At 37.3% G+C, this 230,686-nt stretch carries 219 protein-coding genes, 1 tRNA gene, 1 other RNA gene, 12 pseudogenes and 1 riboswitch (1 of these 234 cut by a window edge); of the genes and pseudogenes, 188 read left to right on the top strand and 45 right to left on the bottom strand.

Features of this window, described 5'->3' with window-relative positions:
• The 55 genes and pseudogenes from ACOI1C_RS01165 to spoVK form a co-directional block, all read left to right on the top strand.
• Window positions 1–706 carry the end of a proline--tRNA ligase gene (locus tag ACOI1C_RS01165; protein ID WP_422507145.1) on the top strand. The gene continues 992 nt to the left of window position 1, outside the view, so the window shows 706 of its 1,698 coding nt (coding positions 993–1,698); its start codon lies beyond the left edge, outside the window; its stop codon occupies window positions 704–706.
• Window positions 707–821: 115 nt separating this feature from the next.
• Window positions 822–5,096 carry a PolC-type DNA polymerase III gene (locus ACOI1C_RS01160; protein WP_422507616.1) on the top strand — a complete coding sequence of 1,425 codons (4,275 nt, stop codon included), beginning with the start codon at window positions 822–824 and terminating at the stop codon, window positions 5,094–5,096.
• Window positions 5,097–5,658: 562 nt separating this feature from the next.
• The gene (gene rimP / locus ACOI1C_RS01155; protein ID WP_422507143.1) at window positions 5,659–6,132 is read left to right on the top strand and encodes a ribosome maturation factor RimP; all 474 of its coding nucleotides are present in this window, start codon (window positions 5,659–5,661) and stop codon (window positions 6,130–6,132) included.
• A gap of 57 nt (window positions 6,133–6,189) precedes the next feature.
• The gene (nusA, locus tag ACOI1C_RS01150; RefSeq protein ID WP_422507141.1) at window positions 6,190–7,287 is read left to right on the top strand and encodes a transcription termination factor NusA; all 1,098 of its coding nucleotides are present in this window, start codon (window positions 6,190–6,192) and stop codon (window positions 7,285–7,287) included.
• A gap of 13 nt (window positions 7,288–7,300) precedes the next feature.
• Window positions 7,301–7,579: an RNase P modulator RnpM gene (gene rnpM, locus ACOI1C_RS01145; RefSeq protein WP_422507140.1), complete on the top strand. Its 279-nt coding sequence runs from the start codon at window positions 7,301–7,303 to the stop codon at window positions 7,577–7,579.
• Window positions 7,576–7,881, top strand: coding sequence for a YlxQ family RNA-binding protein (locus ACOI1C_RS01140; RefSeq protein WP_422507138.1), 306 nt, complete (start codon window positions 7,576–7,578; stop codon window positions 7,879–7,881). Before rnpM ends, ACOI1C_RS01140 begins: the two co-directional genes overlap by 4 nt.
• Window positions 7,882–7,897: 16 nt before the next feature.
• Window positions 7,898–10,078 (top strand): translation initiation factor IF-2, encoded by a 2,181-nt coding sequence (gene infB, locus ACOI1C_RS01135; protein ID WP_422507136.1) that lies wholly within the window; start codon window positions 7,898–7,900, stop codon window positions 10,076–10,078.
• Window positions 10,078–10,356, top strand: a complete 279-nt coding sequence (locus ACOI1C_RS01130) for a DUF503 domain-containing protein (protein ID WP_422507134.1) — start codon at window positions 10,078–10,080, stop codon at window positions 10,354–10,356. Before infB ends, ACOI1C_RS01130 begins: the two co-directional genes overlap by 1 nt.
• Before the next feature lie 15 nt (window positions 10,357–10,371).
• Window positions 10,372–10,731: a 30S ribosome-binding factor RbfA gene (rbfA, locus tag ACOI1C_RS01125; RefSeq protein WP_422507132.1), complete on the top strand. Its 360-nt coding sequence runs from the start codon at window positions 10,372–10,374 to the stop codon at window positions 10,729–10,731.
• 123 nt (window positions 10,732–10,854) lie between these two features.
• Window positions 10,855–11,763, top strand: a complete 909-nt coding sequence (truB, locus tag ACOI1C_RS01120) for a tRNA pseudouridine(55) synthase TruB (RefSeq protein ID WP_422507130.1) — start codon at window positions 10,855–10,857, stop codon at window positions 11,761–11,763.
• A 29-nt stretch (window positions 11,764–11,792) separates the two neighbouring features.
• Complete coding sequence (ribF, locus tag ACOI1C_RS01115) at window positions 11,793–12,740, top strand: bifunctional riboflavin kinase/FAD synthetase (RefSeq protein WP_422507128.1); 948 nt, start codon at window positions 11,793–11,795, stop codon at window positions 12,738–12,740.
• A gap of 122 nt (window positions 12,741–12,862) precedes the next feature.
• A complete protein-coding gene (gene rpsO / locus ACOI1C_RS01110) occupies window positions 12,863–13,132 on the top strand; it encodes a 30S ribosomal protein S15 (protein ID WP_422507126.1) in 270 nt (89 codons plus the stop codon).
• Window positions 13,133–13,457: 325 nt separating this feature from the next.
• Complete coding sequence (gene pnp / locus ACOI1C_RS01105) at window positions 13,458–15,572, top strand: polyribonucleotide nucleotidyltransferase (RefSeq protein WP_422507124.1); 2,115 nt, start codon at window positions 13,458–13,460, stop codon at window positions 15,570–15,572.
• A gap of 168 nt (window positions 15,573–15,740) precedes the next feature.
• Window positions 15,741–16,715 carry a polysaccharide deacetylase family protein gene (locus tag ACOI1C_RS01100; RefSeq protein ID WP_422507122.1) on the top strand — a complete coding sequence of 325 codons (975 nt, stop codon included), beginning with the start codon at window positions 15,741–15,743 and terminating at the stop codon, window positions 16,713–16,715.
• Between the two features lie 43 nt (window positions 16,716–16,758).
• Entirely contained in the window at window positions 16,759–18,000 is a 1,242-nt protein-coding gene (locus tag ACOI1C_RS01095) for a M16 family metallopeptidase (RefSeq protein WP_422507120.1), read from the top strand.
• A gap of 262 nt (window positions 18,001–18,262) precedes the next feature.
• Window positions 18,263–18,535 carry a YlmC/YmxH family sporulation protein gene (locus tag ACOI1C_RS01090; RefSeq protein WP_422507118.1) on the top strand — a complete coding sequence of 91 codons (273 nt, stop codon included), beginning with the start codon at window positions 18,263–18,265 and terminating at the stop codon, window positions 18,533–18,535.
• 202 nt (window positions 18,536–18,737) lie between these two features.
• On the top strand, window positions 18,738–19,637 hold the full coding sequence (gene dpaA, locus ACOI1C_RS01085; RefSeq protein WP_422507614.1) for a dipicolinic acid synthetase subunit A: 900 nt from the start codon (window positions 18,738–18,740) through the stop codon (window positions 19,635–19,637).
• Window positions 19,637–20,239 (top strand): dipicolinate synthase subunit B, encoded by a 603-nt coding sequence (locus tag ACOI1C_RS01080; protein ID WP_422507116.1) that lies wholly within the window; start codon window positions 19,637–19,639, stop codon window positions 20,237–20,239. The genes dpaA and ACOI1C_RS01080 overlap by 1 nt, the downstream gene beginning before the upstream one ends.
• A gap of 136 nt (window positions 20,240–20,375) precedes the next feature.
• Complete coding sequence (asd, locus tag ACOI1C_RS01075; RefSeq protein WP_422507114.1) at window positions 20,376–21,419, top strand: aspartate-semialdehyde dehydrogenase; 1,044 nt, start codon at window positions 20,376–20,378, stop codon at window positions 21,417–21,419.
• 75 nt (window positions 21,420–21,494) lie between these two features.
• Window positions 21,495–22,724, top strand: a complete 1,230-nt coding sequence (gene dapG, locus ACOI1C_RS01070; protein WP_422507112.1) for an aspartate kinase — start codon at window positions 21,495–21,497, stop codon at window positions 22,722–22,724.
• A gap of 29 nt (window positions 22,725–22,753) precedes the next feature.
• Window positions 22,754–23,626 carry a 4-hydroxy-tetrahydrodipicolinate synthase gene (gene dapA / locus ACOI1C_RS01065; protein WP_422507110.1) on the top strand — a complete coding sequence of 291 codons (873 nt, stop codon included), beginning with the start codon at window positions 22,754–22,756 and terminating at the stop codon, window positions 23,624–23,626.
• Between the two features lie 296 nt (window positions 23,627–23,922).
• Window positions 23,923–25,584, top strand: a complete 1,662-nt coding sequence (locus ACOI1C_RS01060) for a ribonuclease J (RefSeq protein WP_422507108.1) — start codon at window positions 23,923–23,925, stop codon at window positions 25,582–25,584.
• Window positions 25,585–25,739: 155 nt separating this feature from the next.
• Window positions 25,740–26,498: a ClpP family protease gene (locus ACOI1C_RS01055; protein ID WP_422507106.1), complete on the top strand. Its 759-nt coding sequence runs from the start codon at window positions 25,740–25,742 to the stop codon at window positions 26,496–26,498.
• Window positions 26,495–26,707, top strand: coding sequence for a YlzJ-like family protein (locus ACOI1C_RS01050; protein WP_422507104.1), 213 nt, complete (start codon window positions 26,495–26,497; stop codon window positions 26,705–26,707). Before ACOI1C_RS01055 ends, ACOI1C_RS01050 begins: the two co-directional genes overlap by 4 nt.
• Window positions 26,708–26,828: 121 nt before the next feature.
• Window positions 26,829–29,183, top strand: coding sequence for a DNA translocase FtsK (locus tag ACOI1C_RS01045; protein WP_422507102.1), 2,355 nt, complete (start codon window positions 26,829–26,831; stop codon window positions 29,181–29,183).
• 234 nt (window positions 29,184–29,417) lie between these two features.
• A complete protein-coding gene (locus ACOI1C_RS01040) occupies window positions 29,418–30,140 on the top strand; it encodes a GntR family transcriptional regulator (RefSeq protein WP_422507100.1) in 723 nt (240 codons plus the stop codon).
• A gap of 122 nt (window positions 30,141–30,262) precedes the next feature.
• Window positions 30,263–31,348 carry a BMP family lipoprotein gene (locus ACOI1C_RS01035; protein WP_422507098.1) on the top strand — a complete coding sequence of 362 codons (1,086 nt, stop codon included), beginning with the start codon at window positions 30,263–30,265 and terminating at the stop codon, window positions 31,346–31,348.
• Between the two features lie 220 nt (window positions 31,349–31,568).
• Entirely contained in the window at window positions 31,569–33,098 is a 1,530-nt protein-coding gene (locus ACOI1C_RS01030; protein ID WP_422507096.1) for an ABC transporter ATP-binding protein, read from the top strand.
• Entirely contained in the window at window positions 33,098–34,159 is a 1,062-nt protein-coding gene (locus ACOI1C_RS01025) for an ABC transporter permease (RefSeq protein ID WP_422507094.1), read from the top strand. Before ACOI1C_RS01030 ends, ACOI1C_RS01025 begins: the two co-directional genes overlap by 1 nt.
• On the top strand, window positions 34,160–35,119 hold the full coding sequence (locus tag ACOI1C_RS01020; RefSeq protein WP_422507092.1) for an ABC transporter permease: 960 nt from the start codon (window positions 34,160–34,162) through the stop codon (window positions 35,117–35,119).
• A gap of 216 nt (window positions 35,120–35,335) precedes the next feature.
• Complete coding sequence (gene yfmF / locus ACOI1C_RS01015) at window positions 35,336–36,610, top strand: EF-P 5-aminopentanol modification-associated protein YfmF (protein ID WP_422507090.1); 1,275 nt, start codon at window positions 35,336–35,338, stop codon at window positions 36,608–36,610.
• Window positions 36,610–37,890, top strand: coding sequence for an EF-P 5-aminopentanol modification-associated protein YfmH (yfmH, locus tag ACOI1C_RS01010; protein ID WP_422507088.1), 1,281 nt, complete (start codon window positions 36,610–36,612; stop codon window positions 37,888–37,890). The genes yfmF and yfmH overlap by 1 nt, the downstream gene beginning before the upstream one ends.
• A 175-nt stretch (window positions 37,891–38,065) precedes the next feature.
• Window positions 38,066–38,794: an elongation factor P 5-aminopentanone reductase gene (gene ymfI, locus ACOI1C_RS01005; RefSeq protein WP_422507086.1), complete on the top strand. Its 729-nt coding sequence runs from the start codon at window positions 38,066–38,068 to the stop codon at window positions 38,792–38,794.
• Window positions 38,795–38,900: 106 nt separating this feature from the next.
• The gene (locus ACOI1C_RS01000) at window positions 38,901–39,158 is read left to right on the top strand and encodes a DUF3243 domain-containing protein (protein ID WP_422507084.1); all 258 of its coding nucleotides are present in this window, start codon (window positions 38,901–38,903) and stop codon (window positions 39,156–39,158) included.
• A 216-nt stretch (window positions 39,159–39,374) separates the two neighbouring features.
• The gene (locus ACOI1C_RS00995) at window positions 39,375–40,172 is read left to right on the top strand and encodes a DUF3388 domain-containing protein (protein ID WP_422507082.1); all 798 of its coding nucleotides are present in this window, start codon (window positions 39,375–39,377) and stop codon (window positions 40,170–40,172) included.
• An 18-nt stretch (window positions 40,173–40,190) separates the two neighbouring features.
• On the top strand, window positions 40,191–41,105 hold the full coding sequence (locus tag ACOI1C_RS00990) for a helix-turn-helix domain-containing protein (protein WP_422507080.1): 915 nt from the start codon (window positions 40,191–40,193) through the stop codon (window positions 41,103–41,105).
• A gap of 71 nt (window positions 41,106–41,176) precedes the next feature.
• Window positions 41,177–41,758, top strand: coding sequence for a CDP-diacylglycerol--glycerol-3-phosphate 3-phosphatidyltransferase (gene pgsA / locus ACOI1C_RS00985; RefSeq protein WP_422507078.1), 582 nt, complete (start codon window positions 41,177–41,179; stop codon window positions 41,756–41,758).
• Window positions 41,759–41,781: 23 nt separating this feature from the next.
• Window positions 41,782–43,014: a competence/damage-inducible protein A gene (locus ACOI1C_RS00980; RefSeq protein WP_422507076.1), complete on the top strand. Its 1,233-nt coding sequence runs from the start codon at window positions 41,782–41,784 to the stop codon at window positions 43,012–43,014.
• 183 nt (window positions 43,015–43,197) lie between these two features.
• Window positions 43,198–44,238, top strand: coding sequence for a recombinase RecA (gene recA, locus ACOI1C_RS00975; RefSeq protein WP_422507074.1), 1,041 nt, complete (start codon window positions 43,198–43,200; stop codon window positions 44,236–44,238).
• Window positions 44,239–44,809: 571 nt separating this feature from the next.
• Window positions 44,810–46,372 carry a ribonuclease Y gene (rny, locus tag ACOI1C_RS00970; protein WP_422507072.1) on the top strand — a complete coding sequence of 521 codons (1,563 nt, stop codon included), beginning with the start codon at window positions 44,810–44,812 and terminating at the stop codon, window positions 46,370–46,372.
• Between the two features lie 119 nt (window positions 46,373–46,491).
• The gene (locus ACOI1C_RS00965; protein ID WP_422507070.1) at window positions 46,492–47,289 is read left to right on the top strand and encodes a TIGR00282 family metallophosphoesterase; all 798 of its coding nucleotides are present in this window, start codon (window positions 46,492–46,494) and stop codon (window positions 47,287–47,289) included.
• A gap of 165 nt (window positions 47,290–47,454) precedes the next feature.
• Window positions 47,455–47,715 carry a stage V sporulation protein SpoVS gene (spoVS, locus tag ACOI1C_RS00960; RefSeq protein ID WP_422507068.1) on the top strand — a complete coding sequence of 87 codons (261 nt, stop codon included), beginning with the start codon at window positions 47,455–47,457 and terminating at the stop codon, window positions 47,713–47,715.
• Window positions 47,716–47,802: 87 nt separating this feature from the next.
• Window positions 47,803–48,726, top strand: a complete 924-nt coding sequence (locus tag ACOI1C_RS00955) for a dipeptidase (protein ID WP_422507066.1) — start codon at window positions 47,803–47,805, stop codon at window positions 48,724–48,726.
• Between the two features lie 354 nt (window positions 48,727–49,080).
• A pseudogene (locus ACOI1C_RS00950) lies at window positions 49,081–50,834 on the top strand (2-oxoacid:acceptor oxidoreductase subunit alpha).
• Complete coding sequence (locus ACOI1C_RS00945) at window positions 50,821–51,687, top strand: 2-oxoacid:ferredoxin oxidoreductase subunit beta (RefSeq protein WP_422507064.1); 867 nt, start codon at window positions 50,821–50,823, stop codon at window positions 51,685–51,687. Before ACOI1C_RS00950 ends, ACOI1C_RS00945 begins: the two are co-directional and overlap by 14 nt.
• 272 nt (window positions 51,688–51,959) lie before the next feature.
• Window positions 51,960–53,486, top strand: coding sequence for a tRNA (N6-isopentenyl adenosine(37)-C2)-methylthiotransferase MiaB (gene miaB, locus ACOI1C_RS00940; protein WP_422507062.1), 1,527 nt, complete (start codon window positions 51,960–51,962; stop codon window positions 53,484–53,486).
• A gap of 1 nt (window position 53,487) precedes the next feature.
• The gene (locus ACOI1C_RS00935; protein WP_422507060.1) at window positions 53,488–53,937 is read left to right on the top strand and encodes a RicAFT regulatory complex protein RicA family protein; all 450 of its coding nucleotides are present in this window, start codon (window positions 53,488–53,490) and stop codon (window positions 53,935–53,937) included.
• Between the two features lie 262 nt (window positions 53,938–54,199).
• Window positions 54,200–54,742: an outer spore coat protein CotE gene (locus tag ACOI1C_RS00930; RefSeq protein ID WP_422507058.1), complete on the top strand. Its 543-nt coding sequence runs from the start codon at window positions 54,200–54,202 to the stop codon at window positions 54,740–54,742.
• Between the two features lie 231 nt (window positions 54,743–54,973).
• Window positions 54,974–55,087 (top strand): annotated as a pseudogene (locus ACOI1C_RS00925) (helix-turn-helix domain-containing protein); the annotation flags it as partial.
• An 18-nt stretch (window positions 55,088–55,105) separates the two neighbouring features.
• Window positions 55,106–55,409: pseudogene (locus tag ACOI1C_RS00920) on the top strand (zinc ribbon domain-containing protein); the annotation flags it as partial.
• Window positions 55,410–55,580: 171 nt separating this feature from the next.
• Window positions 55,581–58,160: a DNA mismatch repair protein MutS gene (mutS, locus tag ACOI1C_RS00915; protein WP_422507056.1), complete on the top strand. Its 2,580-nt coding sequence runs from the start codon at window positions 55,581–55,583 to the stop codon at window positions 58,158–58,160.
• A gap of 16 nt (window positions 58,161–58,176) precedes the next feature.
• On the top strand, window positions 58,177–60,015 hold the full coding sequence (gene mutL, locus ACOI1C_RS00910; protein ID WP_422507054.1) for a DNA mismatch repair endonuclease MutL: 1,839 nt from the start codon (window positions 58,177–58,179) through the stop codon (window positions 60,013–60,015).
• Between the two features lie 163 nt (window positions 60,016–60,178).
• Window positions 60,179–61,117, top strand: a complete 939-nt coding sequence (gene miaA / locus ACOI1C_RS00905; protein ID WP_422507053.1) for a tRNA (adenosine(37)-N6)-dimethylallyltransferase MiaA — start codon at window positions 60,179–60,181, stop codon at window positions 61,115–61,117.
• A gap of 45 nt (window positions 61,118–61,162) precedes the next feature.
• Window positions 61,163–61,402, top strand: a complete 240-nt coding sequence (hfq, locus tag ACOI1C_RS00900) for an RNA chaperone Hfq (RefSeq protein WP_422507051.1) — start codon at window positions 61,163–61,165, stop codon at window positions 61,400–61,402.
• A gap of 335 nt (window positions 61,403–61,737) precedes the next feature.
• Entirely contained in the window at window positions 61,738–62,682 is a 945-nt protein-coding gene (gene spoVK, locus ACOI1C_RS00895) for a stage V sporulation protein K (RefSeq protein WP_422507049.1), read from the top strand.
• 108 nt (window positions 62,683–62,790) lie between these two features.
• On the opposite strand, the pseudogene ACOI1C_RS00890 reads toward spoVK, so the two are convergent.
• Window positions 62,791–63,358 (bottom strand): annotated as a pseudogene (locus ACOI1C_RS00890) (trimeric intracellular cation channel family protein).
• Window positions 63,359–63,473: 115 nt separating this feature from the next.
• Between ACOI1C_RS00890 and hflX the strand changes: the two are divergent.
• The 6 genes from hflX to glnA all read left to right on the top strand — a co-directional run bounded on the left by hflX (window position 63,474) and on the right by glnA (window position 72,751).
• Window positions 63,474–64,739 carry a GTPase HflX gene (gene hflX / locus ACOI1C_RS00885; protein ID WP_422507047.1) on the top strand — a complete coding sequence of 422 codons (1,266 nt, stop codon included), beginning with the start codon at window positions 63,474–63,476 and terminating at the stop codon, window positions 64,737–64,739.
• Between the two features lie 15 nt (window positions 64,740–64,754).
• Entirely contained in the window at window positions 64,755–66,023 is a 1,269-nt protein-coding gene (locus tag ACOI1C_RS00880) for an aminotransferase class I/II-fold pyridoxal phosphate-dependent enzyme (protein ID WP_422507045.1), read from the top strand.
• A 663-nt stretch (window positions 66,024–66,686) separates the two neighbouring features.
• Complete coding sequence (locus ACOI1C_RS00875; protein ID WP_422507043.1) at window positions 66,687–69,185, top strand: RHS repeat domain-containing protein; 2,499 nt, start codon at window positions 66,687–66,689, stop codon at window positions 69,183–69,185.
• A gap of 18 nt (window positions 69,186–69,203) precedes the next feature.
• Entirely contained in the window at window positions 69,204–69,767 is a 564-nt protein-coding gene (locus ACOI1C_RS00870; protein ID WP_422507041.1) for a hypothetical protein, read from the top strand.
• A gap of 1,214 nt (window positions 69,768–70,981) precedes the next feature.
• Entirely contained in the window at window positions 70,982–71,383 is a 402-nt protein-coding gene (locus tag ACOI1C_RS00865; protein WP_422507039.1) for a MerR family transcriptional regulator, read from the top strand.
• Window positions 71,384–71,416: 33 nt separating this feature from the next.
• Window positions 71,417–72,751, top strand: coding sequence for a type I glutamate--ammonia ligase (gene glnA, locus ACOI1C_RS00860; protein ID WP_422507037.1), 1,335 nt, complete (start codon window positions 71,417–71,419; stop codon window positions 72,749–72,751).
• Between the two features lie 164 nt (window positions 72,752–72,915).
• On the opposite strand, the gene ACOI1C_RS00855 is transcribed toward glnA, so the two are convergent.
• The 3 genes from ACOI1C_RS00855 to lexA form a co-directional block, all read right to left on the bottom strand.
• Window positions 72,916–73,017 carry a YjcZ family sporulation protein gene (locus ACOI1C_RS00855; protein WP_422507035.1) on the bottom strand — a complete coding sequence of 34 codons (102 nt, stop codon included), beginning with the start codon at window positions 73,015–73,017 and terminating at the stop codon, window positions 72,916–72,918.
• A gap of 157 nt (window positions 73,018–73,174) precedes the next feature.
• Complete coding sequence (locus ACOI1C_RS00850) at window positions 73,175–73,531, bottom strand: response regulator (protein WP_422507034.1); 357 nt, start codon at window positions 73,529–73,531, stop codon at window positions 73,175–73,177.
• A 63-nt stretch (window positions 73,532–73,594) separates the two neighbouring features.
• Window positions 73,595–73,678: riboswitch (cyclic di-GMP riboswitch) on the bottom strand.
• Window positions 73,679–73,877: 199 nt separating this feature from the next.
• Window positions 73,878–74,501: a transcriptional repressor LexA gene (lexA, locus tag ACOI1C_RS00845; protein ID WP_422507612.1), complete on the bottom strand. Its 624-nt coding sequence runs from the start codon at window positions 74,499–74,501 to the stop codon at window positions 73,878–73,880.
• 160 nt (window positions 74,502–74,661) lie between these two features.
• On the opposite strand from lexA, the gene yneA reads away from it, so the two are divergent.
• The 9 genes from yneA (at window position 74,662) to ACOI1C_RS00800 (ending at window position 83,785) form a co-directional block, all read left to right on the top strand.
• The gene (gene yneA / locus ACOI1C_RS00840) at window positions 74,662–74,985 is read left to right on the top strand and encodes a cell division suppressor protein YneA (protein WP_422507032.1); all 324 of its coding nucleotides are present in this window, start codon (window positions 74,662–74,664) and stop codon (window positions 74,983–74,985) included.
• Window positions 74,986–74,989: 4 nt separating this feature from the next.
• Window positions 74,990–75,634, top strand: a complete 645-nt coding sequence (locus ACOI1C_RS00835; RefSeq protein ID WP_422507030.1) for a YneB family resolvase-like protein — start codon at window positions 74,990–74,992, stop codon at window positions 75,632–75,634.
• Between the two features lie 74 nt (window positions 75,635–75,708).
• On the top strand, window positions 75,709–75,945 hold the full coding sequence (locus tag ACOI1C_RS00830; protein ID WP_422507028.1) for a DUF896 domain-containing protein: 237 nt from the start codon (window positions 75,709–75,711) through the stop codon (window positions 75,943–75,945).
• A 107-nt stretch (window positions 75,946–76,052) separates the two neighbouring features.
• Window positions 76,053–78,056, top strand: a complete 2,004-nt coding sequence (gene tkt / locus ACOI1C_RS00825) for a transketolase (RefSeq protein ID WP_422507026.1) — start codon at window positions 76,053–76,055, stop codon at window positions 78,054–78,056.
• A gap of 153 nt (window positions 78,057–78,209) precedes the next feature.
• Window positions 78,210–78,650: a sporulation inhibitor of replication protein SirA gene (gene sirA, locus ACOI1C_RS00820; RefSeq protein WP_422507024.1), complete on the top strand. Its 441-nt coding sequence runs from the start codon at window positions 78,210–78,212 to the stop codon at window positions 78,648–78,650.
• An 80-nt stretch (window positions 78,651–78,730) separates the two neighbouring features.
• On the top strand, window positions 78,731–78,949 hold the full coding sequence (locus ACOI1C_RS00815) for a YneF family protein (RefSeq protein WP_422507610.1): 219 nt from the start codon (window positions 78,731–78,733) through the stop codon (window positions 78,947–78,949).
• A 97-nt stretch (window positions 78,950–79,046) separates the two neighbouring features.
• Window positions 79,047–80,117, top strand: coding sequence for a tRNA 2-selenouridine(34) synthase MnmH (gene mnmH, locus ACOI1C_RS00810; protein WP_422507022.1), 1,071 nt, complete (start codon window positions 79,047–79,049; stop codon window positions 80,115–80,117).
• 121 nt (window positions 80,118–80,238) lie between these two features.
• Window positions 80,239–81,987 carry an ABC transporter transmembrane domain-containing protein gene (locus tag ACOI1C_RS00805; protein WP_422507020.1) on the top strand — a complete coding sequence of 583 codons (1,749 nt, stop codon included), beginning with the start codon at window positions 80,239–80,241 and terminating at the stop codon, window positions 81,985–81,987.
• A 4-nt stretch (window positions 81,988–81,991) separates the two neighbouring features.
• Window positions 81,992–83,785: an ABC transporter ATP-binding protein gene (locus ACOI1C_RS00800; protein WP_422507018.1), complete on the top strand. Its 1,794-nt coding sequence runs from the start codon at window positions 81,992–81,994 to the stop codon at window positions 83,783–83,785.
• Window positions 83,786–83,817: 32 nt separating this feature from the next.
• Here ACOI1C_RS00800 and ACOI1C_RS00795 read toward each other — a convergent pair whose 3' ends face one another.
• Window positions 83,818–83,985 carry a Spo0E family sporulation regulatory protein-aspartic acid phosphatase gene (locus ACOI1C_RS00795; RefSeq protein ID WP_422507016.1) on the bottom strand — a complete coding sequence of 56 codons (168 nt, stop codon included), beginning with the start codon at window positions 83,983–83,985 and terminating at the stop codon, window positions 83,818–83,820.
• Between the two features lie 237 nt (window positions 83,986–84,222).
• Here ACOI1C_RS00795 and ACOI1C_RS00790 point away from each other — a divergent pair, with 237 nt between their 5' ends.
• From ACOI1C_RS00790 to ACOI1C_RS00775, 4 genes are all read left to right on the top strand, one after another.
• A complete protein-coding gene (locus tag ACOI1C_RS00790) occupies window positions 84,223–84,930 on the top strand; it encodes a cytochrome c biogenesis CcdA family protein (protein WP_422507014.1) in 708 nt (235 codons plus the stop codon).
• 74 nt (window positions 84,931–85,004) lie between these two features.
• On the top strand, window positions 85,005–85,430 hold the full coding sequence (locus tag ACOI1C_RS00785) for a Na(+)/H(+) antiporter subunit B (protein WP_422507012.1): 426 nt from the start codon (window positions 85,005–85,007) through the stop codon (window positions 85,428–85,430).
• 160 nt (window positions 85,431–85,590) lie between these two features.
• On the top strand, window positions 85,591–85,950 hold the full coding sequence (locus ACOI1C_RS00780; protein WP_422507010.1) for a response regulator: 360 nt from the start codon (window positions 85,591–85,593) through the stop codon (window positions 85,948–85,950).
• 113 nt (window positions 85,951–86,063) lie between these two features.
• Window positions 86,064–86,531: a CcdC family protein gene (locus ACOI1C_RS00775; RefSeq protein WP_422507008.1), complete on the top strand. Its 468-nt coding sequence runs from the start codon at window positions 86,064–86,066 to the stop codon at window positions 86,529–86,531.
• A gap of 33 nt (window positions 86,532–86,564) precedes the next feature.
• Here the strand turns inward: ACOI1C_RS00775 and ACOI1C_RS00770 are convergent, their stop codons facing one another.
• Together ACOI1C_RS00770 and ACOI1C_RS00765 are read right to left on the bottom strand one after the other, a co-directional pair.
• Window positions 86,565–86,993, bottom strand: a complete 429-nt coding sequence (locus tag ACOI1C_RS00770) for a DUF2621 family protein (protein WP_422507608.1) — start codon at window positions 86,991–86,993, stop codon at window positions 86,565–86,567.
• Window positions 86,994–87,255: 262 nt separating this feature from the next.
• On the bottom strand, window positions 87,256–87,465 hold the full coding sequence (locus ACOI1C_RS00765) for a methionine aminopeptidase (protein WP_422507006.1): 210 nt from the start codon (window positions 87,463–87,465) through the stop codon (window positions 87,256–87,258).
• 138 nt (window positions 87,466–87,603) lie between these two features.
• Here ACOI1C_RS00765 and ACOI1C_RS00760 point away from each other — a divergent pair, with 138 nt between their 5' ends.
• Window positions 87,604–87,981, top strand: coding sequence for a PH domain-containing protein (locus ACOI1C_RS00760; protein ID WP_422507004.1), 378 nt, complete (start codon window positions 87,604–87,606; stop codon window positions 87,979–87,981).
• Between the two features lie 259 nt (window positions 87,982–88,240).
• Here the strand turns inward: ACOI1C_RS00760 and ACOI1C_RS00755 are convergent.
• Window positions 88,241–88,337 (bottom strand) — tRNA-Sec (locus ACOI1C_RS00755).
• A gap of 197 nt (window positions 88,338–88,534) precedes the next feature.
• Here ACOI1C_RS00755 and selB point away from each other — a divergent pair.
• The 5 genes from selB to phnC all read left to right on the top strand — a co-directional run bounded on the left by selB (window position 88,535) and on the right by phnC (window position 93,918).
• Window positions 88,535–90,430 carry a selenocysteine-specific translation elongation factor gene (gene selB, locus ACOI1C_RS00750; protein ID WP_422507002.1) on the top strand — a complete coding sequence of 632 codons (1,896 nt, stop codon included), beginning with the start codon at window positions 88,535–88,537 and terminating at the stop codon, window positions 90,428–90,430.
• The gene (locus ACOI1C_RS00745; protein WP_422507000.1) at window positions 90,423–91,430 is read left to right on the top strand and encodes a glycosyltransferase family 4 protein; all 1,008 of its coding nucleotides are present in this window, start codon (window positions 90,423–90,425) and stop codon (window positions 91,428–91,430) included. Before selB ends, ACOI1C_RS00745 begins: the two co-directional genes overlap by 8 nt.
• Window positions 91,431–91,511: 81 nt before the next feature.
• Window positions 91,512–92,420, top strand: coding sequence for a phosphate/phosphite/phosphonate ABC transporter substrate-binding protein (gene phnD / locus ACOI1C_RS00740; protein ID WP_422506998.1), 909 nt, complete (start codon window positions 91,512–91,514; stop codon window positions 92,418–92,420).
• 10 nt (window positions 92,421–92,430) lie between these two features.
• Window positions 92,431–93,186 carry a phosphonate ABC transporter, permease protein PhnE gene (gene phnE, locus ACOI1C_RS00735; protein ID WP_422506996.1) on the top strand — a complete coding sequence of 252 codons (756 nt, stop codon included), beginning with the start codon at window positions 92,431–92,433 and terminating at the stop codon, window positions 93,184–93,186.
• Window positions 93,187–93,918 carry a phosphonate ABC transporter ATP-binding protein gene (phnC, locus tag ACOI1C_RS00730; RefSeq protein ID WP_422506994.1) on the top strand — a complete coding sequence of 244 codons (732 nt, stop codon included), beginning with the start codon at window positions 93,187–93,189 and terminating at the stop codon, window positions 93,916–93,918.
• Between the two features lie 168 nt (window positions 93,919–94,086).
• Here the strand turns inward: phnC and selD are convergent, their stop codons facing one another.
• Window positions 94,087–95,142, bottom strand: a complete 1,056-nt coding sequence (gene selD / locus ACOI1C_RS00725; RefSeq protein ID WP_422506992.1) for a selenide, water dikinase SelD — start codon at window positions 95,140–95,142, stop codon at window positions 94,087–94,089.
• Between the two features lie 193 nt (window positions 95,143–95,335).
• Here selD and ACOI1C_RS00720 point away from each other — a divergent pair.
• Window positions 95,336–95,518, top strand: a pseudogene (locus ACOI1C_RS00720) (Rdx family protein); the annotation flags it as partial.
• An 81-nt stretch (window positions 95,519–95,599) separates the two neighbouring features.
• Here ACOI1C_RS00720 and ACOI1C_RS00715 read toward each other — a convergent pair.
• Window positions 95,600–95,998 carry an Hsp20/alpha crystallin family protein gene (locus ACOI1C_RS00715; protein ID WP_422506990.1) on the bottom strand — a complete coding sequence of 133 codons (399 nt, stop codon included), beginning with the start codon at window positions 95,996–95,998 and terminating at the stop codon, window positions 95,600–95,602.
• Between the two features lie 159 nt (window positions 95,999–96,157).
• On the opposite strand from ACOI1C_RS00715, the gene selA reads away from it, so the two are divergent.
• Window positions 96,158–97,555 carry an L-seryl-tRNA(Sec) selenium transferase gene (gene selA / locus ACOI1C_RS00710; RefSeq protein WP_422506988.1) on the top strand — a complete coding sequence of 466 codons (1,398 nt, stop codon included), beginning with the start codon at window positions 96,158–96,160 and terminating at the stop codon, window positions 97,553–97,555.
• Here selA and ACOI1C_RS00705 read toward each other — a convergent pair whose 3' ends face one another.
• Window positions 97,556–97,702, bottom strand: a complete 147-nt coding sequence (locus tag ACOI1C_RS00705) for a small acid-soluble spore protein P (protein ID WP_422506986.1) — start codon at window positions 97,700–97,702, stop codon at window positions 97,556–97,558.
• Window positions 97,703–97,840: 138 nt separating this feature from the next.
• Here ACOI1C_RS00705 and ACOI1C_RS00700 point away from each other — a divergent pair, with 138 nt between their 5' ends.
• The gene (locus ACOI1C_RS00700; RefSeq protein WP_422506984.1) at window positions 97,841–98,095 is read left to right on the top strand and encodes a hypothetical protein; all 255 of its coding nucleotides are present in this window, start codon (window positions 97,841–97,843) and stop codon (window positions 98,093–98,095) included.
• Window positions 98,096–98,153: 58 nt separating this feature from the next.
• Here ACOI1C_RS00700 and sspO read toward each other — a convergent pair whose 3' ends face one another.
• A complete protein-coding gene (gene sspO / locus ACOI1C_RS00695) occupies window positions 98,154–98,303 on the bottom strand; it encodes a small acid-soluble spore protein O (RefSeq protein ID WP_422506982.1) in 150 nt (49 codons plus the stop codon).
• Window positions 98,304–98,571: 268 nt separating this feature from the next.
• Between sspO and acnA the strand changes: the two genes are divergently transcribed.
• From acnA to ACOI1C_RS00655, 8 genes are all read left to right on the top strand, one after another.
• Window positions 98,572–101,286: an aconitate hydratase AcnA gene (gene acnA / locus ACOI1C_RS00690; protein WP_422506980.1), complete on the top strand. Its 2,715-nt coding sequence runs from the start codon at window positions 98,572–98,574 to the stop codon at window positions 101,284–101,286.
• A 255-nt stretch (window positions 101,287–101,541) separates the two neighbouring features.
• A complete protein-coding gene (locus tag ACOI1C_RS00685; RefSeq protein WP_422506978.1) occupies window positions 101,542–102,129 on the top strand; it encodes a TlpA family protein disulfide reductase in 588 nt (195 codons plus the stop codon).
• 239 nt (window positions 102,130–102,368) lie between these two features.
• The gene (locus ACOI1C_RS00680; protein WP_422506976.1) at window positions 102,369–102,500 is read left to right on the top strand and encodes an FbpB family small basic protein; all 132 of its coding nucleotides are present in this window, start codon (window positions 102,369–102,371) and stop codon (window positions 102,498–102,500) included.
• Window positions 102,501–102,594: 94 nt separating this feature from the next.
• The gene (locus ACOI1C_RS00675; protein WP_422506974.1) at window positions 102,595–102,738 is read left to right on the top strand and encodes an acid-soluble spore protein N; all 144 of its coding nucleotides are present in this window, start codon (window positions 102,595–102,597) and stop codon (window positions 102,736–102,738) included.
• 124 nt (window positions 102,739–102,862) lie between these two features.
• Window positions 102,863–103,099: a small acid-soluble spore protein Tlp gene (tlp, locus tag ACOI1C_RS00670; protein WP_422506972.1), complete on the top strand. Its 237-nt coding sequence runs from the start codon at window positions 102,863–102,865 to the stop codon at window positions 103,097–103,099.
• An 88-nt stretch (window positions 103,100–103,187) separates the two neighbouring features.
• Complete coding sequence (locus ACOI1C_RS00665) at window positions 103,188–105,503, top strand: AAA family ATPase (RefSeq protein ID WP_422506970.1); 2,316 nt, start codon at window positions 103,188–103,190, stop codon at window positions 105,501–105,503.
• Between the two features lie 17 nt (window positions 105,504–105,520).
• Window positions 105,521–105,946 (top strand): acyl-CoA thioesterase, encoded by a 426-nt coding sequence (locus tag ACOI1C_RS00660; RefSeq protein ID WP_422506968.1) that lies wholly within the window; start codon window positions 105,521–105,523, stop codon window positions 105,944–105,946.
• Window positions 105,946–106,251, top strand: a complete 306-nt coding sequence (locus tag ACOI1C_RS00655; protein ID WP_422506966.1) for a hypothetical protein — start codon at window positions 105,946–105,948, stop codon at window positions 106,249–106,251. The genes ACOI1C_RS00660 and ACOI1C_RS00655 overlap by 1 nt, the downstream gene beginning before the upstream one ends.
• Before the next feature lie 21 nt (window positions 106,252–106,272).
• Here ACOI1C_RS00655 and ACOI1C_RS00650 read toward each other — a convergent pair whose 3' ends face one another.
• The gene (locus tag ACOI1C_RS00650; protein WP_422506964.1) at window positions 106,273–106,566 is read right to left on the bottom strand and encodes a HesB/YadR/YfhF family protein; all 294 of its coding nucleotides are present in this window, start codon (window positions 106,564–106,566) and stop codon (window positions 106,273–106,275) included.
• A 155-nt stretch (window positions 106,567–106,721) separates the two neighbouring features.
• Here ACOI1C_RS00650 and ACOI1C_RS00645 point away from each other — a divergent pair, with 155 nt between their 5' ends.
• From ACOI1C_RS00645 to ACOI1C_RS00610, 8 genes and pseudogenes are all read left to right on the top strand, one after another.
• A complete protein-coding gene (locus ACOI1C_RS00645) occupies window positions 106,722–106,910 on the top strand; it encodes a PAS domain S-box protein (protein WP_422506962.1) in 189 nt (62 codons plus the stop codon).
• Window positions 106,864–107,487, top strand: coding sequence for a PAS domain S-box protein (locus ACOI1C_RS00640; RefSeq protein WP_422507606.1), 624 nt, complete (start codon window positions 106,864–106,866; stop codon window positions 107,485–107,487). Before ACOI1C_RS00645 ends, ACOI1C_RS00640 begins: the two co-directional genes overlap by 47 nt.
• Window positions 107,450–108,004, top strand: coding sequence for a diguanylate cyclase domain-containing protein (locus tag ACOI1C_RS00635; RefSeq protein WP_422506960.1), 555 nt, complete (start codon window positions 107,450–107,452; stop codon window positions 108,002–108,004). Before ACOI1C_RS00640 ends, ACOI1C_RS00635 begins: the two co-directional genes overlap by 38 nt.
• Before the next feature lie 197 nt (window positions 108,005–108,201).
• Window positions 108,202–108,336, top strand: a complete 135-nt coding sequence (locus tag ACOI1C_RS00630) for a hypothetical protein (protein ID WP_422506958.1) — start codon at window positions 108,202–108,204, stop codon at window positions 108,334–108,336.
• A 90-nt stretch (window positions 108,337–108,426) separates the two neighbouring features.
• Window positions 108,427–108,552, top strand: a complete 126-nt coding sequence (locus ACOI1C_RS00625) for a hypothetical protein (protein WP_422506956.1) — start codon at window positions 108,427–108,429, stop codon at window positions 108,550–108,552.
• A 90-nt stretch (window positions 108,553–108,642) separates the two neighbouring features.
• A pseudogene (locus ACOI1C_RS00620) lies at window positions 108,643–108,750 on the top strand (sigma factor-like helix-turn-helix DNA-binding protein); the annotation flags it as partial.
• A complete protein-coding gene (locus tag ACOI1C_RS00615) occupies window positions 108,747–108,950 on the top strand; it encodes an anti-sigma factor family protein (protein WP_422506954.1) in 204 nt (67 codons plus the stop codon). The pseudogene ACOI1C_RS00620 and the gene ACOI1C_RS00615, both read left to right, overlap by 4 nt.
• 19 nt (window positions 108,951–108,969) lie before the next feature.
• Entirely contained in the window at window positions 108,970–109,101 is a 132-nt protein-coding gene (locus tag ACOI1C_RS00610; protein ID WP_422506952.1) for a hypothetical protein, read from the top strand.
• Window positions 109,102–109,118: 17 nt separating this feature from the next.
• Here the strand turns inward: ACOI1C_RS00610 and ACOI1C_RS00605 are convergent, their stop codons facing one another.
• The 3 genes from ACOI1C_RS00605 to plsY all read right to left on the bottom strand — a co-directional run bounded on the left by ACOI1C_RS00605 (window position 109,119) and on the right by plsY (window position 111,317).
• The gene (locus tag ACOI1C_RS00605) at window positions 109,119–110,291 is read right to left on the bottom strand and encodes a CapA family protein (RefSeq protein WP_422506950.1); all 1,173 of its coding nucleotides are present in this window, start codon (window positions 110,289–110,291) and stop codon (window positions 109,119–109,121) included.
• 136 nt (window positions 110,292–110,427) lie between these two features.
• Window positions 110,428–110,613 (bottom strand): hypothetical protein, encoded by a 186-nt coding sequence (locus ACOI1C_RS00600; protein ID WP_422506948.1) that lies wholly within the window; start codon window positions 110,611–110,613, stop codon window positions 110,428–110,430.
• A 107-nt stretch (window positions 110,614–110,720) separates the two neighbouring features.
• A complete protein-coding gene (plsY, locus tag ACOI1C_RS00595) occupies window positions 110,721–111,317 on the bottom strand; it encodes a glycerol-3-phosphate 1-O-acyltransferase PlsY (protein ID WP_422506946.1) in 597 nt (198 codons plus the stop codon).
• 151 nt (window positions 111,318–111,468) lie between these two features.
• Here plsY and ACOI1C_RS00590 point away from each other — a divergent pair, with 151 nt between their 5' ends.
• The 7 genes from ACOI1C_RS00590 (at window position 111,469) to ACOI1C_RS00560 (ending at window position 119,484) form a co-directional block, all read left to right on the top strand.
• Entirely contained in the window at window positions 111,469–113,193 is a 1,725-nt protein-coding gene (locus ACOI1C_RS00590; RefSeq protein WP_422506944.1) for a glycosyl hydrolase family 18 protein, read from the top strand.
• Window positions 113,194–113,402: 209 nt separating this feature from the next.
• Window positions 113,403–114,338 carry a DMT family transporter gene (locus tag ACOI1C_RS00585; protein WP_422506942.1) on the top strand — a complete coding sequence of 312 codons (936 nt, stop codon included), beginning with the start codon at window positions 113,403–113,405 and terminating at the stop codon, window positions 114,336–114,338.
• A 148-nt stretch (window positions 114,339–114,486) separates the two neighbouring features.
• A complete protein-coding gene (locus ACOI1C_RS00580; protein ID WP_422506940.1) occupies window positions 114,487–115,401 on the top strand; it encodes a hypothetical protein in 915 nt (304 codons plus the stop codon).
• Window positions 115,402–115,434: 33 nt separating this feature from the next.
• The gene (locus tag ACOI1C_RS00575; protein ID WP_422506938.1) at window positions 115,435–116,088 is read left to right on the top strand and encodes a DUF4129 domain-containing protein; all 654 of its coding nucleotides are present in this window, start codon (window positions 115,435–115,437) and stop codon (window positions 116,086–116,088) included.
• Between the two features lie 24 nt (window positions 116,089–116,112).
• A complete protein-coding gene (locus ACOI1C_RS00570; RefSeq protein ID WP_422506936.1) occupies window positions 116,113–117,249 on the top strand; it encodes a DUF4350 domain-containing protein in 1,137 nt (378 codons plus the stop codon).
• Window positions 117,246–118,175 carry an AAA family ATPase gene (locus ACOI1C_RS00565; protein WP_422506934.1) on the top strand — a complete coding sequence of 310 codons (930 nt, stop codon included), beginning with the start codon at window positions 117,246–117,248 and terminating at the stop codon, window positions 118,173–118,175. Before ACOI1C_RS00570 ends, ACOI1C_RS00565 begins: the two co-directional genes overlap by 4 nt.
• Entirely contained in the window at window positions 118,126–119,484 is a 1,359-nt protein-coding gene (locus tag ACOI1C_RS00560; RefSeq protein WP_422506932.1) for a DUF58 domain-containing protein, read from the top strand. The genes ACOI1C_RS00565 and ACOI1C_RS00560 overlap by 50 nt, the downstream gene beginning before the upstream one ends.
• On the opposite strand, the gene ACOI1C_RS00555 is transcribed toward ACOI1C_RS00560, so the two are convergent.
• Window positions 119,462–120,442, bottom strand: coding sequence for a stage II sporulation protein M (locus ACOI1C_RS00555; RefSeq protein WP_422506930.1), 981 nt, complete (start codon window positions 120,440–120,442; stop codon window positions 119,462–119,464). The two genes, ACOI1C_RS00560 and ACOI1C_RS00555, sit on opposite strands and share 23 nt — an antisense overlap.
• A gap of 149 nt (window positions 120,443–120,591) precedes the next feature.
• Between ACOI1C_RS00555 and ACOI1C_RS00550 the strand changes: the two genes are divergently transcribed.
• Window positions 120,592–121,395 carry an RDD family protein gene (locus ACOI1C_RS00550; protein ID WP_422506928.1) on the top strand — a complete coding sequence of 268 codons (804 nt, stop codon included), beginning with the start codon at window positions 120,592–120,594 and terminating at the stop codon, window positions 121,393–121,395.
• A 334-nt stretch (window positions 121,396–121,729) separates the two neighbouring features.
• Complete coding sequence (locus ACOI1C_RS00545; protein WP_422506926.1) at window positions 121,730–123,904, top strand: DNA topoisomerase III; 2,175 nt, start codon at window positions 121,730–121,732, stop codon at window positions 123,902–123,904.
• A 36-nt stretch (window positions 123,905–123,940) separates the two neighbouring features.
• On the opposite strand, the gene ACOI1C_RS00540 is transcribed toward ACOI1C_RS00545, so the two are convergent.
• Entirely contained in the window at window positions 123,941–124,537 is a 597-nt protein-coding gene (locus tag ACOI1C_RS00540; protein ID WP_422506924.1) for a DUF502 domain-containing protein, read from the bottom strand.
• 208 nt (window positions 124,538–124,745) lie between these two features.
• On the opposite strand from ACOI1C_RS00540, the gene ACOI1C_RS00535 reads away from it, so the two are divergent.
• The 12 genes and pseudogenes from ACOI1C_RS00535 (at window position 124,746) to msrA (ending at window position 137,799) form a co-directional block, all read left to right on the top strand.
• The gene (locus ACOI1C_RS00535) at window positions 124,746–125,159 is read left to right on the top strand and encodes a CoA-binding protein (protein WP_422506922.1); all 414 of its coding nucleotides are present in this window, start codon (window positions 124,746–124,748) and stop codon (window positions 125,157–125,159) included.
• Window positions 125,160–125,420: 261 nt separating this feature from the next.
• On the top strand, window positions 125,421–127,391 hold the full coding sequence (parE, locus tag ACOI1C_RS00530; RefSeq protein ID WP_422506920.1) for a DNA topoisomerase IV subunit B: 1,971 nt from the start codon (window positions 125,421–125,423) through the stop codon (window positions 127,389–127,391).
• 3 nt (window positions 127,392–127,394) lie between these two features.
• Window positions 127,395–129,818: a DNA topoisomerase IV subunit A gene (gene parC, locus ACOI1C_RS00525; RefSeq protein WP_422506918.1), complete on the top strand. Its 2,424-nt coding sequence runs from the start codon at window positions 127,395–127,397 to the stop codon at window positions 129,816–129,818.
• Between the two features lie 399 nt (window positions 129,819–130,217).
• A pseudogene (gene rsgA, locus ACOI1C_RS00520) lies at window positions 130,218–131,279 on the top strand (ribosome small subunit-dependent GTPase A).
• Between the two features lie 181 nt (window positions 131,280–131,460).
• Entirely contained in the window at window positions 131,461–132,216 is a 756-nt protein-coding gene (locus ACOI1C_RS00515; RefSeq protein ID WP_422506916.1) for a (S)-benzoin forming benzil reductase, read from the top strand.
• Window positions 132,217–132,241: 25 nt separating this feature from the next.
• Window positions 132,242–132,619, top strand: a complete 378-nt coding sequence (locus ACOI1C_RS00510) for a hypothetical protein (protein ID WP_422506914.1) — start codon at window positions 132,242–132,244, stop codon at window positions 132,617–132,619.
• Between the two features lie 312 nt (window positions 132,620–132,931).
• Window positions 132,932–133,216, top strand: a complete 285-nt coding sequence (locus ACOI1C_RS00505) for a hypothetical protein (protein WP_422506912.1) — start codon at window positions 132,932–132,934, stop codon at window positions 133,214–133,216.
• Between the two features lie 101 nt (window positions 133,217–133,317).
• Window positions 133,318–134,154 (top strand): manganese catalase family protein, encoded by an 837-nt coding sequence (locus tag ACOI1C_RS00500; RefSeq protein ID WP_422507604.1) that lies wholly within the window; start codon window positions 133,318–133,320, stop codon window positions 134,152–134,154.
• A gap of 101 nt (window positions 134,155–134,255) precedes the next feature.
• Entirely contained in the window at window positions 134,256–135,314 is a 1,059-nt protein-coding gene (locus ACOI1C_RS00495; RefSeq protein WP_422506910.1) for an AbrB family transcriptional regulator, read from the top strand.
• 82 nt (window positions 135,315–135,396) lie between these two features.
• Window positions 135,397–135,885, top strand: coding sequence for a hypothetical protein (locus ACOI1C_RS00490; RefSeq protein ID WP_422506908.1), 489 nt, complete (start codon window positions 135,397–135,399; stop codon window positions 135,883–135,885).
• Between the two features lie 365 nt (window positions 135,886–136,250).
• Window positions 136,251–136,679, top strand: coding sequence for a hypothetical protein (locus tag ACOI1C_RS00485; RefSeq protein WP_422506906.1), 429 nt, complete (start codon window positions 136,251–136,253; stop codon window positions 136,677–136,679).
• A 160-nt stretch (window positions 136,680–136,839) separates the two neighbouring features.
• Entirely contained in the window at window positions 136,840–137,799 is a 960-nt protein-coding gene (gene msrA / locus ACOI1C_RS00480; protein WP_422506904.1) for a peptide-methionine (S)-S-oxide reductase MsrA, read from the top strand.
• Window positions 137,800–137,835: 36 nt separating this feature from the next.
• On the opposite strand, the gene ACOI1C_RS00475 is transcribed toward msrA, so the two are convergent.
• From ACOI1C_RS00475 to ACOI1C_RS00455, 5 genes are all read right to left on the bottom strand, one after another.
• Window positions 137,836–139,743: a putative bifunctional diguanylate cyclase/phosphodiesterase gene (locus ACOI1C_RS00475; RefSeq protein ID WP_422506902.1), complete on the bottom strand. Its 1,908-nt coding sequence runs from the start codon at window positions 139,741–139,743 to the stop codon at window positions 137,836–137,838.
• 270 nt (window positions 139,744–140,013) lie between these two features.
• A complete protein-coding gene (locus ACOI1C_RS00470; protein ID WP_422506900.1) occupies window positions 140,014–141,273 on the bottom strand; it encodes a two-component system sensor histidine kinase NtrB in 1,260 nt (419 codons plus the stop codon).
• 101 nt (window positions 141,274–141,374) lie between these two features.
• Complete coding sequence (locus ACOI1C_RS00465; RefSeq protein WP_422506898.1) at window positions 141,375–141,620, bottom strand: DNA alkylation repair protein; 246 nt, start codon at window positions 141,618–141,620, stop codon at window positions 141,375–141,377.
• 86 nt (window positions 141,621–141,706) lie between these two features.
• The gene (locus ACOI1C_RS00460; protein WP_422506896.1) at window positions 141,707–141,994 is read right to left on the bottom strand and encodes a hypothetical protein; all 288 of its coding nucleotides are present in this window, start codon (window positions 141,992–141,994) and stop codon (window positions 141,707–141,709) included.
• A 338-nt stretch (window positions 141,995–142,332) separates the two neighbouring features.
• On the bottom strand, window positions 142,333–143,661 hold the full coding sequence (locus ACOI1C_RS00455; protein WP_422506894.1) for a YheC/YheD family protein: 1,329 nt from the start codon (window positions 143,659–143,661) through the stop codon (window positions 142,333–142,335).
• Window positions 143,662–143,849: 188 nt separating this feature from the next.
• Here ACOI1C_RS00455 and ACOI1C_RS00450 point away from each other — a divergent pair, with 188 nt between their 5' ends.
• Window positions 143,850–144,278: a CHRD domain-containing protein gene (locus ACOI1C_RS00450; protein WP_422507602.1), complete on the top strand. Its 429-nt coding sequence runs from the start codon at window positions 143,850–143,852 to the stop codon at window positions 144,276–144,278.
• 212 nt (window positions 144,279–144,490) lie between these two features.
• On the top strand, window positions 144,491–146,854 hold the full coding sequence (helD, locus tag ACOI1C_RS00445; protein ID WP_422506892.1) for an RNA polymerase recycling motor HelD: 2,364 nt from the start codon (window positions 144,491–144,493) through the stop codon (window positions 146,852–146,854).
• A gap of 23 nt (window positions 146,855–146,877) precedes the next feature.
• Here helD and ACOI1C_RS00440 read toward each other — a convergent pair whose 3' ends face one another.
• Entirely contained in the window at window positions 146,878–147,795 is a 918-nt protein-coding gene (locus ACOI1C_RS00440) for a CobW family GTP-binding protein (protein WP_422506890.1), read from the bottom strand.
• 256 nt (window positions 147,796–148,051) lie between these two features.
• Here ACOI1C_RS00440 and ACOI1C_RS00435 point away from each other — a divergent pair, with 256 nt between their 5' ends.
• The 6 genes from ACOI1C_RS00435 to ACOI1C_RS00410 all read left to right on the top strand — a co-directional run bounded on the left by ACOI1C_RS00435 (window position 148,052) and on the right by ACOI1C_RS00410 (window position 154,346).
• A complete protein-coding gene (locus tag ACOI1C_RS00435) occupies window positions 148,052–149,092 on the top strand; it encodes an LLM class flavin-dependent oxidoreductase (RefSeq protein WP_422506888.1) in 1,041 nt (346 codons plus the stop codon).
• 28 nt (window positions 149,093–149,120) lie between these two features.
• Window positions 149,121–150,077 carry an ATP-grasp domain-containing protein gene (locus tag ACOI1C_RS00430; RefSeq protein WP_422506886.1) on the top strand — a complete coding sequence of 319 codons (957 nt, stop codon included), beginning with the start codon at window positions 149,121–149,123 and terminating at the stop codon, window positions 150,075–150,077.
• Window positions 150,078–150,172: 95 nt separating this feature from the next.
• Complete coding sequence (locus tag ACOI1C_RS00425) at window positions 150,173–150,742, top strand: DNA-3-methyladenine glycosylase I (protein WP_422506884.1); 570 nt, start codon at window positions 150,173–150,175, stop codon at window positions 150,740–150,742.
• Window positions 150,743–150,947: 205 nt separating this feature from the next.
• A complete protein-coding gene (locus ACOI1C_RS00420; RefSeq protein WP_422506882.1) occupies window positions 150,948–152,153 on the top strand; it encodes a S1C family serine protease in 1,206 nt (401 codons plus the stop codon).
• 91 nt (window positions 152,154–152,244) lie between these two features.
• Window positions 152,245–152,925, top strand: coding sequence for a response regulator transcription factor (locus ACOI1C_RS00415; RefSeq protein WP_422506880.1), 681 nt, complete (start codon window positions 152,245–152,247; stop codon window positions 152,923–152,925).
• A complete protein-coding gene (locus ACOI1C_RS00410) occupies window positions 152,922–154,346 on the top strand; it encodes a sensor histidine kinase (protein WP_422506878.1) in 1,425 nt (474 codons plus the stop codon). The genes ACOI1C_RS00415 and ACOI1C_RS00410 overlap by 4 nt, the downstream gene beginning before the upstream one ends.
• A 22-nt stretch (window positions 154,347–154,368) precedes the next feature.
• Here ACOI1C_RS00410 and ACOI1C_RS00405 read toward each other — a convergent pair.
• Window positions 154,369–154,845: pseudogene (locus tag ACOI1C_RS00405) on the bottom strand (spore coat protein).
• 208 nt (window positions 154,846–155,053) lie between these two features.
• On the opposite strand from ACOI1C_RS00405, the gene ACOI1C_RS00400 reads away from it, so the two are divergent.
• From ACOI1C_RS00400 to ACOI1C_RS00370, 7 genes are all read left to right on the top strand, one after another.
• On the top strand, window positions 155,054–155,902 hold the full coding sequence (locus ACOI1C_RS00400) for a hypothetical protein (protein ID WP_422506876.1): 849 nt from the start codon (window positions 155,054–155,056) through the stop codon (window positions 155,900–155,902).
• A gap of 15 nt (window positions 155,903–155,917) precedes the next feature.
• The gene (glp, locus tag ACOI1C_RS00395) at window positions 155,918–157,186 is read left to right on the top strand and encodes a gephyrin-like molybdotransferase Glp (protein WP_422506874.1); all 1,269 of its coding nucleotides are present in this window, start codon (window positions 155,918–155,920) and stop codon (window positions 157,184–157,186) included.
• Window positions 157,177–157,686 (top strand): molybdopterin-guanine dinucleotide biosynthesis protein B, encoded by a 510-nt coding sequence (gene mobB / locus ACOI1C_RS00390; protein WP_422506872.1) that lies wholly within the window; start codon window positions 157,177–157,179, stop codon window positions 157,684–157,686. The genes glp and mobB overlap by 10 nt, the downstream gene beginning before the upstream one ends.
• A 6-nt stretch (window positions 157,687–157,692) precedes the next feature.
• Window positions 157,693–158,160 (top strand): molybdenum cofactor biosynthesis protein MoaE, encoded by a 468-nt coding sequence (locus ACOI1C_RS00385; protein ID WP_422506870.1) that lies wholly within the window; start codon window positions 157,693–157,695, stop codon window positions 158,158–158,160.
• A complete protein-coding gene (gene moaD / locus ACOI1C_RS00380; protein ID WP_422506868.1) occupies window positions 158,153–158,386 on the top strand; it encodes a molybdopterin converting factor subunit 1 in 234 nt (77 codons plus the stop codon). The genes ACOI1C_RS00385 and moaD overlap by 8 nt, the downstream gene beginning before the upstream one ends.
• A 153-nt stretch (window positions 158,387–158,539) precedes the next feature.
• Window positions 158,540–158,704, top strand: a complete 165-nt coding sequence (locus ACOI1C_RS00375; protein ID WP_422506866.1) for a hypothetical protein — start codon at window positions 158,540–158,542, stop codon at window positions 158,702–158,704.
• 107 nt (window positions 158,705–158,811) lie between these two features.
• Window positions 158,812–158,985: a hypothetical protein gene (locus ACOI1C_RS00370; RefSeq protein ID WP_422506865.1), complete on the top strand. Its 174-nt coding sequence runs from the start codon at window positions 158,812–158,814 to the stop codon at window positions 158,983–158,985.
• Window positions 158,986–159,111: 126 nt separating this feature from the next.
• Here the strand turns inward: ACOI1C_RS00370 and ACOI1C_RS00365 are convergent, their stop codons facing one another.
• The 4 genes from ACOI1C_RS00365 to fdhD all read right to left on the bottom strand — a co-directional run bounded on the left by ACOI1C_RS00365 (window position 159,112) and on the right by fdhD (window position 162,329).
• Complete coding sequence (locus ACOI1C_RS00365; protein WP_422506863.1) at window positions 159,112–159,966, bottom strand: manganese catalase family protein; 855 nt, start codon at window positions 159,964–159,966, stop codon at window positions 159,112–159,114.
• 300 nt (window positions 159,967–160,266) lie between these two features.
• A complete protein-coding gene (locus ACOI1C_RS00360) occupies window positions 160,267–160,497 on the bottom strand; it encodes a hypothetical protein (RefSeq protein WP_422506861.1) in 231 nt (76 codons plus the stop codon).
• Window positions 160,498–160,499: 2 nt separating this feature from the next.
• Entirely contained in the window at window positions 160,500–161,519 is a 1,020-nt protein-coding gene (gene moaA / locus ACOI1C_RS00355) for a GTP 3',8-cyclase MoaA (RefSeq protein ID WP_422506859.1), read from the bottom strand.
• Between the two features lie 18 nt (window positions 161,520–161,537).
• On the bottom strand, window positions 161,538–162,329 hold the full coding sequence (fdhD, locus tag ACOI1C_RS00350) for a formate dehydrogenase accessory sulfurtransferase FdhD (protein WP_422506857.1): 792 nt from the start codon (window positions 162,327–162,329) through the stop codon (window positions 161,538–161,540).
• 319 nt (window positions 162,330–162,648) lie between these two features.
• On the opposite strand from fdhD, the gene ACOI1C_RS00345 reads away from it, so the two are divergent.
• From ACOI1C_RS00345 to ssrS, 4 genes are all read left to right on the top strand, one after another.
• On the top strand, window positions 162,649–163,968 hold the full coding sequence (locus ACOI1C_RS00345; RefSeq protein ID WP_422506855.1) for an L-lactate MFS transporter: 1,320 nt from the start codon (window positions 162,649–162,651) through the stop codon (window positions 163,966–163,968).
• Window positions 163,969–164,042: 74 nt separating this feature from the next.
• Window positions 164,043–164,402 (top strand): DUF2294 domain-containing protein, encoded by a 360-nt coding sequence (locus tag ACOI1C_RS00340; protein ID WP_422506853.1) that lies wholly within the window; start codon window positions 164,043–164,045, stop codon window positions 164,400–164,402.
• 385 nt (window positions 164,403–164,787) lie between these two features.
• Window positions 164,788–167,148, top strand: a complete 2,361-nt coding sequence (locus ACOI1C_RS00335; RefSeq protein ID WP_422506851.1) for an FdhF/YdeP family oxidoreductase — start codon at window positions 164,788–164,790, stop codon at window positions 167,146–167,148.
• A 150-nt stretch (window positions 167,149–167,298) separates the two neighbouring features.
• Window positions 167,299–167,477, top strand: a non-coding RNA gene (gene ssrS, locus ACOI1C_RS00330) — 6S RNA.
• A gap of 40 nt (window positions 167,478–167,517) precedes the next feature.
• Here ssrS and ACOI1C_RS00325 read toward each other — a convergent pair.
• On the bottom strand, window positions 167,518–167,940 hold the full coding sequence (locus ACOI1C_RS00325) for a hypothetical protein (RefSeq protein WP_422506849.1): 423 nt from the start codon (window positions 167,938–167,940) through the stop codon (window positions 167,518–167,520).
• An 86-nt stretch (window positions 167,941–168,026) separates the two neighbouring features.
• Between ACOI1C_RS00325 and ACOI1C_RS00320 the strand changes: the two genes are divergently transcribed.
• Together ACOI1C_RS00320 and ACOI1C_RS00315 are read left to right on the top strand one after the other, a co-directional pair.
• Entirely contained in the window at window positions 168,027–168,191 is a 165-nt protein-coding gene (locus tag ACOI1C_RS00320) for a hypothetical protein (protein ID WP_422506847.1), read from the top strand.
• 163 nt (window positions 168,192–168,354) lie between these two features.
• Window positions 168,355–169,689 carry a cytochrome P450 gene (locus ACOI1C_RS00315; RefSeq protein WP_422506845.1) on the top strand — a complete coding sequence of 445 codons (1,335 nt, stop codon included), beginning with the start codon at window positions 168,355–168,357 and terminating at the stop codon, window positions 169,687–169,689.
• Window positions 169,690–169,745: 56 nt separating this feature from the next.
• On the opposite strand, the gene ACOI1C_RS00310 is transcribed toward ACOI1C_RS00315, so the two are convergent.
• Window positions 169,746–169,859, bottom strand: coding sequence for a YjcZ family sporulation protein (locus tag ACOI1C_RS00310; protein ID WP_422506843.1), 114 nt, complete (start codon window positions 169,857–169,859; stop codon window positions 169,746–169,748).
• 158 nt (window positions 169,860–170,017) lie between these two features.
• Between ACOI1C_RS00310 and ACOI1C_RS00305 the strand changes: the two genes are divergently transcribed.
• Together ACOI1C_RS00305 and ACOI1C_RS00300 are read left to right on the top strand one after the other, a co-directional pair.
• Entirely contained in the window at window positions 170,018–170,134 is a 117-nt protein-coding gene (locus ACOI1C_RS00305; RefSeq protein WP_422506841.1) for a YjcZ family sporulation protein, read from the top strand.
• Between the two features lie 156 nt (window positions 170,135–170,290).
• Window positions 170,291–171,742 (top strand): pyruvate kinase, encoded by a 1,452-nt coding sequence (locus ACOI1C_RS00300; protein WP_422506840.1) that lies wholly within the window; start codon window positions 170,291–170,293, stop codon window positions 171,740–171,742.
• Window positions 171,743–171,846: 104 nt separating this feature from the next.
• Here ACOI1C_RS00300 and ACOI1C_RS00295 read toward each other — a convergent pair whose 3' ends face one another.
• Window positions 171,847–172,536 carry a hypothetical protein gene (locus ACOI1C_RS00295; protein WP_422506838.1) on the bottom strand — a complete coding sequence of 230 codons (690 nt, stop codon included), beginning with the start codon at window positions 172,534–172,536 and terminating at the stop codon, window positions 171,847–171,849.
• Between the two features lie 164 nt (window positions 172,537–172,700).
• Here ACOI1C_RS00295 and ACOI1C_RS00290 point away from each other — a divergent pair, with 164 nt between their 5' ends.
• From ACOI1C_RS00290 to ACOI1C_RS00280, 3 genes are all read left to right on the top strand, one after another.
• Window positions 172,701–172,877: a hypothetical protein gene (locus ACOI1C_RS00290; protein WP_422506837.1), complete on the top strand. Its 177-nt coding sequence runs from the start codon at window positions 172,701–172,703 to the stop codon at window positions 172,875–172,877.
• 290 nt (window positions 172,878–173,167) lie between these two features.
• Window positions 173,168–174,007 (top strand): oxidoreductase, encoded by an 840-nt coding sequence (locus tag ACOI1C_RS00285; protein WP_422506835.1) that lies wholly within the window; start codon window positions 173,168–173,170, stop codon window positions 174,005–174,007.
• 112 nt (window positions 174,008–174,119) lie between these two features.
• Window positions 174,120–174,569, top strand: a complete 450-nt coding sequence (locus tag ACOI1C_RS00280) for a pyridoxamine 5'-phosphate oxidase family protein (RefSeq protein ID WP_422506833.1) — start codon at window positions 174,120–174,122, stop codon at window positions 174,567–174,569.
• A 179-nt stretch (window positions 174,570–174,748) separates the two neighbouring features.
• Here ACOI1C_RS00280 and ACOI1C_RS00275 read toward each other — a convergent pair whose 3' ends face one another.
• Both ACOI1C_RS00275 and ACOI1C_RS00270 read right to left on the bottom strand, forming a co-directional pair.
• The gene (locus ACOI1C_RS00275; protein ID WP_422506831.1) at window positions 174,749–174,913 is read right to left on the bottom strand and encodes a hypothetical protein; all 165 of its coding nucleotides are present in this window, start codon (window positions 174,911–174,913) and stop codon (window positions 174,749–174,751) included.
• Window positions 174,914–174,971: 58 nt separating this feature from the next.
• The gene (locus tag ACOI1C_RS00270) at window positions 174,972–175,757 is read right to left on the bottom strand and encodes a VOC family protein (protein ID WP_422506829.1); all 786 of its coding nucleotides are present in this window, start codon (window positions 175,755–175,757) and stop codon (window positions 174,972–174,974) included.
• Window positions 175,758–175,843: 86 nt separating this feature from the next.
• Here ACOI1C_RS00270 and ACOI1C_RS00265 point away from each other — a divergent pair, with 86 nt between their 5' ends.
• The 4 genes from ACOI1C_RS00265 to ACOI1C_RS00250 all read left to right on the top strand — a co-directional run bounded on the left by ACOI1C_RS00265 (window position 175,844) and on the right by ACOI1C_RS00250 (window position 178,011).
• Window positions 175,844–176,248: a VOC family protein gene (locus ACOI1C_RS00265; protein ID WP_422506827.1), complete on the top strand. Its 405-nt coding sequence runs from the start codon at window positions 175,844–175,846 to the stop codon at window positions 176,246–176,248.
• A 99-nt stretch (window positions 176,249–176,347) separates the two neighbouring features.
• Window positions 176,348–176,806 carry a copper resistance CopC family protein gene (locus tag ACOI1C_RS00260; protein ID WP_422506825.1) on the top strand — a complete coding sequence of 153 codons (459 nt, stop codon included), beginning with the start codon at window positions 176,348–176,350 and terminating at the stop codon, window positions 176,804–176,806.
• Between the two features lie 269 nt (window positions 176,807–177,075).
• Window positions 177,076–177,585, top strand: coding sequence for a hypothetical protein (locus ACOI1C_RS00255; protein WP_422506823.1), 510 nt, complete (start codon window positions 177,076–177,078; stop codon window positions 177,583–177,585).
• Between the two features lie 3 nt (window positions 177,586–177,588).
• A complete protein-coding gene (locus tag ACOI1C_RS00250; protein WP_422506821.1) occupies window positions 177,589–178,011 on the top strand; it encodes a hypothetical protein in 423 nt (140 codons plus the stop codon).
• A gap of 29 nt (window positions 178,012–178,040) precedes the next feature.
• Here the strand turns inward: ACOI1C_RS00250 and rluF are convergent, their stop codons facing one another.
• Together rluF and ACOI1C_RS00240 are read right to left on the bottom strand one after the other, a co-directional pair.
• On the bottom strand, window positions 178,041–178,760 hold the full coding sequence (gene rluF, locus ACOI1C_RS00245; protein ID WP_422506819.1) for a 23S rRNA pseudouridine(2604) synthase RluF: 720 nt from the start codon (window positions 178,758–178,760) through the stop codon (window positions 178,041–178,043).
• Between the two features lie 105 nt (window positions 178,761–178,865).
• On the bottom strand, window positions 178,866–179,705 hold the full coding sequence (locus ACOI1C_RS00240) for an SDR family oxidoreductase (protein WP_422506817.1): 840 nt from the start codon (window positions 179,703–179,705) through the stop codon (window positions 178,866–178,868).
• Between the two features lie 699 nt (window positions 179,706–180,404).
• Here ACOI1C_RS00240 and ACOI1C_RS00235 point away from each other — a divergent pair.
• Window positions 180,405–180,608 carry a hypothetical protein gene (locus ACOI1C_RS00235; RefSeq protein WP_422506815.1) on the top strand — a complete coding sequence of 68 codons (204 nt, stop codon included), beginning with the start codon at window positions 180,405–180,407 and terminating at the stop codon, window positions 180,606–180,608.
• A gap of 66 nt (window positions 180,609–180,674) precedes the next feature.
• Here the strand turns inward: ACOI1C_RS00235 and ACOI1C_RS00230 are convergent.
• Window positions 180,675–181,863: pseudogene (locus tag ACOI1C_RS00230) on the bottom strand (PLP-dependent aminotransferase family protein).
• Between the two features lie 113 nt (window positions 181,864–181,976).
• Between ACOI1C_RS00230 and ACOI1C_RS00225 the strand changes: the two are divergent.
• The 7 genes from ACOI1C_RS00225 (at window position 181,977) to ACOI1C_RS00195 (ending at window position 192,874) form a co-directional block, all read left to right on the top strand.
• Window positions 181,977–182,909 (top strand): DMT family transporter, encoded by a 933-nt coding sequence (locus ACOI1C_RS00225; protein WP_422506813.1) that lies wholly within the window; start codon window positions 181,977–181,979, stop codon window positions 182,907–182,909.
• A gap of 173 nt (window positions 182,910–183,082) precedes the next feature.
• Complete coding sequence (locus ACOI1C_RS00220) at window positions 183,083–184,528, top strand: DEAD/DEAH box helicase (protein ID WP_422506811.1); 1,446 nt, start codon at window positions 183,083–183,085, stop codon at window positions 184,526–184,528.
• A gap of 183 nt (window positions 184,529–184,711) precedes the next feature.
• Window positions 184,712–185,653, top strand: a complete 942-nt coding sequence (locus tag ACOI1C_RS00215; protein WP_422506809.1) for a Wadjet anti-phage system protein JetD domain-containing protein — start codon at window positions 184,712–184,714, stop codon at window positions 185,651–185,653.
• Entirely contained in the window at window positions 185,644–187,137 is a 1,494-nt protein-coding gene (locus tag ACOI1C_RS00210; RefSeq protein WP_422506807.1) for a replicative DNA helicase, read from the top strand. Before ACOI1C_RS00215 ends, ACOI1C_RS00210 begins: the two co-directional genes overlap by 10 nt.
• Entirely contained in the window at window positions 187,134–187,895 is a 762-nt protein-coding gene (locus ACOI1C_RS00205) for a DUF6063 family protein (RefSeq protein WP_422506805.1), read from the top strand. The genes ACOI1C_RS00210 and ACOI1C_RS00205 overlap by 4 nt, the downstream gene beginning before the upstream one ends.
• On the top strand, window positions 187,873–192,273 hold the full coding sequence (locus tag ACOI1C_RS00200) for a hypothetical protein (RefSeq protein ID WP_422506803.1): 4,401 nt from the start codon (window positions 187,873–187,875) through the stop codon (window positions 192,271–192,273). The genes ACOI1C_RS00205 and ACOI1C_RS00200 overlap by 23 nt, the downstream gene beginning before the upstream one ends.
• A gap of 337 nt (window positions 192,274–192,610) precedes the next feature.
• The gene (locus ACOI1C_RS00195) at window positions 192,611–192,874 is read left to right on the top strand and encodes a hypothetical protein (protein WP_422506801.1); all 264 of its coding nucleotides are present in this window, start codon (window positions 192,611–192,613) and stop codon (window positions 192,872–192,874) included.
• Between the two features lie 3 nt (window positions 192,875–192,877).
• Here ACOI1C_RS00195 and ACOI1C_RS00190 read toward each other — a convergent pair whose 3' ends face one another.
• Window positions 192,878–193,468, bottom strand: coding sequence for a YdcF family protein (locus ACOI1C_RS00190; RefSeq protein ID WP_422506799.1), 591 nt, complete (start codon window positions 193,466–193,468; stop codon window positions 192,878–192,880).
• Between the two features lie 136 nt (window positions 193,469–193,604).
• On the opposite strand from ACOI1C_RS00190, the gene ACOI1C_RS00185 reads away from it, so the two are divergent.
• Together ACOI1C_RS00185 and ACOI1C_RS00180 are read left to right on the top strand one after the other, a co-directional pair.
• On the top strand, window positions 193,605–194,975 hold the full coding sequence (locus ACOI1C_RS00185; protein ID WP_422506797.1) for an MATE family efflux transporter: 1,371 nt from the start codon (window positions 193,605–193,607) through the stop codon (window positions 194,973–194,975).
• Window positions 194,976–195,011: 36 nt separating this feature from the next.
• A pseudogene (locus ACOI1C_RS00180) lies at window positions 195,012–195,768 on the top strand (exodeoxyribonuclease III).
• Between the two features lie 65 nt (window positions 195,769–195,833).
• On the opposite strand, the gene ACOI1C_RS00175 reads toward ACOI1C_RS00180, so the two are convergent.
• Window positions 195,834–196,532, bottom strand: a complete 699-nt coding sequence (locus tag ACOI1C_RS00175) for a diphthine--ammonia ligase (RefSeq protein WP_422506795.1) — start codon at window positions 196,530–196,532, stop codon at window positions 195,834–195,836.
• A gap of 147 nt (window positions 196,533–196,679) precedes the next feature.
• On the bottom strand, window positions 196,680–197,429 hold the full coding sequence (locus tag ACOI1C_RS00170) for a YqcI/YcgG family protein (RefSeq protein ID WP_422506793.1): 750 nt from the start codon (window positions 197,427–197,429) through the stop codon (window positions 196,680–196,682).
• Between the two features lie 174 nt (window positions 197,430–197,603).
• Between ACOI1C_RS00170 and ACOI1C_RS00165 the strand changes: the two genes are divergently transcribed.
• From ACOI1C_RS00165 to hutI, 4 genes are all read left to right on the top strand, one after another.
• Window positions 197,604–198,182 (top strand): hypothetical protein, encoded by a 579-nt coding sequence (locus tag ACOI1C_RS00165; RefSeq protein WP_422506791.1) that lies wholly within the window; start codon window positions 197,604–197,606, stop codon window positions 198,180–198,182.
• An 83-nt stretch (window positions 198,183–198,265) separates the two neighbouring features.
• Entirely contained in the window at window positions 198,266–199,816 is a 1,551-nt protein-coding gene (gene hutH, locus ACOI1C_RS00160; protein WP_422506789.1) for a histidine ammonia-lyase, read from the top strand.
• On the top strand, window positions 199,794–201,455 hold the full coding sequence (gene hutU, locus ACOI1C_RS00155; protein WP_422506787.1) for a urocanate hydratase: 1,662 nt from the start codon (window positions 199,794–199,796) through the stop codon (window positions 201,453–201,455). Before hutH ends, hutU begins: the two co-directional genes overlap by 23 nt.
• A 71-nt stretch (window positions 201,456–201,526) precedes the next feature.
• On the top strand, window positions 201,527–202,729 hold the full coding sequence (gene hutI / locus ACOI1C_RS00150) for an imidazolonepropionase (protein ID WP_422507600.1): 1,203 nt from the start codon (window positions 201,527–201,529) through the stop codon (window positions 202,727–202,729).
• A gap of 555 nt (window positions 202,730–203,284) precedes the next feature.
• Here the strand turns inward: hutI and ACOI1C_RS00145 are convergent.
• Window positions 203,285–204,421 carry a CapA family protein gene (locus ACOI1C_RS00145; protein ID WP_422506785.1) on the bottom strand — a complete coding sequence of 379 codons (1,137 nt, stop codon included), beginning with the start codon at window positions 204,419–204,421 and terminating at the stop codon, window positions 203,285–203,287.
• A gap of 303 nt (window positions 204,422–204,724) precedes the next feature.
• On the opposite strand from ACOI1C_RS00145, the gene hutG reads away from it, so the two are divergent.
• From hutG to ACOI1C_RS00125, 4 genes are all read left to right on the top strand, one after another.
• Entirely contained in the window at window positions 204,725–205,696 is a 972-nt protein-coding gene (gene hutG / locus ACOI1C_RS00140) for a formimidoylglutamase (protein ID WP_422506783.1), read from the top strand.
• Between the two features lie 76 nt (window positions 205,697–205,772).
• Entirely contained in the window at window positions 205,773–207,008 is a 1,236-nt protein-coding gene (locus tag ACOI1C_RS00135; protein ID WP_422506781.1) for an aminopeptidase, read from the top strand.
• A gap of 356 nt (window positions 207,009–207,364) precedes the next feature.
• Complete coding sequence (locus ACOI1C_RS00130) at window positions 207,365–208,348, top strand: ring-cleaving dioxygenase (protein WP_422506779.1); 984 nt, start codon at window positions 207,365–207,367, stop codon at window positions 208,346–208,348.
• A gap of 19 nt (window positions 208,349–208,367) precedes the next feature.
• Complete coding sequence (locus tag ACOI1C_RS00125; RefSeq protein WP_422506777.1) at window positions 208,368–208,964, top strand: alpha/beta hydrolase; 597 nt, start codon at window positions 208,368–208,370, stop codon at window positions 208,962–208,964.
• Window positions 208,965–209,149: 185 nt separating this feature from the next.
• On the opposite strand, the pseudogene ACOI1C_RS00120 reads toward ACOI1C_RS00125, so the two are convergent.
• Window positions 209,150–209,327: pseudogene (locus ACOI1C_RS00120) on the bottom strand (alpha/beta fold hydrolase); the annotation flags it as partial.
• Between the two features lie 173 nt (window positions 209,328–209,500).
• Between ACOI1C_RS00120 and ACOI1C_RS00115 the strand changes: the two are divergent.
• The 8 genes and pseudogenes from ACOI1C_RS00115 to ACOI1C_RS00080 all read left to right on the top strand — a co-directional run bounded on the left by ACOI1C_RS00115 (window position 209,501) and on the right by ACOI1C_RS00080 (window position 215,849).
• On the top strand, window positions 209,501–211,429 hold the full coding sequence (locus tag ACOI1C_RS00115) for an LTA synthase family protein (protein WP_422506775.1): 1,929 nt from the start codon (window positions 209,501–209,503) through the stop codon (window positions 211,427–211,429).
• A 497-nt stretch (window positions 211,430–211,926) separates the two neighbouring features.
• Window positions 211,927–212,691 (top strand): annotated as a pseudogene (locus tag ACOI1C_RS00110) (HAMP domain-containing protein); the annotation flags it as partial.
• A 12-nt stretch (window positions 212,692–212,703) separates the two neighbouring features.
• Window positions 212,704–213,633, top strand: a complete 930-nt coding sequence (locus ACOI1C_RS00105; RefSeq protein WP_422507598.1) for a methyl-accepting chemotaxis protein — start codon at window positions 212,704–212,706, stop codon at window positions 213,631–213,633.
• A 164-nt stretch (window positions 213,634–213,797) separates the two neighbouring features.
• Window positions 213,798–214,013 (top strand): spore coat protein, encoded by a 216-nt coding sequence (locus ACOI1C_RS00100; RefSeq protein ID WP_422506773.1) that lies wholly within the window; start codon window positions 213,798–213,800, stop codon window positions 214,011–214,013.
• A gap of 146 nt (window positions 214,014–214,159) precedes the next feature.
• Window positions 214,160–214,588 carry a spore coat protein gene (locus tag ACOI1C_RS00095; protein ID WP_422506771.1) on the top strand — a complete coding sequence of 143 codons (429 nt, stop codon included), beginning with the start codon at window positions 214,160–214,162 and terminating at the stop codon, window positions 214,586–214,588.
• 26 nt (window positions 214,589–214,614) lie between these two features.
• Window positions 214,615–215,064, top strand: coding sequence for a spore coat protein (locus ACOI1C_RS00090; protein WP_422506769.1), 450 nt, complete (start codon window positions 214,615–214,617; stop codon window positions 215,062–215,064).
• A 33-nt stretch (window positions 215,065–215,097) separates the two neighbouring features.
• Entirely contained in the window at window positions 215,098–215,520 is a 423-nt protein-coding gene (locus tag ACOI1C_RS00085) for a spore coat protein (RefSeq protein WP_422506767.1), read from the top strand.
• 32 nt (window positions 215,521–215,552) lie between these two features.
• Entirely contained in the window at window positions 215,553–215,849 is a 297-nt protein-coding gene (locus ACOI1C_RS00080; protein ID WP_422506765.1) for a hypothetical protein, read from the top strand.
• A 249-nt stretch (window positions 215,850–216,098) separates the two neighbouring features.
• Here ACOI1C_RS00080 and ACOI1C_RS00075 read toward each other — a convergent pair whose 3' ends face one another.
• Window positions 216,099–216,479: a DUF4183 domain-containing protein gene (locus ACOI1C_RS00075; protein WP_422506763.1), complete on the bottom strand. Its 381-nt coding sequence runs from the start codon at window positions 216,477–216,479 to the stop codon at window positions 216,099–216,101.
• A 362-nt stretch (window positions 216,480–216,841) separates the two neighbouring features.
• Here ACOI1C_RS00075 and ACOI1C_RS00070 point away from each other — a divergent pair, with 362 nt between their 5' ends.
• The 12 genes from ACOI1C_RS00070 to ACOI1C_RS00015 all read left to right on the top strand — a co-directional run bounded on the left by ACOI1C_RS00070 (window position 216,842) and on the right by ACOI1C_RS00015 (window position 229,422).
• Window positions 216,842–217,183, top strand: coding sequence for a DUF4183 domain-containing protein (locus ACOI1C_RS00070; RefSeq protein ID WP_422506761.1), 342 nt, complete (start codon window positions 216,842–216,844; stop codon window positions 217,181–217,183).
• A gap of 155 nt (window positions 217,184–217,338) precedes the next feature.
• Window positions 217,339–218,592, top strand: coding sequence for a glycosyltransferase family 4 protein (locus ACOI1C_RS00065; RefSeq protein ID WP_422506759.1), 1,254 nt, complete (start codon window positions 217,339–217,341; stop codon window positions 218,590–218,592).
• A complete protein-coding gene (locus ACOI1C_RS00060) occupies window positions 218,567–219,493 on the top strand; it encodes a hypothetical protein (protein WP_422506758.1) in 927 nt (308 codons plus the stop codon). Before ACOI1C_RS00065 ends, ACOI1C_RS00060 begins: the two co-directional genes overlap by 26 nt.
• Before the next feature lie 250 nt (window positions 219,494–219,743).
• Window positions 219,744–220,661, top strand: a complete 918-nt coding sequence (locus ACOI1C_RS00055) for an NAD-dependent epimerase/dehydratase family protein (RefSeq protein ID WP_422506756.1) — start codon at window positions 219,744–219,746, stop codon at window positions 220,659–220,661.
• Window positions 220,662–220,797: 136 nt separating this feature from the next.
• A complete protein-coding gene (locus ACOI1C_RS00050; RefSeq protein WP_422506754.1) occupies window positions 220,798–221,439 on the top strand; it encodes a DUF1796 family putative cysteine peptidase in 642 nt (213 codons plus the stop codon).
• Window positions 221,440–221,458: 19 nt separating this feature from the next.
• Window positions 221,459–222,439, top strand: a complete 981-nt coding sequence (locus tag ACOI1C_RS00045) for a polysaccharide biosynthesis protein (RefSeq protein WP_422506752.1) — start codon at window positions 221,459–221,461, stop codon at window positions 222,437–222,439.
• A 77-nt stretch (window positions 222,440–222,516) separates the two neighbouring features.
• Complete coding sequence (locus ACOI1C_RS00040; protein WP_422506750.1) at window positions 222,517–223,455, top strand: NAD-dependent epimerase/dehydratase family protein; 939 nt, start codon at window positions 222,517–222,519, stop codon at window positions 223,453–223,455.
• Between the two features lie 414 nt (window positions 223,456–223,869).
• Complete coding sequence (locus tag ACOI1C_RS00035) at window positions 223,870–224,052, top strand: hypothetical protein (protein ID WP_422506748.1); 183 nt, start codon at window positions 223,870–223,872, stop codon at window positions 224,050–224,052.
• A gap of 82 nt (window positions 224,053–224,134) precedes the next feature.
• A complete protein-coding gene (locus ACOI1C_RS00030; RefSeq protein WP_422506746.1) occupies window positions 224,135–224,323 on the top strand; it encodes a hypothetical protein in 189 nt (62 codons plus the stop codon).
• Between the two features lie 181 nt (window positions 224,324–224,504).
• Window positions 224,505–226,760, top strand: a complete 2,256-nt coding sequence (locus ACOI1C_RS00025) for a helicase-related protein (RefSeq protein WP_422506744.1) — start codon at window positions 224,505–224,507, stop codon at window positions 226,758–226,760.
• A gap of 308 nt (window positions 226,761–227,068) precedes the next feature.
• Window positions 227,069–228,529 (top strand): D-alanyl-D-alanine carboxypeptidase/D-alanyl-D-alanine endopeptidase, encoded by a 1,461-nt coding sequence (gene dacB, locus ACOI1C_RS00020; protein ID WP_422507596.1) that lies wholly within the window; start codon window positions 227,069–227,071, stop codon window positions 228,527–228,529.
• Between the two features lie 122 nt (window positions 228,530–228,651).
• Window positions 228,652–229,422, top strand: a complete 771-nt coding sequence (locus tag ACOI1C_RS00015) for a sporulation protein (RefSeq protein ID WP_422506743.1) — start codon at window positions 228,652–228,654, stop codon at window positions 229,420–229,422.
• Window positions 229,423–229,545: 123 nt separating this feature from the next.
• Here ACOI1C_RS00015 and ACOI1C_RS00010 read toward each other — a convergent pair whose 3' ends face one another.
• Window positions 229,546–229,842 carry a hypothetical protein gene (locus ACOI1C_RS00010; RefSeq protein WP_422506741.1) on the bottom strand — a complete coding sequence of 99 codons (297 nt, stop codon included), beginning with the start codon at window positions 229,840–229,842 and terminating at the stop codon, window positions 229,546–229,548.
• 415 nt (window positions 229,843–230,257) lie between these two features.
• Entirely contained in the window at window positions 230,258–230,635 is a 378-nt protein-coding gene (locus ACOI1C_RS00005; protein ID WP_422506739.1) for an ATP-binding protein, read from the bottom strand.
• Window positions 230,636–230,686 lie beyond the last annotated feature (51 nt).

Raw genomic sequence — 230,686 nt, 5'->3', positions numbered from 1 at the left:
AATAGGACCTGTTAATGTTCCTCCTTCTGTTCAGGTTGTTGCAGATTATGGGGTTCAATTCTGTACAAATGGTGTTTGTGGAGCGAATGAAGAAGGGTTCCATTATACAGGCTTCAATCCTGATCGTGACTTACCACTTGCTCAATATGAGGATATTCGTTTTATTCAAGAGGGAGATCCTTCACCAGATGGCGAGGGCACAATTGTTTTTGCAAAGGGTATTGAGGTTGGTCACGTATTTAAATTAGGCACACGATACAGTGAGTCAATGAATGCAACAATTTTAGATGAAAACGGTAAGGCAAAACCGATGATCATGGGCTGTTACGGAATAGGAGTATCAAGAACTGTCGCAGCTATTGCGGAACAATTCAATGATGAATTCGGCTTAGTATGGCCAGAAGCAGTCGCTCCATTTGATCTACATGTTATTGTCGTAAATCCAAAGCAAGATGACCAAAGATCACTAGCTGAAGAGTTATATGAGAATCTAAAAAAGAAGTATGAGGTTCTGTATGACGATCGCCAAGAACGACCAGGAGTGAAATTTGCTGATGCAGATCTAATCGGATTGCCGATTCGAATTACTATTGGCAAGCGTGCATCAGAAGGAATCGTTGAGCTAAAGTTTCGCTCAAGCGGAGAATCAATGGAAATAAATACTGAAAATTTATATGAGACAATTTCAAAATATATTGTAAAATAGAAATAGACACAAGGAAGGTACCTCTTTAGTTTTAGAGGTACCTTCCTATTTGGAAAAATTCGTTGTACATGGAGAGAGGAGAAATCTATCCGTGATAGAGCTTTCACAAGAGCAAATGAACCGTTTCGAAATATTACTTACTCAAATGAATGTAACCAATGAAATAAAAGAGTACTTCCAAGATGCAGGCATTGAGAAATTGACTGTGCAAACACAATTGAAATCATGGCATTTTACTTTTGTTTGGTCTCGTCTAATTCCGGCACCGATTTTTGAAGTTTTCTCTTCGCAGCTGGTACAAACTTTTTCTCATATCGCACAAGTAAGTTTCTCCGTTAAAACAAGGGAAAAGACTATACTTGAAAAAGATGTAATTGACTATTGGCCAATCTGCATTACGCATCTTGGGTCTGTATCACCCATGTTTTTACCATTGTTGAAGGAACAAAGCCCGACTTTACAAGGGGCAAAAATTATTATAAAGTCACGAAATGATGCTGAAGCAATCTCTGTTAAGAAAAAATACGGACAAGCTATAGCCTCACAGTTTGTGAGGTTCGGATTCCCACATCTTCAGTTAGATACAATCATTGAATTTTCAACAGAAGAAAAGGAAAAATTTGAAGCACTAAAAGAACTGGAAGATCGCTCTAAGGTTCTAGAAGCAATAACAGAAATGCAAAAGAGAGACAAGGGCAATCCTACGGAGCATCAAGGGCCATTAACAATAGGCTATAGTATCAAAGAAGAGCCCGTGACCATCCATTCTATTCAAGAGGAAGAAAGAAGAGCGATTGTACAGGGGTATGTTTTCCATGCTGAAACAAAGGAATTAAGAAGTGGACGACACCTTGTTACTTTTAAGATAACAGATTACACAAGCTCGATCTTAGTGAAAATGTTTTCAAGAGATAAAGAGGATGTTCCTTTATTACAATCGATTAAAAAGGGAATGTGGTTAAAAGTCAGAGGTGGAGTCCAAAACGATACATTCGTGCGAGACCTCGTTATGATGGCTAATGATATTCAAGAATTTTCCCCTAAACAAAAAGTAGATACCGCTCCAGAAGGTGAAAAACGTGTAGAGCTCCACTCACATTCACCAATGAGTCAAATGGATGCTATCACGCCTGTGGGGAGATTAATTGAGCAAGCAAAAAAATGGGGTCATAAAGCTTTTGCCCTAACGGATCACGCCGTTGCACAATCGTTTCCAGAAGCCTACTCTGCTGGAAAAAAACACGGAATAAAAGTTATCTATGGGATAGAAGCGAATTTAGTGAATGATGGTGTTCCAATTGCATATAACGAAGAGCATCGTTTATTATCAACGGATACCTATGTCGTATTTGACGTTGAGACAACGGGCTTATCAGCTGTGTATGATACGATTATTGAACTTGCTGCGGTTAAGATTAAAGAAGGGCAAATCATAGATCGTTTTGAATCGTTTGTTAATCCGCATCACAAATTGTCGGCTACAACCATTGAATTAACAGGTATAACGGATGATATGGTTTGTGTGGCTCCAGAAGTGAAGGATGTTCTCGAGAGGTTTAGAAGTTGGATGGAAGATTGTACCTTAGTTGCGCATAACGCAAGCTTTGATATGGGCTTTTTAAATGTCGGGTTGAAAAAAGCAGGCTATGAAAAAGTACAAAATCCAGTAATTGATACACTAGAACTAGGTAGATATCTTTATCCTACCATGAAAAATCATCGCCTAAATACACTTTGTAAGAAGTTTGATATTGATCTAACACAGCACCACCGTGCTATTTATGACGCAGAGGCTACGGGTTATCTTCTAATGAAAATGTTAAAAGATAGCTTAGAAAAGGGAATCGAGTATCATGATGGGCTAAATGAAAATATGGGCCAGGGTAATGCTTATCAGCGCTCAAGACCCTATCATATGACCATACTAGCCAAGGATGAGATTGGACTTAAAAATTTGTATAAACTCATTTCCATGTCCCATCAGGATTATTATTATCGTATCCCTCGAATTCCGCGCTCAAAGTTTGCAAAGTTTAGAGAAGGACTACTAGTGGGATCTGCCTGTGATAAAGGGGAAGTATTTGAAGCTATGATGCAGAAATCCCATGAAGAGGCGGAGGCAGTTGCTCAATTTTATGATTATATTGAAGTGCAACCACCAGAAGTCTATTCTCGTCTACTAGAGCTTGAGCTGGTAAGGGATCAAAAGGCCTTATTAGATATCATTTCTAATATAGTAAAGTTAGGTGATAAATTAGGAAAGACTGTTGTCGCTACAGGAAATGTTCATTACTTAGAGCCTGAAGACTATATTTATCGGAAGATTTTAGTGAGAGCACAAGGTGGAGCTAATCCATTAAATCGCCATGAGTTACCTAAGGTCCATTTTAGAACAACGAACGAGATGCTAGATGCGTTCTCTTTTCTCGGTACCGAAAAGGCTAAAGAAATCGTTGTGACCAATACAAATTATATGGCTGACTTAATCGGTGATGTGAAGCCGATTAAAGACGATCTATATACTCCAAAGATTGAAGGAGCAGATGAAGAAGTTCGTAGCATGAGTTATGCTCAATCCCGTGCAATTTATGGAAACGATCTTCCTGATATCGTTGAAGCACGTCTTGAAAAAGAATTAAAATCTATCATTGGACACGGATTTGCCGTAATTTATTTAATTTCTCATAAACTCGTAAAAAAATCCCTAGATGATGGCTATTTAGTTGGATCACGTGGATCTGTCGGTTCTTCATTCGTGGCGACCATGACCGAAATCACAGAAGTAAATCCTTTACCACCTCACTATATTTGTCCAAAGTGCAAGCACTCCCACTTCTTTGATGATGGATCAGTCGGATCAGGGTTTGACTTGCCTGATAAAGATTGCCCAGAATGTGGAGCTAAGTATAAAAAGGATGGTCATGATATTCCTTTTGAAACCTTCCTTGGATTTAAAGGGGACAAAGTTCCAGATATAGATCTTAACTTCTCTGGAGAATACCAGTCAATTGCACATAATTATACGAAAGTATTGTTTGGTGAGGATAATGTATTTCGAGCTGGTACTATCGGAACTGTGGCCGAGAAAACAGCATATGGCTATGTAAAAGGCTATGCAAGTGACAATAATTTAACGATTCGTAATGCTGAAGTTGATCGATTAGTTGCAGGATGTACGGGGGTAAAGAGAACAACAGGACAGCATCCAGGCGGCATTATTGTTGTGCCAGATTATATGGATGTGTATGATTTTACACCCATTCAATTTCCTGCAGATGATTCAACTTCTGAATGGAAAACAACTCATTTTGATTTCCATTCCATTCATGATAATTTATTGAAACTAGATATATTGGGTCACGATGACCCAACTGTGATTCGTATGCTTCAAGATCTAAGTGGAATTGATCCAAAAACAATTCCTACAGATGACCCTGAGGTAATGAAAATTTTCGCTAACACAAAATCACTTGGTGTAACAGAAGAACAAATTATGAGTAAAACAGGTACGTTTGGTATTCCGGAATTTGGAACAAAATTTGTTAGACAAATGCTTGATGAAACAAAACCGACTACGTTTTCTGAACTTGTTCAAATTTCAGGTCTATCTCATGGAACGGATGTATGGTTAGGAAATGCATCAGAGTTAATTGCGAACGGAACTTGTACATTAAGTGACGTAATCGGCTGTCGCGATGACATTATGGTTTATCTAATTTATGCAGGGTTAGAACCATCATTGGCTTTTAAAATCATGGAAAATGTTCGTAAAGGGAAGGGTTTGCCTGACGAATGGATTCAAGACATGAAACAAAACAGCGTTCCAGATTGGTACATTGATTCTTGTTTAAAAATCAAGTATATGTTCCCTAAAGCCCACGCGGCGGCCTATGTTCTAATGGCTGTCCGTATTGCCTATTTTAAAGTACATCATCCTATCCTTTATTACGCAGCTTATTTCACTGTCCGTGCAGATGACTTTGACATTGAAGCAATGGTAAGAGGTTCGAATGCGATACGCTCAAAAATTGATGAAATCAATGCAAAGGGACTAGAGGCTTCGACAAAGGAGAAAAGCTTATTGACCGTTTTAGAGCTTTCACTTGAAATGTGCGAAAGAGGTTTTTCATTCCAAAAGATAGATTTATACCGTTCTAGTGCGAATGAATTTATTGTGGAAGGAACAACTCTTATTCCACCATTTAATTCGATTCCAGGTTTAGGAACAAATGCAGCCTATAATATTGTAAAAGCAAGAGAAGCAGGCGAATTTTTATCAAAAGAAGATTTGCAACAGCGTAGTAAAATTTCAAAAACTATCCTTGAGTATCTTGATAACCAAGGTTGCTTAGAATCCCTACCCGATCAGAACCAGCTTTCGTTGTTTTAAGGAGTATAAGAGCCTGTTCAAAAAGGAGGACAAAAAGAGCAAAGAAGTTCAAGGAAGCGAAGTCTTGAGCACCGGAGCGTATGTTTTGTATACGTGAGGAGCGGAAAGACGAGCTGACGAAGAAATTCGAAGCTATTTTTGCCGGACTTTTTGAACATCCTCTATAAGGTAAATAAAAAATAGGGTTAAAATAAATGGGTCTTATTTAGCTCCAGAGTCCGGCTCCTCAAGGGTCAAATAACCTGAAAAAAGGAAAAATGGAAAACCACCCTTTTAATATTTTCAAGAACATTTGCTTGACGGGTCTAAACAAGGCACTTGCGCTTTTCATGTATCGATTGCATAAAATACATGATTATGTTATAGTTTACTAGGATATGCTATGAATAGGTCAGTGATGGAGAGTGGGGAAACCCACTCTTTCGTTTTACTATCAAGTGTTTTTCTACATATTGAATATACTCCATGCGCTAGTTTGTGGGATTATTCATCAATTAACTAAAAGTAAGTGATTGCTTTAGCACGCTTCGTTCTTAAGGTGATTTAGAGAAGGAGGGTATGAATGAGTAAAAAAGTAACGGATATAATTGAAGAATTAGTTTCCCCTATTCTAGAAGAACTTCAATTAGAATTAGTAGATGTTGAATATGTTAAAGAAGGAAAAGATTGGTTCGTAAGAGTATATATAGATTCAAGTGTAGGCATAGATATTGAACAATGCGGAACTGTTAGTGAACGGTTAAGTGAAAAACTTGATGATTTGGACCCAATTCCCCATCTTTATTTTCTTGAGGTTTCATCACCTGGTGCTGAACGCCCTCTTAAGAAACCAAAGGATTTTGAAAAGGCAATTGGTAAACAAGTATATATAAAAATGTATGAACCAATTGAAGGGGAAAAGCAATTTGAAGGTGTGCTAACAAGCTTTGTTGAAGGGCTTGTTACCATTACGTATTTGGTGAAAACGAGGAAAAAGGTTATTACAATACCTTATGAAAAGGTGGCTAGTGCCCGCCTTGCCGTTACCTTCCATTAGATCTGTTAGTTAGTGCTAAGCTTTAAATTGATTATTAAATAAAGGGGGATCAAATAAATGAGCAATGAACTTTTAGATGCCCTAACAATGCTTGAAAGAGAAAAGGGTATTAGTAAAGAGATTTTACTTGATGCAATAGAAGCAGCACTAATTTCTGCTTATAAACGAAACTTTAATCAAGCGCAAAACGTGCGAGTGGATGTGAATCCTGAACGCGGTTCAATGAAGGTGTACGCCCGAAAAGATATCGTTGATGACGTTTTCGATCCAAGACTTGAGATATCTGCTGAACAGGCTAGGTTAATAAATCCTTCTTACCAAGTTGGAGATATCGTTGAAATAGAAGTAACTCCGAAAGACTTTGGTAGAATTGCTGCCCAAACCGCGAAACAAGTAGTGACTCAGCGTGTTCGTGAAGCAGAAAGAGGTGTGATATACACCGAATTTATTGATCGTGAAGAAGATATTATGACTGGAATTGTTCAACGTCAGGATTCGCGTTTTATCTATGTGAATCTTGGGAAAATAGAAGCGTTGTTGCCAGCCGCAGAACAAATGCCAAATGAAAGCTATAAGCCACATGATCGAATTAAAGTATTTCTTACGAAGGTTGAAAAGACAACAAAGGGTCCTCAAATTTTCGTTTCACGAACACATCCAGGACTTTTAAAGCGATTATTTGAGCTTGAAGTACCTGAAATATACGATGGAACTGTTGAAATCAAATCGGTTGCTCGTGAAGCTGGAGATCGCTCGAAAATCTCCGTTCATTCTGATAACAGGGACTTAGATCCAGTTGGTTCTTGTGTAGGACCAAAAGGACAACGAGTACAAGCTATCGTCAATGAACTAAAAGGTGAAAAAATTGATATTGTAAAATGGTCGAAAGATCCTGTGGACTTTGTAGCCAATGCTCTTAGCCCTTCACAAGTCGATGAAGTTATCGTAAATGAGGATGAAAAGGCAACGACAGTTATTGTACCTGACAATCAGCTTTCTCTTGCGATTGGTAAGCGAGGTCAAAATGCACGCTTAGCGGCTAAATTGACTGGATGGAAAATTGATATAAAAAGTCATTCTGATGCTGTGAAATTAGGGCTTACAGGTTCTGGAGTAATAATGGAAGAAAATTTGTCGGCTGATGAATTGGAGTAAGAGGTGAAGAAAGGTGAGCAATCGCAAGATTCCCTTAAGGAAATGTGTAGCGAGTCAAGAGATGAAACCGAAAAAGGAACTCATTCGAATCGTCCGCTCAAAAGAAGGGGAAGTTTTCATTGATTTAACCGGAAAAATGGCAGGGCGAGGGGCTTATTTAAGTAAAAATAAAGACATTGTTCTCCAGGCAAGAAAGAAAAATGCCTTAGCAAGTCACTTAAAAGCGAATGTTGATGACTCCCTTTATGAGGAATTGCTTGCTTTAATCGAGAAGGAGAACCATCCATTATGAATCAACAACCATGGAAATCTCTTTTAGGATTAGCGGCTCGGGCACGGAAGATTACCACTGGAGAAGAATTGGTCGTAAAAGACATTCAACGTAATAAGGTAATGCTTGTTCTTTTATCAAGTGATGCCTCTAAAAATACTGAAAAGAAAATTACGGATAAATGTACTTATTATAATATACCGCTTCGTCGTGTTGAAGATCGATACGAACTAGGACAGGCGATTGGAAAAGATTCAAGAGTTGTCGTTGGAATACAAGATGAGGGATTTGCCAAGAAGCTTGACACATTGCTCGAGGAATAAATTCGGGGGTGAACGTATGAGTAAAATTCGCGTTTATGAGTATGCAAAAAAACAAAACATCTCAAGTAAAGAAGTGATTAATATATTGAAAGAACTAAATGTAGAAGTTTCTAATCATATGACAACCATAGAAGACGATATTGTGAAAGAATTAGATCAACGTTTCTCAAAGACTGACGAAAAGCAAGAATCTACTTCAACGAACATTAGCTCTATTTCAGAGCAGAAAACAGAAAATAGTGAAGTAGACCTGCAGCAAGATACAGGTAATGTGTATGAGGAAGACGAAGTTGACACAGTTACTAATGCTCCTCGAAAGAAGAAGGGCGCTAACTCTCGAAAAGAGAAAGACAATAAAAAGTCTGGTCAGCAAGAACAAGCTACCTTTCAAAAAAATCGTCACAAGAGTAGTGGAAAGCAAGCGACTCAGCCTAAAGTACTCGAATTACCTGAAAAAATCACATTTTCTGGTTCTTTAACAGTTGCAGAAATCGCAGGTAAACTAGGGAAAGAGTCTTCAGAAATTATCAAAAAACTCTTTAAACTTAATGTCATGGCAACTATCAACCAAGAACTTGACAAGGACACGATTGAGTTAATTGCTACAGATTACGGTGTAGAGGTAGAAGAAGAAATCGTATATGAGGAAACTGAATTTGAAGGATATGTCATGGAAGAAAATCCGGATAATCTGCAAATTCGTCCTCCTGTTGTTACTATAATGGGGCACGTAGATCATGGGAAAACAACATTACTTGATTCCATTCGTAATACAAAGGTTACAGAAGGTGAAGCTGGTGGGATCACTCAGCACATTGGTGCGTATCAGGTTGTAGTAAATGATAAAAAGATCACTTTTCTAGATACACCTGGACATGCTGCATTCACAACAATGCGTGCAAGAGGTGCTCAAATTACCGATATTACTATTTTGGTTGTTGCAGCAGATGATGGTGTAATGCCTCAAACGGTTGAAGCAATCAGCCATGCAAAAGCAGCGGGAGTACCAATAATTGTTGCTGTGAATAAGATGGATAAACCATCTGCCAATCCTGATCGTGTCATGCAAGAGTTAACAGATCGTGGCTTAGTTCCCGAAGCTTGGGGTGGAGAAACCATTTTTGTTCCTGTTTCTGCCCTTAAAGGTGAAGGAATTGACGATCTTTTGGAAATGATTGTATTAGTAAGCGAAGTAGAGGAATGGAAAGCCAATCCGACTAGTTTTGCGACAGGAACTGTTGTAGAAGCACAATTAGATAAAGGTCGTGGATCAGTTGCTACTCTACTCGTTCAAAATGGTACGTTAAGAGTAGGTGATCCAATTGTAGTAGGTAATGCATTTGGACGTGTTCGTGCTATGGTCAATGACATTGGACGACGCGTGAAGGAAGCTGGGCCTTCGACGCCTGTTGAGATTACAGGTCTAAATGAAGTTCCATTAGCAGGAGATCATTTTATGGTATTCGCTGATGAAAAAATGGCAAGATCAGTTGGAGAAGCACGTGCTCAAAAGCAATTAGTTGCGCAACGTGGTGATCGAGCGAAGCTAAGTTTAGAAGATTTATTTGAACAAATTAAACTGGGCGAAATTAAAGATATTAACATTATCGTCAAAGGAGATGTTCAAGGATCTGTCGAAGCACTTTCTGCATCTCTTCAAAAAATTGAAGTAGAAGGCGTTCGAGTAAAGATTATTCTGACAGGTGTTGGAGCTATTACTGAATCTGACATTATCCTCGCTTCAGCATCAAACGCTATTGTGATTGGCTTTAATGTTCGACCTGATGTAAATGCAAAGAAAACGGCAGAACAAGAAAAAGTAGATGTTCGCCTTCACAGAATCATTTATAATGCGATCGATGAAATAGAATTGGCCATGAAGGGAATGCTAGATCCTGAGTTCGAAGAGAAAGTGATTGGTCAAGCAGAAGTTCGAACAACCTTTAAAGTATCAAAAGTAGGAACCATTGCAGGGTGCTACGTAACTGATGGTAAGGTAACAAGAGATAGTGGTGTGCGTATAGTTCGTGATGGAATTGTCATCTTCGAAGGAAAGCTCGACACTTTAAAACGCTTTAAAGACGATGTAAAAGAAGTTGCTCAAAATTATGAGTGCGGTATTACCATTGAAAAATTCAATGATATTAAAGAAGGCGATGTCATTGAAGCGTATATTATGCAGGAAATTAAAAGATAATGATTGGCTTCGTCAATTGTGAGTGCTTTATATACGGTGCACAGTCCTTAAAGGATAAGCGTGCTGTATTACAGCGGGTTATGACGAGGCTTAAACAAAAATTTAATGTTTCGGTATCAGAAATTGACCATCAGGATAAATGGCAACGAACAACAATAGGAATCGTTGCCATCACATCTTCTAAAAAGATGACTGAAAGGGAATTGCAAAATTCTCTAAAGATGATAGATTCCTTTCCTGAAATTGAAAGAACCGTTACATCCTTTGAATGGTACTAGGGACGAGGTGATCGTATGAGTTTGCGTTCAACTAAAGTTGGCGAGCAAATGAAAAAAGAGCTTGGTGAGATTATCGGTCGTAAAATAAAAGACCCACGTATTGGGTTTGTTACCGTAACGGATGTAGAAGTTACAGGCGATCTTCAGCAAGCAAAAATATTTATTTCTGTTTTAGGTGATGATGTACAACGACAAAATACGTTAAAGGGTTTATCCAAGGCAACAGGCTTTATCAGGTCTGAGATTGGTCAACGTATTAGACTTCGTAAAACACCAGAAATCACCTTCGAGTTTGATGAATCAGTTGATTATGGGAATCGAATTGAATCATTATTGGCTGAATTAAACAAGGCCTCTAAGCATGATGAAACATAGGGTGATTCCAACAAAAATGGATAGACAAATTTGTCTATCCATTTTTACTATTTGTACTGTTATATTTGGACTTTACATTTGGAATGGCTAAAAAGGTAATGAATAGTCTAGGAGGTATTTATTATGGACGGTATACTTTTGCTAAATAAGCCTAAAGGGCTAACATCACATGATTGTGTCTTCAAAATCCGGAAAATTCTAAAGACCAAAAAGGTAGGGCATACGGGCACACTTGATCCTGATGTGACCGGTGTTTTACCTATTTGCATAGGTAGAGCTACAAAAATTGCAGAATTCATAACAGGAATGAGCAAAACATATGTTGGGGAAGTTACCTTAGGGTTTTCTACGACAACTGAAGACGCATCCGGAGAAATCATAGACAAAGTAGCGGTACATCGGACTATTAAAAAAGAAGAGATACAACTTGTCCTAGCCCAACTTACTGGAACACATTCACAGACACCGCCTATGTATTCGGCTGTTAAAGTAAATGGAAAACGTTTATATGAATACGCGAGAAAAGGAATAGAAGTCGAACGACCTTCAAGGGAAATCAAAATCCATGAACTGATACTACAAGATCCACAAGAAACGTACGAAGGTGAGTCCATCACTTTTTCATTTAAAGTTACTTGTAGCAAAGGGACGTATGTTCGAACACTAGCTGTCACAATTGGAGAAAAGTTAGGGTTTCCAGCACATATGTCTCATCTAATCAGAACTGCATCTGGATCTTTTCAACTTGAAGAGTGTTCTTCACTTGAGGAGATCGAAAAAGTGATGGGAGAAGGGAATATTCAGTCTCTATTAATCCCTATGGAACGGGCACTTATTCATTTGCCTAACCTACAAATTGATGATACAGTAGCAATGAAAGTAAAGAATGGAGCTGTCCTTGAAGTAAGCCCATTACTTTTTGACAAAGAACAATTGCTTATGACGGACATGTCAGGGGATGCTCTAGCCATTTATGAAAAACACCCTACTAAACAAGGGTTAATGAAACCAGTAAAGGTGCTTAGTATATAGAGGTTAAATTAGGAATTAGGTGATGTAACTTGGAAACGAAATTTATTAGCCATCCACCTCATATAAAGAGAGAGATGACAGTGCCAAAGGTGATGGCATTTGGCTATTTTGATGGTGTACATATAGGGCATCAAAGAGTGATACAGACTGCAAAAGAAATAGCTGAAAAGCAAAATATGACAAGTTCAGTTATGACTTTTAGTCCCCATCCATCTATCGTCTTACGAAGAGAGAATGCCATACAACATGCGATTACTCCATTGCATGACAAAATAGAGGCTATAGAGAAATTAGGAATCCATGAACTATATATTGTTGATTTTAATGAACAATTTTCACAGTTGCTGCCTCAACAATTTATAGATCAATATGTGATTGGTCTGAATTGTAAACATGTTGTTGCTGGATTTGATTTTACATATGGCAAAATGGGAAAAGGAACGATGGAAACCCTTCCATTCCATTCACGAGAACAGTTTAGTTCAACGATTGTTCCAAAGGTAGAACAAGCCAATGGGAAAATCAGCTCATCATTTATAAGGGACTTGCTAAGAACGGGTGATGTTAATCGTGTTCAGTTATTGCAGGGTAGACCTTACAAGATAAAAGGGCTAGTTGTAGATGGAGAAAAACGGGGTTCATCTATCGGATTCCCTACAGCTAATATTCATGTTGAGGAACCATATCTTATTCCACGCGTTGGTGTTTATGCGGTACAAATGAAAGTGAAAGATAAATGGTACAATGGTGTAAGTAATATTGGGTTCAAGCCTACATTCCACCAACATATGAGCAAAGTTACGATTGAAGTCCATTTATTTGATTTTAACGAGAACATATATGGAAGTAATATAGAGTTATTGTTTATTGAACGAATACGCGATGAACAGAAGTTTAATGGAGTTGAAGAATTAATATCAAGAATCAAAGTCGATGTTAACGAAGCAAAAAATCTTTTGAATACGGTGAAACGATAATTTACTTGCAAATTTCGTCGAGATTAGGTATGATAATTAACGTATGTTGAACCATTGCTTGGCAAGTCGAATCACCGACGCTTGCTCAGTAATTGGGGATGAAATTATAGGAGGTGAAAAGGATGGCCTTAACACAAGAGCGCAAGAACGAAATCATTAGTGAGTATAAAACTCATGAAAGTGATACTGGATCACCAGAAGTTCAAATTGCTGTCCTAACAGAGCAGATTAACACATTGAATGATCATTTACGTACTCATAAGAAGGATCACCACTCACGTCGTGGTCTTTTAAAGATGGTAGGTAAGCGTCGTAACTTACTTAACTATCTACGTAACAATGATGTTACTCGTTACCGTACGTTAATCAACAAGCTTGGTTTACGTCGTTAATAGTAGTAGCGTTTGTTTCTAAAAAAGCGGGATTGTAATCCCGCTTTTTTTTATCTAAAATAAAATTACCACATTTTTACGAATTCGCTACAAATTTCTACATTTTGTAGAAATTTATTTACATAGTGCTAACCAATTTGATATGTTTTAAATAATATAGGAAATACTACATAATGGCTTATTTTTTATAGGGATTTTTTTGTATAGTTTTTGGGGAGCAGTTTAATTTCTATCTCCATTAATGCTCTCGCTTTTTTTTAAAAAAGTAAGAAGGTATACATAGTGAATATTGAGTAATGATTTACAAGAGAGGGGCATTTATAATATGAAACAAGAAAAACAAGTCTTTTCAATGGATTGGGCAGGTCGTTCATTAACAGTTGAGGTAGGACAATTAGCAAAACAGGCTAACGGTGCTGTTTTAATTCGTTACGGTGATACCGCTGTTTTATCTACTGCAACGGCATCAAAAGAACCAAAAGATTTGAGTTTTTTTCCTTTAACGTGTAATTATGAGGAACGTTTATACGCTGTTGGGAAGATACCTGGAGGTTTTATTAAAAGAGAAGGCCGACCAAGTGAGAAAGCCATTTTAGCTAGTCGTCTAATTGATAGACCAATCCGTCCATTGTTCGCAGAAGGTTTTCGAAATGAAGTACAAGTTATTAGCATAGTAATGAGTGTGGATCAGAATTGTTCGTCTGAAATGGCAGCAATGTTTGGTTCGTCGTTAGCACTTAGTGTTTCCAATATTCCATTCAATGGACCTATTGCAGGTGTAATTGTAGGACGTGTAAATGGTGAATTTATGATCAACCCATCAGTTGAAATTTTAGAGCAGTCTGACATTCATCTTGTTGTAGCAGGTACAAAGGATGCTATTAACATGGTCGAAGCCGGAGCGAATGAAGTTACAGAAGAAGTAATGTTAGAAGCTATTATGTTTGGTCATGATGAAATCAAACGACTTATTGAATTCCAAGAAAAAATTGTTTCTGAAGTTGGGAAAGAAAAAATAGAAGTCGTACTTTATGAAGTCGACGCTGAAATTGAACAAGAAGTTAGAGCTTTAGCTGAAGATAAAATAAAATCAGCGGTACAAGTATTTGAGAAGCATGCACGAGAGGCTTCTATTAATGAAGTGAAAAAGGAAGTTTTTGCTCATTTTGAAGCAAAAGAAGCTGTAAGCAAAGTAGTGAAACAGGTGTCTGAGGTCCTTTACATGCTGGTTAAGGAAGAAGTTCGTCGTCTGATTACGCAAGACAAGGTTCGTCCTGATGGTCGTAAACAAGATGAAATCCGTCCGTTAGCTTCTGAAGTAGGTCTTCTTTCAAGAACACATGGTTCTGGTCTTTTTACAAGAGGACAAACCCAAGCCTTAAGTATCTGTACTTTAGGGGCTATGGGAGATGTACAAATACTTGATGGCATAGGTCTTGAAGAAGAAAAACGTTTTATGCACCATTATAATTTCCCTCAGTTTAGTGTTGGGGAAACAGGTCCGATTAGAGGCCCAGGACGTCGTGAAATAGGTCATGGTGCACTTGGAGAACGTGCTTTAGAGCCTGTTATTCCATCTGAAAAGGATTTTCCTTATACAATACGTCTAGTGTCAGAAGTTCTTGAATCAAATGGATCTACCTCGCAAGCAAGTATATGTGCAAGTACACTTGCAATGATGGATGCAGGTGTTCCAATTAAAGCTCCTGTTGCTGGGATTGCAATGGGTCTTGTTAAGAAGGGTCAAGACTACACGATTTTATCTGATATCCAAGGTATGGAGGACCATTTAGGCGATATGGATTTTAAGGTAGCTGGGACTGCAAAAGGTGTTACAGCTCTTCAAATGGACATTAAAATTGATGGACTTTCACGAGAAATATTAGAAGAAGCGTTAATCCAAGCTCGCATTGGCCGACTTCATATTTTAGATCACATGGTAAGTACGATAAGAGAGCCAAGAACAGAACTTTCACAATATGCACCTAAAATTTTAATGATGTCCATTAATCCTGATAAAATTAGAGATGTTATTGGACCAAGTGGAAAACAAATTAATAAAATCATTGAAGAAACTGGTGTTAAAATTGATATCGAGCAAGATGGAACAGTCTTTATTTCATCTATTAATGAGGAAATGAACCAAAGGGCAAAGAAAATTATTGAAGATATTGTTCGTGAAGTTGTTGTAGGGGAAATGTACTTAGGAAAAGTGAAGCGCATAGAGAAATTTGGTGCGTTTGTTGAATTATTCAGCGGGAAAGATGGACTCGTTCATATATCAGAGCTTGCAGAAGAACGTGTGGGTAAAGTAGAGGATGTCATTGCTATTGGAGATGAAATTCTCGTTAAGGTAACTGAGGTTGATAAACAAGGTAGGGTTAACTTATCACGCAAGGCAGTTCTTAAAGAACAAAAGGATGCAAATCCAACAACGTAAGTAAAAAACACGAAAAGCATTGTAAAAAGGAATTCTTTTTTTCTTTTGAAATAACGCATAATTGGAAGCTGGGGGAACCGGCTTCTTTTTGTTAAACACTCCTATTATACTTTTGGTTCTACCTTGTCCCCCATATACATAATTTTTAGTACAAAGGGGGATGTTATGATGAAAAGATTGTCAGTGCAGCTATTTGCTATTTCTTCAATATTATTACTTACTTTGGGATCCGTTCAAAATCCCTTTACTTCTAAATATGTATCACAATTAAAACAGTCTAGTATAGTAGTATCAAAGAATGTATCTGCGCTTTATTTAGAGATTGAAGAAAGAGCTTCAGAGTACGAAAAGGCTCCGCAAGATGCTGTGATAGATAAGGTATGGAAGGCAACACCTGGGTATAATGGATTAAAAGTGGATATTGATGCATCTTTCAGGAATATGGAAAAAAGTGGTTCCTTTGACCCGAAACAATTAATTTTTAAAGAAACGTCGCCTTCCATACACCTTAATGACTTGCCAGCGGAGCCCATTTATAAAGGTCATCCAGAGAAAAAAATGGTCTCTTTTATCATTAATGTTGCCTGGGGAAACGATTATCTCCCTCCTATGCTAGAGACGTTAAAAAAACATAAAGTAAAAGCAACCTTCTTTTTAGAAGGTAGATGGGTAAAAAGTAATCCAGACTTAGCTAAAATGATTGTAGATGCAGGACATGAGGTCGGCAACCATTCATACACACATCCAAATTTAAAAACACTCACTACCCCTTTAATTAGGGAGCAGCTTACTAAGACTAACAATGTGATAGAAGCCACTACTAGTCAGAAGCCGTTATGGTTTGCTCCGCCAAGTGGAAGTTATCGGCAAGATGTGGTAGATGTTGCATTAGAGTTAAATATGAGAACCGTTATGTGGAGCGTTGATACAGTTGATTGGCAAAAGCCAACTCCCTCTGTCTTAATAAATCGGGTAATGACAAAAATACACCCGGGAGCAATTATTTTAATGCACCCTACTGAAGCTACAGTAATTTCTCTCGATACATTAATTACAAAAATCAAAGAAAAGCAATATAAAATTGGAAGTGTAACTAATTTGTTGAATGAGAAGAGAACAGATACACATCCCTTCCAAAATTGATAAAAGACTAGTAGCTTATGTGATCTGATTAGGAGGAATTTTTTTGATAAAAAAATACACGTGTAAAAATGGTGTCAGAATTGTTCTAGAAAACATACCAACCGTAAGATCAGTGGCGATAGGTGTATGGATAGGAACGGGTTCAAGGAATGAAACGAAAGATGTAAACGGTATCTCTCACTTTTTAGAGCATATGTTTTTTAAAGGAACAAAAACACGCTCTGCTCGTGAGATAGCAGAATCCTTTGATAGTATAGGCGGACAAGTAAATGCATTTACATCAAAGGAATACACATGCTACTACGCCAAGGTTTTAGATGAACATTCCAATTATGCATTAGAAGTTTTAGCAGATATGTTTTTCAATTCTACTTTTGATGAAGAAGAATTAAAAAAAGAAAAGAATGTTGTTTTCGAAGAAATCAAAATGTATGAAGATACACCAGACGACATCGTTCATGATTTATTAAGTAGGGCTTCATATAAGGATCATTCTCTAGGATTTCCAATCCTAGGAACAGAGGAATCTTTAAATACTTTTAACGGGGACTCACTCCGACAATATATGAAAGAAACATACATACCTGATAATGTTGTTATTTCGGTTGCTGGTAACATAGAGGATTCATTCATTCAAGAGGTCGAAGGTTACTTTGGGGAATTTGCTGCTTCATCTGCTACAATGCCAGCAACTACAGAACCAATCTTTTACACAGATATGCTTTCGAGGAAGAAGGAAACAGAGCAAGCGCATCTTTGTTTAGGTTATAAAGGGTTACCCGTTGGAAACGAGGATATCTATAGCTTAATCGTTTTAAATAACGTTTTGGGTGGAAGCATGAGTAGCCGACTGTTTCAAGAAGTAAGAGAACAAAGAGGGTTAGCCTATTCGGTTTATTCCTATCATTCCTCTTATAAAGATAGTGGGATGCTCACTATTTATGGGGGTACAGGTAGCCAACAGTTAAACTTATTATATGAAACGATTCAGCAAACTTTAGCAACCTTAATGGAAAAAGGGATTACTTCTAAAGAACTTAAGAATAGTAAAGAACAAATAAAAGGAAATTTAATGCTAAGCTTAGAAAGTACAAATAGTCGAATGAGCCGAAATGGAAAAAACGAACTATTATTAAAAAATCATCGTACTTTAGACGACATCTTACAAAGTGTTGAAGAAGTAACGGAGCAATCGGTCAATAAGCTTTCACATAAAATCTTTGATTCCAAGCTTTCAGTGTCTTTAGTAAGTCCGGATGGCCTTCTTCCAGAAGCTTTACAATAATGTAAACCAATCCAAATGCCTATAAGAGCCTGTTCAAAAAGGAGGACAAAAAGAGCAAAGAAGTTCAAGGAAGCGAAGTCTTGAGCTACCTGCGCGTATGTTTTGTATACGTGAGGAGCGGAAAGACGAGCTGACGAAGAAATTCGAAGCTATTTTTGCCGGACTTTTTGAACATCCTCTATAAGATAAATTCTTATAGGCATTTTTTTTGTGCTTTGACGATACAATGATTAATAGATCGTCCAAAGTGAGGAGGCATCATATGAGACTAAGTGAGTTGAGTGGAAAAGAGATTGTAGACTTAAAAAAAGCTGAGCGATTAGGTGTTCTAGGCCAAACAGACCTTGAGATTGATGAGACTACCGGCCATATAAAGGCTTTTATTATTCCGACCCTTAAATGGTTTGGGTTCAGAAAGCAAGGTGCTGAACTTCGTGTATCGTGGCATCATATTAAAAAAATCGGGGCAGATATGATCATAATTGATATACCCGAAGAACAAGTTTACACAAATAAGTATGAGAATATGAAATAAAGAGTAATCGAGGGTCCTTCCGTAGCGAAGGGTCTTTTTTATTGGAATCAAATGTCTTAACTTTTACTTAAGTTTCACATAATGATTTTCAATCAATCACCTAATTTTCTTTCCTTACATAATATGAGGAAGTAAACACTACCTAAAACTACGTGTGGTTAGTAAGTAAAAGAAGAATACAAGAAGAAGGTGAATGAGAACCATGTTAACTGGATTGCATATTGCAGTAATTGGTGGTGATGCAAGACAGCTTGAAGTCATTCGCAAGCTGACAGAGTTGGATGCAAAGCTTTCTTTAGTTGGCTTTGAACAGCTTGATCATGGCTTCACTGGTGCTTTAAAGGAACAAATAGAAGAAGTAGACTTTTCACTCCTTGATGCAATCATTCTTCCTGTTGCAGGGACGAATAGTGAGGGCGAAGTAGATACCATTTTTTCTAATGAAAAGGTTGTAATCACAGAAGAATTAATCTCAAAAACTCCAAAACATTGTGCCATTTACTCGGGTATCAGTAATCAATATCTTGATGAACTGGTAAAAGTAACGGATAGAAAGCTTGTCAAGCTACTAGAACGTGATGATGTCGCTATTTATAATTCTATTCCAACAGTTGAAGGAACGATTATGATGGTCATTCAACATACAGAAATTACTATTCATAATTCCAATGTTGCGGTTTTGGGAATGGGTCGTGTAGGACTAAGTGTAGCTAGAACATTTGCTGTACTTGGTGCGAAGGTAAAGGTTGGTGCTAGAAAAAGTGAGCACATCGCGAGAATCTACGAAATGGGCATGAAGCCATTCGATCTATCAACCTTAGAACAAGAAGTGCACGATATCGATGTTTGTATAAACACGATCCCACACCAAATCGTAACAGCAAGCGTCATTTCAAAAATGCCATCTCATACATTAATTATTGACTTAGCCTCTAAGCCTGGTGGAACAGATTTTCGATATGCTGAGAAAAGAGGAATTAAAGCATTATTAGCACCGGGACTACCTGGAATTGTAGCACCTAAGACGGCCGGGCAAATTGTTGCAAATGTATTAATCCAATTACTGAGGGAAGATGCAACGGATAGAAAGGGGAATGCTTAATGACATCTCTAAAAGGAAGACGAATAGGTTTTGGATTAACAGGGTCCCATTGCACGTATGACGAAGTAATACCTCAAATAGAGCGTCTAATAGCAGAGGGTGCAGATGTTCGCCCAATAGTAACGCATACAGTTATGTCGACTGATACACGTTTTGGCGAAGGTGAGGATTGGGTAAAAAAGCTGGAAGAGATTACAGGTCATCAGATCATTGATTCTATTGTAAAAGCCGAGCCTCTAGGTCCAAAGATCCCACTCGATTGTATGGTTGTTGCCCCTTTAACGGGCAACTCAATGAGTAAATTTGCAAATGCTATGACTGATTCTCCCGTATTGATGGCAGCAAAAGCAACATTAAGAAATCAAAATCCAGTCGTTCTAGGCATATCTACAAATGATGCACTAGGTTTGAATGGGGTTAATTTAATGAGGTTAATGTCAACAAAGAACATCTATTTCATACCATTTGGTCAAGATTCTCCAGAAAAGAAACCAAACTCTATGGTTGCCAGGATGGATTCTTTGCTTGATACGGTCCTTGCTGCTTTAGAAGGTAAACAACTTCAACCAGTGATTGTAGAACGCTATTTAGATGAAAAATAAAATGATCGACATTTATAATACAAATATATATGATACAATTAAATCTATTAATTGAAGGAGAGAATAGACATTTTCTCCTTCATTTGTTTGCTTATTATTTTTTTGAATTTCCTAGTTGAAAGGGGTATATATATATATGGAAAAGGGTTTTCACGTTGCTGTTTTAGGTGCAACAGGCGCAGTCGGTCAACAAATAATTAAAACATTAGAGAATAGAGATTTTCCGATTTCAAAATTAAGTCTACTTTCCTCAAAGAGGTCGGCAGGGACTATGGTTTTGTTTAAAGGTGAAGAAATAATTGTACAAGAAGCAACACCTGATAGCTTTGAAGGTGTTCAAATAGCTCTCTTTAGTGCAGGTGGCGCAATATCTAAAGAGCTTGCACCAGAAGCAGTGAAAAGAGGGGCAATTGTAATCGATAATACTAGTGCATTTCGGATGGATGAAAGTACTCCATTAGTTGTTCCGGAAGTGAATGAACATGCACTCCACAATCATAATGGAATTATTGCCAATCCTAATTGCTCAACAATACAAATGGTTGTAGCCTTAGAGCCCATTCGGCAAGCATTCGGGTTAAAGCGAATTATTGTTTCAACCTACCAAGCTGTGTCAGGTTCTGGAACGGCAGCTGTGGAAGAACTTATGAACCAAACAAAGGCCATTTTAAATAATGAACCATTTACTCCAGAGATATTACCTGTAAAAGCGGACAAGAAAAAATATCAAATTGCATTCAATGTGATTCCTCAAATCGATCAATTTCAAGAAAACGGATTCACGTTTGAAGAAATGAAGATGATGAATGAAACAAAGAAAATCATGGGCATGCCAGAGTTGCAGGTTGCTGCTACTTGTGTCCGTCTTCCAGTTTCGACAGGACATTCTGAAAGCGTCTATATAGAAATTGAAAAAGGATCAATCACAGCTAGTGAAATCCAAAACTTACTTGCAAATGCACCGGGTGTAATTCTTGAAGACAATCCGAGTGAGCAAGTATACCCTATGCCTGCGGGTTGTGTAGGGAAAAATGATGTTTTTGTTGGTCGTATTAGGAAGGATCTTACAGAGGACAAGGGATTCCATTTGTGGGTTGTTTCAGACAATCTTCTAAAAGGTGCCGCTTGGAACTCAGTACAAATTGCTGAAAGTTTATTGAAATTAGGGATTGTAAAATAAAGAACAATAAATTGGGGTTGGCTACTTACCTAAGACAGTCTCTCCAACCTCCTACATCTAGATTGGGGTGGCAAAATGAAGATAATCGTTCAAAAATTTGGTGGAACTTCTGTCAAAAATGAAGAAGGTCGTGAACATGCAATTCGTCATATTCAAGATGCTCTTGCAAGCGGTTATAAGGTTGTTACTGTTGTTTCTGCTATGGGAAGAAAGGGAGATCCTTATGCCACAGATACCTTGCTGAGCTTAATAGGTGGAATCAAAGGAAAGGTAAGTAAACGCGAGAATGACTTATTACTTTCATGTGGTGAAATTATTTCATCCGTAGTATTCTCAAACTTGTTGAATGATAAAGGAATTAAAGCAGCTGCATTAAATGGAGCAAGAGCAGGTTTCAGAACAAATAATGACCACCAAAATGCAAAAATTATTGATATGCAGTGTGAAGAGTTACTAGAAATGCTCCAGGACAATGATGTAATTGTTGTTGCTGGATTCCAAGGGATTTCCAAGGATGGAGATATTACTACTCTTGGCAGAGGGGGAAGTGATACATCTGCTTCGGCCCTTGGCGTGGCACTAAATGCTGAATGGATTGATATTTTCACTGATGTAGAAGGAGTTATGACAGCAGACCCGAGAATCGTTGAAAATGCTCGTCACTTAAATGTCGTGACTTACACGGAAGTATGCAATATGGCCTATCAAGGTGCAAAAGTCATTCATCCGCGTGCTGTAGAAATTGCTATGCAGGGAAAAATCCCTATGAGAGTTCGTTCTACTTATTCAAATGGAGTTGGGACTTTAGTTACTTCATCAGGAGCTGCCAAGAAGGAAATGTATTTTAAGGAGAGAGTCATTACCGGAATTGCACATGTGTCAGATGTTACTCAAATTAAAGTGTTCTCTAAAGAAGGATATTACGATACACAAAAGGAAGTATTTAAGGCAATGGCAAATGCTGAGATAAGTGTAGATTTTTTTAATATAAACCCAACTGGTGTTGTGTATACTGTTTCAGGCGATAATACAGATCGGGCAGTAGATGTCCTTCATGGTCTTGGGTATGAACCAGTCGTGACAAGAAATTGCGCCAAAGTGTCGGCCGTTGGTGCTGGGATGAGTGGTGTGCCAGGAGTTACATCCAAAATCGTCACATCTCTATCTGAAAATGGGATCCAAATTCTTCAATCAGCTGATAGCAATACAACCATCTGGGTATTAGTTAAAGACTCTGACCTTATCCAAACAGTAAACTCACTGCATGATACATTTCAGCTATCAGAGTGTGAAAAAGAAAGTTAACCGCTCGAGTATTAAAGGAGGATTAAGAAATGGATTTCGGGAAAATTTCGACAGCGATGGTGACCCCCTTTGATCATAAGGGCAACATCGACTTAACCAAAACAACGCAGCTTATAAATTATTTAATAAAAAACGGGACAGATTCACTTGTAATAGCAGGAACGACAGGAGAATCTCCAACCTTAACCACTGAGGAGAAAGTAGCCTTGTTTAAGCATGTTGTCACAGTGGTTGATGGAAGAGTCCCAGTAATAGCAGGGACTGGCAGTAATAATACAAGGCAATCCATTGAATTAACAAAGAAAGCAAAAAATGCTGGCGTGGATGCAATTATGCTTGTTGCCCCTTACTATAATAGACCGAATCAAGAAGGATTGTACTTACATTTCAAAGAGATTGCCGGTTCAACTAGTTTGCCAGTAATGGTTTATAATATTCCAGGTCGTTCAGCTGTCAATATTTCAGTAGAAACAATTCTTCGTTTATCCGAAATTAAAAATATAGTCGCTGTAAAAGAAGCAAGTGGTGACTTAGATGCGATGACATCAATTATAGCAAATACACCAGATGACTTTGCCTTATACAGTGGAGATGACGGCTTAACAATTCCTGTGTTAGCTATTGGAGGAAAGGGCATTGTATCAGTTGCTTCGCATATTATCGGATCTGAAATGCAAGCAATGATTGAGGCGTTTGAAGTAGGAAACGTAAAAGAGTCAGCAAAACATCACCAACGTTTACTTCCAATAATGAAGGCCCTATTTCAAGCACCTAGTCCAACACCCGTAAAAACAGCCTTACAGTTAAAGGGCTTAGATGTAGGTTCCGTTCGACTACCGCTCGTTCCACTTACTGAACAGGAAAGAGTTACACTTATTTCAACTTTAAGTAAACTTTCATAGAAAAGTCAGCCAATACTATTTGGCTGACTTTTTTATAATATCAGAATTTATATGGGCTAGTGCATCTGAATCCGGCTCCAGCGCCCAGCCCCTCGAGGTCAAATGTTCGCGAAGACAAAAGGCAAAAAGCGCCTTTGTGTCTTCGCGAACATTTGCTTTGCCTGGGCTAAACGAGGCGATTGCGCCTCTTGTTCAAGACTTCTCTACTATAAATTAACTTGAATTACAATTCTGTCATCAGTTATAATGTGAATGTGGATTTGTACGGATCTTTAAATAATTAGGAGGATATGGCATTGAGTACTAGAGAGACAGAGAGAATTAAAGTGTTTTCCCTTGGGGGAGCCGGTGAAGTTGGCAAAAATATGTATGTCCTTGAGACAAACAGCCAAATATTTATTATGGACGCTGGCTTAATGATACCAGCTGATGAAATGCTTGGAATTGACATGGTTATTCCGGACATTTCATATCTAGTTGAGAAAAAAGAAAAAGTTAAAGGGATCTTTTTAACTCATGGTCATAAAGAGAATATTGGTGGTCTTCCGTTCGTTCTTAGAAAGCTTTCGGTTCCTGTATACGGTACCAAGCTAACACTAGCACTAGCAAAAGAAGAACTAGAGGACGAAGACTTAACACTTAATCTGATTGAAATCAATCATCATACAACACTTTCTTTCGATCAAGTAGAAGTCTCCTTCTTTAGAACGACACATAGTATTCCAGATTCAATCGGACTTATATTTGACACACCGCAAGGAGCTATCGTACATACTGGAGATTATAAATTTGATCAAACTTCAATTGGTATTTATGGTTCTGATATAGATAAAATGGCCGGGATCGGAAATAAGGGAGTTTTATGTTTATTATCTGACAGTATCAATGCAGAGAGACCCGGTTACTCTGGTTCTGAAAACGAAGTAGGGCAAGAAATTAATAAAGAATTTTTCAAGACAGAAGGTCGTATTATTGTTGCTACCTATGCAACCAACCTTCAACGAATACAATATATAATACAAGCAGCAAAAGAATCCAATAGAAAAGTCGTGTGTGCAGGCCATAAATTAGCTAAAATCATTGAAATGGCCCAAAAGTTGGACTATTTATCTATTCCAGAAGAGACAATCATTCATTGGAATGAAGCATCAAAATTCTCTGATTCTGAGATAGCGATCATAGTATCTAGCCATCAGGGAGAGCCCGTAACTGTTCTCTCTAAACTGGCTAAAGGAACACATAAACAGGTTCAAATTAAAGCAGGGGACACGGTTATCGTTGCAGCAGAACCAACACCTGCCACTGAAGTTAGTATCGCTAGATCTGTAGATCTTTTATATCGTACAGGGGTAAATGTTATTTATGGGTATCTTAAAATTCATGTTTCTGGACATGGGAATCAAGAAGATATAAAGTTCATGCTAAACTTGATGAAACCTAAGTATTTACTTCCGGTCAATGGTGAGTTTAGAATGCAAAAGGCCCACTCAAAGGTTGCTCAATCACTGGGTATGTCAGAAAATCAAATTTTTATACTAGAAAAGGGCGAAGTAATTGATTTCATAAACCAAAAGGCTACGTATGGTCCCAAAATCAATGCAGGCAATGTCCTGATAGATGGTTTAGGTGTTGGAGATGTTGGTAACATCGTCTTAAGGGATAGGAGACTATTATCTCAAGATGGAATCTTAGTTGTAGTGGTAACATTAAGTAAAAATCGAAGAGAGCTATTAGCTGGTCCAGAGATTATCTCTCGAGGTTTTGTTTATGTAAGAGAATCCGAGAAGCTTCTAGTTGATGTAACTAATGTAGTCAACGATATCATGAAGAAATGTATTCAAGATCAAGTGGTTGATTGGACGTCACTAAAAATCAGCATAAGAGATTCACTTAACCAATATATATATGAAAAAACAAAACGCAGACCGATGATCTTACCGATTATTATGGAAGCATAATTAATGCCTATCTTTCCTAAGGGAGAGATAGGCATTTTTTTAATTTACTAGATTTTATATGTGACTCTATTATGTTCTAAAGTTTCAACATAATGGAATGAAAAAAAAAGGACAGTTTATACTAAGTGTATCTTATTGATTGAAAGGAGAAATTCATGTCACAGGAGAAACCGAAAGTTTCAGAGCAACAACCCAATCAAGACCACGAGAAAAAGGAAGATCCGAAAGAGGGTCTAATAGATAAAATCCAGCAGCTTGGCCAAACAAATGTTCCACAAATGGGAAATGATTCTAAAATTCACTGCCTAACAATCATTGGCCAGATTGAAGGTCATATTCAACTGCCACCACAAAATAAAACAACGAAATATGAACACCTTATACCGCAAATTGTTGCCATTGAACAAAATCCGAAAATCGAGGGTCTCTTAATCATCTTAAATACTGTAGGTGGAGATGTTGAAGCAGGACTTGCTATTTCAGAAATGATTGCTTCTTTATCAAAACCAACAGTTTCGATTGTGTTAGGTGGAGGTCACTCTATCGGTGTTCCAATTGCAGTTTCGACTGATTATTCATTTATCGCTGAAACTGCAACCATGACCATACATCCTATACGTCTAACAGGACTCGTAATCGGAGTGCCACAAACGTTCGAATACTTAGATAAAATGCAGGATAGAGTGGTCAGATTTGTAACGAAGCATTCAAATGTTACCGAAGATAGATTCAAGGAACTCATGCTTTCTAAAGGGAATTTAACAAGAGATATTGGGACAAATGTTGTTGGTGAGGATGCTGTAAAGTACGGGCTAATTAATGAGGTAGGTGGAATAGGAAAAGCTATTGCCAAATTAAATGAACTAATCGAAGAACATGGCCAAACGGAACAGAATGGGAAGATGCTGCAATGATACTATACACAATGATGCCAGCCGAGTTGATATATCCGCCAGATGAGACACAATTTTCAAATCAACTATTTGTTGAAGTATGCGGTGTATCAATGCTAGTTGAAAGAAATGAAGATCAAGGCTACCGTATCGTTCGTTTATTAAGTTCAGATCCTCAGCATTTTTTAAACGACGAATATTTGCCGGGGAGTACGATCTCGATACAATAAGCTTTACTAATGAACTTGAGAAATTCTTAAGTTCTTTTTTTATTTCACACAAATGATTGAACTTATGGAAAACTTCTCTTTATAATAGAGGGTAGACATAAGAAAAATCTGGGGTGTGAAAATGGCAAAACAGAAGCAACGACAAAAAAGAAATAAGCTGGATTGGAAGCATACAATAAAATTCGAATTAATTGGTTTAACTCTGTTTACCATGACAATCATTGCGATTTTAGGGCTAGGAATAGTCGGGCAAATCTTAACAAAGTTCACTCGTTTCTTTATGGGTCAGTGGTATATGATCATGTTACTTGGGCTTTTAGGACTATCGATCTATTATATATGGAAACGGCAAAATCCATTTTTATTTCATTTGCGTGCTATTGGTGCTTATTTAATTATTGCCTCATTACTATTATTTAGTCATGTTGAACTTTTTGAGCCACTCATCGAGAAGAGCGCATTAAAAGAGCCTTCTGTCATTCTAAATACGTTTGAACTTTTCAAAACGGAAATTAGTGGTGGAACCGCTGTTGAGGATTTAGGTGGTGGGATGATTGGAGCCGTTTTGTTTGCTCTATTCCACATATTATTTGCGGCTAAAGGCACAGAATTGTTTGCCCTATTATTGATGATTATCGGAGCAATCTTACTAACAGGAAAATCCCTTAAGGATGTTTTGAGTAAATTAGTGGTTCCAATCTATCATCTTATGAATAAACAATTCACCTCTTTTAAAGCAGATATTCTTTCATTGTTTCAAAAAAAGGGACAAGCTGCTTCTAAAAAAGCTAAAACAAAAAAGAGAAACTCCCCAACAGAAACAACTGCTTCCACAGAAGAGTTAGTTGGAGATGAAGAAACGATTTATCCTCATGAAGAAGAAGCAATTATTCAGCCAGTTATTTCGAATTTTCAGGATCGTCAAAATGATAGCTCTCAGGTGACCAGTTCTGAAGCAAGATCAAATACTCAGAATCTAGTGGAGGAACCTGTGGTCGATGAAGTGGAATCGCCTAAGATTACTTTTGTTGAAGAGGAAAATTTAGATTATCAGTTACCACCATTTGATATTTTGTCTCTGCCAAACAATAAGACAAGTGGTCAAGACAATGAATTGATTCGGGTCAACATCCGAAAATTAGAACGCACATTTGAGAGCTTTGGAGTAAAAGCACGAGTAAAAAAAGTTCATTTAGGTCCTGCAGTGACGAAATATGAAGTATACCCTGATGTAGGAGTGAAAGTTAGTAAGATAGTTAATTTAAGCGATGATCTAGCATTGGCTCTAGCTGCTAAGGATATTCGAATTGAGGCTCCTATCCCAGGTAAATCAGCGATTGGAATTGAGGTTCCGAATGAAGAAGTATCTATGGTTACATTACGTGAGGTTTTAGATTCCCCACATAATGGTAATAAGGATGGGAAACTATTGATTGCCTTAGGTCGTGACATTTCAGGTGAAGCTGTAGTAGCTGAGTTAAATAAAATGCCTCATCTACTTGTTGCCGGGGCCACTGGGAGCGGGAAAAGTGTATGTATTAATGGCATCATTACAAGCATCTTGATGAGAACAAAACCACATGAAGTCAAAATGATGATGATTGATCCAAAGATGGTTGAATTAAACATGTACAACGGAATTCCTCATTTGCTAGCACCTGTTGTAACAGATGCTAAAAAAGCTGCACAAGCATTGAAAAAGGTTGTGTCTGAGATGGAGAGAAGATACGAACTTTTTTCTCATACGGGTACGAGAAATATTGAGGGTTACAATGAATATATTAAGCGTCAAAATCAAGAAGAAGAGGCAAAACAACCTTTGTTGCCTTTTATTGTGGTAATTATTGATGAGCTTGCAGATTTGATGATGGTCGCTTCCTCAGATGTTGAAGATGCGATTACAAGACTCGCCCAAATGGCTCGGGCCGCCGGTATCCATCTCATTATCGCGACACAGCGTCCATCAGTTGATGTTATTACAGGTGTTATTAAAGCCAATATTCCTTCGAGAATTGCCTTTAGTGTCTCGTCTCAAATAGATTCTAGAACCATATTAGATATGGGTGGAGCTGAAAAGTTACTAGGAAGAGGGGACATGCTTTTTCTACCGGCGGGAATGTCTAAACCTATACGTGTTCAAGGAGCATTTCTTTCCGATCAAGAGGTAGAGAATGTTGTTGATTTTGTCATCTCACAGCAGAAGGCACAATATCAAGCAAATATGATTCCATCAGAATCAACAACTGCCCATGCTGATGAAGTGGATGATAAATTGTATGATGATGCTGTTGCACTTGTCGTTGAAATGCAAACGGCATCCGTTTCAATGCTGCAAAGAAGATTTCGAGTTGGCTACACGCGTGCTGCAAGACTTATTGATGCGATGGAAGCAAGAGGAATCGTTGGACCTTATGAAGGAAGTAAACCAAGAGAGGTTTTAATTACTCGCACGAGTGAAGAAGCATCTACTTCTTAAAATCTAAATAGACAAGGGGGATTTTAGTCTTCCTTTTCTATTTGTAGTATAATCACCAATAGTGCATGATTTTTATTCTTCAAGATTCGACAATTTTATTAAAATCCTGTTTATTTATTTTTATAAAAGTGGTATAGTATTCACGATTAGTTTATACCATTTTGGTAGGACATCAGACTTTTAATAGATCTTCGGACAAACTTGATTTTCAACGATATAACTGGAGGTCGACATATGACTATTAAATTAGATAACAGGCATTTATACTTACAGGTCATTGATCGATTAAAAGGTGATATCGAGATTGGTTTATACAAGGAACGAGAAAAACTTCCTTCAGAATTTGATTTAGCAAAACAATTAGGTATAAGTCGAGCCACTTTAAGAGAAGCTCTTCGAATTCTAGAAGAAGAAAACGTTGTCATTAGAAGACATGGTGTAGGGACATTTGTAAATGCAAAACCACTTTTTTCTTCTGGAATAGAACAATTGAATAGTGTGACAAACATGATTATGCAAGCCGAAAAAAAGCCGGGAACCATTTTTTTGTCAACCACTGATCAAGGTTCAACAGAAGAAGATGTTAGAAGATTTCAGATTTCGATGGAAGATAAAATTTTACTAATTGAGCGTGTCCGAACAGCAGATGGCGAGCCAGTCGTCTATTGTATAGATAAAATTCCACAAGTCTATTTACCAAATGGATATTCACATAATGAAGAATCGTTGCTTCAATCATTAGAAACAGCGGGAAGATCCATTTCTCATGCAGTAGTATACATAGAACCTCTAGGCTACCACGAGAAAATTTCACCCATTTTAGAGTGTGAGCCTGAGACAGCGTTATTGCTTTTGAAGCAAATGCATTTTGACCAGAACGACGTTCCTGTTCTCTATTCCTTGAATTACTTTAAGGCGGATAAATTTAGTTTTCATGTTTTAAGAAAACGAATTTAATAAATGATTACATTTTCGTACATTTTAAGGGGGTGGGGACCAAAAAGAATAGGCTTTATGTAAACGGTTACGGTCATTAGTATAGTGACAATAGATACAACTAAATAAGGGGGAACATTCGAATGAAAAAGCAAAAGTTTGGATTAGCACTTTCTTTATTCTTAGCTGCAGGAACTATTTTAGGTGCTTGTGGAACAGCAGATAAGGAAAATGCTACAGAAGGTAGCGGAGACGCTTCAGAATTTAAAGTAGCATTAGTTACTGATACTGGTGGAGTTGATGACAAGTCATTCAACCAATCAGCGTGGGAAGGTTTACAACAATTCGGTAAAGATAACAAATTAGAAGAAGGCAAAGGATTCAAGTATCTTCAATCTAATGCTGCAACTGAGTATGCACCGAACTTAAATGCATTAGTTCGTGAAGGTTATAGTTTAGTTTATGGTATTGGTTTCCTATTAGCTGGTGACGTTAAAACTGTTGCTGAGCAAAAGCCAGATGCAAATCTTGCAATTGTCGATATGGTTGTAACAAATGACGCTGGTGAATTCTTGCCAAACGTTGCAAACATTACGTTTAAAGAACACCAAGGTTCATTTCTAGTAGGTTTAGTAGCTGGACTGCAAACAACTTCCAATAAAATTGGTTTTGTTGGTGGAGTAAACGGTGAACTAATTAAAAAATTCGAAAACGGATTTAAAGCTGGTGTTAAAGCAGCTAATCCAGATGCTGAAGTAGTTGTTCAATATGCTGAAGACTTTAATGCTCCTGAAAAAGGAACTCAAATTGCTAATACTATGTATAGCCAAGGTATTGACATTATTTATCATGCTGCTGGTGGTACTGGTAACGGTGTATTCACTGAAGCAAAGAACCGTGTTAAGCAAGGTGAGAAGGTTTGGGTAATCGGTGTTGATAAAGATCAACACGCAGAAGGTATGCCAGAAAACGTAACTCTTACTTCTATGATTAAGCGTGTTGATACAGCTGTTTATGAAGTATCTAAGCTGGCTAAAGAAGGTAAATTCCCAGGTGGTCAAATCGTGGAATTTGGTTTAGATAATGATGGAGTTGGAATTGCTCCTACAACGGACAATGTAACAGAAGAATCTTTAGCTCTTGTTGAAGAGTACAAGAAGAAAATTCTTGATGGTGAAATTGAAGTACCCGCAACTGATGAGGAATATGAAACGTTTCTAAAGAAATAATAGTTCTATAAAGGCTAGTATATTTATTACTAGCCTTTATTTTTCCTTAAAAGTCAGAAGTAAGAGGTTAACTTAGGTATCATTTAACTTTTTATTTCTTACTTTTAAATAAGTGAGATCTAAACCATTAACTATTTACATTTTTGACCTGTACATAGATATGTTAGCCTTTAATGATAGAAGTGAAATAAATATCTCATGTTCTTAGGAGTTGATTAAGTTGGACTATGTTATTGAAATGATTGATATACGTAAAGAATTCCCTGGCATCGTAGCGAATGATAACATTACTTTACGATTAGCTAAAGGGGAAATTCATGCTCTTTTAGGAGAAAACGGAGCAGGGAAATCCACTTTAATGAATGTGTTATTTGGCCTTTATCAGCCGGAAAAAGGAGAAATCCGTGTTAAAGGAAAACCTGTTCAAATTACAGATCCTAATGTAGCAAATGGTCTTGGAATTGGGATGGTTCATCAGCATTTTATGCTCGTGAAAAACTTCACCGTTACAGAGAATATTATCTTAGGCATTGAACCAAAATCTGGTGGTGGCCGGATTAATATTGCTAAAGCAGCTGAAGAAGTCAAAAATATTTCTGAGCAATATGGACTCAAGGTTGACCCGTTTGCAAAAATTGAAGATATTTCTGTTGGAATGCAACAGCGTGTAGAAATATTAAAAACGCTATATCGTGGTGCTGAAATCTTGATTTTTGATGAACCAACGGCAGTTTTAACTCCTCAAGAGATTATTGAGCTTATTCAAATTATGAAAAAGCTAGTCAAAGAAGGCAAATCGATCATTTTGATTACTCATAAGTTAAAGGAAATTATGGAGGTTTGTGATCAGTGTACGGTTATTAGAAAGGGTAAAGGTATTGGTACGGTTACAGTATCGAATACGAATCCTAATGAATTAGCTGAAATGATGGTTGGTCGTGCGGTCAATTTTAAAACAACAAAAGCTGATCCTACCATTGGAGAAGAAATATTACAAATTAGTCAGCTCGTTGTGAACGATTCTAGAGATGTTCCTGCGGTAAACAGCTTGGATTTAACAGTTGCAAGAGGGGAAATCGTTGGGATCGCGGGTGTGGACGGAAACGGGCAGACTCAGTTAATTGAAGCGATAACAGGACTGAGAAAAGTTACCTCAGGCTCTATTAAAGTAAAAGGTAAAGATATTAGTGGGTATTCACCTAGAAGAATTACGGAAACTGGGGTTGGACATATACCGGAAGATCGTCATAAACATGGATTAGTTCTTGACTATTCTATTGGAGACAATATGGTCCTACAAACGTATTACCAGAAGCCATTCTCTAAAAACGGAATCTTAGATTTTAAAAAGATATATGAGAAGGCAAAAAGCTTGATAGCTGAGTTTGATGTAAGAACTCCAAGTGAGCATACGCCTGCTCGTTCGCTTTCAGGTGGTAATCAGCAAAAGGCAATCATTGCTCGTGAGGTAGACAGAAGTCCAGATCTTCTCATTGCCGCCCAACCTACACGTGGATTGGATGTCGGAGCCATAGAGTTCATTCACTCTAAACTTATAGAAGAACGAGATAAAGGAAAAGCGGTACTATTAATATCTCTAGAACTTGATGAAGTGTTAAATGTGAGTGACCGTATCGCAGTTATTTACGAAGGGAAAATTGTTGATATTCTAGATGCAAAATCAACAAATGAACAGGAGTTAGGAATATTAATGGCAGGCGGTAAGCGGAAGAAAGATGGTGGATCCTAATGCAAAACTTAGTAAAAAATGAACGACTTTTTAGAATTGTCATACCAATATTAGCAGTCCTTCTTGGATTGTTAGCTGGTGCCATCATTATGCTAGTAAGTGGTTATAACCCCATACTAGGGTATGTATCACTTTTTGACGGAATTGTTGGAGATCCTTACGTATTCGGTGAAACAATCCGCGCGATGACCCCACTGATCTTATCAGGATTAGCGGTAGCATTTGCTTTTAGAACGGGTCTATTCAATATCGGAGTTGAAGGACAGTTGCTAGTTGGCTGGTTAGCTTCAGTATGGGTAGGGATTGCTTTTGATTTACCGAAAATCATTCATTTACCATTATCAATCTTAGCTGCAGCATTAGCAGGAGCTTTATGGGGCTTTATCCCTGGGCTCTTAAAAGCGAAGCTTAAGGTACATGAAGTTATTGTTACAATCATGATGAACTACATTGCCCTACATGTAACGAACGCATTGATTCGTTCCTTCTTAATTGTACCTGGAGAAAAAACAGCGAACATTAATGCAAGTGCTTCATTAGCCTCTAAAAATTTAATGGACCTTACAGAGTTCTCTCGTTTGCACTATGGTATTATCGTGGCGTTAATAGGGGCTATGATCATGTGGTTTATCCTCGAGAAGACAACTAAAGGGTTTGAGCTACGATCGGTAGGGTACAACCAACATGCCTCTCAGTATGCTGGAATGAGTGTGCCTAAGAACATTATCCTGGCGATGTCCATTTCTGGTGCCTTTGCAGGTGTTGCAGGAGCAATGGAAGGACTTGGAACCTATCAGTACATGACCATTAACGGTGGTTTTACAGGTCAAGGGTTTGACGGGATTGCGGTTGCTTTGTTAGGGGCCAATCATGCACTAGGTATTGTTTTTGCATCTTTACTGTTTGGTGGATTAAAAATTGGTGCGTTAACCATGCAATCAGCAGCATTAGTTCCAACAGAACTTGTTGAGATTGTCATTGCTTTAATTATCTTTTTTGTAGCCTCAAGCTACATTATTCGATGGGTCTTTATTCGTTTTAGCAAGGAGGGGAAAAAATAAATGTCACTTCTTGAAATCTTAGCACTCATCATACCAGCAGCCATTTATTCTGCTTCCCCTTTAATTTTAACCGCTCTTGGTGGCGTTATTAGTGAACGTGCTGGAGTAGTAAATATAGGACTCGAAGGATTAATGTTATTTGGTGCTTTTATTGGGATCTTAACTACCCTATACACACAAGCCACCTTCGGAGATGCTTCCCCTTGGATTGGAATTGTAATGGGCGGAATAATTGGGGGTCTATTTGCTCTTTTACATGCTGTTGCTTCCATTTCATTTAGAGCAGATCAAGTCGTAAGTGGAGTAGCCATTAACTTTTTAGCAGCTGGATTATCCGTTTTCCTAATTAAAAAGATTTATAATAAGGGTCAAACAGACTTTATTGAAAATCGTATTTATAAAAGGGATATCCCTGTTTTATCTGATATTCCGATTATTGGGGACTTATTCTTTTCCAACATATATATCACTTCATATGTAGCCATTCTCCTGGCATTTGTTGTTTGGTATGTTATCTATAAGACCCCATTTGGTTTACGACTTCGTGCTGTTGGAGAGCATCCAATGGCAGCTGATACAATGGGGATTAAAGTGAATCAAATGAGGTATATTGCCGTTATGCTCTCAGGCGTCTTTGCAGGTTTAGGTGGTGCAGTGTATGCAACATCGATATCAGGAAACTTTGCTGGAGGCACGATATCTGGGCAAGGATTTATGGCACTTGCTGCTATGATCTTTGGTAAATGGCATCCACTAGGTGCAATGGGTGCTGCTTTATTCTTTGGTTTAGCTCAATCCTTAAGTATTACGGGTGAGTCTATTCCATTCCTAAAAGAAATACCTAAAATTTACTTAACCATAGCTCCTTATGTTCTGACGATTCTAGCACTTGCAGGGTTTGTTGGACGGGCTGAAGCTCCTAAGGCATTAGGAACCCCATATGAAAAAGGAAAACGATAAAATTCACGAAAAAGAACCTCAGGAAGCTGAGGTTCTTTTTCGTGCAATTGAAAAGCATAGAGGAAACGTTTTTAGAGTATTGTAACTGTAGATGAAAAGGTCTTCTAACTTGAAAACTTTTTCTACTAACCGTTATATTGAAGATAGTTTAATTTAAGTGAAAAAAAGAAACACTAATCTGAAGGCTTAAAGCTACCCGTGAAGGAGGCAAAAAAGGTGAAGCTCGATAATGAATTGAAAGAAACAGTGAACGGAATGAACCTGCATATCGTTGAAACTAAAAAGTTTAAAACGAATACACTTGTCTTAAAGCTAAAGGCACCCTTATCAAAGGTAGACGTAACACAAAGGGCATTGTTACCTCACGTCCTTCAAAGTGCAACCGAGATGTACCCAACAACTACTGCCCTAAGAAGTCATTTAGATGATTTGTATGGGGCAAGTTTATATGTAGATTTATCAAAAAAAGGGGAGTACCAGATTATTACAATGAGAGTTGAAATTGCTAACGAAGCGTACCTCTCTGACCAAACCCCGCTTTTAGAACATGGACTAACTTTATTGGCTGACATTCTATTAAATCCGTTTCTTGAAGAAGGTGTATTTTCGTCTTCCATTCTTGAAAAGGAAAAACGGTCATTAAAGCAACGAATTCAATCGGTATTTGATGATAAGATGAGATATGCAAGTCTACGTTTAGTAGAAGAGATGTGTAAAGATGAGCCTTATTCATTGCACGTAAACGGTATAAGGGATGAAGTTGATGCTATAACCTCTCAATCCTTGTATGACTATTATAAAAAAGTATTAAACGAGGATGAGATTGATTTATATATCGTTGGTGATGTAGATTCTAACGCACTAAAGCAATCTGTTTCCAAGTTATTTAAATTGGAAAGCAGACAGCCAAAAACACTCATTCAAACAGATAGTAAAGTTGAAAAAGAGAATGAAGTGATTGAAGAACAGGATATAAAGCAAGGAAAGCTAAATGTTGGATATCGAACAAATATTACCTACGGTCACCCGAATTATCATGCTTTGCAGGTTTTTAATGGAATTTTTGGAGGATTCTCACATTCTAAGCTCTTTATAAACGTACGTGAGAAAGCAAGCTTAGCTTATTATGCAGCTTCTCGTGTAGAGAGTCACAAAGGTCTTCTTATGGTTATGTCTGGAGTAGACGAGAAGAATTATGAACAAGCGGTCACTATTATTAAAGAGCAAATGACCGCCATGAAAAATGGAGAGTTTACAGAACAGGAAATCGACCAAACAAAAGCAGTATTAGTGAATCAACTATTAGAAACAATTGATACCTCTCGAGGATTAATTGAAGTTCTGTATAATGATGTCTTTGGTAAAATAACTCAGCCAGTTGAAGAATGGATTCGTCTAGTTGAAGAAGTGACGAAGGAACAAATTCTAGAGGTAGGGTCAAAGCTACAACTAGATACAATTTACTTCTTAAAAGGAAAGGGGGAGGCATAATGGAGAAAGTTGTCTTTGAACAACTAAAGGAAGAACTTTATCACGAAACCATGTCTAATGGATTACAAGTATATATTTTACCAAAGCTTGGTTTTAATAAGACATATGCAACATTTACGACTAAATATGGATCCATTGATAACAAATTTGTACCTAAAGGACAGGAAGAACCAACTCAGGTTCCGGATGGAATCGCTCACTTTTTAGAGCACAAATTATTTGAAAAAGAAGATGGGGATGTTTTTCAACAGTTTAGCAAGCAAGGAGCCTCTGCTAATGCCTTCACCTCCTTTACTAGGACAGCCTATTTATTTTCAAGTACTTCAAACGTTGAGTTAAACCTTGAGACACTCCTTGATTTTGTCCAAGATCCTTACTTTACAGAGAAAACTGTAGAGAAGGAAAAGGGAATTATCGGCCAAGAAATCACCATGTATGAGGATAATGCAGACTGGAGATTATACTTTGGTTTAATTCAAAATATGTTCAAGAATCATCCTGTTAGCATTGACATTGCTGGAACGATTGAATCTATATCAAAAATAACAAAAGATATGCTCTATACATGTTATGAAACGTTTTATCACCCAAGTAACATGCTATTGTTTGTGGTTGGACCAATTGAGCCTGAAAAAATTATGAATCAAATTAGAGAAAATCAGGGAAAGAAAGAATACCAAAAGCAGTCTGAGATCAGGCGGTTTTTTGATGAGGAGCCTAATGAAGTAGCCCAGTATCATCAAGTTTTAAAGATGTCTGTGCAATCCTCTAAATGCATGGTTGGTTTAAAAGTACTAAACCCCGGAAAATCAGGGGAGGAATTATTACGAAACGAATTGTCTACTAATGTATTATTAGACATGGTGTTCGGTAAAAGCTCAAAGAACTATGATAAGCTCTACAACGAAGGACTTATTGATGAGACATTTGCTTTTGACTACACGGAAGAGTTCGAATTTGGTTTTGGTTTAGTAGGTGGAGACAGTGAGAAACCAGACGAACTGGCAAAAGTCCTAAAACAAATGCTGTTAAATACAAAAGAATCGCTATCACCAGACTATTTAGAAAGAGTAAAGAAGAAAAAAATCGGCTCATTTTTACGAGCATTAAATTCTCCGGAATATATTGCAAACCAGTTTACAAGATACACGTTTAATAAAATGAATATGTTTGATGTTGTAAAAGTTCTGGAATCATTAACCATTGCTGATATTGAAGCTAGTGCTGATTCTTTAATTGATGAAAATAGGATGTCGGTCTGTCAAGTTGTTCCAAAGTAGCTTGACAGACGCTAAAAAAGAGATGGACAATATAGTTGTTGTTATCTCTTTTTTTATTGGGTTCTTGTTAATGTTGAGTGGAGAAGCGTATTCGGGGAAAAGTTCCTCTGTCTAAGACCATTGCAAAAGAGTTGTTTAATAAGAAAAAAATTTTTAATTTAAAAGGAAGATAAAAATGGGGAAGAAATTTGCGTTAGTTACTGGGGCTAGTGGTGGGATTGGGTGTGCAATTGCTAAACAACTAATTGAGGAGAATTATGGTGTTTATCTTCATTATTTTCAAAATAAAGAGGGTGTTGAGAAGCTTCTCGAGCAATATAAAGATGATCATAAAGAAATTTATTTAGTTCAAGCTGATTTATCAAAGCAAAATGGAGTGAGTGATCTACTATGTCAGATCAACCATCCCATTGATGATTTACTCTTAGTTAGTGGAAATAGTTACTTTGGCTTAGTAACGGACATGGAAGAAAACAAGGTTCATGAAATGGTGCAACTTCATATAACGAGTCCGTTTCTTTTAGCTAAAGCTTTCGTACCATCGATGATTTCAAAAAAGAAAGGGAATATCATCTTAATCACATCTGTTTGGGGTGTTGTAGGGGCTTCTTGTGAGGTATTGTATTCTATGCTTAAAGGTGGTCAAAACACATTTGTAAAGGCATTAGCAAAGGAAGTTGCGCCATCGAATATCCGTATAAATGCAGTAGCACCTGGAGCCATTAATACAAGTATGCTTGCAAGCTTCAGTGAAACTGAAATAAATCAATTAGTTGATGAAATTCCTATGGGTAGATTGGGTGAGCCTGAGGAAGTTGCCCATACCGTTTCGTTTCTACTTTCGAATAAAGCTTGTTACTTAAATGGCCAGGTGATTTCAATTAATGGGGCTTGGCACACATAAGTTTCTTTGAATGTTCACTTCTTTGACCTATGAATGTAATCAACTTTGAATATTTTTAGCGGAAACAGACAAAATAACCTTGTATCAATATTAAGGAGGAATACTCATGTCTGTATTAGATAACTGGGAACAATGGAAAGACTTTTTAGCTAATCGACTTCATCATGCTGAAAATGAAGGCATGGAACAAAGTACTGTTAATGACCTTGCATATCAAGTTGGTGGATACTTAGCAAAGCAAGTTGAACCACAAAATGATCAAGAAAAAGTGCTTGCAGATTTATGGAGTGTCGCATCACCAGAAGAGCAGCACGCCATTGCAAACATGATGGTTAAGCTAGTTGAGAATAACGGAAGCAAGTAAGAGGGGGAGAATCAACCCTCTCTTTTTATATAGGTTTAAAATTATGATGAGTAAGGTAAAGCTAATGTAAAGAAGGAAATATAGTACAATGGATAAGTACGTGAATATGTCGGGAATTGTTACCTCTTGACCTTTCATATTGATACCAAATGATTTATTATAAGAGTATGTGAAGAATAGTATGTATGCTTACTTTTGTTAAGGAGGGGTATCTAGGTGGGGAAGAAGGAATGGTATCTTGAGTATGAAATACATATAAATCGTCCTGGACTTTTGGGTGACATCGCTTCACTGCTAGGTATGCTATCCATTAACATTGTTACTATTAATGGTGTTGAAGATATGAGAAGAGGAATGCTTTTATTGTCAGACCATCAAGAGCAGATCTTAAGACTTGAATCAATTCTGAGAACAATGGATAATATAACCGTTACAAAGCTTCGAGAGCCTAAGCTTCGTGATCGACTTGCTGTCAGGCATGGACGATATATACAAAGAGATGCTGATGACAAAAAAACATTTCGATTTGTTCGAGATGAACTTGGTCTACTTGTTGATTTTATGGCAGAGTTGTTTAAGAAAGAAGGCCATAAACTTATCGGGATTCGAGGAATGCCGAGAGTTGGTAAGACCGAATCTATTGTCGCATCAAGTGTGTGTGCAAATAAGAAATGGCTTTTTGTATCATCAACCTTGTTAAAACAAACTATTCGAAGTCAACTAATTGAGGACGAATATAATGAAGAAAACATATTTATTATAGATGGAATTGTGTCCACAAGACGAGCTAATGAAAAACACTGGCAGCTAGTGAGAGAAATCATGAGACTTCCCGCTACAAAGGTTGTAGAACATCCAGATATTTTTGTTCGAGATACTGAATATTCATTAGATGATTTTGACTATATTATTGAATTACGAAATGAGCCAGATGAAGAAATTACCTATGATGTTGTGGATCAGCAACAACAATTGAGCTCAAATGATTCTTCATTTTCAACATTCGATTTTTAAAAAATGGTAGGTGGAAGTATGACTGAGCTGGGTCAACGATTAAAACAGGCACGAGAAGATAAGGGTTTTTCACTGGAAGATCTACAAAGTATAACAAAGATCCAAAAAAGATACTTACAGTGTGTTGAAGATGGGAATTATGATATCTTACCTGGTATTTTTTATGCGCGGGCTTTTGTAAAGCAATATGCTGAAGCTGTTGGTTTAGATCCTGAGAGGGTGTTTGAGGAATATAAGAATGACATCCCAAGCACACCCAAAGAAGCAATTCCAGAGCAACTCTCACGGGTTAAACGTACAAGGGCAGAAGTTAATACTACAGATTCAAAGGTATTACAATTCTTACCTAGAATTTTAGTAATTGTCGTTCTGCTTGGTCTTGCTTTAACTGTGTGGACAGTGGCTCAGAAAAATGATTCTTTTGGTCAGGTAAAAGAGCAACCCAAGACAGATACAGCCTCAGAACTCGAAATGAATAGCACAGATCCATTTCAAAGTACTTCACCAAATGAAGTTGATGAAGATACGACTGCCTCATCAGATGCAAAAGAAGATGAAGAAACGACTTTGGCTGAAGAAGTAAAGTCTGTTCAGCAAATTGAACTGGTTGAGACGTCTGGGAGAAAGTCAACTTACAAATTAACCAATACAGCTCAATTCTTAGTTGATGTGTCAACTACTGGTGAAACATGGATTGCAATGAAGAATGGTAAAAATAAGACTTTTTTTAGCGGTAGTCTAACTGCTAATGCAGAAGACGCGACTCCGGTTAATTCTTCATATGATTATGTGAATGAAACGGAAGCAGTCATTAAACTTGGTAATGCTATGGCTTCTATTGTCAAGATAAATGGACAAGTGTTAGAAATTCCTTCAGAACCTAAAAGTGTTCAAGATATCACTATTTTGTTTGAAAAGGGAACGGAGCAATAGCTTTTCTAGGGTGCCCACTTTTTTGTGGGTTTTTTTTCATCTTTGTGGCAAAATGTGAGTAAGGGGGCTAAATGATGAATTTACCAAATAAGATTACGGTTTCGCGAATATTTTTAATTCCACTATTTTTAATCGTTATGCTTGCTCCTTTTTCTTGGGGCGAACTGACAGTAGGCGAGTTTTTTATACCGGTTACACATCTTGTAGGGGCCATTATCTTTATTATCGCATCATGTACAGATTGGATTGACGGGTATTATGCTCGAAAATTAAATCAAGTAACAAATCTAGGCAAGTTTTTAGATCCACTGGCAGATAAGCTTTTGGTTTCAGCGGCATTGGTTACACTAGTTGAATTGCAGCTTGCTCCAGCATGGATGGTAATTGTCATTATAAGCCGTGAATTTGCTGTTACGGGACTTCGACTTGTTTTAGCAGGTGAGGGAGAAGTAGTGGCAGCTAATATGCTCGGAAAGATCAAAACGTGGGCACAGATTATTGCGGTTTCAGCCCTTTTATTACATAATTTCCCTTTTGTTTGGTTAGGTATGCCATTCGATATGATTTCTCTTTGGGTGGCCACATTTTTTACAATCTATTCGGGGTGGGACTATTTTGTTAAAAATAAAGAGGTTTTCCTTAGATCTAAATAATTGTTTTGTAAGGATGTGTCACAATGAATGCTGAAATTATTGCAGTTGGCTCAGAATTACTACTAGGTCAAATTGCAAATACAAATGCGCAATACCTTTCAAAACAGCTTGCCGAGCTTGGAGTAAACGTATACTTCCATACTGTTGTTGGCGACAACCCACATCGACTTCAGCAAGCGATTGAGGTGGCACAAAAGAGAGCCGATTTGCTTCTATTTACAGGGGGACTCGGTCCAACAAAGGACGACTTAACGAAAGAAACGATTGCTAGTGTCTTAGATAAAAACCTAATAATGGACAATGAAGCTCTGCATTTTATTGAAGAATACTTCCGAAAAGTTAAAAGAGTGATGTCTGAAAATAATAAGAAACAAGCAATTGTTTTAGAAGGGTCTCTAATATTGAAGAACCAACATGGGATGGCTCCCGGGATGTTTCTCACGAAAGAGGACAAGTATTATATGCTGTTGCCAGGACCACCGATGGAAATGCAACCTATGTTTATTAATTTTGGTCGAAATGCAATCTTAAAAGAATTAAAAATACAAGAAAGAATCGAATCAAGGGTTCTGCGATTCTTTGGTATAGGAGAATCCCAATTAGAGACAGATATCTCTGATTTAATAGAGTCCCAATCAAATCCTACAATTGCACCTTTAGCTGCTGAGAATGAAGTGACATTGAGATTGACTGCGAAACATCGATCAATTGATGGTGCAAAGGCATTGTTAGATCAAGCTGAGCATAAGATTCAAGAACGTGTCGGCCACTTCTTTTATGGCTATGATGATACTTCTTTAGCGATAGAAGTGATGACAAAGCTTCAAAACCATAACCTAACCATCTCGTGTGCAGAAAGTGTAACAGGTGGTTTGTTCTCACAGAACTTAACTAGACTACCTGGAGCATCGAATGTCGTAGGTGGTGGAGTCGTTTGCTACTCGAATGAAATAAAGCAAAATGTCCTAAACGTTTCTGCAAATACTCTTCAATCTTTTGGGGCAGTTAGTGAGGCTTGTGCAAAAGAGTTGGCTGAAAACATAAAGAAAATGATGAGAACCGACATTGGAATTAGCTTTACTGGTGTAGCGGGACCAGATCCATTAGAAGAAAAGCCTGTTGGGACGGTATACGTCGGAATTGCGAGGCAAAATGGTGTAACTAAAGTGTATTCCTTAACATTGGCAGGTGGCAGGGATTCTATTAGAGAACGTGCTGTGAAATATGGCTTGTATTATTTATTAAAACATTTATAAAATGGTAAATATTAATTATTGAGGATAATAACTAAGTAGAAATTCCATTTTACCTAATGGTAAATGGAATTTTTCTTTATTTTTACCAGTGAAATCACCGAATGAACGTTCGACTTTTTACTTGGCAAACTACAAGAAACAAGGTATAGTAGAAAATAGATTCATAGTATAGGAGGAAATTTCGTGAGCAATCGTCAGGCCGCATTAGATATGGCATTAAAACAAATAGAAAAGCAATTTGGAAAAGGCTCCATTATGAAGCTTGGAGAAAAAACAGATACAAAAATTTCTACTTTCCCAAGTGGATCATTGGCACTAGATGTAGCATTAGGTGTTGGTGGATATCCAAGAGGAAGAATAATTGAAATATATGGACCGGAATCTTCCGGTAAAACAACTGTTGCCCTTCATGCAATTGCTGAAGTACAACAAAAAGGTGGACAAGCGGCGTTCATAGATGCCGAGCATGCGCTTGATCCTGATTATGCAAAAAAGCTAGGTGTAAACATTGATGAACTATTACTATCTCAACCAGATACTGGTGAGCAGGCACTTGAAATAGCCGAGGCACTAGTTCGAAGTGGTGCCGTTGATATTCTTGTTATTGACTCTGTTGCAGCTCTTGTACCAAAAGCTGAGATTGAGGGTGAGATGGGAGATTCACATGTGGGTCTTCAAGCTCGTCTAATGTCCCAAGCACTTCGTAAATTATCTGGTGCGATTAATAAATCTAAAACAATTGCAATCTTCATTAACCAAATTCGTGAAAAGATTGGGGTTATGTTTGGAAATCCTGAGACAACACCAGGAGGACGTGCACTTAAATTCTATTCTTCTGTTCGAATAGAAGTTCGCCGTGCTGAAGCATTGAAGCAAGGAAACGATATTGTAGGAAATAAAACGAAAATAAAGGTTGTAAAGAATAAAGTGGCACCACCTTTCCGTATAGCGGAAGTTGATATTATGTATGGTGAAGGGATTTCTAGAGAAGGTGAAATTCTGGATATGGGTTCTGACCTAGATATCGTTCTAAAGAGTGGTTCTTGGTATTCATATAACGAAGAGCGTCTTGGTCAAGGACGTGAAAATGCAAAGTTATTCCTGAAAGAGAACCCAGCAATCCGACTTGTCATTCAACAAGCGATTCGTGATCATTATTCCCTTGATGAAGTGAAAACGGTTGAAGAAAATGCTGATGAAATGTTTGATTTAATAGATGAATAAGAAAGAGAAAAAAGAGAGCATACACGATTGCTCTCTTTTTCTTTGTAAAAAAATAAGACAAAACTTTTCGGACTATTGGGACAACCCTTGACAATAAAATTTTCCAACTATACAATTAGCATGTATATTTTATTATCTTATTCAAAATGTAAGATGCGAAGATACGAATTTGAAACTCAAAGTTCAAAATACTGCAAATGAAAATTTTATCTGCAAAGTTAATAAATGATATTCATTTGTAAGTTATCATTTGAACAAAACTTCGAAGGCCTTTGTGCCGTATATTGAACATAGTAGCAGTTAGTAAGCTACCATCTGTTCATTCAATTTTTAACATTAGAGTTCGTTCAAAGTGAGTAGTAGCCAAGCAGTTCTATGAAGGCGTAATTAGTGAGTACCACACTGTTCAGGGTGTAAAGAATTCTTCGATGTGAATAATGTTTTCACACTTTAGTAGAAGTTGAAAAGACACAATGCTGATACATGAGGATCGGTAAGTTAGCCAACGAAGGATCGATGGCTCATTTCTCCTACTTTTGAACACCCTCTAAAAGCAACGGGAGGTGGAAAGATGAATACATTTAGTATTATCATCTCTATTTTGCTTGCCGCTATCGTCAGTGCAGTTGTTGGTTATTTCGTTCGTAAATTTATTGCTGAAGCGAAGATAGCTGGTGCTAAAACTTCAGCAGAGCAAATTGTCGAAGATGCGAAACGTGAGTCAGATGCTTTAAAGAAGGAAGCATTGCTTGAAGCGAAGGATGAGATTCATACTCTTCGAACAAAAGCTGAACAAGAGATTCGTGATCGTAGAAACGAGCTTCAGAAACAAGAAAATCGTTTATTACAAAAAGAAGAGAACTCTGATCGCAAAGATGTTACGTTAAACAATCGTGAATCAATGCTAGAAAAGAAAGAGGCATCTCTATCCCAAAAACAACAGCATATTGAAGAAATGGAAAGCAAAGTGGATGATATGGTGAAGAGACAGCAAGCTGAGCTTGAGCGTATCTCTAGCTTAACACGTGAAGAAGCAAAGGGTATTATTTTAGGGAAACTGGAAAACGAGCTTTCCCATGAGCTAGCAGTAATGATAAAAGAGAGCGAACATCGTGCAAAAGAAGAGTCCGATAAGAAAGCTAAAGAAATTCTTTCATTAGCGATTCAACGTTGTGCTGCTGACCATGTTGCAGAGACCACTGTTTCAGTTGTTAACTTACCAAATGATGAAATGAAGGGTAGAATCATCGGGAGAGAAGGACGTAATATTCGAACTCTTGAAACTCTTACTGGAATTGATCTAATCATTGATGATACTCCGGAAGCTGTCATTTTGTCTGGTTTTGACCCGATTCGTCGTGAAACGGCAAGAATTGCCTTGGACAAACTTGTTCAAGATGGACGTATTCATCCAGCCCGAATTGAGGAAATGGTTGAAAAGTCTAGACGTGAAGTGGATGAGCATATTCGCGAAGTTGGAGAACAAACCACGTTTGAAGTGGGCGTGCACGGATTACATCCAGACCTGATTAAAATTCTTGGTCGATTAAAATTCCGTACAAGCTACGGTCAAAATGTTTTAAAGCACTCTATGGAAGTTGCTTATCTCTCAGGCTTAATGGCGGCTGAATTAGGTGAGGATGAAAACCTTGCTCGTCGTGCAGGATTGCTGCATGATATCGGGAAAGCTATTGACCATGAGGTCCAAGGTAGTCACGTCGAAATAGGTGTTGAACTTGCGACAAAGTATAAAGAGCATCCCGTAGTAATTAATAGTATAGCTTCTCACCATGGTGATACTGAACCTAAATCTATTATCGCGGTGTTAGTTGCTGCAGCTGATGCGCTTTCTGCTGCCAGACCTGGTGCAAGAAGTGAGACATTAGAAAACTATATTCGTCGCTTAGAAAAACTTGAAGAGATTTCTGAATCCTACGAAGGAGTAGAGAAATCATTCGCTATTCAAGCAGGTCGTGAAGTGAGAATTTTAGTTAAACCTGATGCAATCGATGACCTGCAAGCACATCGTCTAGCAAGGGATATTCGAAAACGAATTGAAGAAGAACTGGATTATCCAGGGCATATTAAAGTAACGGTAATCCGTGAAACCAGAGCCGTGGAATATGCAAAATAAAGCGACGTTTAGGCGTCGCTTTATTTTTTTTTCATTCGGCTAAGCTTTTTGGAATTAGGAGTAAAGTATGCCAAACTATCATTAAGATTCAATAAACATTAAAAGGGGTTCGTTAATAGATGAGGATATTATTTATAGGTGATGTAGTTAGCTCACCGGGAAGAGATATGGTTAAACAATATTTACCACTAATTAAGTCAAAGCATAGACCAAACATTACCATTATAAATGGAGAAAATTCAGCAGGAGGGAAGGGGATTACCGAAAAAATCTATCGAGAGTTTTTGGAATTGGGTACCCAAGCTGTAACACTCGGCAATCACACCTGGCATAATAAAGATGTATTTGAGTTCATTGATAATGCCAAGTATTTAGTGAGACCAGCCAATTTCCCTGATGGAAATCCCGGAGTTGGAATGGTATTTCTTCAGATGAATGATATTGAAATTGCTGTAATTAATTTACAGGGAAGAACCTTTCTACCTTCAATTGACTGCCCGTTTCGAAAGGCTGACGAACTTGTAGCGGAAGCGAAAAAAAGAACACCATTTGTGTTTGTTGATTTTCATGCTGAAGCAACTAGTGAGAAGCAAGCTATGGGCTATTATTTAGATGGCAGAGTATCTGCAGTAGTTGGAACACATACACATGTTCAGACCTCTGATGAAAGAATTTTAGCGAATGGGACTGCTTACATTTCTGACGTAGGAATGACAGGACCCTATGATGGAATATTAGGGGTAGAAATAGATGCCGTCTTAAAAAAATTCCTCACGGAGCTTCCAGTTCGCTTTGAAGTAGTGAAAGAAGGTAGAAATCAATTAAATGCGGTGATAATTGACCTTGATCAAAAAAACGGACTAGCAAAAAAAATCAGCAGAATTCTAATAAATGAAGATCATCCGTTCTTTTCGTAACAATTCTGTATTTTTTCTATTGATTTAGAATTTTTAAATAACTCAAATGAAACAAGCAGGAATACACATAGTTCCTCATGAATATAGTAGCAGTGGAATGATATTTTACTAGTAGTTCTATTGAATACACATCATTTACTGAATTGTACAAGGAGGAACGAAGAAATGGACATCTTAAAAGTCTCGGCTAAATCCAATCCAAATTCTGTTGCAGGTGCTCTTGCAGGTGTGCTTAGAGAACGTGGTGCAGCTGAAATGCAAGCCATAGGAGCTGGAGCCATAAATCAAGCCGTCAAAGCTGTTGCTATTGCACGAGGGTTTGTTGCTCCAAGTGGGGTAGACTTAATTTGTATCCCTGCTTTTACAGATATATTAATTGATGGAGAAGAACGTACTGCCATTAAACTGATTGTTGAACCGAGATAATTCATGCAACTTGGATTCTAATAAAAGTAAACCTGTTTGCAATGCGAGCAGGTTTTTCTTTTGGAGAGAAATGGAGGGGAAATATAGATGAGAATTTTTGATGCACACTGTGATGTTCTTTATAAACTCTGGTTAAACCCCACTCTATCATTTTTATCCAGTGAAGAGCTTCACGTAACCTATCATGGTCTGAGAAAAGGGCAAGGTAAAGTACAATGTATGGCTATATATATACCCGAGGAGGTACCTTATCAAGAACGTTTTGATGCAGCCTTAGAGATGGTCAACATTCTTTATGAAAAAATTCTGTCAATCTTTCCGAATATGAAGCTTGTTAAAGAAAAAAGGGACATTCAAGAGCTAAAAGAGCATGAAATTGGCATAATATTGACTCTAGAAGGATGTGACGTAATCGGTACTAGTCTCACAAGGCTGAGAACATTATTTCATCTAGGAGTCAGATCTGTCGGTTTAACGTGGAATTATAGTAATGCTGTTGCGGATGGTATCTTAGAACCAAGGGGTGCCGGCTTATCAATATTTGGGAAAAGCGTCGTGGAGGAAAACAATCTTCATAGAATTTGGACAGATGTCTCACATTTATCAATCAAAGGATTTTGGGATGTACTAGAGCTAGCAGCATTTCCGATTGCTTCACACTCTAATGTATTTGAACTCTGTCCAAATCCCAGAAACTTGAATGACGATCAAATTAGAGCTTTAATAAGAAAAGACAGTATAATCGGTATAAACTTTGTTCCCTTTTTTTTGACTAGTGAAAAAAATGCCACGGTAAAAGATGTTCTAAAACATATTGATTATATATGCCAGCTAGGTGGAGAGAAAAATATAGGATTTGGTTCTGATTTTGATGGGATCTCACAAACGGTAATCGGATTAGAGAGTTATGAGTGTTATACTGATCTAGTAATCGAACTTAATAGGCATTATAACGCGGAACAAGTACACCATTTTTGTTATCAAAATTTTATTAATCACTTACCCCAGTAGTAGAGTTAAGAGGTTCATGAATATATAAAAATCAAAAAATAAAAAAAAATTCATGTTTTCATTAATTAATGTGGCGAAAGGGTTGCTTTTTTTACAGGTTAGGTCTAGAATTGTAAGCGTTTAGTACGTATCCAACTTTTCGTAAATCTATTGAACTACTTGGAAAAGTGCTAGCTTAAAAGTATGGGTTCAAGAAGTTACCGAGTACTAATAAACTAACCATCATATAGTGGTTTCGACTTAGACTTTCATTTTCTTTATGTAAGTGTAGCTTTGGCTTTTTGAACATCCTTTACTAGTATTCATTAAACAAAAATATCAATTTTTGAACGTAATTCGAAGGGGTGTAATCACATGATCAATCAACTTTCATGGAAAGTTGGAGGACAGCAAGGGGAAGGTATTGAAAGTACAGGAGAAATCTTCTCAACTGCTTTAAATCGTTTAGGGTATTATTTATATGGTTATCGCCATTTTTCATCTCGTATTAAAGGTGGACACACTAACAACAAAATTCGTGTGAGTACGACACAGGTTCGTGCGATCTCAGACGATCTTGATATTTTAGTAGCGTTTGACCAAGAGACAATTGATGTTAACTTCCATGAGCTACGTGATGGTGGAATTGTACTTGCGGATGCAAAATTCGAGCCTACGATTCCAGACAGTTCAACTGTAACATTGTATTCGGTTCCTTTTACACAAATTGCCACCGAACTAGGGACTTCACTTATGAAGAACATGGTTGCAATTGGTGCAAGTAGTGCTGTAATGGATCTTGATATTAATGTGTTCAAAGAAGTAGTATCTGAGATTTTTGGTCGTAAAGGTCAACAAATTGTTGAAAAAAATATGGAAGCCATAAAGAATGGTTTTGATTATGTAACGAACCAAGCTGGTGAGAATATTCAAACTTTGCAACTTGAAAAGGCAGATGGTCAAAAGCGTTTGTTCTTAATTGGTAATGACGCCATCGCAATGGGTGCTTTAGCAGGTGGTGCGCGTTTCATGCCTGCCTACCCAATCACTCCTGCATCAGAAATTATGGAATACTTAATTAAAAAGTTACCTAAATTTGGTGGGACTGTTATCCAAACGGAAGATGAAATTGCAGCTTGTACAATGGCAATTGGTGCAAATTATGCGGGGGTACGTGCATTAACAGCTTCTGCTGGACCTGGACTATCTCTAATGATGGAAGCAATCGGTCTGTCAGGTATTACTGAGCAACCATTAGTCATTGTAGATACACAGCGTGGAGGTCCTTCAACAGGATTACCAACTAAGCAAGAACAATCTGACTTAATGGCCATGATTTATGGTACACACGGTGAGATTCCAAAGGTAGTTATGGCTCCAAGTACAGTTCAAGAAGCATTCTATGATATTATTGAAGCATTTAATATTGCGGAAGAGTATCAAGTACCAGTTATTTTATTAACTGATCTTCAATTATCACTTGGGAAGCAAACAGTTGAGCCATTAGACTATGACAAGATTCAAATTCGTCGTGGTAAGCTTCAAGATACTGAGCTTCCTGAAGTGGAAAATAAAGAATATTTCAAACGTTTTGAAGTGACAGAAGACGGAGTCTCACCTCGTGTAATTCCTGGAATGAAGAATGCTATTCACCATGTAACAGGTGTAGAGCATGATGAAACGGGTAAACCATCAGAGGGAACTGACAATCGTAACGCTCAAATGGATAAGCGTATGCGCAAGCTTAATAATATTAAATTTAACACTCCTGTTCATGTGAATGCGAAGCATGAAGAAGCAGACATTCTTTTAGTAGGATTTAACTCTACACGTGGTTCAATTGAAGAAGCAATGATTCGTCTTGAAGAGGATGGAGTAAAGGTGAACCATGCACATGTTCGTCTACTTCACCCATTCCCAACGGATGAAATGCTTCCATTGGTGAAATCTGCTAAGAAGGTTGTCGTTGTTGAAAATAACGCAACGGGTCAATTAGCAAGCCTTATCAAAATGAATGTCGGCTACGGCGAGAAAGTTGCATCATTGTTAAAATATGATGGAAACCCATTCCTAACTAAAGAAATTCACAACAGAAGCAAGGAGTTGTTATAATAAATGGCAACATTTAAAGATTTTCGTAACTCTGTAAAACCTAACTGGTGCCCTGGTTGTGGGGATTTCTCAGTTCAAGCAGCTATTCAGCGTGCTGCTGCTAATGTTGGGCTAGTTCCTGATCAATTAGCTGTAGTATCTGGTATCGGTTGTTCTGGGCGTATTTCTGGATACATTAATGCATTTGGTTTTCACGGAATTCACGGTCGTTCATTACCTATCGCTCAAGGTGTTAAAATGGCAAACAGAGACTTAACTGTTATTGCTTCAGGTGGTGACGGTGATGGATTCGCCATTGGTTTAGGGCATACGATTCATGCAATTCGTCGTAATATCGACGTAACATACATCGTAATGGATAATCAAATATATGGTCTTACAAAAGGACAAACTTCACCTCGTAGTGATGTTGGTTTTAAAACGAAGAGTACACCACAAGGTTCAATCGAATCTTCCCTTTCTATTATGGAAATGGCATTGACAGCTGGTGGAACTTTCATTGCACAAAGTTTCTCAACAGACTTAAAAGAGTTAACTGCTTTAATTGAAGCAGGAATTAATCATAAAGGATTCTCTTTAATCAACGTATTTAGCCCATGTGTTACATATAATAAGGTAAACACGTATGATTGGTTTAAAGAGAACCTAGTAAAATTAAATGACATTGAAGGCTATGATCCACACAATAAGATGTCAGCAATGCAGGCTCTAATGGAAAATAAGGGACTTGTAACAGGCCTTATCTACCAAAATAAAGAGCAAAAGTCATACCAAGAATTGGTTACTGGTTACAGTGAAAAGCCATTATCTGAAGCAGACTTAATACTTTCTGAAACTCAGTTCGATGAGCTAGTAGCAGAATTCATGTAATACTTAAAAAGGCTAATATCCTCCTTTGGAGAAAATTAGCCTTTTTTTTTACAAATATATCGAGTTGCGGCTTTTGTTCTTGGAAGTCGATAAGTCGTAATCATCGCATTTTTTCTCGAAAAATTGTACAATTTTCAACATATTGCTATTCCCATTGTTTAAAATAGCTTCAACCTATATACTATGGTAATGTGTATATAATTTTATTCATCATACCTTTAAAAATTAAACTATAAACATTCGATGTTTAACATATAGAAAGGAGCTTAACAATGAACGAAAAACAACGTCTTGAATTGAGCCAGGTACAAACCATAGATTCTGTTGAAAAAAAAGACTTTAGTAAGTATTTTGAAACGGCCTATTTACCACCTTCGTTAAAGGATGCAAAAAAGCGTGGAAAAGAGCAAGTGAATTACAATGATTTTGGCATACCAGAAGATTTACTCGGGATGGGAAACGGTCGTAAATTCTATATCCGTACTTATGGATGTCAGATGAATGAGCATGATACAGAGGTAATGGCAGGTATCTTCATGGCTTTAGGCTATGAGCCTACAGACAGTGTTCAAACAGCTGATGTGGTCTTGTTAAACACATGTGCAATTCGTGAAAACGCAGAAAACAAGGTATTTGGTGAAATCGGTCATTTAAAGCCTTTAAAACTGCAAAGGCCCGACCTGTTAATTGGTGTGTGTGGCTGCATGTCACAGGAAGAATCAGTTGTAAATAAAATTCTTGAAAAGCACCATTTCATTGACATGATCTTTGGGACTCACAATATTCATCGACTCCCCCAAATATTAAATGAAGCCTATCTATCTAAAGAAATGGTCGTTGAGGTTTGGTCCAAAGAAGGTGATGTGATTGAGAACCTACCAAGAGCGCGTAAGGGTAATGTAAAGGGTTGGGTTAACATCATGTATGGCTGTGATAAGTTTTGTACGTATTGTATTGTGCCATATACTCGTGGTAAGGAACGTAGTCGTCAACCAGAAGATATTATTCAAGAGGTTCGTCACCTCGCAGCTCAAGGCTATAAGGAGATTACACTTCTAGGACAAAACGTGAATGCTTATGGTAAGGATTTTATGGATTTAAACTATGGACTAGGTGAATTAATGGATGAATTGCGTAAGATTGATATTCCGCGCATTCGCTTTACAACAAGTCATCCAAGAGACTTTGATGACCGATTAATTGAGGTATTAGCAAAGGGTGGGAATTTACTTGATCACATCCATTTACCTGTTCAATCCGGAAGTACAGAGATATTAAAGCTTATGGCTCGCAAGTACTCACGTGAACATTATTTGGAGCTTGTTCGTAAAATAAAAGTGGCTATTCCGAATGTGTCTTTAACAACGGATATCATAGTTGGATTCCCTAATGAAACCGAAGAACAGTTTGAAGAAACTTTGTCATTATATCGTGAAGTAGAGTTTGACTCTGCTTATACATTTATTTATTCTCCACGTGAAGGAACTCCTGCTGCCAGTATGGAAGACAACATTTCGATGGAAGTAAAAAAAGAACGCCTACAACGCTTGAATAATCTTGTCAATGAAACATCTGCTAAGAAGCTAAAAGAGTATGAAGGACAAGTTGTTGATGTGCTAGTTGAAGGTGAAAGTAAAAAAAACCCTGATGTTATTGCGGGTTATACGACTAAGAGTAAGCTAGTAAACTTTAAAGCTCCAAAGTCAGCAATAGGAAAAATAGTGAAAGTAAAGATAAATAAAGCTAAAACTTGGACACTAGATGGAGAAATGGTTGAAGAAACGGTTGAGGTGAACTAAAATGACATATACAAGAGAAGATATTATTAATCGTGCAAAAGAATTGGCAAAAATGATCTCTGAAACAGAAGAGGTCGATTTTTTTAAACGCGCTGAAGCGCAAATAAACTATAATCAAAAGGTGCAACAGACAATATCTCAAATTAAAGCTCTTCAAAAGCAAGCAGTCAATTTCCAACATTATGGTAAGCATGAGGCGCTTAAACAAGTCGAGGAGAAAATTGATGGCCTTCAAGAAGAACTGGATGGCATTCCGGTTGTTCAAGATTTTAAATCATCACAAATGGATGTTAACGATCTTCTTCAGATTGTTGCATCAACTATTTCCAATGGAGTGACGGATGAAATTATCACAGCAACTGGTGGAGATGTTTTGCGAGGAGAAACAGGATCGAAAGTAAACAATTCTGGATCAACTGGAAGCTGCGGCGATGGCTGCGGCTGTCACTAGTCCGATAATATGAAGGGTGCAGAATTATTTCTGCATCCTTTTTTCAATTCTGCATTTCAGCGATGGAACATAAGAAGAAACAAATTTTTCTCTCCTAAAAAAAAATTTAGTACATATCTGGGCGTGCGTGCATAGAATGAACTATACCGCCTAATTCTGATGAAATTTGTAACATTTTACTTACCGAAAAAATTAGTAGGCACACTAGTCATTTGTCACGCATAGGATGAAATGAAGATTGAATTGAGGAGGGTTTGTTCTTATGTCCCAATACAGAGAGATTATTACAAAAGCTGTCGTTGGAAAAGGAAAGAAATTCACGCAGTGCACTCATACGATTTCTCCATCACACAGACCAACAAGCATTTTAGGATGCTGGGTCATTAACCACGTATATAATGCAAAAAAATGTGGGGACGCTGTGGAAGTGGATGGTCGCTATGACATTAACGTATGGTACTCTTACAACGACAATACAAAAACAGAGGTTGTAACAGAAACCGTACATTATAAAGACACTGTAAAGCTACGTTACCGTGATGAAAACTTCTTTGGAGATGATCATGAGGTAATTGCTCGTGTCATTCAACAACCAAACTGCTTAGAAGCAACAATCTCGCCTAACGGAAACAAGGTCATTGTTCAAGTTGAAAGAGAATTCTTAGTTGAAGTAATCGGTGAAACGAAAGTATGTGTTGCAGTAAGCCCAGAAGCATGTGACGATTCGGATTGGGATTGTGACGTTGACGATGAGGATTTCGAAGATTTAGATCCAAACTTCTTATTAGGCGATGAAGAAGAATAAGCAAAAACTAGGGAGGTACACTTCCTAGTTTTTCTTTTTTATAGGCCATGGCTAACCAAAGTACTTGCGCATTTTTATCAGTTTCCGAAAGAAGACTCTCTCTTCAATCGTGTGAAGGGCGAAGTCTAATGATAAGGAGGAGATGAATTTCGGTTGGCTGGCGTTAGCCAAAGCTATGATCAAAATGGCATACTTAGAACAAATGTTCCGGTTGGGAGTGAGGTGGATTTCATGTTAGTAAACAAAGCCTACAAATTCCGTATCTATCCAAATAAGAGACAGACTGAACTCATTAACAAAACCATTGGTTGTTCAAGGTTTGTATTCAATTTCTTTTTAGGCAAACAGAAAGATAAAGATGCTATGTTAAAGAATCACAAGCTCGCAAACGCAATCAGTGAAGTATCTTGTCTTGGTCACAATTCAAAACAATGATCGAATACAAAGCGAAATGGTACGGAAAACAAGTCGTTACAGTAGCGAAAAACTTTCCTTCCAAGTCAACTATGTTCTTGTTGTGGCTACAAAAACAAAGACGTTAAAGATCTCGGATTACGTGAATGGAATTGTCCAGAGTGCCATAGTCACCATAATCGAAGATATTAATGCAAGCTTAAATCTCCAAAACGAAGCCGTAAGGCTAACCCCGTTGGTACAACGGGGTTAGCCTAATCAATAACTAGGATACACTGGTGTTCTTAGGAATCTCCCCCTTGAAAACAGACCGTAAGGTCGTTAAGGGGTGAGTAGTTCAATTGCCCATCATTTCCACCTAAGAACATTGTAGAATTATGTTATAATAGAAACAAAGATTTTGATGATGTGTTGGGGGTTTACTATGGTGCAATATACGCCGATGTTAGAGCAATATTTAAAGATTAAGGCAGACTACTTAGATGCCTTTTTATTTTTTCGTTTAGGTGATTTTTATGAAATGTTTTTTGAGGATGCAGTAAAAGCAGCCCAGGAATTAGAAATAACGTTAACGAGTCGTGAGGGTGGAGTGGGTGAACGGATTCCAATGTGTGGGGTTCCGCACCATGCAGCACCTAATTATATAGAACAATTAGTAGAAAAAGGCTATAAAGTGGCAATCTGTGAACAAACTGAAGATCCGAGACTTGCCAAGGGTATTGTAAAACGAGAAGTTGTTCAATTAATTACACCTGGGACAGTTATGGATGGTAAGAGCTTAGATGACAAGCAAAACAACTACATAGCGTCTTTAACGAGCTTTGATGACAATAGTTTTGGATTTTGTTACAATGACCTATCAACTGGAGAACTGAATGTCACCTTGCTTGAATTGTGGGATGAAGTGATCGGTGAAATCCTTTCTTTACAGGCAAAAGAAGTAGTGGTCTCACCTACCTTTAATAAGGAACGGTGTAAACTGTTAGAAGAACGTTGCTTCGTAACCGTCTCATATGAAGAGGATTCCTCAATAGTCGGCGAAGTAGAAGAACTTTTTCAACGGATTGAAATGGACAAGCTAAAGCATACAGTATCCCGGTTGTTACACTATTTAAAGAGGACTCAAAAAAGAAATCTTGACCATTTGCAACCTGCTGAATATTATCAAGTTCATCATTTTATGAAAATTGATGTATACTCGAAGCGAAACCTTGAATTAACCGAGACAATTCGCTCAAAAGGAAAAAAAGGTTCGTTGCTGTGGCTTCTAGATGAAACAATGACCTCAATGGGAGGAAGGATGTTAAAGGCCTGGATCGATCGCCCTCTCATTGATTTGGAAAGAATAAAAAATCGACACGATATGGTGGAAGTTCTTCTGGCGCAATTTTTTCAAAGAGAAGAGCTACGTGAAAAATTAAAGGAAGTTTATGATATTGAGAGATTAGCTGGGCGAGTGGCATTTGGGAATGTTAATGCTAGGGATTTACTACAGTTAAAAAAATCCCTAGAGCAGATTCCTTTTTTACAATCAACTATTGGTCAGTTAGAGCTTCCTTATGCTCAAAAGCTAGTCCATAAAATAGACCCGTGCTTTGATTTATTAGACATATTAGAACGTTCCTTAAAGGATGATCCACCGCTTAGCGTGAAAGATGGAGATATGATTAGAGATGGTTTTCACGAGCCTCTTGATCAATATCGAGATGCTAGCAGGAATGGGAAAGCATGGATATCACAACTTGAACAGAAAGAACGTGAGCTAACAGGAATAAAAACTCTGAAAATCGGATATAACAGGGTGTTTGGTTATTACATTGAGATAACAAAGTCAAATATAGGTAATTTAGAAGAAGGAAGATATGAACGAAAGCAGACACTTGCTAACGCTGAACGATACATTACTCCTGAACTTAAAGAGAAGGAATCACTGATCCTAGAAGCACAGGAAAAGATTGGTGAATTAGAATATGATTTATTCTTAGCCCTTCGTGAACAAGTTAAGGTTTATATTCCTAGACTACAAGCACTAGCTAAGCTCATTAGTGAAATCGATGTTCTTCAATGCTTTGCAAGTGTTAGTGAGAAACAACATTTGATAAAGCCAACCATGACCACTGAACAGATCTTACATGTCAAAAATGGTCGTCATCCTGTCGTGGAGAAAATGATGGACACCCAGCAGTACGTAGCAAATGACTGTTTCATGAATGCTGAAAGACAATTACTTCTAATTACCGGTCCAAACATGTCAGGGAAAAGTACGTATATGAGACAAATAGCCTTAACGTCCATATTGGCACAAATTGGTTGTTTTGTATCGGCAGAAAAAGCAGTCCTTCCTATTTTTGATCAAGTCTTTACAAGAATAGGGGCAGCTGATGATTTAATTTCTGGTCAAAGTACCTTTATGGTCGAAATGCTAGAAGCGAAAAATGCCATCTCAAATGCAACGCATAATAGTTTAATCTTATTTGATGAAATAGGTAGAGGTACGTCAACCTATGATGGGATGGCATTAGCACAAGCCATCATAGAATATATTCATCAAAATATCGGTGCAAAAACATTGTTTTCTACACACTACCACGAGCTTACTACTCTTGATAAAGAATTAGTGAACTTGAAAAACATTCATGTTAAAGCGGTTGAACAAAATGGTAAGGTTGTATTTTTGCATAGTGTTCAAGAAGGGGCAGCGGATAAAAGTTATGGTATCCATGTTGCAGAGCTAGCAGAACTTCCAAAGTCGATAATTTCAAGAGCACAGGAATTATTGACTCAATTTGAGGCGAAAAATCAAACAAAAGTTACCCAACAAGTTAAAGAAGACCAACAACTATCCTTTTTTGAAGGATCTAAACCTTCACGTAATGAAACAAACCTCTCTAGTAAAGAAAAAGAAGTTATGAAGCTCTTACAATCTATACCCTTAATGGAAATGACGCCAATGGATGCAATGAATAAACTTTATGAAATTCAAAAGAAATTAAAAGCTTACTAGGGAGGAGACATTGCTAGTGGGGATTATTAGAAAACTAGATGATTCACTCTCCAATAAGATTGCTGCAGGTGAAGTGGTAGAGCGACCTGCCTCTGTTGTGAAAGAGCTTGTTGAGAATGCCATTGATGCAGGAAGTACGGTCATTGAAATAGAAGTGGAAGAAGCGGGGCTTTCGAAGATTCGTATTATTGATAATGGCCATGGAATACAAGAAGATGATTGCTTAGTGGCACTTGAACGGCATGCTACAAGTAAAATAAAAGATGAAAACGATCTATTTCGAATCAGAACGTTAGGCTTTAGAGGAGAAGCTTTACCAAGTATAGCTTCTGTATCAGAATTTGAGATAAAGACAGGCTCTGGGGCTGGGCCTGGAACACTTCTTTCATTAAGAGGGGGAGAAGTGCTCAAGCATGAACAGACAAATAGTCGAAAAGGAACGGAGATAACCGTTCAAAATCTTTTCTTTAATACGCCTGCTAGATTAAAGTATATGAAAACCATTCATACAGAGCTCGGGAATATATCGGATTTAATTAATCGGTTGGCTATGGCTTATCCGGAAATTTCTTTTAAATTGACTCATAGTGGAAAAAGGATTCTATTTACAAGTGGAAATGGAGATGTATTACAAGTACTATCTTCAATTTATGGCATGTCCATTGCTAAAAAACTCATTCCCATACAATTGGTTTCGTTAGACTTTCAAGTAAGTGGCTATGTCTCATTACCCGAAATAACCCGTGCTTCAAGGAACTACTTATCAATCATGATAAATGGAAGGTATATCAAAAACTATCCCTTAAGTAAAGCTATTCAAAACGGTTATCATACTTTACTACCAATCGGTCGCTTTCCGATCGTACTTCTAAAGATTGAGATGGATCCAATACTCGTTGATGTAAATGTCCATCCTGCTAAGCTTGAAGTTCGAATTAGTAAGGAAGCTGAACTAAACGATTTAATTGAAGAAGGGATTAAAAACATCTTTAAAGGTCAGCAGCTTATCCCTTCTGTTGGAGTGCCAAAAAGTTTTAAAAGAGATGAATCAGTTCAAGAAAGGTTTTCATTCACTCATACACCTGCACCCGTGATTTATGAGGAACAAGTAAGCTTACTAAACAATCAGTCTGTCGTTAAACAACCAATAACTACGAACACTCATTCTCAAGTAATAACCGATGTTACAGATGTTCGAAAAACAGTCCTTAACAATGATGAAGGTTATGCAGTTTCGGAACGATTGGAACCGTTGGAAACTGAGAATCAAGAAAGAATACCTCCTCTTTACCCAATTGGTCAAATGCATGGAACCTATATATTGGCTCAAAATGACAACGGATTATATATTGTGGATCAGCATGCAGCTCAAGAGAGAGTGAAATATGAGTTTTTCCGTGAAAAGGTTGGAGATGTGAGACGGGAATTACAGGAGCTTCTTGTTCCTATTACTCTTGAATATTCTTACAATGATTATCTAATTATTGAAGAAAATAGAGTTGTACTAGAGGGAATCGGTGTATTTTTAGAGGAGTTTGGTCAGCAAAGCTATATCATTCGTGCTCATCCCCAATGGTTTCCTGTCGGGTATGAGGTGGAAGTGATTGAGGAATTGATACAGCAAGTTTTAACGAAGAAAAAAGTAGATATAAAGAAATTACGTGAAGATGCTGCGATCATGATGAGCTGTAAAGGATCCATTAAGGCCAATCAGTTTTTACGGGAATCTGATACTTTTTCACTATTAGAATCCTTACGACAAACCGAAGACCCATTTACGTGCCCACATGGAAGACCGATTATCGTCCATTTTTCCACCTATGAAATGGAAAAGCTATTTAAACGAGTCATGTAAAAAAGCTGTGAAAAACGGCTTTTTTTACTAAAAATAATTCTTTATAGAGAATGAAAAATAGAGAAGTGGATATACTAAGTAGATGTTGCTTCACTTTCCTAAGTATTGAATCAATAGTTAGTTAGGAAAATGTAGTACGTTAGGATCGAGGTAGAAATTAGTAATGAAAAGGGAGAAAGTCGTAGTCCTCATCGGACCAACAGCGGTTGGAAAGACAAAATTAAGCATTGAAGTAGCGAAGGCCTTTAAAGGTGAGATAATTAGTGGGGATTCCATGCAAATCTATCGTTCTATGGACATCGGAACAGCCAAGATCACTTCAACTGAGATGGAAGGAATACCACATCATTTATTGGATATTAAAGATCCTACAGAGTCGTATTCAACAGCAGAATATCAGCTGAATGTAAGAAGGTTAATAAAGGAAATTACAGAACGTGGTAATTTACCGATAATTGTAGGTGGAACAGGTCTTTACATTCAGTCAGTCATTTACGATTATCACTTTTCTGAACATAGCTCTAACTCTATTCTTCGAGAACAACTTGAAAAAGAAGCAAAAGAAAAAGGAATCGATGTATTAGTTGAAAGATTAAGGAAGATCGATCCTGTTAGTGCAGAGAAAATTCACCCAAACAACCAACGACGTGTGATTCGTGCATTAGAGGTATACATAACAAGCGGAAAAACGATGAGTGAACACCAAGAAGATCAAGATTTAGGGGAAACCCTTTATGATGTAGCACTTATCGGTTTAACAATGGATCGAAGTGAATTATATAGTAGAATCAATCAACGAGTGGATCGTATGATTGAAGATGGTTTACTTAATGAAGTAAAATCCTTGTATGACAAAGAAATTCGTAATGTTCAATCCATACAGGCGATTGGATATAAGGAGCTATATCTTTATTTAGATGGTGAAGTAACACTTGATGAAGCCATTGATCTTTTAAAACAAAATTCTAGAAGATATGCAAAACGCCAACTCACTTGGTTTCGAAATAAGATGGATGTTACATGGTTTGACATGAGCGACGCCGGGAATGAAAAAAAGTTTAAAGAAATTATCTACTTTATAGCAGGAAAGCAGAATCTTTAATCGAAATTAATAACAAGTACGAAATATTCGAGGAGGGCATCATATATGAAGCAACAAATCAATATTCAAGATCAATTCCTAAACCAGCTCCGAAAAGATAGTGCATTTGTTACCGTATATCTACTTAACGGGTTCCAATTAAGAGGTCTAGTTAAAGGATTTGATAACTTTACAGTTCTTTTAGAATCTGATGGGAAGCAACAGTTAATCTATAAGCACGCTATCTCAACATTTGTACCTCAAAAGAATATCCATTTAGAGTTAGAACCACAGTCTCAATCATAATCTCAGGTTTAATTTTTATAAAAGCATAACTTGAAGGTGAACCACAGCTATTATGGCTGTGGTGTTTTTTATATTTCATTAGAATTTAGGCGGAATTTGCATGACTCCTCGATTTTGATCTCCCAATTCAAATATTTCTCAGGAAACCGCAGGAATTGACAAAATCGAATGAGGCACTCGAAATAATGAAGAACAAACTCGAAAAGAAGAGGTGGTTTGTAGAATTATGTCATATCCCAAATGTTGGACAAATAAAATTTATTCTTAAAACTAGGCATTTGTCACGTTTCTGGATGTTGCTACGTATAATGTAAGGAAATGAGAGGTGAAAGTCCTTGGATCAACCGTTAAAATTAAAAAATAATGGTCAAATAAACATTATTCTTCACGATCCAAAAAAACGGGGTGGCGCAGTAACACATGATCGTGTGGCACCTACACCCTTTGAAGTCCCAGGTAAGCATGCAGAACTCAAGCACATAGAAGATGAAATGGCGTGCCTCATTGGTCTAGATGAAATGAAGAAGCTGGTAAAGGAAATTTACGCCTGGTTATACATTAATAAAAAGCGAGAAGAGCAAGGTCTAAAACCGGGGAAACAAGTGCTGCACATGTTGTTTAAAGGAAATCCGGGAACAGGAAAAACCACAGTTGCTCGTCTACTAGGTAAATTATTTTTTAACATGAACGTTCTTACGAAGGGGCATTTAATTGAAGCAGAACGAGCTGATTTAGTTGGTGAATATATTGGTCATACTGCTCAAAAAACGAGAGATTTGGTGAAAAAAGCGATGGGCGGAATTCTTTTTGTAGACGAAGCTTATTCTCTTGCAAGGGGTGGCGAAAAAGATTTTGGGAAGGAAGCCATTGACACATTAGTCAAGCATATGGAAGACAAACAACATGACTTTGTGCTGATCTTAGCAGGGTATTCAAGGGAAATGGAGCATTTCTTAACGTTAAATCCAGGTTTGAGATCAAGGTTCCCTGTAGTTTTAGATTTTCCAGATTACTCAGTTGAACAATTGATAGAGATATCCAAAATAATGATGGCTGAGAGGGAATATCAGTTCTCTAGAGATGCAGAATGGGAGTTGAAAATACATTTAAAAGACCTGTTGCTTCAAAGCCCACGTGCTTTTAGTAATGGTCGATATGTTAGAAATGTTATAGAAAAATCTATTCGAACTCAGGCCATGCGACTATTAATGAGTGAGTCGTATGAAAGAAATGATCTGCTAACAATTCAACGCCAGGATCTAGATTTTGGAATATCTTAGAGGAGCTTCAGTTGTAGCTCCTCTTTGACTAAAAAATGGTACATAGTATAGGCAAGCATGCTTCGGATTTTAAAAAATAAAGAAAGAGCTTGGTAAAAGTCCCAAGCTCTAAGCATGTGTATGGTGCTCTTGTTTAGATCCAATAGTCTTAACGGGTAGACTCCATTTGTAAATAACAGATGCCATTCGTAAAGCAAAATTGAAAAGAACAGCAGATAGAGTTCAAAAGGGCTTTTGAGTATCGCGATACCGATTGAGATCCCGGCAATCCCTGCCCAAACGGCATATATTTCAGATTGTAATACGACTGGCTTTCTCCCTGTAAGTAAGTCTCGAATGATTCCACCTCCACTTCCTGTAAGCACAGCGGCCACCGCTACCGCACTAATGGGATACCCCATTTCTGTTGCATATAAAGCACCTTGGATCGCGAAAGCAGCAAGCCCGATAGCATCAAAAAAATTGCCACATCTCTTCCAATGTTTGAGTAAACTATTTGGAAATAAAAAAGAATCGTAATGGATAAAAGCGCAACTTGAAACATAATTCTTTGTTCCCAAAGGGCAGAAACGGGTACACCAATTAATAAGTTTCCTATGGCACCACCACCAAAAGCGGTGACAAGACCTAGTATATAAACACCTAAAATATCATAATCCTCTTCCATGGCTATCAAGGTATTTAATTCTTAGTTGTATCCTAGCTTTTCATTTTGTTAGAGTTTCGAAAGCTTCCTTGTTTTGGTATGATATGCTTACTTATATATATTGACTTTTTGGGAGGAATCAAGGTTGACTGATAGAAATGAAAAAGAATCTGAAAGAGTCATACTAGTAGGTTGTCAGCTACCAAAGGATGATGATTTACGTTTTCGATATTCCTTAGATGAACTTGTATCCTTAACGAAAACCGCAAAAGGAGAAGTACAAGCTATTCTTACACAAAAACGATCTACAAGACATCCTGCTACTTATTTAGGGAAAGGAAAAGTTGAAGAGCTTATTGCTCTAGAGGCTGAACTTGAAGCAGATGTGATAATTATTAATGATGAATTGTCTCCGAGTCAGATTAGAAATTTATCCAATGTACTTGAATCAAGGGTCATTGATCGAACGCAGCTTATCCTTGATATATTTGCACAAAGAGCGAGATCAAGAGAAGGGAAGCTTCAGGTAGAACTAGCTCAGCACAAATACTTGTTACCGCGTCTAATAGGAAAGGGACTTGCCTTGTCAAGATTAGGGGGAGGAATCGGAACAAGAGGACCAGGAGAGACGAAGCTTGAAACAGATCGCCGTCATATACACCGTCGTATTGACGAAATTAAAGCTCAATTAGCAAATATTGTGTCCCATCGTGAAAGATATCGAGAGCGACGAAAGCATAATCAAACATTTCAACTCGCCATAGTCGGTTACACTAATGCTGGGAAATCCACCTTATTTAATCGTTTAACTGAGGCTGATTCTTTTGAGGAGAACCAGCTATTTGCAACGCTTGATCCCATGACAAGAAAGTGTATTCTTCCATCGGGATTCACTGCACTGTTAACAGATACGGTTGGATTTATTCAAGACTTACCAACCACTTTAATTGCGGCCTTCAAATCCACCTTAGAAGAAGCAAAAGAAGCGGATTTAATCTTGCATGTAGTAGATTCTTCAAATGCAGATTACTTTAATCATGAACAAACTGTTTATAAACTTCTAAAAGAGCTAGATGCTGACCAAATCCCGATAGTAACCATCTATAATAAAAGGGATGAAGTTCACCCTGAGTTTATGCCATCTTCTACTCATGAATTTATCGAGGTGAGTGCATTTATTTCGGATGATTTACTACTTTTAAGACAAAAGCTGCAATCATTAATGATGAAAAGTATGGAAGAATACAAAGTTTATTTACCGAATTCAGAAGGCAAGCTTTTAGCACAATTAAAATCTGCCTCTGTAGTAACTGAGCTTTCTTATGAAGAAGAAAAAGATCAATATTTTTGTAAAGGCTATATCCAACCAAGTCTTTCTATAACGCAACAGCTTAAGAACTACTTGAAGTAAAAGAGGAGAAACATAATGTTAGAGTATTTGAAACATAGTGAGGTATTGCTACCTATAATAAATGAAACTGAGCAACAAATTAAAGGCATTACTATAGAAATTGATGGAATAGCCGAACGGAATCAGTTTCGGGTGCTACAAAGTTATCAGAGAAATAAAGTTAGTGATTCTCACTTCATCCCATCAACCGGCTATGGGTATGATGACAGAGGGAGAGATACGTTAGAGCTCATCTATGCTGAAGTATTTGGTGCAGAAGCGGGATTAGTGAGACCTCAGATTATTTCTGGTACACATGCTATCTCCATTACTCTTTTTGGTATCCTAAGGCCTGGCGACGAGTTGTTGTATATCACGGGGAAACCATATGATACCCTTGAGGAGATAGTCGGTTTACGTGGAAATGGAATCGGCTCGTTGAAGGACTTTCATATTGATTATGAAACGGTAGATCTTAATTCAGATGGACAAATTAATTATGCTGCCGTTAGAGACTCCATAAAACCAAATACAAAGATGATTGGTATCCAACGTTCGAAAGGGTATGCAAATCGGCCTTCGTTTTCGATCTCGGAGATTCAAGAGATGGTCGCATTTGTTAAAAATATTAAACCAGATGTTGTGGTGTTTGTAGATAATTGCTATGGAGAATTTGTTGAAGAATTCGAGCCCTGCCATGTTGGAGTAGATCTAATGGCTGGTTCATTAATAAAGAATCCTGGTGGAGGCCTTGTTAAAACAGGAGGATATATTGTTGGTAAGAAGAAACTTGTGGAAGCCTGTAGCTATCGAATGACTTCTCCTGGGATTGGTGCAGAAGCGGGTGCGTCTTTATATAGCCTTCAAGAAATGTATCAAGGGTTCTTCATGGCACCACATACGGTTAGTCAAGCCTTAAAAGGGGCCGTGTTTACATCCGCGTTTCTAGAAAGGCTTGGTTTTAACACAAGTCCTAAGTGGAATAGTAAAAGAACAGATTTGATTCAATCTGTGCAATTTGATGACCGGGAAAAAATGATTGCCTTCTGTCAAGCCATTCAGTTTGCTTCACCAATTAACAGTCATGTAACCCCCTATCCAGCTTACATGCCTGGTTATGAAGATGATGTCATTATGGCAGCGGGTACTTTTATCCAAGGTGCTAGCATTGAACTTACAGCTGATGGTCCTCTGCGCCCACCTTATGTAGCTTATGTGCAAGGTGGACTAACGTATAGTCATGTGAAAATGGCAATTTGCTGTGCCATGGATGCCTTAATAGAAAGAGATATATTTACTGTCTGACTAATATGGGGTACGACCGAGATACATGTAAAAAAGGGTCATAGCATGGTATTATTTACCATTTATAACCCTTTTTTACTCTGTGTTGTTTTTATATATTTATTGGAATACCTTCTTCGATCAGCGACTTTTGCATGGGCAAACAGCAGCAAGTTTGGCGAAAAAGCGGTCAGCATCTCTAATCCAACAAGTTGGTCTATCATTCGTTCTGACAAGTTTAGCTATACTACAGGCCAAAAATATATCGCAAGCGCTTATGTAAAAACGAATAATACAACTGGTACAGCTCTTTTAAAATTTGAGTTTTTTGATGATCTTAATAACCTTAAGGGAGAAGCAGTATATTCTTCTGAGATTAAAGGTACTAATGATTGGACACGGCTCCAAGCTTTAATTGATTCTGTACCAGAAGGAACTACAAAAATTACAGTAGCAGTTGGTCTCAACGCAGGAACAGGGACTGCTTATTTTGACGGTGTTCAATTGGAAAAAGGAACAACACTTTCTGCTTATAACCTGGTTGAAAACTCAAGTTTTGAAAGATTCCAAGATGGAAAACCTGTTAACTGGGATACAAGCAGTAATCTGTCTGTAAATGATAAAGTTGTTCAAAACGTAAACGAGGGTGATGACAACGTTTATATTGGCAAATCTTCCTTCCAGATGACTGGTGAGGCCGGGAAGAATAAATCGATCAAACAACGTATCAATATTTCTGGGGATCAAAATACAAAATTAACACTTTCCGGTTGGTCTAAACAGGTCGGTGCCGATCTGAACGGCGGCTACTATAATTTACAAGTAGCGATTAACTATACTGATGGGACTGTTGATTGGGATTATGCCAATGATTTCAGTAAGACAGAGTCTGATTGGCAACATGTGGCTGCAGAAGTGAAACCGAAAAAAGCCTTTAACTCTATCGACGTATATTACTATTATTGGAATCAAACCGGAACAGCTTGGTTTGATGCGATGCGACTTGAACTAGGGGCTTCCCACACGTTCAATACGTATGATTCCGGTGGCAACTACGTAACAAGTATCAAAGACCCAGTTGGAAATACCGCAACGTTCGGTTATGATGCTGTAGGCAACCAGACTAGCGTTAAGGATGGGAAAGGCCAAGCGACTTCTTATACGTACGATTCCCGTAATTTGTTGACAAAAGTAACGGATGCAAAGCTTGGTATCACGACGTATAGTTATGATGGGAACGGAAACCGTACAACGGTAACGGATGTCAAACAAAATGTAACGAAATACGATTACAACGAGTTTAACCTCGTATCGAAAATTACGAATCCGTTAAACAAGGTCATTCAGTTTGAGTACGACCGTAATGGAAACGAGACAAAGATTGTGTTTCCAGAAGGTGATTCTATTTCAAGTACGTATGATGCACTTAACCGCCTGATCAGCACGTCTGTGAACGGCACAAAAAAATGGGAATACGGTTATGATGCGAACGAGAATCTTACTTCCGTCATTGACGCATCTGGTAAACAAACCACATTCACAAACGATAAAAATAACCGTTTAATACAAGAAGATAAAGGATCAGCGAAAAACGAATTTGGTTATGACCCGAACGATAATCTGAATTCTGTGAAATTCACGGCCGGAACAACAACAGTTTCAACAGAATTAGCATACAACGAAATTAATCAGTTGATTGCATTAGCGAGAAATGGGAACAACCAGGCGAAGTTTGTCTATGATGAGCGTGGAAACATGACTTCTGTCAATCGGGCAAACAACACCTATACCGCGCAAAACTACGATGACGTGAACAGGTTAGGCGAGTTGAAAAACTACAAGAAAGACGGAACTCTTTTGGATTCGTACAAGTACAGCTATGATGCCAACGGGAACCAGACAAGTATAGTAACGAGTGACGGTACGGTTTCGTATGAATATGATGCTCTGAACCAGTTAACTAAAGAAACGTTAACGGACGGAACAATTATTAACTATGAATACGATATGGTCGGTAATCGTACGAAGAAAACTGTCACAAAAGGTGCGACCACTACAACAACCACTTATACGTATAATGCTGGTAACGAGTTAACAAGTGTTAACGGACAGGCGTATACGCATGATCAGAACGGCAACCTTATTAATGATGGGGAAAAAACGTACGTTTATAATGAGGAAAACCAACTCATTGAAGTAAAGGACAAAACCGGTGTTTCCCTCGCGAAGTTTACCTATGACCATGAGGGTAAACGTACAAGCATAAGCACATCTAGTGAAACAATCTACTTCCATTACAATGGACATAAGGTTATCTCTGAAACTAATGCAAATAATGCTATTGTTGCAGAATACACTTTGGATGCCAACGGTAATCCGGTGACGATGACCAAAGGTGGAAAAACGTACTATTATCATGTAAATGGACATGGAGATGTCACCGCCCTAACTGATGGTAACGGCGCTGTTGTTGCAGAGTATCAATATGATGCCTGGGGGAATATTATTTCTCAAACTGGTACTATGGCATCGGCCAACCCATATCGTTATGCCGGTTACCGATATGATGAAGCAACAAAATTATATTATTTGATGGCTCGTTATTATGATTCGGAAGATGGCAGGTTCATTACGAGAGATACATTCCACGGATTTGAGGAGGAGTCACAATCTTTAAATTTATATACCTATACTAAGAATAATCCAGTAATATATGTGGATCCTGATGGACATAATCCGGTGCTTGTATACTTTATTGGAGCTGCTGTAGCTAGAGCCGCAATTCAATACATTGGAAAAAAAGCAATATTGAAAATTGGTTCCAGAACTTTTAAGGCTGTTAGTGGTAATGCTGCAAAAAAAGCTACAGTAAATTTCGCGAATGCGACTATAAATGTGGGAAGTAAAAAAGTGTATTTTACTAAAGCAAAAATGCAACATATTATAAAAAATCATCATCCTTCATACTGGACTGGTTCCAAAGGTAAAAGTATGTTCGACCCTAGCTTAAGGGTTAGTGATATTAAAAACATTGTTATGACCGTTATAAGAAAGAACAAAACGACTATTAACAGTAGTTTGAAAAAAGGAAAAGGGGTAAATGTTCGCTGGACTGTAAATGGTATTAAATACGAAGTGAGAATTAGCAGTGAAGGTTATGTTAGTAGTGCCTACCCTGTTTAAGTAAAAAGGGGAAATAATATGAAAAAAGGCTTAGAATTAAAAAGTTATGTTTCTAATTATATTCCAGAGCTAGGTTATTTAACGAAGGAAGAAATTGAATTTTTACCTATTGACCATCCCTTAGCAGAAATAGCTGCCCAAAAGGTATTAGATTACGAAGAGAATGAGTATTTTCCTGGCTATGTTAAGATTACGTATGATCAGCAAAGTATTCTATCCGATCAATATGAAACGGGAGATTTATTGGAGACGTGGGCCGATTTATCTTACATTGTTAAAGATCAAGCAGCGCAAGATGAGTATACTATTACCCTTTTAGATTATCCTAGTGACGTGTTCGTCCTTAAAAAAGACCAAGATCATCAATTTTATTTCGAAATAAAGGATCTGCTATTTTCTAATAAAGTAACAAGGTCACCAAGTATACCAAAAGAGGAGTTATTAGATTCAATCTTTAAGGGTTATAGAGATTTTATTGATTTTTGTAAAAGAGAGAGCTTGATTTTTAGTAAAGATACCCTTTACGATTCGTCTATAAAAAAATTGAATACAATCAGTAATATGAAAAAAAGCAAAGAATAGCATTCTTGGCGTCAGCTAGAATGATTGAAGAACAGTTTTTTGTCTAGGGTAACTTAGTCAAACTAAAAAGGTTTCTCAGTATAGGTTAAATTACTGAGGAACCTTTTTTATTAATACTCAATCAGTAAAAAGAAAACGGATGCATTAAGGATGGTTAACGACCTTGAAACACTATCACTAGTTCTCACATTCCGTCTCTTTGTTCAATTAGGGTATATTTTATTTTTTATAATAAAAAAACGTACCAGACTACACCTTGTTACAGTACGATTTATCAATTCCCAAAAGTATTCACCAAAATGATTACCAAATACTTTTACAAAAAAAAGAAAAGTATATAATTGGAAATAAAATACAGTCTGTGGCCCAAAATTACATGTATCTCGGCTAAACCCCAATATGAAATGAAATGTATTTCTAGTCATTTCAAGAATAAAAAACAATCCCATTTTACTAAGATGGGATTGTTTACTTTCACTTTTAGTCTCCAAACTCTATCATGATTGATTTACGTTTTATTGCTTTTTCAAAATTGGAATGGTTGAATTTTTAGAACCAGTGCTCAATTACTTTAAAGAACGATATCCTCATGCTCCGATTCATTATCCTTGCTGATATCCACTAAACAATAGGGGAGTGCTAACTACGCAAATTAATCACCAACTGCAATCATTTTAGAATGCATGTTGGTTGCCTTTTCGCATAGTACCAGTAATTTTCTAGTGAAGATTTTCACCTCTTCTTCTCTAAAATTATCGAGGATGTAATTACAATTATCTTTACTGATTATCCCACTAGCTCAGAATAAGTAGTCGTGTTGGTGTTTTTCTTTCTAAAAAGTGGTCAGGCAACCCTTAAATCAACCCCTATTCTAAAAAGCAACAAAGTTTTTCGAAAACAGATTTTCTATAGAAAATCCCAAATAGACACATATTTGACCTTTTCTTAAAAACAATTGGTGTCGGAGAATTTCGTTCTGAGTTAAACGAAACGGATAATCATATTATCTTTTATAATCCTTATTTCAGTAGCACCTAGAGTTGTAATAACATAAGAATCTAAAGAAGTTAAGGTGAAATTACGATCAACCTTAATGAGGTTCAATCAATTAGTAAATGCATTTATATATTTACATGTGATAAAACCTAACATAGACTTGACACTTTATCTTACATTGAATATAATAGCAGTATGAAACATAAGGAGGGTTTGAAGTGAGTGACAACATACGTCGTAATATGCCTTTATTCCCAATAGGGATCGTTATGAACTTGACTGAGTTGTCTGCTCGTCAAATCCGGTATTACGAAGAGCATGGGTTAGTGCAACCTGCTAGAACAGAAGGTAACCGTCGATTATATTCCTTTAATGATGTTGATAGACTGCTTGAGATTAAGGAATTGATTGATCAAGGCGTCAATATGGCGGGAATTAAAAAGGTTCTACAAGTTGTGATGCAGCTGGAAAGTCAAGAAGATTCTCGTGTTGAGGTTGTTCATAAGGAATTAAGTGATGTGGAACTTCGTAAGCTATTAAAGGCAGAGCTCATTCAGGCTGGACGATTTAATCGTACACCCTTGAGGCAACAAGGTGATATGTCGAGATTTTTTCATTAGAGATAGTGGTTCATAAACGAGGAGGAAATTAATATGACAAGATTTACAAGAGATGATATTTTTCGTATTACAAAGGAAGAAAATGTAAAGTATATTCGTTTGCAATTTACAGACTTACTTGGAATCATTAAAAACGTGGAAATACCTGTTAGTCAGCTTGAAAAAGCATTAGATAATAAAATGATGTTTGACGGATCTTCTATTGAAGGATTTGTCCGAATTGAAGAATCTGATATGTACTTATATCCTGACTTAGACACGTGGGTTGTATTCCCTTGGACAGCGGAAAAAGGAAAAGTGGCTAGATTAATTTGTGCCGTATATAATCCAGATGGTACTCCATTTGAAGGAGATCCTCGTAATAACCTAAAGCGTGTGCTTAAAGAAATGGAAGAGCTAGGATATACAGATTTCAACTTAGGGCCAGAGCCTGAATTCTTCTTGTTTAAATTAGATGAAAAGGGTGAACCAACTCTAGAACTAAATGATGCAGGTGGTTATTTCGACTTAGCACCAACTGATCTAGGTGAAAACTGCCGTCGTGATATCGTACTAGAACTTGAAGAAATGGGCTTCGAAGTGGAAGCTTCTCACCATGAAGTAGCACCAGGTCAACACGAAATTGATTTTAAATATGCAAATGCACTTAGAGCATGTGATGATATACAAACGTTCAAATTAGTAGTAAAAACAATTGCTCGTAAGCACGGATTACATGCAACATTCATGCCTAAACCTCTATTTGGAGTAAATGGTTCTGGAATGCATGCAAACGTTTCACTATTTAAAAATGGAGTAAACTCGTTCTTTGACCCGAATGGAGAATTGCAATTAAGTGATGACGCTCGTTACTTTATTGCAGGTATTCTAAAGCATGCACCTAATTTCACGGCAGTTACTAATCCAACAGTAAACTCGTATAAGCGTTTAGTTCCTGGCTATGAAGCACCATGTTATGTTGCTTGGTCTGCTCGTAACAGAAGTCCATTAATCCGCATTCCTTCTTCACGTGGCTTAAGTACACGTGTTGAGGTTCGTAGTGTAGACCCTGCTGCTAACCCTTACTTGGCAATGGCTGTTTTACTTGCTGCCGGTCTTGATGGAATTAAAAACAAGATTCAACCACCAAAGGCAATAGATCGTAACATCTATGTCATGAATAAAGAAGAGCGTCTAGCAAATGGAATTATTGATCTCCCAGCTACCCTTTTCCATGCTCTTGAAAACTTAAAAACGGATGAAATCATCAAATCCGCATTAGGGGCACATTTATTGGACCACTTTATTGAATCAAAAGAGATTGAGTGGGATATGTTCCGCACTCAAGTTCACCCTTGGGAACGCGAACAGTATATGTCGATTTATTAATAAAGATAAAAAATAGCCTTACTACCGAATTAGGTAGTAAGGCTATTTTATATCTGAAGATATATATATATGTGTAAGGAGCACCGGTGCAAGTGCTCCCAGGAGTTTCATAAGCCATTACGGATATTTAACTTTAATCTGTGTTTAAATGAACCGGTTCCGTATTAGTAACCGCCTCCAGCATAAGAAGCTCCAATTATTATTAAAAGGATGAATAAAACAACAATCAAAGCAAAGCCACTTCCATTTCCACCATTGTATCCCATATTCTCACCACCTTTTAACGAGGTATTATAGAATATGAATAAGGGGACATTTTCGAACTGGACAGCAATGGATTTTAGATAATTAAATTTGATTGGAATAGACTGAGTCGCATTAGAAACAAAAAAATGCATCTCAAATTGAGATGCTAATAGTCTCTTAATTAAATTTATTTAACACAGGAATAATTTGTTCGAAATTCGGTTTCACGATAAAATCCTTGGCACCTGCCTGCAACGCATCAATAATTAAAGTTTTTTGACCCAAAGCAGAGAACATAATAACGACTGCATCTGAATGATAATGGATAATTTGCTTTAGTGCCTGTAAGCCATTAATCTTAGGCATCGAAATGTCTAAAAGAAGAATGTCAGGATGATGTAACTTGTATTTTTCAAATGCTTCTTCACCATTTGAGGCTTCCGATATAATTACGTATCCATTTCGCTCTAAAATACTTTTAATCCTGGTCCTCATAAACAAGGAATCATCTGCAATAAGTACGGTTTTATTCATTTTGATTCCTTTCACTAATGTTATAGGCAAATTAGGAAAGGGATATTTACAACTCTACTAACAAAGTGCAGCTCGGCTACCATGGCAATATGCTTTAGGTCTGTTGCTTTGCGTCTCTTACTTTCGTAAAATTTCCCTATGTTTATAGTAACATATGAGAATTGTAGAAGTGAATAGGAGTTAGTTGGAAATAGTGACATGACATGTATTAGTGAATGAGAGAGTCTGCACTAAAAGTAGGGTAAGATAAGGGGGAACAAAAAAGTCTAGGCTAGGTAGCCAAGACTTTTTAAGGTAATAGATATGATATACTATCTGCTTGAAGCTTCTCTGACCGTCATACCCCTTAATGAAGAGTCCGGTAAACACCAATTACTTTTCCTAGGATTGATACTTCTTTAAGAATGATCGGCTCAAGCGTAGAGTTCTCAGGCTGTAAGCGGAAATAGTCCTTTTCTTTAAAGAATCGCTTAACCGTTGCTTCATCCTCATCAGTCATCGCAACGACAATGTCTCCATTGTTTGCAGTGCTTTGCTGGCGAACAAGAACAAGGTCTCCATCGAAGATGCCTGCTTCTATCATGCTATCTCCCATTATCTCAAGCATGAATACATTATCATCTGGTGAAACGTAACGATCAGGAATAGGGAAATAGTCGTCTACGTTTTCAATGGCAGTAATTGGCTGACCAGCGGTTACTTTTCCTACGATTGGAACATTAATAATTGAACCGCTATAAGAAGGCTGAACAACCCCCTGATCCAATATTTCAATAGCTCTTGGTTTAGTAGGATCACGTCTTATTAAACCTTTACTCTCTAATCTTGCTAAATGACCGTGAACAGTTGAACTTGAAGCTAATCCTACCGCTTCACCAATTTCACGAACGGAAGGTGGATAACCTTTTAGTTTTACTTCCTTTTTAATAAACTCTAGGATATCATGCTGACGTTTTGATAGTTTCTTCATCATTAGTAAACACCTCTTTGTCTCCATATTATTACATTCATTATAACATGTACCAAAAAAATACACAAACATAAGTTCGAAAAAACCACTTGACTAAAACACTTGTTCGTAATATCATTATACTAAAGGCGAACAAATATTCTAGTGCGGAGGGTTATTAATGAAAATCAAACTTATGAATCTATCTTTTTACATAGCATTTATTCTTTCAATTCTAGTTGTGTTTTTCTTTGCTTATTTATCAGGTGATGCAAAAAATGATCAATATGTACAAATTGAGGTTTCAACAAATGACACAATCTGGGATTTGGCAGAAAAATACGCATCGCAGCATTCCTTAACATATGCACAATTCATTCACTGGGTTGAATATGAAAATAGAATCAATGCTGACGAAGTGAAGGCAGGATTAAAGATCAAGATACCGGTAAAGAAACATAACATAGAAGATTCTATGATTTTAGTTGCAGATGGAGAATTATAATAGAATGAATGCCGTAATCTACTCTAGAGTTAGTACCACTAAAGAATCACAAGAATCTTCATTAAACAGACAAGAAGAAGAGCTCATAAAATCAGCAGCTAAAAACAACTTTCTAATTATTCGTTCCATAAAAGAAAAGGCAAGTGGTTACGATGTTGACCGGGACGGAATTTTAGAAATAATGGAGCTAATTAAAGTAAAGGATATAAATGTACTACTCATCCAAGATGAAACTAGACTCGGTCGTGGAAATGCAAAGCTTGCTCTATTCCACCTTTTTTTTAAAGAGAATATTAAAGTGTACACTGCTATTAACGATGGTGAAATAGAATTATCTGCAGGGGATTCAATGGTATTAAATATTGTATCTGTAGTTGAGGAGTTTCAACGGACCATACAAAATCTTAAAATTAAGCGAGGCGTGAAACGAGCGATGGATCATGGGTATACACCTTCCAATAACTTTACAAATCACAAAGGAGGCCCTGGAAGGGGGAAGTTAGATTTACCCGTAGAGGAAATAATAAGACTTAGAGCAAATGATTTAACATTCTCTGAGATTGCTGTAACATTAAAAGGTCTTGGTTACCTTACTTCAAAGGCTACTATACATAGGCGTTATAAAGAATATATGAAGGAATTAGAGTAACCTGCTTGATACAAGCAGGTTCTTCTTGTATTATACGATTATGTTTAAGTCAGTAGCAAAGGAGTATACTAACGATGTTATCACAGGAAAAAATGGCAAGAATTAATCATCTTTCAAAAAAAGCAAAAGAAATTGGATTAACTGAAGAAGAAAAGAGCGAACAAAAACTGCTTAGAGTAGAATATATTAAAACCTTTCGAGGACAGATGGTTGAGCATTTACATGCTATAAAAGTTGTTGACCCAAATGGAAATGATGTGACTCCAAAAAAGTTGAGACAGAGTAAAGATCAAAGGAAAAAATTACATTAGACTTACGGATTCTAGTTGTCTAAATAATCGTTACAAGTTAAGCTAGTTTATACATAATTCAATAAATTACACTTATATACTTTAAAAAAGAAAGGTTGATACATTAAATGGAAAATATCGCTAAATTATCTGTTGATGCAATAAGAACACTTTCAATTGATGCAATTGATAGAGCAAATTCAGGCCATCCTGGAATGCCAATGGGTGCTGCTCCAATGGCATACACACTATGGACGAAATTCATGAATCATAACCCCAAAAACCATGAATGGTTTAATCGAGATCGCTTTGTATTATCGGCTGGTCATGGATCTATGCTACTTTATAGCTTATTGCACATTTCTGGATATGATTTGTCCATAGATGATATAAAAAACTTCCGACAGTGGGGGAGTAAGACTCCAGGTCACCCTGAGTATAGACATACACCAGGCGTTGATGCCACAACTGGACCACTAGGACAAGGGATAGCCATGGCTGTTGGTATGGCCATGGCAGAACGTCATATGGCCGGAAAGTATAATCAAGAGGGCTTTGAAATAGTTGACCACCATACATACTCTATTTGTGGAGATGGTGATTTAATGGAAGGAGTCTCAGCTGAGGCTGCATCATTAGCTGCTCATCTTCGTCTAGGAAAGCTTGTTGTACTGTATGATTCGAATGATATCTCTTTAGATGGTGATCTTGATCGTGCTTTTAGTGAAAGTGTACAAGGACGATTTGTGGCTTATGGATGGCAGGTTATTCGGGTTGAAGATGGAAATGATCTTGAAGAACTTAATCGTGCACTTGCTGATGCGAAAAATGATAAAGATCGTCCGACGCTAATTGAAGTTAAGACAACAATAGGATACGGGTCTCCAAATATGTCAGGTACATCAGATGTTCATGGTCAACCTCTTGGGGCAGAAGAAACAAAGTTAACGAAAGAAGCCTATAAGTGGACGTTTACAGAGGATTTCCATGTCCCAAAAGAAGTTTACGAACATTTTAATGAAACAGTTGTAAAAAAAGGGTTGAAAACAGAAGAAGAGTGGAATCAATTATTTATTAGATATGAACAAACTCACCCTAGTCTCGCTTCCGAGCTTAAGTCAGCAATTCACGGTGAACTTCCTGATGGATGGGACAAAGATATTCCGGTTTACGAGGCAGGTAAAAGCTTAGCTAGTCGTGCTTCTTCTGGTGAAACCTTAAATGCAATTGCTAAAGGTGTTCCGTTCTTCTTTGGAGGCTCCGCAGACTTAGCAGGGTCAAATAAAACAATGATTAAAGGATCGCCAGACTTTACTCATGAAGATTATAGTGGACGAAATATTTGGTTTGGTGTACGTGAGTTTGCAATGGGTGCAGCGTTAAATGGAATGGCACTTCATGGTGGAGTGAAGGTCTTTGGAGGTACATTCTTCGTATTTTCTGATTATTTACGTCCAGCCATTCGATTAGCTGCATTGATGCAATTACCTGTAACGTACGTATTTACGCATGATAGTATCGCCGTTGGAGAAGACGGACCTACACATGAGCCAATTGAACAGCTACCTTCTTTACGTGCGATGCCGGGATTAGATGTAATTCGTCCAGCAGATGGAAATGAGACTGCTGCTGCTTGGAAGCTTGCGATAGAATCAACGAGTACTCCTACTGCATTAATTTTAACGAGGCAGAACTTACTGACACAAGATTCTACTAAAGAGCTTGGGTATGAAGGAGTTAAAAAGGGGGCATATGTTGTCTCACCTTCAGCAAAAGAGACTCCTGATGTACTTTTGCTAGCCACAGGGTCCGAAGTACAATTAGCTGTAGAAGCACAGAAGGTTCTTGAAAAAGAAGGTATTGCTGTTTCTGTCGTCAGTATGCCTTCATGGTACAGATTTGAACAACAATCCGCACAATACAAAGAATCCGTCATTCCAAAAAATGTAAAAAAACGTATTGGTATTGAGATGGCATCCCCTCTTGGATGGGAACGTTATACAGGGGACGAAGGTGATGTTATCGGAATTCATACATTTGGTGCATCAGCTCCAGGAGAAATTGTCATGAAAGAATATGGTTTCTCAGTTGATAACGTTGTTGCTCGCACAAAAGCTTTACTTAACAATTAATTACCTTAAAGTCTCTTATCGATTGGATAAGGGACTTTTTCGACAAAAATAGTCACTCCTAGTAACAAGAATAGACATAATTTTCAGTATTCATCTGATATAATGATGGATACTTATTAAAGTTTAGGCTTGTTTTAAATAGGGGGAAGACAAATGAGAGAGTATACCATTTACTGGATTGAAGAAGAGTTTGCTCACCATTATTTTGGTCGAGAAAAAATGTTTTATCATCTATTTGAAGAATATACTTCTGCAATTGGTGAGTTAAGACCCATTTTAAATAAACAAGTAAACTATGTCACAAAACCAATACCAGTTCTCCATATAAATCAATTTATTCAAAATGAGATGAAAACAAAAACAAATTATCGTTTTATAGAGGAATTACATATCTTTCAAGCAAATAAGAACAAAAGCAAAGCTACTTTACATGTAAGTGAACAGCATTTAACATTAGTAGGAACAGGTGAATATGAAGCTGAGATGACCTTCTTTGAACTTTTGCGTAAATGGGATTCAAGGTTTTTAGCCGTTGACACGAACCAGATGAGATTTGGTTGGCTAACCCCGATTAAGCAACGAAAATTTGTGTAATTCATACTTTCAATATTGTATAATAGATTTGGTTTTAGTAAACTGTTAAATAGACAGCTTGAAGGAGGAAGAAAAACATGATGCATATATGGATAGCTATTGTCCTTATAGTTATAGCTCTAGTTGCTGGGGTAGCACTAGGATTTTTCATAGCACGTCGATACATGATGAGTTATTTAAAAAAGAATCCACCAATCAATGAACAAATGTTAAGAGCGATGATGATGCAAATGGGGCAAAAGCCTTCGCAAAAGAAGATCAACCAAATGATGAAATCAATGAACAGCAAAGTTAAATAAATGTTGGACAAGCACTCATGCTAAATGGGTGCTTTTCTTTTGTTTGAACGTTTCGTGTATACTAGGAGTAATTAACACTAAAAGGAATGAAGCAAATTTGGAAGTAAAACTTACAGTACCTAAAATAGAAATCAAACAGCTAATCCAAAGTACCTGTTCTATTATTGACGTGCGCTCACCGAGTGAATATCGTGAATTCCACATACCAGGTGCGATCAATTTGCCTATTTTTTCAGATGAAGAACGTGCTGAAGTTGGCACGATTTATAAGCAAAAAGGAAACGAGTTTGCAAAAGAACGTGGTGTAGCGATTCTTTCAAATAAGCTGCCAGCCCTCTACGAAGAAGTGAAGGAACTAAGCCGAGCTTCAGAAGGTAAACCAATAATCGTCTACTGCTGGCGTGGTGGAATGAGAAGTAGGTCGATAGTATCGGTTATGGGGATGCTTGATATTCCTACTATTCAGCTAGAGGGAGGGGTTCGTGCATACCGTAGGTTAATTACGGAAGAGCTAGAAGCCTCCTTACATCAATCAAAAAAGTATATCGTGCTCGAAGGACTAACTGGAACGAAAAAAACAGATATTCTGATTGAATTGCAGAAAAAAGGCTACCCAGTCATTGACCTTGAGTTGTTGGCTGGTCATCGTGGGTCAATCTTTGGTCATATCGGATTGCATCCTAGAAGCCAAAAGGAATTTGAAAGCTTACTGTATACCCGTTTAACTGAGCTTCGAAAATTTCCATACTATGTTATAGAAGCAGAAAGTAAACGGATTGGGAATGTCAATCTTCCAGATTTTCTGATGATAGGAAAAGAAAAGGGAATTAGAATTCACCTTGATATGACCCTGGAAGATCGAGCAAAGACAATATGTGATACGTATCGTCTGGAAGAGAATAGTGAACAATTTATAGAGGCAATCCATCGTTTAAAAAAGCGACTTTCAATCGACACTTTTACTAATATATTGTCCTTGTTAGAGATTGGTGATTATCATTCTATTGTTGAATTACTCCTAAAGAATTATTACGATCCTAGGTATGGTTATGCTTTTGAAAAATATATCACTCCCATTCATCCTATTTTTATTGAATCTCTTGAAGAGGGATTGCACATGGTAACTGAGAAAATTAAAGAAATTGTAGAAGAGTATTCAATAGTCTAGAGGAAGGAGCCATCTGGCTTCTTTTTTTTCTAAAAATCTAGATTATTTTGATTTTTTTCACACCTATTAAAATTAAATTGTGCTAAACTAATCTTCGATATGCTACTAGGATGGTGAATACATGAGTGTTTTTAAGGACTTATGGTGGTTTTTTAAGCAAGAGAAAAAATCGTATGGTTTTGGAATTATTTTATTAGCTTTTGTGGGATTGCTAGAATTAGTGCCACCCAAAGTCATAGGTATTGTGGTCGACCTTATTAATAATGAAACGTTGACTAAAGACAAGCTGTTACAACTGGCAGGGGCTTTATTAGCTATGGCTGTAACAATTTATTTACTCCGTTATGCATGGAGAATCATGATATTTGGTGCATCTGTTCGCTTAGCTCGTTTACTTCGGAATCATTTATATGAGCACTTCACAAAGATGTCTCAAACCTTTTATCAAAGACGGAGAATTGGCGATTTAATGGCCCACTCTACCAACGATTTGCAGGCAATCCAGCAAACGGCTGGTGTAGGTATTTTAACATTGGTAGATTCATTGATTACGGGAGGTTTCGTTATAATTACGATGGCCGTAACAATTAGCTGGAAGCTGACGTTGATTTGTTTAATCCCGATGCCTTTTATGGCTATACTTACGAATTATTACGGGACATTGTTACATGCGCGCTTTCATAAAGCACAGGAAGCCTTTTCTTCTTTAAATGATAAGGTCCAAGAAAGTATAAGTGGAATCAAAGTCATTAAAACGTTTGGCCAAGAGAAAGAGGATACTGAGTCTTTCATTCAGGAATCAAAGGATGTAGTTGAAAAAAACGTATCTGTCGCAAAAATTGATGCTTTGTTTGATCCGACTATTTCATTTATTGTAGGAATTTCCTTTATACTTGCGATTGTGTTTGGTGCAAGATATGTAAATACTGACGAGCTTTCAATTGGTGAACTCATCTCATTTACGACCTATTTAGGGTTACTCATTTGGCCAATGCTAGCATTTGGGTGGCTGTTTAATATAGTAGAGCGTGGAAGAGCCTCTTATGACCGTGTACAAGAGTTACTCGCGGAAAACGAGGATATTATGGATGTTGAAGGAGCTATTAGCAAAGCCCCAACAGGAGATATAGTCTTTGCTATTAAGTCATTTACTTATCCAACAAGTGATGAACCGATACTACAGGATATTTCCTTTACACTTAAACAAGGTCAAACTATGGGGATCGTTGGTAAGACTGGTGCAGGGAAAACAACCTTATTAAAACTGTTAATTAGGGAGAGTGAAGGATATGTAGGACATATAACACTAGGGGAGCATGCGATAAATCAATACGAACGCGATGCTCTGAGATCTTCTATTGGGTATGTACCACAGGATCATTTCCTGTTTTCTACGACTGTGGCTGATAATATAGCTTTTGGCGCACCAAGTTCAACTATATCTGAAGTGATGGAAGCAGCGAGAGCGGCTCATATTCATGAGGATGTTCTCCAATTTACAAATGGATATGAGACAATTGTTGGTGAACGCGGAGTGTCCCTTTCTGGGGGACAAAGGCAAAGGATATCTATTGCTCGAGCGTTGCTAGTAAATCCAGAGGTGCTGTTATTAGACGATTCTTTATCAGCAGTAGATGCTAAAACAGAAGAAGCCATATTATCTTCATTAAAGCAACAACGTAGTGGGAAAACGACAATCATTACCTCTCATCGACTAAGTGCAATTGAGCACGCGAATCTACTCATTGTGCTTGAGAACGGACGAATTTCACAGCGTGGTTCACATGAAGAACTAATGAACCAAGAGGGTTGGTATAAAGAAATGTACCAGCGTCAAAAGCTTGAATCTCTTGTGGAGCATGGAGGATAACAGTATGGAAGTAAATATAAAGTCAAATAAAGCACAATCAAAAGAGCAAAGAAAGGTGTTATGGCGCCTTATATCCTATAGTATTATTCATAAAAAAACTTTAATTATTGCCTTTATCCTATTAATACTAGGAACAATAGGTGAAATCCTAGGGCCGTATCTAGTAAAGGTTTTTATCGACGATTATTTAGTTGAGAATTATTTTCCGTTTCAGCCGATCCTATACTTAGCGATATTTTATGTATTTATACATGTATCGAAAGTGTTTATCATGTATTTTCAGTTGTTTTTATTTCAAAAGGTTGCCTTGAAGATCATTCAGCAACTTAGGATTGATGTTTTTTCAAAGGTTCAAAAACTCGGGTTGAAATTCTTCGATAAAACACCAGGTGGAAGTCTTGTTTCAAGAGTGACCAATGATACAGAATCAATTAAAGAGTTTTTTACAAGTGTTTTATCAGTCTTTGTACAAAACATCTTTTTCCTAATTGGTATATTTATTGCTATGTTCTTATTAAATGTGAAACTAGCCCTCTTCTGTTTAGGGCTCATACCCATTATTTTTTACATCATGACACTTTACAGAAGATATAGTTCTATTTATTTTCATGATATGAGAGAAAAACTGAGTCAACTAAATGCAAAGTTGAATGAGTCCTTGCAAGGAATGGCGATTATTCAAGTCTTTAGACAAGAAAAAAGATTGAGAAAAGAATTCTCTGAAATTAATGAAGGACATTATGTAGCAGGTGTAAAGAATATTAAACTAGACGGTTTACTACTTCGTCCCGCGATGGACTTTGTGTATGTTTGTGCATTAATAGTGGTACTTAGCTTTTTTGGAATTTCATCCTTTACTAGTCCAATTGAAATTGGTGTTCTCTATGCGTTTGTGAGTTATTTAGATCGTTTCTTTGAGCCAGTGAACCAGATGATGATGAGGCTTTCTATGTATCAGCAAGCCATCGTTTCTTCTACACGTGTTTTTGAATTATTAGACAATAAAGAGATCGCACCACAAGCGATTGGATCAAATGATCATTTCATTACACAAGGTGAAATTGAGTTTCGAGATGTAAGCTTTTCATACGATGGAAGCCGTGATGTTCTAAAAAAAATATCTTTTACTGCAAAGCCTGGTGAAACCGTTGCTTTAGTTGGTCATACAGGAAGTGGAAAGAGCTCTATTATCAATTTGTTCATGAGATTTTACGAGGTTGAAAGAGGAGAAATATTAATTGATGGTATTTCATTAAAAGAATACCAGGACAAGGAGCTGCGAAAGAAAATAGGTCTAGTTCTCCAGGATCCTTTCCTATTTGCCGGCTCTATAAAAAAGAATATCCAGCTTTATGCCGAGCATATGAGTGAAGAAGATATAATGGACGCAGCAAAATTTGTCCAAGCCAATCAATTTATTGAAAAATTGCCAGATCAGTATGAGCATGAAGTAACCGAGCGAGGAACCACTTTTTCAAGTGGGCAACGCCAACTCATTGCTTTCGCTAGAACTATTGCTACCAATCCTAAAGTGTTAGTTTTAGATGAGGCAACAGCCAACATAGATACTGAGACAGAAGGATATATCCAAGAAGCATTGGCAAAAATGCGAAAAGGAAGAACGACTATCGCGATTGCACACCGTCTTTCCACCATCCAAGATGCTAACCAAATTCTAGTTTTACAACAGGGTGAAATTATTGAAAGAGGGACACATCAGGAACTCCTTGAAATACGAGGGCTTTACTATAAAATGTACTTATTACAAAACCAGGCAGCTCATACTAATGTTTTATAAAGTAGAAGAGCCTCCAAAAATAGAGGCTCTTCTTATTTTAAAATCATGTATGAATGAAGACGGTCATATGTATTTAAAAGATCATCTAATTGTTTGCTAGATTCAATAGTCACAGGTGAGGTTAACCCGTTCATTGCAACAACACGAAACAACTCTTGACGCTTATTCTCTATTAGTTGTAGTAATTCTTGTTTTCCCATGGGTTATCTTCCTCTCCAAGGTGATTTACAATTATTATACAGATGACTGGAAACAAATTCAACGTTCAATGATAACTAATCCTTTCCACCAGCCTAATTTTTAAGAGTTTCAAGGTGAATCTGCATAGAATGGTAAGAAATAGTATGCTTGACACAAAGGTGTCATTGTTTTTAGAGGTTAAGTTTGTGGAAGTTTGTTAAACTAGAAGAAATTATACTTTTTAGGAGTTGTGCATGTTGGCTGATATCAATTTATTCTTGGCATTCGGTGCAGGATTTCTTTCTTTCATTTCACCCTGCTGTTTACCGCTATATCCAGCGTTTTTATCCTATATCACGGGAGTAAGTGTAAGTGATTTGAAATCGGAAAATTCATCCCTTCAAAGAAAGAGTTTTTTACACACCTTATTTTTCTTAGTAGGATTTTCGGTTATCTTCATAGCTATTGGATTTGGTTCTTCTTTTATTGGAGCTTTTTTTACTGATTACCAGGATTTAATTCGTCAGCTAGGTGCTATATTAATCATTGCAATGGGATTTGTTGTTGTAGGTTTATTAAATCCAGAGTTTCTGATGAAAGATCGGAGAGTAACATTAAAAAACAGACCAACTGGCTATGTGGGTTCATTTTTAATAGGACTTGCATTTGCGGCAGGATGGACACCATGTTCGGGTCCTATACTTTTGTCAGTAACTTTGCTTGCAACAAATAACCCTGGCTCTGCCATGTTTTACATGATTGCCTATGTTTTAGGATTTGCAATTCCGTTCTTTATTTTATCCTTCTTTGTTGGAAAACTTAACTGGATTAAAAAATATAACGTGACAATTATGAAAGTCGGAGGCTATCTCATGATTATAATGGGTATCTTCTTATTTTTTAATTGGATGACTAAGATTACAATTTACTTTTCAAATATGTTTGGTGGTTTTACAGGATTTTAAAGCGCTAAACAAATAAGTGCTGGGTTTTGTAGAATACTTTAAAGACTACTGACAGACAGTTAGGAGAAATGGTAATGAAAACAAACGATTTAATTCTCAAGACCACAACAAATATCATTGTTTTTATTATACTGGCTTTTTCATTTAATCTGTTTTTATCTGGACATAATATGCCAGGTGGTGGCTTTATTGGTGGATTAATGACATCCGGTGCACTCATTTTGATGTACGTAACATACGGTATGAGGCCTATAAAGAAAATCATTCGAGTAAGTTTCACTTTCTTGATTGCTCTAGGACTGGCGATTGCAGTGGGCACTGGGATGGGGTCATTTATTTTTGATGCTCCATTTTTAAGTCATACAGATGGTTATTTTTATTTGCCAATTCTTGGAGAGTCACATCTTGCAACAGCAGTTTTGTTTGATATCGGAGTCTACGTAACTGTAATCGGTGTAACAATGACCATTATATTGTCTATTGCAGAGGACCAAGAATAAATGCGTTCCATCTACCTAGTATCCTTTTAGGTCTTTTGTCATAAGTGATATTATTTCTACTAACAAAATATACTGTAAACTCCTTTTTAAGTATAGATGTATTTGCTATAATTAATAGTATGTACAAATGTTGGTTAAGGTTTTAAGGAGGATTTGAACAATGGCAAGGATACTAATAGTAGATGATGCGAAGTTCATGAGAATGACGCTATCCAATATTCTTATAAATGGAAATCATGAAGTAGTAGGCGAGGCAGAGAACGGTAAGCAAGCCGTTGAAATGTATAAGCAATTACAGCCAGATTTAGTTACGATGGATATCACAATGCCAGAAATGAATGGTGTAGAAGCACTAAAAGAGATCAAGCAAGAATATCCTTCTGTAAAAGTAATTATGTGTTCTGCCATGGGTCAACAAAAGATGGTCGTTGAATCCATTGAAGCGGGTGCAAAAGATTTTATCGTCAAGCCTTTTGAAGAAAATCGAGTACTTGAGGCAATAAAGCGAGTTTTCGGATAATATTTATATGCTATTTAAGCTTTAAACTTAAATGGCTTTTTTCTTCGTAATCGAGTTATAATATCAATAGAGTTCTTGAGAGAACGAAAAGGAATGAAAAAGGGTTGATTTAGTTGCTAATTTATTCATCTATACTTGCCATTGTTATGGCTATAATCGTCATTTTTATTCGTATTAAAGCGGCGAAGAAACCTGCTACTATGAGAAAAATTATTTTACCACCTATATTTATGAGTACAGGATTACTTATGTTTTTAGTTCCTATTTTTCATGTAACACCATTACAAGTGTTAGAAGCCATATGTGTGGGGATGGTTTTCTCTATATTTTTAATCAAAACCTCTCAATTTGAAGTGAAAGATAATGAGATTTATTTAAAGCGTTCAAAAGCCTTTATTTTTATTTTGTTTGGATTATTACTTGTACGAATTATCTTAAAATCAGTTCTTAGTTCGTCTATCGATGTTGGGGAATTAAGTGGTATGTTTTACTTATTAGCTTTAGGAATGATTATTCCTTGGAGAATTGCCATGTTTTTATCCTTTAAGAAACTCAATGATCAATTAATACAGCAAATTTAAAAAGCTCGGTGTCTAATGACAACCGAGCTTTTGTTATGAGAATAATTGTTTATAAGAGGAAAAATCTATTTTTTTCTCTCGAAGTGTTTTCATTAAAAATTTGTAATCTCGCTTAGGAGTTGCCAAAATATAGCCCCTAATGACGAGGTCTTGTGTAATCTTGGGAGCACACTCTTGTAAGGCTAGTTCACCTATTTTCCCGGCAATCTTTTGCCTAGCAATATCCCTAAATAGTTCTGGAACTGGTTGTACTAAATCCTCAAGTAGCGCCTTTTGGTCTGTTGGCCACAGATCCCGTGTTTGTTGTATATGAACCTCCTGCCAATCTAACTCACTCATCCCGTCCGCTTTAGGAAATCGCTTTAAAAATTTTCGGAACATAAAAAATCCGCCAATTGACATCATTGTAATTAAAAATACTGTCCAAAAGAGAATAAACCATAAAAACCAACCTTCTAACACGTTTTTCACCTCTATACTATTCCTTCATGATTCTTATTATCGTTAAAAAAAGGATTAAGTTCAAGTAACTAGAACAAAAATAAAAAAATCACGATAATTCGTGAATGAATTGCTTAAGTTAACATGACGTAAATAACGCCAGACATGAGTCTGACGTTAAGGACCTCTTCCGATATCCGTTCTGGTTAAGTGTCCCGCAACAAGCGAAAGTGAATTCGGAAGAGATCAAGATTAGTATAGGCAATTTGCATGGAATTATACTTTATTGAAGCGATGTCCATTCTTCGTAAGATCCAGTTCCTTCACAGCCTGGACAATCAAGCATAGAACCATGAAATGTATATTCATGTCCAGCATAGGCGTGGAATCCTCTACCATGACATTGCGGACAGTGACCACTTTCCTTCATTCTTGACAAATGTCTTTCCTGACGAGCCGTATTCCATTCTACTATTGAATTTATTAAACCCATTGTATACACCCCTATCTAGTTTTACATAGTGTGAGTTAAAAATAGGATTATTATTCCAATACTTCTGATTGAAAAGGATTTTTATAAGTTTTATGGAATAACATAGAAGTGTTCATAAAAGGAAGGACGGGATGATAGATGGGAATTTTAGATGGATTGTTAGGAAATGCTTCAGAAGCAGATTTAGGAGCTGTATCAAAGGAACTGGAGTTAATCGTAGCCGAAAATGAACGTGTTGAAAAGGCATTTAAGTTAATCCGTGACTTAATCGTATTCACAGACAAACGCCTCATCTTAATTGACAAACAAGGAATCACAGGAAAGAAAACAGAATATCACTCGGTCCCTTATAGAAATATCACACACTTTAGCGTGGAAACAGCAGGGACATTCGACTTAGATGCTGAACTAAAAATATGGATCTCAAGCACGACTGAACCAATCGCCAAACAGTTTAGAAAGGATAAAAATATTTATGATGTCCAACGAGCGTTGGCTACATATGTATTGAAATAGGCTCGAACAGAAATATTTTTTTGTACCTATTTTCCTAAAACTGCATATATAGATTTAAAAGGAACTGAGAACCTTGATTAAACATTATTGTTCGAATTGTTTAAGATTTATTACAACAAAAAGATGTGATAGGTGTCCAAATGCAGAAGTGAAAGAGATAGAGATCACTGTACAAAATAAGAAGAAATGAACAAATCCCCTTTCAATATTTCGAAAGGGGATTTGCTTATGTATGATCCTGATGAATATATTAAAAAATTGGCGGGACTGTGTGGGAATCGAACCCACCTGAGACGACACGCGCCTCACAAGCAGTTTTGAAGACTGTGAGGGACACCAGTACCCCATTCAATCCCATTTAATGTGCTTTAACATTATAACTCTGTATTTTTCTTAAATCAAGAGAGAACTACTTTGGTGTAAATTTGGGGAAATAATGATACATATTTAACTATCATCACAATTTTAGATTCACAACAAATTCCTCTTGCTTGAAACAAATGGCTAATCCATGTAAAGTGAAATAGGCAATGAATATAAGGAAGTGAACGATGTGGAGAAGCATTATTTTACAGTGGGTATGGCGGGTCATATTGACCATGGAAAAACTTCATTAACAAAAGCGTTAACGAATGTAGATACAGATCGACTAAAGGAAGAGAAAGAGAGACAAATATCCATTGAGCTTGGTTTTGCTCCATTAGACCTTGGGGATGAACTTGTTGCATCTGTGATTGATGTGCCGGGACACGAGAGGTTTATCCGGCAGATGATTGCGGGTGTCGCGGGAATTGATCTTGTCATCCTAGTCGTGGCTGCAGATGAGGGTGTTATGCCTCAAACGAAAGAGCATTTAGATATTCTATCCTTTCTTGGTATCAAAAAAGGGATTGTGGCTGTTTCAAAAATTGATAAGGTAGATGCCGACTTTGTTGAACTAGTCCAAGAAGAAATTAAGGAGCAATTACAAGGGACTGTGTTTGCTGAATCCCCGTTTATCCTGGTCGACAGTCTTATAGGGACTGGGATCGAAGCTCTAAAGAAGCAAATTAAGGAAGAACTTTCACAATTAGAAATGAGAAATGCAAGTGGTACATTCAGACTCCCCATTGACCAGGTGTTTACAGTTAAAGGGCAAGGGACGGTAGTGAGAGGCACGATATATGAAGGAATGGTTATAGAGGGTCAGTCTCTAATGATTTTACCTTCGCGTGGAGAGACGAAAGCAAGACAGCTTCAAGTACACCATAAGCCAGCTGAAAAAGCGCTAGCAGGTCAGCGCGTAGCTATTAATCTTTCAAACATTACAAAAGAAGACATAGAACGTGGGGATGTACTAGTAGACAAGGAGAACTTCGTTGTAACCAATACGGTTGATATCTCTATATCTTTTATAGATAGCCTAAAATCTCCAATCAAGCAGCGTACACCGATCAAACTCCATTTAGGAACCTCTGAAGTAATGGGGAAAATCGTGTTTTTTGACCGGAATGAGGTTGATGGAAAGACTGGGGAAGTGTTATGTCAGCTTCGACTTGAAGAAGATGTCGTTACAAAACGTGGTGACCGTTTTATTTTAAGGAGACCGACTCCAACTGAAACAATTGGTGGAGGTTGGATTCTTGACCCTCATGGTCAAAAGTACAAATTTGGTGAGGAAACAACTGAGATGCTTCTTAAGAAAAAAGAGGGAACGCCAGCAGAACGTGTGATTGATTTACTAAAAGAGAAAAAGTATGTTCATAAAAAGGAATTGGTACAGCTTACTTCATTAAAAGAGGATCAACTTCTAGCCATTCAAGAAGAAACGATGGACATAATCCCTGTCCTGCAAGGCTTCACTTTACTCTCTGAGCAGCAAACCTTGCTCGCAAAATTTATCAATAGGCTTACCGATTTTCATGAAACCTATCCGATGCGTTTTGGTATGAATAAAGCAGAACTAATTGGCCTGCATAGTCATACTGTACCAAAGGAATGGGTATCATATGTAATTGATCAGTCCCTTAAAAATGACCAATTACATAAGCATGAGCAGTTTATTTCTACAGTGGATTTTGAGCCTTCGTTTCCTTCAAACTGGAAAAAAAGAATGGAATCCATACTAGTCGAAATTGAAAAAGATGATTTGAACGTCAAGTCTTGGGAGGAATATGCCATGCAATCTGCAATTCCAAAAGACGTCCTAGAAGAATTAAAACATTTTTTACGCCAAACAGGTAAACTCTATTTCATTGATGACAAACATGCTATTGCTAGATCTTCTCTTATTGATGCTGTGAGTAAACTTAAATCAAGTACAGGAAATGCATTTGATTTAAAAGAGGCAAAAGAAAGTCTCAATGTGTCTAGAAAATACTTAATTCCTTTAGTTGAATTATTTGATTCATTAGGAATGACTAAACGACAAGATCAAAACCGAGTGTGGGTGAGAGATACTATTGAGTAAAAAAATCGCTTTTTTTACCCCGTATTTTAAGAGCAATCGTGGAAATGCCACGACAACTAAGAGAATTGTACACGGTTTAAACCAAGCCGGTATTGAGACTTTCGTCGTTCCTTACTTAGAGGAAAAATGGACAGAAGAGAAGGAAATGAAAGTCCTAGAGTGTGACATTTACCACATTTTACATTTGTATCGATTTGCAAAGTGGAATATGTGCCGGGAGTTACCTCTTAGTAAGCCATATATTTTAACAAGTGGTGGAACAGATATTAATCATGACTTAGGAAACCCTGCTCAATTGGCGGAGATGGATAAAATGATCCATCTTGCCTCAGCAATAACTGTGTTTACGAAAGATGGTCAAGAAAAAGTAAAGGCCATATATCCAGAGAAGGAAATTCGAATCATTCCACAAAGTGTGTGGTTCGAGGATTTTGACGAACCGTTATCTTTTACTCTTCCAACAAAGAAGCCCGTCCTATTCTTGCCAGCAGGTATTCGCTCAGTTAAGGACCCCTTATACGTATGGGAAGCAATAAAAGAACTAAAAAAGAAGTTTACTGATTTACAATTCATTATAGCTGGAGTCGTGATAGAAAAAGATTTACATCATCAAGTTATGGATATATGTCAACAATATAATTGGGTTCATTTCTTAGAGGACATTCCATTTCATCAAATGAATATGTTATATAAACATGCTGACCTAACCATTAACACATCCATTTCAGAAGGACAACCAGTAGCCATCATGGAAGCCATGTATAATTTTTGTCCCGTTTTAGTAAGAGAGAACGAAGGGAATTTGAGTATCGTCACTCATGAGAAAACAGGTCTCGTTTTTTCTGATTCAACCTCATTTTTTGAAATGGCTACTAAGGTGTTAACAGATGAAGAGCTTGCAACAAAAATAACGTTACAAGCAAAGAACTACATCATGCAACACCATTCACTAGAAAAAGAAATTCAGCAGTATATCGACTTATATAATACATATTTGTGAGCAGAATATTAGACAAGAGACAATATCTTTCATTATGATAGGGTACGTGCACAATGAAAGATATTTAACGGAGGTTTAACGATGAAAAAGATTTGGGCTTTATTTATGATTTCTACTTTGCTAGTATTAGCTGCTTGTGGAGGAAACGAAAAGGTTGAGAATACAAAAGAACAAACGGGTACAGAAACAGCTGAACTAGAAAAATTGGTTGTAGGTGTTATCCCCTCCTTAAATGAAGGGAATATGCAAGCAGCGATGGATAAGCTTACAAAGCATTTTGAGACAGAATTAGATATTCCAGTAGAAATCACCGTCTACCCTGATTATCAAGCGGTTGTTCAAGCCATGAATTATGATGATGTAAACATGGCATACTTTGGACCTTCTACATACGTTGATGCGAATGAGCAAAGCGGTGCTCGTGCAATCATGACGCAGTTAATAGATGGGGAGCCTTTCTACTATTCATATATCATTACCCACAAAGATTCAACACTTACGTCAATTGAAGATTTAGTGGGGAAAAGTAAGGAAGTAACGTTTGCATTTGGTGACCCTAATTCAACTTCGGGTTCATTAATTCCAAGCATTGAATTAATGAAGCAAGGTGTATTTAAGAACCAAAATGAACACGAATTTAAAAACTTATTATATACGGGTGGACATGACGCAACAGCTATTGCTATTGAGAACAAACAGGTTGATGCGGGTGCCATCGACAGTGCTATTTTTAATTCTTTAAAAGCAAATGGGAAAATTGGAGACAACTTTAAGGTGATTTGGGAGTCTGAGAAGTTATTCCAATACCCTTGGGCAGTTAGTAAGGCTGTCGATGACGAGTTAGTAACGAAGATTCAGGATGCATTTTTAAAGATTGAAGACAAAGAAATCTTAGATGCATTTGCTGCGACAGGATTTACAAAAGCATCTGACTCAGATTATGAAAGCATTCGTAAAGCTAAGAAAGAAGCAGCCGAAAAAAGTAAGTAGGTGTAAAAATATGAAAAATATCAATAAGTGGTCGTTGGCAGTATTGTCAGCGGCTATTCTTATATGGAGTGGGGTCGGCGTTGAGTTTTCCTTTCGGGATTTCTTTGACTTTGGCAAAACCATTGATTTCTTTCAAAAACAATGGTGGCCACCAGACTTTTCCAATACAAATTATGTGATAAAGGCATCTGTTATTACCCTTCAAATTGCTATTGTCGGAACTTTTTTAGGGCTTCTTTTTGCTTTACCCCTAAGTTTTTTAGGAGCCTGGAATACAGCTCCAGCAAAATGGGTGTATAACAGTACGAGGGGAGTACTTAATTTCTTTCGATCAGTTCCAGAAATTGTGTTTGGTCTATTACTTGTGCCAACATTTGGATTAGGTCCATTCCCTGCCGTTTTAGCAATTGCTCTTCATAATATTGGAGTATTAGGTAAGCTCATCTCGGAATTGATTGAAGCAGCTGAAGATGGACCACAAGAAGCAGTTCGTTCTGTAGGGGCAAAGAGGATTATTGTTATTATTTACGGAATACTCCCTCAAATCATCCCCAATATTATCTCTAACTTTTTCTACCGCCTAGAAGTCGGAATTCGTGCATCACTCATTCTTGGCTTTATAGGTGGAGGCGGGATTGGAAGTATGCTGTTTATTGATTTTAAAATTGCCAATTATCAAATGGTGGCAACAGAGGTTTTGTTTATCATGCTACTTGTAATGATGGTCGATTACATTGGTGCATTAATTCGTAAGAGGGTGATCTAAATGCTCGAAGTGAAGCAATTACAAAAACAATACCAAAAAACGAGCAGACCTGCCTTACGTAATGTGAGTTTTTCTATAAAGCAAGGTGAATTTGTTGCCGTTCTTGGACTAAGTGGAGCGGGGAAATCAACCTTAATACGCTGTATGAATCGACTAGTTGAACCGACGAGTGGAGAAATACTTTGGAATGGTGAACCTGTTCTTTCATACAAAGGGGAGAAGCTTCGTAAGTATCGAAGCTCAATTGGGATGATCTTTCAATCCTTCAATTTAATAGAACGGTTGACGACCTTGACCAATGTTTTGGTTGGGCGTTTAGGAACCATTCCTTTGGGCCGAGGCCTTTTTCTTAGATTTACAATACAAGAAAAAGAACAGGCACTATATGCTCTAGAACGCGTTGGCTTAAAAGAGTTTGCCCATCAACGTGTTAGTCAATTAAGTGGGGGGCAACGTCAACGTGTGGCTATTGCAAGAGCATTAGTCCAAAACCCAAAGATCATACTAGGTGACGAACCAGTGGCAAGTCTCGATCCAAATACATCGCTACAAATTATGTCGATACTAAAAGAAATAAACGAACAAGATCAAATCACCATGATGATTAACTTGCACGATGTTAGGCTTGCAAAAGAATTTGCGACTAGAATAATAGGAATTGCAAATGGACAAGTTGTTTTTGACGGAAAACCAGACCAGCTTTCTGCAGTCGATTTAGAGAATATATATTAAAAAAAGAGGGACCAATAGTAGAGGGAATATTGATGCTGTATTTTAGGTATCTTTATTCCCTCTTTTTGTTATTAAATGAATAATGGAGGAAGTGTTCGCTTGTCGAATAGCCCATTATCTCTTAGAAAAACAAAAAAAAAAAACAGAGGCCCGAGTGGACCTCCATTTTTATCTTGAAGCATATAAGCAACAATCACGTTTTTCAGTAACCTCACCGATAATGGCTGCTTCTACAATACCTTGCTCATGAAGTCTTTGAACATAAAGTGCAGCTTCTTCCTTAGGTAGGCTTACAAGCAATCCACCAGAAGTAACAGCATCACATAGGATAAGTCTTTCGTCATCTGTTAAGTCATCACTATAAACAACAGAACCTTCTAGCCATTCGTAATTGGACTTGGTACCGCCAGGGATAATCCCAAGCTTTGCAAGTTCGATTGTTCCTTGTAGTAATGGTACTTGATCAAAATGAATCGTTATGCTACTTTCACTACCTCTTGCCATTTCACTGGCATGTCCTAAAAGTCCAAATCCAGTTACATCCGTTCCTGCATTCGGATTTAATCCTTCTAAGCATTCAGCAGCGGCTTTATTTAAGCTCGCCATTGTGTCAGTCACCTTTTGAATCTGTTCAGGCGTAACAGCATTTCTTTTTACAGCTGTTGTCATAATGCCAACACCAATAGGCTTGGTTAAAACAAGAGCATCACCAGGTTTCGCACCAACATTTTTAAGAATCTTATCAGGGTGAATTAAACCCGTTACGGATAAGCCGAATTTAGGCTCCTGATCATCAATGGAGTGTCCGCCAACAACGATGGCTCCTGCTTCTTTTGTTTTATCAGCAGCACCTTTTAAGATTTCAGCAAGTACATCTGGTCCTAGGGTCTTAATAGGAAATCCAACAATATTCATGACTGTTTTTGGCTTGCCACCCATAGCATAAACATCACTTAACGCATTTGCGGCGGCAATTTGACCAAACATATATGGGTCATCCACAATTGGTGTAAAGAAATCAACTGTTTGGATAATGGCTATGTCATCTGTTAACTTGTATACACCGGCATCATCAGAGGTATCGAGACCAACTAATAAGTTTGGATCATATTCTCTTTTAGGTAATTGACGCAAAACTTGCGCAAGGTCTTTTGGACCGATTTTGCATCCTCAACCAGCTTTTGTTGAATATTGGGTTAGACGAATTTCTTCTTGTTTGTTCATTGTAGAGCACCTCCTAATGAATAGTATATCTTGTTTGTTTTTATATTTCCAAAGATGACACTTGAAAATGCCTAATTTTTGCTTCCAATCATAACTTGTACTAAAATTAAGAATAAGTAAACTCAAAAAGGAGGCATTTGCATTGAGCTATAAAGTAACTGTTGAATTTTGTATGATGTGAAACTTCGCCCCAAAAGCTGCGAGTTTCGCAGAGGACCTATTTAATCATTTCCGTCATGATATCACAAGCCTGGAGTTAATACCTACTTCAGGAGGAGCCTTTGAAGTGACTGTTAATGGTGAGAAAATTTTCTCCAAGCTAGAAGTTGGGAAATTTCCTGATTCAAATAAAATTATTGAACAGTTGACTTCTTAAAAAAGTTTTTAAACTATAAATGTTTGGGTTTATTTTTTAAAAACAAAAAAGGAAGGACTTAATATAAAGTTGCTTCCTTTTTTACTTTATAGCAATAGTACGGTATCGTTTTTTTGTTTTTCTCTTCTTATTTTTATAAATAGTTATTTCAAGAATTTCATGCTCAAATAAAGCATGGATCCTTTTTTTGCATAATGAGAAGGGGAGTTTGACGAAACGACTAGTTTCCTTGCCTGAGTGATTTAAATGTATATGAATACCATCTAACACGACTTTTATGATGATATCTTCTTTACTATATCCTGTTACAATTGCTTCAATAATGTATGAAGATTCCGTTTCGAATAAATCCAACCGGATACCGTCTGTATTTCCATCAAAAAATGGATCAATAACAAACTGATTCATCCATTCCTCTATTCCTTCGATTTCTAAAAGCATTTCTTCTTGAGGTTGATCTTCTTTATGTTCATCAGTCATTACAAGCCCTCCAACTTGTTCTTCAAACCATCCTATTCAACATGACTGAAAAAGGTGTGGATAAAGATAAAAGTCAAATAACTGTTTTCAAGCTACCTAATTTGAATCATTTGGTTCCCTATCCTATAATGGAGATATGTTATATCGGAGGTACGTCTAATGAAAGAGTATGTAAGATTTTTGCCACCTGTGCATGAGATACAAAAGGATTCGCGATTTCTCCTACTTAAAGAAAGAACAGATATAGATAGTGATAAATTAACTCAGCTCGTGCAGGGTGAAATAGATCACATACGCCATTGTTTACTAGCAAATGAGTGGAATGGAGAAGAACCAACGAAGCAATTGTTGATCACATTTCTTTTTGAAAGGCTGGAAAAAAAGGCAAATCACTTCGGGGAATATTTTCTTCGACGAGTCATCAATGCAACAGGAACTATCTTGCATACGAACCTTGGTCGAGCTAGGCTAAGTCAATCTGCTATAGAGCATGTCAAAGAGATTGCGGGTAACTATTCAAACCTCGAGTATAGAATCAATGAAGGAGTCAGGGGCTCACGACATGATATTATTGAAAATCTAATCAGAGAAGTAACAGGAGCCGAAGCAGCGATGGTGGTCAATAATAATGCTGCAGCTGTTTACTTGATTTTACGAGCTTTTGCAAAAGACAAGAACGTTATTGTCTCAAGAGGCCAACTTGTTGAAATTGGTGGATCCTTTCGCATTTCTTCTATTATGGAGGAAAGCGGGGCCCGACTAGTGGAAGTCGGGACCACCAATAAAACTCATCTTTATGATTATGAAGAGGCCATAAATGACGACACGAAAATGATCATGAAGGTACATACAAGTAATTTTAAAACAATTGGTTTTACAAAAAGTGTTTCAAGCGAAGATTTGATTGAGCTTTCTAACCAACATGAAAATATTATTTTTTATGAGGATTTAGGAAGCGGTGTATTATATGACTTTCGAAAGCATGGTATTGGGGATGAGCCTGTCGTGAGCGAGGTGCTTGATCAAGGCGCTGATATCGTATCTTTTAGTGGGGACAAGCTTCTAGGCGGTCCTCAGGCGGGCATTATTGCTGGGAAAAAGGAATACATTCAGTTGTTGAAAAAACACCAGCTAGCTCGTGTTCTTCGAGTAGACAAGCTAACATTCGCAGCATTAGAAGCCACTTTATCTGCCTATTTAAAAGGGAGTGGTTTGATGGATTTACCAGTTATTCGAGATATGCTAGTTAGACCGACGGAAATTAAAAAAAAGGCAGAATTATTTGTTTCAAAACTCCAGGATTCCTCCTATGAGATGACGATCGAACAGGAAATGTCACAAGTAGGTGGGGGCACTATGCCTGATGTTGAACTACCTACATTTGTGGTTACATTAAAGCATAAACAAAAAAAAGCGGAGGCTCTGAGTACTGAGCTCCGTCTTCATAATCCAAGTGTTATCTCACGAATTAAGCATGACCTTGTTCTGTTGGATTTTCGTACCATTCATAATGACGAGGTAGAACAGGTGATTCGTGCAGTTCGAACAATCATGTGACTACATGTCATGTCCACTATTATGCTTTTGACGAGTATGGTTTCGATTTTTTACTTTCTTAGAACCGCTTAACGGCTCTGGTTGTCCAGGGTTATGTCCTTTTGGAGCGTTTTTACGTATATCTTTTCCGTCGTTTTTGTTTGTCATGGTAAGTCCTCCTCCTTCAACCTTTTAATGGAGTTTCACTCCTTAGGATGGAATAAATTTTTCGGATTTATTCGTAGAATGATTCGTGTTGTTCTTGAGAAGAATAAGATTGAATTATTTTAGGAAGGAGAGACAATCATGCCATACCATAAGAATAAACAACAAGCGTTCCAAGCGGCACAGCAAGGGACAGAGGATGTAAGAGAAAGTTATGAAGCAATGGAGATATCAGGTGGAGATTATGGCGCTCACTTAAAGCATTTAAAAAATGAAATAAATGAAGCCTATCAACAAATCAATAATGCTTTAGAAGTGTCTTCCGAAACTCAACAAGATCAGCTTCGTCAATTTCAACAAGATCTTCAGCAAATTGTAGACGAAGTAAATCAATGACAAATGAAGGTAGCAATTAATTGCTACCTTTTTTTATATGGGTGGTTCAGTAAATACCTTATTGGTTTTTCTTACGCTTTTTATTATTTTGACGCTGTGCAGCCGTTAAAGGCTCATTTTGAAACTCTTCATTATACCCAGCACCTATACCTTGAGCACCTGCAGCATTCATTCCTGGAATTACATGATTCGCTTTACGTTTGGCCAATTTACTTCACCTCCATACATTAGGATGAGTCATGGTGAGAGAAAATATGTTATGAAAACAAAATTCGACAGGTATCATTGGATATCGAATAATCGGAACCGGTCAGTATTGGACGCCATAAGAAATTCTTATTGCAAACAATAACTTTCTTGTCATTTACTTATGAATATACTTGTATTAAGATTAGTACGTAGGATAAAAAGCCATTCTCATATTTCTTTCCTGAGAATGAACTGTCCGTGATGAAAAAAATAAAGGGGGAGTACTCGTGGCAACTAACGACGTATTCAAAGCACGTTCATCCTTTGCGGTGAATGGTAAAACATACAACTATTATCAATTAAAAGCGCTTGAAGAGGCTGGGATTGGTAATGTATCTCGTTTACCTTACTCAATTAAAGTATTACTTGAATCTGTTTTACGTCAATATGACGACCGTATGATTACGAAAGAACACGTGGAGAATTTAGCGAAGTGGGGAACGGATGAGGTTAGGGAAATAGATGTTCCATTTAAACCTTCTCGTGTTATTCTTCAAGACTTCACAGGAGTTCCAGCAGTAGTAGACTTAGCTTCTCTTAGAAAAGCTATGGCTGACCTAGGTGGAGATCCCCAAAAAATCAATCCAGAAAAGCCAGTGGATTTAGTTATTGACCACTCTGTTCAAGTTGACAGAGCTGGAACAGCTGATTCATTAGCATTCAATATGGACTTAGAATTTGAACGGAACGCTGAGCGTTATAAATTCCTAAGCTGGGCGAAGAAAGCATTTGATAACTATCGTGCAGTTCCTCCAGCAACAGGGATCGTTCATCAAGTTAACTTAGAGTATTTAGCAAATGTTGTTCACGCAATTGAAAGTGAAAACGGTGAGTTTGAAGCGTTCCCTGATACATTAGTAGGTACAGACTCTCACACAACGATGATCAATGGTATCGGTGTCCTAGGTTGGGGTGTTGGTGGTATTGAAGCAGAAGCAGGTATGCTTGGTCAACCTTCATACTTCCCAGTTCCTGAAGTTATTGGGGTAAGATTAACAGGTGAGCTTCCTAACGGAACAACAGCTACTGATTTAGCACTAAAAGTAACTCAAGTCCTTCGTCAAAAAGGTGTGGTTAATAAATTTGTAGAATTCTTTGGACCAGGAATGGCTGTATTACCTTTAGCAGACCGTGCAACGATTGCAAACATGGCTCCAGAGTATGGTGCAACCTGTGGATTCTTCCCTGTTGATGCAGTCGCACTAGATTACATGCGATTAACAGGTCGTGAGGAAGAGCTTATTAATTTAGTAGAAGCTTATTCTAAAGCAAATGGATTATTTTATACAGCAGGTGCCGAAGATCCGATATTCACAGATATCGTGGAAATCGACCTTACTCAAATTGTAGCCAACTTGTCAGGTCCGAAACGTCCACAAGATTTAATTCCGCTTACAATGATGAAGGAATCATTTACTAAAGCACTTGCTGCTCCAGCTGGAAATCAAGGCTTTGGATTAACACCGACAGATATTTTTAAAGAAATTACAGTTACATTTAACAACGGTGATGAAACGAAGATGAAGACGGGTGCAGTAGCCATCGCTGCGATTACGAGCTGTACGAATACTTCGAATCCATATGTTCTTATCGCTGCAGGTTTAGTTGCAAAGAAAGCTGTAGAAAAAGGACTAACTGTGCCTAAGTATGTAAAAACATCTTTAGCTCCTGGATCTAAGGTTGTAACGGCTTACCTAGAAAACTCAGGATTATTACCTTACCTTGAGAAGTTAGGCTTTAACACAGTAGGATACGGCTGTACAACATGTATCGGGAACTCTGGTCCATTAGCCGAAGAGATTGAAAAAGCTGTGGCAGAAAACGACCTACTTGTAACATCTGTTCTTTCTGGTAACCGTAACTTTGAAGGCCGGATTCACCCACTAGTAAAAGGTAACTACCTAGCATCACCACCACTTGTTGTGGCTTATGCACTTGCTGGAACAGTAGATGTAGACCTTCAAAGCGATGCTTTTGGAAAAGACAAAGATGGTAATGATGTATTCTTTAGCGATATTTGGCCATCAACAAATGAAATTAATGAGCTTGTGAAGAGCACAGTGACACCTGAATTATTCCGAGCTGAATATGAGCGAGTATTTGATGACAACGAGCGTTGGAATGCAATTGAGACAACAGATGACGCTTTATATCAATGGGATGAGGATTCAACTTATATTCAAAACCCTCCATTCTTTGAAGGTCTATCTCCAGAACCAGGTGAAGTGGAGCCATTAATGGGCTTACGTATTGTTGGTAAGTTCGGCGATTCAGTTACAACAGACCACATTTCACCAGCGGGATCCATTGGTAAAGACACACCTGCAGGTCGTTACTTGCAAGAAAATGGAGTTTCACCTCGTGACTTTAACTCGTATGGTTCACGTCGTGGTAATGACCGCGTTATGACAAGAGGTACGTTTGCAAACATCCGCATCAAGAATCAAGTTGCACCGGGCACAGAAGGTGGATACACAACTTACTGGCCAACTGGTGAAGTCATGTCCATCTATGATGCATGTATGAAGTACAAGACAGATGGTGTTGGACTTGTTGTTCTAGCTGGTAATGACTACGGAATGGGTTCATCTCGTGACTGGGCAGCTAAAGGTACAAACTTACTTGGAATTAAGACAGTAATCGCTGAAAGCTTTGAGCGTATTCACCGTAGTAACCTTGTACTAATGGGAGTTCTTCCACTTCAATTTAAACAAGGGGAAGGTGCAGCAGTGCTTGGCCTAACTGGTAAGGAAACAATCGAAGTTCACATTGATGAAACTGTAAAGCCACGTGATTTAGTAAATGTAACAGCTACAGATGAAGAAGGAAACAAGAAGCAATTTGAAGTTCTTGTTCGTTTCGACAGTGATATAGAAGTTGACTACTATCGCCACGGCGGAATTTTACAAATGGTCTTACGTGATAAATTAAAGGAAAACTAAATTTTAGATAAAGAGCTGCTGTATGTTGGCGGCTCTTTTTTGTATGTAATTGATATATCCGTATTGGTAAAGAGTGAATTGAAACTGTCCTCCTAACCTGATTTTTTAAAAATGTAACAATCTCTGAAAAGTTAGATTTAAGATTAGAATCATGATACAATGATGATAAAATGTCACCATATTGCAAAAGTTGAATAGGCTATTTAAGTCATACATACATAATGAAATGAAACTCTTTTTGAAAGGATGGGTACTATGAAACGTATAATTGCCATTTCAATTCTCTTAGGACTGATAGGTTATACCATATATACTCAAGTTTGGGTAAAGACTACGCAGGAAACTGCAAATGTTGTTCAAAGTTCTCAAACAACAAATCCATTCAACCCTAATGAGAAACTAGGGACTGCTATCCAAAAAGGACCTCTACTAAATAAACAAGCTCCAGACTTCACTTTAGAAACATTAGATGGAAAAGATGTAACTCTTTCCGAGCTAAAGGGGAAAAAGGTATTTATTAATTTTTGGGCAAGCTGGTGTCCACCATGTCTAAAGGAGATGCCAGAAATACAAGCTTTTTCAGACCAGAATCCAGATATTATTGTTTTAGCAGTAGATTTTCGCAACACAGAAAAGAGCGATGAAGCAGTTCAAGAATATATTACCGAAAATAAGTATACATTTCCAGTACTTCTCGATAGAACAGGTAGTGTTGGAAATGCCTACAAAGTATTAACCTTACCTACTTCCTACTTCGTAAATACGAAAGGGGTGATTCAATATAAATATATTGGGCCACTTACCATCGAAAATCTGGAAGAACTTGTTAACACATTAGAATAATATTTGAAAAAAAACAACAGAAAACAAAATCTGTTGTTTTTTTATTTGAAAGGCTCACCGCCCGCCCCGGGGAATGGTGCATCCTCTCGTTACAATCAACCACTCCTCTTTTGGTTAAATAGCAACAAAGTTTAGAAAACAGCCATATATATAATTAAAATTTTCGAAAAAATGTCATAATTCCTTCAGCTATTGGGAAAGATAGATAGTACAATAGAAGAGAAGGTAGGTGACCTAGAATGAGAAAATTTAAAAGACGCTCATTTCAGGAATTAGTTCAAGAAAATAAGAAGCAATTACTTAACGATAGAGAAGCGTTAGAGCGAATTGAAGATCGTTTGGAGCAAAAACGCCTAAATAAAGCTGAATAGTGATTGAAGCGAAGGAAGCGGGTAAAGATACCAGCTTCCTTTTTTACATAGTGAAACCTTTTCTTGCAAACATTAGAAGTAAGGGGTGATATTGATGGGCAATCCAAAGAAGAAAAGTAAGTATTTTGTTCCAAATCATGTCGGTACACAGCCAAGAGGGTTTAGTGGAAACAAAGGAAAACAGTATAATGATAAATCAGGTGAGCATCCTGAAGTAATCCAAACTAAGGGTGAATAGATGATTACCTACAGGGGAGATGTGTCCTCTGTTTTACCTATGAATGCGTTAAAAACACAACATATTGACATTTCAATTAGAGAAACTAAATCTGTAAGAGAAGATAGTAGAGGAGGTATGGAGAATGGCAGAAAAACAACAACGTTCGAATCCAGACGATCGTAGCGATAATGTAGAAAAGCTACAAGTGATGGTTCAAAATACGATTGAGAATATGCAAGAAGCTGAGGAAACCATGCAAGTGTCTAACGATAAGGATCGAGCAGATATCGAAGCGAAAAATGAACGTCGCCGTGATAGCTTAGATGCGTTTCGTAATGAAATTAAGGACGAAGCAAACTTTAGTAATGAAAGTGAATAATAACATGTTCCTGAATGACCAAGCTAATGCTTGGTCATTTTCTTTAACTAATCCCCCATAGAGTGCTATGATAGATAGGGTGATAACAATGGACCAACGAGAAAAACAATCATTTCAAGAATTACTACATATGAAAGATAAATGGAAACAGGAAGTTTTTAAAACTGGATTTATAAAAGATGAAGGAGAAGTTGTTCAGGCAATTAAGTTTTTAAAATATAATCCAGAGAATGAGCTGGAATCGACACTCTTATGTCTATTAGCTCAAACAAGAGTTCATCGATTAAATGTAATCGATGAGCTGACACTTTCGTGGATTGATCGTGCAAAAAAACTTGATCCTAAAAACGAAGAAGTGTATCAATTTAACAATAAGATTATTCTTTCTACCTTTCAATCACTAAGGAGAACTTTGCGATTTCCCCCTATCCGTGAAACGGATAACAGAACGACAAAAAAGAAGCTTGCTGAAAACTACATAAAACAATGCAAAGTTTTTCTTGACGAGTATGTTGAGAAAATTGAAAAAGTAAATAAGATATCTAATTTAGACAAGCTTGATCACGAAGTACTTACTTGGATTCAAACGTTTGAGCTACTAAATAATCATGTCATTCTGCTGTTAAAAGCATCTGAGGAATATTTTGATTCCATAATTGGTGTTTTTCACACTTCAGCGTATCTGGATGAGATTAAAAAGAACCTCGATGAAATAGAAACACTAAAGATAATGGGCTTTGAGAGTCCAACGAATACTGAAATATCATCAAGTAGCAATAGCCTACAAGATCTTGAAAAGATGATTGGACTACATCAGGTAAAGAAACGCGTGAATCAACACTATCATTACTTACAGTATCAAGAAAAAAGAAAAGAACTTGGATTTAAAATGAAGGATGAAGTCAGTTTAAACATGGTTCTGACAGGAAACCCAGGAACAGGGAAAACAACCCTTGCTCGTCTATTAGCTAAGATTTACCATGAACTAAATGTCCTCCCTAAACCTGAAGTGGTGGAAGTTGATCGAACGCATCTTGTGGGTTCATACATTGGGCAGACAGAAGAAAATGTGATGCTCGCCATCAAGCGAGCACAAGGTGGCGTTTTATTCATCGATGAAGCTTATAGCCTTAAAAGGGAAGGTCAGACCGGAAACGATTATGGTCAAACAGCAATAGATACAATTGTGTCTGCCATGACTAGTGGGGAGTATGCCGGTAAGTTTGCTGTTATTCTGGCTGGATACCCGGAAGAGATGAGGCAGTTTCTATGGTCAAACCCTGGACTTAGAAGTCGCTTTCCAGAAAGTAACCATATACATTTAGAGGACTATTCCAATGTGGAATTACTGGAAATCGCTATAAAAATGGCGTTGGATAATGATTATGTTTTAACTAAAGATGCACTTGAAGAACTAGATAACCGAGTGAATAAACAAAGAGTTGACGAAAGCTTTGGAAATGCAAGAGCAGTAAAAAGTATTGTATTAGACGCCATCTTTCAAAAAGGTTCATCAACTAAGATTGATGATGTAGACCCATTCGATTTAGCGATCCTCGAGAAAAAAGACTTAACCTCGACTGAGTTGGATATCGGGAGCTCCTCTTCAGAAGAATTGTTGAACGAACTGGTGGGGCTTCAGTCAATCAAGGATGAACTTAAAAAAATTCAGCATTTTGTGCAAATTCAACAAGTAAGAAGAGAAAAGGGTTTTAAAACGGTACCCATCCAGCTACATGCTGTGTTTAATGGTAATCCGGGGACAGGGAAAACGACCGTTGCCAAGATGTATGCAGAGATTTTAAAGGAAAGTGGATTGTTAAAACGCGGTCATCTTGTCGTGACGAGTAGGGCGGATCTCGTAGCGGGATATGTGGGCCAAACAGCTAGTAAGACGAAGAAAAAGATACGTGAAGCTCTCGGTGGCGTTCTTTTTATTGATGAAGCGTATTCATTGCTTTCCTCAGCAACATCCGACTTTGGAAGGGAAGCAATTGATACAATCGTCGACGAAATGACGAGGCATGATGAGAACTTAGTAATCATCCTTGCTGGCTATCCGAATGAAATAGAAAAGCTCTTGCAAAGTAATCCGGGTATAAAATCAAGATTTAAAAAGTTTTTCTATTTTGCAGATTACACACCTGAGGAAATCGTGCATATGATTCAAAAACGTTTAAAAAAATATGATTATTCAATGACTCAAGAAGCTGCTTCTGCATTAAAAGAATTTACACGCAGTCTTTCAATGAAAGGGAATGGAAGATTTGCCGTTACAATTGTGGATGAATTAATTCAAATACAAGCGGCACGAATCATGGAACAAACTGTTTTAGATGAAGCTGATCTATGCGAAATTAGTGAGAAGGATGTTGAAGAATTACGAATTGTGTTAAATTCATAAAGGAGAGATGAAATAAAATGGTTGTTTCAACTAGAGAAATTGAGGTAAGATATGCCGAGACCGATCAGATGGGGGTCGTCTACCACGCAAATTATCTTATTTGGATGGAGTTAGGGAGATCCGGACTTATCAAAGACTTGGGCTTTAGTTACGCTGAGCTTGAAGCTGATGGTGTTGTTTCACCAGTGATTGATTTACAAATTTCCTATAAAAAGCCATTGAAATATGGAGAAATAGCAACCATTAAGACGTGGATTGCTGAGTATGATGGATTCCGTTCAATCTATGGATATGAAGTTCACACTCCAAGTGGAGATTTAGCAGTATCTGCAACGTCCACCCATGTTTGTGTGAAAAAAGATTCATTTAAACCCATCGCATTTCGAAAAGCATATCCTGATTGGCATGAAGCTTATTCCAATGCAAAAAAAGGGAAAGAATAGTGGCTTTTGGCATTAAACGTGAGGAGCTAGTAGCATGGAAAAACAATGTGGAAAAAGGAGATTCAGTTGTTTTTCTAACTCATTACTGGCTTCATCCAAGGTTTCCAACCATTAAGACGATTACAAAAGCAGGTTGTTCTAATTTGGATCTACTTCAAGAGTGGGGAAAAAAATATGATCTAAAGCCTGAGTGGATCCACAAACGTGAGCAATATCCGCACTTTGATTTAATTGGGGACAAGCAAGTCCAAATTTTGAATGAAGAGGGAGTATTGGAACAAGTGAAACGGTTTCATTTAAAATAGCCGCAATACATTGTGCGGCGGCTAATTCTTTTCATAGTGGAATTCAGGTTCTCTATATTTATCATTATACTGCACTTGAAGGTCATGACCATCAAAGTACCATAAATCCTTTTGTTCGACGAAAAACGTAATACCTTTGGATTCTACCTGTAAACCGATCTCATCTGGAGTGTCCTTATTAACACCTAGCGAAAAACCAGATTGAACGGTTCCATATCCACCGTAGCGTACAAAGAAACGAATGAAATCTCCTTGATGTAAGTATAGTTCTTCCAGGTACCAATTTGCCGCTTTGTCTTCAATCGTTAGCTTCATGATAATCCCCTTTCGTTTGATGGTTCATTCTTATTATAGAGAAACATGTGAGTTGGTACAAATTATGTTGATATTCAATCGATGTTTAGAAATGTATAATGATTTTGAAATTATTTTGACAAAAATGGAAATTATGATTTGTGAGGATGATTAGTATGAATCCGAATAATACCTTTCAAGAAAATACAGAAAGCGAGCTAGAAATCATATGGAATAACACGAACGATGCGATATTTTTAATAGCCTCAGACGGAGCCATTAGTAAGGCAAATCCTTCATTTGAGAGAATGTTAGGTTATTCTGCAGAAGATAAAGGACAATCCAGTCCCTCCAATTATCCCTGAACACTATTTAAAAGATCAAGAACCTTTCTTAAATCTTATGATGAAAGGTGAAACTCTTACATATTACGAAGCTCAAAGGTTAACAAAAAACGGGAAGTTAATTGATGTCGTCGCATCCTATCGACCGATTACATCAGCGTCTGGTAAGCTATTATTTATCGTTGGAATGTACAAAGATGTTACCTGTCAAAAAGAAACACAAAGACAGTTGATAGAGAGTGAGCAAAAATACCGATTCATTAAGGAAAATACGACAGACTTAATACAGGTCTTAGATGAGGCAGGTAATATTTTGTATCTTTCTCCTTCCGTTCAAAATATGTTAGAATACCCATCAGTTGAGGCGTTACTAGGAATCTGTTTACTTGATTATATTCATAATGAGGATAAAGAAGGATTTCAAAATATGTTAAATGAACTGAAAGACGATCAATCATCCCATCACGGGGAATATAGGTACCTTACAAGTTACAATTCGTATAAATGGTGTGATGTAAAGGGGACAGCTGTAATAGATAATGGAGTTTTGAAGTATATTTTTGTTTCAAGAGATAGCAGCGACCAAAAAGCGGTATGAAGAAGAATTAAGGCGATTAGCTTTTCATGATCCTTTGACAGGTTTACCGAATCGGAGACTCTTTACAGATACTCTTATTTTAGAATTGGAAAAGGTGAAAGAGAGCAATGAACATTTGACTATCTTTTATCTGGATCTTGATAACTTAAAACAAATTAATGATCAGCTTGGTCATAATATTGGAGACTTGTTATTAATACAGTTCGGTGAAAGGTTACAGCAATTTATTTCAGAACGAGATATGATTTGTCGAATGGGTGGAGATGAATTTATTATTCTATCTCCTTCTCTCTCTGCTAAAGAAGCAGGTCAATTGTATGCGAAAAAAATCATACAATCTCTTGAAACACCCTTAAGAGTGGGAGAGTTAGAAATCACAGTTACTACATCAATTGGTCTTACTTTGTATGATGATGAAAAGAAAAGCATGGGTCCTGAAGAGTTAATAAAACAAGCGGATGATGCATTATATAAGGCGAAAACTAAAGGTAAGAATAGATATGAATTTTGGCAGTAGATTGGTGCAATATTTCGCTGGAATCAACTACTCATCTTATTGGTATAATAGAAACAAAGTTTACGAAAATAACCTAAATGCAAAAGGACCAACGAAAATTGGTCCTTTTGCAATTCTAAAAACATTTCTGCATAAATTTGAAGGGTATTTTATTTTTCATACGTCTAACGTAGTATGAAGAAGGAAGGAGGGAGAACATGAGTACCGATGAACAGCTAGTTCATCAGATTTTGAATGGCCATACAGAGCAATTTAGGGAAATTGTCTCCCGGTATCAATCAAAGGTTTGTTCGGTAGCTAATAAAGTAGCAAGAGATCAAAAATGTTGCTGAGGATATTGCACAAGATGCATTTTTACAGGTGTATATTTGCATTCATTTAAGGAAGAATCGAGCTTTTCGACTTGGATATAACGTATCACGATGAACAAAGCACTAGATTGGAAGCGGAAGCAGGAAAGTAAAAATTCAAAGGATACATCATCAAATGCAGAGCAAATTGCCGATGTTTTTGTTCTCTTACCAGAACAACAGCTGCTAAAAAAATAGAAAAGGATTTGATTCACCAGACAATTACCTTTCTTCCTGAAAAATACCAGGTGGTTCTTATCTTATATTATCTTTTAGGATAAGAGTTATAAGGAAATTGCAGAGAATCTCGGCATTGCCATAAAAACGGTTGAAACGAGGCTATATCGTGCAAAAGGATTAGTGAGAGATCATTTGACAAAGGAGGGATTAGGATGAAACATCTATCAGACGATCTACTAGTAAGCTATCAGCTGGATGAGTTAAAAGGAGTAGACCGAATCGAAGTGGAAAACCATCTTGAAGATTGTAGTGTTTGCCAGAATCAGTTTGAAGAGTTATTAATACTTGATAGTGTCTGGGATGAACCATCCTTTGAGCCTTCAGTCGACTTTACTGATCATAGGGAAAACGACTAATGAATCGGTAACGGGTTCCGTGAGTTGGGAGAGAGAAAATGACCAGGAAGAGCATGACTATGAGAAGGAAGGTAAGGTAGTGGTGGGATCTGGGCATTACCTTACAAAGTTATCAAGTGTCAATGGGGATGTATCGGTTGTTTTGGAATAAGTGAAAAAGAGCTCAAGCTATTTAGCTTGAGCCACCTGACTTTCAGGGAGCAATTGAAACATATGATTATCAATATCCTGGTAAAGAGCTGTGGCTTCGGCTAACCCATATTCAGAAGCATTTTTTAGCGGAACAACTTTATAACGGTGGGCTTTGGATACATAGGTAGAGATGAACTCTGGATTATCAATGGTGATTGAAGTCACACCATTACTTATTTCTTTATTTATTGAGAGGGTTAAAACTCCACCTATTTCACGATAGATTGATTTTTGACTAGAAAGAAAGTTTCCGAGCGAGTAAGCAACAAAGCCATTATGACCATTTTCAGCCTCTACCCATTCCATCGGTTGAAGGACATGTGGATGATGACCTAAAATAATGTCTGCCCCAAATCCAACGACATCTTTTGCCATCTGCTTTTGTTCGTCACTTGGCATCCGTTGATATTCATTTCCAAAATGTAAGCTGACCACAACAACGTCACTTAATTCTTTTGCTTGCTGAATCTCTTTTGAAATCTTGGACATGTCGATCAGATTGACTAGATAGGGCTTTCCCTCAGGAACGGGTATACCATTCGTTCCATACGTATAAGCAAGAAAGGAAAACGTAATGCCGTTTCTCTTAAGCGTTCGAATGAGCTTGCTATCTTCTTCAGAATGATACCCACCTGTATATGGCATGCCAATTTTGTTATAAAAGGCTGTAGCGTTTTGGAGCGCCTTTTCGCCACGGTCGAGAGTATGATTATTGGCTATCGATACAATATCAACTCCTGAATCCTGTAAAGCTGAAGCTACTTCATACGGACTATTGAAACTTGGATAAGTGGATAAACCGATTTCTTCCCCACCAATCATGGTCTCTTGATTCGCGATAGTCAGGTCAGCCTTTTCTAAATAGGGTTTCACCTCGGCTAACATGGGGGTGAAATCGAACCCATTAGCTGTTTTTGCAGCATCATAAACGAGACTATGTATTAAAACATCTCCAACTGCAGTTAATGTAGCCGTGCTTTTGAAGTCCTTTGTTGAGATCCTTTGTTTTTTTGTCAGGTGTTCTTGAATAGGGTATTCTGTTAAGTTCGGTGAGGATTGTTTGGAATACATAAACCATACTAGCAGAGTTGAAGTGATGAGTAAGAACAAGGACGTAAATATTCCAATAAGAATCATACGATTTTTCACAAAGATGAACTCCTTCTTTTCGAAATCTAATTTCTACTATAATACAAATTTAGACAAAATGTATAAATTTATTTCAAAAAGTCGAACAATTTGAAATTAAATGCTTATTAGTTGAAATTAGATATAAAAAATCTTACTACTCTTCTTCTAACTCTTCATTCCACTCAAGTAATTCTTCAAATGAATGGATTTTCTTATGTGACGTTGGTTGTGTTTGTGTAGTATCCTCCAGCATCTCGAACAACTCTAGAGCAAATTCCTCATCATGGTTTGATACTTCTACCTCATAAACAAAGTTTTTGGGTGTTTGTTTTTTATGCATTGGTGTGACCTCCTTTTTAGGAAATGATTGTATATATTGTATGCCTAAAATAAGAAAAACATCCTATGGTAATAGAAAATAGAGGCTAAAACAGAAAGCACCCATATTTATGGGTGCTTTCTGCCAAATAAATGTACTTTCGGTTCAGTTTTATTTAAGATTCGTTTTATATTCGAACGGTGTCTGTAGAATACGAATACAACTAATAGTGCCACCACAATAATTAATGGAAAATCCCTTGTATACAAGCTATATGTAAGTGTGAAAAGTCCAGTAAGCATGGAAGATAAGGATACATATTTAGTCACTACCAAGCAAAGTAAAAAGATCAGTAGCATAGATATAAAAAGCATATGATCATAACATAACAACACCCCACCTGATGTTGCGACAGCCTTACCACCTTTAAAACCAGCAAAAATTGGATACATATGCCCAACAACAGCAATTGTTCCGACTAATAAAGGATGAATATCAGAGCCGAAAATAAAAGGAAGCGAAGCCGCTAACGTTCCTTTTAATATGTCTGAAATGGTAACGATAAATCCAGCCTTCTTGCCTAGTATTCTAAATGTGTTCGTACCGCCAAGATTTCCACTTCCGTGTTTCCTTATATCGATCCCATAGCCTACTTTCCCAATGATCAACCCTGATGGGATTGATCCTAATAAATAAGCAAGGACAATGATTATGAATTCAAGCATGCCCACTTCTCCTTTTCTATTTATTGTACCATGCGCTTTTTTTCCTTTGAAAACATTTTTTCATCAAAATAGGACAAATTTTTCTAATTTATGAATTGCCCTTTAATTTTAGCGAAGAATTCAGTAGGATGGAAGAGGGGAGGCGAAAGTTATGTCAAGAATTGAACCACAAAAGAGAAAGAAGGTATCAATGCCTTTAATTTTAATAGGATTGGTTGTATCTATTCTCTTAGTATCTTCTAGTCTATATTTTTTGCTCTACCCGTTTCCTTCGGAAGAAAAGGTGACGTATTTTACGGAGGAGCATCCAATCATTTACAAAGGGATCACAAATGGTGAGGCAGTTGTAATTAATAGTGAAGTATATTTGCCGCTCTCATTTGTACATGAAAATATAGATGAAGGAATAACCTATGATGAAGCATCTAGCTCGGTTATTTTAACAACCCGAAACAAAGTTGTGCAAATGCCAGCTGATGCGCTATCTCTGTTTGTGAATGAACAGCCTGTAAACCTAGAAATCCCTGCAACGACCTTGAAGAACGGGGAAGTGTTCATTTCCTATTCAGCCATACAATCCTACTATCCGTTTGAAGTAACTGTATTAAGTGAAACTGGAGCTGTTTTGGTCCGAAAAGACGGTGATTCTTTTGCCTTGGGAAACGTGTCGCTTTCAGAAAATGCACATGAAAAAAGACTACGCAAAGAGCCAATTATGACGGCTCCATATACAGCTGAGGTGAGTCAGGGTGAAATCGTAACCATTGAAAAAGAAGATAGTAATTTCTATTTCGTTCGTAAACAAAATGGGATCGCAGGCTTCATTCAAAAGAAACAAGTTGTTATGGAAGGCACTGAAACAGTTATCGTAAAGTGGGAAGAAGACAAAAGGTTTTCTCCCTCGATCAGCTGGCCTATAAACTTAACATGGGAAGCTGTTTATACTGAAAATCCAGATACGAGCAAACTACCTCCTTTAACAGGAGTAAATGTTGTATCTCCGACTTGGTTTAAAATAAAGAATGAGCAAGGTGAGATTGCCAATCTAGCTTCAATGGAATACGTGAACTGGGCAAAAATACAGAACCTTCAAATTTGGGGCTTGTTTTCGAATGATTTTAACCCTGAACTAACTCATACCGTCTTACAAAGCTATGAAACTAGGATGAATATGATCCGACAGATTCTTCAATATAGTCAAATGTATCAGCTTAATGGTATAAACATAGATTTTGAAAATGTGAAAACAGAAGATGGGAAATTAGTTACACAATTTGTAAAGGAACTCACGCCTTATTTACACCAAGCTGGCTTAACGGTCTCCATGGATATCACATTTATTTCTGAAAGTGAAATGTGGTCTAAATTCTATGAAAGAGACCAACTCGCAGGTATTGTCGACTATATGATTGTGATGGCTTACGACGAGCATTGGGGCACATCGCCTAAAGCTGGGAGTGTCGCTAGCTTCCCATGGGTAGAATCGAATCTGAAAAACCTACTCGAGGTTATCCCACATGATCGACTAATTCTTGGTTTGCCGACTTATACAAGGATTTGGAAAGAGCAAGACACTGAGGGTGGTAATATAGAAGTTTCCTCAAAAGCCTACTCCATGGACTATTTAAAGGAATGGCTCGTTGAACATAAGCTTGTACCTGTTTTTGATGAAGTTTCAGGCCAGCAATATGCTGAATATCGTGATGAACAGGAGAAAGCAACTTACAAGGTTTGGATTGAGGATGCGGATTCACTTTCAAGAAGAAGCCAGCTCGTCCATCACTACCAACTAGCAGGAGTAGGAACGTGGAGTCGTTATTTTGCTAGTAATGAAGCATGGGGAGCAATCGACGAATCATTAAAGCATCGAAAATAGGTTAAAAGGAACAGAATGTCTGTTGGCATTCTGTTTTTTTTCTGAAAAAGAGAGATGAAAGTTGAATTCGGTAAATATGATTCTCCCATTTTATAAAGTCTCAAGGTGGCATAACCAAACACTCAATTGGAAAAATTTCACCTTTACTCAAGCATGTGCAGTTGATACAGTTGTTACATCAAATTTTTTTTAAAAAGGTAGGTCTTCATGTGTCAAAATGGGTACTATATAGTTTATTAGTTGGGTTAATGGTTATTTGGGGATTTAATGTCTCTGCCATAAAGATATTAGTCACATACTTTCCAGCAGCATCCATTCAAGGAATACGAATTTTACTGGCTGGAATTGCAGTCCTTTCTTTCCTGTTTTTATCAAAAAGTCTACAGAGAGTATCAAGGAAAAACATTCTAGGAATACTCGTTGCTTCCATTTTTGGAGTGGTTGGGCATCATCTATTTCTTGCCGTAGGTTTGACAACTTCAACAGCAACAAATGCTGGACTTATTTTAGGACTCATTCCGCTATGTACCTCCATTTTAGCGATGCTGTTTCTCGGAGAAAGGTTTACAGTTTCTAAGTCTCTAGGGATTTTAGTGGCTTTAGTGGGTGTTTACTTCATTGTTATGAATGATGAAGGTTCGCTGAACGGTTTAGCCATAGGGGATTTGTATTTAGTAGGAGCTGTGATCACACAAGCAATCAGTTTTATTTTGATCAAAAAGCTTACTGATAATATTGACTCCAAACAAATGACGGGGATGATGCTGTTTTTTGGTGCGTTGATGTTGTTAGTGCCAAGCTTATTTATTGAACAGGTTGTCCCAACAAATTTCGTTGATGTACCAGCGTATGTATGGTGGATACTAATTGGATCAGCAATCATTGCTACTGGGCTTGGGCATGTATTATATAATTATGCGATGCAACAGCTGGGAGCTGGAACGACGGCTATTTTTATAAACCTTACACCCTTCTTTTCTTTAGTGGGGTCGACTCTCTTTTTAGGAGAAGTGATCACGACGAAACATCTCATTGGCTTTAGCTGTATCATTGCTGGTGTTATCTTAGGGACCGGGACCTTAAAGCTTCGTTACAAATCAAAATATCCACAAACTGAACATATCAAAATTGCAGAGAAATTTTAACCCTTTAAACCTTCCAATCTCACAAGTTGGAGGGTTTTTACAATGCGATTCATTTTCTCGATTCATTTTCAATTATTACACTACTTTATTGGAAAATAATGATAGAATAAGTGAAAAGATAACATTTTCTATTGAAGGAGTAGTTAGGATGAATAATCAGTTTAACAAACCAAAGGGGTTTGGAGAGATTCTGGACCAAACATTTCGCTTAAGCAAAAATCATTTTACTCATTTTTTTATGATTTTATTAATTATCATGGGACCCATCTTTTTACTACAAGCCGTTGTTGATCTATTTGCTGGAGCAAGCTTTTTTAGAACAGTTGGAACTGGAACAGAGTGGTATGAACAAATTCTCTCGAGATTTGAGGAACCTTCTGCTGATTATTCGACTGGAATAGGAACACTTATTGGAATCATTTCGATAGGACTTATTAGCCTTATTGTCTATCCAATTGCAGATGCTGCTATATTACTTGCTATTGATCAAATTAGAAAGCAAGAAGAGTATAGTGTTGGATCAGTTTTGAAGAAAGCTTTTTCTCGTTTTTGGCCAATACTTGGTAGTAATATTTTATACGGATTAATCATTATAGGTATTGTAATTGTTCCAATTATTCTCGTAGCATTAGTAGGCGTATTTGGCACTGCTGCAAATCCAGTAGTAGGTATTTTGATTGCTATTTTACTAGGTTTAGGTTTTCTTGTTGTTCTGGTCTATTTGCTAACCCGTTGGAGTTTCTATTTTGCCTCTGTTGTGTTAGAAAATAATGCACCAGGTATATCGAGAAGCTGGAAGCTAACCCGCAATCGAACTTGGGTAATAGTAGGGTTATATATTGTGTTTTCCATGATTACCGGAGGTATTGGCTATGCGATTCAGCTTACTTTTGGTGCCATACTTGGAAACAGTGTAGTAATGAATATCATCGTAAATATGACGACCCTATTAACCACGATGATTTTCACGGTAGGATATGCCATCATGTTCTTCGACTTAAAAACTAGGCATGATGCAGATGATTTAAAAGAAATGATCGAAGAGTACAATGAGGTTAAATAATATACCTTACCCAATTATAAGTAGGTGATGATGTTGACCTTTAATCCGGACCAAGCTCGGGATGATATTAAGGATATTTTAGATGATAAAGAATATAGAATATATGATAACGATTCGAGAAATATATTCGAAATCTTGTGGGAGAAATCTTATGAGTGGCTGACCGAACAATTAGCCAAGCTTTTTTCTTCATTTGAACCAACAGGTGCTATGACAGGGACAATCCTACTTGTAGGGATTGTTGTTGTCATGACATTATTGTTTGTTATTCTTCTTGTTGTTGTAAGAAACAGAACTCGTAAACATCCGTTTCGAGATCATAAACCCTTGCATTCACTAAGTGAAATGAAGTGGTCTTATCAAAGACATCTATTAGAAGCAAGAACGCATGAGGTAGTCGAAGAGTACAATCTTGCAACACGTCATATGTTCTTAGCCTTACTTCTATATTTTCATGAAAAGGGATGGCTAGAAGCAAGGGTTTGGAAGACAAATTGGGAGTATTATGACGAATTACTTAAGGTAAATCAAAACGGTGCAGACCATTTTTACAATTTGGCTCTTTTATTTGATGAAGTCACCTATGGAGAGCGAAAAATCCAAAAAGAAGAATATATTCAATATCGAAACGATGCAAAGAAGTGGCTTGAAGTTTCTATAGAACAGGACTCTTCACTAGAAAGGTAGAGAGAAAGGAGGTAAGAAGTCGTTTTGCAGAAATTTAGACAAATATGGCTTTGGCTAGTAGCTATTCTTATACTATTTTCGATTTTTAGTTATCTAATTAGTTCACAAAAGCCAAAGGAATTCCCGGATTACGTTTTTCATTCTCCTAGCCCATCAGGCTTGAAGGCGATTTATACATATTTAGAGAATGAAAAGATTCCAGTAGAGGCTTGGTCTTACGATCCTAAACTACTGACAGATCGTGATGCAAATCATTTACTCATTATGGTTGAACCTTCTTATATTCCTGAAAAAGAAGTAATGAAAGAATATATGGACTTTATTGAGGCGGGAAATACGATTCTTTTACTCAAAGAAAATCCTAAGGGTATGTTTGGGGTACGATCAGCTTTTATCGAACAGGATCCCTTTTTAAATGAAGCTTTTACAATCATTTTTGATAAAGATTTGAATGAATATAAAGCTAAAATAACTTCCAATGTGAGATTGATTTCAACTAATAAAGATGAAGTTCTATTACAAGATGAATTTGGACCAATTGCGATTAAGCAGTCCATCGGAAAAGGTGAATTGATTGTTTCGAACTCACCGGGGTGGATGACCAATGATGCCCTGTTAATCAATGATCATATTCCACTTGTTCTGTCACTTGTAGAAGAAGGGAAATCAAATGATATATGGTTTGATGAATACAGCCATGGGGGGCAAAATGCTTCTACCCTATTCACGTTATATCCGAAATGGTTTTTATTAATCATGTTTCAAGGTGGATTGTTCACCATCGTCTGGCTTTGGAGCCGAGGGAAACGATTTGGTCCCATTTTAGTTGAAAGAGAAGAAACGGTTCGCTTTAGTGATGAGGGAATCAACGCTTTAGCAGCTTGGTACCAAAGAAGTCGAAGGTATCATGATTCTCTAGTCATCCAAGCTGACTATTTAAAGGTTCTTTTATATGAACGATGGGGTACTCCTTACAATAAAGATTGGATTGACCTCGCGACTATACTTGAACGGAAGTGGACTAGAATCCCAAAACCGGAGATTCGTCCGTTTCTAAACGGCATAACGCTCGTTTTAGCAAAGGAAAAAATAAGTAAACAGGAATATTTATTATGGTCGAAAAAGCTAGATACATTAAGAGAAGAGGTGGAAGAAGGATGAAAACAGAACTTACATCATTTTTGGAGAGATATGAACAGCGTATTTTAGGTCAAAGTTTAAATCTGAAGCTCTTGCTATCTGCAATCCTAGCGGGTGGGCATGTTTTACTTGAAGGAGTACCAGGGACAGGGAAAACACAAATGGTCAGAACGCTTGCTAGTTTACTAGGTGGAAGCTTTAACAGAATCCAGTTTACTCCTGACTTGCTACCGAGTGATATAACAGGAAGCACGATTTACAATATGAAGGAGAGCACGTTTGAAACATTGAAGGGACCGATTTTCACCAACATCCTTTTAGCCGACGAGATCAATCGAACACCTGCCAAAACTCAGGCTGCCCTTCTTGAAGCCATGGGAGAAAAACAAGTAACGATTCACGGAGAAACGTATCCTTTATCTGATGTTTTCTTTGTTGTGGCAACACAAAATCCAATTGAATTTGAAGGAACGTATCCATTACCAGAAGCGCAGCAAGACCGTTTCTTATTTAAGCTACACATTGATTTCCCATCGTTCGAAGAAGAAAAGAACATTTTGAGGCAAGTCATTGAGGATAGTTATGATGCAAGTCAGGTTCATGCAGTTCTCGACATGGAAGCATTTTTAACAATTAGAAAAGAGATTCAAACCGTAACAATTAGTGAAAGTGTATTAGATTATATAATGCAAATCGTGAGAAAATCGAGGGGTTCAGAATCCATTCGCTTTGGAGCAAGTACAAGAGCAGGCATTTCTATTGGAAAGGCTGGTCAAGCCTGGGCCTTCTTATCAGGTCGCGATTATGTGTCGCCTGACGATATCAAAATGGTGGCAAAACCTGCACTAAGACATCGAATTCAATTATCTCCACATATAGAATTGGAGGGAAAGACCGTTGACCATATTATTGAAGAACTTGTGGGGTCGATTCCAGTTCCAAGATAAAGGGGTAGTACCTACAAAGAGATTACTCCTTATTTATCTAGCATTTTCTCTACTGGCTATCGTAAGTAGTGCTTGGAACATCTCTTGGACCCTTATTATTGGGCTCAATGTGACTCTCCTTTTTTTGAGCTTGCTTGATTTATTTGTTTCACCGAAAAAAAATCAACTTAGCTTTAAGCGGACAATCCCTCATGAAATGGAAAGGGGGATCAAGTACAACGTTCAACTAGAAGTAGGAAATTCTTCCTCTCAATCTATTGAATATCGATTGATTGACGGACTGCATCAAAGCTTCAAAAGGCCCTTTCCGCTGCATGGTCATGCTCCAAAGGAGACAACATCTGTCATTACATATGAAACCCTTGCACCTGTTAGAGGGAATTATGAAATATATAAGCTTTTTTTTCGGTATCGCAGTCACTTTGGATTATGGGAAAAACAAGTAACAGTTTTTTTAGAAGATACGGTGAAGGTCATTCCTGATTTAACAGAGACAAAGCACTATTTAGAAAGTGCACAGCGTTATCTAATGTACGAGGGTCTAACCATTCGAAAGCAGAAAAGTGGTGTCGGAGAATTTTCAAAGGTCAGAACCTATGTTGAAGGCGATGATCCCCGCAAAATAAACTGGCGCCAAACGGCAAAGCTTCAAACAGTTATGACCAATGATTACGAACCAGAACACGGTAAATATCTGACCGTATTACTTGATTGTGGAAGAATGATGGGCGCTGAACTAGTAAAGGGAAATCGGTTAGAAAGAGCCATTGAAGCAGCGATCACGGTTACAGCAGCAGCACTTCAAAAAGGAGAATACGTATCTGTTTTGGCTTTTTCAAACAAGATAAAGGTCTATGTTCCACCTGCGAAAGGAATGGCTCATCTTCAGACCATTCTTCACTCCATTTATGACCTTGAAGTAGATGCAAACGAGTCTAATTATTCAGCTGTTTTGCAATACATCCAGACAGTCCAAAAGAAACGAAGTCTGCTTTTATTGTTTAGTGATGTCCGTACCTTTCTACACGAAGAAAGTGCCTTGGCCTATTTGAAACGACTTAGACAACGGCATCTATTCCTAATGATTGGTGTTGAGGATCATACACTGATAAGTAGAATAAATGAGGCACCAATAGACGTACAAAAAGTCATGGTGAAAACTATTGCTCAGCAACAAATGCTTTTTAAGAAGCGAGAAAAAAGTAAGTGGGAAAAACAAGGCCTCCAAATGGTGGAGGCACGTGAGGAAAAGTTAGCGACAGCAGCCGTTTCTTATTATATTGATATTATGAATCGAGGCCTACTCTAGTACGCTTTTTATCCAATAAAAATTTCCCAATAGCTATGTATAGGATCAAGCCAAGAACCGTTACAAAAGCGAAGGCGTATTTGGATTCAAGAGGTAGATCGGCTGGGGTGATAAAGCCTTCAATCAACCCAGCAATGACGAATAACGGAATGGTACCAAGGAATAGCTGAACAGAGTGTGTAGCTTGTTTCTTTAATTGATAGCCACGAGAGAATGGTCCAGGTACAAAAAGCTTATAACCCATCAGTAATCCAGCTCCACCAGCAATAAAAATGGCTGTTAGCTCAATCATACCATGCGGTACAATGTATGCCCAAAACTCATAGGTTCGATCATAATGCCAAAATAGGGCAGCGAGAGCTCCGACAAGGATCCCATTAAAAATCAGCAAATACACAGTAAGTAAACCAAAAGTAATTCCTCCTGCAAAAGCTAAAATGGCGACTTGAATATTATTTGTCATGATTTCAGCTGACATTTGCGAGGTATCCCAAGTGTCGTTTTTATCTCCAAGCTGCTCTGGGTCAACACTTTGAGCAATCTCTGCAGGAATTAATGAATAAATGTGTTGAGGATCATTGATAACGGAAAAGAAGCTTCCCAATGCTCCAATAGTAAAGAGGAACATGGCTGCAATCACAAACTTCCATTGCTCGAGAAGCAGGCCGATAAACTTTGTACTGAAAAAATGTCGAATTTGTTTCAAACTTGAAATTTGATCTTTATATAATAGATTGTGTGATTTAGAAACTAGTCCATTTAAATAAGGTGTTACTTCATCTTGTGGGAAGTAAGTTTGACTGTAAGATAAATGCTGCGCTGCTTTTTGATAGAGTCGATGGAACTGGTCGATCTCTATGCCCTCTATGTTGTTTCTTTTTTTGTGTACAGTCGTCACTAACTGTTCGAGCTGTTTCCAATCTTCACGATGTAGGTTGACAAAATGCTTAACATTCATAAAAACACCTTCTTTATTGTGATGTGAAAAATAGCAAACACATAATTTATTTTTATCGTTTACAAAATACTTCAACTACTATTATAGTAATATTTATGTGAAATAGAAACAGTAATAGGAAATATTAGACATAAAAGTGAGGTTATTAAATGAATCAAGAGCAAGTGGATATAAAAACACCGGAATTTGTGTCCATACAATTTCAGCCAGCAGGCCTGGGAAGTAGAGCGTCCGCCTTCATAATTGACTCACTTTTACTACTAGTTATTAATGTCTTAATTATAGTTGGTCTCATTTTCTCTTTAAATGCCCAATCTCTCATTCTGTTTTGGGCAGAGATGGGATCGGTTCCTGTTGCTATTGCCATAATAGCGATATTTATACTAAATTGGGGGTATTTTTTTGCCTTTGAATTTTTTTCAGGAGGAAGGACTCTTGGTAAGAAGTGGATGGGGTTAAGGGTTATTCAAGATAATGGTCATAGTTTAACATTGCTATCAAGCTTTATTCGAAATCTACTTCGAATTATAGATTCTTTACCAGCCAGTTATTTTCTTGGTATGATTATGATCTTCTTTCATTCCAAGCATAAACGAATTGGTGACCTTGTAGCAGGAACAATCGTCGTTCATGAAAGAAAAGAAAAACGAAAGAAGAAACAGTCTGCCATTGAAAAAGAGATCAAGAATCGTAAGCTTTCAAAAGAAGATTTATCCATTGAAGAGTGGGCCTTAAAGTCTTTAGGAATGAAGGAATGGAACCTTGTCAAAACATATACGACAAGGTGTTTGCAATTGCCGATAGAAGAGAGACTATTATTAACTAGGCAGGTCGGGGAGATTATTATTCCTAAAGCAGGATTACAAATCGATGAAATGAGCATGGAGGAAGTAGAGAATACATTGTTTATACTGTTTTTAATACTTAGGGACGAGTGGGAGTTTGAGTTGTAATACCCATAATCCTTTCATGAGAAGGAGTTGTATCTTACAACTCCTTTTAAGTTGTGTAATGAAGGTTGTGGGCGATGAGTTTTGTTCATTGTATCTTCAAACTGTCCCTCTGAAATGGTATACTAGTTTACTAGCAGGATTCGATTTTTTTCAAAATAGTGATAGAATCAAGCATGAACACGAATGGAAAGAAAAAATCCTCAGAAGCAAGAGACGATCCTCATTTTTCAAAAACTTCAACACTAGTAAACTAGTACAAATCGCACAAACATCCAATTTACCTAGGGATTTTTAAAAAGTAACTAGGATAAATAAACAAGTCAAGGAGAAACAGATGAAAGTAATTATTGCTGAAAAACCAGACCAAGGAAAAACACTAGCTTCTCCTTTTACATCAAAGAAACAGCAAGGATATATTGAGATTACCCCGAATGAACTTTTTCCAAAAGGAGCCTATGTGACGTGGGCAATCGGACATTTATGCCAACTCATACCGCCTGAAAAATACAAGCCAGAGTGGAAGAAATGGTCGATTCAAAACCTACCCATGCTTCCCGATAAATTCAAGTATGAAGTGGAGCCAAGCAAATTCAAGCAATTTCAAGTTGTAAAGAGTTTACTTGCTAATAAAGAAGTGACCGAAATTATCCATGCTGGTGATGCTGGGCGTGAAGGGGAATTGATTATCCGCAATATTGTTAATCTATCGGGTGTTAAGAAGCCCATGAAACGGTTATGGATTTCCTCATTAACTAAGAAATCCATTTACGAAGGATTTGAAAAACTCATCTCTGAGACAGAGACGAGAAACCTATATTATGAAGCCTATACAAGAGCTTGTGCGGATTGGGTTGTGGGGATGAATGCCTCCCGAGTATATAGTATTTTACTTCAGAAAAAAGGGATGTCTGATGTCTTCTCTGCCGGGCGAGTTCAAACACCAACTCTTGCACTCATTGTAAAAAGAGAGCTTGAAATTGAAAAATTCACCTCTGAGAAATTTTGGGAGGTACTTGCAAACTTTGATATGGATGGAAAGTCATATGAAGGAAAATGGCAGAAGGACCAGGAGACACGGATTCAAACCGAAGAGCTAGCTAACAAAATTGCTGATTTTTGCCAGGAGAAAAATGCGAGAATAAAGGAAATGCAAACAGAGCGTAAGGAGTACCAACCCCCGTTCTTGTTTAACTTATCCTCCTTGCAAGCAACAGCGAATAAACGGTATAAATTCTCACCAAAGAAGACCTTAGAAGTGCTTCAACAGCTCTATCAAAAGGGAATTGTTTCCTACCCGAGATCAGATTCTTCCTTTGTTACGGAAGGAGAAGCGGATACATTTCCTGAGATCCTGCAAAAAATCAGCGGATTTGAAGCGTATAAAGACTTTTTTCCATTACCTATACAATCTATTAAGAACAATAAGCGATATGTAAATGAAAAGAAAGTAACGGATCACTATGCCATAATTCCAACAGAACAAGTGACTGATCCTGCAAGACTTTCTGGTGATGAACAAAAAATGTACGATCTTGTGGTTCGCCAATTACTCGCAGCTCATTACGAAAAAGCCATTTATGACTACACAACCATCACAACGTTAGTAGACGCAAGAGCTGAATTCGTCTCAAAGGGAAAACAGCAAATACAAGAAGGCTGGAGAAAGGTTATATTCCAAGACGATCAAGAAAAAGAGACCATTCTTCCTTTAGTTAAACAAGATGAAGAAGGTGTCGTTACCTCTGCTAAAGTTAAAGAAGGGAAGACACAGCCTCCAAAGAGATATACAGAAGGGCAGCTTATTACACTCATGAAAACGGCGGGTAAACATCTTGAGGATAGTGAACTTGAAAAAGTGCTCATGAAAGCAGAGGGATTAGGTACAGAAGCAACAAGAGCAGGAATTATCACCATGCTACAGGATAGAAAGTATATCGATGTGTTGAAGAATCAAGTTTTTGCAACGGATAAAGGGAAGGTTCTCATCCGTGCAATTGGCGATAAAATTCTTGCATCACCAGAAATGACGGCTAAATGGGAGCAACGACTATCTTTGATTGGACAAGGTAAGGCTTCAGCCTCTGTTTTTATGGAACAAACAAAGAAGTTATCCGAGAAAATCATTGAAGATGCGTTAGAGACTTCGGCTAGTTGGGATTTCGAGGGGTTGAATACTTCTTCGATTCAAAGAGCCAATTCGAGGGCTCCTGTTGGAAAATCAATAGGTCAATGCAAGCTTTGTGATGGTTCTGTTATTGATAAAGGACAATTTTATGGCTGTTCAAATTATACAAGCTCAAACTGCACTTTTACGTTGTCAAAACTAATACTTGGAAAAAAAGTATCAGAAACCCAAGCTAAGAAATTACTGACGACAGGCCAAACCGATTTGATAAAGGGATTTAAAAAGGGTGACAAATCCTTTGATGCAAAGTTGCAGCTGAGTGATGATGGGAAAAAAGTCAACTTTCTCTTTCAACAGGAAACTGAACAAAAAGAAGCGAATTAACGTTGATAACTAGATGTGGAAAAAAGAGCCAAGGGTCTACGAAGACCCTGGCTCTTTTGATTTAGAAGAAGTGACCCCACCGGATAGCATAAATTTCATCGCATCCTCTGGTGGTACATCTAAAATCTGAATGTCTTCTTTTGGAAAAAGGAACGTAAATCCTGCAACTTGAAAGGTTTGAGGGATATAAACAGCAACATGATCCTTGAGTGAGGATGAAAACGACTCGACTTCCTCAGATGTAACGAATCCAATTACCTTCATGGAAGTATTCGGCATTGTAACTAAGGCGACCTTTGAAAAGGACTTTTTTTCACCTAAGAAGGATTGAAACGTATCTTTAATGACAGAATATAACGTTTTAACTAAAGGAATTCTCTCAAGCACCCTATCGACAAGTTCAAAGACTTTTCTTGCCAAAAATTTAGTGGAAAGCCAACCCAAAAGGAAGATTAATAAAAGTGTTACGATAATCCCAATACCTGGTATGTAGCTTTCCACCATATAGGGCTTCAAAGTATTACCAAGGAGTCCGTCTAAAAAATTAAAGACTTTTACAACGATATAAATCACAAGAATGATTGGAACAATGGTTAACAATCCGTTAACAAAATTTTTGATAAAAAATTTCATGCAATATCTCCTCTACTGTTAACTATTTCTTCATAAGTATATGGACGACCTTATAAAAACTCAACATAAAAATTCTCAATTCCTTCCAAGACATAATGTATGAGTGGAAAGCTCAAACTATGAAAACAACACAATGGAGAATCATAATCCTTGAACACACCTATCAAACAAGGCATAATCTAAAAAAAAGCCAAAGGAGTGAAGTTCATTGACCATCGTAAATCCAAGCCGTGATGAAATTAGAGAAATACTTAAAAAGAGTAGACGAATTGCTGTTGTGGGCTTGTCTGATAACCATGAACGGACTTCCTATATGGTTAGTGAGGCCATGCAAAATGTTGGCTATGAGATTATACCCGTAAACCCCCATGTAACGGAAGTACTAGGCGTTAAGGCAGTTGCTTCTTTAAAAGAAATTGAAGGACATGTTGATATAGTTAACGTATTTAGGCGTTCTGAATTTTTACAAGATGTTGCGAAAGAATTTTTGGAAATTAATGCCGATGTATTGTGGTCTCAGTTAGGTGTTGAAGACGAAGTGGCCTATCAATTAGTATCAGAAAAGGGTCATACAGTTATTATGAACCGTTGTATAAAGGTAGAACACGCCTTAACAAAATAATTTTCTTGTAAAAAAATCCTTGGCATATCAAGGGTTTTTTTCATCTTATTTAAAAAAAGGTGTTTGCCAAATGCTAAACAACAAGTACAATAGGGCATAGACATGCGTTTTAGTATAACGCGTATGAATGGGATAGATGGTAAAGAACGGACCATGTTTGTTAAATAGGATCTATATAGAAAACACATGGGGATTTCGTTTTTCCACGTTAGACTTAGCACAAGCTAGGTTTTTCTTCACTAATGAAAGGGGACGAACTCTTTGGCAAGGCAACAACAACCATTTGACTATAACGATGATGCAATACAAGTACTAGAGGGTTTAGAAGCTGTTCGAAAGAGACCTGGGATGTACATTGGTAGCACAGATCAACGAGGACTTCATCACCTAGTGTTTGAAATTTTAGATAACTCTGTGGATGAGGCACTTGCAGGATTCGGTGAATCGATCATCGTAAAAATACATCGAGATAACAGTATTTCTGTCTTGGATAAAGGGCGAGGGATGCCCACTGGGATGCATAAACTTGGAAAACCGACACCTGAAGTTATTTTTACTATTCTTCATGCAGGTGGAAAGTTTGGACAAGGTGGCTATAAAACAAGTGGCGGACTCCACGGAGTTGGAGCATCTGTGGTAAATGCACTTTCAGAATGGCTAGTTGTCGAGATCAAGCGTGATGGTTTTACCTATAGACAACGTTTTGAAAACGGTGGAAAACCAGCTACAACACTTGAGAAAATTGGAACGGCCAAACAGTCAGGAACATCTATTCACTTCAAACCAGACCCGACAATTTTCAGTACAACGGTCTATTCTTTTGACACATTGAGTGAACGACTAAGAGAATCTGCCTTTTTGTTGAAAGGCTTAAAAATAGAATTAATTGATGAGCGAAGCGATCAACACGATGTGTATTATTATGAAAATGGAATTGAAGCATTTGTTGAATACTTGAATGAGCAAAAAGAGACCCTTCATAAAGTAGTTTCAATGGAAGGCGTCTCGAACGAAATTGAAGTGGACTTTGCGTTTCAATTTAACGATGCATACTCTGAGAATGTCTTATCCTTTGTAAACAATGTCCGTACAAAAGATGGCGGAACACACGAAGCTGGAGCTAAAGCGGCTATGACACGTGTGTTTAATGAGTATGCCCGTAAAGTTAGCCTTCTGAAGGAAAAAGAGAAAAACCTAGAAGGTTCCGATATCCGGGAAGGATTAGCGGCAATCATATCAGTCAGAATACCGGAAGGAATCCTTCAATTCGAGGGACAAACTAAAGGGAAATTAGGAACAAGTGAAGCAAGATCGGCTGTTGATTCGGTTGTGTCTGAAAAATTGCTGTACTTCTTAGAAGAAAATCCCGATATTAGTTCAATTTTGATAAAGAAATCCATTAAGGCCTTTCAAGCACGTGAAGCTGCCCGAAAAGCAAGAGAAGATGCAAGAAGCGGGAAGAAGCGTAAACGTTCCGACGCTGTTCTCAGTGGCAAGCTAACACCTGCTCAATCACGTAACCCACAAAAGAACGAATTGTATCTAGTAGAGGGTGATTCTGCAGGCGGGTCCGCAAAACAAGGACGTGATCGCAGATTCCAAGCCATCCTTCCATTACGTGGTAAGGTTATTAATACAGAAAAAGCGAAGCTAGCTGATATTTTTAAAAACGAAGAAATCAACACGATCATCCATGCAATTGGGGGCGGAGTTGGACCGGATTTTTCTGTAGAAGACATTAATTATGACAAAATTGTCATTATGACAGATGCTGATACGGATGGTGCCCACATCCAAGTACTCCTATTAACGTTCTTTTATCGCTATATGAAGCCACTCATTGAAGCAGGAAAAGTGTTTATTGCCCTACCACCTCTGTATAAAGTGAGTAAAGGTATTGGAAAGAATGAAAAAATTGAGTATGCATGGTCTGAAGATGATTTAAAAACGGCCATGAAGAAAATTGGCAAAGGATATATGATTCAACGCTATAAGGGTCTAGGTGAGATGAATGCAGATCAGCTATGGGATACAACGATGGATCCAGAGACAAGGACACTAATTCGAGTGAGAATTGATGATGTTGCAAGAGCAGAGCGTCGCGTGACAACGCTAATGGGCGATAAGGTCGAACCTCGTAGACAATGGATCGAGTCGAATGTAGATTTTGGAATGGACGATGACACAAATCTACTTGAAAATGAACATCTTTCGGTCACTGAGGAGGTTTAATAGATGACACAAGAATTATTTAGAGAATTACCACTAGAAGATGTAATTGGTGATCGATTTGGTCGCTATAGTAAATATATTATTCAAGAACGTGCACTACCAGATGCTCGCGATGGCTTAAAACCGGTTCAACGACGGATCTTATATGCCATGCATGCAGAAGGAAACACATCAGATAAAGGCTACCGAAAATCAGCAAAAACGGTTGGTAATGTAATTGGTAATTTCCATCCACATGGTGATACGTCTGTTTACGATGCAATGGTGCGTATGAGTCAGAATTGGAAAATGAGAAATTACCTAGTACAGATGCACGGTAACAATGGTAGCGTAGACGGAGATCCACCTGCTGCAATGCGTTATACCGAAGCTCGTCTTTCAGCAATGGCAACTGAATTGTTACGTGATATCGAAAAAAAGACGGTTGAATTTATTCCGAACTTTGATGATACTAGCGAAGAGCCAACAGTTTTGCCAGCGATGTATCCAAACCTTCTAGTAAATGGGTCTACTGGGATATCTGCTGGGTATGCAACGGAGATTCCTCCTCATCATTTACCTGAGGTTATAGATGCAGTTATAATGCGTATGGACAAGCCTGGGTCTACTGTTGATGACCTAATGACGGTCATGAAAGGACCTGATTTTCCAACCGGTGGTATTATCCAAGGTGTCGATGGAATTAAAAAAGCATTTGAGACAGGAAAAGGGAAAATTATAATCCGAAGTAAAGCCTCCATTGAAGAAATGAAGGGCGGACGCCAGCAAATCGTTATTACAGAAATTCCATTTGAGGTTAACAAATCGAATCTTGTTAAGAAAATGGATGAACTACGTCTCGATAAGAAGCTTGAAAGTATATCTGAAGTCCGTGATGAAACGGATCGTACCGGCATGCGCATTGTCATTGAACTTAAAAAGGATGCAGATGCAAAGGGTGTATTAAATTACCTTTACAAAAACACAGACCTACAAGTTCCGTACAACTACAATATGGTCGCCATTGCAAATCGTCGCCCAAGATTAATGAGCTTACCTGCTTTATTAGATGCTTACATTGCGCATCAAAAAGAAGTGATTACAAACCGTTCCAATTATGAATTAGCAAAAGCAAAAGAAAGACATCACGTTGTTGAAGGACTAATGAAAGCTCTATCCATTCTGGATGAAGTCATTGCTACGATCCGAGCGTCAAAAGATAAAAAAGATGCTAAAGAAAATTTAATTAAAGCTTATCAATTTACAGAGCCACAATCGGAAGCCATAGTTTCCTTACAGTTATATCGCTTAACCAATACAGACATAACCGCTTTGCAGCAGGAAACAGAAGATTTAGCAGCTAAAATTGCGGAGTTATCTCAAATTATCAATAGTGATGCAAAATTGGCATCTGTCATAAAAATGGATTTAAAACGAGTACGAAAAACGTATGGAGATGTTCGACGTTCAAGTATCGAAGGTGAAATTGAAGAGATCAAGATTAATCTTGAAGTCATGGTTCCATCAGAAGAAGTCATTGTGACTGTAACAATGGATGGTTATGTGAAACGAACAAGTCAACGTTCATACGCAGCATCAAATGGTCAAGACTTTGGAATGAAGGATACAGACCGAGTCATGAAGCAACTTGATATCAATACAACAGATACACTGCTTCTATTTACAAACAAAGGAAATTATTTATATCTCCCTGTTCATGAACTTCCAGATATCCGTTGGAAAGATCTAGGCCAACATGTCATGAATATTGTTCCTATTGAAAAAGATGAACAAATAATTGAAGCACTGCCAATCAAGGATTTCGAATCACCACAATATCTACTTTTTACCACAAAGAATGGAATGGTAAAGAAAACAGAGCTGCACCAGTACAAGGCTCAGCGCTATTCGAAGCCATTAGTGGCCATTAACCTAAAGGATAATGACCAAGTGATCGATATCCATATTTCAGATGGCACGCAGGATCTCTTTATTTCCACAAGTCTAGGCTATGCCCTGAGGTTTAGTGAAGAAGAAGTAAACCCAACCGGTGCAAGATCTGCTGGTGTAAAAGGAATTAACCTAAAAGACGGTGACTTTGTAGTATCTGGCTCGGTGATCATACCAGACCGTTCTGTGAATCTAGTGTTAGTGACACAGCGTGGTGCTGCTAAAAAAATGACACTATCCGAATTCGAAAAATCTTCAAGAGCAAAACGCGGAGTAATGATGCTTCGTGAGCTTAAAGCAAATCCACATCGAATTGTGAGAATCATTCCAGTTGTGGACAACAAGAATCTCCTTTTCATTCAAACAGCAAACAATGCGATAGAGACACTTGATCCAGCGAGCATGCGCTCTAATGACCGATACAGTAATGGATCATTTGTCGTAGATACCGATAATTCTGGGGATGTAGTTGAAGTTTGGAAGGGTAATAAGGAATAAGTTGGAGAGTACACCGTTTGGTGTGCTTTTTTTTGGTTGGATTCTTGAAACATGGGTGGTGGGTGTCCTAAATAGAGAGTATTCGGGACAAGGTAACTTTTTTTAAAAAACCCAATTGAGTATTTACAATTCAAACATTATATACTATAATCATCTTAACTAAAAGTTGGAAAGCGAGGGATGTTTTATGAGTAAGTCAATTGGAGTATACGTTGCTAATTTCATAGCACAGCCCAAGGTGTCTTTATAGGCATATTTCTAACTACGTGAACGAACGGAAATAAAACCATGGGCTGTGAAACCAGGCTCATGGTTTTTCTATGTCTTTTTTTAGAGGACCGTGAAAACGGTCCTCTTTTCATTAGTAAAAACATTAACGTTCCGTAGGAGGAAATCACATTGAATTTAACACAATTAGGATGGAATACAGAATTACAACAAGCATTTGATTTAAATAACCAAATAGAATGGGTACCTGCAAGGGTCACTTTAGAGCATAAAAGAATCTATAGAGTATTGACAGTACAAGGTGATTTATTGGCCGAAATTACTGGGAAAATGAGACACGTTGCAGACGGTCGCGAGGATTACCCCGCGGTAGGAGATTGGGTTTTCGTATCACGAGATACCAAGAGGGAAAAGCAACTATTCATGGCATTCTGCCAAGATTCAGTAAATTTTCCAGAAAGGTTGTAAGGAGATACAACAGAGGAGCAAATTATCGCAACTAATGTTAATACCGTTTTCTTAGTAAACGCGTTAAATCAGGATTTTAATATTAGAAGACTTGAACGATATTTACTTTTAACATGGGAAAGTGGGGCGAATCCAGTAGTGGTCTTAACCAAATCAGATCTTTGTGATGACATAGATTCAAAGATCGAGCTGGTTGAAAGTGTGGCATTTGGAGTTCCCGTTCATGTAACGAGTGCAAAGGATTTATCTGGAATTGATCAACTGCAAGTCTATCTTGAAGAAGGCCAAACAGTGGCCTTACTGGGATCTTCGGGTGCTGGAAAGTCAACATTAACAAATTATATGCTAGGTGAAGAAAAACAGCTTGTGCATGATATTCGAGATGAAGATGGAAAAGGTCGACATACGACCACTCATAGAGAACTAGTGATGCTTCCTAAGGGTGGAATGATTATTGATACACCCGGAATGCGTGAGCTTCAGCTTTGGGAAGCGGTGGGCTCAATGAGTCACAGTTTTTCAGATGTAGAACAGCTGGCTGAACAATGTAACTTCCGCGACTGTAAGCATGAATTTGAGCCAAGGTGTGCAGTAAGGGAGGCCATTCAAGACGGCTCTCTTGACGAAAAACGTTACCAAAGCTATGTGAAGCTGCAACGAGAACTTGCCTTTTTAGAACGCAAAAACGACAAACGAGCCCAAATTGTAGAAAGAGACAAATGGAAGAAGATATCTGGAGATCGAACGAGAGTGAATCGTAAATAAGAAAGAAGCCCGAACCTATTAATAAAAGGTTCGGGCTTCTTTTATTCATTGTTTCACCACTATCACATGATAAAATATGACAATATTTGTTGAATTGAATCGATAAAAAAAGATTTTAAACTACTAAAAGATGATAGATTATTCGGTATAATGATTAAAAGGGTATTTTAAGGAGATTTCTATGAACTACTACATCGTAACAGGCGCTTCAAGAGGTTTAGGAGAATCTATTGTTAAACAACTACTTTTACATGGAAATAAAGTGCTTTGCTTATCTAGGTCTATGAACTCTTCGCTAATTGAAGCAGCAGATAAAGCTTCCATAGACTTATCTTATTACCAAGTAGATATAACCGACATAGTAGAGTTAGAAGCCTTATTTGGAGAAATATTGAAAGAGTTGCAAATTGAAAATGTTGAATCTATTACTCTAATTAACAATGCAGGGGTTATTGAACCCATTACAACAGTTGGAATGATGGCCTCAACTGACCTAAAAGTAAGCGTAGAAACCAATTTACTAGCACCGATGATTCTGACCAACTTATTTATACAGTTTTTGAAAGATCACTCGGTTACAAAAGTGGTCGTCAATATTTCTTCTGGTGCAGCTAATAGCCCATATTCTGGCTGGAGCGCTTATTGCTCTACTAAAGCGGGTCTGGATATGTTTACAAAAACTGTGGGTCTCGAGCAACAAAAGGGGAGCCACCCAACAACAATCATATCTTTTTCACCAGGAATTATGGATACAGGTATGCAAACGACCATTCGTAGCAAGACAAAAGACCAATTTGAAACCATTGAAAAATTTTTAGATTATAAAGACCATGGAATGCTTCGTTCATCAGATTTTGTTGCGGAGGTTTTATTGGGATTATTAGATGAGGAAGATTTAATAAATGGTAAAGTCTATGACATAAAACAGCTTATCTGAAAAAATCATCACAAGGAGGAACAACATGGAGCTTTTACGAGGGAAAGTGGTAAGTGGACGAGCAGGAGTAGCGCATTGGATGAAAAAACTTGAAAATGAGTATATTCAAAAAACTGGTGTAAATCTTTTTCCGGGGACAGTAGCTATCCAATTAGAACAACCCTTTCAATTGAAAACGAGTAGGTTGGTCCTAGACACTGAGAAGCAAGAAGGAGTTGCTTTACAACCGTGTTTCGTGAATGGAATAGAAGCATATATTTTGCATTCCAATCAAAGGGAGCAGCCTTCACAAACGTTGATAGAGATCATTTTTGATAAGCAAGAAAGAGAGTCCCATTTTCTAAGCTATGGGGATGGAGTGGAAGTAATGGTTCCAATCCTTGAAGCGTTAAAAACAAACTAAAGCATGGGATTCCGTATCTTTTTCACTTGAAATAAGAGACTATAATGATACATTATGTGGCTCACTTATAATAGAAATGGAAGAATTGTCAACTTAATAGATAGTGAAGTTGAACATGGAATACACATTCTTGATTAGTTGCTGCCAGGAGATCCATTACGTTCAGTTAAGGATGAAAACGGGTCGGGTCCATATCCATTGCTACAAAAGTCATGAAATCAATCTGGATTTTCAAAGATAAATGAAAGTAAAAGTTCTATTTTTCTCTCTCTTGAATAAAGTCTACTAGAGTGAAAAATAGGGGTGATAGAGTTGGTATTTATAGTTGGTGAAAGAAATACAGATAAGCTTGACACACATATGAAATTTTTCTTTACAAAAGGTGGAGGGGTTTTCACTATGATTTTCTCCCCATTCGAAGATGAAAAGTTTCCCTACCATCTTATCAGTTTAGTCAATCATGAGATTCTACAATGCTATAATGACCTTCCGACGTTGGAGCAGATCAAAGAAGAAATTGGTGAATTTGAAGAGTTTCATACGGATAAAGTTATAGTAGAAGGAAAAGAAAAGGGACGAAAAAAGGTTAAAGAGTAAGTTTGAGTAAATATATAAAGATTTTTTCCTATACAGGCAATATTTCTCCTTTTGTTTAATATATTTTTACAGATGTAAGTAGGAAAGGGAGGGGAATGTCTATCTTTTATCATATTAAGGAGCTTCAGTACGATGCGAAACCACATTGTCCAGATCCTGTTTATGCAAAGAAGCTTCAAGAGATTTTAGGCGGTCAGTTCGGTGAGATTACAGTTATGATGCAATACTTATTTCAAGGTTTTAACTGCCGAGCAGAGGCGAAATATCGTGATTTGCTTTTCGATATTGGTACAGAGGAAATTGCTCATGTTGAGATGCTGTCAACAATGATTGCACGTCTCCTTGATAATGCACCCGTTAAAGAGCAAGAAGCTGCTTATGCAAGCAACCCAGCATTAGCTGCAGTAATGGGTGGAATGAACCCACAACATGCTATAGTAAGTGGGCTTGGAGCGATGCCAGCAGACAGTGTTGGGTATCCTTGGAATGCAAAATATACTATCGCAAGTGGAAACTTACTAGCAGATTTCCGTGCAAATTTAAATGCGGAATCACAGGGTAGACTGCAGGTTGTGAGACTATATGAAATTTCTGATGACCCTGGTGTGAAGGATATGCTTTCTTTCCTAATTGCTCGAGATACAGGGCATCAAAACCAATGGAAAGCAGCCATTGCAGAGCTTGAAGCACGTGAAGGAGATATCGTTGTACCTACATCTTTCCCGCGTGAGTTAGAAAAACAAGCTGTATCTTATGATTTATATAATTTTTCTCGCGGAGATGCTAGCAGCAAAGGCCCTTGGGCTCATGGACCTACTCCAGATGGCCGCGGTGTCTTTCGTTATGTACAACAGCCAGTTCCTTATGGACCTAAGCCATCCCTGATTCCAGCTCCTATTTATATTCATGATACATTACCTCCAATGATGAGGGCATAGCGGAAATATTTGAAATGAGGCTGCAATGCGTGCAGCTTTTTTTGTTTGGGAAAATATTGTGATAAAATAATAATCTACGTAACAAAAGAAAGTGTGATTGAATGAAAAATCATCTTATTCTCATAGAAACTTTAATAGTTGGTTTTGTAGGTGGTCTTATATTTACCTTCCTACATCTACCGTTAGCATGGATGCTCGGTTCTTTACTCTCAACTGTTTTTTGGAGATTACGGATGAAGAGAGATGTACTAATTTTACCTTCCATGAGAAATGGGGCATTAATCATTATCGGTTATTTGCTAGGAATATCCTTCACATATGATACCCTCCTGCAAATGGGGAAAATGCTGCCTGCGATGTTCACTACTACCCTATTATTAATTGGATTTTCAATTATCATCTCCATTTTTTTAGCGAAATTTACGGGCATTACCTTTAAAACAGCCTTAATTGGCATGATGCCGGGTGGTTTTTCACAAATGGTTATTTTAGGGGAAGAACTAGGGGATGTAGACATTACAAGCATAACCCTTTTCCAATTAATACGGTTGCTTTCCGTCATTTACCTTGTTCCAGCAATTGTTCGGATTGATTGGTTTGCTGAAGTTGGGGATAGGTTTTCAATGCTTCAAACTCCACTTCCGGCAAGTAGCATGTTCGAAGTCATTCTGTTTGTTATCGTCACTCTATGCTCATCTTACTTAGCGGTGAAAATAAAGCTACCAACACCCTATTTATTAGGACCGATTTTTGGATGTGCTATCTTTGTTATCGCTGGGTTTACCCCGTTTACCTTACCAGAGATTGTACTTATCGCTTCTCAATTGTTTTTAGGAATCCATATCGGAATTATGGTCGACCCCAATAAATTAATAAATTGGAAAGTGTTTGGTGTCGGTGCCATCAGTGCTAGTATCCTATTAATTTTCTCGACAATAGCCATTGCTGGGTTGCTATTATGGTTATTTCCAATCTCGTTAGGAACAGCCTTTTTAAGCGCTGCTCCTGGTGGGATTGCAGAAATGGGATTGACAGCACAGGCAATTGGCGCAGATTTATCGATTGTTACAGGTTTTCAGATGTTTCGAATTTTCTTTATTTTATTTTTAGTCCCTCCTATGGTCTTATGGGTATACCGACGTCGCCCGAGTACATGGTAAATGATTGTTAAATTGCCAAGATTGTTAACTGTTTTCCCCTTAAAATACGTGGTAATATGTGTAATGATAGGGGGAGTGGTTCATGACGGTTATTGATTTTCAACAAGTAAAAACTAAAAAAGAGAATGCTATTTTAAAAGTTGAAAGCCATACAATTTGTATAGATATGAAAATTCCTGTTCAAGAAGTTTCCTATTGGATTCATGTTTTAACTTACAGTACTCATACAGTAGGACATCTTCTACAAGATGAGGCACAAGAAAAGGAACAAATGCTTCTTCAAGAAGAATATTTGGTTCTTCAGGATTTAATGGAAAAAATGCTAGTATTTATTGGCTACGAAACGAGCGAAGATATAAATGAAATTACGTTTCCTTTTACGTTTAAGGAAGTCATTATACTAGAAGGACAACTTGAACACTTTATCGAAGCGTGCCTTTCCTACGATGATCATGAATATTTAATGATAACTGAAAAGTACCGTAACACTTTATATGCGATTCTAGAAGATCAAGCTGAAGAGTTTGATACAATGACAAAATATATAATAAAGCAAGCAACCGGAAAGTGAGGAATTAGTCTCACTTTCTATTTTTTTTGCACAATGAAATGGTTGTTTGACCGATGACTTGAATTATAATACCTTATAGAGGATGTTCAAAAAGTCCGGCAAAAATAGCTTCGAATTTCTTCGTCAGCTCGTCTTTCCGCTCCTCACGTATACAAAACATACGCTCCGGTGCTCAAGACTTCGCTTCCTTGAACTTCTTTGCTCTTTTTGTCCTCCTTTTTGAACAGGCTCTTATAGGTAAAGAGAAATAAGAATGGGGACAAATATGAGTAAACATGTCATATCAGAATCAGGATTGATTGAACTTGAAAAGGTTCGCAAGATTTGCCTGTATTATCCTGAAGTAGAAGAGGCATTGGACTCTTTTGGCCATATATCCTTTCGGGTTAAGGATAAACCCCTTTGTAACGATGGGACAAAATGAGCATGAGGATGTATCATTAGCCATAAAAACATTACATTCAACTCAGGAAATGCTACTTAAACAGGGTAGCTATTTTAAAAAGAAACAAATAGACTTTGACAAGAGCACAATTGTTAGAGATTATGCGATTGAAGCCCTTTGTAACTTTGCAAAAGCAGGTGAGTCACAGGCACTGCTTGCTTACCCACTACTAAAGGATTCATTGAACCTGTGGGAAGGAAAACATCGGGGCAGAATACTAAAGGGGTTACTAAATGTATGTAAAAATTCTGCAATCTACACACTTGAGATCCGTGGAATTGCCGAAGAATTTTCAGAAGATGATCGAGGAGTAGTAAAAAAAGCAGCTGGTCCTAATAGAAGCAATTGATAAAGGTACAGTTTAGTAAATTGTTAAAAGTAAGTGATGTATTTGAATGATTGAGTTTTTGCCTACTCATTCAAGGAAAGTATAACTCTTATTATTAACCGAAAATAGTATCCCTTGCTATAATAGGGAATAATAAGAGAAAAAGAAGCAGGAGGATACTATGGAGAAAAAATTACAGCTTGCAACGTTTGCAGGAGGATGTTTTTGGTGTATGGTGAAGCCGTTTGATGAACAGCCGGGAATTCATAAAGTTGTCTCAGGCTATACGGGTGGAGCAACAGCAAATCCAACCTATCAAGAGGTTTGCTCAAATAGAACAGGTCATTACGAAGCTGTACAAATTACCTTTGATCCAAACGTCTATCCCTATAAAGATTTACTTACACTTTTTTGGCAACAAATCGATCCAACTGATCCAGAAGGGCAATTTGCTGATAAAGGCGAGTCATATCGCACAGCTATTTTTTATCATGATGATGAACAACTCCATTTAGCTAAAGCTTCCAAACAGAACTTAGCAGATAGCGGAAGATTCAAGAACCCAATTGTAACTGAAATCATTCCAGCATTAACGTTTTATGAAGCAGAGGAGTACCATCAGCATTACTACCAAAAGAACCCGATCCGTTACAAAATGTACCGGATGGGGTCTGGAAGAGAGCGATTCCTAAAGGAGTCATGGAAGAACTCTGACCTAGAACGTGATCTGAAGTCAAAATTAACACCTATTCAATTTGAAGTGACACAAAAAAATGGGACAGAGCCCGCGTTCAGAAATGAATTTTGGAATCATAAAGAAGAAGGCATCTATGTGGACATTGTATCTGGTGAGCCACTATTTAGTTCAAAAGAAAAGTTTGATTCAGGTTGTGGCTGGCCAAGTTTTACAAAGCCACTCGATTCAGAAAATGTAAAAGAGGAACATGATGTCACACATAATATGGTTCGAACAGAAGTGAGAAGTAAAGAGGCAGATTCCCATTTAGGCCATGTGTTTGAAGACGGCCCTCAGGATCAGGGTGGGTTAAGGTATTGTATTAACTCGGCAGCCTTACGATTTATTCCAGAATCTAATTTAGAAAAAGAGGGCTACGGAGAGTTCACTAAGCTATTTAAGTAATACTTAAAGATGTGAATTTTAGAAAAAGGAGCTACGTCATAAACGTAGCTCCTTTACCTTTGCTGTTTGGAGAACTTGAAAGGCATCTTGTGCAGGTAATGGCTTTCCGAATAAGTAACCTTGACCGTAGTGACACTTTTGTTTTTTAAGGAATGCCAACTGATTCTCAGTTTCAATACCCTCTGCAATTACTTTAAATTCTAAATTATTCCCCATATCTATAATCGTTCTAATCATGGCATATTTTTGATCATCGTTTTGAATTTTATCAACAAATGACTTGTCAATTTTAATATAATCGATTGGGAGGTTTTCAAGGTAACTTAAAGAAGAGTAGCCTGTACCAAAGTCATCGATGGAAATCTTTACGCCAAGTTTCTTTAAGCTTTGCAGAATCTTCATCGTTTCATCTATGTTATGAACCATGCTTTCTGTTATTTCTAACTCTAAAAAGTTAGGGTCTAAACTTGTAGCTTTTAAAACATCTTTGACAGTTTGAACAAAGTCACCATGTTGAAATTGTCTTGCAGATACATTAATTGCAATGTCAAGGTTATCAAATCCGATTCTATTCCAATCTGCTAGTTGCTGACAAGCTGTTTGCAATACCCACTTTCCAATAGGGATAATCATGCCATTTTCTTCGGCTAATGGAATGAATTCATCAGGGGCAATAAATCCATAGGTCGGGTGTTCCCAGCGGAGTAAGGCTTCAAACCCAATGATCTGAATTGTTTCTAAGTCAATTTGGGGCTGGTAGTAAAGGGAAAATTCTTCATTAATAAGGGCCTTTCTCAGCCCAGAGTCAAGCTCCATTTTCCATGAAAAGGAATCTTCAATCTCTTCTGTATAAAATTGAGAGGTATTCTTTCCTTTTTCCTTTGCTGTATACATGGCTTTGTCCGCGTTTGCAAGTAATGTCTCCACATTAGGGCCATCAAGGGGATAAAAACTTATTCCAATACTAGTTGATGTAAATATTTCTAAATTGTCTAAATAAAAAGGGTCGGTTAATATGGCTAAAATATTTTCAGCTGTCTCCATTACTATAGGGCGAGTTGCCTTTTCGATAACAATGACAAATTCATCTCCACCTTGACGGAAAAAGTGTTCTTGATCGGATAATGAAAGCTGAATTCGTTCAGAGACTTTATAAAGGAATTTGTCACCAAAATGATGTCCGAATGTATCATTGATTAATTTAAAACGGTCTAAGTCCATAAATAAGACAGCTAATTGCTCTTGTTCTTTGTCAGCTTTCTCTAAAGCCTCTTCAAGAAATAGACCGAGCTGATGTCGATTTGGTAAGCCGGTGAGTGAATCATGATAGGCTAAATAGGATACTTTTTGTTCAGCAAGCTTCTGCTCCGTTACGTCCGTAATTATCCCGATGACCTTAACGATATTGCCCTCTTCATCTTTAATGGGTTTCCCATAATTTTTGATCCACCGTACAGTACCATCTGTACGAATAATTCGATAAATACAACTATCTTCTTTTATTAATAACCTTTTTTCAAAGCCTTTAACCATTTCTAAATCATCAGGATGTACAAGCTCTCTCCACAGGATTGGATTTAAGTAAAAGCTTTCTCGTGGAAGACCTAAGACCTCTTCATACCCTAATGAAACAGTTAAAACCTCTGAAGGGCGGTCCTTTGACCAAATAGCTGTTCCGGAGTTGTTAAATATGTCTTCAAGATCATCTTGTGTTCTTGAGAGTTCAATATGACTCTCCTTTAACTCTATTTCAAGATTTTCTATTGCTATTTGCTGTGTATGTAAAACTTGATCTTTCTTGATAATTAGATAGGATAAAAAGAATATAGTTCCGAGGCCTACTAGAGGGAATAGAGGCTTAACTAGTATGAATGCCAGCAAGTAGGTGGTAAAAGCGATACTAATAGGAAGTATTTTATGAAGTAGGGGTGAGCGATCGTTCATGGCAAAAACCTCTTAGCTTTCTTTAAGTTTATTATAACGAGAGTATATCAAACTACTCTCAATATAAAATACTACTATTGTAAAAGTTTTATATATTTTTTTCTTAGCTGCTAAAACTGGGTGAAGCTGATTATTGAATTTTAACTCCCAGAATAGTAAACCATTCTGGGGGGATAGGGGGGAAGATTATTCCGGGAAGGGCGGCCTTTGCACGAAACCCTTAAACAAATCCAAATAATTAGATAGAGATAAAGATAAATAAAACGACTATTAGAATGGCGCTTTACGTTTTATGTAGGGAAGTTGGATGTAAAAGGCTGTACCTGTTTGACTACTTCTTACTGAAATGGTACCTCCATGATTTTCGACCATTTTTCTTGAGACAGACAAACCAAGTCCTGTTCCTTCATCCTTAGTCGTGAAAAAGGGCTCAAATACATGCTCTAAGTCAGAGGGACTAATCCCTGTACCATTATCTCGGAAGATAATTTGAACACGCTGTTGGATGAGCTTTGTTTCGATAGTCAGCATCAAGTGTTTTTTACTCTTTGCGTCTAATGCATTTCTATATAAATTAATAAATATTTGTAATATTTCGGATGTATTGATTGAGATGTAACAGTTGTCAACCTCAACTGAACAGATAAAATCAATATCTACATTATGAAGAAATGCTTCACTTCTTAAGAAAGCACCTAAATCATCACAAATATAAGTATTTGTATTCACGAGTTCGAATTTAGTATCGGATGGTTTAGCAATCGTTAAGAAATCAGTGATAATCTTATTGGCACGATCGAGTTCTGGGATTAATAAGGATGTGACTAGTTTTGAAATTTCAGGAGAAAACTTATCGGTTAAGAATTGTAGGTATCCTCTTACTGTTGTCAACGGATTTCGAATTTCGTGGGCTATACCTGCTGCGATCCTTCCGGCAAGGGCCTGTTTCTCTGCTTCCTTAACCATATTAAGAAATTGAAAAGAACCTAAAACCCTTTTGACTTTTCCGTTCCGATCATAATAGATGCGTGTATTATTAACACCGTAATTTGTATCAAGTACCTCGCGATTGAAAATAGGTTTTTCAGAGGATAACGTTTCTAAAAGCATGATTAAATCATCAGGAAGGTGCAGTAATTCTCTTATGTGACAACCAATGATGGAATCTCTGTCTACATTTAAATCTTCTGCAGCTTTTTGATTGCATAATGTTATAAGTCCTTGATCATCTATAAATACAATATGATGAGGGATTGTATCAAATATGGGGGTAATAAATTGTTCAATTTCTTCAAATGGAATATCTTTTTCAATCGACAAGTCGCTCACAAGTGTAGAAGGGATGTCCTCCTTTATAAGTGAAGAAACAATAGGGTATGTTTGTCTTGAATCATTATGTATTTTTAAACCACGCTTGAAATCTTTATAACAAAATGAAAACGGTAATTGGGAAAGAAGTTCACGATAGGCTTGAATTTCTTCCTCTAATTCTTCCAATATAATATCTCGAGTTACATTTGTTTCCTTCATGCATGTTCCCCTTTATCTATTTACTTGACTATCCATATTACTATACCATAAGGAAATGGTACCTTGAAGAAATAAAATAGGCTAAGAGTCATACTCTTAGCCTATTTTCCATATTGGGCTCGTTTAATAAACGTATTTTCTTCCTCTATTAATCCACAGGTGCCACATTGGACTCTTTTTGAAGGTCCACGATATGGTAGATGAAATGGATCAAGTGTCTCGTTTGTAAATTGCTGGGTAACTTCTCCTGAGTTGGGATCTATTTTAACAGAAGTAGCTATTTGTTCAATTACATTAAAACGTGAGCGGTTTGTTTTGCAATTCGGGCATAAATAGGGTTGTGTCAAAGAAATTTACACCTCCTACAATGTATCTTTACCAATTATTAATTGATTATACAGATAAGGAGATTTACTCTTTCAATTACAAGGATTTACTCCTTATGGGTCATCTCACCAGTTTTTTCATCAAAAAATATAATGACTCCGTTTGTGAATTCAATCCTCCAAAGAGAATCGGTTTGATGCTGGAGGACAGATTGCACTTCCGTTGACCCAGATATTTTCGCATAAACTTCTGCCTTTTTTACAACTTCATCTAGCTCTTCTAATAATTGTGCTTCATTAGTTGTCGGTTCCGACTTGCTCAGATTCCGGTCAATAAATGAGCAAGCACAAAGAAAAATAAAAATTAATAGAATTAAGATCCTTTTCTTCTTCAAATTGAATACCTCCTAAAGGACGTACAAGCTTCTGTACTCTAGATTATTCATGAAAAAGAAAAAGTATAACTCAAACGTAAGATATATCTTTCATTTAGGCTTTTTTCGTAAAATTTGTTGCTGTTAACTAAAAAGAGGATGGGTTGTTTGTAGCGAGTGTTGCTCGCTTTTCGCGGGGCGGGAGGTTAGCCTCCACGGCGAACTGCGCCAAACGTTGAGTCTCACCTATCCTGCTACTCTAAGCAGGAGTCTGGCACCTTTTTCTCCAATCAACTTATTTATCATTGGGTTGCTTTCACAGAACCCTCTTTAAAGTCTCGACGTTTAGACAAGAGCCATCATTTGAAACCAGCAAGTGTCTTAGCGTAGGCAAGTGGTGTGGTTGAAATTCTTGTTAGTAACTCTATTTCATTTAATTTATTTAAGCTTTGGGTCTGATAGATTCGATTGTTGATTTCAAGTATATAGGGAGATCTGTCACTGTCTAAAATAACATCAATAGCCACATCTCCATAATGACCTAATTTCTGATTAATTAAATCACAAACATAGCGACATTTTAAAGCGGTAGTGTTTATAATTTCTGTAGCTTCGACCTCATTTACATTAAAGAGGAGTTGAATAGCCTTTGATCCTGATAAGACCTGAGATAAGTACTTATAGTTTGTAACAATGCTATCTTCATGTGCGATTCTTCCGACAACACCTTGACAAACCCAATTTGCATTTTGATCTTTTTGAAAATAAAACCTAAAATCCACTTTATGTTTTTCGTATCTTGCATCTATTCCTTGTTGTAGAATATATCCAAATCTGTTGTTTAGATAATTCGTTGTAAATATAGTAATTTCTTCTAAATTATGACAAACAATTCTTGTTCCATCATTGGTAATGAAGGTGGTAGTATCCCCTGATTTTTTAGCAACTATGATTCCTTTTCCTTGCATCCCTCTTATTGGTTTTATATAGACATGTTTATGCATATTTATCATCTCTATTAAAACTTCAATTCCACTATATGGAATACTGTCTGGAACATAACTACGCGCCAATTCATCACTTGAACAAACCTTCCAAAGCTGAGCTTTGTCAAAGTGTTTTGTATTGAAAACCCGTTTTCCTAAAACTGAAACAAGACTTTCACTCATCTTCTCTGTTAATCTTATGCGATTATATAAGGAATCAGGGAAGGGGAAGATTCCTTCGATCCACTTTTCTTTTTCCTTATTTTTACCCGGAATATAATAATGTCCTTTTATTATCTGTTTTTCATGATCAATACCTGCTTGTGAAAATACATAAATTAAACCATTTAAATGTTGGTACTCATTTAGTCTCATCTTAAGTCTCTTAAGACGTTTTTTAGATAAAGTTTTATCTGGGTGTTTGCTGAGTAGAATACCGATAAGTGGACCTAGGTGTAGAATATTATCTAAGAATGTCACTTCATAGCTTAAAGAAATAGGTAAATCAAATGGTATCAAGTTCTCAGGTATACCTATCTCATTCGAAGCTAAAAATAATGAAATTTCTATCGGGATTTCTATTGACCAATTGCCGACTTTTAATCTAATAGAAGTAGAATCACTTTGGTAATTTTCCATAAAATCTTTTGACACAAGAATGCTTTCACCATATTTATAATAGAAAATAGTCGCTTTTTTCATCTGAATCACCCTTATATTTATAGGTTTACAGCTTTATCTTATTCACCATTTTGACTTTCTGATTGGACATTTACCAATATCCTGAGTCTTAATTTCATAGGAGTTGTCTATTGATTGCTAAATGCTATTGCCTTTTTTTTATGCTTGGTCATTAATCCCCTACCTCCTTTAATCATGTTGAATAACATATACATAAAAGGAAAGGGGATAAGAGCAATGGAACGATTCTTTGCGAGACTACTGGGCGAAAAGGTCTTACCGCCGGTAGAAACAACAGCATTTGGTACTGCCAGAACATACGATACTTATTAGAAGTAAAGGATATTCAACATCTCATACAAGCTACTATTCATTATGGGAGAAAAGAAGCAACTGGGCCCATTTTGTTTTTTATGTTTGGTAGCAATAATTCAACCTTACTAAAAGGAATATCAACTAAAAAGGGAATTGTGACAGGAAAGATTACGAACGCAGATTTAGAAGTAAATGAACTAGGAATTCAGTCTATTCAAGATTTAGTGAAGGCAATTGAAAACGGAGAAACGTATATAAATATAATCACCGAGCAAAACCCAGATGGTGAGCTCCGTGGTCAAATTGAATTGTTAACATGGTAAAAGTCCTAACTGAATATACTATAGAAATCAAAAAAAGGACACAATAGTGTCCTTTTACATGTGTATTGAAAACAAATAGAAACCATGATAAGATGAAAATTGAATAATTAAGATACAAGTATATAAATTAAGATTTACCCAATAATATCATATCATAATTTAACTATTTATGTCAATCTGTTGATCAGAAATTTGGGGCTAGGAGTGGTGTAATGAGTATATCTCCTGAAGAATGGCAAAAAGAAGAAGAACGAGTCGAAGAAGTCGTGCTTGCGGTTAAAAAGAAATTAAATAGTATGCATCAACACTTAACTAGTTTAAAAACGGATATTATCGATATAAGAAAGAATTTTTGGGAAGATGTTCGAGTTAACGTTGATGAGCCGCATGAATTGATCGAAACCTTTACCACGATTAAACAGCAGGCAGAATTTTTATCAGAGCGTGAACGGAGCCATGGACACGGGAACTATCTACAAACAAGACTTACGAAGCTCAAGCAGTCGCCCTATTTTGGACGGATTGACTTCCTATTCGAGGGAGAACAAAAATCAGAGTCGGTTTATTTAGGGATTGCCTCGTTTTTAAATGAAAAGGATGAATTCTTAATATATGACTGGAGAGCACCCATCTCAAGTCTATATTACGATTCCCTACCTGGGCCAGCAAAGTACAAGACACCTTCGGGTATCGTGTTTGGTAGCTTGGCATTAAAAAGACAATTTATTATAAAAAATGGATTGATTGAAGGGATGTTTGATACTGGATTAGCTATAGGTGACGAATTGCTGCGAGAAGTCCTTGGTCAGCACTCTGACTCTCAAATGAGAACGATTGTATCAACCATTCAAAAAGAACAGAATAGTATTATTCGTAATGAGTCTAGTAAATTCCTGGTTGTGCAAGGTGCTGCCGGTAGTGGTAAAACCTCTGCGGCTTTGCAAAGAGTGGCCTATTTGTTATATCGTTACCGCGAAACTCTAGACGCAGAAAATATCCTATTATTTTCTCCAAATCAACTGTTTAAACAATATATTTCCTCTGTCTTACCAGAGCTTGGTGAGAAGAATATGATGCAAACTACTTTTCATGACTTCCTTCATAACAAAGTAGGGGGGCAGATGGAGATAGAGGATCCGTTTACACAAATGGAGTATACATTAAGTTCTACGGATGAAGAAGGATATAAGGAGAAAATAAAAGGGATACAATTTAAGTCATCTAATTCCTTTTTAGAGTTGCTACAGCATTATATAAAGTTGCTAGGGAATGAAGGATTGTTATTTCATGACATTCAACTAAAGGGTCGTATTCTTATTTCTTCAAAGTCTATACAGGAGAAATTTTATGAATATGATTCTTCGCTTCCAATTTCAAATCGATTGAAGCTCCTAACCGACCATTTGCTTCAGGAATTGAAGGATTTAGCCAAGAAGGAAATCAAGGAGAAGTGGGTCGAAGACGAGATCCAATACTTAGATAAAGAAACCTATTTAAAAGCTTATCAAAATTTACAACAAAAAAATAAAAAACAGTTTTCAGACGAGGCATTTAATGATTTGGCACTTGAACAAAGGTTTCTCTCAAAGCTAGTCGTAAAAGTACATTTTAGACCCATTATCAAAATTGTGAGAAGTCTTCGTTACATTGATTTGTTTGCTATCTATATCGGCTTATTTACTAATTCATCGTGTCAACAGCTAGTGGAATCTTTAGGGGTAAACTTAGATGAATGGAAGAGCATCTGCCTAAATACCATTCAAACAATCGAACAAGGTACAGTCAACTACGAAGATGCCACACCATTTGTTTATTTAAAAGAACAAATGGAAGGGTTGCATAAAAACACTTCCGTTCGCCATGTTTTTGTTGATGAAGCACAGGACTATTCAGTTCTTCAGTTAGAGCTACTGACCCTGTTATTTCCTAAAAGCCGATTCACTCTGTTAGGTGATTTGAATCAAGCTATTTTTATCCATACAACTCATGGTTCACCCTTCCATTCTTTTTCTTCAAACAATGTCTCATCAACGGAAATCATAAAATTAACGAGAAGCTATCGTTCTACAAGACCCATTGTTGAATTTACAAGAGAGCTAGTAGTAGGTGGAGACCCAATCATACCATTTAATCGTAAGGGTAATTTACCAATTATTACCGAAGCGAAGGATAAAGTGAGCTTACACCAAACACTCAGCTACCAAATTCAATCACTTAGTGAGATAGGTACGACGAATGTAGCGGTGATTTGTAAAACCTACGCGGAAAGCCAGCATGCATTTGAACTTCTAAAGGATACGTTTCCTATTCGACTCTTAAAGAAGGAAAGCTCAATATTCGAACCAGGTCTAGTCGTGATTCCGTCTTATTTAGCAAAAGGGATAGAATTTGATGCTGTCATTATTTATGATGCTTCAGTATATAGAAGAGAAAGTGAAAGAAACCTATTTTATACGGCCTGTACACGTGCCATGCATGAGCTATATGTGAATTATGTCGGTGAAATGAGCCCGTTTTTAACGAGTGTGAACGATAATTTATATGAAAAAAATAGCAAAAAGCCAGCTCCTATTTGAGGAGTCTGGCTTTTCTTTTTACCCTAATTTGTGGATTCTAGTTTTGAGAGAACCTGTTTGATTTCCTCAACAGGTAAATTTTCACCAATAAAGACTAGATTTGTTGGGATTTTAATAAGCTCCTTCATATAAAAGGGCATCCCATATGAGTATTGAAATAAATAGAGTGATTCAGAGTGTGTAAAACGAATATATCCTTTTATACGGTAGATGTTGTCAGGCATAATTCGTAGCCAGTTTTCGAAATCGTCAAAATCAATAGAGTTTGAAAACTTGTATACAAATGTTTTCAAGTGAAGCTGTTGATGTACATGGGCTTTTTTATGACTTTCTTGCTCCTTGCGCTGGCTTACTTGAATATCCTGTATCTTTACCATAGCGAATGTTGTAAGAATAAGCTTTCCGAATCGATTGATTTGCTGGATTTCAAAAGTAATTTGACCTTGAATTGCTTCAGAGAGTTCATCTACTTTATTTAATAAGATGACATCCGCATGCTTTACTTGTTCAATTAGTAAAGATTGTAACTGTGGACTTAATAGCTTCCGATCACGCCAACGTTTTGCATCTATTAAACTTATGACGGCTTCCACATTAAGTTTTTCCACTAGAATCGGAGACATGCAAGCATCTACTACTTCTATGGGATGGGCGACACCAGTTGTCTCAAGGTAGATCACATCTAGGTCATGTAGTGTGACCAATTCCTGAAGTTGTGACTCCAATTGACCTTGTATCGTGCAACAAACACATCCATTCAGTAGCTCTTTTAGAGGTATTTCATCGTCAACAGCATGGGAGTCAATGGAAATTTCGCCGAGTTCGTTCATTAAAACAGCAACTCGTTTGCCTAATTCTTTTTCTTGTTGTAAAAGGTTGCGTAATAAAGTGGTTTTTCCAGCTCCTAAAAAGCCGGAGAGAATATAAATTGGTATTTTCATTTTAATACTCCTAAATGTGTGGATAGTTATTCATTAATAGTAGAAAAAAACGAGAGAGATAGCAAGGTTAAATATAAGGCAAGTATTATTGAGAGCGCATTTTTTAATGAATTTGTCCAATTGTCTAATCCTGAGTTTTATGGTATGTTTACTAAGGATTAACAAATTATATTTTTAAACTGGCTTTATTCTAGATGAATGAGTATCTACATAAAGAGACAATAGAAGGATTTTTGGGAAAAGGGGAGAATTTTTGATGAAATACGGATTTTGGTTACCGATATTCGGCGGTTGGTTGCGAAATGTTGACAATGAACAAATGCCACCAACTTTTAATTATGCAAAAAAAGTCACACAAGCAGCTGAAAAATGGGGTTATGATACAACATTAATTGCTGAATTATACTTGAATGATATTAAGGGGCCAGAACACGACTCATTAGAGGCATGGACTACGGCTGCGGCATTAGCTGCCGTTACAGACAAGATTGAGATTATGACAGCAGTTCGTCCGGGCTTTCACAATCCAGCAGTGGCTGCTAAAATGGCAGCTAATATTGATGTGCTAAGTAATGGCAGATTTACTTTAAATGTCGTTTCCGCTTGGTGGGAGGAAGAAGCTCGTCAGTACAACGGAATCTTTACTGAGCACGATGAACGTTATGATCGAACGAAAGAATTTATAGATGTACTAAAAGGCCTTTGGACAGAAGACACCTTCAGTTATAAAGGAAAGTATTACGATATCCAAGAGGCAAGACTTCATCCGAAGCCAGTTCAGCGACCGAATCCTATTCTTTATGCCGGTGGGGAAAGCGAAAGAGGTAAGCAAACAATTGTTGAAACCTGTGATTCCTATGTAATGCACGGTGGAAGTGTAGAAGAAGTAGCCCGAAAGATCGAAGAAATGAAAACACGCAGGCAAGAAGTGGGACTTTCTGATTTTGGTGCATTTGGAATGGCCGCTTATGTTATTTGTCGTGATACAGAGGAAGAAGCTCAAGCTGAGCTCGATCGTATTACAGATGTAAAAGAAAGTAGCGCTTACGCGGGGTTTAAGGATTTTACAACGAAATCTCAACTTGAACAGAAAATCGATCTACAGGATTATTCGGTTTCAAATCGTGGTTTACGTCCTGGATTGATTGGAACACCTGAACAAATCGCAGATCGCATTATTGAATTCGAACAGGCTGGTTTAACTTTATTGTTGCTTCAATTCTCTCCGCAACTAGAAGAAATGGAACGATTCGCTAAACAAGTGATGCCAATTGTGGAAAAAAAGAGAAAACACTAAATTACTGAGATAGGTAGGTATGCAAAAAATGGAGAAAATCTATATCATTCACGAAAACAATGAATGGACAGTTCATTTAACAAAACGTTTAGAAGAGCTAGGGCTACCGTATGAAGAATATCATATGGGTGAAGGAATGGTTGATTTAAGCACAATTCCTCCCCAAGGCGTATTTTATAATCGGATGAGTGCTTCTTCTCACTCAAGAGGTCATCGCTATGCTCCGGAGATTACATTTGGATTATTAGCATGGCTAGAGAGACATGATCGAAAAGTCCTTAATGGAAGTCGCGCCCTCCAGCTTGAGCTAAGCAAGGTACTTCAGTATATGGCTCTTAATCAAGCGGGTATTTGCACACCAAAAACGATTGCCGCAACAGGAAGTGAACAACTAATTGAAGCACTAAAAGCCTTTGATGGAAAACAGATTATTACAAAACATAATCGCGCAGGTAAAGGTCTAGGCGTCCAATTGTTTGATAATTTTTATAGCGCACGAGATTATGTACTAGGTGAACAATTTGAGGAGCCAGTTGACGGAATTACACTCGTTCAAGAGTATATCCAATCACCCGATTCTTCCATAACGCGATGTGAGTTTGTAGATGGTAAATTCCATTATGCTGTTCGAGTCGATACATCTGGTGGGTTTGAGCTTTGTCCAGCTGAGGCTTGCCAAATTGGTGATTTATTTTGTCCAGTCGGTGAAGTAAAAGAAGAGAAACCGATGTTTGAAATCATCGAAGGATTTAATGATCCTATTATCGGTTTGTATGAACAATTTCTTATTGAGAATCATATACAGGTTGCTGGAATAGAGTTTGTTCGAAACAGTGAAGGTGAAATTTTCACATACGATGTGAACACGAATACAAACTACAACCCCGACGCTGAAGAAAAAGCAGGAAAGTTTGGAATGCTTGAGCTTGCTAAATTTTTAGGGAAAGAACTAGATCAAGTAAGATCTAGTTTAGCATTATCATAAAATCAAGACTTACTTCATATTTGAAGTAAGTCTTCTTTATTTTTTGCGGGAAAAGCACTACTATTAATCTAAATGAGTTTTTTTAAGGAGGTAACATGGAGAGATGTGGTTGGGTGACAGAGGATCCATTATATAAAGACTATCATGATCATGAATGGGGAGTGCCTGTTTATGAGGATAGGCTATTATTCGAGTACTTAAATTTAGAGGGTGCTCAAGCCGGATTAAGTTGGTTGACGATTTTAAAGAAGCGGGAGAATTATCGAGTGGCGTTTGATGGGTTTGACCCTATGATTATTGTAAACTACGATGAAAACAAAATAGCTGAGCTTTTACATAATGGAGGTATTGTTCGAAATCGATTAAAGGTAAATGCAGTTGTTACAAATGCTGTTGCTTATTTTGCCGTCGTTGCCGAGTTTGGATCATTTAGGGAATACATTTGGTCATTTGTTGGGGGCAAACCCATAAACAATCATTTCAACAATCTGTCTGAGGTACCTGTTTCAACAGGGGTAAGTGATGCTATGAGTAAGGATTTGAAGAAACGCGGGTTTAAATTTGTGGGAAGTACTATTTGTTATGCCTATATGCAGGCTGTTGGAATGGTTAATGATCATATTGTAACGTGTGGGTGTTATAGAGAAGATTCAATCTCGATTTAGACCCGCATATAAGTAATATTCCGTTTTGCTCTTCTCGTAAAAAGAGAGTTTATCCTTTAAAAAGTTGTTGGTAAAAAACAAACTTGACAAACTAACGGAAATTTCTTCAATTTCTCATCAAACTTTAATCTTTTTATTAGGTTTCTTTAAACTACAAGAGGTACATTATGTATAACAAAGAAACTAAAAAAGGAGTTTTGAATAAATGGGATACTATGATGAACATGCATATACAAGAACATCGACCAGGAAGAGCAGTTTTCCTAAGACCTTTGTATCAACTGTTATTGGAGGTTGTTTAGGAGCCGCTATCACTTTAGTCGCGGTGTCTCCGACAATGAATGTACTATCAAATCAAAATGTGGCACCTCAAACAAACGTACAGGCAATCACTGCTTCTACTCAAAATGTAAGTTTAAATGTAGAAACGCAGATGACTAAAGCGATTGAAAAGGCAAGTGGAGCGGTAGTTGGAATTATCAATATTCAAAATAATCGGATGCTAGAACCTGACAAAGAAGCGGGAACCGGATCAGGGGTCATATATAAGAAGGCAAACGGTAAAGCCTATGTAGTGACCAATGCTCATGTTGTAAGCGGTGCAAGCAAAATTGAAATTAGCCTAGAGGATGGTACTCGTTTAGAAGGAGTGTTACGTGGTCAAGACATTTTTATGGATCTAGCTGTTATTGAAATTGATGGTTCGAGGGTGGAGCATGTAGCAACCTTGGCATCATCTGAATCAATTAAACTTGGAGAGCCGGTTATTGCGATTGGAAATCCACTAGGGTTAGAATTTTCAGGATCTGTCACGCAAGGAATTGTTAGTGGTCTGAACCGGTCCATTCCCATTGATTTAGATCAAGACGGAGTGGCAGATTGGGAAGCGGACGTGCTTCAAACGGACGCTGCCATTAATCCTGGGAATAGTGGTGGTGCTCTTGTCAATGTAAATGGAGATGTTATAGGGATTAATTCTATGAAAGTAAATCAAACATCCGTAGAAGGAATTGGGTTTTCCATTCCCATGTCAATTGCACAACCGATTATTGAGAGTCTAGAACTTCATGGAAAAGTGAAGAGACCCTTTCTAGGTGTGACGAGTGGTTCCCTAGCGGATGTTGCAAGCTATCACTGGCAGAATACCTTCCGATTACCTCAAGGAATAACGGAGGGTGTGTATATTCAAAAAGTGGGTCCAGGTTCCCCTGCACAAGTCGCTGGCTTACAAGAGATGGATGTCATCACTGAGTTTGATGGGGAGAAAGTAAAAACAGTCGTCGAGCTTCGAAAGTACTTATATCAAAAGAAACAAGTAGGAGAGACACTAAATGTTACCTACTACCGCAATGGTGAAAAGCAAGAAACAACGATACCCTTAATCGAAACACCGAGTGATCAATCCCAATAAAGAGAGTGAGCTATCTAACAATTGGTAGCTCTTTTTTCTAAAAAAATTTTACAGATAGATGAAATTTTTAAGAGTAGGGGTGGAGGTCAGGATGAAAAAAATCTTAATCATAGAAGACGAGAAAAATATTACTCGCTTCCTTGAACTGGAGCTTAAGCATGAGGGGTATGAAGTAAAGACAGCTGATAATGGTCGTTCAGGATTAGATATGGCCCTGATTGAAGACTGGGATTGCATCTTATTAGATTTAATGCTTCCACAATTAAACGGAGTAGAGGTTTGCCGGAGAATACGATCTACTAAATCAACTCCCATCATCATGATCACGGCTCGCGATAGTATAATGGATCGGGTGTCTGGTTTAGATAGCGGAGCCGATGATTATATAGCCAAACCCTTCGCAATAGAAGAATTACTTGCTCGAATTCGCTCTTTATTAAGAAGGACTCATACTGATGTTACAGAAAATGTTGGTATTATCCTTACCTATCGCAACCTTTCACTTGAAGTACAAGCGAGACAGGTAAAAAAGAACGGACAAATTATTGATTTGACAAAGAGAGAATATGAACTTCTTTATGTGCTTCTGCAGAATCAAAACATTGTATTAAGCCGTGAAGCATTATTGAATAAAGTTTGGGGATATGAAAGCGAAGTAGAAACGAATATCGTCGATGTGTATATCAGGTACTTACGGAATAAAATAGATGGTGATGAGCTGGAAAGCTATATCCAAACGGTTCGTGGAACAGGATATGTGATTCGAACATGAATAAACTCATTCGATTTTTTAGAACCGTCCCTTTAAAGTGGAGACTTACTTTTTCATCATCTATCTTAATTTTTATTACCTTCCTCTTATTTAGCTTCGTCCAATATGAATTACTATACAACTGGTTATTATCTGAGGAAAAGGAAGCCGTGCAAAAAACGAAAGGGGAAGTGGCTGCCTATTATGAGCAAGCGAATCGCCCTTTTCAAGATATTAATCTAAGAGACATGGAAACCATTCTATTAAAGCTTAATGATAAACATCAAGTGATTCGGATATTGGATATTAATCAAAACTTAGTGATTTCAGCGTCCAATGAGTTTCCAAAGAAGCTGTCACCAGCGAGGTATCCAACAAGAGAAGGCATCGAAGAATTCCAACACGAGGGTGAAAACTACTTAGTTTCTTGGGAGCATATTAATACGAGATCCTTTCAAGGAACCGTTGAAGTGGTTCGGACTCTTACTTCCTTTCACGAGGTTACCAACATCATTTTACTCATTACGATTGGTTTTGCGGCTGCAACAATTGTTATAAGCCTATTAAGCGGGATCATTATTTCAAGACAGTATATTAGCCCTATAAAAGACCTTAATGACGCAATAACTAAAATTAAGGATGAAGGATTTCAAACACGAGTGAAGGAATCACAGCGGCAAGATGAGTTTACGGAGCTCACCAAGATCTTTAATGAAATGATGGATCGTGTTGAGGAAACGATACAACAGCAAAAACAATTCGTTGAAGATGCGTCCCACGAACTTCGTACTCCAATTACAGTAATTGATGGGCATTTAGCTCTACTCAATCGATGGGGCAAGAATGATCCAGAAGTGTTGGAGGAGTCATTAGCTGCTTGTACAACTGAAGCAGCTAGGCTGAGGAAACTGGTATCAGAGCTATTGAATTTATCAAGAACAGAGACCATTGACGTTTCAGGTGCTAGACATTTCTCTGTTCTGGAAACCATTACGCAGGTGACCAAAAGCTTCTCCGTTTTATATCCCGAGTTCTCCATTCCATTTAATGACAGAACAACTGGAAACACCCAAGTATTTATGACCGTGCATCATCTAGAACAAATCATACTCATTCTTTTAGATAATGCCATCAAATATTCACTTGATAAAAAGCACATTACTATAAATGCACATAATGAAGACAACTACTTATATATAGAAGTAAAGGACCAAGGAATAGGCATACCAAAAAAGGATATAGAGAAAGTCTTTCATCGTTTTTACCGAGTGGACAAAGCAAGAAGTCGTGAAAATGGTGGGACCGGTTTAGGCCTATCGATTGCGAAGAGATTGGTAGAAACATATGGTGGAACAATATCTGTGCAAAGTGTAGAAAATAGTGGATCTACTTTTACAATTCAATTACCACTTTACAAAAAAGGTCTGACACAAAAAGATTGATTTTTGTGACAGACTAATTTTATTACATATTCATTGCCTTTTGGGCCAAATTAACATCATTTTCAAGTAATTTATTTAAATCATACGAAGGATAAAGTCCATTTTTGAGCTCATATAGAAAGATACGTTCAAGAGCCTTAATCATAAGGTTTAGCTGCTTAGTTAGAACGACTCTTAGTTCGGGCGAAGCTGTTTCTGTAATGGCCACGCTATAGTTTCTTACTCCTGATTTCGTAAAAGCAAGTAAGTCTCCTGCAAAAAAAGCTGTATCGATTCGATATTCGCTTGAATGTCCTGGCTTTGGTACGTATGGATAAAATTGTAATAAATCCTTCAAGATCATTTCTAGTTCTTTTATCGTTTGCATTTAGATCTTCTTTAACGCTTCATCCAGAATCTCCTTTATACCTCTTTTTAGCTTCATTAATCCAATTGAATTGAAAGCAGTAATTTCATGAAGTTCAAGTGTTTCATGCCATGCTAATGTTTTCTGTTCCACAGTTATTTCTCCCAATCTTTACTCACTTTACCATATGATCTGAAGAATGTTCCATTCAAGGAGATAGTTACTAGGATTATTCAAAAAAGAAGGGAAATCGCTAAATATGAAGTAGAGTGAGTTCGTTGAATAACAACTCACTCTATTTTTTTAGGGGATGATATTGTAAAATATTACTATATAAAAAAAGGTAACTAGAGAGGAAATTATGCACATATTTAATACTAAGATAATACTTCTTTTCATTGAGTTTCTATTTCTAATTCTAGCAATCTATAAGATTAGGAAAGCCGTTATTGCATATAGAAATCTTGACCCACGTTTGGGCTTCGATGAGAGAGTTGAACACCTTGTTGAAAAACTATTCAAAAACAGAATTATCCGTACCAATGTAAAAAGGGAAATCCTACTTTTCTATTATTTGTTTACTAGAAAAAAGAAGCTTGTAAATCATGAGGTTAAATCCTTTTCCTATGATCAAGATGTTTCATATGGTGGATTCACATTTGCAATAATTTTTGCATTGGTGTTGGAAGGGGTTGGAATCTCTTTCTTTTTACATAATTGGCAGCCAGTCATTGCATGGATTCATTTGGTTCTTAGTGTTTATGCTATTCTCTTTTTGATTGCTGATTATAAGGCAATTGTGAGGAATTCTATCATTATAGATGATTCTGAGGTAAAGATTAAAATTGGTTTTCGATCTAAGATATATGTAAATATTAAGAATATCAAACTCATACAAGACGGAAAAATAAACTTTGAACGTGATAAAAAGAGGAAGGATATGATCAATTTTACATTGCTACAGTTTGAAGAACCAAACTTTGAAATCATTCTTAAGGAACCAATTCTCTATTATGATGTACTTGGAAGGAAAACAATGGTAAGATGCATATATTTGTCGGTAGACAGTAAGAATCTATTTTTTTCAGGAAGTGAAGAAGGAATTGACACTTACAAGGAATACTTAAAAATTTCACTCCTTATAGAAGAAGTCAATCCTTCAACTATGAAAAAGTCCATTAATTATGGTAAAGTACGGATAGTCTATTAAAGAGGTGACCTAGAAATGGTCGAAAAACGTAAGCCTATTCCAGTGGGTGAAGCAGTTAAACGTATTATGAGCTTTGCTAAAGAAGGAATCCAAGAAAGTGTACCGATTCAACAAGCCTATGAGCGTAATCTTGCTGTTGACTTGGTCGCAACCCATCATGTTCCTCCTTTTGATCGTTCTCCTTACGATGGTTTCGCAATAAGAGCAGAAGATAGTAAGGATGCAGGTTTAACTCATCCTGTTACATTTGAAGTCATTGAAGAAATTGGAGCAGGTTCTGTAGCTAAGGAAAGAATAAAACCGTTCCAAGCCATTCGAATTATGACAGGTGCTCAGTTGCCTGAGGAATGTGATGCTGTTGTCATGCTAGAACTAGTTAAAGAAATGGAGCAAGACGGAAAAAACTACATAACCATTAAACGTGCATATCAACCTGGAGATAATATTTCCTTTGAAGGTGAAGATACGAAAAAAGGTACAGTTTTAGTTGCTAAGGGAACGAAGATTAATCCAGGTGTTCAAGCCTTGTTGGCCACCTTTGGATATGAGGCTGTGAAGGTTGTTAGTAAACCTGTAATTGGTGTCTTTGCAACAGGAACAGAACTGTTAGAAGTTAAGGAAGAACTGCAGCCGGGTAAAATACGGAATAGCAACTCTTATATGATATGTGCCCAAATTGAAAGAAGTGGTGGAATTCCGCAGTACTTTGGCGTGCTTCCAGACAAGCTTGATTATTGCTTTGAAAAGATAAGAAATTCATTAGATGAAGTAGACATGCTCATTACAACTGGGGGAGTTTCGGTTGGTGATTATGATTACTTGCCTGAAATATATGAGAAGCTTGGGGCAAAGGTGCTTTTTAATAAAGTCGCGATGAGACCTGGAAGTGTGACAACTGTTGCAGAGCTTGGGGGGAAGCTGCTTTTTGGCTTGTCTGGCAATCCCTCTGCTTGTTATGTTGGGTATGAGTTATTTACTAGACCTGTCGTAAAAACCTTGCTATTTAATAAGAAACCACATTTGGAAAAGGTGCAAGCATTCTTGGATGTCAATTATCCGAAGCCAAACCCATTTACCCGTTTTGTTCGTAGTCGTTTATCATTTTTGGATGGGAGACTTTCCGTTGCTCCGAGTGGCTTTGATAAATCGAATGCCGTTTCCTCTTTAGCCAGTGCGAATGCCCTAATGGTTCTGCCTGGCGGTACAAGAGGATTTGAAAAAGGTATGCTGGTGGATGTGCTTCTATTAGAAACAGAAAATGGAAGTGAATATTCTTGGGAATAAAGATTCCTGTGTTGCAGGTAGTAGGGTTTCAGAATAGCGGTAAGACTACTCTTGTATCGAAGTTGGTGGAGCGGGTAAGTAATACTGGATTATCAGTAGGGACGATTAAGCATCATGGGCATGGTGGGGAACCTTATTTTGGTGATAGCGGGAAAGACACAGAGAGACATAGACTTGCTGGAGCTTCAGTTGTTTGTGTGGAAGGTGCAGGATCCTTTCAGATAACGGCCCTGCATCATAAATGGGATCTAACGGAAACTCTTTCGCTATATCGTCATTTCGAATTAGATGTTGTTCTAATAGAAGGATATAAACAGGAAGATTACCCAAAAGTAGTCTTAGTAAGAGACTCTGCTGATTTGGAACTGCTAGATTCAGTAACCAATATTGTTTGTGTCATTTCAATCATACCAATCACTGAACCAATCGATTTTCCATTTTTTTTAAGATCAGAAGAAAGAGCATATATGACCTATTTAACGGAACAAATAAGGGGATAACATACGATGAAGTTATTTGAAATAGTAAGCGAACCAATTGATACTCAACAAATTATTGACAAAGTCGTGAGCCGAAACGCTGGAGCCATTACCACCTTTATCGGAACGGTGCGTGAATTAACTGCTGGGAAAAAGACCATGTATCTAGAGTACGAATCGTACATTCCAATGGCAGTGAAAAAGCTAGAGCAAGTTGGGGAAGAAATCTCTAAGAAATGGAAGGAATCAAAAGTTGCAATCACTCACCGAATAGGTCGGTTGGAGATAACAGATATAGCCGTTGTAATCGCGGTTTCTACTCCACACAGAAAAGATGCGTATGAAGCAAATGAGTATGCCATTGAGCGAATCAAAGAAATCGTCCCAATTTGGAAAAAAGAGCATTGGGAAGACGGAGAGAAGTGGATTGGCAACCAACTAGAAACAAAAGCCTATCCAAAAGGACACCCAGATGAGGAGGACATCCATGATTAACGTGTTATTATTTGCTCAGCTTAAGGATCAAGCTGGTACAGAGAAATTGACTATAGATAATGAAAAGCTGACAGTTAAGGAATTACTTGTAATTCTTGAAGAGAAATATGCTTTAAAAAGCTTAGACCATGTGATGGTTGCGATTAATGAGGAGTATTCAACAGAAGAGGACGTCATTTCCTCTGGAGATACAGTAGCATTGATTCCACCGGTTAGTGGTGGGTGAGGAATTTCAATATAGATTTGAATAAATCATAGAACTCGAGATTACGTTTAACAAAAAGCAGAGGAAAATACTTCCTCTGTTTTTTTGAGTTGGTACAGAATAGTTGGAATTTTGTGGTATAATTATATTGAATTTTAGAAGGGTGGTTGAATTATGAACAGTAGATACATTAGCATCTTTCTTTTAACGGCTATTTTAGAAACTATGTTAACTTTTTATTTTGAAGCTTTAGGTCTAGGAAGTCTTGTATTAGCTATTCTACTTTCATTTATCATAACTCCATTATTTAAGATAATTGAATTGCTCAAAAAGAGATAAGATACACAATATAGGAGAGCATATCTGGAGGGATTATCCATGATAAAAGTAAGATTTTATCTAATTTAAAGGATTCATATAATAATAAAGCGTCTGAACGGGACTCTATGCAAAAGCAAGATTGGAAGGAAACAGAACGGGAATTGTTCAATTTCTATCTACAGAAAGAAAGTGCAAAAAGCTTACTAGAAATTGGATTTCATGAGGAGCAACAGGTCATTGCAGTAAAAGAGGAAAATGGTGATGATGACAAGGAAGTACCCACTAGAAAAAAACGGTGAAAACCCACCTAATTTAGAGAGGTTTTATTTTGCTAAGTTATATTACATAAATATTGAAGAGCAAAAGTAACAATAAAAAATCAAAGCTACCCTGCAAACTAATTGGATAGCTTTGATAAAAATAAATTAGTTACTCATATCCCATAGCCCTGGACTATGTTCATTTGGCATATCAGGCAATTCAGGAATAGGAAAGCCCTGTGGTGGTGCTGTTACACTCAACTCGCCACCATTTCTGCTTGGAGTCTGACCTTGGAAAATCTCAGCCATTCTATTTTGATCCAATCTAAAATTAAACTGTACATTATGGTAGCCTAAGTCTACGTACTTTTTACACTCTGGGTATTTATTTATATCATAGTTTGGCACGGGGAAAAGCTTGCCCCAATCCACTCCTAATGTTTCTAAAGCCTTAGCAAATGCATTTTGATGAGCATTGTCACGAACAATCAAAAAACCGAGAGTTTCACGCAATGTTTTGTTTGAGCTCATTTCGTAAATTCTCGATTTCTGTAAAACACCAGTAGATTCAAGGATGAGGTTATTTAGTAAGTCAGCAATCAAGTTTCCATGGTTATAGACATATGAACCACTCCAAGGATTTCCTCCAGCGTCAACTGGTAGAGAGCCCTGAGCACCCATAATATAGTGGTGTGGATTTGCATGCTTAATTGCTTCGTCTAGAGGTGCGCCATCTACGCCGGCATTTCCAGGAGTGGGCTCACCAGAATCGTTTAAGAGCTGATTGATGGTGCTTTGTACAAGCTCAACATGAGCAATTTCTTCTAAAAATACCCCTCGAATTAAGTCTCGATATTGCTTTGCTTTTCCTCTGAAATTTGAACTCTGAAAGAAGTACTGCATCATTGTACGCATTTCACCAAATTGCCCACCTAATGCTTCCTGCAAGACTTTCGCTGCAGCCGGGTCTGGCTTATCAGGCTGAATAATATTGATTAATTCCTCTTTGTAATAGTACATTCAGGTTCCTCTTTTCTTTAATAAGTAATTTAATACAATCTTATCCTCTTCCTAGATTGGGGATTTATTCTTTTTTTATAATATCAGAATTTATATGGTCTAGTGCATCTGAATCAGGCTCCAGCGCCCAGCCCCTCGAGGTCAAATAAACTCAAGACAAAAAGGCAAAAAGAGCCTTTTTGTCTTCGCGAACATTTGCTATGCCTGGGCTAAACGGGGCGCTTGCGCCTTTTGTTCAAAGGCTTTATATGTAAATAGGTAAAAAAAGAACAATTCTACGGGGAGAATTGTTCTTGAATGTTATTCTGTAATAATAATAAGGGCTCTTTGATTTCGTTCAATTCGATCTGCATCTGTGGCTAAATCATATTTTTTCAACACATGAAACAGCTCATTTAGTTTTGTTTGAGAGGGGGAGAGAGAAAGAAATTGTGCCATCTGATTATGGATATCAGTAGGTAAGTAATTTTTTTGATCGGTTAACTTATTCATAACGTCTTCTAGTGAATGATCGAGTCTACAAGTACTCATCCTTACCCTCCAATGTGAGACATTTCCACTTTACTGCGCTTGGTAGAAGAAAGACCTCTTTCTTCAGAATATCGATCCTTTCTTCCATGCCATATTTCTTCTAGATGTGAAGTGAGCTCTTTGTCCGATAGTTCAGACCTTAGAGGACTCCTTAGATCATGACCACTATTTGCAAATAAACACGTATATAGCTTACCTTCTGCTGAAAGACGAGCACGGTTACATGATGAACAAAAAGCATCAGAAACGGAGGAAATCACACCTATTTCATCGTCTGATCCAATATAACGAAAACGTGTGGCAACTTCTCCCGTATAGTTTGGTTGAATAGCTTCAAGAGGCATCAATTTATGAATATCTTCAATGATTTGTTTCTTTGTATATACATCATCAAGTTTCCACTGATTAGAATTGCCTACATCCATAAATTCGATAAACCTTAGTATATGGCCTTTTTCTCTGAAAAATTGAGCCATAGGAATGATTTCGTCTTCATTCATCCCACGCTTAACGACCATGTTAATTTTAACCTGAAGTCCAGCTTCATGAGCAGCATGGATTCCGTCTAAAACAGACTGAACTGTGACGCCTCGTCCATTAATCTTTCCAAATACCTCGTCTTTTAGAGAATCTAAGCTAATTGATACACGATCAAGTCCTGCTTGTCTTAGCTCCTTTGCAAACTTTGGAAGGAAGTAGCCATTCGTTGTCATGGCAACATCCTCTACCCCTTGGATTTTTCTAAGCTTTGAAATTAAAAGAGGTAAATCCTTTCTCATAAGTGGTTCTCCACCAGTAATTCGTATCTTTTTAACGCCTAAGCCTTCAACAAATAGTTTCGTCAAACGCTCTAATTCCTCAAAAGACAGGAGCTCGTCCCTTTTTAAAAACTGGAAATCCGGTCCAAATATTTCAGCTGGCATGCAATAAGAACACCTAAAATTGCATTTGTCTGTTACTGAAATTCGAAGGTCTCGCAAAGGGCGTTTTAATTGATCGAGCACTTTTATATCGCTGTTCATCCGAGTGTTCCCTCCTTTCTATGGTTGTACAATTCGGTGGTGATGAGAGTAAATATTAAAGGAGCTTCCTCTAATAAAACCAACTGCTGTGATATTCAAATCTTCCGCTAATTTTATAGCTAAGTCAGTAGGGGCAGATTTGGAAAGGACAATCCCAACACCAATTTTTGCTGCCTTTAATAAAACCTCAGATGATATTCTTCCGCTAAATACAATTACTTTATCTCGAACAGGCAAACGGTTCATTAAACTATATCCATATAATTTATCAAGAGCGTTGTGACGACCAATATCTGTTCGGCTAGCAACTAGTTCAGTAGGAGAGCACAAAGCAGCGTTATGAACACCACCTGTCTCTTTAAATACTAGACTATTATTCTGCATTTTGTTCATCAAGTCTATACACTGAACTGGTGTCAGGGTCGTAGTAGAAGAAGAAGTCTTGGCAGTTCTAGCATCATTGTGAAAGTAAAATTGCCTACTTTTCCCACAACAAGAACCAATAAATCTCTTTGAGAAGTATTCCTGACTAGTTGTAATTTCCGCAAATAATTCCACATAGGCTATTCCTTTATTTTCGTCAATCTTCATGGATTTAATATCACGATTGAAACGAATGACACCTTCAGATGCTAGGAAACCAATGACCATCTCATCAAAATGAGTAGGAGTACACACCATTGTGGCAAATTCTTGATCATTTACAAAAATGGTGAGTGGGAATTCCATTACCACATCGTCTTCAACATTTTGTAAGATACCATGTGAATATTTTACTATATTATGATTATAACTGATTCTTTGAGCCATTTCATTCACACCTAATGTTTTAGTTTACTTAGAATATAATCATAGAACGAAACAATAAACAAGTAAATAACACTACCATATATAGGTTCCAAGTGATAGATTGAAAAAAACTATTGCGAGCTTTTATAGTTGATGGTAGTATTTGTTTACAAAGTTCATAAATTTGTAACATAATGATTCGAGATAGCGACCCTGTCTTCGCTTTATCATGCTATAAATTGGAAGCGTTTAACTGTTGGTCCGATAGTAGCGAAACCTGCTTGAAACTAACCGTCATTCTTTCTTAAGGCTCATGCTTTTTTGCGTGGTTTTAAGTTCGATGGCGGTTTTTAAGTTGTTCTTTGAGATTTGTAAGGGGGAATATATTGTGAAAAAAACAAAAAACCGTTGGCTAATTGCAGCCTCTGCGGTGGGAATCCACATTTCAATTGGTTCAGTGTATGCGTGGAGTAACTTTACCAATCCTTTAATGGAAGAGTTTGGTTGGTCTGCAAGTCAAGTGCAATTCACATTCAGTTTAGCGATCCTATTCTTAGGATTATCCGCAGCTTTTCTCGGTCATTTTGTGGAAAAGCATGGTCCTAAAAAAGCAGGATTACTAGCTGCAGGGTTTTTTGGAGTAGGGATTATGGGTTCTGGTTTTGCTGTAGCGATCGGATCACTGCCACTTCTTTATATTACGTATGGAGTATTAGGTGGTATTGGTTTAGGAGTAGGTTATATAGCACCTGTCTCTACATTAGTAAAATGGTTCCCTGACCGCCGAGGGCTTGCAACTGGTCTAGCCATTATGGGATTTGGTTTTGCTGCAGCGATTAGTAGTCCAATCATGGATACGCTCATCAAGTCAGTTGGAACTTCAACTACGTTTTATGTTTTAGGAGCTGCTTATTTTGTTATCATGATCTTATCTTCTTTATACTTAGAAAGACCTCCAGTAGACTGGGCTCCAGCTGGATTTAAAGAGAAAGTTCAATCAGGTAAAACAAGAATTAAAGAAGATTTATCTCAATTAACGGCAAATGAAGCTGTTAAAACAAAACGTTTTTGGTACTTATGGGTTATGTTATTCATTAACGTTACATGTGGTATTGCAATCCTGTCAGCAGCAAAACCATTGGCACAGGAAAGCATTGGTCTTACAACAGCAGAAGCTGCTGCACTTGTTGGTGTGATGGGATTATTTAATGGATTTGGCCGACTTGGTTGGGCTTCAATCTCAGACTACATTGGAAGACCAAACACGTACACAACATTTTTTGTCTTACAAATAGGACTCTTTTTCTTTTTACCGGTTACATCAGAAGCACTATTATTCCAAGTTATGTTAGCTATCGTATACACATGTTATGGTGGAGGTTTCGCGTCTATTCCTGCGTATATTGGAGATCTATTCGGAACCAAGCAGCTTGGTGCCATTCATGGCTATATTTTAACAGCTTGGGCTGCAGCAGGTTTGGCAGGTCCTATGTTTGCTGCTTGGATTAAGGATACAACAGGCAGTTATGCTGCAAGTTTATCTTTCTTCGGTGGATTATTTATTGTAGCATTACTTGTATCTCTATTAATTCGTCGTGATATAAGTAAAATACGTGCACAAAATGAAGCAAAAGGTACGGCTAACACTTTAGCAGGGTAAATACTTTTCATGCCCTATCTTTTTGTGGTAAAATTCTTAACATGTTTTAGCCTCTAAAGAGGTAGGGGGATATTATGAATAAGTATGAAGCTGAATTTAGCAATATTGTTCGGTCCTTTAGGAAAAAGCATATGGGTAAAGGCCCAAGCAAAATCACAACTACTTTTTGCAAAAACTGGGCTATATGTGAAATGGAAGGTAATCTTTCACCTGTCGAGAAATTTATTGCGAGTGCTTCTGAAGGCAAACAAGCACTTCGATCAGCTCGTACAGAAATGGTCAAGGACATCTATCGAAAGAATCCGCCTCTAGAGATGGAAGAATTCTTACAATGTAAATTTGTAGAATTATTTGTTGATATAGACATCGACCGGGATTTTGGAATGTCCATCTTCGTATTTGATGAGGATCTTCAGCAAAAATTTTCGAAATAAAAGGTATGGCACTTGGTAGCGACCCTGCTAAAGACTAACCACCGTCACGTCTAGTCACTTTTGGCTTGACTACGGTGGTTTTTTGTTTGAGGTGGGGTTTACTTCAATAAAGTAGGAGTTTGTATTATGACAAAATGCCTTATCGCTGATAATCTCAATATCGCCGTTAAACGTAAAATTCATTGATGAACTTTCAAATAGACCAATTAAGTGTAGGAGTTAAAAAATTAGTGGAGATAGAAAATTAGCCTAACGGTAATTCAAGTAAGACTTATCGTTAGTCTAGTTTTTCTAGCATATACATATTATATGTATCTAAAAATATAGTTTATTTAAACCAACTGAGAAGATAATTGATAGTTTAAATAGAGTAGGAGTGAATCAAATGGGAGAAACAAAACATCAAGGACCAATAAAAGCAACGAAAGCACTACAACCTAAACATTGGGTAAGTCCCATTCCGTTTGGTTTAGGGAAAGTAAAGCCTCAGCATTTCCGGGATACGATGAAAATTGCTTGGGATAATAAAGATAATTTAGGCTACGCGTCACGTATTTTAACACAAGGTGTTTGTGATGGCTGTGCACTAGGTGTCTCAGGACTTTATGATCAGACATTGAAAGGCCCTCATATTTGTACAACAAGAATGAACGTTCTACGTTTAAATACAATGCCAGCTCTAAAGGAAGAAATTGTGCATGCTGACATAGATGAACTTAGAAAATACAGCAGTACGGAACTAAGAAAACTAGGACGTATTCCATACCCACTCATTCGTCGAAAGGGTGAAAGGAAATTCTCACGTATTACTTGGGATGATGCGATGGATATGATTGCCAATAAAATGAAGGAACTAGATCCGAAGCAATATGGCTTTTATTTAACATCAAGAGGAATTACAAATGAGTCGTATTATGTGGCTGGAAAAGTAGCTCGTTTTCTTGGAGCAAACAATATTGACAATGCGTCACGTATTTGTCATTCTCCGAGTAAAACAGCCTTAAAGCGATCTATTGGAGTAGGTGCTTCCACTTCAAATTATCAGGATTGGTTTGGAACGGACGTGCTTTTGTTTTGGGGAAGTGTAGCTTCGAATAGTTCGCCTGTTTCAACTAAATATATGTTAGAGGCGAAAAAGAGAGGCACGAAGATTATTGTCGTCAACCCATACAGTGAGCCTGCGATGGACAAATATTGGATTCCATCTAATCTCGAGTCTTCTTTATTTGGCACAAAAATTGCTGATGACTTCTATCAAGTAAATATTGGCGGAGATATTGCGTTCATGCATGGAATTATGAAGCATTGGTTTGAGATGGAAGAATTGGCTTATGGTTCTGCCATCAATCATCAATTTGTTCAAGAACATGTAAATGGCTATGAGGAAATGAAGGCAAATGTTCAAGAGCAATCATGGGATGAAATTATTAAATCGTCAGGCGTCCCACATGACAGAATCGTTGAATTAGCGGAGCTACTAGCGAAAAGTAAAAACGCGGTTATTGCTTGGGCTTTAGGTCTAACGATGCACTCTTTTGCAACAGATAATATCTCACAGGTTGCCAATCTAGCCCTTTTACGTGGATATCTAGGACGTAAAAATAGTGGATTAATGCCTTTCCGAGGTCATTCCTCAGTTCAGGGTTCAGGAGAAATGGGTGCAGATCCGTTTGTTTTACCTGGTGGTGGCTTTGATCCAGCCTATATCGAGCGCATGGAAAAGATCTGGGGATTTGAAATTCCTAAATGGCAAGGAGATATTGTTGGGGTTACACTTGAAAATATTGTTCTTCCTGAAGATCACGAGCGTAAAATTAAACTTTATTATTTATCGGGTGGCAACTTTCTAGAAACAATGCCAGACCCTGACTTTATAGAAAAAGCATTATCAGAATTAGACATACGTGTTCATCAAGATATTATATTTAATACGTCGACGTTGGTTGACGCGAAGGAAGCAGTTATTGTCCTTCCTGCTAAAACTCGCTATGAACAGGATGGCGGTGGGACATCCACTTCGACAGAACGTATGGTTTATTTCTCTCCAGAGATTGAAGGGAATAAAAACTTCATTGAAGAAGCACGTTCAGAGTGGAAAATCTACATTGACCTAGCCAAGCGGATCAAGCCTGAAACTGCTCACTTAGTTGACTTTAAAACCGGTCAAGAAATTCGAGATGAAATAGCGATTGCCAATAAGGACTATGACGGAGTTCAACATTTAAAGAAGAAAGGTGATGTTTTTCAATGGGGCGGCGCATGGTTGTGTGAAGGTGGAATTTGTCCTACTCCAGATGGAAGAGGGAATTTAATTCCCGTAGATATTCCAGACTTAGGTAAAAAAGAAGGCCAATTTGTCGTCACATCTAGACGTGGAAAGCAGTTTAATTCTATGGTCTATAAAGAAACTGATCCTTTCAATGGTGCGGGGCGATACGATGTTCTAATGAATGCTGAAGATGCTAGAGCATTAAGTATCTCAGAAGGTGAAGGCATTGTGGTTTACAATGGATTTGGTGTATTCCAGGGTAGAGCGAAATTTGTAGATATTGCAAGAGAAAACCTTGAAGTTCATTTTCCAGAAGGGAATTTTCTCCTACCAAGAGGTAGATATGAAAAATTTGCGGGTATTCCAGATTATAATATTACGGTGTCAGTTGAAAAGGCGGACCGATTTAATGCTCGGAAGGACGCACAATATTTAGAAAAACGGATTGAAGATCTAGAAATTGATGCACCTGAATGATTCTTTAAATGCCTATAAATAATAGCTGATGCACTTTTTACATGAAAAATGGAACACATTTCTATCGTTACCTTCTATTTACTAATGCAATACCACCCAATCTTTAGTAAGATAGTTCTTGTAGGGAAAACACCACAACAACAAAATAAAAAATTCCTGTTTTGTTCGTGACCACATAAAAAAACTGAATAAATATAGAATGGAATGTCTACATTAGCAGCAGGACGTCAAGCTCCAGTACCACTGAGATCACGAGAACGTTGTTTGCGACAATCCCCCTGAGGAAAGTTCAGGTTTTTCTATATCGGTCACGGCAACACGGGAGCTACATATTAGACTTAAAACCCACTCTTATATAGAGTGGGTTTTTTAATAATTACTTAACTTTTCAATACGATGCGATTTTTCATACAATCGAAACACATCATCGGTAACAATGACAAGCTGCCGACCCTTGCTTAGCTGACCTACCGCCTTTCTAATTCCTTGAGAGGTTTCTTCATCTTCTTTATGAAATCCACTTACAATAATACGCTCTCCATCTACTAATACATCTGTTGTAAGAGAAGGGAATTCCTGTTTGATCTTCCCATTTATTTGATTCTCCAACAGTTTATCCGTTGAAATTGCATCGTATGGCTCAACGTGTACAGCTTTTGAATTATGAGAAAGTGGTGAAGCATGATGTGAGATGTACTCTGACTCTGTCATATTGGAGTGAGAGGGATCAATAGCTAAGTTATTACAACCTGTAAAGGAAATAAGTAAAAAAATTAAAATAAAACATCTCAATAAAAGCCCTCCCTTTTTCTTAGTTTGTCAAAAAAATTAAAGGGCATACTATCCACATATAAGATTCAAGAAAGGGAGCGGAAAATATGAAGGATAAAAAGGAAGAAAAACATGAGGAGATACATTCCAACATATCTGGATCCTTTCAGGTTGTGAATAAGGACAGACGAGAGGACTTAGATGAAATTAAAGAGAAATATGGTTTAGATGAAGAATCCCTATATTACGCTAGACAATTCATGGAGGATTAATAAATGCTGCAAGTCTAAAAAGGCTTGCCTTTTTTATATGGAATAAGATTGACTTTGTGTGGTTTTATAAATGAAGAGTGTTTATTACACATTAAATCTTTCAAAAAAAGAAATAAAGAGATAAGATTTTCTATACATACATTTAGAAGGTAGGACGAAAAAAATGACTGAGCTTGTTAAAATGGGCGGCTTTCCACTTACACAATATATAAATTTTCGAATTAACCCCTTAGCATGGCTTTATAACACTCATAAGCAAGGAGATATTGTAGGAATCAATCCAAACCACCCGAAACCTTCTTTTGTCGTTTATGCTCCTGAGGCAATTAAAGAAATTTTAACAACGAAAGACTCCTTTTTTGAAAAAGGCGACTCTTCTAAGGTATTCAGTAAAACTCTAGGAAACGGCCTCTTAACAAGTGAGGGAACCGAACATCAGCGCCAGAGAAAAATGATCCAGCCAGCTTTTCATAAGAAAAGGATTGCCTCTTACGGAGATAGCGTTTCAGTTTTTACGCAGGATTTAATCTCAACATGGAAAACAGGTGAAAGCAGGTTAATTAATCAGGATATGATGAACCTAACCCTTCGAATTATTGTAAAAACTCTGTTTGGAACGGATGTTCACAAGGAATCGTCTAGTATCACAAAGGCGGTAAACGATATTATTGAGAAGTCTGCACAATCCTTGTTTTTACCTTTTCCCTTTCTCGACCTTGTGCCGACAAGAAAGAATCAAAGAAATAAAAAAGGTATTGCCGTTCTTGAAGGCTTGGTTAAACAGCTCATCCAAGAAGCTACCAATCAGAGTGACGAGGATGAGGATCATCTTTTGCAGATGCTTCTTCAAAGCAAATATGAGGATGGCACTTCTCTATCGCAACAGGAGATTCGCGATCAAGTTGTTACATTTGTAATCGCTGGTCATGAGACAACAGCAAATGTGCTTTCGTGGATCTGGTTCTTGCTAAGTCAAAATCCTTCCGTCGAAAAAAAATTTCATGAAGAAATCGACACTGTTCTAAATGGAGAGAATCCAACATTTGGTGACGTTTCACAATTACCCTACACACACCAAATTTTTCAAGAAGCATTACGTTTGTATCCTGCCGCTTGGATTATCCTTCGTCAGGCAAAAGAAGATGTTCAAATTACGGGACATACGTTTCCAAAAGGCTCATCCTTTCTCATTAGTCCCTATGTAGTTCACCGTATTCCACTTTACTTTGATCAACCAGAGTCCTTTCTTCCAGAGAGATTCAGTAAAGAACGATCATCAAGCATCCCGAATTATGCTTATTTTCCATTCGGAGCTGGATCAAGAGGTTGTATAGGCAGTCAATTTGCCATGATGGAAACCATCCTAGTCATGGCAACAATCGGTCAACATTATAAGCTGAAGCTGTCACAACCTGTTGAAGATATTGTTCCTGAACCACTGTTATCTTTACGGATAAAGGGTGGTATACAAATGAAGGTTGAAGAGCGTAAGAGGTAGATTGTATAAAAAAATGAAGTCCTGTTGATCATTCAACAGGACTTCATTCTATAAAATTAAGCCCAAGCAGCTCCAACGATAATTAACAAGATAAATAACACAACGATTAACACAAAGCTGTTCCCATAGCCGTAGCTAGGTTGGCTGTAACCATATCCACATCCGTACATAAGATGTCACCTCCACAAACGATGTATTATAACCTATGTTGGTAGGCAATTAGATGACAGGGCATTTGCCTATTGGGAATAGCCTAAATAAAAATAGTCATGAAATCCAAACCAATCTATTCTTTTTGCATACGCTATGTCGAAGTGAGGTGATTTTGATGAGTGAAATAAGCAAATATGCAGGTGCAGGATTTGCACTAGTTGTTGTCCTATTCATCCTTTTAATCATTGTTGGTGCTGGCGGATTTGGTGGCAGTGGCGGTTACGGTTATTAATTTTCTACTAAAGATCCCTAGACTTTTTCTAGGGATCTTTACATATAATCAAATCTTTACAATAAGATGACTAAACAATCGTGAAGAGTCAGCATATCAATTATATGTATATAATATAGAAGGGTTAACCGATTTGCCACGAAAAGAGGGAGAAGCATGCAAAAGGAAGCTGCTTTACTAGTCATGGAAGACTTTTATTTAGAGATTCAAAACCTACAAGCAACACTGGTGAAAAAGAACCCATTGATGAGTAAACAAGATCAAGTCCTCAATCTATTAAGCTATATTAGATTCAGAAATTGTCGATATGATTCTTTCCATACCTTTTCAAAGAACCATGGTTTACCATGTTTTGACCATAAAGCCATTCTTTTCTCAGTAAATCAGATGTATCAACTATTATCATGTAAAGAAGGATTCTCCGAGGTTGGGAGACAACCGTTTATACATCCACAAATGGCAGAACAAGTTCTACTAGAAAATTCGTCAAAATTATTCGGAGCAAAGGGTACTCATACTCCAATCATGGTCACGCTTGATAAAAAAATGTTAGCAAGACAGGAGGTTTTTTATCATTTAATTAAAAATGGTATGAATGTTGCCAGAATAAAGTGTGCTCATGATGACCAAGGGACATGGGAACAATTTATTTTTGAGATAAGAGAAGCAGGTGAAAGGCTCCAGAAGGATTGTAAGATATACGTGGACTTATCAGGACCTAAGCTTAGGGTAGGAGAATTTGCGAATCCTACCAATTTACGGATTTCTCTTAGAAAAGGAAATAAATTACGATTATATAAAGATAGTAACTATTTAGGTCATGCAAAAAATGACCTTCAACCTGCATCTGTAGGAGTGAATCTTCCTAAGGCACTTTCCAATGTGAAACAGGGTGACCGTATTTTTATGGATGACGGAAAATTAGCAGGAGTCATTACAGAAGTAAATAGGGAGTATGTTGAGATGGTTGTTATATCCAGCAGCCTAAAATCCTATAAACTAAAAGAAGGTAAAGGCATTAACCTACCTGACTCGCTTTTATATTTGAGTTTACCTTCATTGACTAGGAAGGACCTTCAAGACCTTAGATTTATTGTAAATTACGCCGATATTTTAGGTGTTTCTTTCATCCATCATCCTCAGGATTTACGTAGAGTAAAGCAAGAGCTAGCCCAACTAACAGACCGGAAAATTCCGATTGTAGCGAAAATTGAAACAAAGCATGCTGTTCAAAATTTAGCGAGTATTCTTGTAGAAGGATTAGAATTCGATGTATTCGGCATCATGATTGCTAGAGGAGATTTGGCTGTTGAAGTGGGTTTTGATAAACTAGCCATCGTTCAAGAATCTATTCTCAATCTTTCACATGCTGCGCACATTCCCGTCATTTGGGCTACTCAAGTGTTAGATAATCTTGCAAAGACTGGAATACCTACTCGAGCGGAAATATCAGATGTTGCAGTAGGGAGTCAAGCGCAATGTCTGATGTTAAACAAGGGTCCATTTATAGAAGAAGCCGTTGGTATGCTTTCATCAGTGCTTTCGTTAATTAAAAATGAACATACAAGGGATAGAACAGCTGAATCTATATTTTCTCAATACTTGTAATACGATTTGAAAATCAGCGTATGGAAAAAGGGCCAACACTCGTTGACCCTTACTATTCTATCTAAACAGTATGACTATTTAATTTTTCCATATTTTATTACTTGTTATAGTGTCTGCTTGCTTACAAGTTGTCCCATGAACTCGTTAAACAAATCCGCAATATAAGCTGCTTCATCCTCTTTGAAATAGAAGATCATTTCGTCTTCTAAATCTTCATCTTTATGTTTAAGAATGGTATGACGATAAATAACCCCGTCACCAGACTCAATATCTCGGCCAAGTCTTAAGTGAATGGAATATTCATCTTTTTCCTCATCCTCAATATGCAAGTGCTTATCGTTTGATATCCATTCAATGGATTCCTTTAACTCATCGAGATTATCACCAACAAACTCAAGACCTTCGAAATCTAAATCTTCGTCATCATCAATTTCATCATTAAGCTCGTCCATATCTTCGTCAAACAATTCATCCTCATCGGTATCTCCTATGTATTCATGAAAGGTGGCATGCACATAGCCAAGCAACTCATCTGCATCCATGAATAAAACCTTTGATTGGATATCTAGTTCTTCATGATAATAGAACGAGAAAAATTCTTGATTCGTCGGATCAAAGCTAATCACACAGAAATCCTGAATATCATCTAACGTTTGGATTGAAAAAATAAACTCAGGATGATAAGTCGTTGTGTTCGTGTCAAACAGAATCTCAAAATCATCAAACGACTCACATAAATCTGGTAAACCAATTCGTACTGCATTCTCCATCCGATTAAACCATTCTAAACTCATGAAAAACCCTCCTTATTAAATAAAGTCCTTACTATCATTCCCAATTCAAGGGGAAAAATAATATAAATGTTCTTTTCAACTAGTTAATTTCTCTATCACTTTGATGTGAGAGCAATTATATGAGATAATAGAAAAAAAGATCCTACATAAAAGGTGGGAAGAACATGAAAAATAAAAATAAGTTTCAAGTAGATGATAAAGTAACATTAAAACTTACTGGTGAGACAGTAACAGTTACCCAGTTTCAATATGTGGCGAATATGAAGAGATACTCATACACATTGAAAGAACATCCACAATCCTTTTACTTTGAGGAAGAAATTGAATGTGCGAAAGAATAAAAAATCCCTCATAAGGGGGATTTTATTATTTTGAAAAAATGAATTACTTTTTCTTAGGCCACCAATTACTTGGTGGTTTTTTTATAATATCAGAATTTATATGTGCTTGTGGATCTGAATCCGGCTCCAGTGCCCTGCCCCTCGAGGTCAAATAACCTGAAAAAAAGAAAAGGGAAAACCACCCTTTTAATTTTTTTTAGAACATTGCTATACCAGAGGCAAAACGGGGCCCTTGCGCCTTTTGTTACGAAAAATGAGTGATAAAATTACAAGAAAAGGGGGTAAGTGGTATGGATCAACTTATTGCTGTTGTAACAGGTTCGTCAAGCGGATTTGGACTTGAAACGTGCCTAGAGTTTGCAAGTCGAGGCTATCTTGTTATAGCGACTATGAGGGATACAGAGAAGAGGACTAGGTTAATGGAGCTAGCAACAAAACAAGGGCTAGATGGGTATCTTGATATACAGCCTTTGGATGTAACAGATGGATCATCGATAATGGCTTGGAGTCATTACATGAACCGTATTGGAAGAATTGATGTTCTAGTAAACAATGCGGGCTATGCTGGAGCTGGATTTGTTGAGGAAATTCCACTAGATGAATACCGAAATCAATTTGAGACGAATGTTTTTGGGGTCATAGCTGTGACACAGGTTGTCCTACCGTTTATGAGAGAAGCGGGGAAGGGGAAAATTATTAACCTTAGTAGCATTAGTGGACGAATTGCATTTCCAGGCCTATCACCTTATATCGCATCAAAGCATGCATTAGAGGGTTGGAGTGAATCCCTTAGACTCGAGATGAAACCGTTTGGAGTGGATGTTGCGAATGTAGAGCCAGGTTCGTTTCAAACCGGTATTTGGTCAACTGGCAAACAAATCACGGAAAAATCCTTGCAAACTGACTCTCCATATTATGAAACGATGCAAAAGATAGAGAAGTATATAAAAGACGGTGAACCCAAGTACGAAGATCCTCATCTTGTTGCCAGGTTAATTGCAGACATTGCGGAGAAAGAAAATCCCACTTTCCGACATCCTATTGGAAAAGGAGTCAGAATCGGGATTGCTCTTAAAAATAGCATCCCGTGGAAGTATTGGGAGAGAATGTTTTTTAGCAAGATGAAATAAACTAGTGGTGTATAGCAAGGTATTTCGTTTTCATTCTTTTTGGTTGTGTAGTAGACTAGTCAGTGATAGTTGAATATTGAATTCTGTGATAAGGATAAGGAAGTGACATTACATGGCAAAAACGCACGAATCCATTCCGCAATCTGTAGTGGAAACATTAAAGCAAGAGGTTATCGTATCTCTGATCACAATTACACCAGGAAATGATGCCCAAGTAAGCGTTGTATCTTGGGTACTTCCAAGTGAAGATGGGAAAAAGGTTGGGATTGCAGTCGGGCATAAGGGCTCTAGCATCACAAATCTACAAAATAATCCCAATGTGACTCTTGGTTTTTTTGCAGATGAAACGTACTATTCAGTTAAAGGTAAAGCAACGGTATCAGATATCATTGAAAAAACAATGAAATTCCGTGTAATTACAGTTGATGTGACTGAAGTAGAAGATGTCATTTTCTACGGTGGAAAAGTAGTTCAACAGCCAACTTATGAAAAAACATATGACAAAGCACTAGCTGAAACGCTTGATAACGAGGTTCATGAGCTATTAACAGAATACATTTAAGAAAAGCGTAAGTGCTTTGTTCAGCCCCGAAAAGCAAATGTTCCCAAAAGGAAAAAAGGTTTATTTTCCCTTTTATTCTTTTGGGGTTATTTGACCTCGAGGGGCTAGGCACTGGAGCTAGATCAATACCCAAGCTAACAAAAATGCACCTTCTTTTTTATGTTCAAGAATTCAGTTCTTTAAAACTTATTTAAATCGATTCGAAAACGAGCATCTCGGGCCAGACCTTCATAGGTAGACAATGTATCTTCAGAACCAGAAGTAGGGTCTGTATTTTCATTTGCTAAATTAGCTTCATTCGAAATATACAAAACTTCATTTGTTAAATGGTTTTCTTTATTCAAGTTATTTCACTCCTTACAGTAAGATGAATATTTCTATCTTTTCTAATTTGACAGTATTCTACTCAAAGAAATGATAGATTCCACCATTTAATTGAATAAGTTTATTGTCATTCACTCCACTAATTCCACAAAGAAACGGTCTTTCTCCAAGATTTTCAACTACTCCTTGTTTCGATTCATAAAATCGTATGAAGAAATCGCCGATTACTAACTCGGAGTACACGCCAAATGAATCTTCATTCTCAGTTGTGCGTTTTGAATCAAAGTTAAAGACTAAACTGTATTTTTCGACTGCGCATTTTCTGTTCTTTACAGAAATCCCGAGATAGGAGAGACTAAGACGACCGATGTTATGTTGAAAAAGTGATTGCATGGCTAGTTCTCGAACATCATCATCATGACCCCATTGAATGAAAAAAGGATAACGTACATGGTTTTCATCATCCTCTTTTATAAATAGCATCGACCAGCTTAGAGTTGTTCCATCATCCTTCTTACGACTTCCATCTACTGGTCCTAGGACGTCGAATCCTCGCTTCTTGAGATCAATTGACCATTCTCTAAGATTATCTACCCTAAAAGCTAGCTGTGAAAAGCCCTCTCCAATTGCAGAATCCTTTACAATTTGTTGAATAAGTACATTGTCAGAAGCCTTAGACGTTTCCATATCCATAATGCCAATCCATTCTATGTACCTTAAGCCTTGAAAGTAGCAAAGGTTGTTAAAAGTTCCCCAATTTTGATGCTTCCCACCATGAATCGCATTAAATCCTAATGTTTGAAAGGCTACCTTAGTATGTTCTGGGTTATGGGTAAAATGAACGAGATGGTCAAATTTTAACATGTTAGATCATTCTCCTTTATAACTTCCATTTGTTACTACTCATATATAGTATAGTATAAACAATGAACGTAAAAGGAGGGGACTTAATGATTGAAATCCAAGATTTTCACCATATTAGCCTTTCAATAACTGATCTAGACAAAGCCAAGCATTTTTACGGAAACATACTTGGCCTTAAGGAATTAAATCGGCCGAATTTTGACTTTCCTGGTGCATGGTATCAGATAGGAAGTGCTCAACTTCATTTAATACTGCATCCCGTATCGCAAACCTTAAGGTCTGAGGCATCGATGGATAGTAGAGATTCCCATTTTGCGATCCGGGTAAAGGACTACCATGAAACATTGAATTATTTAAAGAAAAATAACATTGTTGTCCATGAAAATCCAAATAGTAAGAGTGGCTTTGCCCAAATATTTTGCATGGATCCAGATCATAATCTGATCGAATTCAATGTGGATCAAAGGGATTTTTACACGGAAATGCTATAGCCATTCATCAATTTTCTGTATTTGTAATTGATCCAAAATTTAGAACTTCTCGTTAGACCTTGTAGAGATGCATTCATCTAAGGATTAGGAGATGTTCAGATGATTAAAAAAATAATGTCCGTTTTCATGATAAGTCTCTTTTTATTTTCAACTCAAGCCCTTGCACATACGACACTAAAAAGCTCAACTCCAAGCGAGGGTCAAATACTCACTCAATCTATAAATGAAGTTACCTTAAATTTTGGAGCAAAAGTTGAACAAACTAGCACGCTCGAAGTGTTAAAAACAAATGGAGAAGCCGTTAGCCTTCAAAGTGTTTCGACTGGAGATGACCTCATGACAGGAATCTTTCAGGAACCATTAGAGAATGGAGAATATCTTGTAAAATGGAAAATCATTGGTGCTGATGGCCATCCAATCAACGGAGAATACTCTTTTACTATTGAAACAGCGGAGCAAGCTGCCGAAGAAGTTGAAGTGGAGAATGTAGATACAAGTGAAGAAAAAGTAGATCAAAGTCAAGTCCAGACAAATCAAATGTTATGGATGAAAAAGTAGAAAGCACCACTCAAGTAGTAGAAAAGCGAAATAATTTGCTTCCAATTAGTAGCTTCCGCTTTCACGATTGTAGGAATCAGTCTCTTTTGGTGGATACTAAGGAGGAAGTAAATGATGATTTATGTAGGAGTGATCAGTGAAGCCGTAATCTATTAATGCTTCTCAATTCTTATAGTTCCTTTATTTTTCAGATGATTCCCCAATCATTAAAACCTAAGATTCACGTTCCTCAGAAGATTCTAGTACTTTCAATTTTGGGCATTGCGATTATGTCCTTTATCCCGGTCATTAAAGTCATCCTGCTCGTTTACGAAGACTATGGCTTAAAAGCATCAATGAAATATGTAATCTTCACGTTTGAAGTAGGTAAAGGGTGGTTGTTGACATTATTTGTTTCTATCATTCTCCTTGCATATATGAAGCTTGCTGCGTTAAAAGATGTTGCCTATTATGCGGTTGGAATCATATTTATTATTCTACTACTTATCGCACAAGGTTGGTCGAGCCACGCAGGGACTATTTCCGTAGCAGGCTTTGCCACTCATTCATTTCACTTCTTAGCGGTTACAATTTGGGTAGGGGTCATTGTTGTAGCAAGCTTTTTTTCGCAAAATAAAGAAAATTGGTTACGGTTTTTAAACTGGTTTACACCGCTTGCGATTGTATGTTTGATTACAATTATTATCTCTGGACTCTCTGGACTCATTCTTATGAAATTTTTAATAGATTATAACGAATACACTTGGCTGCTACCGTATGGGCAAGTAATCTTAATCTAGCACTTGCTCATTATCCCAATATTAGCCTATGCCTTTATCAATGGTATTTTAATAAAAAGACAATTAAGTAGAGTAGAATCCTTTAATCCAAAACCTTGGGCAAAAGCAGAAAGTATTCTTTTATTTCTCGTTTTTACAGCAACAGCCGTCCTTGGACAGCAATCACTACCACATGATATCAAAGCACTTATTGAAACTGAGAGACCTTCTAGTCTATTTACATTCTTTTACCTCGGACCCATTGATCCAAATATGAAGGTACTACTAGAGTTTAATTTTTATAGTGGATTCTTTATGATACTCAGTCTGTTATTTTTATCTCTTATTCTTGTATCATTCATTAAAAAAGCACCAGCCCAGCTTTCAATTGTAGCAAGTATTTTACTAGTAATCACGAGTTATCTTTCGTTTATGTCTAGTATATAAAATAATCCCTAGAGACATTCTCTAGGGATCTACTTTGTTTTCGCTTCTCTACTTGGTTCATAGTTTGTATCTTTAAATAGTATTTGTAATTCGTTTTTCGTAAGATCTCTCCATTGACCAATGGGAAGACAATCCAGATTGATATTCATAATACGGATTCGTTGTAGTTTTCTCACTGTAAATCCAAGTGCTGTACACATACGGCGAATTTGACGATTGAGTCCTTGAGTTAAAATAATGCGAAATACATACCTTGACTCTTTAAACAATTGACAAGGGAGAGTTTTCGTGTACAAAATTTCCACTCCTGAAGACATTTCTTTTAGAAAGTCTGGTGTAATTAGCTTATCAACCGTTACGATGTATTCCTTTTCATGCTTACCTTCTGCACGAAGAATTTTGTTTACGATATCTCCGTCATTTGTCATTAAAATCAACCCGTCAGAATCCTTATCCAGTCTTCCAATTGGGAAAATCCGATGTGGATGATTAACAAAATCGACGATGTTTCTTTTAATATGTCGTTCAGTAGTTGAGGTGATACCCACTGGTTTGTTTAAGGCTATATAAACTAGTTCGGGTTTACTATGTATGGGCTTATTGTCAACACATACTTCATCACCTTGCTCCACCTGACTACCAGGTTCTGCAAGATGCCCATTAATGGTTACTCTCTTAGCAGCCACCCATTTGTCTGCTTCCCGTCTTGAACAAATGCCCGTTTCACTTATAAATTTATTAATTCTCAAAAAGAACCCACCTTGATTGAATATGTATGATTAACTTAGCTTAGCATAGCTGATGTTAGATTGAAAACAAAGAACAGTTTCCTGATTCTCCTGCATTTTTAACTCCTAGTTTGCTTCAACTTCTTTTTCACTCCATTCCCAAAACTTTCTAGCCAATGTCTTGTCCTTTGCTAAAGTTGAGGTAGGAGCAATTTTCTCATTAATAAAATAGTTGCCAGTAACCCGGGCTACTTCAGGACTTGTGGCAAGATAAATGGCTGTGCTAGCACCCTGTGCTGGTGACTTAAAAAATGGTGATAGAATCTTATAAACTGTTTTTCCAAACCCTGTTGTTCGATTGACGCCAAGACTTGTTGCAACAGCACCCGGATGAAGGGAGTTTACGGTAACGTTCGTTTTGGAAAGTCTATTCGCTAACTCATTTGTGAACAAGATATTAGCAAGCTTCGATTGACCATAGCCCTTGAGTACATTATAGCCTTTAGCAAAGTAAGGATCTTCAAAATCAATCTTCCCCCATTTATGAGCACCGGAAGATACATTCACAATTCGACCTTGTTCTGACTTCTTCAATGGTTCTAAAAGAAGGTTTGTTAGGAGGAAATGACCTAAATGATTGATTCCCATTTGCACCTCAAAACCATCAACAGTTTGTTCTCGTTTTAGACTGACGACTCCTGCGTTATTGACTAAAACGTCTAGTACTTCATAGTTGTTCAAAAAGGCCGCAGCAAATTCCCCTATACTAGCCAATGAACCTAAATCACATAGCATCAAATCAAAGCTATCTGATTGACTCTGTTCCTTTGCCATTTCAAGGGCGAGCATTCCTCTTGCTTCATTCCTACAAACCATAACGACATGAAGTCCCTTTTTTGCTAATTCGATTGACGTGGCTAACCCCATTCCTGAGTTAGCCCCTGTTACGATTGCAATCTTCTTCATTTGAGTAGCCTCATTTCTCTTGTGAATTCAGTAAGTTCAGTATAGTTGAATTTGGTTGAATATCAAACAAAAACTATAGCTAATGTAGAAATGTGTATAAGAGTCTGTTCAAAAAGGAGGACAAAAAGAGCAAAGAAGTTCGAGGAAGCGAAGTCTTGAGCACCGGAGCGTATGTTTTGTATACGTGAGGAGCGGAGAGACGAGCTGACGAAGAAATTTGAAGCTATTTTTGCCGGACTTTTTGATCACCCTCTATAAGCATGAAATTAAAGATAATTCTATTAGTAAAAAGGAGCATACACTGTGAAAAATTATGAAATATGATTATCCCTTTAACTCAGAACGAAATTCTCCGACACCAATTGTTTTTAAGAAAAGGTCAAATATGTGTCTATTTGGGATTTTCTATAGAAAATCTGTTTTCGAAAAACTTTGTTTCTTTTTAGAATAGGGGTTGATTGTAACGAGAGGATGCACCATTCCCCGGGGTGGGCGGTGAGCCTCCTCGGCCGAGAACGCCATGTGTTGAGTCTCACCTGTCCCACTGCTCTAAGCAGGTGCCCCGAGCACCAACTGTTCCAATCAACTCATTTATTTAAGGGGTGCTTGACCACTTTTTAGAGAAAGAGCTTAAAGAAAAACACCAACACGACTACTTATTCTGAGCTAATGGGATAATTAGTTTATGAAATTAAACATATGATTGTAGATGATGGATTTGAAGGCGAGGAATCAGTTACGACTGAATTTACTTCGGGTAATAAAAAGTATAGTATCACTTTTAATAAGCAAGACCTTGAACTAAAGAATGCTTGGTATTTTAAGGATGACACATCAATTCCTGCAAATTTACCAGATCATATTATCGAATCAATAAGGAATGACGTTAAAGAGAGAATTTAGTCCAAAGATTTAAAGAACGAAAAAGCAATCCAAATTCATGGATTGCTTTTTCGCTTTAAATGAGAGTCACTGATTTAACTTAATTAACTTTCGAAGACCCTCTTGCAGTTGCTGTTCATTCATAAAAGAGTAGCTCAGTCGTATCCAAGACTGTAACTGCTTTAAAGGATCACAAATAGAACCAGGAACAATGGATATAGATTCGCTCAGACATTTAGCAAGAAGAGCTTCTGCATTGATATTCTCAGGCAGTTTCACCCAAAGATTGAGCCCGCCACTCGGACTCATCCACTCCCATTTTGTTTCTTTTAGGACCTCTTCCATTTTCTCCTTTCGAATACTCAAAGCAATTCGTAGCTTTTCAAGATGCTGCTGCATCCGGTCTGACATAAAGTAATGAAGGAACATCTTCTGATTCAGAAGGGGTGTTCCATTATCGGCTAAGGACTTAGCTGTTAAAAGTATTTTCATAAGCGGTTGCCTACATGCAACAACGGCAATTCGTAGACCTGGTGCAATGTATTTGCTATAACTTCTGATATACATCACATATCCATTGGTGTCATATTTAAATAGAGGTGGTGGGGGTGGATCCTCGAAATAGATATCATGAAAAGGATCATCCTCGACCAATAAGCACTGATATTGTTCTGCAAGCTCTCTCGGTTTAATCAGAGCCTGTGCGATTAAATAAATAGCCTGCTGTGCACCAGTTGTAATCATTAATTCATTGGAAGCGACATATAACTGGTGACGTTTTAATAAATAATCAAAAAAGTACTTCTCTTAGCTCCAAGTCTCCTTGAACAGTAGAATAGGTTCCTAAAACCTTAGGATACAAATCAAACACTTTTTTCACATATTCCGAAAAATAGTGATTGGGTAGAAGGTTCGGATCAATAAGAGCTTGTGAAAATTGATAGGAGACAGGGATTTGATGAATTTCTGAAAGATGATTTCTCTGAATGTAGGAGGTAAGGAATGGAGAATTGTTGTCCTCAAGTTCTTCATGCTGGTCTCCCTGAACATAATATCCAGCTTTTTCTTTCACATATACTCTTTTTTCCTCTTTAAGAAGCTGATACGCTTTAAAAACAGTAAGTCGATGCACATCTAACTCAGTTGCAAGGGCGCGAACAGAAGGGAGCTTCTCATGTGATTTCCATTCTCCGCGATTCAATCGGTTGACCATATAATCATATACTTCTTTATATAAATGCCTTGAAGAGTCATGGAGAGGGAAACCCTTTGACATCATGATTCAACTCCTTTTTTTTATCCTAACAGATTCTTTACGGAAATTGTTCTGTCAATGTGAATCTGTTCTGTGCTCGTTGAATTATGATGGTAGGTAAAGGGGGATTTTCCATGATTTTACTGAATTATCTTATTATGTGTTTTATATTTGGCACCACATTTTTGGCCATAAAAATTGGAATGGATGCAGGTGCACCGCCGTTTATGTCTGCCGGTATTCGTTTCTTTTTTGCAGGAGCTATTCTTTATTGTTTCATGTTCTGGAAAAAGAAAGTTCCAAGTGGTCTTCTTTTTCGTAAGGAATTATTTCTTACTGGGTTAGGATTAACATTCGGTACGTTTTCGACACTGTATTGGGCAGAACAATATGTGTCTTCGGGTGTTGCAGCTGTCCTATCAGCCACCGGGCCGATTATGATACTATTTTTGCAGAATTATATAGTACGAGAGAAAGCTACAAAGCTATCATTACTTGGTTGTTTTATTGGAGTTTTTGGTGTTTTCCTTTTGATTCTTCCTAGTTTCTCAATTGAAATGAGTTTGCTTTGGTTACTAGGTTGTATCCTAGTCATCGTAGGGGAAGTGAGTTTTGCAGCTGGCACTTTGTACTCAAAACGAGTGAGCCAGAGCTTTAAAGATATATCCTCAATTGCTCTTAATTCAGTGCAGATGATGCATGGAGGAGTCTTACTCATCATCTTATCGCTGTTTACAGAACAAGTTCAAATGGAGCAGTTGACCTCTTTTCATGCATTGGGCTCACTGGTTTATTTAATGTTCGTTGGTTCCATGATAGGCCACACCTTGTATTACTGGCTCGTGGTCAACACGAATCCTGTTTTTCCGTCGACTTGGCTTTACGTATCACCCATTATCGCAATCATCTTTGGTGCCTTATTTTATAATGAGCTCATTACTCCTATGATCGTGTTGGGTGCTGTAACAATTATGATTGGAACCATATTGGTCAATGCTACCATCATTCAGGGATCTTTGATGAAAGTAAAAGCGTTAAGTAGAGTTCCGAAAAAGAAAAATGCATGAATTCAAACTTGTAATGAACGCATTGGTATTATTTCCATTGCGTTTTATCGTTGAAAGGCAATTCGGAATAATTGATCAAATTTCCGAATGTGTTTTGAACAAGCAATTCAAGTATAATGAAAGAAAGAAGGTTAGAAAATAGAACCAATACATACTAAAAAGAGGGTACCATAATGACGAAAACAAGCTTTAAAGACTATACATTAAGTAAAGATATCGTAAGAGCACTCGGTAGCTTAAATTATATGACTCCAACTGAAGTTCAAGAAAAAGTGCTACCAATCGCATTGAATAAGAAGGATCTTGTGGTGAAATCCCAAACAGGAAGCGGAAAAACGGCTGCCTTTGCGATACCCATTTGTGAAATGGTCGAGTGGGAAGAAAACAAGCCACAAGCGCTAATTCTAACACCAACAAGGGAACTAGCTGCTCAAGTAAAAGAGGATGTAACCAATATTGGTCGATTTAAACGAATCAAAGCAGCAGCTGTTTATGGGAAATCACCTTTTGCTAAGCAAAAATTGGAATTAAAGCAGAAAACTCACGTTGTGGTAGGAACACCAGGACGAGTGTTAGATCACATTGAAAAAGGAACACTAAATCTCGATAAACTGAACTATCTCGTCATTGATGAAGCGGATGAAATGCTCAACATGGGATTCATTGAACAGGTTGAAGCGATAATAAAACGTCTACCTTCAAATAGAGTAACCATGCTTTTTTCGGCTACTTTACCTGAGGATATAGAAAAGCTTTGTCATAAATATATGAAAAATCCGATTGAAATTGAAATACAGGCAACAGGGATCACAACGGATACAATTGTGCACTCGGTCGTTGAAGTAAGAGACGAAGATAAGTTCCCTTTATTAAAAGACATCACAGTAGTTGAAAATCCAGATAGCTGTATCATCTTTTGCCGGACCCAAGAAAATGTAGATACTGTTGTGGAGGTATTGGAACGTTCAGATTATCCATGTGACAAAATCCATGGGGGGATGTATCAAGAAGATCGATTTGCAGTCATGAATGATTTCAAAAGAGGAGTATTCCGTTATTTAGTGGCAACAGATGTAGCGGCAAGAGGGATCGATATTGAAAGCATCAGCCTAGTCATCAACTTTGATATACCATTAGAAAAAGAAGGCTATGTCCATCGAACGGGTAGAACAGGCCGAGCTGGGAAATCAGGAAAAGCTATAACGTTCGTAACACCATATGAAAATAAATTTCTTGCAGAAATTGAAGATTACATTGGATTTAGTATAACTAAAATAGAGGCACCAACTAAAGATGAAGTGGCTACTAACCGAGGGGCATTTGAAGAGAAAATAGAAGCTAGGCCAGAATTAAAAATAGATAAAAGCGAATTGCTGAATCAAGACATCACTAAGCTATATTTCAACGGTGGCAAGAAAAAGAAAATCAGAGCAGTAGACTTCGTTGGAACCATCACCAACATTCCTAACATAACTGCAAGCGATATTGGGATCATTACCATCCAGGACAATGTGTCCTATGTGGACATACTAAATGGAAAAGGTCAAGTTGTCTTAAAGGCAATGAAGAATACAACGATTAAAGGGAAACTACTGAAAGTGCATGTGGCGAATAAATAAAGAAAAACCGACAAGTGCCAGTCACTTGTCGGTTTTTCTTTGACCAAATATTACTACCAATCTACCCTCATCAAAATGGTATAATAAAAGGAAAAAATGGTGATACATATGAAAAAAGAGCTTGTTTCGTTCCTGAAACGTAGAAAAAATAAATCAATTTCAATAAATGAGCTGGAGGGAGAAGTGTCTGGCTCAATTTCGTATATCGATTTTGCGAATGTCATTTTAGAATTTGAGAATGAAAAGGTGTTAACACGAGTCAAGTCGCATGGTGAAAACGGAAAAAATCCTTCGCTCGCCTTCTCTTATCGAATCAATAAAAGTGCACTTCTCGGTGACATTCAAGAAACAATAAAACTAGCAAGATTAGCCCTCCATCCTGCCATTTATATAGAGTCCTATTTTCAGCTACCAGAAGAGGTGTGGGAACGAGATTTTTGCTATATCCAAAAGGTCGATCAGTATATAAAAACCTTTAATCTACCAACAGAAAGTGTGCCTGCACCTGAACGTTCATATGAACTTGTAGAAGATGAAAAATGGATTACGGAGGGCGGGGGAGAAGAGGTTCTACACCGAATAAAGCTATGGAACAAGCTATTAATCTTACCAGTATCGGATCCACTGATGCTTGCGTTTAATCCGCTACTGATGCATAAAAATGAGCATTTACACCTAATTGTCGAAAATAAAACGACGTATCAAGCCTTACTTCCTGCTTTAAGTGATAGTGGGTTTACGAGTCTAATATATGGATGTGGAAAGAAAATCATAAAAAGCATTGAGCATTTTCACTATCAGCTGCCCCTAGAAGCTAGTGATCATGTTTTCTATTACTTTGGTGACCTAGACCATGAGGGCATTACCATCTGGAACTCACTTTCGAGGAAAATTAAGGTTACTCCTGCATTAGCCTTTTATTTAGAATGCTTAAAACGACCATATGCCTATGGGAAGCAAAATCAACGACCTAATATAGAAACATTATCTTTCTTTTTACCCCATTTTCAAAATAATGAACAAGAACAAATTCAGAATCTCCTTCAAGAGGGCGGCTACTACCCACAAGAGATTCTTAAAACAAAAGAATTACAAGATATTTGGAGGAACGCTTCATGGAAGTAAAAGACGTCACCATTGGGTATAGTGAACGAATTTCACGGATCGCCTTGTTTGAACCTTTATATGAGCTGGAACGCAAAAAGCAAGTAGATGCAAATGGTGCACCTATTGACATGAAAGGGCTCGGACTTTTAACTCTTTTGTTCTTTTTTGAGCAAAAACTAATGCGCAATCAACGGGCAGGGGTTAAAGAGTTGGCCACCTTTCTCCTTAAAGTAACGGAAGGGACTCTAAAACTGGACCTTGAAACTTCTGAAGAAATGGCAAGAACCATTATACAATCGTTCAGACCTGCTACGGGGAAAAAACGAGATGTAACATTTTTTAACTGGGATTCCAAACAACAGGAAACCATTTATTTTTCGATATTAAAAGCTAATTCCTTTGACGTAAAAACAAACTCGCAATATTACACATTGGACGAGGATGGACTAGAACTTGTGTTTGCAACGAAGGAATTTTATAGTGAGTTTCAATTGTCAATCAATCAATTAGTGCTACGGAAACAGCTAGAAAAGGGCGAATTTAAAGGAGCCTTACGACAAATTAACGAAATGCGGATTGACGTCGAATCCCTAGAAGAACGTATGGTGAAGCTTGAGCATGAAATTAAACGAAATATCATTTCAGAGGATACCTATACTCGTTATCAAACACTGCTCGAGGATATTTATCTTCGACTGAACCTTGAAAATGAAGAATTTGAAGCACTGCATCGTTTTGTAAAAGAAACGAAGGAACGCTTGTACTACAAGGACAATACGAGCAAGGAACGTGAGACCTATAGCCTCGTGCTTGAAATTTCAAAGGAACTAGAAGGCGTACATGCTGGGCACACCTCACTGCTACAAAAGAGTATCGATTTGAAAAATACGGCGCTTAAATCTGCACAGGAATCTCTTTACTATGTAGGGATCGACTCGTTTAATTTTGAACAAGACCTCACCGCTCGCTTGATAAGCTCGCCACTTCCCTTACAATCAATGAAGGGTTTGCTCGCTCCCTTTTTAAATATTCAAGAATCAAAGCAATGGTCCCTTTTAACGGTTTATGCTGATCAAAATATAACGGAAGAAAGAGAAGCCACACAGAATCATGGTTTTCTTGAATATGGAGAAGAAGATTCAAAACGCTATCTGGAAATAGTGGGACTTCAGTACCGAAGATTTATGGAGTTGTTACTACAAGCCATGGACGGAGAGGAGACCCTCTCTCTTTTGCACTACCTAGAATATTTGCGTCAAAACGAATATGAGTACATGCTAGAAAGTCGTTATATTTATGACTTTTTTATGCTCATCCATCAGCGTTCTCCAATTCAAAAAGACAGTTCGGATGATGAGGAACATACCCATTTATTAGATGGTGTTAAATACTTACTCGGTAATCAAATAATGATAGTAGAAGAGAACCCTGGTGTCATTCAAGTAACCAAGCGCTATTCTATTCAAAATATGACCATTACGATAGGAGCAATAAGTGAATGAGATATGAAGAAGCAACAATAGAAAAAGCCTTTGACATTTATATCGCGTTAGCACGGGATGGCCAAGTTGAGAAGTCCATTCTGCAATCATATATTGCCGATGACCAGGTTCGTGGATTGGTCGATCAATTTGCGAGAAAGGTAGATTGTGTGACACTCATTGCCGGAGATTGTTTGTATATGATTCCTGAAACGAAGCTATCACCCTTTCATGTGAATAATGAGTACTTAAAACGCACCTATTTGAAGGGGAGTGCTACCAATACAGATTTATATATGATGTATTTTTCGACGATTATTTTCCTAGGTGAATTTTACGATAGCTATCATTCGAAGGAACCGACTCGGGATTTTATCGGCTTAGATGAATGGGCTACCAGTATCAGCAAACGCATTGAGTCACTTAAGGAGCATTCAGAAGACGAATTGAAACAGTATGAAAAAGAGTTTTCTTATAACTGGACATCGATTATCGAGAAATGGGATACGATGGATGACTTGAAAGAGACGGCAAAAAAACAAGCAGGTAATACGATTAGTCGTTTGAGTTTTTTGGACACTGTTAAGCGTTTTCTACTTGACCAAGAAATTGTACTTGAAATCGGAAACAATGAGCTAACCCTTTCAGAAAAAGCGAAAACGATTGTTCAACGCTATTTTATGGAACTAGAATACAACCGTGGTATTTTGGAGTTTATTTATGAATTGGAATTGATAAGGGAAGAGGTGAAGGAATATGCCGTCCATCTCGAAAATTAGATTTACTAATGTCGTGTATGAAGGCGGAAACAAACGTTATAATGATGAATTATTTTTATTTGATGGAAATAATGGTGCTATTTTACTAGAAAATGGTGGCGGGAAAACGGTATTTATCCAAACTGCTCTTCAAGCCATGCTACCTCACCAGGATCTCGCTGATCGGAAAATGAAGGATACGTTAAAGCTAGAAGAAGCACCCGCACACATTGCCATTGAGTGGATTTTAAACGACCGACCACGTCGTTATGCTGTAACATGTGTTTCGTTGTTTTTAACGAAAAATGGTTTAGATTCTTTCCGTTATGTGTATGAGTATGGGGAGCATGACAAACATTCCATCGAGGGTATTCCTTTTGTTAAAGAGTTTGGTGGGAAAACGAGAGCGGCGGAGCGGGCAGAAATACAAGAATACTACTCGTATATGTCAGGACAGCATCTAAGTGCAAAGACCTTTGATACGATTAAAAACTATAAACTCCATCTAGAACAAAACTATCATATTATCCCTAAGGAATGGGAAAGCATTGCTAAGATTAATAGTGCAGAAGGTGGGGTTGAAGACTTTTTCGACGAATGTAAAACAACAAGCCAGCTCTTTGATCGACTCCTTATTCCAACAGTTGAAGAGTCACTAGCAAGCTTTCAAAAAAATGAGTTTGCCGAAACGTTTGAAAAGCATCGGACAAGCTTTAAAGAATACAAACAGTTAAAAGAAAAAATTGCGGAAAACGAACGAATTAAAGATCGTGTTGAAACGTACGTGAAAGCGTATGAAGGGTTACATGAAAAGCGCCAGTCTTACCTGGAAGCAAAAGGGGTAGCCAAATCCTATGCAATACTAGCCCAGCAACAACAAAAAGCAGCATTGTTAGATTTAGATGAGCATACGAAATCTTTGACCTCTTGGGAAGAAAAGAATAAGCAACTCAGCCATAAAGAAGCATCCTATGAAGTAGCCATCGAACATGAGAAGCTCCAAGTGGTTTCGAGTGAACTCACAGACGAATGGGAAAAAAGGGATCGACTACAAACGAAATTTGAACAGACGAATCGTTTATATTTTTCTCTAAAGCTAGCAGAATTAAAAAAGAACTTTGGTCTAGAACAAGAACGTAAAACGTTGAATGAAACAAGTTTACTAGATTTAGATAAAGAACAGGATACCGAAGAAATTCAAGAGTTATTGTCAACTAATTCTCGTGAAATTAAGGGCTATTTTTCTCAACAAGAGGAAAAGTTCAATCAGGAGAAGCAAGAGCTTCAGTTTGAGTTTAATGCCATTTTGTCCACCATTGCCAATGATAAAACTGCTTTGTCAAAAGCAATACATGAAGGTGCGGAGCTAGTCAAACAAGAAGCGGGCAAACAGGCGACCCTAAACCGAAACATAGTCGAGCTAAAGGCTATTCAATCAGAGGTTCTTTCCAATCCAGCTCAGGAAACAGTCCCTGATCAGCTTCCTAAGTGGTCCCAGCTTCGAAATGAGTTGGATGAAGAGAATATGAAGCTTATTCAGCGGAATAAGCTCTTACAAAGTGAAAATGAAACCTTAACACATGATGTGCAGCAAGTCCAAAATGCTGTGTTACATGCGAATGAGCAGCACATAAAGCTAGTAGCTAAGAAAGAGCAGATTGATCTCGAGCATCAAAAGCTAAAAATGAAGTTAGCTGAACAAAAGCTGAGCTGGAGTCGACTTGATTCAGTCTATTTAAAGCAAGATTCCATTGAAAAGCAAATTATAGAGGATATTGACAAAGTAGCAAAAGAGCGTGAGAGTTTGCTATACCGAGAACGGCTAGCGTTCCGATTTGTAGATGATTACGGTGGGCAAGATCTATTTCATGCGGATGACTATCTTACAAAGCAGCTTCTGCAATGGAAAAATCAGTTCTCCTACTTAGAAACAGGGGTTTCGTATACTCAAACACTTCCTCAAGATATATACGAGTTGATGGAGAATTATCCGCTTTGGCCAATTACTGTCATTACATCGGATAGTAAGGAGAAGGCCAAACTCGAGGAGAAAGTTAGGCACATTCATGATCGCCTTCAATACCCAGTAATCGTTGTTACACTTGAGGAAGCAACAGCGATTGTTCATGGTCAAACCTCAGAGTTTACTTGGATTCAGCCTGAGCACTGGAAAACAAACAGTTTACCAGAGTCTTTTTCAGAGTGGAAGCTAACGCAGCAAGCAATAGCAGAGAGTGCCAAGTCCGAACGACTTGAAAAAGAAAAGGAACTACAAGTGTGGAATCAGCTTCAAAAGGAGATTTATAGCTTTTTCCTTCAGTACTCCAACGTAGACTACAAACAAATTCTAGAGGATATCAGTCAAATAGATCACCAACTCTTTGGTCTAAAAGATCAAGAGAAAACAATAAAAGTCAAGCTTTCACAAAACCAACGTGAATATGCAATCAATCTAAAGAAGCAAACCGATAACAAGGAAGCCATTTCGGGATATGATCGTAAAATTGAAAAGGGATACAAATACCTTTCCATACAAAAGGAAAACGATGGACTAGAAATAGAGCTTCTTTACCTAAAATCAAAAAGAGCTGAAATGGATCGCCACATTCATAAGCTACAAACTCAGCTTAAAAATCTTGAAGAACAAGCTAGAGATCTCGAGCTACAAATACGAGACATTACAAGCCATATAAGCATTTTACAAGATGATCGTTTATATCTGAAAGTAAAGACCATATCTGCAGCTTATACATCAAAAAGCATTAACATCTTAGAAGAAGAAAGAGAACAACTTCAAAGAGATTTGGAACGACTAACAAAAGGTCGTGGCGAACTAGTTGCTAGAATTCAGGCATCAAGTGACAATATGCAGCGATTTCAAAATGATATGACTCAGCTTCGAACAGAGAACAGTGATTTAAAAGAAGATTTAGTATATCCCCTTCAAGGTGCTGATAAAATGGGGGATCTTTGGAGTGAACGATTGGTTGCGGAGGCTTCCTTAGCAATTGTCAAAGAGAGTACAGAAAGGCTAACAACTAAGCGGGATAAACTAGTCGGTATTGTTGAAAACATGATGAGTAAAATGGGAGAACTCATTGAGTTTGATACACATCTAATTATCATTAAAGAGCAATTGATTGAAGAAAAGCACTCTTTAAAACTAGAAAGGCAGCATTTAAGTCAGGCCTTTTCAAACTTAGATAAACAAATGAAAGAGATCAATGATGTTGTACAGGAGTTAGAGAAATATGACATGAAACACAGCTTCTTAGATTCTCGCATTAAGGAAAGTATTCTCTCTAACGATGAGATCACATCTTTTACCTACAATCGCAAGAAAATAGTGAATGAAATTACTGATGAGCTAGAGGGGAAGTTAGGGATTCTCTTGAAGGAAGAGGGAATTGTCGCTGATGAAAAGGGGAAATACATCGACTTTTGCCGCCGTGAAATTAAGGATGTACGAATGCGGGAAACGGCAATCCAAGGAATTGAGAAGAAGCAAACGTATGAGGACGTCTTGAAGTATAAAGATCTGTTAGAAGGACGAATTCAAACAGCGATCAATTATGCGGAGCAAAACATCATCTCACATGACAAACAGCTCGAGCAATTAATTATTCATATTCATACTCATATTGTAAAAATTGCCGACGAGCTAAAGCTCATTCCAAAGAAAACGAGTGTAAAGGTAGAAGATCAATGGAAGGAAATCTTCTCCTTCACAATTCCAGAGTGGAATGAACACGAAGGAAAAGCAGACATTCGTGCTCACATTTCCTGGATTCTTGAACAACTAGATAAAGAAGCCTATAAGGATGAGTTTGGACAAGACGACATCGTAAGGATCAAGAAGGATCTCGAAAAATGGCTGCAGTCAAAGCAACTTTTACAGGTTGTGTTGAAGGACCAAAGTATGAAAGTGACATGTCGTAAGGTCACAAATGATAACAAAGTGACGAAGGGCTCGTATTCATGGGAGCAATCGAACGTATGGTCTGGTGGCGAAAAGTGGAGTAAGAACATGACGTTATTCCTTGGTATCCTGAATTACGTGGCTGAAAAGCGTCAGCATATCCAACCCAAAATGAAACGACATCGAACTGTGATTGTTGACAACCCGTTCGGTAAAGCTTCAAGTGACCACGTTTTAAATCCTGTTTTCTTCATTGCTGAACAATTAGGGTTCCAAATCATTGCCCTAACTGCCCATGCAGAGGGGAAATATTTAAGAGACTACTTCCCAGTTATTTACAGCTGCCGACTCCGCAATGCAGCAGGTAGTGACAAGCAAATCATGACAAAAGAAAAGACCATTCAGCATGCTTATTTTCAGGATCATGCACCACAGTCCTTGGAGAGATTGGGAGAAGTAGAGCAGTTGGAATTGTTTTAGATTGAAGGGCCAATGCGATTGCATTGGTTTGTTTTTTTATGACCAAAATATAGACTTAGGTGAAGTTGATTTATGGGGTAATTTGTATAAATTCTAATAAATAACGAATTTTGGATTATATATCTGAAGTTTCGGATTATAAAAATAAAAATCGGCTTATATAACCTGAATTCGGATTATATAAAGAGATTTCCGCTTATAAAGGAAATTTGGCCAACTTCAAACCTATGAATTGTAGCGTGGTTTGAGTAAAAAAGCGATGTAAATAAAATGTTGACTAGTTTGCAAATGGCAGTGATAAAATGTATGGGAATTCATTTCGAATAAGGAGAAATGAATGATGAAATGGAACGAGGTCAGAAAAGCCTATCTAGATAAGTGGGTGGTATTAGAAGCCATCGAGGCACACTCTGAGAACAATATGAGAATTTTAGATGAAGTAGCTGTTGTAGACTTTTTTGAAGAATCTATGGAAGCATTACGAAGACACGCCGTTCTAAACAAGCAAAAGCCAAATCGGGGTATTATTGGCTATGACTTTATTAAGAAATTGGGTCTAATAATAGATTTGCAACAATTATCTCTTCGAACAAACCAATAGCCTTCACCGATCAAACACCCACGTCTTCAATACTGCGGCATACTCCCTTACCCAAAGCTTTGGTAGTACAATTAGTGGTGTTTTTGCTGCCAATGTGTGAACCTTCTCATATCCGACTCGGTCTGCAATCAAACTAGCTCGAAACAAATGGAAGTCATTGCTTACAATGACTAAAGGTCCTCCACCTTTAATATATTTTTTTGAGAATAATAAATTCTCGTAAGTAGTGGTGGATTTATCCTCTTTTATGATTCGATCCTTACGTATACCTTCAGTTAAGAAATAACGTGCCATCGCCTCTGCCTCCGTAATAACCTCTCCAGGTCCTTGACCCCCTGAGACAATGACCTTTGTCTGAGGATTCCTCTCTAGGTAGATAAGTGCAACCTCCACACGATATTGTAAAGCGAGAGACATATCTTCACCATTTAATTTAGCGCCCAGAACTATAAGGTAATCTGCCTCATCTGGTGGCAGTTGGTTTGCAGTTTGTGAGATTAAATGATGAACAATGGCGATATAGAAACAAGCAATAACTAAGAAAACAGAACTAACTAAATAAAATCTTTTTTTAAAAGAAGGTTTGATTTTCATTGTCGCTCCTACTAATCTGCTATAGTTTTAAAATACGTTTTGAAACGTTGTTGACAAAATTTACTGATAAAGTTTCGGAAATCGAATATAATTAATCTTGCTTCTATTATAAATGGAATCGAAGGAGTACCCAACTATGAACCAAACCCACACAATGAAAGAAAAAATCAAGCAAATATTTATCCTGCTTATCCCGATATTAATTACCCAGCTTGGTATGTTTTCCATGGTGTTTTTTAACACCATTATGTCTGGAAAGTACAGCTCGGCTGATTTGGCGGCTGTTGCAATTGGCTCAGCGATTTGGAGTCCAGTGTTTATTGGCTTGAGCGGAATCCTTATGGCTGTGTCTCCGATTGCTGCACAGCGTTTTGGAGAAAAGAAGAATAGGGAAGTATCATCGATTGTAACACATGGGATTTATCTTGCCCTCATTATCTCGCTAACTATTATTATTCTTGGTGCCTTATTTCTAAATCCATTATTAGAGATAATGGGTGTACCGGCAGATGTTCAAGGGATTGCTTTTGACTACTTAGTGGGCTTAAGTTTCGGAATTATTCCTTTATTTATTTTCAATGTATTGAGATCATTTATCTATGCGTTAGGTAAAACACGCATTGTCATGATTATCATGATTTCTTCTTTACCTATCAATTTCTTTCTGAACTACGTGCTGATATATGGAGAATGGGGATTTCCCGAGCTTGGTGGGGTAGGAGCAGGATATGCCACTTCGGTTACTTACTGGTTAATTGCAGCCGTGACTGCGATCATCATTAAGACACAAGAACCCTTTTCTTCTCATTTGGTCCTTTCAGATTTTAAAGAGTTCTCACTAAAAAAATGTAATGAAATTTTAAAAATTGGTGTACCAATGGGTCTCTCAGTCTTTTTTGAAACAAGTATGTTTGCAGTTGTTACGATTTTAATTAGTAAATTTAACATTACAACGATTGCTGCTTACCAAACTGCTTTAAACATTGTGTCCTTCTTATATATGATTCCGATCAGTATATCCATGGCACTGACTGTTTTGGTTGGGTACGAGGTAGGAGCAAAACGCTATAAAGATGCCAAAACCTATAGCTGGCTCGGTATCAATCTATCTATTTTGTTCGCCCTTGTAACGGGGTTACTTGTCGTATTGTTTCGCTATGAGGTTGTTGGTTTTTATTCAAACGAAGCAGCTGTTATAACAATGGGCGCTCACTTTTTGATTTATGCCCTGTTTTTTCAAATATCAGACGCCGTTCAAGCAACAGCACAGGCTGCATTAAGAGGGTATAAGGATGTAAACATCGCCTTTATTATGACACTTGTGGCTTATTGGATTATTTGTCTACCAGTTGGTTATCTTTTGGCTAACTTTTCACATCTTGGTGCATCAGGTTATTGGATTGGATTAACAATTGGTTTGTTAGCTGCTGGAATTGGGTTATCACTAAGGTTGATATTTATTCAGAAAAAGAAATTTGTTAGTCTGGAAATAAGAGAAGTCGTTTAGATTTTAGTGGCTTTAAAGAGGAGAAAAGTAGTTATGATGAAGCTAGTATCATGGAATGTTAACAGAATTAGAGCTTGTGTAACGAAAGGTTTCTTAGATTATTTTAACGAAGTGGACGCAGATATCTTCTGTCTTCAGGAAAAAAAGCTACAAGAAGGACAGATAAAGCTGGACCCTAGAAGGCTACTATCAATATTGGAATTATGCGGTTAAAAAAGGATATTCAGGGACGGCTGTTTTTACCAAAACAGAGCCATTGTCAGTTGAATTTGGAATTGGATTTGAAGAAGTAGAAGGTAGAGCCATCACACTTGAATTTGATAAGTTTTTCCTAGTCAATGTCTACACGCCGAATTCACAGAGGGATTTGGCTAGATTAGGCTACCGGGTTAAATGGGAAGACCAGTTGCGAAAGTATATGATTGAATTGAACGAGGTCAAGCCTGTTATATTATGTGGGGACCTTCATGTTGCGCACCAAGAAATTGATTTGAAAAATCCAAAGCCAAACCGAGGGAACTCTGGATTTGCGGAAGAAGAACGTGGGAAAATGACCGACTTACTAGAAGCTGGTTTTGTTGATTCTTTCCGATACCTTTATCCAGAAAAGATAGAAGCATATACTTGGGGGTCTTACATGATGAAGGTCTGAGAGAGAAATGTTGGATGGAGATTTGACTATTTTATTCTTTCTAATGTATTAGCAGCTTCTTTAAAAGATTCGCAGATTCATTGTGATGTATTAGGTAGCGATCATTGTCCCGTGTGTATCGAGATTGAGATTTGTTCATGAAGAATTCGCAATGATATAAGAATAAGAGCCTCAACTTTTAATTAAGCCAAGGCTCTTTCTGTCGTTTATCTGTCTGTTGTAGGTAATAAATCCACAAAATAAAACCGGTCTTGGTTTGAGTAAACATCTTTTGTGACCGTTTTCTCATCTGAAACAATAAAGTTGATTTCCGTTTCAAAAATAGGGCCTTTGAAAACAAATGTATGAAATTCACCATTTTCACCACAAAAGTCGACCCCGCTTGGTAGATCTTTAATAAACTCATGATCTATTACCCTTCCAACAAAGGCTGAATCCAATTGTTTACTGTCAACACAAGTTAATACTGTTTGAAAGCCAAGATGTAGAAACTCATTCATAATTTTTTTAGGATCTTCCCCCCATAAAGGAAAAACAGGCTTTAAGGATGTTTGACTTAACATCTTCTCACGGTATTCCTTTACATCTTCCAAATGGATATCGCCAAACATCATATGAGTAACGTTATCATCCATCATTTTCTGTACTTCTTTTCCCATTATTTGTTCATATAGTTCATTCGAACAAGCTTTGGGAATATAGGCTTTACGAAGGGGGATACCTAGAGATGAGGCTTGTTGCTCTAAAAGGGTTTCTCTCACACCATGTATACTTGTTCGTTTATAATCTTCCGTTATGGTTGTGAACAAAGAGTCAATCTCCCATTCATCAGATGTCATCAATCGATGTAGGGCAAGGGTTGAATCTTTTCCCCCGCTAAAAGATATGACAATACGCTTTTTCATACTGAGCACCCTCTAAATTTAGTATCCTACTAGTTGTTTTGTAATCAGCTAAAGACTTCTCTATTTACAAAATATACGATTTAGGTTCTGTAAAATCAACAATTTTTTTGAAAAGAACAAAAAATAAAGCCTACAATTTAGTAGATTTTATTTTCTTTCTTCCTCTTTTATTAAGATCTTATGAAAAGGACAACGGGACAGGGATGTAGCATCATCATGAAGAAAATATTGTTTCCACTCAAAATTATCTTTAAGTCCATAACTGTTTAAGTCAGGATGGACTGGGATGGAGTCATAACTCTCTAATCTGTGCCTGATATTTGATTTTACTTTCTTCGCGAATGATGGAGAGGCGTTAAATTGATCTAACACCCACCTAGGAGTTATTGCTAACATGAACGTGGAAAAATGTCTGCTTCTTCTATTTTCATGTGCAGGTGTTGCACAATACATAAAATATTGCTCATTATTATAACAGAATTCCCATATAGGATCATGAGGGTCAATTGGAATTTTTGATGGCCACTCCAATTCATCCATACCTCGCAATCTAGCTAACTGGTCCCAGAATAACTGTTCGAACTGATCGACGGTGTAGGTACTCTTTATTTCATGAGGTGTCTCAAAGAAAATGATTAGAGAGGTGTAGGTTCCGAGCTTTCTTGAACATACAGTATAGTCAGAAAGTAAGGATGCGAGTTCGTTAGCAGAAGAACTATCCCTTGGATCACCTACAAATCCATATCGAAACTGATCTAGTGAATGTCCTTGTGTAGCTGGAATACAAGGAAATGGTCGACTTCTGTCCATCATTTTTGCTTGGAATTCTTCGATGGCCACTCTTTCCCATTGTTGCAGGATACCCCTGTTCGTTGTTTCATCCTTGAACAGTCCCATTTCTTCCTCACCTCCTAAACACTGGTACAGTTTATTCAATGTAGGGATGGAAAGGTGAATGTCCACATTGAATCTAGGCTAATCAATGTGCTAATAAAGAATGACAACGAGGCTTCCACATAGTTGGAATAAACGAAGCAATTATAGCATTTACCTTAGTATAGGGGGTGTAGGATGAACTTTTGGATAAAACGAAGATCTAAAAGCATGAACTATGTTATAGCTCTAGATAGCTACTCGATTACGACAAAAATGGTTATGGGAGCCATATTAGCTTCATTAGCAGCAATTTTTCAATCCGTTGGTGTTTTTGTTGGCATTGGATATGTCGTCAGTATCCTCACAACTTGGCCAATTGTCGTCGCAACAGTCTTAACATTCCGTATGGGGTTCATGACATACATACTGACCATTCTATTATTGGCTATCATCCAACCGAGTGAATTATTCGTTTTTCCTTTCACCACAGGCCTACTAGGTCTTAGTTTAGGACTCGGTCTAAGGGTGACGAAAAGTGGTCCAGTAATCGTCGCATTTGCTGCGACTACTCTAACTCTAGGTATTTTAGTCCTGTTATATGCACTCCGTTTTCCAATTTTAGGGCCATCTATCACATCGGAAATTGATGTAAGGGTAATCCTTTGTGTCTTTGTCTTCTCTAGTCTTTATAGCTGGCTCTGGTTGCGATTATCTATTTACGGTCTAAAGACTCTTCATAGAGTTGTTCAAAAAAAACCTCCAAACTTTTATTAAGTATTATCATCGATAGTGTTTCTTATTGTGTTCTTTTTAACAATCATAAAAATTAGATGATTTGAATAGAAAGGAGTATAAATATGATTGAATTATCGGGAAATTCATTAACAATTGAAGAATCAAGAAGGATCATTTATGAAAAAGAACTTGTTTTTGTTAAGGAAGAAGTTTGGGAAAAGGTAGAACGGAGTCGTGCGGTCGTAGATCACATTGTGGATACACAAAAAGTCGTTTATGGCATAACGACCGGATTTGGAAAATTTAGTGATATACTCATACATCCAGATGATGTAGAAAATCTTCAATTACATCTTATTAGAAGCCATGCCTGTGGTGTTGGTGCCCCTTTTCCAGAACTGGTTTCAAGAGGAATCGTTCTACTTCGGATTAATGCCCTTTTAAAAGGATTCTCTGGTATCAGAAGAAATGTGTTAGAGCTTTTGCTGGAACTACTGAATCAACAAATTCATCCCATTGTACCTCAGCAAGGCTCACTTGGTGCTAGTGGAGATTTAGCCCCTCTTTCCCATATGGCCTTGGTACTAGTAGGCGAAGGTGAAGTGATTTATAAAGGGGATAGAATGCCGAGTAAAATGGCTTTTCTAAAAACAAATCTAGAACCGATTGTATTAAAAGCAAAAGAGGGCCTGGCTTTAATTAATGGAACTCAAGCGATGACATCACTGGGCTTAGTTAATTATATTGAATCGACTAGATTGGCCCTTCTAGCCGATTGTATTTCATCCATGACAGTTGAGGGTCTAGAGGGTATTATTGATGCTTTTGATGATGAAATCCATCAAGCTAGGGGATATATAGAGCAGATTGAAGTAGCTGCGCGTATTAGAAAGATTTTGAATGGTAGTCAATTGACAACAAGACAAGGAGAAAAAAGGGTACAAGACGCATATTCCATTCGATGTATCCCTCAAGTACATGGTGCATCATGGCAAGTTTTGTCGTATGTAAAAGATAAACTCCTAGTCGAGATGAATGCCGCTACTGATAATCCACTTATTTTTAGCGAAGGCAAAGTCTTGTCTGGAGGAAATTTTCATGGTCAACCTATTGCATTTGCAATGGACTTTTTAGCAATTGCCATGTCAGAGTTTGGAAATATTTCAGAACGAAGAATTGAGCGTCTCGTTAATCCTCAATTAAATGATCTTCCACCATTCTTAAGTCCATCTCCTGGACTTCAATCAGGCGCAATGATCATGCAGTATTGCGCAGCTTCCTTAGTATCTGAAAATAAGACACTATCACACCCTGCTAGTGTTGATTCTATTCCTTCGTCTGCCAATCAAGAAGACCATGTCAGTATGGGCACAATCGCTGCTAGACATGCTTATCAAATTATCCAAAATGTGAAAATGGTCCTAGCGATTGAGCTTATTTGTTCATTACAAGCAGTAGAGTATAGAGGTGTAAATAAAATGTCAGCTACAACAAAGGAATTCTTTCATTCTGCGAGATCAGTAGTACCCTCCATCATAGAAGACCGAGTTTTTTCAATTGACATTGAAAACGTAAAAGGCTGGTTAGAAAAACTAGATGTGCATTTATTTTTAGAAAACGCGATTGGGAAAAAGGAGGATTATTATAAAAATGAATTCAAAACAAGTGATTAAAGCAGCTCACGGATTAACTCTCGAATGTCTCGGATGGGAGCAAGAAGCTGCCCTTCGTATGCTTCGTAATAATTTAGACCCAGACGTAGCGGAAAAACCTGAAGAATTAGTGGTTTACGGAGGAATAGGAAAAGCAGCCCGTAACTGGGAATCCTTTCGTGCCATTGAAGCCTCATTAAAAGTTTTAGAAAATGATGAAACTCTCCTGATTCAATCAGGTAAGCCCGTCGGAAAATTTCGTACACATGAACATGCTCCCAGAGTATTACTTTGTAACTCAGTCTTAGTTCCAAAATGGGCTAATTGGGAAACCTTCCATGAGTTAGACGCAAAAGGCTTAACCATGTATGGACAAATGACGGCCGGTAGCTGGATTTATATAGGTACTCAAGGAATTTTACAGGGGACATATGAAACGTTCTTGGCTTTGTCAAATAAGCATTTTAGTGGAAGTCTTTCAGGAACGATTACTTTAACAGCTGGACTTGGCGGGATGGGTGGGGCACAGCCATTAGCTGTCACCATGAATGGTGGGGTTGTCATTGTAGTTGAAATGGATCGTGAGCGAATACAACGTAGAATAGATACACGTTATTGCGATTTGATGACTGAGTCCTTTGAAGAAGCTTTTCAGTGGGCAAAAAAAGCGAAAGAAGAAATGAAACCGTTATCAATTGGATTAGTTGGGAATGCAGTCGATGTTTTTGAAAAGGTAATGGAACATAAGATCAAGGTAGATATTGTGACAGATCAAACATCTGCACATGACCCACTGAATGGTTACTATCCACAAGGCATAACAATCGAAGAAGCACAATTTATGAGAAAAGATCATTCTGATAGATTTCAGGAGTTGGCCAGAAAATCGATGGCTAAGCATGTACAATTTATGCTTGACCTCCAAAAACAAGGTTCTGTTGTTTTTGACTATGGAAATAATATACGTCAAGTGGCACTTGATGAAGGTGTGGAAGATGCCTTTTCCTTCCCTGGTTTTGTTCCGGCCTTTATTCGACCATTGTTTTGTGAAGGAAAGGGCCCTTTTCGTTGGGTTGCGTTATCAGGAGACTCAGAAGATATTTATCGTACAGATTCCTTACTGAAAGAATTGTTCCCCGATGATCTTGGAATACATCGTTGGATTGATATGGCAAGAGAGAAAGTGGTGTTCCAAGGGCTACCGGCTAGGATTTGCTGGCTTGGCTATGGTGAACGAGTTAAAATGGGGCTTGCCATAAATGAATTAGTTAAAAAGGGTGAACTAAGGGCTCCTATTGTTATTGGGAGAGATCATTTAGATTGTGGTTCAGTGGCTTCACCGAATCGTGAAACGGAGGGGATGAAGGATGGAAGTGATGCCATTGGTGATTGGGCCGTGCTAAATGCTCTTGTTAATACATCGGCTGGTGCAAGTTGGATTTCATTCCATCACGGTGGTGGAGTGGGGATGGGGTATTCTCTACATTCCGGTATGGTTGTCGTTGCAGACGGAACAGACGTTGCAAGGAAGAAACTTGAACGAGTATTAACATCAGACCCAGGTATGGGGATTATTCGACATGTGGACGCGGGCTATGAAGAGGCAAAAAAGGTGGCAAAAGAAAAGGGTGTTCATATCCCAATGTGGCAAGATCAGTAATGAGGAGGTGAAGGATAGTGAAGTCGGAACCAGTTGATTTACTTTTAGAAAATATTGGACAGCTTTTAACAATGAGAAGTACAACGGTTGGACCAAGGTACGGTTTAGCGATGAATGAACTAGAAGTGCTTGAAGATGCAATGGTTGCCATCAAGGGGAATCGAATCGTAAATATTTTACCACAGGCAAAAGCAGTAAGTTATGAAGCTTGTAAACGGATTGATTGTTTGGGGAAGCTCGTCACACCAGGATTGATTGATCCACACACTCACCTAGTATTTGGGGGATCTAGAGAGCATGAAATGAGACTCAAGCAACTAGGTTTATCCTACTTAGACATACTAAGTCAAGGGGGAGGAATTCTATCAACTGTTAAGGAAACAAGAAAGGCTTCAGAAACTGAGCTTTATTCTAAAGCGAAAACACATCTTAATAGAATGCTAGCTTTTGGTGTAACGACAATCGAAGCGAAGAGTGGGTATGGACTCGACCGCGAAACAGAATTAAAACAGCTTAGAGTCATGAAAAGCTTAAATATACAACATCCAATCGATATCATTTCTACCTTTCTTGGAGCACATGCAATTCCATTAGAGCATATGGGAGAACCAGAAATCTTTCTAGAAAAAATGATTTTACTTCTTGATGAAATCAAAGAGGAAAACCTAGCAGACTTTGTAGATATTTTTTGCGAAACAGGTGTCTTTACCCTCAATCAATCAGAAAACTATCTAGAAGCAGCAAAGAGGAAAGGCTTCAAGTTGAAAATTCATGCCGATGAAATTGATTCATTAGGTGGAGCAGAGTTAGCAGCTAAGTTGGGGGCATTTTCGGCAGATCATCTTGTTGGATCTTCAGAGCTTGGAATGGAGGAACTAGCCAGACAAGGAGTCATTGCTTGCCTTCTTCCAGGTACGTCCTTTTATTTAAAAAAGAAGGAGCATGCTAAAGCACGTCTTATGCTAGATAAAGGAGTAGCAGTCTCTTTAGCGACAGACTTTAATCCTGGAAGCTGCCCTACTGAAAACTTACAGCTTATTATGAGTTTGGCTGCGCTTTATTTAAATATGACTTCTAAGGAAATTTGGAATGCAGTCACTATCAATGCCGCACATGCCATTGGAGTTGAACAAAGAGTAGGTAGTATCGAGGAAGAAAAGCAGGCGGATCTAGTGATTTGGAATGCGAATAACTATGATTATATTCCTTATCATTTTGGAGTAAATCATGTAAATACAGTGATAAAAAATGGAAAGGTCGTATATCAGAATTGAATCAAGAGTAGATAGAATGGCAGTATTTGAAACTAGAAGGAGCACCCTAGTAACAAAGAAAATAGTTTCATAAGAAATGGTTGTTTTCATAAACATTGATGCTATTTAACTATTGGTTAGTGGTTGATTTCCTCTCCAGGATGCTTGCTTTACGCGTGGCGGGCCGAGAGCATCCTTTGCCAACAGAGCCAAACGATGAGTCTCACTTGTCCCGCTGCTCTAAGTAGGATCCCTAGCATATCCGTTCCAATCAACCTCTTTATCAACTGGTTTCTTTCACATAATTCCTATTAAGAAAACAACAATTATTTAGAAAAGAGCATAAAAAATAAAATCCCCACAATTTCTACCAATTTGTGTTGAACTAAGGGGATTCTAATAGAGCCTGTTCAAAAAGAGCAAAGAAGTTCAAGGAAGCGAAGTCTTGAGCTTCCTGCACGTATGTTTTGTATACGTGAGGAGCGGAAAAGACGAGCTGACGAAGAAATTCGAAGCTATTTTTGCCGGACTTTTTGAACATCCTCTAATATAAAGAAATCTAGTAACTGATTTAAATTATTTATTTGAACTCTCATAAGCAACCCAGTTAGGTTCACCAATTCTTGCAGATAAGTCTAAAATTTTACTCATCACACGCTTAGCTTCATCTCCTTCTAGCGGTGTTGGCTGATAGTTATTGCGAGAAGCAAGAGATGAAATTCGATAAGGAATGACTTTGATCTCCTTTTGTTGCATTAATTCTCCATTTTCTAAGTGGAAAACTTGTTGAAATACAAATGTATCCTTATCAGTAGGGTTACGATTTCCACCAAACATGAAATTACCTAAGCTATAAACAATGAATTTACCCTTATATTCTTCAATCCCTTGAACAACATGGGGATGATGTCCTACAACTAAATCGGCACCACTATCAACTGTAAAGCGCCCTAAGGATTCTTGACTTTCGTTTGGAACATAGCTTCGCTCCTCACCCCAATGAAAGTGAACAATCACAATCTTCGCGCCTTGGTCCTTTAGTGATTGAATGTCCTGACTAATTTGGTTCCGAATTTCTTTTGTATCGCTCCAGCCGTTATATCCAAGGGCACCAACTTTTACTTCTTTTATAGTCTTTAAAAGCTTGTTCTCATTTCCAAAATAGCCTACATTGTGTTTTTCAAGGTTAGTAATGGTATCTTGGTATCCTTTTTGCAAATAATCCAACGTATGGTTATTCGCTAAATTCACAGCTTCGATACTGCCTTTTGTCAAAATCTCTGTATAAGAGGGGTCCCCTTTAAAACGAAATTTTTTATCGGCCTTTTGATTAGATGTTGTTAAAGTAGTTTCTAAATTGACGGAAGTAAAATCATCTTCACCGAAAAGTGTTTTAATATTTTCAACAAAATATTCTAGTCCATTTGTATCAGCCTCTTGAGTGAATGTACCGTCATATCCAAAGCTTTCATCACTTCCAAGAGTAAAATCTCCAGCGACACTAAATGTTATAGTCTTCTTTTCAATTTGCTTAGGTGGGGGAGTCTTTTCAATGACTGGGTGATGAATAAGCGGATGAGTGGCTACCTTTAGTTCTTCTTTTGGAAGATCTTCAGGAATTGTAGACGCGCCGATTGAACTATTGTTACATGCACTAAGAAACATAATTAAAATGAACCAACTAAAAATATTCTTCCTTCTCAATTTCCACATCTTTTCTATACCCCCATGTCACATGTCCCATTCATTTATAGATAAAATAGCCTAATCAAAGTAAATTAATGGGATATTATTAGTAGTAAATACGTTGTTATCATTCGGATAACCTTCCTCGCGACAAAAGAAGTCAAAACATTCTAATTAAATACAAAAGTTTAGACGGTATTCGATGATATCTAACAAAAACCTCAATTTTATGGAATGTGTTTTCTTGTAAATGGTGTATTCAAGTCTTTGAATGATTAGAACAATTAACGTATTAAAGAAAGTTAGGTGCTTATGGAGGGGGGAAGAAAAATGCAGTATTTGAAACGAGCGGGGACAGCCTTATTCAAAGATACACACGTAACGAAAGCGAATGAAATAATAGAGAACTGGGATCAATCTCAGATAATTGTGGGTATAGGTCTCCTAGGTGTCCCTTTATCAAAATCATCCATCAGTCACTCTGGTGCGTACCTGTCCCCCCAGGCGATTCGGAAATGTTTCTCATCCTTCACAACCTATTCAATCGAAGATGATCATGATCTAAGAAACTATTTGCTTACAGATTTAGGAGATATTGAAATGCATGTTACGGATATTAAAGATTCATATTCTAGAATTGAGAGCACATTAACTGCTATTCTCTCAAAACATAATCAAATGTTTCCTGTTATTCTTGGAGGAGATCACTCTATTACGGCACCGTGCTTGAAGGCTTTCGCGGCAGCCAGAGAAGGTAGAATAGGAGTTATTCAATTTGATGCTCATCACGATCTTCGTAATTTAACTGATGGTGGTCCAACAAACGGAACACCATTCAGGAGTTTACTAGAATCAGGAACCATTAAAGGAGATCATCTCTTTCAAATTGGACTTCGTAACTTTGCAAATGCAAAAGATTATACTAAATTCGGTAGAGACAACGGTGTGAACATCTTTACAATGGATGACATTAGAGAAAAGGGGATCAAAACCATTCTGGAGAATTGTCTCTTAGAATTAGAGGGAAAGGTGGATTCAATTTACGTTAGTTTAGATATGGATGTTATGGATCAAGCATTTGCACCTGGATGTCCAGCATTTGGTCCAGATGGAATGGATGTGCAAATGTTAAAAACAGCGATTAAAATGATCAGTAGGCATGAAAAAGTTGTCGCATTAGATATTGTTGAAATAGATCCAACACTAGATTTCAGAGATATGACATCAAGGTTAGCTGCATTCATGATTCTTACACTTGTAAGTGGCTTGCATCGACCAAAAGATGATGAACTTCCTATGTGAAAAAGCTCAAAAAATATACCTACCTATACACGGATAGGATGATTTTGGTAAGATATATAAAAAGGGGGAATTTTAGATGAGTCAATTTGAGCAAAATTTAGAAAAGTACGCAGACCTTGCAGTTAAGGTTGGTGTGAACATTCAACCTGGTCAAACCTTAATCGTGAATTCAGATATTAATAGTGCAGAATATGTAAGATTAGTTGCCAAAAAGGCATATGAGGCAGGCGCAAAGCTGGTTCAAATTGAATGGACAGATGAAACGGTTACACGCATTAGATTTGACGAAGCAAACGAGGAATCCTTTCATTATTTTCCGAAATGGAGAGCAGAAATGCTTGAAAAAGCCTATGAAGAAGGCGCTGCTTTACTTTCTGTTATTTCAATGAACCCTGATTTACTAAGTGGTGTAGATGCAAACAAAATTGCCAACCTAAGTAAAGCAGCAGGAGAAGCTAGTAAAAAATATAGAAATTACATAATGGCTGATAAAGTAAGCTGGTCAATTGTGGCTGTTCCATCACCAGCTTGGGCAGCGAAAGTTTTCCCTGAGGCCGCTTCTTCAGAAGAACAAATCAATAAGCTTTGGGATGCCATTTTTTCGGCCACTCGTACATTACTTGAAGACCCTATCCAAGCATGGAAAGAACATAGTAGTCATCTGGAAGCAAAAGTGGATTACTTAAACAATCAAAAATTTGAGGCACTTCATTATACAGCTGAAGGGACAGACCTAACTCTTGAGCTTGCAGAAAAACACCTTTGGGTAGGTCCTGGTAGTACCAATACAAAGGGTTTTCAATTTATTGCAAATATGCCTACAGAAGAAGTATTTACAACGCCAAAAAAGACCGGAGTCAATGGTAAAGTAAGTAGTTCTAAACCATTAAACTATGGTGGAAACATGATAAATAACTTCTCAATTACCTTTGAAAATGGTCGTATTGTGGATTTTCAAGCAGAACAAGGCTATGAAACCTTAAAAAAGCTAGTTGAAACAGACGAAGGCTCTCATTATCTAGGAGAAGTTGCGCTAGTACCACATGATTCGCCTATTTCGAACACAAATATTATTTTTTACAACACCTTATTTGATGAAAATGCTTCCCACCATTTAGCCATCGGAAATGCTTATTCATTTGCGATTGAAGGCGGAAAAGAGATGTCAGAGGAAGAATTGGCGGAAAATGGAGCGAACAATAGTTTGACACATGTAGACTTTATGATTGGTTCAAGTGATATGGACATCGATGGAATTAAAAAAGATGGTAGCCGAGTACCATTATTTAGAGCAGGAAACTGGGTACTGTAAGTTAAAAAGGCACTACTGAGGTAGTGTCTTTTTGTTCAAGCTAATGGACTGGATTGTTTAAAAAACATGAAAAACAGAGTATTTATATGTAGGAGAGAGAATAAAAAAAAGACGCCGATAAACGGCGTCTTTATGCGTATTGAGGCGAAAGACTGCACGCCACATCGTGCATTTCGCTAAAAGCGAGTGTCTAATCGACTTACACAATCTTAGCTCATCGCTTACCTACTATAGCACCTAGTTAATGGGATGACAAGTGCATTTTTTTGGAAAACAGAGTTCAAATAGTTGCATTAAATTGTAGTATCATTAAGAATAATAAGATGATTGTCCAAATGATTTAGGGGGTTAAACAAATGGATTTAAAACCATTAAAGGGAATTCATCATGTTTCTGCCATAACTGCTAATGCATTGAGGAATTATGAATTCTATACAAAAATAATAGGTTTAAGACTAGTAAAGAAGACAGTGAATCAAGATGATACTTCTGTCTATCACTTATTTTATGCAGATGAACGAGGGAATCCAGGTACAGACTTGACGTTTTTTGAGTTTCCTCATGCAGGAAATACATATCAGGGTACAAATAGTATTTCAACAACATCGCTTCGTGTTCCAACAGATGAATCCTTATACTATTGGGAAAAAAGATTTGAAGAGTTTGCTGTAGAACACGAAGGTATATCTTCAGAAACGGGTCGTGCAAGTTTAACGTTTAAGGATTTTGAAGGACAGCGGCTTGTTCTTGTTTCTGATGAGCAAAATGAGGGTGTTGAAGGTGGGCATCCATGGGATCTAAGTCCTGTTTTAAAAGAACATGCCATTCAAGGACTGGGCCCAGTCGTTTTAACAGTTGCTCGACTAGAATCTACCGCAAAAATTTTAACTGATGTACTTGGATTCAGGAAAAAAGGTACATACCAATCAATCGGACACACGAACACCGTATACGAAACCGGAGAAGGCGGTACGGGTGCGGAAATTCATTTAGTTGAACGACCAGATTTGCCAATGGAACGACCAGGTCGGGGAAGTGTCCATCATGTTGCACTTCGGGTTGAGGATCAGGAGGAACTAAAAAAATGGGTCGAATGGCTAAAAGAATTAAAAATCCCGAACTCGGGTTTTGTTGAACGTTACTACTTCAAATCTCTATATTTCAGAGAGCCGAATGGTATATTATTTGAACTTGCGACGGATGGCCCTGGATTTGAAGGGGATGAGTCATTTGATCACTTAGGAGAACGACTTGCCTTACCTCCCTATTTTGAAGATCAGCGTGAATCAATTGAAGCTAAACTAAAGCCATTGCATACGAAAGAAAAAACGAATTTTTAACGAATGGAGGTTGAATAATATGGAACATATTTTTATACAAGGCACGAGTGACCATACACTTTTGCTCCTTCATGGAACTGGTGGGAATGAGAGGGATTTACTTCCTCTTGCAGAGATGATTGCTCCACAGGCATCTGTTTTAAGTGTTAGAGGTAATGTGTTAGAAAATGGAATGCCCCGCTTTTTTAGAAGACTTTCAGAAGGTGTCTTTGATGAAGAGGATTTAATCATCCGAACACATGAACTTAATGAGTTTATTACGAGTATGTCAGTTAAATATAGCTTTGATCGAAATAAGGTAGTAGCAATCGGTTATTCAAACGGAGCAAACATAGCAGCAAGCCTTCTATATCATGATCGGACTTCACTAAGTGCGGGCATACTTTTTCATGCAATGGTACCATTACGGGGGGTACAACTCCCTGATTTATCAAAGAAGGAAGTGTTTATTGGTGCGGGTAAAAACGATCCAATCATTCCTTTTGTTGAAACAAAAGAGTTAGTTAAAGAGTTACGGAATGCTAATGCCTCTGTTACTGAACACTGGGGTGAGGGTGGGCATGAGCTAACTAGAGAAGAAGTAGAGAAAGCGAGAACGTGGTATCAAAATCTTTAAGCATTTTTTCATAAAAAGAGAAAGTAGATTTTAGCTACTTTCTCTTTTAATATCAAGTTAAGCGTACGTATCACATTTGTCTCAATGGTGACCCTTTTCTATTTCTTTAAAGTGGTTAAGAAAAACCCCGTAACAATCTGGTTGACCTTTTCAAACTCTGTAGTCAGTAATTGGTGTGTTGCTTCATTACTATCTCCATTTCCAATAAGATCAGGCAGAACCAATCGGAAATTCCTTGAAAGTGACTTTTGTTCATAAAAAACTTTTTCTACCCATACCAGGTGGGTGAATAAACAGAATAGGAATACCACTACCAATATCCTCATATCGAAGCTTTTCATTGCCAATGCGTAATTCTTTCATTTTACAAAGCCCCTAAACGTTGTTTTTGTTATTGTTTGCCTACTAATAAACAGTATGATTGGCAAATTGTAGATTGGTTATAGGGGTTTCTGCTACCAGAACTTCGTAAAAAGCATATATTTTATTAGTTAAAAGGGGATAGTAACCAAGATAAAATCAAAGATGGTGAAAACATGAAACGAAGTTCAATTCTAGATATCAAGTTGAATGCTAAGCAAAAATTCTTTTATTTCGCATGTTTTCTGCTTTGGCTCAAAACATTGTTGACTCAATATCACGATTTTCATTTACAAATAAACAATAGCGTTCAAACCATTCTTCTTGTCCTAAATCCCATTGGTTCTATTTTGTTCCTATTAGGTCTATCTGTTTTAGTAAAAGGGAAAAAGTTTTATTCTACCTTAATGCTCCTTCAGCTCATATTGTCAACAGTGCTCTATGCCAATGTACTTTACTACCGTTTTTATAGTGACTTTATTACGTTACCTACTCTTTTTCAAACAAAAAACATGAATGATCTAGGTGGAAGTATCTTTGCCCTTATCAATGGATATGATTTTTTATTTTATTTTGACACGATCATTCTTTTAGTCATTTTAAGAAAAAGAAATAAGTTTGAATTTATTGGGACTTTTACTCGTCGGAGTTTTTCAATTCTTTATTTGTCTGCGATATTCATGATTGGGAGTACAATAGCAATGGCCGAAATGGATCGACCACAACTTTTAACGAGAATGTTTGATCGGAATTACATTGTTAAATACCTTGGGATTTACAATTTTATTTTTTATGATATCTTACAAAGCACAAGAACTTCTAAACAACGAGTGATGGCTGATAGTGATGATATTACAGAAATCATTAATTATACAAAGTCCCTTCACGCTGAACCAAATCCACAATACTTTGCGGCTGCTAAAGGGTTAAATGTTATTTATATTCATTTAGAATCCTTTCAAAATTTTTTAATTGATTATAAGATAGATGGGGAGGAAGTAACCCCTTTTCTAAATTCTTTAACTAGTGAACCAAATAGTTTTTACTTTGATAATTTCTTTCATCAAACTGCTCAAGGGAAGACCTCAGATGCCGAATTTTTAATTGATAACTCTTTATATGGACTACCACAAGGTGCGGTATTTACAACACGTGGACTTAATACATACCATGCTGCACCTGGGATCTTAGACAACGATCATTATACTTCTGCTGTCTTTCATGGGAATAATCAATCCTTTTGGAATCGAGATGTCATTTACAAATCCTTTGGATACGACTATTTTTTTGATTCTAGTTTCTATGAAATGTCGCCAGAGAATGTTGTGAATTATGGTTTAAAGGATAAACCGTTTTTTACAGGATCCCTTCCTATACTTGAAACATTACCACAACCATTTTATGCGAAATTCATCACTTTATCAAACCATTATCCATACCCAATTGCTGAGGAAGAAGCCTCTATCAAACCCTTTAATTCTGGTGATGGTTCAGTTGACCGATATTTTCAAACCGCACGTTATTCAGATGAAGCCTTACGTGAGTTTTTTTTAAAAATAAAGGAAGATGGACTTTTAGATTCGTCAATGATTATCTTATACGGTGACCATTATGGCATTTCTGAAAACCATAATAAAGCTATGAAGCAAGTCATGGGAGAAGAAATTACCCCCTTTAAAAATGCTCAATTGCAAAGGGTTCCTTTGCTCATTCGAATACCCGGTGTGGCGGGGAAGAAAATGAGTCAATATGGTGGCCAAATTGACTTGCTGCCAACGATTCTTCATCTCCTAGGAATGGAAACGAAGGAATTTCTTTTCTTTGGCACCGATTTATTCTCAGATGAGCATGAACAAGTCATCCCTTTTCGAAACGGAGATTTCGCGAGTCCAACAATTACTAGGGTGACAAATAAATACTTTGACACAAAAAATGGACATCCGGTTGAAAAAAATAAGGCTATTTTGTTGAGTGAGCAATTTGTAAAGCAACAATTAGAGCTTTCCGATCAAGTAGTTAATGGGGATTTGTTGCGATTTTATACACCTAATGGCTTTAATTTAATCGATCATTATGAATATGATTATAGAAATTTCAAACCATAAAAAAACAACAAAAGCTATACCGTTATGAGTAAATAGTTCAGTTATTGTGGAGAAACCACTTAATAACTGTCCAAATAACAATGGAATTCTAAACTTAAATCACATAGTATCAGCAAAAAAAAAAACTCGGAGTTTACACTCTGAGTTTTTCTTTTTGACTGTTTTCATACGTTGTTGCTTTTAACAGACGTAGGATCTAAAGTTTGTCCGTTGATTTTTCGTTGCACAGCCACTTGCTTTCCCCGGGGAGGGATGCGAGCCTCTTCGGCTTTCCCTGTGGGGTCTCGCACTTTTCCTAGAGTGCTAAACCTTTATATAACAACAAAAAACGAGCATCAAATCATACGATTTCATACTCGTTTTCGTATGCTATTTCTATTGTTTCTCCACGTTATCTGAACTACTTACGCTAGGTGGTATAGCTTTTTGTTTTTACCCAATATTTCGTTAATGTACCTTTAGATTATTCGACAAAAGCCGATATATATTTTGTATACATGCAAACAGCAGGAGGTAGGACTAGCGTGAGAAGTTTAAAGAGGAAAATACTAATTTCATTCAGCATTATCTTATTCATTATGCTCATAATGACCTTAGGAACCGTATTTTTTACAAATGACTATAACAATAAAGTCAATAATTTGATTGAAAAAGAGATGGAGACTTTAATAGCGAATCAAAAATTATCCGCAAATATTCAAGAGAGAATTGGATTAATACGAGGATATGTCTTATTCGGTGAAGAAGAGTATCTTGAAAGATTTAATGAAGTAACGGATGAGAGTAAAGCAATACAAGAGCAATTACTGACACTAACCAATTCAGAAACGGAGAAAAATTTAATTACCCAAAGTGAACAATGGAGAAAATATATAGAAGATTACCTTTTACCAGTTGTAAAATCTGATGACTTAGCATTAGCAAGAGAAGTTCTAAAGGATAAAATTACCCCGATGGGAAGAAGTATTGATGAAGGACTTAAAGAACTAGCGACTTCAGAAGAAGAGGAAATTAAAGCTAATGGGCAAAAACTAATTCAGGAAGGCAATTCAGTCATTGTTATCACGCTACTTATTTCTGCTTTAGCCATTTTTTCAGGACTAGCTATTGCCTACATTATGGCCAATAGAATAACAAAGCCAATTGTTATGGTTTCACAACGAATGGAATTGCTTGCAGATGGAGATTTAAGTTTGCCAGAGTTACATACGAAAGCAAATGATGAAATTGGCGGACTTGTCCAATCATTAAACCAACTTGTCACGAATCTAAAAATGCTGATCGGGGAAGTTAGCGACTCTACGATGCAAGTTACAGCTTCCAGTGAGGAGTTAACAGCAAGTGCAGAACAAAGTACTGGCGCTGCTGAACAAATATCTGGGTTGGCTCAGACGGCTGCCGCTGGTGCTGAACAGCAGCAAATAAGTTCAGTAGAAGTACTGGCTTCAATGAAAGAGCTATCTGTTGGGCTAAATCAAATCGCACAAAATGGAAATGATATGAACGAATTAACAAGTGCAGCAAATACGTCGATAAAAAACGGTTCAAAAGCTGTATTACAGGTTGTTGAGCAGATGAATGATATTCATGGATCTGTTGAGGAAACTTCAGCGATTATTTCTAGACTGGGTGGATTATCAACAGAAATAAGTAATATCTTGGCTTTGATCACAGCCATATCTGAACAAACCAACTTATTGGCCTTAAATGCTGCAATTGAAGCGGCAAGGGCAGGTGAACATGGTAAAGGGTTTGCTGTCGTTGCAGATGAAGTTAGAAAACTAGCCGAAGGTTCACGTCAATCAGCAGTTCAAATCGCTTCTATGATTTCTGAAATTCAAAATGAAACGAACAAAGCCATTGAATCTATGCAAATCGGTCAGGCTAAGGTGAGCGAAGGTATTCAATTTTCTCAAAACGTTTCAGAGTCTTTTGTTGTCATTGAACAAACTAATGATGGAGTAAAAGAGAAAGTACTGGATGTTTCATTAGCAATCGAACAAATGACGGGTGTGAGTGATCGTGTTCTAACTTCTGTTCTAGAGGTTTCAGAGCTAGCAAGGAATGGTGCAGAATTCAGTCAGAGTAGTTCTGCTGCCAATCAGGAACAATTAGCAACGATGGAAGAAATATCTGCATCCGCACAATCCTTGGCCCATTTAGCTGAAGGCTTGCAGCTACAAGTCAACAAATTTAAATTATAGAAATTTTCTTTGGGTATGGCATGTTTTCATGTCATGCCTTTTTTTAATAGGGTATTTCGTATAACGCGAAGAATTTGATTTATTACTATTTCATTTAGGAAGCTCTTTGCATATACAGTAAAGAGAGCATCTAATGATGAAAAAGATAAGAAGGAGGAATTACTTTGACTAATGAACCCCAAAAAAATCCAGCCATTTTCTCAAAAAGCATTGTAGATTTAATGATATCAGACATATTTTCTAGACATGGAGTCAATCAAGAGGAAAAGAAAAGTCTATCAGATGAACAGAAGCAACTATTAAAGAGTCTCGTTGAAGATTTAAGCTCGCAAGTCGAACAGTTTGTTGATGAAACAAAACAGAAAAAAATGGATAAATAACTCTATTATAATGAAGACGCCTACTAAATTTGAAGGCGTCTTCTCTATTTTTAAGAAAAATAGATACTACTCTATGTGATATGCACAAACATTTTTAAAGGACGAACATAGTATACAGCATCACAAGGAAAAGGAGTGAAATAATCATGGCAAAAACAAAAAAGAGAAGAATTAGAAGAAAAAGAAGACAAAATCATGAAAATGCAACTGTCGTTCAACAGGCTGATCAATTTTCATATATGGAACAAGAATCAACTGAAGGAATTATTATTAGAGATTCTGTAGATGTTACCGTTCAAACTACTGATACACAGGTTGCAGTATCCCTTCAAGTGGCCATTCAAGCAGCGATTGCTCTAGTAATTAGCATTACGATCGGAGATTCAGATCGTAGTAAAGCTGTTGCACAAGAAATCATGCAAAAATTTGTTTCTGAACAAGAGAACCAACAGCTTACTGTCATTGAAAATTCAAAGAACGTAACGGTTACAACAACTGACACAGACGTAGCTGTCAATATCCAAGCATTACTTCAAGTATTGTTAACACTAGTTGTGAGATTAGACGTTCTTTAAACATTATTTAAAAACAGGTAAAGGGGATGCACCTAGTGAGTGAATCAAATGGAAATTGGGCTGCATTGAGTTCAGAGGATTGGCATAGCTCTGATCACCCAGATGCAACGATTTCACAAGATGCAAATCAAGTGTCCATCATCGAACAAGATTCTGATGAGACTATCATAGTACGAGATTCTTGTGAAGTAATAATCCAAACAACAGATACTCAAGCTGCTGTATCATTGCAAGTCGCCTTGCAGCTTGCCCTTGCGTTAGTTCTTAGTATAACGATTGGTGATTCTGATCGATCAAGAGCTGTTGTCCAAGATATGGTCCAGTATCTGCAGGTGAATCAGAGAAATAAACAAAAGATTATTATCGAAAATAGTAGAAAAGTGACAATCATCACAACGGATACAGATATTTCTGTAAATATACAAGCATTACTTCAAGTTCTAGTTGCACTAGTCGTGAAAGTAGACATCCTATAAATAAAAAATACAAGATAAAAGGTGGTGCCAAACATGGCAGAAGGAAAAAAATGGAGAGCTTTAGATCACCATTGCAAGAGTGAAGCTACAGTTGAACAGGCTGCAGAGCAAGTGAATATTTCGAAACAAAAATCAAGGGAACTCATTGTAATCAGAGATTCAGAGGATGTTGAAGTTCAGACAACTGATACTCAAGCAGCTGTATCCTTACAACTTGCATTACAAGCTGCACTCGTTGCAGTAATTAGTATTACAATTGGGGACACAGACCGCTCAAGAGCAGTTGTTCAAGAACTTGATCAACTAGTCAAAACAAAACAGTCTAACTTCCAAAAAACGATTGTTGAAAACTCAAGATGTGTAAGAGTTACTACAACAGATACAGATGTTGCAGTGAATGTTCAAGCATTATTGCAAATTTTAGTAGCGGTTGTTGTAAAACTTGATGTCCTATAAGGTTGTCATAACAAGTTAAGGGAGGGAGAACTTTGAATAAGCAAGAATTTCAGGATCTGTTGGATAAAATGAATGCTGATGCAATGGATTTATTAGTAGATAAAGTGAACAAGAAAAAGGCTAAGAAAAAACTGCAAAAAGAAGTCGATAGATTGCAAAAAGAAGCGAACGAAAAGGTTAGCCCTACTGCGACTGAAGCAAATAAGCTAATCGCATTTAAATATAGTAACTTATTCGAGGGTTTAGAAAAGCAATTGGAAACTAAGCACGATCCAAAAGTAGAGGAAACGCTAAATAAGATTAAAAACATATTAAACTTCGGACAATAATCTGTTTCTTTAAATGTCTGGATATATCCTCTAAAATGAAATGAGTTTGCTTCGATCTATTAAATGAGCCCTAGATTATTCTAGAGGCTCTTTAGCATGTCAATTCATACAGCTCCTACTTATAATGAATGGGACTTCAACTCAAAGAAACGACTACCATTACAAAGTAGTCGCAAAGCATGATCTATTAATCTTTAAAAGTAAAATATCCAATTCTATAACTCTAGCATTATTAAAAACAGAGTCTTTTTATGTCTCGAAAGTCGTTCTAAGGATAGGATTAAAGTTGATAACTTCTAGTATAATCGGTGTTCCGTTTGCAATTTCAGAACCCTCTGGAATCGAAATAAGTAAGTTTCCTACTCCCTCTTCACCAGCTGTGTAAGAGAAATTATCATCCATTTGCAGTACTCCATTTATATATACATTGAAATAGCTATTATTCAAATTTAAAGTTGGGAAGTATTCAACGGCAGTACCAGTATCATCAAAAAACTGCGAACAATCAATTTTAATAAATGTTGTCTCTGGAATTGTCTCGAATGCTTCATAAAAGAAACGAGAAACGGTAGGAGAGGTGGCAATATGGGTATTTGATGCAACAGCAAGTTTTATTATTTTAAGGCTCATCATTTTTCCTCCTTTTAGATTTCCATACAACGTATGTAAAACAGATGAAAAAAGATAGTGTTGGACGAGTTTATCTTTTTAAAGATAATACATGAACCCATTTTATACACCGATTACTTTAGTTTTTTATATAATGAATTATCATTTCTGGTTATTCGTCTATAAGAGCCTGTTCAAAAAGGAGGACAAAAAGAGCAAAGAAGTTCAAGTAAGCGAAGTCTTGAGCACCGGAGCGTATGTTTTGTATACGTGAGGAGCGGAAAGACGAGCTGACGAAGAAATTCGAAGCTATTTTTGCCGGACTTTTTGAACATCCTCTATAAAGACAAACATTTTTGTTTTGGTGTTTGGAGGGTAGTTATATGAGGAAATTTAATTTAGTTGGTCAATATCCGCCTTTGCTAATGGCATTTCCTACAGTAGAAAAGCAATCCTATTTTGTTAGTCCTAAAAAGGTTGATGTTTTTGAATTTTATACAGTTTCAGATGGTTCCAGAAGGATCTTTACGGAGGGTGACTCACTTAAGGGGTATGGAGAGCAAAGAATCATCGGAGCTGAAAGAGTTTCCTACACAAATTTGTTTATTAACGGAGTGCTACAACCTCAAAGATGCTATGAAATTGAGGAAGGAAAAATAATGATTAAAACAGACGATATCCCTTTAAGGGGAACACCTATAATCTTACAAATGATCAAATTGTAGGATGTGCCTTCCTTACTTTCAATAATACAAGCTCTTAATACTAATTTTCGTTACATTCTTAAATTATTTCAAGAATCTCAAGTTATTAACCTATACAAATGTGAAACTCTCTCCATATTGATAGGGTATAACACCAAAGATAGGAGAGAGATAAAATGAAGATCCTACTAGCCACGTATTGGCCCATTCCACATGTAGGTGGAGTCTGGAAATATTTACAGCAATTGAGGAAGAAGCTCGAAGCGATTGGACATAGTGTAGATATACTAGGATATGACGAGGAGAATATTTCCGTTTATATCCAAAATGAAAACCGAAAAGTGGAAAGGGAGAAACTGTTACCCTTATTAACCGCAAAACTGAATCCACAAGCCTATCCATCTATTCATGCTAACGACTTAGTAAAATATACTGAATTTCAACGTTATGTATATGAACTTAGTAGTGTCTACTTGGGATTAGATCAATATGACATCATCCATACGCAAGACATCATCTCAACAGCATGTATTAATCGTGTGAGACCCAATCACGTCCCGCTAATTGCTACGCTTCATGGTTCTGTAGCGCATGAAATTAGATATCAATTAACAACTGTTCATAAATCAGATTCCAATTACATGGCAAAAGCCTACTATGATGAGTTAGAACGGACAGGGGCTATGACTCCTGAAGTGACTATTGTCGCGAACAATTGGCTTAAGGATATTTTAACTACTGAGTTTCAAGTTCCAAGTGAGAAAATAAGAGTTCTCCATTATGGATTTGATACGGAAAGCTTTATTAAAGGGATGAAAATGAAATCATCCATTGAGCGTCCTAAAAATAAAAAAGTGATTATTTATTCAGGTCGATTAGTTGAGCTTAAAGGGGTACATCACTTAATCGCTGCTTTAAAACAGCTTAAGGAAATTCGAAATGATTGGGTTTGCTGGATTGTTGGGAGTGGTGATAAGAGTGCAGAATTAAAGGTTCAAAGTAAAGTAATGGGGCTTGATGAAGAAATACTGTTTTTTGGAAAAAGAGATGACATTCCTTATTTGTTAGCCAATTCGGACATTTTTGTTCTTCCTAGTTTATTAGAAAATCAGCCACTATCTGTAATTGAAGCTCAAATTGCTGGGAAGGCGATCATTGTTAGTGATGTAGGCGGTTTACCAGAAATTGTAGAAAACGGAGTTACTGGGATTATTACTCCAGCAGGAGATATATTGAGCCTTACTAATAACATAAATTTACTTCTTGAAAATGAAAAGTATCGTAAAACTCTTGGATCTAATGCCAAAAAATGGGGGATGACCCATTGGTCCATGGATAAAGGGGTAAAGCTTTTACTTGAAGAATACAAACGCGCAATTTCAAAAAGAAATGAGGCTAGAGAGTATGATGCGTCTAATGACAATTATTAGACAATATTTACTCATATGGTGGATTTCGAGTATTGCATGGTGGAAGAAGGTGTGGTTTAAATTTCCGGAAAGTAATGATGAACCTCCAATGGATTCGAACGTATCAATAATTTGTTCGGAAGAGTATAATTCGTTGTTTTCAATAAAAGTATCTACTCCTAATTTCTTTGTCTCAAGCAAGGAGTGGGAAAAAATAATTAATTCTGTCCCAAAAGATTTCGTATTGCCTAATCCCTCCACGATGGTTGTTTTTCAGAAAATGCACGGCGATTTCTATCATTCTATTTTCTCTGCATCCGTTTTAACACCGAATGTATTTGTGGATAGTCAACTATGGGATCAAATGACAAGTAAACTTCCTTCTAGTTTTAAAATACCGAACGAAAAGTCATTGACGATCTTCAAATCTATGTCGGGAGATGTCTATTCTTCGCTTTTTTTAGACGTAAGCAAGACAAATGGTGTTTTCACAGATCCTGTCGTATGGGGAATAATTAAAGAATCTGTCCCTAAGAACTATAAGATTCCAAGCCCTAAAGTAAATGATATTTTTAAACCAATGACCAGCAATTTGTATCAATCCTTATTTCTATCGCCTTCCCAAAGTCAGAATCTATTCGTTGATCCTTCGGTATGGGAACCGATAAATAGAGCCTTACCTGACAACTTTATATTGCCCAACCCATCAACTCTGGAATTTTTCGATCCAATGAAGGCAGATTCCTATCAATCCTTCTTTTCATCAAACTCACAAAGTTCAGATGTTTTTGTCGATCATGAAGTTTGGAGTAGGATTCAAGAATCCTTGCCAAATGAATATAATCTTCCCCACTCGTTATCATCAGAAATTACTACTAGAAAATATATAAATAAGCGTAAAAACAATCTTTCTTCCTCTTAAACAATGATTAGAAATAGATAGGCAGTACCCACTCACAAAAATGTAGTGGGTCTTTTTAATCTTTATAGACGAAACTCTCATTTTTGAAAACTTGATCAATTCACCCTGACATTTTCCATTAAATGAGAATACTTTATTTTATCTTGAAAAAATGAAGTGAATTTTGTATTTATATCACAATTCACTAAAGTTCTACTTTCATTTTTAATAACTATTTTACATCTAAGAAAGAGTAGGGAGAATGATCAAAATGAAAGCAGTGGTAACTGGTGGAGCAGGATTTATAGGCTCCCATTTGGTTGACGAGCTAATTAGTAAGGGATTCGATGTTCACGTTATAGATAATCTCACATCGGGATGCATAAAGAATGTCCATTCTCAAGCAGTTCTTCACATTGAAGATATTCGGAGTTTAGAAGCGAGGAAAGTGATTTTTGAAGTAAGACCAGATGTGGTCTTCCATTTAGCTGCGCAAGCAGATGTAGGAAAGTCTATTAAAGAACCGAACTATGATGCAAGTGTCAACATAAATGGCACGATAAATATTCTTGAGGCAAGTTATTTGGCAGATGTAAAAAAATTTGTTTTTGCGTCGACAAGTGCTGTTTACGGGGAGTTTAAAACAGATCTTGTTTCCGAAAACGAGGCAACGTTACCTATTTCCTATTACGGAGTGTCCAAATTAGCAGCAGAGTCATATGTGCGACTATTTTATGACTTATATCAAATGTCCTATACGATCCTTCGCTTTGGGAATGTCTACGGACCTAGACAATTACCGAAGGGTGAAGGAGGAGTAGTAGCTGTTTTTATTGATCGGCTAAAAAATGGGGAGCCGTTAACGATATATGGAGATGGTGAACAAACAAGAGATTTTATCTTTGTAAATGACGTAGTTCGTGCCAATCTCTCAGCCATAAATAGGGGGCATCAGGAAATTCTAAATGTAAGCACTTCAAGAAGAATATCGATCAATCAATTAATCCATTTATTATCAGAAATACATGGAAATAAAATTGAAACCGTCAAAGCATTAAGAAAAGAGGGGGATATATTGCATAGTTGTCTAAACAATAAGAAGGCTATTATATCACTCGATTGGAATCCCTCCTTTTTTATTTACCGTGGTTTAGAAGAAACATATGTCTATAAAGTGAGAAGAGGTTAAAAGTATCCTACTAAAAAGTAGTCCTTTACAACTGGAAAAAAAGCACATTTTTGAGTACTTTAGCTTAATGCCATGTCACTTCTGATATTCTGGCATTTTATAAGTGTATCAAAAGGTAAGAAGAGAGGGATAAGTTATGAGAATACAGGATTTAAAAGGTGAATATAGTGCCATTTTTAGTTTAGGAGATCTTTGTTTAGCAGCACTTCAGCTTAGGAAAAGCAATCTCAGACCATTTGCTGGACCGCTGGATTGGATGTCATCTCCTTCTTTGTCAGATGTAAGTCGTCTTTTAAATAATAAATTTATTGGATTTATGGATTTAGAGAATTTAACACCTATTGGATATTCAACTGGTGTAGATAGTGCCGAACCGTATATTGCTGTTACAGACAATGCCTATCATATTGTTTCTAGTCATGATTTTAAAGCAAGTAGAAATACACTTTCACAGTTAGCCACTTATCCAGATGTAAGAGTAAAACTTGATAGACGAACTGAGAGGTTTCTATATATGTTGAAAAAATGTAAAAGAATTCTACTTATCCGAACTGAAGGGACATTTGAAGAAGTACTTGAATTAGAAGCGGCGTTATCAAAAATAGGAAGTAATAACTTCCATATTCTTGTTGTTAACCACACGAATGTTAGTGGGATTACAGAAAAAGAATGGCCTGTCAAACGAGTGTGTTCTATTGAACTACCAGATGTTGAGAAGTGGAGTGGAAATGATCATCTTTGGAGAAGCATCTTCGAAGGTATAACGATAAAAGCTTAATATATAGGAGGATTACTAGATGTTTAAAAATGCGGTGATTTTAGTAACTGGCGGGACGGGTTCCTGGGGATATGAACTGGTCCTACACTTATTAACCTTTGACCCTAAAGAAGTGATTGTATACTCAAGGAATGAAGATAAACAGGTTAAGATGAGAAGGGATATTGAAGACGTAAGGTTAAAATTTGTAATTGGTGATATACGAGACAAAGAGGCATTATTTCTGGCAACCAAAGGTGTAGATTTTGTCTTCCATCTAGCGGCCTTGAAGCACGTACCGATTTGTGAGGAATCGCCTGCTGAGACCCTAAAGACAAATGTAACAGGTACTCAAAACGTAATTGATGCGGCTATCTATCAAAATGTAAAAAAGGTAATCAATGTATCTACCGATAAAGCAGCAGATCCAGCCAATTTTTATGGTTTTTCTAAAGCCATTGGTGAAAAATTAATCATCCAGGCTAATCAGCTAACAAGTCTGACAAAATTCATTTGTGTAAGAGGAGGAAATGTACTGGGAACAAACGGCAGTGTGCTCCACTTATTTATTGATCAGATAAATAATAATCATGATATTACCATTACCGATAAGAGAATGACACGTTTCTTCTTAACTCAAGAGAATGCAATAAAGCTTTTGATTAAGGCAGCTATAGACGGAAGAGGTGGAGAAACCTTTGTTATGAATATGCCTGCCTGTAAAATTTTAGACTTAGCAAAAGTGTTAATAGGCGAAATTGGTAACGAAGTCAACATCGTAGAATCCGGAGCTAGACCTGGGGAAAAATTGCATGAAGTTCTCGTTTCCCACAATGAAATAGAATACACCTTTGAATACAATCAGGATTATCTCGTTGTTCTACCTTCAATTCATATTGAGGGATTAAAAGAACATTATGCAGGCCTAATGCCCGTCAACAAGGCTTCCTATAGTTCGATGGATGAATTAATGACACACAAGGAAATCAAAGAAATGTTAACTGAGGCAAAATTCATCTAAAAACTTTGCATGAACACTAGTGGTCTTTTAGCCAATAGAAACTCATCTAAAAAAAATCATAATAGGGGGGCATTGGTATGGATCGAAAGCCACAGTTGCTGATTACTGGGGCAAGTGGATTTACAGGGATTCACGCATGTACGCATTTTTCAAATTTAAACTACGAAGTAACAGCAGTCAGTAGAGGTCATGTTAACCAACAACCTCAAAGTATTCGAACAGAGTGCTGTGAACTCTCCAATAAAGATGAAGTAAATTTGCTCATTCAAAAAGTAAAGCCAGACTATCTATTACACCTTGCGGGACAAAATCATGTTGACCGTTCATGGAATGATCCGATTGCAACAATAGAGTCAAACCTGCTATCAACTTTATATGTAGTTGAGGCAATCCGTACTCTGAATCTAACTTGTAAAATTGTCATTGCTGGTTCTGCACTTCAATTTGACCCTAGTAATCTTTCAACTTTACACCACCCCTACAGTTTAAGTAAAACTCTACAAGTACTCATTGCACAAGCTTGGGAAAAATTATATAAGATGGATATTGTTATTGCAAAAACAACAAACTTAATAGGACCAGGACCCTCAAATGGTGTGTGTTCCATTTTTGCAAGTAAGATCGTAAAGATGGAAAACGGAAAATCAGAAAGCTATTTAGATGTATCTAATGTAAATACTACTCGAGACTTTCTTGATGTAAGAGACGCTGTTAGAGCTTACGAGATTTTATTTCAACGAGGTAGATCTGGAGAAATATATCAGATCTGTTCAGGGAAATACAGGTCACTTGAAGTAATACTTGATAAATTAAAGAGTCTTTCAGCGATTGATTTAAAAGTGAATTCGCAATCAAACCACATGGATCAAACACTACACGCCATTCAACCAAAGAGTCTTGCCAAACTAGGCTGGAGCCAAAAGTATGATATTGAACAATCATTGATCGATACTCTTAATTACTACAGGTATAATGAAAAGAAGATTGAAAAAGAGAATGGTTACTCTGATGTGTGACCGTTTTCTTTATCAGACTTCTAACCATAGGGACTACGGGGTTAGCCTAATCAATTAGGAGCCTATAGGCTTCCGTACTTAGGAATCAGAATCTCCCACTTCAAACAACCCGTAAGGGTGTTAAGTGGTGAGTAGTTCAAGAAAAAGTATATACATGTTTTCTAACTCCTACCCACAAAAACAAGTCCGAGACAAGAAACTATATATAAAGTTACCAAAAACTAATATAGCAAGGAGAATAATATGGAATTGTACTTAAAGCAATCACTAGAAGAATGGAAAGAAGAAATAATGTAAAGTTCCTTTTTATATCAGCAAAAAAGAATCCTCTTTTATCAGATTAATCCTGATACAACAAAATTAGCCTCTGATATAATGTGAATAAAAACTTTCACATTATATCAGAGGCTTTATATGATTTCACATGATTTCGGCTTGGATTTAGCAGCGTATAAAGAAATTGAAAAGATCTTTGAGTGTCTAGGGTGTGGAGGGAAAGGGTTACTTCATCGGCATGATTTTTATACTAGATATGTTATTACTGAGGATGGTACGACCTACATCATACTCTCAAATACTCAATTAATCCTGGAATAAATTATTGCTCATTAACAGGTAGATATGTATTAGCATATTGCTAGCAATGTGATATTATAAAGATAAAAAGGATGTTTATACAATGGGTAATGATTCACGGATTCAGTTAAATGTAAGGGTCTCTCTAAAAACGAGCCAAAAGCTAGATGAGATTGTAGAGTATTATCAAGAAAATTTAAAATTGGGTAGAATTTATAAGGGTGATGTTCTAACTGATATTATTGAAAAATCGCATGAGATTATGATGAAACAAAAATTATATAAAAAATAGGCTTTACTATAAGAGTCTGTTCAAAAAGGAGGACAAAAAGAGCAAAGAAGTTCGAGGAAGCGAAGTCTTGAGCACCGGAGCGTATGTTTTGTATACGTGAGGAGCGGAGAGACGAGCTGACGAAGAAATTTGAAGCTATTTTTGCCGGACTTTTTGAACACCCTCTATAAGGAGATACTTTGTGAATGAAATAAAGAAGCTCTATTCGAAAGCTGTCCAGCAAACAATTGGAAAAGTGTATGAGGATGTGGATCGATATATGGAAACGTGTGAAGAGATGCCCACCCTTGGTCTATATATAGATGCCAGAAGTCCTTATATTGTTCAAATTTGGTTAAACGCATGGCTTAATATAACGGCAGCTCGAGCTTCCATAACTGATAAAAAGTTATATTTAAAGGAAAAAGAAATCGATTTTGATGGAATAAGTAGAAAACAAATTAATCAATTATTTCGAAATGAAATGAGAAGTTATCCTGCATTTGATGTGGTTCAGTGGCTATTTGAAAAATTTCAAAATAATGAAGAGATCTGGGGAGTTAGATACCATTCCTTACGCAAGGAGTTGTTAGTGAAAGAAAGTGCAAGGCTGTTGCGGGAGCAGAGAAATCATGTTAAGAGACAAGTGCAAGAGGAAATCCATGTCATTATCGAAGTGAGCTTTTTAAAATTATTTCTACAGGTTCGGTATTATATTTCCTCTAAGGTCGTTTCAGATATAAACCAATATGGGTTTGTTGAAACGGAGCATCAGACACTTCATACCTTTTTGGAGGTAATGAACGAGGAAATCTTTTACAATCCTCAACTATACCGAAAACATCATGCTGAGGCATTCGATGAGGTATATGAATCCTATGTAACAGGATATTTGTTTGAGATTGGACCTGAATGGATTATGAAAAACCTCTCATCAAATTTACATAGCGAATACTCCAGTGTATTTGACAATTTATTAAGCAGACAGATCATAGAAGAATGGTCATATGATCATCTATTTGACACAAGCATTCATTTTTTTATCGATCTTCAAACAGAGTATTTGTCGGATTTAATCATGCTTGCACGATTAGAATTTGATCCTATAAAACATGAAGAGATCTATCAAAGAGATCATGAAAATAGGCAAACAATTGAACGAGAAAAACTATCGGAAAGAAAGCGACTTAAAGTAGAAGAAGATCGAATGATTGAAGATATATTTGGGCGTGAGTATAGACCTTCGATTGGACGAGATATTCAGTATATCCTTCATATAGGGGAGACGAATACTGGGAAAACGTTTCAAGCTCTAAAAAGAATGAAGGAAGCAAGTAGTGGAATATACCTTGCTCCTCTTCGGCTTCTAGCCTTAGAGGTCTTTGACAGGTTAAATTCAGATGGTGTTCCCTGCTCCTTAAAGACGGGAGAAGAAGAAAAAATCAACCCAAAAGCAAGTCATATTTCCTGTACAGTTGAGATGTTTCATGAAAAGGATTTTTACGAAGTAATTGTTATTGACGAGGCACAAATGGTTGCAGATAAAGACCGTGGATTTTCATGGTTTAAAGCTATTACAAAAGCCCTAGCCAAAGAAGTACATATCGTTGGTAGTTCTAACATGAAAGAAATGATTCTTCAACTTCTAGGTAATTCAAACATTATTGTTAAAGAGTATGTACGTGATGTTCCGCTAGATGTGGAGTCAAATGAATTCTCATTAAAGCAAACGAAGAAGGGAGATGCCCTCGTTTGTTTTTCGAGAAAGCGTGTTTTAGAAACAGCCTCGATCTTACAAGAAAATAAACATAAAGTAAGTATGATTTACGGAAGTATGCCACCTGAAACGAGAAAGAAACAAATGCAGCAGTTTATTGATGGTGAAACGACCGTAATTGTGGCAACGGATGCGATCGGAATGGGGTTAAACCTACCTATTGGACGAGTTGTTTTTTTACAAAACGAAAAATTTGATGGAACAAGAAGGCGTCGTTTAACATCACAAGAAGTCAAGCAAATCGCGGGCCGAGCGGGCCGAAAAGGACTTTACAATATAGGGAAGGTAGCCTTTACAGAGGATATAAAAGCGATGACGAGATTATTAAATCAAACGGATGAACCTCTCCAAACATTCTCCATTGCTCCTACAAGTGGAATCTTTGAACGTTTTCAACGGTTCTCTAGAAGTTTAGGGAAGTTTTTTGAACTATGGGATAAGTTTGAAAGTCCAAAAGGTACGAAAAAAGCAGCCCTTACAGAGGAACGTGATTTGTATGAAACGATAAGAGATTCAGTTATAGAAGCTCGACTTTCTATGATGGATTTATACGGTTTTTTACATATGCCGTTTTCATCATATGAACCGAAGCTAAAAGAGCAATGGCGGAATACTTTGCACTCAATTGTAGAGGGAAGGGAATTGCCTGAGCCAGTAATCAAAACAGATGGCTTAGAGTAATTAGAGCTCTCCTATAAGGCACTTGGTCTGCACCTACTATTTTTATATCGTTTAGACAAACGAACTGAGACGATGTATTGGGAAAGAATTAGAGAGAAAATTAGTGATGAGATTCACCAAATATTGAAAAGTGATGTGAAAATGGCACAGAAAAAGTGTCAAAGATGTGGTGACATTCTGCCTAAGAGCTTTACATACAATATTTGTGAAAACTGCCATGGGAATCGGTATAATAGGCATAAAAACCATCAACGCCGGCGATAACTAGGGGGAAGAAGGGGGTGGAAGTTATAAAAAGCAAAAATGCAATGCGTCTATTTTTCATTTTTATAACTGTATTAGGTCCAATTCTTTATTTCAATCTTCATTTCGTTTCTGCTACAAATTCAGAAAAGAAGATGGAACAGGAACTGAACTCTCTGTTGGAACAGGATCCTAGCTTAAAAGGGGCCATTGCAGGTATAAGTATCCGTTCTGCCGAGTCCGGTGAAATTTTGTATGGTCATAATGGAGAGATTAGATTAAAACCAGCTTCCAATTTAAAACTCCTAACAGCCGCGGCCTCCATGTCAGTCCTTGGTGAGAACTATACATTTACTACAGAAGTCTTAACAGATGGGTTCATGAAGGAAACGAGTCTATTCGGTAATTTGTATGTAAGAGGGAAGGGTGATCCTACCCTATTAAAAGCAGATTTGGATCAAATGGCAAAAGAGTTAAAAGACAAAGGAATTACTTCAATACGTGGTGACTTAATCGGAGATGACAAATGGTATGATGACATTCGTTACTCGGAGGACTTACCTTGGAGCAACGAGTCTGCTTATTATGGTGCACAGGTTTCTGCTTTAACGATCTCTCCGGATAAAGACTTTGACGCAGGAACGATCATTGTTGAGGTAAAACCTGGTGATGAAGTCGGGGAAGAACCAATTGTAAGTCTTACTCCTGATACTAGCTTCGTTCGTATTGAAAACCACGCAAACACGGTTGCAGATGGTGAGAAAAAGAAGCTGACAATAGAACGCAAGCACGGAAAAAACACCATAGTAATTGAAGGCACCATACCTAAAGGTGGAACTGTGACAAAAGAGTGGATGGCCGTATGGGAACCGACCCTTTATACATTGGATGTCTTTAAACAAGCACTTCACGAACAAGGGATTACCATCCTTGGTAAGACAATAGCCGGCTCCACTCCCAGAGGATCTGAAACGCTCTCGGTCCACTCTTCCATTCCATTATCTGAATTGCTCCTACCCTTTATGAAGCAAAGCAATAACGGGCATGGTGAGACATTGGTAAAAGAAATGGGAAGAGTCAAAAACGGAGAAGGCAGCTGGGAAAAAGGACTCGATGTTGTAAAAGATGAACTAACAAACATGGGAATAGATTCTTCTAACATGATGTTGAGAGATGGTTCTGGTATTTCACATGTTAATCTGATTGCAGCCAATGATTTATCTAAGCTATTGTACGAGATTCAAGATGACGCCTGGTTTCCAACCTACCTTACTTCCTTACCTCTTGCAGGAACAGCAGATCGTTTAGTAGGGGGAACACTAGGGTACCGTATGAGTTCACTTCCAAGTCAAGCCGAAGTAAGGGCCAAAACAGGAACACTTACAACTGTCACCTCATTATCAGGCTATGTAAAAACAAAAACCGGGACTTCACTCATCTTTTCTATTATTCTAAATAACCTTTTAGATGAGAAAAAAGGGAAGCTACTTGAAGATAAGCTTGTCACCATACTAGCAAACCAATAATTTTACATAATGAGTCAATTTATAGAAATAAAGAGGAATTAAAAAAAAAATCTTGAATAATTAAAGATGAATAGTAAATTTATATCGCTATTTTTTAGTGAATTCGTCAAGGGGGAAGATCTATGTCATTTTTTAATAAGGTTTTAGCAAGTGTTGGAATTGGATCTGCAAAAGTTGATACAAAATTGTATAAGGAAAGATATGTAGTTGGTGAAGAAGTTAAGGGAATTGTTGAAATCACAGGTGGGAATTTAGAGCAGCCTATAGATGAAATCTACCTTTCTTTAGCTACGACTTATATAAAAGAATCAGACGACAAGAAGTACACTCAAACTGGAGTTATCAACAAGTTTAGGGTTCTTGAAAAGCTAACTATAGCACCAAATGAAGTTAGGGAAATTCCTTTCTCGTTTAATTTACCTTTGAATACTCCGTTATCAATGGGGAGAACTAGAATCTGGATTCAAACAGGCTTAGATATAAAAAATGCCATCGATCCATCTGATAAAGACTTCATTGAAGTTACACCTCTACCACTGGTTGCATCTGTCTTAACTGCCGTTTCGGAACTTGGCTTTAGACTTCGTGAAGTAGAGTGCGAAGAAGCTCCAAGATACCTAAGAGGAAGTCATCTCTTCGTTCAAGAGTTTGAGTTTGTCCCCACAGGTGGAGCGTTTCGTGGAAAACTAGATGAATTGGAACTAACATTCTTTCCAAAATCTGAATCTACTGTAGAGATAATCATGCAAGTCGACAGAAGAGCAAGGGGATTAGGTGGACTATTCTCGGAGGCTCTTGCAATGGATGAAAGTAATGTTCGTTTAACTGTAAATGAAAATGATATCCCAACTATGGGGAATAAAATTTTTGATGTAATAAAGCGTTATTCTTGAGTTAAGGAAATGTAAATCACAGGGACTCACCTATAGACTAGGTGAATCCCTGTGATTTTTCTTGTATAGGTCAGCGTTTGACATTAGTAACAATTTTAAAAAGCGTATCCTAGCTTGTCCCGATCATTTGCTTGCATTTGCCTTTTTAAATAACTCCAGATAATCATCCTTCGTGATTTCTCTAGCGTTACTAGGAGTTGACCCATTTTGAAAAGATGATTGTGCCAAGTAATCAAAATCTGTTTCTTTTACCTCCAGGATCGTTGAAAATGCTGGAATAGAAAGGTCTTGGGATAGTTGTTTTAATTCATGCACTAATTTTTCTGTCGCCACTTCATCCGAATCTAGTGTAGTGGAGATTCCTATCGTTCTTGCAAGGGTCGCATGTTTTGAAACATCAGCTTGGGTGATTACAGCCACTAAACTTTACCACCCTCGCCACCTTTTTTACCACCGAACGCCAATGAATTTACCACACTACGCCAACGTATCTACCAATCAATAAAAAATAGCCCTACAGATTAATATTTTCATAATCATGTAGGACCCATTTTAGATTATTTAAATAGATTTGTCATTGAAGTAATCGGCGATTATTCTTCTGGAACCCTCGTGAATATCTTGCTTGGTCCAGCTGTAAGGATATGGTTCTTCTCCATAGACATCTAATAGCTTTATTTTCAGTTCCTCAGGAAATGGGAACCACCAACCAAGTAATAGTAATCTTCAATTTCCTGTAGATACATTCGCGTCATAATGGTCATATTATACTTCTGCACCTAATCCATGACGCTCACGCATAGAGACGTCGCCGTCTATAAGAATTTGATAGGAATCATGGATAATGCGGTCCAGAATAGCCAACATTATAGAATTGGCGGCAAGCAGATACTCCAAAAGCTGTAGCTAAGAAAGATTTTCCTGAACCAGTCGGTCCTTTCAAGATGATATTATGACTATCTCGTATATAGGCACCACTGGCAAGTTTCAAGATCAACCCTTTATCTAGTTTTCGATCTTCGTAGTATTCCATATCTTCAATACATGCATTTGAGTTCAAAAAAGTGGCAGTTTTAATCAAACGTTGAAGCTTATTATTCTTACGACGAGAATACTCTAAATCAACGAGTAAACAAAAACGGTCTTCAAAACTCATCTTTTGAAACTCTTTGTTAGATGCTTGTTCTATATAAGCTTCCGCAATACCACTCAATTTCAATTCGTGTAGTTTAGTTACTTAAGTTTCGCACCTTGAAAATCCAAC

The sequence above is a fragment of the Bacillus sp. DJP31 genome (assembly GCF_049310945.1).
Lineage (GTDB): Bacteria > Bacillota > Bacilli > Bacillales > SA4 > Bacillus_BS.
Note: the sequence above shows the minus strand (reverse complement) of the source record. Positions and strands in the feature narration are given on the sequence as shown.

What these genes read in the sequence shown, in the direction of transcription:
- ACOI1C_RS01160 (WP_422507616.1), top strand. Translation starts at nt 822, where the DNA reads ATGAACCGTTTCGAAATATTACTTACTCAAATGAATGTAACCAATGAA.
- rimP (WP_422507143.1), top strand. Translation starts at nt 5,659, where the DNA reads ATGAGTAAAAAAGTAACGGATATAATTGAAGAATTAGTTTCCCCTATT.
- nusA (WP_422507141.1), top strand. Translation starts at nt 6,190, where the DNA reads ATGAGCAATGAACTTTTAGATGCCCTAACAATGCTTGAAAGAGAAAAG.
- ACOI1C_RS01140 (WP_422507138.1), top strand. Translation starts at nt 7,576, where the DNA reads ATGAATCAACAACCATGGAAATCTCTTTTAGGATTAGCGGCTCGGGCA.
- infB (WP_422507136.1), top strand. Translation starts at nt 7,898, where the DNA reads ATGAGTAAAATTCGCGTTTATGAGTATGCAAAAAAACAAAACATCTCA.
- ACOI1C_RS01130 (WP_422507134.1), top strand. Translation starts at nt 10,078, where the DNA reads ATGATTGGCTTCGTCAATTGTGAGTGCTTTATATACGGTGCACAGTCC.
- rbfA (WP_422507132.1), top strand. Translation starts at nt 10,372, where the DNA reads ATGAGTTTGCGTTCAACTAAAGTTGGCGAGCAAATGAAAAAAGAGCTT.
- truB (WP_422507130.1), top strand. Translation starts at nt 10,855, where the DNA reads ATGGACGGTATACTTTTGCTAAATAAGCCTAAAGGGCTAACATCACAT.
- rpsO (WP_422507126.1), top strand. Translation starts at nt 12,863, where the DNA reads ATGGCCTTAACACAAGAGCGCAAGAACGAAATCATTAGTGAGTATAAA.
- pnp (WP_422507124.1), top strand. Translation starts at nt 13,458, where the DNA reads ATGAAACAAGAAAAACAAGTCTTTTCAATGGATTGGGCAGGTCGTTCA.
- ACOI1C_RS01100 (WP_422507122.1), top strand. Translation starts at nt 15,741, where the DNA reads ATGAAAAGATTGTCAGTGCAGCTATTTGCTATTTCTTCAATATTATTA.
- ACOI1C_RS01090 (WP_422507118.1), top strand. Translation starts at nt 18,263, where the DNA reads ATGAGACTAAGTGAGTTGAGTGGAAAAGAGATTGTAGACTTAAAAAAA.
- dpaA (WP_422507614.1), top strand. Translation starts at nt 18,738, where the DNA reads ATGTTAACTGGATTGCATATTGCAGTAATTGGTGGTGATGCAAGACAG.
- ACOI1C_RS01080 (WP_422507116.1), top strand. Translation starts at nt 19,637, where the DNA reads ATGACATCTCTAAAAGGAAGACGAATAGGTTTTGGATTAACAGGGTCC.
- asd (WP_422507114.1), top strand. Translation starts at nt 20,376, where the DNA reads ATGGAAAAGGGTTTTCACGTTGCTGTTTTAGGTGCAACAGGCGCAGTC.
- dapG (WP_422507112.1), top strand. Translation starts at nt 21,495, where the DNA reads ATGAAGATAATCGTTCAAAAATTTGGTGGAACTTCTGTCAAAAATGAA.
- dapA (WP_422507110.1), top strand. Translation starts at nt 22,754, where the DNA reads ATGGATTTCGGGAAAATTTCGACAGCGATGGTGACCCCCTTTGATCAT.
- ACOI1C_RS01055 (WP_422507106.1), top strand. Translation starts at nt 25,740, where the DNA reads ATGTCACAGGAGAAACCGAAAGTTTCAGAGCAACAACCCAATCAAGAC.
- ACOI1C_RS01050 (WP_422507104.1), top strand. Translation starts at nt 26,495, where the DNA reads ATGATACTATACACAATGATGCCAGCCGAGTTGATATATCCGCCAGAT.
- ACOI1C_RS01045 (WP_422507102.1), top strand. Translation starts at nt 26,829, where the DNA reads ATGGCAAAACAGAAGCAACGACAAAAAAGAAATAAGCTGGATTGGAAG.
- ACOI1C_RS01040 (WP_422507100.1), top strand. Translation starts at nt 29,418, where the DNA reads ATGACTATTAAATTAGATAACAGGCATTTATACTTACAGGTCATTGAT.
- ACOI1C_RS01035 (WP_422507098.1), top strand. Translation starts at nt 30,263, where the DNA reads ATGAAAAAGCAAAAGTTTGGATTAGCACTTTCTTTATTCTTAGCTGCA.
- ACOI1C_RS01025 (WP_422507094.1), top strand. Translation starts at nt 33,098, where the DNA reads ATGCAAAACTTAGTAAAAAATGAACGACTTTTTAGAATTGTCATACCA.
- ACOI1C_RS01020 (WP_422507092.1), top strand. Translation starts at nt 34,160, where the DNA reads ATGTCACTTCTTGAAATCTTAGCACTCATCATACCAGCAGCCATTTAT.
- yfmH (WP_422507088.1), top strand. Translation starts at nt 36,610, where the DNA reads ATGGAGAAAGTTGTCTTTGAACAACTAAAGGAAGAACTTTATCACGAA.
- ymfI (WP_422507086.1), top strand. Translation starts at nt 38,066, where the DNA reads ATGGGGAAGAAATTTGCGTTAGTTACTGGGGCTAGTGGTGGGATTGGG.
- ACOI1C_RS01000 (WP_422507084.1), top strand. Translation starts at nt 38,901, where the DNA reads ATGTCTGTATTAGATAACTGGGAACAATGGAAAGACTTTTTAGCTAAT.
- ACOI1C_RS00990 (WP_422507080.1), top strand. Translation starts at nt 40,191, where the DNA reads ATGACTGAGCTGGGTCAACGATTAAAACAGGCACGAGAAGATAAGGGT.
- pgsA (WP_422507078.1), top strand. Translation starts at nt 41,177, where the DNA reads ATGATGAATTTACCAAATAAGATTACGGTTTCGCGAATATTTTTAATT.
- ACOI1C_RS00980 (WP_422507076.1), top strand. Translation starts at nt 41,782, where the DNA reads ATGAATGCTGAAATTATTGCAGTTGGCTCAGAATTACTACTAGGTCAA.
- rny (WP_422507072.1), top strand. Translation starts at nt 44,810, where the DNA reads ATGAATACATTTAGTATTATCATCTCTATTTTGCTTGCCGCTATCGTC.
- ACOI1C_RS00965 (WP_422507070.1), top strand. Translation starts at nt 46,492, where the DNA reads ATGAGGATATTATTTATAGGTGATGTAGTTAGCTCACCGGGAAGAGAT.
- spoVS (WP_422507068.1), top strand. Translation starts at nt 47,455, where the DNA reads ATGGACATCTTAAAAGTCTCGGCTAAATCCAATCCAAATTCTGTTGCA.
- ACOI1C_RS00955 (WP_422507066.1), top strand. Translation starts at nt 47,803, where the DNA reads ATGAGAATTTTTGATGCACACTGTGATGTTCTTTATAAACTCTGGTTA.
- ACOI1C_RS00945 (WP_422507064.1), top strand. Translation starts at nt 50,821, where the DNA reads ATGGCAACATTTAAAGATTTTCGTAACTCTGTAAAACCTAACTGGTGC.
- miaB (WP_422507062.1), top strand. Translation starts at nt 51,960, where the DNA reads ATGAACGAAAAACAACGTCTTGAATTGAGCCAGGTACAAACCATAGAT.
- ACOI1C_RS00935 (WP_422507060.1), top strand. Translation starts at nt 53,488, where the DNA reads ATGACATATACAAGAGAAGATATTATTAATCGTGCAAAAGAATTGGCA.
- ACOI1C_RS00930 (WP_422507058.1), top strand. Translation starts at nt 54,200, where the DNA reads ATGTCCCAATACAGAGAGATTATTACAAAAGCTGTCGTTGGAAAAGGA.
- mutS (WP_422507056.1), top strand. Translation starts at nt 55,581, where the DNA reads ATGGTGCAATATACGCCGATGTTAGAGCAATATTTAAAGATTAAGGCA.
- miaA (WP_422507053.1), top strand. Translation starts at nt 60,179, where the DNA reads ATGAAAAGGGAGAAAGTCGTAGTCCTCATCGGACCAACAGCGGTTGGA.
- hfq (WP_422507051.1), top strand. Translation starts at nt 61,163, where the DNA reads ATGAAGCAACAAATCAATATTCAAGATCAATTCCTAAACCAGCTCCGA.
- ACOI1C_RS00880 (WP_422507045.1), top strand. Translation starts at nt 64,755, where the DNA reads ATGTTAGAGTATTTGAAACATAGTGAGGTATTGCTACCTATAATAAAT.
- ACOI1C_RS00875 (WP_422507043.1), top strand. Translation starts at nt 66,687, where the DNA reads ATGACTGGTGAGGCCGGGAAGAATAAATCGATCAAACAACGTATCAAT.
- ACOI1C_RS00870 (WP_422507041.1), top strand. Translation starts at nt 69,204, where the DNA reads ATGAAAAAAGGCTTAGAATTAAAAAGTTATGTTTCTAATTATATTCCA.
- glnA (WP_422507037.1), top strand. Translation starts at nt 71,417, where the DNA reads ATGACAAGATTTACAAGAGATGATATTTTTCGTATTACAAAGGAAGAA.
- ACOI1C_RS00855 (WP_422507035.1), bottom strand. Translation starts at nt 73,017, where the DNA reads ATGGGATACAATGGTGGAAATGGAAGTGGCTTTGCTTTGATTGTTGTT.
- ACOI1C_RS00850 (WP_422507034.1), bottom strand. Translation starts at nt 73,531, where the DNA reads ATGAATAAAACCGTACTTATTGCAGATGATTCCTTGTTTATGAGGACC.
- lexA (WP_422507612.1), bottom strand. Translation starts at nt 74,501, where the DNA reads ATGAAGAAACTATCAAAACGTCAGCATGATATCCTAGAGTTTATTAAA.
- yneA (WP_422507032.1), top strand. Translation starts at nt 74,662, where the DNA reads ATGAAAATCAAACTTATGAATCTATCTTTTTACATAGCATTTATTCTT.
- ACOI1C_RS00835 (WP_422507030.1), top strand. Translation starts at nt 74,990, where the DNA reads ATGAATGCCGTAATCTACTCTAGAGTTAGTACCACTAAAGAATCACAA.
- ACOI1C_RS00830 (WP_422507028.1), top strand. Translation starts at nt 75,709, where the DNA reads ATGTTATCACAGGAAAAAATGGCAAGAATTAATCATCTTTCAAAAAAA.
- tkt (WP_422507026.1), top strand. Translation starts at nt 76,053, where the DNA reads ATGGAAAATATCGCTAAATTATCTGTTGATGCAATAAGAACACTTTCA.
- sirA (WP_422507024.1), top strand. Translation starts at nt 78,210, where the DNA reads ATGAGAGAGTATACCATTTACTGGATTGAAGAAGAGTTTGCTCACCAT.
- ACOI1C_RS00815 (WP_422507610.1), top strand. Translation starts at nt 78,731, where the DNA reads ATGCATATATGGATAGCTATTGTCCTTATAGTTATAGCTCTAGTTGCT.
- ACOI1C_RS00805 (WP_422507020.1), top strand. Translation starts at nt 80,239, where the DNA reads ATGAGTGTTTTTAAGGACTTATGGTGGTTTTTTAAGCAAGAGAAAAAA.
- ACOI1C_RS00800 (WP_422507018.1), top strand. Translation starts at nt 81,992, where the DNA reads ATGGAAGTAAATATAAAGTCAAATAAAGCACAATCAAAAGAGCAAAGA.
- ACOI1C_RS00795 (WP_422507016.1), bottom strand. Translation starts at nt 83,985, where the DNA reads ATGGGAAAACAAGAATTACTACAACTAATAGAGAATAAGCGTCAAGAG.
- ACOI1C_RS00785 (WP_422507012.1), top strand. Translation starts at nt 85,005, where the DNA reads ATGAAAACAAACGATTTAATTCTCAAGACCACAACAAATATCATTGTT.
- ACOI1C_RS00780 (WP_422507010.1), top strand. Translation starts at nt 85,591, where the DNA reads ATGGCAAGGATACTAATAGTAGATGATGCGAAGTTCATGAGAATGACG.
- ACOI1C_RS00765 (WP_422507006.1), bottom strand. Translation starts at nt 87,465, where the DNA reads ATGGGTTTAATAAATTCAATAGTAGAATGGAATACGGCTCGTCAGGAA.
- ACOI1C_RS00760 (WP_422507004.1), top strand. Translation starts at nt 87,604, where the DNA reads ATGGGAATTTTAGATGGATTGTTAGGAAATGCTTCAGAAGCAGATTTA.
- phnD (WP_422506998.1), top strand. Translation starts at nt 91,512, where the DNA reads ATGAAAAAGATTTGGGCTTTATTTATGATTTCTACTTTGCTAGTATTA.
- phnE (WP_422506996.1), top strand. Translation starts at nt 92,431, where the DNA reads ATGAAAAATATCAATAAGTGGTCGTTGGCAGTATTGTCAGCGGCTATT.
- phnC (WP_422506994.1), top strand. Translation starts at nt 93,187, where the DNA reads ATGCTCGAAGTGAAGCAATTACAAAAACAATACCAAAAAACGAGCAGA.
- ACOI1C_RS00715 (WP_422506990.1), bottom strand. Translation starts at nt 95,998, where the DNA reads ATGACTGATGAACATAAAGAAGATCAACCTCAAGAAGAAATGCTTTTA.
- selA (WP_422506988.1), top strand. Translation starts at nt 96,158, where the DNA reads ATGAAAGAGTATGTAAGATTTTTGCCACCTGTGCATGAGATACAAAAG.
- ACOI1C_RS00705 (WP_422506986.1), bottom strand. Translation starts at nt 97,702, where the DNA reads ATGACAAACAAAAACGACGGAAAAGATATACGTAAAAACGCTCCAAAA.
- ACOI1C_RS00700 (WP_422506984.1), top strand. Translation starts at nt 97,841, where the DNA reads ATGCCATACCATAAGAATAAACAACAAGCGTTCCAAGCGGCACAGCAA.
- ACOI1C_RS00685 (WP_422506978.1), top strand. Translation starts at nt 101,542, where the DNA reads ATGAAACGTATAATTGCCATTTCAATTCTCTTAGGACTGATAGGTTAT.
- ACOI1C_RS00680 (WP_422506976.1), top strand. Translation starts at nt 102,369, where the DNA reads ATGAGAAAATTTAAAAGACGCTCATTTCAGGAATTAGTTCAAGAAAAT.
- ACOI1C_RS00675 (WP_422506974.1), top strand. Translation starts at nt 102,595, where the DNA reads ATGGGCAATCCAAAGAAGAAAAGTAAGTATTTTGTTCCAAATCATGTC.
- tlp (WP_422506972.1), top strand. Translation starts at nt 102,863, where the DNA reads ATGGCAGAAAAACAACAACGTTCGAATCCAGACGATCGTAGCGATAAT.
- ACOI1C_RS00665 (WP_422506970.1), top strand. Translation starts at nt 103,188, where the DNA reads ATGGACCAACGAGAAAAACAATCATTTCAAGAATTACTACATATGAAA.
- ACOI1C_RS00660 (WP_422506968.1), top strand. Translation starts at nt 105,521, where the DNA reads ATGGTTGTTTCAACTAGAGAAATTGAGGTAAGATATGCCGAGACCGAT.
- ACOI1C_RS00650 (WP_422506964.1), bottom strand. Translation starts at nt 106,566, where the DNA reads ATGAAGCTAACGATTGAAGACAAAGCGGCAAATTGGTACCTGGAAGAA.
- ACOI1C_RS00645 (WP_422506962.1), top strand. Translation starts at nt 106,722, where the DNA reads ATGAATCCGAATAATACCTTTCAAGAAAATACAGAAAGCGAGCTAGAA.
- ACOI1C_RS00630 (WP_422506958.1), top strand. Translation starts at nt 108,202, where the DNA reads ATGAGTACCGATGAACAGCTAGTTCATCAGATTTTGAATGGCCATACA.
- ACOI1C_RS00625 (WP_422506956.1), top strand. Translation starts at nt 108,427, where the DNA reads ATGAACAAAGCACTAGATTGGAAGCGGAAGCAGGAAAGTAAAAATTCA.
- ACOI1C_RS00615 (WP_422506954.1), top strand. Translation starts at nt 108,747, where the DNA reads ATGAAACATCTATCAGACGATCTACTAGTAAGCTATCAGCTGGATGAG.
- ACOI1C_RS00600 (WP_422506948.1), bottom strand. Translation starts at nt 110,613, where the DNA reads ATGCATAAAAAACAAACACCCAAAAACTTTGTTTATGAGGTAGAAGTA.
- plsY (WP_422506946.1), bottom strand. Translation starts at nt 111,317, where the DNA reads ATGCTTGAATTCATAATCATTGTCCTTGCTTATTTATTAGGATCAATC.
- ACOI1C_RS00590 (WP_422506944.1), top strand. Translation starts at nt 111,469, where the DNA reads ATGTCAAGAATTGAACCACAAAAGAGAAAGAAGGTATCAATGCCTTTA.
- ACOI1C_RS00580 (WP_422506940.1), top strand. Translation starts at nt 114,487, where the DNA reads ATGAATAATCAGTTTAACAAACCAAAGGGGTTTGGAGAGATTCTGGAC.
- ACOI1C_RS00565 (WP_422506934.1), top strand. Translation starts at nt 117,246, where the DNA reads ATGAAAACAGAACTTACATCATTTTTGGAGAGATATGAACAGCGTATT.
- ACOI1C_RS00555 (WP_422506930.1), bottom strand. Translation starts at nt 120,442, where the DNA reads ATGAATGTTAAGCATTTTGTCAACCTACATCGTGAAGATTGGAAACAG.
- ACOI1C_RS00550 (WP_422506928.1), top strand. Translation starts at nt 120,592, where the DNA reads ATGAATCAAGAGCAAGTGGATATAAAAACACCGGAATTTGTGTCCATA.
- ACOI1C_RS00545 (WP_422506926.1), top strand. Translation starts at nt 121,730, where the DNA reads ATGAAAGTAATTATTGCTGAAAAACCAGACCAAGGAAAAACACTAGCT.
- ACOI1C_RS00540 (WP_422506924.1), bottom strand. Translation starts at nt 124,537, where the DNA reads ATGAAATTTTTTATCAAAAATTTTGTTAACGGATTGTTAACCATTGTT.
- parC (WP_422506918.1), top strand. Translation starts at nt 127,395, where the DNA reads ATGACACAAGAATTATTTAGAGAATTACCACTAGAAGATGTAATTGGT.
- ACOI1C_RS00515 (WP_422506916.1), top strand. Translation starts at nt 131,461, where the DNA reads ATGAACTACTACATCGTAACAGGCGCTTCAAGAGGTTTAGGAGAATCT.
- ACOI1C_RS00510 (WP_422506914.1), top strand. Translation starts at nt 132,242, where the DNA reads ATGGAGCTTTTACGAGGGAAAGTGGTAAGTGGACGAGCAGGAGTAGCG.
- ACOI1C_RS00495 (WP_422506910.1), top strand. Translation starts at nt 134,256, where the DNA reads ATGAAAAATCATCTTATTCTCATAGAAACTTTAATAGTTGGTTTTGTA.
- ACOI1C_RS00490 (WP_422506908.1), top strand. Translation starts at nt 135,397, where the DNA reads ATGACGGTTATTGATTTTCAACAAGTAAAAACTAAAAAAGAGAATGCT.
- msrA (WP_422506904.1), top strand. Translation starts at nt 136,840, where the DNA reads ATGGAGAAAAAATTACAGCTTGCAACGTTTGCAGGAGGATGTTTTTGG.
- ACOI1C_RS00475 (WP_422506902.1), bottom strand. Translation starts at nt 139,743, where the DNA reads ATGAACGATCGCTCACCCCTACTTCATAAAATACTTCCTATTAGTATC.
- ACOI1C_RS00470 (WP_422506900.1), bottom strand. Translation starts at nt 141,273, where the DNA reads ATGAAGGAAACAAATGTAACTCGAGATATTATATTGGAAGAATTAGAG.
- ACOI1C_RS00455 (WP_422506894.1), bottom strand. Translation starts at nt 143,661, where the DNA reads ATGAAAAAAGCGACTATTTTCTATTATAAATATGGTGAAAGCATTCTT.
- helD (WP_422506892.1), top strand. Translation starts at nt 144,491, where the DNA reads ATGAGTATATCTCCTGAAGAATGGCAAAAAGAAGAAGAACGAGTCGAA.
- ACOI1C_RS00440 (WP_422506890.1), bottom strand. Translation starts at nt 147,795, where the DNA reads ATGAAAATACCAATTTATATTCTCTCCGGCTTTTTAGGAGCTGGAAAA.
- ACOI1C_RS00435 (WP_422506888.1), top strand. Translation starts at nt 148,052, where the DNA reads ATGAAATACGGATTTTGGTTACCGATATTCGGCGGTTGGTTGCGAAAT.
- ACOI1C_RS00430 (WP_422506886.1), top strand. Translation starts at nt 149,121, where the DNA reads ATGGAGAAAATCTATATCATTCACGAAAACAATGAATGGACAGTTCAT.
- ACOI1C_RS00425 (WP_422506884.1), top strand. Translation starts at nt 150,173, where the DNA reads ATGGAGAGATGTGGTTGGGTGACAGAGGATCCATTATATAAAGACTAT.
- ACOI1C_RS00420 (WP_422506882.1), top strand. Translation starts at nt 150,948, where the DNA reads ATGGGATACTATGATGAACATGCATATACAAGAACATCGACCAGGAAG.
- ACOI1C_RS00415 (WP_422506880.1), top strand. Translation starts at nt 152,245, where the DNA reads ATGAAAAAAATCTTAATCATAGAAGACGAGAAAAATATTACTCGCTTC.
- ACOI1C_RS00410 (WP_422506878.1), top strand. Translation starts at nt 152,922, where the DNA reads ATGAATAAACTCATTCGATTTTTTAGAACCGTCCCTTTAAAGTGGAGA.
- ACOI1C_RS00400 (WP_422506876.1), top strand. Translation starts at nt 155,054, where the DNA reads ATGCACATATTTAATACTAAGATAATACTTCTTTTCATTGAGTTTCTA.
- glp (WP_422506874.1), top strand. Translation starts at nt 155,918, where the DNA reads ATGGTCGAAAAACGTAAGCCTATTCCAGTGGGTGAAGCAGTTAAACGT.
- ACOI1C_RS00385 (WP_422506870.1), top strand. Translation starts at nt 157,693, where the DNA reads ATGAAGTTATTTGAAATAGTAAGCGAACCAATTGATACTCAACAAATT.
- moaD (WP_422506868.1), top strand. Translation starts at nt 158,153, where the DNA reads ATGATTAACGTGTTATTATTTGCTCAGCTTAAGGATCAAGCTGGTACA.
- ACOI1C_RS00375 (WP_422506866.1), top strand. Translation starts at nt 158,540, where the DNA reads ATGAACAGTAGATACATTAGCATCTTTCTTTTAACGGCTATTTTAGAA.
- ACOI1C_RS00370 (WP_422506865.1), top strand. Translation starts at nt 158,812, where the DNA reads ATGCAAAAGCAAGATTGGAAGGAAACAGAACGGGAATTGTTCAATTTC.
- ACOI1C_RS00365 (WP_422506863.1), bottom strand. Translation starts at nt 159,966, where the DNA reads ATGTACTATTACAAAGAGGAATTAATCAATATTATTCAGCCTGATAAG.
- ACOI1C_RS00360 (WP_422506861.1), bottom strand. Translation starts at nt 160,497, where the DNA reads ATGAGTACTTGTAGACTCGATCATTCACTAGAAGACGTTATGAATAAG.
- moaA (WP_422506859.1), bottom strand. Translation starts at nt 161,519, where the DNA reads ATGAACAGCGATATAAAAGTGCTCGATCAATTAAAACGCCCTTTGCGA.
- fdhD (WP_422506857.1), bottom strand. Translation starts at nt 162,329, where the DNA reads ATGGCTCAAAGAATCAGTTATAATCATAATATAGTAAAATATTCACAT.
- ACOI1C_RS00345 (WP_422506855.1), top strand. Translation starts at nt 162,649, where the DNA reads ATGGCGGTTTTTAAGTTGTTCTTTGAGATTTGTAAGGGGGAATATATT.
- ACOI1C_RS00340 (WP_422506853.1), top strand. Translation starts at nt 164,043, where the DNA reads ATGAATAAGTATGAAGCTGAATTTAGCAATATTGTTCGGTCCTTTAGG.
- ACOI1C_RS00335 (WP_422506851.1), top strand. Translation starts at nt 164,788, where the DNA reads ATGGGAGAAACAAAACATCAAGGACCAATAAAAGCAACGAAAGCACTA.
- ACOI1C_RS00320 (WP_422506847.1), top strand. Translation starts at nt 168,027, where the DNA reads ATGAAGGATAAAAAGGAAGAAAAACATGAGGAGATACATTCCAACATA.
- ACOI1C_RS00315 (WP_422506845.1), top strand. Translation starts at nt 168,355, where the DNA reads ATGACTGAGCTTGTTAAAATGGGCGGCTTTCCACTTACACAATATATA.
- ACOI1C_RS00310 (WP_422506843.1), bottom strand. Translation starts at nt 169,859, where the DNA reads ATGTACGGATGTGGATATGGTTACAGCCAACCTAGCTACGGCTATGGG.
- ACOI1C_RS00305 (WP_422506841.1), top strand. Translation starts at nt 170,018, where the DNA reads ATGAGTGAAATAAGCAAATATGCAGGTGCAGGATTTGCACTAGTTGTT.
- ACOI1C_RS00300 (WP_422506840.1), top strand. Translation starts at nt 170,291, where the DNA reads ATGCAAAAGGAAGCTGCTTTACTAGTCATGGAAGACTTTTATTTAGAG.
- ACOI1C_RS00295 (WP_422506838.1), bottom strand. Translation starts at nt 172,536, where the DNA reads ATGAGTTTAGAATGGTTTAATCGGATGGAGAATGCAGTACGAATTGGT.
- ACOI1C_RS00290 (WP_422506837.1), top strand. Translation starts at nt 172,701, where the DNA reads ATGAAAAATAAAAATAAGTTTCAAGTAGATGATAAAGTAACATTAAAA.
- ACOI1C_RS00285 (WP_422506835.1), top strand. Translation starts at nt 173,168, where the DNA reads ATGGATCAACTTATTGCTGTTGTAACAGGTTCGTCAAGCGGATTTGGA.
- ACOI1C_RS00280 (WP_422506833.1), top strand. Translation starts at nt 174,120, where the DNA reads ATGGCAAAAACGCACGAATCCATTCCGCAATCTGTAGTGGAAACATTA.
- ACOI1C_RS00270 (WP_422506829.1), bottom strand. Translation starts at nt 175,757, where the DNA reads ATGTTAAAATTTGACCATCTCGTTCATTTTACCCATAACCCAGAACAT.
- ACOI1C_RS00265 (WP_422506827.1), top strand. Translation starts at nt 175,844, where the DNA reads ATGATTGAAATCCAAGATTTTCACCATATTAGCCTTTCAATAACTGAT.
- ACOI1C_RS00260 (WP_422506825.1), top strand. Translation starts at nt 176,348, where the DNA reads ATGATTAAAAAAATAATGTCCGTTTTCATGATAAGTCTCTTTTTATTT.
- ACOI1C_RS00255 (WP_422506823.1), top strand. Translation starts at nt 177,076, where the DNA reads ATGTCCTTTATCCCGGTCATTAAAGTCATCCTGCTCGTTTACGAAGAC.
- ACOI1C_RS00240 (WP_422506817.1), bottom strand. Translation starts at nt 179,705, where the DNA reads ATGAAGAAGATTGCAATCGTAACAGGGGCTAACTCAGGAATGGGGTTA.
- ACOI1C_RS00235 (WP_422506815.1), top strand. Translation starts at nt 180,405, where the DNA reads ATGATTGTAGATGATGGATTTGAAGGCGAGGAATCAGTTACGACTGAA.
- ACOI1C_RS00225 (WP_422506813.1), top strand. Translation starts at nt 181,977, where the DNA reads ATGATTTTACTGAATTATCTTATTATGTGTTTTATATTTGGCACCACA.
- ACOI1C_RS00220 (WP_422506811.1), top strand. Translation starts at nt 183,083, where the DNA reads ATGACGAAAACAAGCTTTAAAGACTATACATTAAGTAAAGATATCGTA.
- ACOI1C_RS00210 (WP_422506807.1), top strand. Translation starts at nt 185,644, where the DNA reads ATGGAAGTAAAAGACGTCACCATTGGGTATAGTGAACGAATTTCACGG.
- ACOI1C_RS00205 (WP_422506805.1), top strand. Translation starts at nt 187,134, where the DNA reads ATGAGATATGAAGAAGCAACAATAGAAAAAGCCTTTGACATTTATATC.
- ACOI1C_RS00200 (WP_422506803.1), top strand. Translation starts at nt 187,873, where the DNA reads ATGCCGTCCATCTCGAAAATTAGATTTACTAATGTCGTGTATGAAGGC.
- ACOI1C_RS00195 (WP_422506801.1), top strand. Translation starts at nt 192,611, where the DNA reads ATGATGAAATGGAACGAGGTCAGAAAAGCCTATCTAGATAAGTGGGTG.
- ACOI1C_RS00190 (WP_422506799.1), bottom strand. Translation starts at nt 193,468, where the DNA reads ATGAAAATCAAACCTTCTTTTAAAAAAAGATTTTATTTAGTTAGTTCT.
- ACOI1C_RS00185 (WP_422506797.1), top strand. Translation starts at nt 193,605, where the DNA reads ATGAACCAAACCCACACAATGAAAGAAAAAATCAAGCAAATATTTATC.
- ACOI1C_RS00175 (WP_422506795.1), bottom strand. Translation starts at nt 196,532, where the DNA reads ATGAAAAAGCGTATTGTCATATCTTTTAGCGGGGGAAAAGATTCAACC.
- ACOI1C_RS00170 (WP_422506793.1), bottom strand. Translation starts at nt 197,429, where the DNA reads ATGGGACTGTTCAAGGATGAAACAACGAACAGGGGTATCCTGCAACAA.
- ACOI1C_RS00165 (WP_422506791.1), top strand. Translation starts at nt 197,604, where the DNA reads ATGAACTTTTGGATAAAACGAAGATCTAAAAGCATGAACTATGTTATA.
- hutH (WP_422506789.1), top strand. Translation starts at nt 198,266, where the DNA reads ATGATTGAATTATCGGGAAATTCATTAACAATTGAAGAATCAAGAAGG.
- hutU (WP_422506787.1), top strand. Translation starts at nt 199,794, where the DNA reads ATGAATTCAAAACAAGTGATTAAAGCAGCTCACGGATTAACTCTCGAA.
- hutI (WP_422507600.1), top strand. Translation starts at nt 201,527, where the DNA reads ATGAGAAGTACAACGGTTGGACCAAGGTACGGTTTAGCGATGAATGAA.
- ACOI1C_RS00145 (WP_422506785.1), bottom strand. Translation starts at nt 204,421, where the DNA reads ATGTGGAAATTGAGAAGGAAGAATATTTTTAGTTGGTTCATTTTAATT.
- hutG (WP_422506783.1), top strand. Translation starts at nt 204,725, where the DNA reads ATGCAGTATTTGAAACGAGCGGGGACAGCCTTATTCAAAGATACACAC.
- ACOI1C_RS00135 (WP_422506781.1), top strand. Translation starts at nt 205,773, where the DNA reads ATGAGTCAATTTGAGCAAAATTTAGAAAAGTACGCAGACCTTGCAGTT.
- ACOI1C_RS00130 (WP_422506779.1), top strand. Translation starts at nt 207,365, where the DNA reads ATGGATTTAAAACCATTAAAGGGAATTCATCATGTTTCTGCCATAACT.
- ACOI1C_RS00125 (WP_422506777.1), top strand. Translation starts at nt 208,368, where the DNA reads ATGGAACATATTTTTATACAAGGCACGAGTGACCATACACTTTTGCTC.
- ACOI1C_RS00115 (WP_422506775.1), top strand. Translation starts at nt 209,501, where the DNA reads ATGAAACGAAGTTCAATTCTAGATATCAAGTTGAATGCTAAGCAAAAA.
- ACOI1C_RS00105 (WP_422507598.1), top strand. Translation starts at nt 212,704, where the DNA reads ATGCTGATCGGGGAAGTTAGCGACTCTACGATGCAAGTTACAGCTTCC.
- ACOI1C_RS00095 (WP_422506771.1), top strand. Translation starts at nt 214,160, where the DNA reads ATGGCAAAAACAAAAAAGAGAAGAATTAGAAGAAAAAGAAGACAAAAT.
- ACOI1C_RS00090 (WP_422506769.1), top strand. Translation starts at nt 214,615, where the DNA reads ATGCACCTAGTGAGTGAATCAAATGGAAATTGGGCTGCATTGAGTTCA.
- ACOI1C_RS00085 (WP_422506767.1), top strand. Translation starts at nt 215,098, where the DNA reads ATGGCAGAAGGAAAAAAATGGAGAGCTTTAGATCACCATTGCAAGAGT.
- ACOI1C_RS00075 (WP_422506763.1), bottom strand. Translation starts at nt 216,479, where the DNA reads ATGAGCCTTAAAATAATAAAACTTGCTGTTGCATCAAATACCCATATT.
- ACOI1C_RS00070 (WP_422506761.1), top strand. Translation starts at nt 216,842, where the DNA reads ATGAGGAAATTTAATTTAGTTGGTCAATATCCGCCTTTGCTAATGGCA.
- ACOI1C_RS00065 (WP_422506759.1), top strand. Translation starts at nt 217,339, where the DNA reads ATGAAGATCCTACTAGCCACGTATTGGCCCATTCCACATGTAGGTGGA.
- ACOI1C_RS00060 (WP_422506758.1), top strand. Translation starts at nt 218,567, where the DNA reads ATGATGCGTCTAATGACAATTATTAGACAATATTTACTCATATGGTGG.
- ACOI1C_RS00055 (WP_422506756.1), top strand. Translation starts at nt 219,744, where the DNA reads ATGAAAGCAGTGGTAACTGGTGGAGCAGGATTTATAGGCTCCCATTTG.
- ACOI1C_RS00050 (WP_422506754.1), top strand. Translation starts at nt 220,798, where the DNA reads ATGAGAATACAGGATTTAAAAGGTGAATATAGTGCCATTTTTAGTTTA.
- ACOI1C_RS00045 (WP_422506752.1), top strand. Translation starts at nt 221,459, where the DNA reads ATGTTTAAAAATGCGGTGATTTTAGTAACTGGCGGGACGGGTTCCTGG.
- ACOI1C_RS00040 (WP_422506750.1), top strand. Translation starts at nt 222,517, where the DNA reads ATGGATCGAAAGCCACAGTTGCTGATTACTGGGGCAAGTGGATTTACA.
- ACOI1C_RS00035 (WP_422506748.1), top strand. Translation starts at nt 223,870, where the DNA reads ATGATTTCACATGATTTCGGCTTGGATTTAGCAGCGTATAAAGAAATT.
- ACOI1C_RS00030 (WP_422506746.1), top strand. Translation starts at nt 224,135, where the DNA reads ATGGGTAATGATTCACGGATTCAGTTAAATGTAAGGGTCTCTCTAAAA.
- dacB (WP_422507596.1), top strand. Translation starts at nt 227,069, where the DNA reads ATGCGTCTATTTTTCATTTTTATAACTGTATTAGGTCCAATTCTTTAT.
- ACOI1C_RS00015 (WP_422506743.1), top strand. Translation starts at nt 228,652, where the DNA reads ATGTCATTTTTTAATAAGGTTTTAGCAAGTGTTGGAATTGGATCTGCA.